Here is a 227,135-nt window from a genome sequence, read left to right as displayed (position 1 = left end):
TCGAGCAGGTGGCCGAAGCCGGCGAGGTGCCGCTGATCCCGGCGGACCTGGCGGGCCTGCAGGTCCACGGGATGCCGCGCAAGCGCGGGATCTTCGGCGCCGAAGCGAGGATCCAGCGCGAAATGCGGACCGTGCAGCTGATCAGCCGGCAGATCCTGCCCGCCATTCCGGCCGCCCGGCTCATCAACGGCCTCCAGTCACCCGCGGACAACAGCCACATCGACCAGGTGGTGCTGTCCGGTTACCGGTTGGCCGTTATCGGCTCGATGCTCCTGCCGCCCGGCGCCTATGCCTGGAACGGCAGCACCCTGACCCATGGCGGCCGTTCCATCGCGCCCCCGCAGCTGGCCCATGTGGTGCGCCGGATGCAGGATATCTTCCCGGAGTTGAACGTGACCGGCTGGACCGTCGTGCACAGCACCGACGGCAACCTGCACGAACCCGTCATCGACCAGCACCGCGGCACAACGGCGGGGCTCGGCAGCGGCCGTGGCGACAGCCAGGAGACGGTCCGGGTGGTCAACGCCGCCGGCCTGGCGCGCGGGCTGAAACAGTTCCTGGGCTCCGGGCCGGCACCGAACACGGTGGTTGTCCCGGTGCTCGCGCGGCTGCTGCGCGGGATGCACTAGCGGCGGCTCGCTAGGATGGGAACGTGTTCCGCATCCTCTTCCACACCCCCGAAATTCCCGGCAATACCGGCAACGCCATCCGGCTGGCCGCCATCACCGGCGCCCAGCTGCACCTGGTCGAACCCCTGGGCTTTGATTTTTCCGACGCCAAGCTGCGCCGCGCCGGCCTGGATTACCACGACCTCGCCGTAGTGACGGTCCACCCGGACATTGACGCCGCGTGGGAGTCGCTGGCACCGGACCGCGTCTTCGCATTCACTTCCGACGGCGAGGCGTCCTACACCGACATCAGCTACCGCCCCGGCGACGTCCTGCTGTTCGGCTGCGAATCCGTGGGCCTGCCCGAAGAGCTGAAGAACGATCCCCATGTGACCTCCCGCGTCCGGCTGCCCATGCTGCCCGCCCTGCGTTCCCTGAACCTTGCCAACGCTGCCTCCATCGCCGTCTACGAGGCCTGGCGGCAGAACGGCTTCGCCGGCGCCAGATTGTAGTGCCCGGGCGTTTCCGCCGACTCCCGGCCACAAAATATCCTGCACAGCGCGCCCATCCGGCCCGCCTCCCGCACCGAATCATTACTGAAGCCCCCTATAGGGCAACCGCACTGAGCACGGGGAAGGGAGCGAGGAACGGCAGGTGACGACAATGCAGGTAGACAGACACCCGTCCCATCGGGCTGCGGGCGGCCACACCGCGGGAACGGCCCATCCTGACCCGGGATCGGCGCCAAGCGCCTTATGCTTGAAGGTGATGGAAACTCCCAACGCACCGAATCCCGGGACCGCCGCTCCCCCAAGCACCTCAGCCGAAGTCAATCTCCGGCTGGGTGCGCTGCTGGAACAGGTCGCCCAGGGGGACCAGGCCGCCTTTGCCGAGTTCTACCAGCTCACCTCGCGGCGTGTCTTCGGCATGGCCCGGCGGGTCCTGATCGACACGGAGCTCAGCGAGGACACCACGCAGGAAGTCTTCCTCCAGGTCTGGCAGAACGCCGCGAAATTCAATCCTGACGCGGGAACCCCGCTTGCCTGGCTTATGACCATCTCGCACCGCCGGGCCGTGGACAAGGTCAGGTCGTCCCAGTCCTCCACCGACCGGGAAGCGAAGTACGGCGCCAGCAGCCAGGAGATCGACCACGATTCCGTCTCCGACGAGGTCGGCAGCCGGCTTGAAGCCGAGGCCGTGGTCCGTTGCCTCGAGACGCTGACCGACACACAGCAGGAGTCCGTGCGGCTCGCCTACTACGGCGGCCTCACCTACCGGGAAGTCGCAGAGAGGCTCAACGCTGCGGTTCCCACCATCAAGTCCCGCATCCGCGACGGACTGATCCGACTGAAGACCTGCTTGGGGGTGAGTTGAGATGACCGACATAAATGCGCACAACAACGCACGTGTTCCCGGCGCTTTCGCGGCCGACATCGCCACCGACCTCACCTCGGGCCGGGGGGTCGACCTCGCCGAGATTTACGCGCTGAACGCCGTCGACGACGCCGAGCGCGCCGCCATTGAGCGCTACGTCGCCGATGCCCCGCCCGCGGAGCGCGCCGCCTTCAACGAGCGGGTACGCCAGGCGCAGGAGACCCTCGCGGCAAGTTTCACCGCGGAGGCAGCACCGCCGCCCGGACTCCTCGACCGCATCGTGGCCGCCCTGCCGGCCCAGGACGCCGGCGGACAGGCACAACAGCCAGGCAGTGCGCCGGCATCCGACCCGCCGGTGGTCGCCAAGCCCGTGCGGGAAGCCCCCGAGGTTCCCGTCACCGACGAGCTCGGTGCCGCGCGCCAGCGCCGGGAAGAACGACGCCGGCCGCAGGGCATGCGCAACTGGCTCGTCGGCGTCGCGGCTGCTGCCGTCATCGCCCTGGGCGGTGTGGGAGTGGGTGCCTACGTCGCGAATCAGAACGATCCGCTCAGCCAGGTGCTCCAGGCCGGCGATGTCCGCCAGGCCACCGTCGAGGTCACGGGCGGTGGCACCGCCACCGTGTCCGTCTCGTCATCCAAGGACGCCATCGTGGTCAAAATGAACAACGTCCCGGCGCCCCCGCCCGGCAAGGTCTACCAGATGTGGCTGATCCCTAAGGACGGCTCGGCCCCGGTATCGCAGGGCCTGATGGACGCCGAGGCGCTGTCCAAGCCCGCCGTCGTCAAGGGGATCAGCAGCGCCGCGGCGCTCGGCATCACCGTGGAGCCGGCCGGCGGATCGGCGTCGCCGACCATGCCGACCGTGGCTGCGGCCACGCTCGGAGCCTGACCGGGACTGACCCTTCCGGGGCCGGCCCCGCGCCGGCCTCGGGCAACGCAAAAGCCGCCCCGGCCTTGACCACCCCGAACGGGAGGGTCAAGGCCGGGGCGGCATTCTTCGTCTGGTGCTGATGTCCCAGGCGTTGGCCGGCGGCCGCTAAATGACCATTGAGAGCAGCATGATGAACCCGAAGCCGACCACCGAGATCAGTGTCTCCATCACGGACCAGGTCTTGAACGTCTGGCCCACGGTCAGCCCGAACAGTTCCTTGACGAGCCAGAACCCGGCGTCGTTCACATGCGAGAGGAACAGCGACCCGGCGCCGATCGCGAGAGCCAGCAGGGCGGCGTGCGTCGGGGTGAGCGAGCTGGCCAGCGGCGCGACGATTCCGGCGGCGGTCACGGTGGCCACAGTCGCCGAACCGGTGGCCAGGCGCAGGGCGACCGCGACAATGAAGCCCAGCACGAGGACGGACATGTTGGTGCCCTCGGCCCATTTCTTCACGGAATCGCCGACGCCGGCGCCGATCAGGGTCTGCTTGAAGCCGCCGCCGGCGCCGACGATCAGCAGGATGGCGGCGATGGGGCCCAGGCTTGCACCGATCTTGGCGGTGATCCTGGTGCCGGTGAAGCCCACGGCGTAGCCGAAGGTGAAGATCGCGAGCAGCACGGCCAGGGTCATGGCGACGAGCGGCTGGCCGACGAAGTCGAAGAAGGTCCGGATCCCCGGGGCGGTCTTGGCGTCGGGCCAGATGATGTCCACCACGGCCTTCATCAGCATCAGCACCACCGGGAAGATGATGGTCAGCAAGGTGACGAGGAAGCTGGGCTGGCGTTTGAGGCCTTCCATGTCCGCGCCGTGCCGGGTGTCGATGCCGCCGGCGACGGCGGGGGCGCCGACCGGAACCCATTTGGCGGCGAGCCGGGAGAACAGCGGGCCGCAGATGATGACCGTGGGGACGGCGACGAGGAGGCCCAGCGCCAGCGTGGTGCCGAGCTCGGCCTTGACGGCACTGATCGCGATGAGGGGTCCGGGGTGCGGCGGCACCAGGCCGTGCAGCACGGACAGGCCCGCCAGCGCGGGGATGGCGATGCGCATGAGGGGCATCTTGGAGCGCTGGGTCACGAGGACGATCACCGGAAGGAGCAGCACGAGGCCGATTTCGAAGAACATCGGCAGGCCGATGATCACCGCGACGAGGGTGATGGACCAGACGAGCTTGTTGCCCGTGGCCTTGGCCAGCAGCGTGTCCACCACGCGGTTGGCCCCGCCGGAGTCAGCCAGCAGCTTCCCGAGCATGGCCCCGAGGGCGATCAGCAGGCCGACTTCTTTCAGGACGCCGCCCACTCCGTCCTCGAAGTTGGTGATGATTTTGGCCAGTTCCACGCCGGAGGCGAGGCCGACGAAGGCCGAGCCGAGGATGAGGGCGAGGAACGGGTGCAGCTTGAACGCGGCGATCAGCACGACGATCAGGGCGATGCCGAGCGCTGCGACCAGCAGGAGGCGGGTGTCGTGGCCCGTCCAGGCCTCGACGGCAGCCGGAAGCTGCATTGCTAACAGAGAATTCAAAACGTGTTCCTAGCTGAAATGACTGGTGGGACGGCCGGGGTGCCGGCTACGGGCCGACGGCGTCGCCGGCGTCCAGACCGAGTCGGTCGATGATCTTCTGGGCAACTTCCGCGGGCGTGGCGGAGACGCAGAGGCTGATGAAGGTTTCGTCCTCGCCCGGGGCTTCGAGCGCCTCGAACTGGGATTCGAGCAGGGCCGGAGGCATGAAGTGCCCGTGCCGTGAGGCCAGCCGGTCCGAGATCTTGTCCTTGGTCCCCTCGAGGAAGACAAACACGACACCCTCGCCCCGCATGACGTCCCGGTAGCGCCTCTTCAGCGCCGAGCAGGTGACGACGCCGGGCCTTCCGGCCGTGGTGTGGTCACGGATCCAGTCGGCGATGGTTTCCAGCCACGGCCAGCGGTCCTCGTCGGTCAGCGGCTCGCCGGCCTGCATCTTGGCCACGTTCGCCGGCGGGTGCAGGTCGTCGCCTTCCGCGAGGTCCCAGCCGAGCTTGCCGGAAAGAAGCCCGGCCACTGTTGATTTTCCCGATCCCGAGACACCCATGATCACAAGGACAGGTTGCTGCGCAGTCTTCGCCATTAAAGTCTGCCTTTCATCAATAAATATGATTTAAACAGAGGCCAGCTTATGGCAGCGGATTGCCGGGAGCAACACTAGAAGCCGGCGATGGTCCCCGGACCGTTGACTGTTACGACATGAAACGCCTCGGCGCTGCGGCCCTCGGCCAGCCCGCCCCGCTGCGCCGTCCGGAGCATAAGGCCGCGGACCGTGCGTTCCATCGCCTCGACGTCGGGATGCTGGCTGACGTGGATGTGGATGGCGGCGAGCTTGCTGTCCAGGTGGTCCGTGACGTCCACGAAGTGGTTTTCGCGTTCCTCGGGCCCGGCGAAAAGCCAGAGCCACGGCAGCTTGTAGGCCGCCAGGCCGGCTTCGGCCAGTTCCGGGTACGCGAAGGGGTTCTCGAGCGCGGGGTACACGGCACGGGTCACGGCCTCCCCCACGGCCAGATGGTCGGGGTGGCTCTTCTGGATGCGGTTCCAATTGCGCTCGGGGTGCATGGCGAGCACGACGTCGGGCCGCAGCCGGCGGATCAGCCGCACCACCTCGCGGATCACCTCGTGGCTGGGCTCGAGGTAGCCGTCGCGCTGGTGCAGGTAGTGGATGTCCGTCACGCCGACCAGGGCCGCGGCGCGGCGCTGCTCCTCGCTGCGCAGCCGGACGATCTCGTCCCGCTGGTCCGGGTCGAAGCCGCCGGCGTCGCCGTCGGTCATGATGCAGTAGCTGACCTCGACCCCGGTGGCGGTCCAGGCTGCGATGGTTCCGGCGGCGCCGAAATCGACGTCGTCAGGGTGGGCGGTGAAACAAAGGACCCGCCCGATCCGGTTGGTCTCCGGATCGAACGGGCTCTGCGCCGCTGCGGCGAAGGTGTTCAAGGAATCAGTCCCGGCGCTTCTTGATTTCTTCGGTGGCCTGCGGCAGGACCTTGAAGAGGTCACCGACAATGCCGAAGTCCGCGATCTCGAAGACCGGAGATTCGGCGTCCTTGTTCACCGCCACGATCACCTTGGCCGTCTGCATCCCGGACTTCTGCTGGATGGCGCCGGAGATGCCGGCGGAGATGTACAGCTGGGGCGAGACGGTCTTGCCCGTCTGGCCCACCTGGGCGTCGTGGCCGATCCAGCCGGCGTCCGTCGCGGCGCGGGACGCGCCGATGGCGGCTCCCAGTGCGTCAGCGAGGTCTTCCACGGGCCCGAAGTTCCCGTCGACGCCACGGCCTCCGGCCACCACGATCCGGGCGTCGGCAAGGTCCGGGCGTCCGCTGGCCGGCTTTTCACTGCGCTCGGTGATCTTGGCGGAGGAGGCGGTGGCCGTCTCCGGGACCTCGACCGTGACGGCCTCCGGTGCTGTGCCGGTGACGGCAGGCTCCGGCGTGACGCTGTTGGACTTGACGGTGAGCACAGACACGGGCGTCGTGGCCTTCGCCGTCGTAGTGTAGGAACCGGCCAGCACGGACTTGTGGGCCGTCCCGTCCGGGTCCACGGCGACGACGTCGGTGATGACGCCCGCGCCGAGCTTGATGCCCAGCCTGGCCGCGGTTTCCTTGCCCTCGGTCGAGTTCTCGATCAGGACGATGGTGGCCCCGGACATCTGCACCGCGGCGGCGAGGTAAGACGCCTTGGGACCCACGAGGTAGTCGTCGAGATCGGCTGCGGAGGGGCGGTAGACAGCCTGGGCCCCGTACGCCGCGAGGGCCGCGGCGACGTCGTCTTTCAGTTCGCCGTTGAACGCGACAGCGGGTTCGCCGAGGGAGCGGGCGATGGTGAGCAGTTCCAGGCTGGGCTTCTTCAGCGCCGGGCCGGGGTTGTCAATGAATATGAGTACTCTTGCCATGTCGGATGATCCCCTTAGAGCAGCTTCTGGGCGGCCAGGAACTCGACCAGCTGGATGCCGGCGTCGCCTTCGTCCGTGATGATGGTGCCGGCGGTGCGCGGCGGGCGGGCCTCGGCGGTTTCGACCACGGTCCAGGAGCCGGACGGCCCGACCTTCGCGGGGTCAACGCCGATGTCGGCTAGCGCCAGCGTGGTGATGGTCTTCTTTTTCGCCGCCATGATGCCCTTGAAGTTGGGGTAGCGGGGATCGTTGATCTGGTCGGTGACCGAGACGAGGGCAGGCAGTGTGGCCTCGATGGTGTCGGCATGGGAATCGCCGTCGCGGCGGGCGGTAAGTTTTCCGCCGTCGAGCTCCAGCGAGGACGCAAACGTCACCTGCGGGAGGCCCAGGCGCTCCGCGAGCTGGGCCGGGACCAGGGAGGTCTCCCCGTCGGTGGAGGCCATGCCGGTCAGGATGAGATCGGCCGGGCTGTCCGCTTCGAGATGCCGGATGGCCGCGGCCAGGGCCAGCGATGTTGCGGCCGCGTCGGAGCCGGCGAGCGCCTCGTCGCTGAGGTGCACCCCTTCCGTCGCACCGATCTGCAGGGATTTCTTGACGGCGTTGACGGCACCGGCGGGGCCCATGCTCAGGGCTATCACCTTGTTGCCGGCCGCTTCGCCGCCGCGGGCCTCGATCAGCTGCAGTGCAGCCTCCAGGGCGTACTCGTCCAGCTCGGAGAGGATGCTCTCGGAACGGTCGGTCGTGTTGCCCGCGCCGGTCAGGTGCCGGTCGAACTGGGTGTCAGGGACGTGCTTGACCAGCACGATGATCTTCAAAGTCTCTTCCACTGTGTGTACAGCAGCCTTCCATGCGGGTGGACAGCCAGCCGGGCGGGGTCGTGGCCACGGAACGCCCGGGGTGCCGGGGTGCTCCTAGCTAACCATATAGCGGAGCCCCGGCCGGCCTGGGTTAACGTCCATGTCAGTGGAGGGGCGGGGACGGCGACGGCCGGGCGGCACCTGCTGGTGCCGCCCGGCCTCCTTCGTACGGGACGCGCTGCCCGTGCTGCGTTTACTGCTCGGCCGCCGCGCCGAGGGTCACATCGAGGGTCTGCTCCTGGCCGTTCCGGACCACCACGACCTTGACCGAGGCGCCGGCGGCCTGTTCGCGGACCGCGGCGGTGAGCTGGTTCGGATCGCTGATGCCAAGATCCTGGAACTTCGTCACGACGTCGCCGACCTTGATGCCTGCCTTGTCCGCGGCGGATCCGGACTCGACGGTCGCGACTTCCGCCCCGACCGAGAAACCGGAAGCCGAGGAGCTCGCGGTCTTGGCCTTGACGCTGACACCGAACTGGCCGTGTGTGGCCTTGCCGGTGCTGATGATCTCCTGGGCCACCCGCTTGGCGTGGTTGATCGGGATGCTGAAGCCGACGCCGATGTTTCCGCTGCTGCCGGCTTCTCCGCCGGCGGAAGCGATCGCGACGTTGACGCCGATGATCTCACCCTTGGTGTTCACGAGGGCGCCGCCGGAGTTGCCGGGGTTGATGGCCGCGTCGGTCTGGATCACGTTGATGGAGATGGAGCCCTGGTTCGCGGTGCTCTCGCCTTGCCCGCCGCCGGGAGGGGCGAACTGGAAGCCCTGGTCGCCGCCCTGCGAGTTGTCGGCTCCGTCCTTGGGCGCGGCCGAGGAGGCGACGCTGATGGTGCGGTTGAGCGTGGAGACGATGCCGTCGGTGACGGTTCCGGTCAGGCCCAGGGGCGAGCCGATCGCGACGGCGGTGTCGCCGACGTTGAGCTTGCCGGAGTCGCCCAGCGTTGCCGGGACCAGCCCGGAGCCGTTCTGGACCTGGACGACGGCGAGGTCCGAGAGCGGATCGGTGCCGACGACCTTGGCGTTGTACACCTTGCCGTTGCTGGTGCGGACCTCGATTGTGGCGTTCGCTGCCTTGCCGTCGAGCGTGACGACGTGGGTGTTGGTGAGGACATGCCCCTCGCCGTCGAGGATGATGCCCGAGCCGGTGCCGCCGTCACTGCCGCTGGTCGCCTTGATGGTGACCACGCTGGGGGATGCCTTCAATGCAGCGGCGGTAATGGCGTTGACGTCATCCTTGTTGTTGACAATGACGGGTCCGGCCTGGCTGCTGCTGCCGGTGCTTGATGAGGTCCCCGTGCGGTCGCCCAGGAGCTGGGTGGTGCCCGCGACGACGCCGCCGCCGACGAGGCCGGCCGCCAGGATGCTGGCGACAAGCGTGGGGACGCCGAAGGCTGCCTTGCGCTTGGGCGCGTTGGCGGACCCGGCGTACTGCGACTGCCCGTACGGCGGCTGGCCGTGCTGGCCCGGTTGGGGCTGGCTGTACTGCCCGCCCTGCTGGGTGTGCCCGGACTGGGCCTGGTCGGGCTGTGTCTGATTCGCCGCGTACTGCGTCTGGCCGTACTGGGGCGGGCCGTAGTGCTGGGGCGCAGTGGGTCCGGCCTGCTCGCCGTAGAACGGCTGGCGCTGCGGGTAGACCGGCCGCGGCGAGCCGTGTTCGGTGCTGTCGAGCCGCAGGGTCGGGTTCTCGTGCGCTGAGTCCGGCACCGGGGCGGCCGCTGGCTGCCCCGAAGAGCCCTCAGGCGGCGTCGTGGGCTCCCGGTTGTCCGGTGCTGCACCGTGCGCTGGGTTCTCAGTCATAAGACTTCCTTTCATCCTCGTCTGCGTTAACTATGGACGCTCTGACTGATACTAGAGCGGACATTTGCTGGGAGGTTCCTGAACGGCCGTCGGGCAGCAAGCATCCGGCCCGTTATATGGGTTCAGTGCGTTTCGCTGGTGGCATATTCCCATCGGTGGACGGCCCATTGGGTGGACCATAGAATCAAATGGAATCGCCACAGCGACCTGCGGCTTTACATCTGCGTGGGGGCGCTGCTGCATTCTATGACGACTGGTTCGGCCGAACCGGTCGCGGAAGTGCTGAAGGGTTGCACATGCGGTCTAAGTTGAATCGATTCCTCGCCGTTCTTGGCGTCGCCGGATTGCTGGCGCTCCCCGCCGCTCCGGCCCTGGCCGAAGATCCGGTGACCATTCCGAGCGGGCAAAACATCGTGGACAGCGCGAACGTGCTCGGAAACCGCAAGGGCGAAGTCCAGGACGCCATCCAGAAACTCCTGAAGGACCACAAGTACAACCTCTATGTGGTCACCGCCAAGACCTTTGCGAACCCCTCCACCCCGAAGGAATGGGCGCAGGCCGTAGCCACGAACAAGGGCATGGGCAAGGCCGACGTCATCCTGGCGATGTCCGACGACGGCAAGTACTACTTCGCGCCCAACTCGGCGAGCGCCATTGCCTCGAAGACCAGCAACATCACATCCAACGCCATCGTGCCCAACCTGGCCGGCGGCAAGCGCGACTTTGCCCAGGCCGCCATTGACACCGCCACCGCCGTCGGCGACGCCGCCGGGGGCGGCAGCGGCTCGGTCTCCTCGGGCGATGGCGCGGGCGCCGCTGTCCTGGTCGGCACCGGCGTCGTCGCGGCAGGGGGCGTGGGCGCCTACCTCTTCTTCCGGAACCGCCGGAAGAAGAACGCTGCCCAGGGTGCCGGCACCGGCCAGCAAAGCGCCGAGCTCGACCCGCTGGCCTCCCTGAGCGTGGAGGAACTGCGGCGCAAGAGCGGGTCGCTGCTGATCGAGGCCGACGACGCCATCAAGTCCAGCGAGCAGGAACTCGGCTTCGCCCAGGCGCAGTACGGGGACTCCGCCGTCGGGAACTTCACGACGGCGCTGCAGGAGGCCAAGGGGCACATGACCGAGTCCTTCAAGCTGCAGCAGCAGCTCGATGACCACATCCCGGACACCGAGGAACAGCAGCGGACCTGGCTCGGCGAAATCATCCGCCGCTCGGAGGCCGCGCTGGCCTCGCTCCAGGAACAGAAGGCGGACTTCGATTCGCTCCGGGAACTGGAGAAGAACGCCCCGCAGGCGCTTGCCGCGGTGAGCGCCGGAGCGCGCGAAGCCGAGGCCAAGATTGCCAACGCGGAGCAGTCCCTGTCCGAACTGCGCGTCAAGTACGCCGAAAGCGCCCTGGTGCAGGTCGCCGACAACATCAGCCAGGCCAAGGAGCGGCTCGCCTTCGTGCGGAATGCCTCCGACACGGCCCAGGAGAAGCTCAGCGCCGGTGAGGGCGGCCTCGCCGCCGTCGCCGTCCGGGCCGCCGAAGAGAGCCTGCATCAGACAAACGTGCTGATCGACGCCATCACGAAGGTCGCCGCGAGCCTCGGCGAGGCGCGGAGCAGCCTCGAGTCCGCCGTCGTCGACACCTCACAGGACCTCGCGCAGGCCCGGGCCATTATCCAGTCCGGAGCGCACCCCGAGCTGGCCGGTCCGGTGGCCGCGGGGGAAGCGGCGCTGGCCCAGGTCAAGGCCGAGATCCAGGGCGGCAAGATCGATCCGATCGCCACCCTGGAGCGGGTCGAGACCGCTCACCAGTCGCTGGATGCGGCCCTCACGGGGATCCGCGACCAGCAGGAGCAGGCCCGCCGCGCGCAGGCTTCACTGCAGCAGAGCATCATGTCCGCCCAGGCGCAGATCAGTGCCACATCGGACTACATCATCGCACGGCGCGGCGGCGTCGGCACCGAGGCGCGGACGCGCCTCGCGGAGGCCCAGCGGAACCTGGACTACGCATTGTCCATCTCCCGGACGGATCCCGTCAGCGCGCTGCAGTACGCCCAGCAGGCCCACACGCTGGCCGCGCAGGCGGCTCAGCTGGCCCAGTCGGATGTCGACCAGTTCGGCGGTTACGCCAACCAGGGCTACGGCCGTGGCGGGATGTTCGGCGGCGGCGGGGGCGGCGGAGGCCTTGGCGGTGCCATCCTCGGCGGTATCCTGATCAACTCCATCCTGCACGGCGGCGGAGGCGGCGGCTGGGGCGGCGGAGACTCCGGCGGCGATTCCGGCGGCGGCTGGGGCGGCGGTGACTTTGGCGGCGGAGGCGACTTCGGCGGCGGAGACTCCGGCAGCTTCTGACTGAGCCCCCGACCGGCCCGGGCGGGCCGGCGACAGACTAGGCGCCGGCGGAAACGCTCCGGACGGCGGATAGAGACAGTACGTACATTGTTCACCGGATTCAGTGGGAACCACTGAGCAGGACGAAAGGTATCACCATGAAGCAGTCCATTTTCGGCCGCATGGCGCAGCTGGCGAAGGCCAACATCAACTCCCTGCTGGACCAGGCCGAGGACCCGCAGAAGATGCTGGACCAGATGGTTCGGGACTACACCAACAACATCGCCGAGGCGGAGTCCGCGGTGGCCCAGACCATCGGCAACCTGCGTATGCTCCAGGACGATTACAACGAGGACATCCGGAACGCCAAGGACTGGGGCAACAAGGCCCTGGCGGCGTCCCGCAAGGCCGACGAGTACCGGTCCAAGGGTGACTCGACCGACGCCGAGAAGTTCGACAACCTGGCCAAGGTGGCCCTGCAGCGCCAGATGTCCGCGGAGAACGAGGCGAAGTCCGCCGAGCCGAGCATCTCCTCGCAGAGCGAGGTCGTGGACAAACTCAAGCACGGCCTGGACCAGATGAAGGGCAAGCTCAACGAGCTCACCAGCAAGCGCAACGAGCTGGTGGCCCGTTCCAAGACCGCCGCGGCCCAATCCCAGGTACACGATGCCCTCAAGAGCATCGACTTCATGGACCCCACGTCCGAGGTGGGCCGTTTCGAAGAGAAGATCCGCCGCGAAGAAGCGAAGGTCCGCGGCCAGCAGGAACTCGCCGCCTCCAGCCTGGACGCGCAGTTCAACTCGCTTGAGGACCTCGGCGAGCAGACCGAGATCGAGGCCCGGCTGGCAGCCCTGAAGTCCGGCGGCTCTCCCGCCGCGATTGGCGCAGGCGAGGGCAAGTCTGCCGGCTCCAGGGTAGACGAAGCAGACTTCGACAAGCTCTAGGCAGTTCACCGGCGGACGTCCGCCGGCCGCTCCCGCCGGCCCGAGGCCGGGCCCGGTGGTTCGTCAGCAGTACGGGACGACGCCGGGCCCGGCCTCTTCTGTGCCCCCGGTTTCAGTGCCACCCCGGCTGCGGCTCCCCGTGTACCGTGGATTCATGTCTTCGACCCTTGTGTGGCTCCGTGATGACCTCCGCCTGGACGACAATCCGGCCCTCGCCGAAGCGGCTTCGCTGGAGGGACCGCTCACTGTTGTCTATGTCCTGGACGAGGCCTCCCCCGGCATCCGTCCCCTGGGCGGCGCAGCGAAGTGGTGGCTGCACCATTCGCTGGCCGCGCTCGGGGCGGATCTGGAGGCTGCCGGTTCGCGGCTGCTGCTCCGCCGCGGACCCGCGGCCTCCATCGTCCAGGCGCTGGCGGAGGAGACCCATACGACGCACCTGCTTTGGAACCGCCGCTACGGCGGCCCCGAGCGCAGCATCGATTCCGGCCTCAAGGACTGGGCCGCCGGCCACGGCATCGACGCCACGAGCTTCCAGGCCAACCTGATGTTCGAGCCCTGGACGGTGCGCACCGGCGCCGGCGGACCCTACAAGGTCTTCACACCGTTCTGGCGCGCATGCCTGGACGGTGCCGAGCCCAGGCTCCCGTTGGAGGCCCCCGAACGGCTCCCGCTGCCGGCCACGGACGCTGCAGGGCACCTGCCGGCCGGCGACGCACTGGAGGACTGGGGGCTGCTCCCCCGGACACCGGACTGGAGCGCAGGGCTCGCCGCGGAATGGACCCCGGGCGAGGCCGGCGCCCACAGCCGGCTCGAGGACTTCGTCGACGGGCCGGTGGAGGACTACGGCACGGGCCGGGACATCCCCGGCGTCGAGGGGACCAGCCGGCTCTCGCCCCATCTCCGGTTCGGCGAAGTCAGCCCGTTCCGGATCTGGCACACGCTCCGGGAGCGTTTTCCGCAGCAGTCCCCCGCCGACGTCGGCATCTTCCGTTCCGAGCTGGGCTGGCGGGAATTCTGCTGGCAGCTGCTGTACGAGAACCCGCAGCTGGCCGTCCGGAACTACCGTCCGGAGTTTGACCGCTTCGCCTGGCAGACGCCGTCGGACACCGAGCTGGCGGCCTGGCAGCAGGGGCGCACCGGCTATCCCCTGGTGGACGCCGGGATGCGCCAGCTCTGGCTGACCGGGTGGATGCACAACCGCGTCCGGATGGCGGCGGCGTCGTTCCTGGTCAAGAACCTGCTGGCCGACTGGAGAGTGGGAGAGGCCTGGTTCTGGGACACGCTGGTGGATGCCGATGCGGCCAGCAACCCCGCCAATTGGCAATGGGTGGCGGGCTCTGGCGCCGACGCCTCGCCGTACTTCCGGATCTTCAACCCCGTCACCCAAAGCAAGAAGTTCGACGCCGAGGGCCGGTACCTGCGCCAGTACCTCCCCGAACTGTCCGCGCTGGACAGGAAGCAGATCCACGAGCCGTGGAAGGCAGACGGCGCCGCCCCGGAGTACCCGGGTCCGGTTGTCGGGCTGCCGGAGTCGCGGGCCAGGGCGCTGGATACCTACCAGCGGCTCAAGGACGACTGAGCCGGTCCCGCCGGGGACAAAGAGCAGGACAAAGAGAAAGGCCCGGATCACCAGATCCGGGCCTTTCTTGTCTTCTTCAGTTGCGGGGACAGGATTTGAACCTGTGACCTCTGGGTTATGAGCCCAGCGAGCTACCGAACTGCTCCACCCCGCGTCGCTTGATCAACACTACCCTACTTTGCGCGGCACCCTGACCACCGGCCCCCGCCGGTCCGATCCGCGGTCCGATCCGTGGGTCCGGGGAGTGAGCACCGGGTGTTAAAACAAAAGGTCCGGAACGCTGTTTCCAGCGTTCCGGACCTTTTACACCAGTTGCGGGGACAGGATTTGAACCTGTGACCTCTGGGTTATGAGCCCAGCGAGCTACCGAACTGCTCCACCCCGCGTCGCAAGATCAACTCTACCTGCCGGTGAACTTCAGGCCAAATCGGGGCGGCGTGATGTGCATCTCCCCGGCCCGGCGGGTGCAGCGGGTACGGAAAAGGCCGGGTCCCCGTTCCGGTGGAACGGGGACCCGGCCTCGTCAGCGCTGGCTGCCCGGCGTCAGCTGCTCGGAGTCGGCGCCGGCGTCTCCGTCGGCGTGGCCGTCGGCGCCGGAACCGGCGCGGCGGCGAGCTTGCCCTCGGCGTCGAGCGCCTTCTGCAGGGCCGCCGCAAGCCGCTTCTGCTGGTCACCGTAGGCGGCAAAGTCACCCTTGGCGAGGGCTTCCTGGCCGGCCTTGATGGCCGCGTTGGCTTCGTCCAGGGCCGCCTTCAGTTCAGCCTTCGCGTCGACAGTTCCCGTGGCCGGGGGCGTGGTGCCGTCGGGCGGGGTGACCGGCGGCGTCTGCCCGTTGTTCGCCGAGTCGCCGGCCGTGGCCCCCGAATCGCCGCCGAACAACTGGTTCAGCGCCTCATCCAGGGTCGGAGCGAACCCGATCTTGTCGCCGAACGCCACAAGCACGCGCTGCAGCGTGGGATAGGAGGTTTCACCCGTGGACCGCAGGTAGACGGGCTGGACGTACAGCAGGCCGCCGCCGACGGGCAGGGTCAGGAGGTTGCCGTTGAGGACCGCCGAAGCGCCCTGACGCAGCAGGTTCAGCGCCTGGGACACGGTGGGGTCCGAGTTGAACTTGTTCTGCGCCTGGCCGGGGCCCGGGACCTGGGCCTCCGGCGGAATCTGCAGGAGCCTGAGCTGACCGTAGCTCTCCGCCTTGACGCCCTTCTGGTTGCCGGCGTCGGAATCCGCGGCGAGGAAGCCGTAGAGCACGTTGCGTGCGGTGCCGTTGACCACCTGCGGGATGAACGATGAGGTCAGCTGGAAGGCCGGCTTCTCCTGGTCGGGCATCTTGAGCGACATGTAGAACGGCGGCTGCTTGACCTCGTCCTTGACGGTGGGATCGTTCGGCACGGACCAGGCGTCATTGTTGGTGTAGAAGCTGTCCGCCTGGGTGACGTGGTAGCGGCCCAGGAGTTCGCGCTGGACCTTGAACAGGTCCTCGGGGTAGCGCACGTGGCTCATGAGCGCACCCGACATTTCGGAGTACGGCTTCAGGGCGGTCGGGAAGATGTTCTGCCAGGCCTTCAGCACCGGATCCTGGTCGTCCCAGGCGTACAGCGTCACCGAGCCGTCGTAGGCGTCCACGGTGGCCTTGACCGAGTTGCGGATGTAGTTGACGGACGTGTTCGGCAGCGAGGCCGTCCGGCCCGCCGTCGTCTGCGAGTCCGCTGTGGCCTCGGAGAGCTGCTCCTGCTGCGAGTAGGGGTAGTACGGGCTGGTGGTGTAGCCGTCGACGATCCATTTCACGCGGCCGTCGACGACGGCCGGGTAGGCGTTGCCGTCCACGGTCAGGTACGGGGCGACCTTCTCGACCCGGTCACGGGGATTGCGGTCGTAGAGGACCTGGGAGTCGGCGTTCACGCCGTCGGAGAGCAACAGGTCCGAGGACTGGAACTTGATGGAATAGAGGACCTTGTTGAAGAAGCTGCCGACGTTCGGGCCGCCGTTGCCGGTGAAGGTGTACTGCGTCTCCGCGTCCCCTTCCTTGCCGGCCGGGCGGTCCTGCTCGCGGTGCGGGGAGCCGTCCGGGGCGCCGACGATCGAGTACTCGGGCGAGTTTTCGCCGAAGTAGATCCGGGGCTGGTACGACGCATCGGTGCCGAGCACACCCGTGGACGGGATGCCGGCCTGCAGGAATTCCGGCTTGCCGTCGGCGGTGAACTTGTTGCCCTTGGCGGCAACTACGCCGTAGCCGTGTGTGTAGACGACGTGGCGGTTGAGCCAGGACTGCTGGTTGGTGGCGAGGCCCTGCTCGTTGAGCTCACGGACGGCGATGACCGTGTCCTGGATCTTGCCGTCCACCTCGTAGCGGTCGACGTTCAGGGCGCTCGGGAACTGGTAGTACGGCCGGTACTGCTCGAGCTGCGAGAACGCGTCCGAGATCAGGTTCGGGTCCAGCAGCCGGATGTTCGCGGTGGTCTGCGCATCGGGGGCCAGGGCGCCGGTGGTGGCGTTGGTGGTGGCGTTGTACCGCTTCTCCTGGATCTTATCCAGACCGTACGCGGCGCGGGTCATGTTGATGTTCCGCTCGATGTACTGCTTCTCCAGGGTCTGCTCCGAGGGGCGGACCTGGAACTGCTGGATCACCCAGGGGTAGACGCCGCCGGCGAGGATCGCGGTGACCACGAGCATGGCGGTGCCGATCACGGGCAGCCGCCATTTGCCGATGACGGCGGCAACGATGAAGAGTACTGCCACCAAGGCAGCGGCCACTGCCAGGATGGACTTCGTGGGGATGACGGCGTTGACGTCCGTATACAGGGCGCCGGCCCAGCGCCCGCCGGAGTTCTGCACGGAGGTGTAGCGGTCCAGCCAGAAGTTGACGCCGAGCAGCAGCAGTAACGCCGCACCGGTGACCGCGAGGTGGATCTGGGCGGCGCGGCTCGTGAAGATGCCGCGTTCCATGATCCGGATGCTGCCGTAGAGGTAATGGGTCAGGATGCCCGCGATGCCGGCCACAATGGTGACGCTGATCAGGAAGCCGGTGACGAAGCCGAGGAAGGGCAGGGTCATCAGGTAGAAACTGATGTCCAGGCCGAACTGGGGGTCGTTCTGGCCGAAGGGCTCCTGGTTCAGGAACAGCAGCACTTTCTGCCACTGGCTCGCGGCGGCGCTGCCGGCGAAGAGGCCGAACAGTATGGGCAGCCCGATCATGACGACGCGGCGGACCGGTTCCAGCTGGACCTGGTAGCGGTTGAGGTTGTCCCGGATGTCCGAGTCGGGGGCGTAGACGGGACGCGCGTGGTAGGCGATCCGGATCGCGAAGAACACGGCGGCGAACATGACGGCGAAACCGGCCATGAAGATCGCAATGCGCGCCAGGTTCTCGGTCAGAAAGACTTCAAAGTAGCCCAGCTGCTGGTACCACAGGACGTCCGTCCAGACATTGGCGAAAAAGATGAGCCCGACCACGATCAAGGCCACGACAATCAACGTCGGCGTCAGTGCGCCTCGGCGTGTCGGGGGTCTTCCGGGCGGAACGGTGCTGGCGGGACGGGACAAACTCGGTACCTCATAGCTGGTCGTCAGTTACTGGTTTTAGTTAGCAGTCGGTGCGGTGATGAAGTGTTGCTGCATTGTATCGACAGCGTGCGCCGCCCGGCAGGGCAGGGACAGCCGTCATGATTGCCACGAGTGGCGGCGGAGCTTAGTTCCGCGGTCAGTCTAGTTGTTTGCGCAGGCGGGCAGGCCGCTTGTGTCGGCACCTGACGCCGCCAGCTCAACGGCCTTCCGCGCCTCCGCCAGATTCTCCACTTTGACCACCTGCAGACCGGACGGAATATGCCCGACGACTTCGTCGCAGTTCGCGGCGGGCGCCAGGAACATGGTGGCCCCACCGGACCTGGCGCCGTGCATCTTCTGGCCGATGCCGCCGATCGGTCCCACGGTGCCGTCGGGGGTGATGGTGCCGGTTCCGGCGATGTGCTTGCCTCCGGTGAGATCGCCCGGCGTCACGGTGTCGACGATCCCCAGCGCGAACATCATTCCGGCGCTGGGACCGCCCACCTTGTCGAGCGAAATCTTGACGTCGAAGGGAAAAGTGAACTTGTACTGCAGCATCACGCCGAGGATGAAGCGGCCGGTCGAGGCCTTGGCGGGGGTGATACTGACGGGAACGCTGCTGCCGTCGCGCTCGACGACGACCGTCACCGGCGCCCCGTTGCCTGCGGCCAGTTCCGCCTGGACGACGCTCAGCGCGGTGATCGGCTTGCCGTTGATGGACACCAGCAGATCGCCTTCCTTCAGCTTGCCGCTCGAGGCGGAGTCCGCCGGAATCCCGGCGATCTGCATTTTCTGCTCGAACGGGATGTTGAGTTCCTTGAGGGCCGAGGCGACGGCGTTCTCCTGGGAGGTGGTCATCGCGACGGCACTCTCCTGCTGGGACTGCTCCTTCGTCACGCCCCGCGGGTAGATCAGTTCCTCGGGGTAAACGGCCTTGGTGGCGTCGAGCCACCCCGAAAACGCTTCGAAGACGCTGACGGGACCGTTCGGGCCGCCGTCGACGTAGACGGTGGTGAGGTCCAGGTTGCCCTTCGCGGGAAAGGCCTCGTGTCCGGTGACGCTGATGACGGGCTTGCCGTTGTCGTTGCCCAGGGTGTTGAACGTCGGCCCGGGCGATTCAACCACGTACGGGACGGGCAGGCTCACCGCGGTGATACCCAGCGCGAGCGCCAGCAGGCCCGAGACCAGCATGGCTGAGGACCGCCCGCCGCGGTTCCGGGGCGGACGCCCTGCGCCGAGGAGGGACCTGCGGCCCCGGGACTGGCCGGCGGCTGGTTCGCTGGCGGGCTGCTCACCCTGGGTAATCGTCAATGAAGGACCTCTTCTATGCCGGCGCCCGGGAGCCCTGCAGCCCCCGTGAACAGCGCCCCGCGGCCGCGGCCGGGACCGCGGCTGCCGCCTGCAAACATTCCAGCTTCTAACACTACGCGCTCCCTGCGGGGACAGCCCGCGGCGGGAGTCTTTGCCTAGAGCGAACGGGCCCACTTTCGGCAGACAGGCGCTCTCGCCGCGGGGTACCGTGAAGTGGAGAAGCAGCCACACCGACGATCGGCGGGATCATGACCTCCAACCCACTCAATCCGTCCAATGGTGACGAGGAACCCAAGGATCCGCTGGCAGAGATGCTGAAGAACCTGATGGGTGGCCAGGGCATGGGGAATATCGACCCGAAGGAGCTCGCCAAGGCGGCCGGGCTTCCCGATGACCCGAATCTCCTCGCCCAGATGTTCTCACAGGTCCAGGCCATGATGAGCGCCTCCTCCGAGGGGCCCGTCAACTGGGAGCTGGCGCACGAGAACGCCCGCCGGGTGGCCGCGAGCGGCACGGATCCTTCCGTGACCGCCCAGCAGACCCGCGAAGTCGACGAGGCCCTGCGCCTCGCCGAGCTCTGGCTCGACCCGGTCACCGGGCTTCCGGCCACCGGGCTGATCGGCCGGGCATGGTCCCGCGCCGAATGGGTCGAGGAGACCCTGGGGACCTGGAAGCGGCTGACCGAGCCGGTCGCGAACAGCGTCGCCAACGCCCTCTCGTCCGCGATGACCGAGCAGATGCCCGAAGAGATGAAGTCCATGATGGGCGGCGCCTCGTCGATGCTGCAGAACATGGGCGGCGCGATTTTCGGGATGCAGCTGGGCCAGGCCATCGGGGCCCTGTCCGCCGAAGTGGTCAGCTCCACCGACATCGGCGTGCCCCTGGCCGACCTGGAAATGGCCCTCCTGCCGTCCAACGTGGCGAAGTTCGGCGAAGGGCTCAGCCTGCCGGAGAACGACATCCGCCTGTTTCTGGCCGTCCGCGAGGCCGCGCACGCCCGGCTCTTCGTCCAGGTCCCCTGGCTGCGGGGGCACCTCCTCGGCGCCATCGAGGCCTACGCCCGCGGCATCCACATTGACACGTCCAGGATCGAGGAACTCGCCCGCGAGCTCGACCCCAGCAATCCCGAGGGCATCCAGGAAGCCCTGTCCCAGGGCGTCTTCATGCCGCAGCGCACCCCGGCACAGGATCAGGCCCTGGAAAAGCTGGAGACAGCCCTGGCCCTCGTGGAGGGCTGGGTTGATGAACTGACCTGGGCCGCCACGGAGAAGCTGCTGCCGTCCGCCGCGGCACTGCGTGAGACGGTCCGGCGGCGCCGCGCCACCGGCGGCCCGGCCGAACACGCGTTTTCCTCACTCGTCGGCCTGGAACTGCGGCCGCGCCGCCTGCGGGAGGCCGCGACACTGTGGGCCTCGCTCAAGGCCGAACGCGGCATCGAAGGCCGCGACGCGATCTGGCAGCACCCCGACCTGCTGCCCACAGCCGAAGACCTGGATGATCCACAGGGGTTCAGCGGCCGCCGGCAGCTGGCCGAAGCGAGCGACACCGAGGTTGACGACGCCCTGCAGAAGCTGCTGAGCGGCGGCTTCGACCAGCCCGGGGACCGGCAGCCGGAGGGCGAAACCGGCGAACCTGGGGAACCTGATGCAGGGCCGGAACCTGATGCTGGTCCGGACAATGCTCCCGGAAGCGAAAACCCTAAGCCCTAGCGGCCCGGGTCTGGCGACCCCGGCGGGAACTTCAGTTCCCGCCGGGGCTTTCTTATGCCTCGTCTAAATCGTTGCCATCAACGCCGTCATCAACGTCACCGGCCACATCGCCCGGGGCCAGGCCGCGGGACGTCGCGAAGGACACGCCTTCCAGGAAGGCCTTGGCGCGCTGTGTTTCCGGGTAGGCCTCCAGCAGCCGCCAGAACGCGGCGTTGTGGCCGGCCACGAGCAGGTGGGCCAGCTCGTGGAGCAACACGTAGTCAATGACCCACTGCGGCATTGGCTGGAGCTTGTCGGAGAGCCTGATGGACCCGTCCGACGGCGTCGCGGAACCCCAGCGCGAGTTCTGGTTGCTGACCCAGCGGACCGTGGAGGGCACGGCGCGGCCGGCGAAATACTTCGCGGACAGCCCGGCAGCGTGCTCAGCCAGGGCGGCATCGCTGCGTGGGCGGCGCCTGCCCGCGCCACGGGTCCCCCGCTCCCCCTGCAGCCGGAGCTTTGCAAGCATCCGGTGCACCCATTCGCGTTCCTGGGTCCGGGTGAAGGACGCCGGAATGGCGACCACGGCGGTGCCGTTCTCCCAGAACGCGGCGACCGTCCGGCGCCGCCGCGCGGAGCGGCGCACCTCCACCGGGGCGCCGTCGGCCGTCGTCAGCGGGACAGCCGCGGGAGTGCCGGGTGATGGCGGCCCGTGAGCGGCCCGGCGGCCCGCCGCGCCTGCCATCAGAGGCTGGTGCTTTCGACGAGTACCGCCAGCACGGCTTCACCGTATTTCTCCAGCTTCGACGGGCCCACGCCGGCCAGCGTGGACAGTTGCTCGAGTGATTCGGGGCGGGCTTCGGCGATGGCCGTCAGGGTCGCGTCCGTGAAGACCACGAATGCCGGGACGTCCGCTTCCAGGGCCACGTCCTTGCGCCATTGCCGGAGCGCGTCAAAGGTCTGTTCCTCGTAGCTGGGCGGGCACTGGCCGCAGCGCCCCACCTTGCGTTCCGCGCCGGAGGAGAGCATGGTGCCGCAGACCCGGCACGACGCCGGAACAGCGGCCTTCCGGCGCGGCGCAGGGCCTTTTCCGCGGACCGAGGAGCTGGCGACTGAATCCGGGCGCAGCCCGTCGAGGAAGCGGGAGGGCTTGCGGTTGGCGCGCCCGCCCGGTGTCCTCGCGGTGGACCAGGACAGGAACAGGTGTTCCCGGGCCCGGGTGATCCCGACGTACAGCAGGCGCCGCTCCTCGTCGACGGACTCGGGGGTGTCGGCAAAGGAGATCGGCATGAGGCCCTCGCTGAGCCCGACGAGGAACACGGCATCCCATTCGAGGCCCTTGGCCGAGTGCAGCGAGGCCAGGGTCACGCCCTGGACGGTCGGGGCATGCTGCGCAAGGGAGCGCTCCTGGAGTTCGTTGACGAAGTCGGAGAGGCTGAACTGCTGGCCGCGGCTGAGCACGAGTTCGTCGGCGAGGGCTACGAGGGCCGCGAGCGATTCCCAGCGTTCCCGGACGGCGCCGCCGCTGTGCGGGGCGGCGTCCGTGTAGCCCAGGGAGGTGACGATGTCGCGGACCAGCTGGCCGAGCGGTTCGGCAGTGGCGTTCTCCGCGACGGCGCGGGTGGCGGCCCGGAGCTGGAGGATGGCGTCGCGGACTTCCTTGCGGGCAAAGAAGCGCTCGCCGCCGCGGAGCTGGTAGCCGATCCCGGCCGAGGCCAGGGCCTGTTCGTACGCTTCGGACTGCCCGTTGGTGCGGAACAGCACGGCAACCTGGCTCGCAGGAGTACCGGCGTCGAGCAGGTCCCTGACTTTGACGGCCACCGTGGCCGCCTCGGCCTCGTCGTCGGAGCATTCGGTGAACTGCGGCACCGGGCCGGCCGGGCGCTGCGCCAGGAGCTGCAACGGCGTGGCCCACGCGGCGTCCGCCACGGGACCGCCGCTGCGGCGGCCCGCCAGCAGATCGTTGGCCAGCTTCACCACCTGCGGCGTGGAACGGTAGTCGCGGATGAGCTTGACCACGTTGGCTTCCGGGTACATGGCCTTGAACCCGAGCAGGTGCTTCGGGGAGGCGCCCGTGAAAGAATAGATGGTCTGGCTGGCGTCCCCCACCACGCAGAGTTCGTCGCGGCCGCCGAGCCACAGTTCGAGCAGCCGCTGCTGCAGCGGCGAAACGTCCTGGTACTCGTCCACGACGAAGTGCCGGTACTGCTCGCGGACCGTGGCGGCGACCTTGGGGTCCTCCTGGAGGATGCCCACCGTGATCAGCAGCACGTCCTCGAAGTCGATCACGTTGCGGTCCGTCTTGACGTCCTCGTAGGCCTGGAACACCCGGGCAACGGCCGTCAGGTCGAAACCGCCGGGGTTTCCGCGCGTCTGCGCGTTTTCCAGGTAGTTCGCGGGCGTCAGCATGGACACTTTGGCCCATTCGATCTCGGAGGCCAGGTCCCGGATGGAGGCGCGGTCGGTGCTCAACCGGAGCCGCCGGGCCGCCTCGGCAATCATCTGCGCCTTGTGGTCCAGCAGGTTGGGCAGCGCCCCGCCGATCGCCTGCGGCCAGAAGAACTGGAGCTGCCGCAGCGCTGCGGCGTGAAAGGTGCGGGCCTGGACGTTGCCGACGCCGAGGTCCCGGAGCCTGCTGCGCATTTCGGCCGCGGCCCGGGACGTGAAGGTGACCGCCAGCAGCCGCTGCGGGCTGTAAACGCCCGAGTGCACGCCGTAGGCGATCCGGTGGGTGATGGCGCGGGTCTTCCCGGTGCCGGCCCCGGCCAGAACACACATCGGCCCGTTCAGGGTGCTGGCAACCTCGCGCTGCTCGGCGTCGAGCCCGCCGAGGATGCGCTCCTCGAGGGACCGTTCGTCCGGGGCGTGGGACTCCTCCGTGACGGGACCGTCCCCGGGGTCTCCGGCGTCGGACGGGAGGCCGGGAAAAGTGCTGGTGTTCAAGTTCTCTGTCGCCACTTCTTGCTGCTTAGTCGATCGTGGGTGTCCGGTGGGATGTGACTGCGGGGCGGCTCCGTTGCGGAGGGCGCGGTTCAGTGCCTCATTCGGTCTCCGGGCGGTCCAGGATGATGCCGCCATACCAGTGCTCGATGAGGGACCGGGCAATGGACAGCCTGCTGGAGATGACGATTTCGCCGCTGAGCACCGCCTCCTGCAGCTCGCTCCGGCTGAACCAGCGCGCCCTGGTGACCTCGACGCCGTCGGGCGTGGTCTCGGTGTCCGCCGTGGTGGCGGTGAAGCCGAGCATCAGCGACGCCGGGAAGGGCCAGGGCTGGGAGCCGAGGTACTGGGACGCGGTGACCCGGACGCCGACCTCTTCGCCGATCTCGCGGACCACGGCCTGTTCCAGCGACTCCCCCGGTTCGACGAAGCCGGCGAGGGTCGAGTAGTTGCGCGCGTCGAGGGGACCTCCGCCGCCGAGCAGCAGGCGGTCGTCGGCGCCGACCACGGTGACGATGATGGCGGGATCCGTGCGCGGGTAATGCTCGGAGCTGTCCGCAGGGCAGCGGCGGACCCAACCGCCGGCTTCCGGCCGGGTGGCGGTGCCGCAGCGGGGGCAGTGCGAGTGGCTGGCGTGCCAGTTGGCGATGGCGCTGGCTTCGATGAAGAGTGCGGTGTCTGTGGGGTTCAGCCGGGCGGCGACATCCCGGAAGCCGGCCCATTGCGCACCCACGGGGATACCGGCGATGTGCGCCTCAAACTCCTCGGCCTGGACCTCGAACTGCCGCGGAAGGAGGAAGAGGACCAGCTGCGTGCCTGCCTCGAGGTCCGAACCGGGCAGGGCCGAACCAAGGTAGATCAGCTGTTCCGGGGCGTACGCGGTGTTCCGGAGGTGATCCGCGAGTTCGGCAGCGTCCAGGAGCACCAGGCTGTCGCCGTCGACGAGGGCCTGCCGGCCGGAGAGCACCACAGCGCGCGCCGAGCCCGACGCGACAAGAACGTCCAGCATGCCGGGCTTCATCCGTGCCGCGGATCCGCGGTCGATCAGGGCCGGGCGCACCGGCAGGACGGTTTCCTGCAGGTGGTTCGCGGCGATGCCCGGCGCCGGCGGGGCTGGCGTGTTCACCAGTGGTAGGTTCTCTGACGCCGGTGACTCCGCAAGACTCATGTACCCACCGTACTGACTCCCGCCGACAATTGACATTTTCCGGGCGGGTTTGCGGGCATGATCACGTCCCCTGCCGGGCACGGTCACCGGCTGGTCCAACCGCATTGTTCCCGCGCTATTTATACCCGATCTCAAGACTCGCCGTGGTGCATCGCCGTCTTGGGCGCCGCTCAATCTACCGTGGAAGCGTGAGAAGAAAACCAATCGAACTGGCAGCTGTGGCAACCGCGGCAGTCCCCGGACTGACCCCGACCGCCGTTAGCTCTGCGCCCGACGATCCGGCAGACTTCGATTCGGCTCTCCTCCTGGACTCCGAAGGGAAACGCTGGCGCGTCCGTTCCCCCCGCCACGCCGAAGCCAGTGCCCGGCTCGAAACGGAATTCATGGTGCTGCGGGCCTTTGTTCCCGCGATCCGTGCCGAACTCCCCTTCCTGATGCCCACCGTGGCGGGCACCGTCCGGCAGGGCCCCCTCAGCACTTTCGTCTACTCCCATCTGGGCGGGTCCACCCGGTCCGTCGAAGAACTCAGCGAGGGTTCCGCAGCCCTGGCCCGGGAAATCGGGGCGGCCATGGCTGCCGTCCACGACCTTCCGCACTCCCTGGTCAGCAATGCCGACCTGCCGAGTTACACGCCGAACGAGTTCCGGCAGCGCCGGCTCAACGAACTGGACCAGGCCGCGACCACCGGCAAGATTCCGCCGTTGTTGCTCCGCCGCTGGGAACACGCCCTTGAGGACGTCTCGCTGTGGAGGTTCAACCCGTGCGTCGTGCATGGCGATCTGCATGAGGACAACCTGCTGGTCGACGGCGAGCGGGTGACCGCGGTGACAGGCTGGACTGACCTGCGCATCGGCGACCCCGCCGATGACATGGCCTGGCTGGTCGCCTCCAATGAGCAGGACTTCGTGGACGCCGTGCTGGAGCACTACACCTCGAGCCGGCGGGACGCACCCGATGCCCATCTGCTCCGGCGCGCGGCGCTGTCCGCGGAATTTGCCCTGGCGCAGTACCTCGTCAAGGGTCTCGCCGCTGAGAACCAGGACATGATTGACGAAGCTGAATCCATGCTCCTGGCGCTGGCCGAGGACGTCGCGGAACACGGCGGACAGCCGATCAGCGTCGAGCCGCTGCCCGAGCCGGCCGCCGCCGCTGCCGGCCAGCCGGCGGATCCGGACAGCAGTCCGACGCCGGCCGTCAGCAAAGTGACGCTGCTCGCCCCGGACTCCGTGTCCGGCCTGCCGGCCGTCCCCTCGAGCAGTGCCATGCCCGCCGTTCAGGTGACCCCGATCCCCCTCGACGAGCGCGAGGGCGACATGGTTGGTGCGGACGGGGCTGCCGACGGCGCTGTTGATGGCGCTGCTGGCCAGGCGGACGTAGAGCCTGTCGAAGAGACTGCGGACGATGCTGAGACTGCGCTCGGCGCGGCAGCGGACGACGCGGCTGGGCACGAGCCCGCTGCAGACGCCGCCGGCGTCGGCCCGGACGGTTCCGAACCGGCAGCCGACGAACCGGACCTGACGGCGGATCCTGCGGACGCGGACGACACCGGCTCTGGCGACACTGACGCTGAGGACACGGCCTCTGGCGACACGGGCTCGGAGGATGCTGCCGGCGACGACTCCAGGGTGCAGGGATCCGACCCTGATGACCGTCCGGAGGCCACCGTCGTCGCGGCCAATGACACCTCAACGCAGTCCATTGACGTGGTGGCGCCGGCCCCGGCCGAGGACACCTCGACCACCGCGCTGACCGTGGTCGAGGCCAAGCCCCGCTAGCCCTGCCCGAGGGCTGCCGCGACGATCTCCTCAAGCCGTTCCGCTGATCCCAGATCGTGCGGCCGGACCACCTGGTTGTCGGCAACGTAGTAGAACGCGGCCCGCACTTCTTCCAGCGGAACACCCTTGAGTCGGGACCAGGCCAGCCGGTAGACAGCGAGCTGGACGGCTTTCACTTTCAGCTGCGCGGCGGAGGGCCGGCGTCCGGTCTTCCAGTCCACGAGGTCCCAGCCGCCGTCGGCGTCCCGGAACACGGCATCGATCCGGCCACGGACCACAACGTCCCCGATGCGCGTCTCCACGGGCACCTCGACGTGCGCAGGGGCCCGGTGGGCCCACTCCGACTGGCGGAATGTCTCCACCATCGAGTCCAGCCCGTAGGCCTCGTCGATGTGGTCATCGGAGCCGGCCGCCTCACCAAGATCAAGCATCCCGGCCGCACCGAAGTACTCCTCGACCCAGGCGTGGAAGGCGGTTCCTTTGCGCGCGGACATGCCCGGTTCCCGCGGGACCGGCCGCCGCAGCCGTGCCACCACGGAGCCGGCGTCGTCCTCCAGGTCCACCAGGGTGGACGCGGAAATGTGGCCAGGAAGGTGGACGTCCTGCACAGCGGTGCGCCGGAGCCGGCGTTCCAGCAGCGTCGCAGCTTCCCGGGCCCAGCCGGCCGCGGGCCCGCGAAGCTTCCGGCGCTTCTCCCCGCTCCCGGCAGTCCCCGCCGTTACGGCCCCGTCATTCTCAGCAGGGTCCAGCGCGGCTTCCGGGGCGTCGGATTCCACGGCTGCCAGGACTCGCGCGGCGGCGGACTCCATCGCCGCCCGGCGCCCGCCAACGAGCCTCAGCCGTGCGCCGGTGCGCGGGTCGACGGGACCCTCGAGGGGGTCATAGGGCCACCCGGCCACTTCCAGTTCCGAAGTCAGCGGGCTTTCCTCCGGGATCGAATCCTCGCTGACGGACAGCGGGTGGATCTCCGCGGCACCCGCGGCGGAGAGCACCTCAAGTTCCGCCAGGAAAGGCGACATCTCCGCAAGGCCTGCCCGGGATCCTACCCAGGCAGCGCTGGAAACCCAGAGGACGTGTTTAGCCCGGGTGTACGCCACATAGGCCAGGCGCCGTTCCTCGGCCTCCCCATGCACCTGGACGGCGGACTTGAACTCCTTCTCGGCGTCGAGCCAGCCCTTCTGATCCGGCTGGTCCAGGTCCCATTGCGGCAGGTCCGCGCGGTCCCCGCGCAACGGCCACGGCAGGGCGGCGCTGCCGCTGCTCCAGCGGGAGTCCCGGCTGCTGGGAAAGGCGCCGGCGTTCAGGCCGGGGACGAACACGACGTCCCACTCCAGCCCCTTGGACGCGTGCACGGTCAGCAGCTGGACTGCCTCGTGGTTCACCTCCGGGGCGGCCGCATCAAGGCCGTTTTCCTCCGCGGCCGCGGCCTCGAGCCAGGCCAGGAAGGCCAGCACGTCGACCCGCTGGGAGGTGTGCAGGAATCCGGCCGCGGCATCCTGGAAGGCGTCCAGGTTACGGCGGGCCTGGTGGATGCTGATCCCGGGCCGGGCGGCGACCTCGATGTCCAGGAGCATCGCCCGCTCCACCTCACCGAGCAATGTCGTGAGATCATCGCCCATAAAGCCGCGCAGCTGGCGGAGCTCCCCGGACAGACGCTGGAGGCGTTCCAGGGCTTCTGTGCCCAGCGCACGACCGTGCCGTGACACCCACCCGTCGCGCGGCAGCCAGTCCAGGGCCTCGACCAGGCTGGCGGCATCCGTGAGGTCGCCTTCGATCACCGCTTCCTCGGAGCCGGCGTCGGTGTCGTCGGTTTCGGAGCTGCCGGGCCGGCCCCGGCGCCTGGCGAGGAAGCTGGACCAGTCCCGGAACGCCATCAGGTCGGCCGGGCCGATCCGCCAGCGCGCCCCGGCCAGCAGGCGCATCAGGGAATCCGAGCGGCCCGGATCGGCCAGGACCCGGAGGGTCGCGACCAGGTCCACGATCTCGGGGGTATCGAGCAGCCCGCCGAGCCCGACGATCTCGTAAGGGATGCCGCGCTGTTCGAATTCGCGCCGGATGCACTCCATCTGGGCCCGGCGCCGGCACAGCACTGCCATCGCGGGCGGCTCGGAGTGCGCCGGTGCCGTGGCCCCGAAGTCTGTCACGCGGAACTTCAGCACGTCCCCGGCGATCGCCGCAGCCTCGTCCTCGTCCGTGCCAAAGCGGCCCATCACCACCCGGCCCTGGACTGCGGCCGGGCTCGGCTGCAGGGGCGGCACTTCCACGGTTTCCACCGAGTCCCGGGCACCGGCCGCACCGGCATGCTCCACGGCCTTGCTCAGCGGACCGGAGATGACGTTGGCGGCGGAAAGGATGTTCCAGCCGTTGCGCCACGCGGTGGTCAGGTAGGAGGTCGGTGCCACCGCGAATTTCGCCGCACCGCCACGGTCCGCCGTGCCGGTGGCGTTGGCGGCGTTGGCGGCGTCCAGCCGGACGGGGAACTCCCGGACAAAGTGGAAGAGCTGGCCCGCAGACGCACCACGGAACCCGTAAATCGACTGGTTCGGATCTCCTACCGCGGTCACGGCATGGCCGTCGCCGAAGAGCCGGGAGAACAGCACCAGCTGGGCGTGGGAGGTGTCCTGGAACTCGTCCAGCAGCACCACCTTGTAGCGCTGGCGCTCGGTTTCCGCGGCGACCGGGATCTCGTTGGCCACCCGTGCCGCGAGCGCCACGAGGTCACCGAAGTCAAGGGCGCCCCGGGCCCGCTTGGCATCCGTGTAGCGTCCCACCATGTCCGCGACGCTGGCCCGGGTGCGGAGCAGGGCACTGAGCTCGCCGGCGGCCTGGCTGGGGTTCTTCTTGGCGGTGGCCAGATACGGCAACGCCTCAAACTCGGCGACGCGCTCCAGCAGCCAGCCGCGGACCCCGCCGGGCTCCTGGAGGTGCTCCGAGCATTCCCCGGCAAGCTGGATCACCGCTTTGACGAGGGTGGATTTGGCGGAGCGGAAGTGCTCGTAGTCGCCGTCGAACGCCTCCACCACCTCGCTGGCGAGCTGGAAGGACTGGGCGCCACCGAGCAGCACCACATCACGTTCCACCCCGAGCCGGAGCCCGTAGTCCGAGACGATGCCGCTCGCGTAGGAGTGGTAGGTGGAGACCTTGGGTTCGAGCGCGTCCGTGCTGAGCAGCCCGGCGGGAAAGACCTGGTTTCCGCTGTCCGCCGCGGCAATCCGCTGCAGCGCGGCAAGCTTGGCGCGGATACGGGTGGCGAGCTCCCCGGCGGCCTTGCGGGTGAAGGTCACACCAAGCACCTCTTCCGGCCGGACCCAGCCGTTGGCCACCAGCCACACCACCCGGTCCGCCATCGTGGCGGTCTTTCCCGAGCCTGCCCCGGCGATGACGAGCCGGGGGGACAACGGCGACGAGATGATGAGGGACTGTTCGGGCGTGGGGCTGTTCTTCTCCCCCAGCATCGCGGAAAGTTCCTCGGGGCTGAACCTGGGGGCGGGAAGAGCGGCCGGGGGCACCTCCGGCCGTGGTGCCGGTGTTGCCTCGGCAGTCATTCGGTAACCTGCTTTCCCCGCGCGCACAGCGGGCAGACTTCGGGCAGCCGGCAGCCGTGACCGCCGTGGCCGCCCTTGGAGGGGTCGTGACGTGCTTCGAACGTGTTGCCGGACATCAGCCCGGCGGCGTCGCCGACCATGTCCAGCGCCCAGTTGTCCGCCGGATCAAGCGCCGCCTGGGCCTGGACGCCGGGGCTCTTGGTGGTGGTCCCGAGCTGGGCCAGGACGGCCCCACCGGGAAGCGGCGGCGGACCGTCGTCGGGACCGGCAAAGCCCCCGGCCAGCACGGCCACCTGGTAGGCACCCAGCTGCGGGTGCCGGTCCAGCTCGGCTTTGCCGGGCTGCCGCTTCCCGGTCTTGAGGTCCACGATGACCAGCCGGCCCTCGCCGTCGATCTCCAGCCGGTCGACCTGCCCGCGCAGCACGGCCGGGCGGGCAGGCCAGGCGTCATTGCCGGAGACACTCCCGGCGGTGCCTTCAATGTCAGCATCGCTGCCGGTGGCACCGGGCGGGGCGGGGGCTGCGACATCGGGCAGCTTGACCTCGAAGTCCTGTTCGACGCCGACGAGGCTGCGGCCTTCGCTGCGCATCAGCAGCACGTACTGTGCCAGCTTCCGGACCATGGTTTCGGCGCGCTGGAAGTCCAGTTTGCCTTCCCAGTTGTCCTTCATGCCGAGCGCCGGCCAGCGGCGCACCAGTTCGGCCACGTATTCGCTCCCCGAGGCGTCCGGGAAGTCCTGGGCTATGGCGTGCACGAGGGTTCCGAGGCTGCGGGCGAAGTCGGTCGCAGCCTCTCCGCCGGCGGCCTGGACGAACCAGTCCAGGGGTGATTTCTGTACGGTTTCGACCTTGGACGGAGAGACGTAGACGGTGCCTCCCGGCGGGACCACCGGCCCGTCCGAGGACAGCGGCGCCAGGCCCCACCAGCTGCCCGGATGCGCCCCCGGCACGGGAGGTACCGCGGCGGCCAGGGCACCGAGCACGCCGGTTGCCTCGACAGCCTCGGGCGCCTCCAGCTGGGCGTACTGGCGCAGTTCCGCCACGAGGGCCCGCAGCGTCAACGGACGCTCCACCGGGGTGAGGCCGCGCCGGTCCTGGTCCGGGTGCAGCGGTGCCACGTAGTCGAGGAAGGAGGAGGGCTGCTCGTCCTCCGAGGAAACGGCGGTGCAGATGAGCACTTGCCGGGCCCGCGACACGGCGGTGGAAAAACTCCGGAGCTCGTCGTAGCGGATTTCCCGCAGCCGGCTGAGCGGGTCCAGCTGCAAGGCGTACTCGACGCCGTGTTCGACGGCGTCGGCGAAGAGGGTGCTGCCGAGCAGTTCCCCGCGGAGCCGGGTGTTGGGCCATACGCCCTCCTGCAGCCCCGGGACGATCACGACCGGCCATTCCCGACCGGCGGCGCTGGCGGGAGTCATGAGTTCCACGGCGTCCTCCAGCTGCGCCCTCGCGGCCAGGGTGTCCATGGGCAGTTCCTGGCTGAGCAGGTACTCCAGGAACTGCTCGGGTCCGGATCCGGGAAGCTGGTCCACAAAGCGTTCCGCGGTGTGGAACAAGGCCATCATGGCATCGAGGTCGCGGTCCGCGCGGGCCCCCGCGGCGCCACCGGCCAGTGCCGCCTCCGTCCACCGTGCGGCGAGTCCGGTGGAGTTCCACAGGGCCCACAACACCGTTTCGGCGTTGCCTCCGGGCGACTGGGCAGCTTCCCGGCCGGCCAGAATCATCCGGGCAATCCGGCGTGCGGAGTGCCCCCCGATGCCAAGCGTGGCCAATGCCCCCGGCTCCAGCAGGGCCTCGACGAGGAGCGCGTCACTCGTGCGCCCTCCGCCGCCGAGTATTTCCTCGCGCCGCAGCGATTGGCGCAGCCTGCGCAGTTCGATCGAGGTGGCGCCGCCGATCCGCGACGTCAGGAGCGACACCGCCGCTTCGGGCGTCAGCGTGGCGGGGTCCAGCACGACGGCGTAGGCGTCGAGCAGGGGCCGGACCGCGACCTCGTCGCGGACGGCCGACTCGGCCACCGGGATCCGGACCGGGATGCCCTGGCCGGCGAGGTAGCGCTGCAGCTGGCTGAGCTGGCCGCCGTTGCGCACGATCACGGCGATCTCGCCCAGTTCCCGGCCGTCGTTCAGCTGGGCCTCGAGGATCCGCTGCGCCACGTAGCGCAGTTCGTGGACCGGAGAGGGCAGCAGGTGCGCCTCAACGCTGCCGGCGGACCCCGCCGCGGGCACCGGCCCGCCGGGCTGTTCGAGCCGCCGCGCGGACTGCCCGCCGGCGCGGCGGGAGATCCGCCCGGCCACCGAGAGCCAGGCCTCCGCCACGGCGGGGGCGTGGCGGTGCGCCGTCCACAGCGGACGCTCGAGCACGGTTCCGCCGGCCGGAGCGAGCAGCCGGGGCAGCTCTGCCACGAGGTCGGGGCGCGCCCCGCGGAAGCCCTGGACCACGGTGTCCGGCGACGAGGTGATGAGGGCGTCCTTGCCGGCCGCGATGTCCGCCAGCAGTTCGAACACAGCAGGGTTTGCCTCCTGGGCATCGTCCACGAGGACCAGCTGGAGCCTGTCACGTTCGGCGGCGAGGAAATCCGGCGCGTCCTGGAAGATCTGGCGGGCCGCGGTGATGATGCCGGCCGGGTCGAAGGCTTCCGGCATGCGCAGGTCCAGGACGTCCCGGTACTCGGCATACAGCCGGGCCGCGGCTATCCAGTCGGGCCGTTGGCAGCGCCGGGCGAGGACGACGAGGTCCTCGGCCGTCCGCCCGGATTCGATGATCCGGTCAAACAGCTGGCGGACTTCCTGGCGGAACCCCCGGGTCTGCAGGGCGGCCCCGAGGTCCCCGGGCCAGGGCAGCTCCAGTCCGGGCTGCGCGTGGCCTTCGAGGAGTTCCTTGATGATCAGGTCCTGCTCCGGGCCGGAGAGGAGCTTCGGCGGGCGCGGCAGCGGCAGGATGCCCTCCGCCTTGGCGCGCCGGATCAGGTCGAAAGCGTAGGACGCCCAGGTGCGGGCCGGCGTCGTGCTCAGGCTCCGGTCCAGCCGTGCGGTGAACTGGTCGCGGAGCGAATCGGCGGCGAGCCGTCCCGGCGCCAGGATGAGCATCCGTTCCGGGTCCAGGCCGTCGCGCTCGGCGCGGCGGACGGCGGCTTCCACCAGCACCGTTGACTTGCCGGTCCCGGGCGCGCCCGGGATGAGGACGGGGCCGGAACCGTGCGGGACGTCGACGGCGGCACGCTGGTCCGGCGAGAGCACCGGGACGATGCTGTGCTGCTTGCGCGGCGGAAGGAGACGGAGGCTGCTTGTTTGGCTGTTTGTTTGGCTTGCTGGCTGGTTGGCTGGCTGGTTGGCTCGCTGGTTGGGGCTGCTCACACGGTCATTTCATCATCGGGGGCCGACAGTCTATGCAAGGAGCGTTCCAGGCGCTCGGCGACGGCGTCGATCCGGTCGAACTCGGCATCCGACGGCGCCCACCGGGCGGACGGTAGGTCCACCCGCCAGCGTCCCTCACCGGTGCGGAGGTACTCGGCGTAGCTGCCCAGCAACGGGGTGCGTTCCAGGAGGTAGAACGCCAGGGCCTCGCGCTCGTGCCCCGGCGGGGCCTCGCCGCTGGCCTTCAACACGCGCCACCACGGGACCGAACTGCCGTAGTGGCTCATGGTGGACCCCACCTGCCGGGGGCCGCCGGATCCGAGGAGCTCAGCGACATCCCCGTAGGCCACCGCCGTCCCTGCGGGGACCAATGCCACCACTTCCAGCACCGCCCCCACATACTCCATCCGCATGGTTCAAGGCTACCGTCGGGACGCGGCAGGGTTGGCGCAATTCTGTCGGGGCCAGCAGGTAGCGTTATGGCATGAGCACCTGGAACACCCTCCCCCGCGCAGCCTTCGACCTCGAGACCACCGGCAGGAACTCCCGCTCTGCCCGGATCGTGACGGCGTCGGTCACCGTGGTGGACTCCGAGGGCGGGATCATCACGGAGCACGAGTGGCTCGCGGACCCCGGGGTGGAGATTCCGACGGAGGCCAGCGACATCCACGGCGTCACCACGGAGAAAGCCCGCAGCGAGGGCCGTCCCGCCGCGGACGTGACCCGGGAGCTCGCCGCCGTGCTCCAGGAGCTCTTCGACACCGGCGTGCCGATCATCGCCTTCAACGCCAGCTACGACTTCACCGTCCTCGCCGCCGAATCCGCCCGCTACGGCGTCCCCCAGCTGAGCCGCTACCCCGTGCTGGATCCCTACATCATGAACAAGCAGGTGGACCGCTACCGCAAGGGCAAGCGCACCCTCACCGCCCTGTGCGAGGAATACGGCGTCGGCCTGGACAACGCCCACACCTCCGCCGCGGACGCGCTCGCTACCCTGCGCATGCTCGACGCCATGGCCGGGAAGTTCCCTAAGCTGAGGATGCCGGCCGGAAACCTTCACCAGCTGCAGGTCGAGTGGGCCTCCTCGCAGGCCGAGGACTTCCAGACCTACCTGCGCAAGACCAAGCCGGCCGCCGTGATCGAAGGCGACTGGCCGGTGCTGCCGCCCGAAGACGCCAGCCGCGGGGACTTCTAGCCCCGTTTAGCCAGGCACCTGCGTGCCGGGCTGGGATGCAGATCACAGCCTCTTCGGTGCGCACGGCGGCTGGTCCGGCCGGGCGGGGATTCTGCCTGTCCGCGTCCGGAAGGCCCCGCTCCCGCCGTCGTGTCCGGAAAGTCGAAGATTCCACATCAATCAGTCCTTTGCAGCGAACTTTATGCGTAAGTGGATGCTGAATGGCGCCGCTGACATAATTTAGTTCAGAAGTGTGCGTGTGTTATGTCGCGCCCAATCCCCAACCGCCAGAGGATCAATGATCACAATTACCGACCTTCGCAAGGTCTACCGGCAGGGCAAAAAGGAAGTGGTGGCCCTCGATGGCGTCACTCTTTCGGTGCCGAAGGGATCCATCCACGGCATCATCGGACATTCCGGGGCCGGTAAGTCGACCCTGGTCCGCTGCCTGACCCTGCTGGACCGCCCGACGTCCGGTTCCGTCAGCATCGACGGAACCGAGCTCAGCTCCGTCCGGGACGCGGAAATCCGTGCTGCGCGCCGCCGGATCGGCATGGTGTTCCAGCACGCAAACCTGATGGACGCCCGGACCGCTGCCGGTAACGTGGCCCACCCGCTGGAGCTCGTGAAGACCCCGAAGGACCAGGTCCGGAGCCGGGTTGCGGAACTCCTGAAGCTCGTGGGCCTGGAGGGCTTCGAAGAGGCCTATCCCTCGCAGCTTTCCGGTGGCCAGCGCCAGCGCGTCGGCATCGCCCGCGCCCTCGCCTCGGACCCGGACGTCCTCCTGTGCGACGAGCCCACCTCCGCCCTGGACCCCGCCACGACGGACGAGATCCTGGACCTGATCCAGGAGCTCACCCAGCGCCTGCAGCTGACGGTGCTGATCATCACGCACGAAATGAACGTCGTGAAGCGCGTCTGCGAATCGGTGTCGCTGCTCTCGCACGGCCGGATCGTCGAACACGGCCTGCTGCGCGATGTGGCCGCCGACCTGGACAGCAAACTGGCACGGGCCCTGCTTCCCCTGCCGCCGTCGGAGCCCCTGCCGGGCGCCCTGCAGGCCGGGCCGGTGCTGGAGATCCTGTTCTCCGGCGACAGCGCCAAGGAACCTGTACTGACCAGCGTCGCCCGGCACTTCGACATGGACATCAATGTCCTGGCGGGCAGTGTCGAGACGCTCGGCGGCCAGCAGTTCGGCCACCTGCGCGTGCAACTGGCCGGGAACGCCGACGTCGACGCCGTGCTGCACTACCTGCACGGCCGCGGCATCGCCGCGAAGCGTTCGGCCCCCTCGGCGGCTGCGGACCCCGATTTCCTGGACACTGAGCTCCCGGACACTGAGCTCCCGGACCCGGTCCTCCCCGGCGCGGACAAAGGAGTTAACTCATGAACGACATCTTCAGCAACCCCGTCCTCGCCAGGGCCCTGCCCGAAGCCATTGTGGAAACCCTCCAGATGGTCGGCATTTCCGCTTTCTTCACGGTGCTGATCGGCCTGCCGCTGGGCGTTTTCCTGCACGTCTCCGCCCCCGGCGGGCTGCGGCCGATGCCCTTCATCAACCGGATCCTGAGCGACGTGATCGTCAACATCACCCGGTCCATCCCGTTCGCCATCCTGATGGTGGCGCTCATTCCGCTGGCCCGGACCCTCACCGGCACGAGCCTCGGTCCGGTGGCCGCTTCGGTGTCCCTCTCGATCGGCACCATCCCGTTCTTCGCCCGGCTCGTGGAGGTGTGCCTGCGCGATGTGCACCACGGCAAGATCGACGCGGCCCAGGTGATGGGCTCTACAAACATGCAGGTCATCAACAAGGTGATGCTGCGTGAATCCCTTCCTGCCCTCGTCGCGGCGGCCACCACCACGGTGGTCACGCTCGTCGGCTATTCCGCCATGGCCGGCCTGGTCGGTGGCGGCGGACTCGGAAAGCTGGCCTACAACTACGGTTTCCAGCGCTTCGACGTCACGGTCATGCTCGTCACCATCGTGCTGATCGTCGTCCTGGTCCAGGTCATCCAGCTGGTGGGCGAACGGATTTCCCGCAGCCTGGACCACCGCTGACCCCTCCCCGGCACCGCCGGCACCGGCCCGGCCGGCCGGCGGACCCACAAGCCAACACCCTGCAGCGGGTAGCCGCCCACTGCATTTGAGCGGATCACGTCGTGAAGCCAACCCAGTCGTCGTGATCCGGCTATTTCGAAAGGAACGCATCCGATGCGTAAGTCACTCACCCTCCTGGCCACCGGCATTGTCACTGCCCTGGCGCTGACGGCTTGTGGTGGTTCGTCCACCCCCAGCGCCCAGGTCAAGGCCCTTGACCCTGCCAACCCGGTCACCCTCTCCGTCGGTGCCAGCCCGGTCCCGCAGGCGAAGATCCTGGAGTTCATCAACCAGGACCTCGCGCCGAAGGCCGGCCTGAAGCTGGACATCAAGGAGATCGAGGATTACCAGACGCCGAATACCGCGCTGAGCGACGGCTCCCTGGACACCAACTACTACCAGCACCTGCCGTGGTACGAGGACCAGGTGAAGACCAAGGGCTACAAGTTCGGCCACGGTGCCGGCGTGCACATCGAGCCGTACGCCGCGTTCTCGGAGAAGGTCAAGGACATCCAGGACATCCAGGACGGCGCCAAGGTCGCCATCACGAATGACCCGTCCAACCAGGTCCGTGCCCTCAAGGTCCTCCAGGTCGCCGGCCTGGTCAAGGACATCAAAGAGGACACTTCGGTGCTGACCATCACCGATGAGCAGAACCCCAAGAAGCTGAAGTTTTCCGAGAACCAGCCCGAACTGCTGATCAACGACCTCAAGGACCCCTCCGTGGACCTGGCCCTGATCAACGGCAACTTCATCCTCAAGGCCGGACTGAGCACGCAGAACGCCCTGGCCGTGGAGTCTGTGGAGAACAACCCCTACGCGAACTTCCTGGCCTGGCGCGAGGATTCCAAGGATGACGTCCGGATCAAGAAGCTCGAAGAGCTCCTGCACTCCCCCGAGGTCAAGGCCTTCATTGAAAAGGAATGGCCGAACGGCGACGTGACCGTGGCGTTCTAGCCCGAACAGCACCGGCCGGCCCGGAGCGTTAAACACCTATGGCACCCGCCGCGGCGGGTGCCATAGGCGTTTAAGGACGACGCCGGATCCGGCAGCCGGACCCTTTGCGCCGTCCGGGTCAGGCCTGCGCGGCTGCCGCGGCCTTCGCGGCGGCGGGCAGGGCGTCGAAGATCTTGTTCATCGCGGTGTCGTCGTGCGCCGCGGAGAGGAACCAGGCCTCGAAGACGGACGGCGGGAGGTAGACCCCGGAATCCAGCATGGAGTGGAAGAACGGCGCGTACCGGAAGACTTCCTGGCCCTGGGCGTCGTCGTAGTTGTGGACGCCGCCGGCGGAGGTCCCGAACGCCACCGAGAACAGGTTCCCGGCCCGCTGGATCGAGTGGTCCACCCCGGCCTGATCCAGCGCCGAGGACAATGCCGCGGAAAGTTCCAGCGAACGGGCGTCCACGAACGAGTAGACCTCCGGTGTGGCGTGGCTCAGGGTTGCGACGCCGGCGGCCATGGCCACCGGGTTCCCGGAGAGAGTGCCGGCCTGGTAGACCGGGCCCAGCGGGGCGAGGTAGTCCATGACGTCCGCCCGCCCGCCGAGTGCCGCCGTCGGCATGCCGCCGCCAATGACCTTGCCGAAGGTCAGCAGGTCCGGGGCCCACGGCTCGGCGGCGCCGGCCGCCCCGCCGGTCAGCCCCCAGTATCCGGAGTACCCGGTGCGGAAGCCGGTGAGGACCTCGTCGAGGATCAGCAGGGCGCCGTGTTCGCGTGTGATGCGGGACAACCCGGCATTGAAGCCCTCGCCGGGGGTGACGACGCCCATGTTGGCGGGCGCGGCTTCGGTGATGACGGCGGCGATGCTGTCACCGTGTTTGGCGAAGGCTGCCTCGACGGCGCCGAGGTCGTTGTAGGGCAGCACGAGGGTCTCGGCAGCGGTCGCGGCGGTGACGCCGGCCGAGCCCGGGAGCGCCAGGGTGGCGAGGCCGGAACCGGCCGCGGCGAGGAGCCCGTCGAGGTGGCCGTGGTAGCAGCCGGCGAATTTGATGATGAGGTTCCGCCCGGTGAAACCCCGGGCCAGCCGGACGGCGGTCATGGTCGCTTCGGTGCCGGTGGAGACCATCCGGACACGCTCGGCGGCGGGGACGCGTTCCTTGACGATCGCGGCCAGGTTGGCCTCGTCCGGCGTCGAGGCGCCGAAGGACAGCCCGCGGTCGACGGCGGCGTGCACGGCCGCCAGGACGGCCGGGTGGGCATGCCCCAGCAGGGCCGGGCCCCAGGAGCAGACAAGGTCGACGTACTCGGCGCCGTCGGCGTCGGTGAGGTAGGGGCCCTTGGCGGAGACCATAAACCGCGGCGTCCCGCCGACGGAGCCGAAGGCGCGGACAGGCGAGTTCACGCCGCCGGGCATCAGCTGGCGGGCGCGGTCGAAGAGTTCCTCATTGCGAGGGCTGCTGGAAGTCATGGGTCCTATTCTTTCAGGTGCTTTCACTGGGCTGCTTCTACCGGGGCGGGTAGGCGCCGGCCAGGAGGGCAGCCACGCGGGGCGCCACCTCCGTGCCGAACAGTTCGATCGACAGCATCATGGCTGCGTGCGGCAGCGTGCCGTTGCTGTACTTGAGGTCGAAGCGGTCCACGCCAAGGCTCTTCTTGAGCAGGGCGATCTTCGCGGCGACGGTTTCCGGCGAGCCGACATACAGGGCACCCTCCGGCGTGCACATCGCGTCGAATTCGCCCCGGTTGCCCGGGCCCCAGCCGCGCTCGGACCCGATCCGGTTCCGCTGCTCGAGCCAGTGCGGGAAGAACTCCTCGCGTGCTTCTTCGTCGGTGGCGGCCACGTGGCCGGGTGAATGCGTGGCCATCTGCTGCATCGGGTGGCCGTATTTTGCCATCGCCTCGCGGTAGAGGTTGGCGAGGGGCGCAAACGCCCGCGGCTGGCCGCCGATGATGGCGAAGATGATCGGGTAGCCGTACTCGGCGCAGCGCAGCACCGACTCCGGGGTCCCGCCGACGCCGATCCAGGCCGGCAGCAGGTGGTGTTCGAGCGGCGGGTAGACACTGAGCCCGTTGACGGCGGGCCTGGTGCGGCCCTCCCAGTGCACGGGCTGCTGCGCCCGGACCTTGTCGAAGAGGTCCAGCTTTTCCTCGAACAGGACCTCGTAGTCGGCCAGATCGAGGCCGAACAGCGGGAAGGACTCGATGAACGAGCCGCGGCCCAGCATGACCTCGGCCCGGCCGTTGGCGATCGCGTCGACGGTGGCGAAGCGCTGGAAGACCCGGATGGGGTCATCGGAGCTGAGCACCGTCACGGCCGAACCGAGCCGGATGTTCCTGGTCCGGGCCGCCGCGGCAGCCAGGAACACCTCCGGGGAGGAAACCGCGAAGTCGCGGCGGTGGTGCTCCCCCACGCCGAAGGCGTGCAGCCCGACTTCGTCCGCGAGTTCGGCCTGTTCGAGGAGCTGGCGCAGCACCTGGGCGTGCGGGACGGGGTGTCCGTCGGGGAAGACCCCGACGTCGCCGAAGGTGTTCAGTCCCAGCAGGATGCGGTCCGGTCCGACGGGGGCGGTGGGGTTCGCCCCTACGGTGTTCGTCCCTGCGGTGGGGTTCGGGGTGCTCATCAGGACTCCTTCAGCCAGCCGGCGAGCTCGCTCGCCCAGTAGGTCAGGACCATGTTGGCCCCGGCGCGCTTGATGCCGAGGACGGATTCGGTGATCGCGGCGCGGCGGTCGATCCAGCCGTTCGCGGCGGCGGCCTCGATCATCGAGTACTCGCCGGAGATCTGGTAGGCGGCGACCGGGACCGGGCTCATCGCGGCGACGTCGGCGAGGATGTCGAGGTAGCTCATGGCGGGTTTCACCATTACGATGTCGGCGCCTTCTTCGAGGTCCAGTTCCACTTCGAGGAGCGCTTCGCGGCGGTTGGCGGCGTCCATCTGGTAGGTGCGGCGGTCGCCCTTGAGCTGCGAGTCGACGGCCTCCCGGAAGGGTCCGTAGAACGCTGAGGCGTATTTCGCGGCGTAGGCGACGACAGCGGTGTTGGCGTGGCCGGCTTCCTCGAGGGCCTGCCGGATCACGGCGATCTGGCCGTCCATCATGCCGGAGGGGCCGAGGACGTGGGCCCCGGCTTCCGCCTGCGCGACCGCCATCCGGCCGTAGATCTCCAGAGTCGCATCGTTGTCGACGTAGCCGTTGGCGTCGAGGACACCGCAGTGGCCGTGGTCGGTGAATTCGTCCAGGCAGACGTCGCTCATGATCACGAGCTCGTCGCCGACCTCGGCGCGGACGTCGCGGATGGCCTTGTTCAGCACGCCGTCGGGGTCCAGCGAGGCCGTGCCGGTGGCGTCCCGGACCGCGGGGATCCCGAACAGCATGATCCCGCCGACGCCGCGCCGGACGGCCTCGGCTGCGGCACGCCTGAGCGAATCGGTGGTGTGCTGCTGCACGCCGGGCATCGAGGCAATGGGGTTCGGCTCGGTCAGGCCTTCGCGGATGAAGGCCGGCAGGATGAGCTCCGAGGCCGAGAGCCTGTGTTCGGCCGTCAGCCGGCGCATGGCCGGGGTGGTGCGGAGCCGGCGTGGGCGGTGTGTCGGGAAGCTCATATGGTGTCCTTTGCTGAAGGCTCTGCGACTGGCGGATGAGGTGGAGCGGGCTGGTGGCCGAGGGACCGGACGACGGCGGCAACCAGGCCGGAGGCGGTCGGCTCCTGGGCGACGGCGGCGACGGTGAGGCCGAGGGACGCCGCCTCGGCCGCCGTCGAGCCTCCGATGGCGACGAACCGGCAGCTGCCCAGCGGGGCGAGGTCGGCGTGGATGCGGCGGGCGGCGCTGGGCGAGGCGGCGACGACGGCGTGCAGCCGGCCGGCGCCGATTTCGGCTTTCGCCTCGGCCGCGGTGAGCACTGCTGCTGCCGGAGCGTCGTGCCCTGCTGGCCCGGTCTGGGGCGAGGTCTGCGGCGGGGCCGGCGGGGATGCGGGGAGGGCGCGGCGCGGGTCGGCCGGATAGTCGACGGTGTTGTAGGCCGTGACGGCCTGGACGGCGGCCCCGCGGGCCTCGAGGCCCTTGCGGAGCCGCAGGTCGGCAATGTCCGCCTGGGGCAGGAACACACTGCCCTGGTTCGGGGGCCAGATGTCGAGCAGGCCCGTTCCGGATTGCTGGCCGGTGGGGGCAAGGTCGACGCTGATGCCCCGGGATTCGAGGAAACTGCGGGTCGCCGGACCGATCGTGGCCACGAGGACGCTGCCGGGCAGCCAGCTGCTGAGGGAGGCGCCGCGTTCGGCCGCCTTCGCCTCCAGGGCCTGGACGGTGGTCACGCTGCTGATCACGAGCCAGGTGTAGGCCCCGGCGCCGAGGGCGTCGAAGGCGACGTCGAGGGAGTGCTGGTCCCTGGCCTGCTCGAAGTCGATCAGCGGCAGGAGCAAGGGCTCGGCACCGACACGGCGGAGGGCCGTGACTAGCTCGCCGGCCCGGTCCGGACTGCGGGCAACCAGCACGCGGGCGCCGTCCGGCACCCTCATGCCTTGTGGCCCGTCCGGGTGGTTGCGGTCGCTGTGCCTTTCCATGAAGTGATGGAATCCGCGGTTCAGGAAGCTGCCAGGTCGGCGATGTCCGCGGCGCCGCGGGCAAGCAGGACCTCAGCCAGCTCGATCCCGAGCAGCGTTGCCCCGACCTCGGTGAGGCCGTCGGTGGCCTTCTTATCGCGGACGGTTGCCGAGCCGTCGACAGCGCAGACCACCGCTTCGAGGTACAGCATGCTGCCCTTGCGGTAGGCGTACGCGCCCACGGGGGCGGCGCAGCCGGCCTCCAGCCGGGCGAGCAGTGCGCGTTCGGCCGTGACGGCGAGCCGGGTGTCCGGATCATCGATGGCCGCGAGGGCCTGCGCCAGCACGCCCTGGGAGCCTTCGGTGGACCCTGCCCGGCGGGGCGCATCGGCGGTGCGGCATTCGATGGCCAGTGACCCCTGCCCGGCGGCAGGCAGCATGACATCGGTCTCGAGGTACTCGCTGACCGCGTCGAGCCGGCCGATCCGGTGCAGCCCGGCGGCGGCGAGCACGACGGCGTCGAGGTCGCAGGACTTGCCGTCCACGACGGCGTCGGTCGTGTTGCCCGAGAGCCCGGGGACACGGCCCAGCCGGGTGTCCACGTTGCCGCGGATGTCCCGGATGTCCAGGTCCGGACGGACGGCGCGGAGCTGGGCTGCGCGGCGCGGGGAGCCGGTGCCCACGGTGGCGCCGGCGGGCAGGTCGGCGAGCTTGAGCCCGTCCCGGGCGCAGAGGACATCGCGGACGTCGACGCGTTTCGGCGTCGCCGCGAGGCTCAGGCCGCTGGCGGGACCCGTCGGGAGGTCCTTGAGCGAATGCACGGCGACGTCGCATTTGTCCTGCAGCAGGGCTTCGCGCAGCGCGGCAACGAAGACGCCGGTGCCGCCCATCTGGGACAGCGAGCCTTTGAGGACATCGCCGTCGGTCCGGATGTGGACCAGTTCGACGGGGAACCCGCCGACGGCGGCAAGCTGGTCCGCGGTCTGCTGGGTCTGGGTCAGGGCCAGCTTGCTGGCTCGGGTGCCGATCCGGACGGTCATGAGTTCACCCGGCCGGCCGGCGTCGCGGCTGTGCCCGCTCCCGCGGGCGGGTAGGGATCGTGGCCGGTCCCGACGGTGGTGTCGGCTCCAGCGATGGTGGGCTTTTCGCCGCGGAAGTTCGCGCAGCAGCCGGGGCGGCAGACGTCGTACCAGGGGCCGAGCTTGGTCAGGTGCGGGCGCTCGGCGATGTTGTTCGCGGCGGTCCGTTCGCAGATGAGGTCCACGAGCCCGGCGACAAACTTGCGGTGCGTTGCGGGCGTGGGGACGCGGGTGGCGGCCAGGTCCAGCCTGGCGCAGGTCTCGAGCGCCTCGGTGTCCAGGTCCCAGACTACTTCCATGTGGTCGCTGACAAAGCCCAGCGGCACAATCACGATGCCCTTGACGCCCTGGCCGGCGAGCTCCTCGATGGCGTCGTTGATGTCCGGTTCGAGCCACGGCACGTGCGGGGCACCGGAGCGGGACTGGTAGACGAGGGACCACGGTGCGGCGAGGCCCGTTTCGGCCTCCACCCGGCGGATGATCTCGGTGCCGGAGGCCAGGTGCTGCGCGGCGTACGCGGAGTCTTCCTCGAACTGGCGGGGCTCCCCCCCGGACCGGCCGGCGGCCTCGGCGTCGCGGGTCGGGATGGAGTGTGTCGCGAACAGGGTGTGCACGGGGGCGTCGGGGGTGCCTGCCGCGGCCAGCCGGGCGCGGACGTCGGCGAGGCCGGCGGCTGTGCCCTCGATGAACGGTTCCACAAAGCCGGGGTGGTCGAAGTACTGGCGTACCTTGTCGACCTCGAGCTTGCCTTCGAGCCCGGTTTGCGTCAGCGCCATGCCGATGTCCTCGCGGTACTGGCGGCAGCTGGAGTAGCAGGAGTAGGCGCTCGTGGTGAGCATAAGGACCTTGCGGTGGCCGGCGTCGTAGATGTCCTGCAGGGTCTGCGGGATGTACGGGTCCCAGTTGCGGTTGCCCCAGAACACCGGCAGCCCGATGCCGCGGGCGGCAAGTTCGGCCTCGAGGCCGGCCTTGAGCTCACGGTTCTGTCCGTTGATGGGGCTGATGCCGCCGTTGGCGCGGTAGTGGTGCGAGACCTCTTCGAGCCGTTCGTCGGGGATGCCGCGGCCGCGGGTGACGTTGCGGAGGAACGGGATGACGTCCTCCTGGCCTTCGGGCCCGCCGAAGGAGGCGAGGAGCACGGCGTCGTACTCCTTGGGGGCCATCCGGCCGGCCTCGGTGACGGTGTTGACTTCGGTAACCCCGAGGACGGACTCGGGATCCAGCGGGCTCATGCAAGGACCTCGGCGATCTCGGCGGCGGTGACCCGGCGGCCGGTGTAGAAGGGGATTTCTTCCCGGACATGGTGGCGGGCTTCGGTGGCCCGGAGGTGGCGCATCAGGTCTACGAGGTCGACGAGTTCGGGGGCTTCCAGTCCGAGGATCCATTCCCAGTCGCCCAGGGCGAAGGAGGAGACCGTATTGGAGATGACCTGGGGGAAGTCGCGGCCCAACATGCCGTGGTCGCGGAGCATGGCGCCGCGTTCGGCGTCCGGGAGGAGGTACCACTCGTAGGAGCGGACGAAGGGGTAGACGCAAAGCCACTCTGCCGGTTCGACGCCGCGGGAGAAGGCGGGGGTGTGGTTCTTGGCGAACTCGGCTTCACGGTGCACGCCCATGGCCGACCAGACGATCTCGGTGCCGGCGAACAGCTTGCTGCGCCGGACGTCCCGGACTGCCCGTTGCAGGTCCTCGGGCTTCGGCCCGTGGAGCCAGACCATGACATCCGCGTCTGCGCGCATCGCCGAGACGTCGTAGCTGCCGCGGTGGACCACTCCGGCCTCGGCCAGGCGTCCGATCAGGGCGTCGTAGTCATCGGCTGCGTCGCCGCTGCGGAGGACGTCGGCGGAGCGCTTGAAAACCGTCCAGAGAGTGAAGAACTGCTCGGCTGATTCTTCGGTTTTAGTGACAGATTCGGCAGAAGTGTGGCTCATGGTTAACCAGTCTGCCCCTTCCCCGCAGCTAAGTCGAAATGGAGCACTTCTACAACGCGTAGAAGTGCTCGAATTCACATTTTCGGGGTTTGGCGCCGCCGGTCTGCGCGCCGTGCACGGCTCAGACTTTCCGCATCCTGACAACGACTGCGCCGGCGATCACGGACATGGCGACGAGGCAGATCCCCCAGCCAAGCAGCGGGGACGGGACATCCTCTTCCCTGACGGAGGTGGCCTTCATGGAGGTGCTCCCGGCGTGGCCCTCGGCCCCGGGCCGCGAGGCTGCCGGCGAGGATTCCGGCTCCGACGCCGGCGACGCGGAGGTTCCAGGGGTGGACGCAGCGGGTGACCCGGGCGCCCGGGCATCAGTTGCGGCCTGGCCGGCACCGGAAGATGGTCCAATTTCCGGCGTTGTGCCCCCGCCCGGCTGGGCGGCGGGGGCGTCGGGATGCGGGGCGGCCGGCTCGGTCCCGGCGGCCGGAGGGGCCTCGGGGGCTGAAGGCTGCGCCGGCGACTGCGGCGGCGTCGGAGCCCCGGCGTCGTCGCTGGGCTCAGGCTGCGGCGAGGGTGTTGCCTTCTTCGTCGGTGTCGGCTGCTTCGTCGGTGTCGGCTCCTTCGTGGGCGTCGGCTGCGGCGACGAAGTGGGCGGCTGGGACGGCGTCGGCTGCGGGGACCGGATCAGGCCGCCGAGGAGGTCGTCGAGACCGAGGGTCAGGGAGTTCCCGGCCGTCGTGACGGACGCCGCAGAAGCCGGGGCCGCGGTTGCGGCGTGCGAGGCAGGAACTCCTGCGGACAGAGCCAGCACCGTTCCGAGCGCGGCTGTCGCCATGACGCGTCGGAGTCCCCCATGGTGACCGGTCTGCGTTTTCGAAACGTTGGACCTGAGAATAACCATGGTCACCGACCCTAACCGGTATAAGCGTCGGGGGGAATTTTGACGGATGGTCGGTGAACGTGCCCAGCGCCGGCCGGCTGCGGCGCTTACGGCAGCAGGCTATGCAGGACTTTCGGCGTGTCGGCCACAATCGCGGCGAGCCCGTTGCCGGACAGCCAGCCGCCGACGACGGCCAGGGTGCCGTCCGCCGCGCAGATCTCCCGGACTTCGGCGACCCGCCGCTTGTGCCCGAGAGACGCGAACGGCAGGGCACCGGACCAGCGCACCACGTCCCAGTCCCGCACGTCGCCGGCCGTGACCGGCACGGTGAGCAGGGCTGAGGCGTCGTGCAGGGCGGCCTGGAAGAGCTCCTCCTCCGTCGCTGAGGCGGGCCCGTTCCCGCTGCCGGCGCGGCCGTAAGAGAGGCGGAGGACGTGCGTGCCGGGGGCGGTCCGCTCGGCGAGCCAGCCCCACTTCGCGGTGGCATGGGTGAGGGCCTTGGCGCGGATGCCGGGGCTCTGCGGTGCCACCAGGACGCCGGTACCGCGGGGGGCGTCGTCGAGCCGCGGCTGGTCCACGACGAGGGTGACCAGGCTGACGTCGGGTCCGGGATCGGGGCGGCGGCTGGAGAGTTCCGGCAGGGCCCCGGCCAGCAGTCCGACGGCGGCCGGGCCGTCGACAGCGACGACGAGCAGTCCGGCGTCGTATCCGGTGTCTCCGGACGCGACGTGCCAGCCGCCGGCCGTGCGCGCCACCGAGTCTGCCGGCGTGCTGCTGAGCAGCGTGACGCCGCGTCCGGCCAGGTCGGCCACGAGCGCGGCGACGAGGGTGTGCATGCCGCCGCGGAGGCCCGCGACGGCGGAGCCGGCCTTCTGCAGCCCGCCCTGAGGGGCCGTGTTCCCGGTCCCGGCCCCCGCGCCTCCCCGGCGCTGGGCGGCAACGGCGGCAGCCAGGGAGCCGTGTTGCCTGATGCCGGCGCGGAGGCCGGGCGCCACCATGTCGATGTCGAGCACGCCGGGGTCGGCCGAATGCACGCCGCCCACCACCGGTGCCACGAGCCGGTCCAGGACGCGCCGTCCCATCCGGGCCCGGACCAGCGCCGCGACGCTCGTGTCGCCGCTGCCGGTGCCGAGGGAGGCCGGAAGCAGGGCGTCCAGCGAGGCGCGCAGCGAGCCGAGGAATCCGAGGGAACGGCGGACTTCGGGGTCCCAGGGGTTGGCCGGGATACCGAGGACACCGGTGCGGGGCAGTTCGCGGGGACCGTCGGGCAGCTGGACCCAGGCGCCTCCCGGGTTCGGTGCCACGATCCCGTCGGCGATCCCCAGCTCCGCGGCGAGGTCCGCCACCGCCGGGGAGCGGGTGGCGAAGGACTCGGCGCCGCTGTCCAGGGTCAATCCGCCGACCACATGGCTGCCGACGCAGCCGCCCCAGGACGGGGCGGCCTCGAGCACGGTGGTCCTTACGCCGGCGCGGGCGAGCTCGCGGGCGGCCAGCAGGCCGGAGATCCCGCCGCCCACCACAATGGCGCTCCGGCCGGGGTTGCCCTCACCCATGCCCGCCTACTCCGGTGAAATCGAGTGAATCAGTTCGACGACGCGCGTCAGCACCGTCGGGTCCGTTTCCGGCGGCACGCCGTGGCCCAGGTTCAGGACATGGCCCGGAGCCGCCGAGCCGGCCGCGATGACTTCCCGGACGTGTGCTTCGAGGACGTCCCAGGGTGCCGAGAGCAGTGCCGGGTCGATGTTGCCCTGCAGCGGCACCGTACCGCCCAGGCGGCGGTTGGCCTCGTCGAGCGGCAAGCGGTAGTCGACACCGACGACGTCGACGCCGACGTCGCGCATGGCCACGAGCAGTTCCGAGGTGCCGGTGCCGAAGTGGATCAGCGGGGCGCCAAGGTGCCGGACGTGGTCCAGGGCGCGTGAGGATGCCGGGGCCACGAAGCGCTGGTAGTCGGCGAGGCCAAGGGAACCGGCCCACGAGTCGAAGAGCTGGCCGGCCGAGGCGCCGGCCTCGAGCTGTGCCCGGAGGAACATCCCGGAGGCGTCTGCGGCCCAGTTGGCCAGGGCGGTCCAGGTCTCGGGGTCGGCATGCATCATGGTGCGCGGGCCGAGGTGGTCGCGGGACGGCTTGCCTTCCACCATGTACGCCGCGAGCGTGAACGGCGCGCCGGCGAAGCCGATGAGCGGGGTGCTGCCCAGCTCGGCCACCGTGAGCCGGACGGCTTCGCGGATCGGTTCGAGGGCCTCCCAGGTCAGCTGCGGGAGGGCGGCAACGTCCGCGGCGGTCCGGACCGGCTTGTCCAGCACGGGGCCTACGCCGGGGACAATGTCCACGCCGACGCCCGCCAGCTTGAGCGGGATGACGATGTCCGAGAAGAAGATGGCCGCATCGACGTCGTGGCGGCGGACCGGCTGCAGGGTGATTTCGGAGGCGAGCTCGGGGCGCAGGCACGAGTCCAGCATCGCGACGCCCTCACGGATCTTGAGGTATTCGGGCAGCGAGCGGCCGGCCTGGCGCATGAACCAGACGGGACGGCGGGAGGGCTTGCCGCCGCGGTAGGCGGTGATCAGCGGGGAATCCGCGGTGCGGCCGTCCATCAGCGGGTGGCTGGCAGCCAGGCCCGCGGTCTGGTGGGTGGAGGTGCCGGCTCCGGACGTGCCGGTGGTGCCGTGGGTTGCCGCAGCGCTAGGATTCATGACTTCGATTGTGCCCAAAATCGGCACTAAAAGATAACGACAGCCTGTCACCGCCGTAGTTCAGAGCGCGGCCGTGGCGGGAATCACAGCGAAGCGTGCGCAGCCCCACGCCGCCTAGTTGTTCTACACAGGGGCGAAAAAGCTATGATTGTGATGCTGTGGTTCTTTTTTCATTGGTGGCTACTCACGCCGACATCGACCTCGAGACCGTTGCTCAGCTGAGCACCGGCTCTTCAAGGCTCGCCACATCCGCCATCGCCGGATCGCCGGCCGTGGCGGGTGCCGTCGTCCTTGCCACCTGCAACCGCTTCGAGATTTACGGCGAAGCCCCGCACCCTGACGACGTCGAGGCCGCCCGCGCCGCCCTGATCGCCCAGATCAGCGGCTCCACCGGACTCAACGAACAGCTCGTCTCGCGGTCCTTCAACACCCGCACGGGTTCCGATGTCAGCAAGCACCTGTTCTCCGTCAGCTCCGGGCTGGACTCCGCCGTCGTGGGGGAGCGCGAGATCGCCGGCCAGGTGCGCCGGGCCCTGATCACCGCCCAGCACGAAGGCACGGCGAGCGCCGGCCTCGTCCGGCTGTTCCAGGCCGCCTCCAAGACCGCGAAGGACGTCGGGGCGCAGACTGCCCTTGGCTCCCGGGGGCTCTCGATTGTCTCCGTGGCGCTGGACCTCGCCACCGAGCTGTCCGAAAATCCGGACTGGTCCACCAAGAAGGCCGTGGTCTTCGGCACCGGCGCGTATGCCGGCGCCACCATGTCGCTCTTGCGCGAACGTGGCTGCACGGACGTCTCCGTCTATTCCTCCTCGGGCCGCGCGGCCGGCTTCGTCGCCACCCGCGGGGGCACGGCCCTGGACGGCGCGAGCCTCCCCGCCGCCGTCGCCGCCGCGGATGTCATGATCGGCTGCAGCGGTTCGGACACGCGCGTCGAGGCGTCAGAACTTTCCCAGGTCCGGGCCGGATCGCGGCAGCCTCTGATTGCCATCGACCTCGCCCTCACGCACGACTTCGACCCCGCTGTCGGCGAGCTCCCTGGCATCGAACTCCTCACCCTCGAGTCCGTCCGCCTCGCGGCCCCGCAGGAACAGTCGGAGTCGCTGGAACAGGCGAGCAGCATTGTTGCGGGCGCTTCCGGCGCCTTCGAGCAGGAACGCGAAGCGCGCTCGGTGGACTCCGCGATCGTCGCGCTGCGCAGGCACACCATGAATGTCCTGGACGCGGAAATGGAAAAGGTCCGTGCCCGGCACGGCTGCACCGCCGCGGCCGAGGAAGTCGAGTTTGCCTTGCGCCGGATGGTCAAGCAGCTGCTGCACGTGCCGACGGTCCGCGCCCGCGAGCTTGCCGCCAACGGCCAGCAGGAACACTACGTTGCAGCCCTCGAAGCCCTCTACGGCATCACGGTCGAGCAGCCTGCCGCCCCGGCCGCCGATGCCGAGTGCCCGATCGACCACACCGTGATCGCCGGGCTGGACGACAAGCGGGAATCCGCGTAACTGCCGCTAGCGGCCCTGGCCGAAGGCATTGAGCCCGGTCAGCTCGGCCGACAGGGTCCACAACCGGGCCGCGTCCGCGCGGTCCACGGCGTGCGCGTCCACTCCCCTGACCCGCGCCACCGGGGACCCCACGGCCGTGGGGTCCGCAATGTCGCAGTCCTCGCAATAGACGCCGCCCTTGCCCTCGAGCGCCGGGGAGGTTGCCGCCCAGGCCGACGTCGCGGCGCCCTGTTCCGGGGTCTTGAACCGAGGGTCGAGGTTTCCCTCGGCGTCCATCCAGCCGGAGGCGATCATTTCCTCGCGCGGCAGGTGGCGCTGCAGCTCGGTCATGATGCCGCCCGGGTGCACGGCGAAGGCCCGCACACCGGCGTGTTTCCCGAGCGCGTCGAGCTGCACGGCGAAGAGCGCGTTGGCCGTCTTGGCCTGCCCGTAGGCCTTCCACTTGTCGTAGCCGGAGTCGAAGTTGATGTCATCGAACCGGACCGGGGCGATCTTGTGTCCCGTTGAGGACAGCGAAACCACCCGGGCGCCGCGGGCCGCGGCCAGCGCGGGCCAGAGCAGGTTGGTGAGGGCAAAGTGGCCCAGGTGGTTGGTAGCGAACTGGGACTCCCAGCCGGGCCCGACCCGGCGTTCCGGGCTCGCCATGACGGCGGCGTTGTTGACCAGGATGTCCAGCCCCTGTCCGGGCGCCAGGAATCCGGAGGCCAGGAAGGCCGCCGCGAACTCCTTGACGCTGGACTGCTCCGCAAGGTCCAGCGCCGCTACCGCCACATCGCCTAGACCGGCCGCGTCCAGGACTTCGCGGGCATGCCCGGGCCGCCGTGCCGGCACCATCACCGTGGCGCCAGCGGACCGCAGCGCCCGGACGGTTTCCAGGCCCAGCCCGGAGTAGCCGCCGGTGACGATGGTGGCCTTGCCGCTGAGGTCGATGCCCGCAACGACGTCCGCCGCCGTCGAGTCCCGGCCGAAGCCGGAGCCGATGCTGTGCTGTGGAGTCAGGGTGCTGTCGTCGCCCATGTCATGCCTTTCGGATCAGTCGCCTGGTGGTCAGTACACGGGTTTGCCGGGTTCCACGTCCCGCACCCAGGCGAGGATCCCGCCGTCGAGGTGGCTGACGCGCTCGTAGCCGGCGGCGAGTGCCGCGGCGAGGACCGCCGCGGAGCGGGTGCCGCCCTTGCAGTGGAACACGATGTCCGTGTCCTGCGGCAGCTCGTTCCAGGCTTCGCCGGCCAGGATCCGGCCCTGCGGGATCAGCACGGCCCCGTCGATCCGGACGATCTCGTACTCCCCGCTTTCGCGCACATCCACCAGCTGGAAGTCTTTGAGCCCGGCCTTGCGGGAGGCCAGCATGGTGGCGAGCTGCGTGGTGGTGACGGTGTGCTCCGTGCCCGCATCGGCGGACGGGGTGATGCCGCAGAAGGCCTCGTAGTCGGTGAGTTCCGTGATGCGCTCCGCCTCCGGGTCGCGGGAGACCTTGATCTCGCGCCAGGTTCCGCCGAGGGCGTCGAAGAGTGCCACCCGCCCCAGCAGGGACCGCCCGACGCCGGTGATCAGTTTCACGGCCTCCGTCACCATCAGCGATCCGACCGCGGCGCACAGCATGCCGAACACCCCGCCCTCCCCGCAGGACGGGACGGAGCCGGCGGGCGGCGCCTCCGGGTACAGGTCCCGGTAAGTGGGTCCGTGCTTTTCCCAGAAGACGCTGACCTGCCCGTCGAAACGGAAGATCGAGCCCCAGACGTAGGGTTTGCCGAGGATGGCGGCCGCGTCGTTGACGAGGTAGCGGGTGGCGAAGTTGTCCGCGCCGTCGAGGATGAGGTCGTAGCCGGCGAACAGCTCCAGGGCGTTGGAGGCGTCGAGCCGGACGTTGTGCAGCCGGACGTCGACGAGCGGGTTCAACGCGGCGATGGCGTCACGTGCGGACTCGATTTTGGGCCGGCCGACGTCCGCGACGCCGTGGATCACCTGCCGCTGGAGGTTGCTCAGGTCCACGTCGTCGTCGTCGACGATGCCGAGTGTCCCGACTCCGGCGGCGGCCAGGTACAACAGGGCCGGGGAGCCGAGTCCGCCGGCGCCGATCACCAGCACCTTGGCGTTTTTCAGCCTGCGCTGTCCGATTGCGCCGATCTCCGGAATGATCAGATGCCGGGAGTAGCGTTCCACCTCTTCGGGGCTCAAGGCGCCTGCCGGTTCGACGAGTGGACCAGGCACTTGACCGAGCAGCAGTTCCGGGGTTGCGGGTGCGGCATTTGCGGTGATCTTGGAAGCCATACTTCAATCTATGCCCGAAGATGCCGCCGGGTCATATTACCCCCGCGTAAAGTAGACCTAACAGCAAGGGAAAGAAGGCCGACAGTGGTCCATCACGCACCGGTTGAACATGGCAGTGCAGGCAAGCCGGCGTCCGGTCAGGTCCGCCGGGGCGCCCCGAGGTCGGCCCGCCTGCCCCGCGACGAACGCCGGGCGCAGCTGCTGGCTGCGGCGCAGGAAGTCTTCGTCGCCAACGGCTATCACGGTGCCGCGATGGATGAAATCGCCGAAACCGCGCGGGTGAGCAAGCCGGTGCTCTACCAGCACTTCCCCTCCAAGCGTGAGCTGTACCTGGCGTTGCTGGACAGCCATCTGAGCAAGCTCATCGATCTGCTGCTGGGCGCGCTGAACTCCACCACGGACAACGACGAGCGGGTCCAGGCCGTCATGCGGGCCTACTTCCGGTTCATTGCCAGTGACGACCAGGCCCATCGCCTCGTCTTTGAATCGGACCTGATCAACGACCCCGAGGTCAGCGCCCGGCTGGAGACACTCAACAAGACTTTCGCCGACGCCGTCGCGCGGGTCATTGCCGAGGACACCAAGCTGCCCGAGCTCGAAGCCCAGCTGCTGGGCCGCGCGCTCGCCGGGATGGCGCAGGTCAGCGCCCGGTATTGGCTGGAAACTGCCGGGAATCTGGACCTCGATGTGGCGAGCGACCTGATCTACCGTTTAGCTTGGCGCGGAATCTCACGGTTCCCCAAGGAGTCCTAGGCTACAAATAGAGATGACCTTTGATATTTATTGGACTTTGATTGGCTGGGAGGCCTTGCAGTGGAAGTAAAGATCGGCATTCAGAACATCGGCCGCGAAATTGTCCTGGAATCGGCGCAGGATGCTGACGCCGTCGCCAAGGTGGTGGCAGACTCCATCTCCAAGGGCACCGAACTGCGCCTCACGGATGAGAAAGGCCGCCAGATCATCATTCCCGCCAACGTCATCGGCTACGTAGAGATCGGTGCCGAAGAAGTCCGCCGCGTGGGGTTCGGCGCGCTCTAGGCACCTCGCGCCGCAGCAGCCGTCCCGGAACTGCCGTCCCCACCTGAAGTAGGAGTCCAAATATGCTGTCCCTGATTGTGGTTGCCACCGTGACCGTGGCCGCGGGCGTCGTGGCCTGGGCCAACGACAAGCGGCACGCGAAATACGGCATCAGCGTGCCGGCCGGGGTGGCCCTCGCTGCCGGGATGCTGAGCTGGATCATTTTCGTGGCAGCCGGGCTCGGCTATCAGCCCGGCCTGACGTGGATTCCGTGGGTCCTGCCGATGGTCATCGGCTCGGCGGCTGCCGTCGCTGCGGTGCTGTACCTTGGCCGGCACCGCACGCGCCAGGACACGGCCCGGCTCACCGCCATCCTGCGCCTCTAACGGCCGCCGGCCGGCCGGCTTCAGGGCTGGGGCCGCTCCGGTCCATGGCCTTCCTCCGTGCAGAGGCACAGCCTGTTTCCCTGCGCATCCGTGACCACCACCCAGCTGGGTGCGTGGTCATGGTTCATTAACGCCCCGGTGGCTGCCGCCTTGGCCAGGGCCGGCCCGGACTCGGCCTTGCTGCGGTGGATGTCGAGGTGGAAGCGGTTGGGGCCCGGAGTAGACGTCTCCTGGAACCAGAGTGCCGGGCCGCGGCCGTACGGGTCCGTGAGGTCGCCGCCACTGCCCCGGCGGTAACCGAGGGCCACCCGCCAGACCTCGGAAATGGCCGCCGCGTCCTCGGTGTCGAGGGCCAGCTCCACAGTGCGGTACAGGCCCGGTTCCGCGGCGGCGCCGAGTCCCGCCGCCGCCGCGCTGGCTGCCGCGGCCGCCGTGACGTCGCGCGGCGTGACCTGGCTGCCGGCGTCGTGGGAGCTGTAACGGACAAATACCCGGTTGTAGCGCCAGTCAAGGTCCGGGTGATGGTCCTGTTCTTCCGCGGCCCGGCCGACTGCAGCGACCAGTTCGAGTGCCGCGGCCGACGTCGGCGCCTTGAAGACCGTCACCAGCCCGCCGAGGCGGTATCGCCAGTCCGGCAGGCCGGCCAGGGCGTCGTCGACCTGGACCTGGCTGAGGACGTCGTCCGTGGCTCCCATAACGGCTCCTTTTGCTGTGCGGGTTTAGCGGCCCGGGCCCGCTGCCGGACCTAGAGGAATTCCGCCCGGCCCTCCATGGCGGAGGAGGCCAAGGCGTGCTCCCGGCGCGGGATCCGGCCGGCCTTTTTCGCCAGCCTACCGGCGATGACCGCATGTTTGAAGGCCTCCCCCATCAGGACGGGATTCTGTGCCCGGGTCACGGCGGTGGCCAGCAGCACGGCGTCGCAGCCGAGCTCCATGGCAAGGGCCGCGTCCGAGGCGGTGCCGATGCCGGCGTCCAGGACCACCGGCACGGAAGCGCGGGACACTATCAGCTCGATGTTGTGGGGGTTCAGGATGCCCAGCCCGGTGCCGATCGGTGCGCCCAGCGGCATCACTGCCGTGGCGCCTAGGTTTTCGAGCCGCAGGGCCAGGACGGGGTCGTCGTTGGTGTAGGCGAAGACCTTGAAGCCGCGTCCCACGAGCTGCTCGGTCGCCTCCACGAGTTCGACGGCGTCCGGCAGGAGCGTGTGCTCGTCGGCGATGACTTCCAGTTTCACCCAGTCCGTTTCGAGGGCTTCGCGGGCCAGCTCGGCGGTCAGCACGGCGTCCCTGGCGGTGAAGCAGCCGGCAGTGTTGGGGAGCACGCGGATGTTGTGGTCCACGAGCAGCTGGAACAGCGAGCCGGCCTCGGCGGGTGAGTAGCGGCGCATGGCAACGGTGGTCAGTTCAGTACCCGACGCCAGGAGGGCTGCCCCGAGGCCGTCGAGGCTTGGCGCCCCTCCGGTCCCCATGATCAGCCGCGAACCCAGCGGGATGCCGTCGACGACGAACGGATCGGCGGTTCCCGGCGCTGCCCCGGGGGCTGCGGTGGCTGCAGTTACTACTGTTTCGACCATGGTGCTCATCCTCCTTGTACTGCCGTGACCAGTTCGACGTCGTCGCCGTCGGCGAGCGCGGTGCCGTGCCACTGGCTGCGGGGCACCACCGCGGCGTTGCGCGCCACCGCGACGCCGAGCTTCCTGCCGTCCGCGGACTGCCCGTTCGGCGCCAGCGGCCGGCCGGTGACCTGGCTGACCAGGGTACTGACGGAGGCGCCGTCGGGGACCGTGTGATCCGACCCGTTGAGTGTGATGTTCATGCGGTTTCCTTGCTGTGCTCTGGAAGGGGACGGACGTGGTGCGGGGCGGGGTGGTGGGCGGCGGCACTGAACCGGTCGGGCCGGAAGCGGGCCCAGCGGGCGTCCGCCGTGCCCTCCAGCAGCTGCCGGCAGATCCGCGCGGCGGCGGGGGTCAGGAGGATGCCGTGCCGGAAGAATCCGGTGGCGATGATCAGTCCCCCGACGTCCCCGGCGCGGCCCGGGGCCCGGTCCGCCACGCGGCCAAGCAGCGGGGCGTTGTCCGGCGTCCCGGGCCGTGCCCGCGAGGTCGCTTCGAGCAGTTCCAGCTCCGCGACCGCGGGAAGCAGTTGCTGGGCGTCCCGGAGCAGCTGGTACACGCCTCCGGCGGACACCGCGCCGGAGCCGGGGGCATCCCGGTCCGCGAGTGCGTCCTCACGCTGCGTCGCGCCGATCACCACCGTGCCGTCCAGCCGCGGAACAATGTACACGGGCACGCCGCGGACCAGTCCGCGGACCGTGGAGCCCAGCAGCGGCCGCAGATGCGCGGGCACTCGGAGCCTCAGGATGTCGCCGTGGACGGGCCGCAGCGGCAGGGCGAGCCCGGCCGGCAGGCCGCCGAGTCCCGCTGCGCCGAGGCCGTTGGCCACGATGGTCTCCCGGGCCCGGACGTCCCCTCCGCCGGCCAGGCTGACTCCGCTGACGCGGCCAGCCGCCCACAGCAGTCCGGCAGCCAGGCGGCTGACGGTGTCGCAGTGGCTGTCCGCCGCCAGGAGTTCACTGATCCGGGCGAGCAGGCGGCGGGGATCCACCTGGTGGTCGGCGGGGATGTCGAAGGCGCAGGAGATCGCCGGGCTCAGCAGGGGTTCCCGGCCGCGTGCCTCGCGGACGGTCAACGGCTCCACTGTGAGCCCGCAGGCCTGCTGCACCGTCCGCAGGTCCGCGAGCGCCCGGCGGTCGGCCGCGTCGGCGCCCACCGCGAGGGTCGGCGTCGTGACGTATCCGGTTCCGGTGTCCGGGCCGGCGGCAGTCCCGGCGGCTTTTACGGCGGCTGTCCCGGCGTTGCTTTCCAGCTGTGCCGCGAAGTCCGGCCACAGCCGCGAGGATTCGAGCATGAGCTCCAGCAGGTCTTCCTCCTGGTAGTGGAGTTCGCTCACGGGGGCGAGCATGCCAGCGGCCGCCCAGCTCGCGCCGCTGCCGGGGGCGTCGTCGATCAGGGCCACGGAGCGGCCCGACTGCCGGGCGGCCCAGGCGATGCCGTGGCCCACCACGCCGCCGCCGATCACGGCGACGTCGTAACATTCCCGGCCGGTGCCGTCCTGGGTGCCGTCACGATTGCCGGCATCGAAACTAACTGGAGTGCCCAAGAAGGATTCCTTCCCTACGCCGGTACTAACCGGATCAGGTCAAGCGGTCGGCTCTGATGCCCTCTCAGCCCCTTCGGCGCCGGACGCAATGGCGAACGGCTGCAGCGGGCTCCCGCGGTATTGCCCCAGTTTAGAGGAACTAGGCTTGGGGCATGCGCCAGGATCCCGTCCACACCCCCGCCCGCCTGTACCTGTGCACCGACGCCCGCAAGGACCGCGGTGATTTCGGGGACTTCGTGGATGCCGCCTTCGCCGGCGGCGTCGACATCATCCAGCTGCGCGACAAGTCCATCGAGGCGGCCGAGGAACTCGAATTGCTCGAGGTCCTGCGCCAGGCCGCCGGCCGGCACGGCCGGCCCTGGGCCGTCAACGACCGCGCAGACCTCGCCTCGCTGTCCGGCGCGCCGGTGTTCCACATCGGCCAGAAGGACATCCCGCTGGCGGCCGCCCGGGGCTTCCTTGGCGCGGACACCATGATCGGGCTGTCGACGCACAGCCCGGAGCAGGTGGAGGCCGCCATTGCCGCTTCCGCCGCCGGCACCGGGCTGGGCTACTTCTGCGTGGGACCCGTGTGGGCCACCCCCACCAAGCCGGGCCGCTCCGCCGTCGGGCTGGACCTGGTGCGGTACGCCGCATCGGCGGTCCGCCGCGCCGAAGCCGCGGATGACGGCACTGTAGGCGGCACTGATGGCCGCACGGTGCCGTGGTTTGCCATCGGCGGCATCGATCTGGGGAACGTGGGGCAGGTGGTGGAGGCCGGCGCACGCCGGATCGTGGTGGTCCGGGCCATCACCGAGGCCAACGATCCCGCAGGTGCCGCCCGTGCCCTGCTCGCCGCCCTCGACGCCGCGGAGGACTGACCGCGCAGCACTGGAGGGGAGGCCTACCCGGCCAGCCCCAGCTGGCGCATCCTGCTTGAGTGGCTGGCCGCCAGCTCGACGGTCAGTTCGCGGACCAGCTCCCGGGACTTTTCCTCGTCCGCACCGATCAGTCCGCCGAGGAACGCGTGCTCGAAGCTGACCCGCCGGGCCTGCGTCAGGGCCTCACCCAGCAGCCGCCTCGCCCACAGCGACAGCCGGGACGCCAGCCGCGGGTCATCGGCAAGGGCCGTCCTGAGCCGGTCCCGCAGCACCGCCGTCGCTTCCTCGTCCGCCTGGATCCGATCGACCAGGCCGCGGGTCGAGTCGTCGACGTGCCGGGCGACGGCGCGGTAGAAATCCGCGGACACGGTGTCGATCACGTAGGCCTTCATCAGGGATTCGAACCAGTCGGCCGGGCGGGTGCGTTCGTGGAAGTGGTCCACGGAGGGCTGGAAGGGCAGCATGGCCGTCTCCGTGTCCAGTCCCATTTCCTCCAGCCTGGCACTGACCAGTTCATAATGCTGGAACTCGATCACTGCGATCCGGCCTAACACGGCACGGTCGTGCAGGGTGGGCGAATACCGTGCGTCGGAGGACAGCCGTTCAAAGGCCGAAAGTTCGCCGTAGGCCATCACGCCGAGCAGATCCATAAGAAAGCTGTTGTAGCGGGCAGGATCGGCCGGGGATGTGGTCATGATCCAAGACTAATGGCGCAAATGGAGCTAACCTGATTTTCGTGTCCCATCATCGCCTGACCCCCAGCGTCCACCGGCAGAACAGCCAGCTCGCCCTGGCGCTGAACGCGCTGCGCACCACGCTGGAACTGCCGGGCCCGTTCCCCGAGGACGCGCTCCGGGAGGCCAAGGAGGCAGTGGCCGGGCACGAACTGCCGGGGCTCGACTTCACCCACATCGAGTTCGTGACCATCGATCCGGAATCCTCCACCGACCTTGACCAGGCCCTCCACATCGACCGATCCGGCGAGGGCTACAAGGTCTACTACGCCATCGCCGACGTCCCCTCCTTCGTGACGCCGGGCGGCGCGCTCGACGCCGAAACGCGCCGCCGCGGGCAGACCTTCTACACCCCCGACGGGCGGATCCCGCTGCACCCGGAGGTCATCAGCGAGGAGGCGGGCAGCCTGCTCGCCGGCCAGCTGTGCGCCGCCTTCGTCTGGGAATTCGAGCTGGACGCCGCCGCCAAGGTCTCCACGGTGCTGGTGCGCCGGGCCCGGGTCCGCAGCCGCGCCCAGCTGAGCTACCCGGGAGTCCAGGCGGAGCTCGACGCCGGCACCGCGGCGCCCGTGCTGCAGCTGCTCAGGGAGGTCGGGATCAAGCGGGTGGAGCTTGAGCGGCTGCGCGGCGGCGCCAGCCTGAACATGCCCGAACAAGAGATCGAACAGCTGGCCGACGGCGGCTACCGGATCGTCGCGGCCCCGCCGCTGCCGGTGGAGGACTGGAACGCCCAGATCTCGCTTATGACCGGGATGGCGGCGGCCGGGATCATGCTCCAGGGAAAAGTCGGGATCCTGCGGACCATGCCCGCCCCGGACGAGAACTCGCTGGCCCACTTCCACCGCCAGACCCGAGCCCTCGGCAAGCCCTGGGACGGGGAGATGAGCTACGGCGAATACCTGCGCACCCTTGACCCCACGGACCCGCGGCAGCTGGCAATCGTGCACTCGGCCGGCATGCTGTTCCGCGGCGCCGGCTATACGCCCTTCGACGGGACTGTTCCGGACGCCGAAATGCAGTCCGCGATCGGCGCCGCCTATGCGCACTCCACCGCGCCGCTCCGCCGGCTGATTGACCGCTTTGCGCTGGTCATCTGCGAGGCGCTCAGCAACGGCACGGACGTCCCGGCGTGGGCCCGCGAGGCGTTGCCGTCCCTGCCCTCGATCATGGCGGCCTCCGACCAGCTTGCCGCCAAGCTGGAGCGGCTGTCCCTGGACACGGTGGAGGCGGCACTGCTGAGCAACCACATCGGCCAGGAGTTCGACGCCGTCGTGATCTCCGGTTCCAAGCCCGCCAAAAACGGCAACGGCAACGGGAACGGCAGGCACGGGAACGGCAATGGCAACGGCCCGTCCGGGATCGTCCAGATCGCCGACCCGGCCGTGACCGCACGGTGCCCCGGCGAGCTGGAATCGGGCACGCAGGTAAGGGTCCGGGTCCTCTCCTCGGACATCGCCAGCCGGGAGGTCCGGCTGGAACTGGTGGGCTGATGGCGCGGGCAGTCGAGGTTCCTGGCTTCGTACAGCTAGACTGAAAGGGTAGATATGGATGCCCGGTCGTTGATTTCCATGATTTCCGAATTCAACAAGCCCGCCCCTACGCGATCTTGAGATTGACCCGCTGGTCCCCAGTGCCAGCATTTAGATAGCCCGCGATCGGCTTCCACTGGATTTGCTTGCGCGCCCGAGCCTGCTCCGGAACGGCCTGTTGGCCGGCCCCGTTGAGCAAGCAGCGCAGCCCAAATGAATAAGGAAACTCACCTGTGAGTGAATTGCACACGCACCAGCTTCTGACCGACGATTCCGGAACGGAAACGATCGAGCCGGAAGAGACCATCATCTCGGACGAAAAACCGCACGAAATAGCCGAGAAGACCTTCGCTGACTACAACGTCCGCGCCGATATCGTGGAGTCCCTTGCCGACGCCGGCATCACGCACCCCTTCCCGATCCAGGCCATGACCCTGCCTGTGGCGCTGTCCGGCCACGACATCATCGGCCAGGCCAAAACCGGCACGGGCAAGACGCTCGGCTTCGGCATCCCGGCGCTGCAGCGCGTCGTCGGACCGGACGACGCCGGCTATGACAAGCTTCCCGCCCCGGGCGCCCCGCAGGCCCTCGTGATCGTGCCGACCCGCGAGCTCGCGGTCCAGGTTGCCAGCGACCTGCAGAACGCCGCCCGCAAGCGCAACGCCCGCATCACCACGATCTACGGCGGCCGCGCCTACGAGCCGCAGGTCGAAGCGCTGCAGAAGGGCGTCGAGGTTGTCGTCGGTACTCCCGGCCGACTCATCGACCTCTACAAGCAGAAGCACCTCGTCCTGAAGAACGTCAAGATGGTCATCCTCGACGAGGCCGACGAAATGCTGGACCTCGGCTTCCTGCCGGACGTCGAGACCCTCATCGCCGGCACCCCGCCGGTCCGCCAAACGTTGCTGTTCTCGGCCACCATGCCCGGCCCGGTCATCGCCATGGCCCGCCGTTACATGACCCAGCCCACCCACATCCGCGCGGCCGACCCGGACGACGAGGGCCTGACCAAGCGCGACATCCGCCAACTCATCTACCGTGCGCACAGCATGGACAAGATCGAGGTTGTGGCCCGCATCCTGCAGGCCCGCGGCCGCGGCCGCACCATCATCTTCACCAAGACCAAGCGCACCGCCGCCAAGGTCGCCGAGGAACTCGTGGACCGTGGCTTCGCGGCCGCCGCCATCCACGGAGACCTCGGCCAGGGCGCCCGCGAACAGGCCCTGCGCGCCTTCCGGAACAACAAGGTGGATGTCCTCGTGGCCACCGACGTCGCCGCCCGCGGCATCGACGTCGACGACGTCACGCACGTCATCAACTACCAGTGCGTCGAAGACGAAAAGATCTACCTGCACCGCGTCGGCCGCACCGGCCGCGCCGGCAACAAGGGCACCGCCGTGACGTTCGTCGACTGGGACGACATGCCCCGCTGGGGACTGATCAACAAGGCCCTGGGCCTGAGCGTCCCGGAGCCGGTGGAAACGTACTCCTCCTCGCCGCACCTCTTCGAGGAACTCGACATTCCCGAAGGCACCAAGGGCCGCCTGCCCCGCAACAAGCGCGTGCTGGCCGGCGTCGACGCCGAGGTCCTCGAGGACCTGGGCGAGACCGGCAAGAAGAACGCCCGCGACAGCACCCGGAGCGGCGGACGCGACAGCACCCGCAGCGGCGGACGCTCCGGCGACGCCGACAGCACCCGGAGCGGCGGACGCGACAGCACCCGCAGCGGCGGACGCTCCGGCGACGCCGACAGCACCCGGAGCGGCGGACGCTCCGGCGGCCGCGACGGACGCCGCAGCGGTGGCGCCACCGGCGGCCAGGACAGCGCACGGTCGGGAGAACGCCGTCGTCGTCCCGCCGAGGCCGAAGCAAGCACCGGCCCCGCCGCCGAGGCTCCGGCCAAGGCAACGGCCAGCGCACCGACCGAGGTCGACCGCGCCACCCGTGCCCGCCGCCGCACCCGGACCCGCCGCCGCAACGGCGAAGTCGTCGCGGGCGAGGCTCAGGGCGAGGCTTAAATCCCTTCATGACTGACACCGTCTGGGCGCCGGACGGCAGCAACCTGGTGGTACACGCGGACAACGCGGAGTACCTCCCCACGCTGCCGGACGGCGCCTTCACACTGATATATGTGGATCCGCCCTTCAACACCGGCCGGGTCCAGAAGCGCCAGGAAACAAAGATGGTGCTCAACGCCGGCGGCGACGGCGACCGGGTCGGATTCAAGGGCCGGTCCTACGACACGATCAAGGGTGCGCTGCACAAGTACGACGACGCGTTCAGCGACTACTGGTCCTTCCTGGAGCCGCGGCTCGTCGAGGCCTGGCGGCTGCTCGCCGACGACGGGACCCTGTACCTGCACCTGGACTACCGCGAGGTGCACTACGCCAAGGTCATGCTCGATGCCATCTTCGGCCGGGAGTGCTTCCTGAACGAGATCATCTGGGCCTACGACTACGGCGCCCGGGCAAAGTTCCGCTGGCCCACCAAGCACGACAACATTCTTGTGTACGTCAAGAACCCCACGAAATACCACTTCGACAACGCCGAGGTGGACCGGGAGCCGTACATGGCGCCCGGCCTGGTCACGCCGGCCAAACGCGAACTCGGCAAACTGCCCACCGACGTCTGGTGGCACACCATCGTCTCGCCCACCGGCAAGGAGAAGACCGGCTACCCGACGCAGAAGCCCGAGGGCCTGATCCGGCGCGTCGTCGCCGCCTCCAGCCGCCCCGGCGACTGGTGCCTGGACTTCTTCGCCGGCTCCGGAACGCTCGGCGCCGTCGCCGCGAAGCTGGACCGCAAGTTCGTCTGCGTGGACCAGAACCAGCCGGCCATCGACGTCATGGCCAAACGCCTGGCGGCGCACGCCGAGTTCACCGGGTTCACCCCCGCCTGACCGCGCCCCGGCCCGCCTGCCGCCGGTTGCGCTATCACTTTTGGTGGCCCTCCGGGCCCCATAGCAGCCCCAACCGATAGCTCAACGGGGCCGGAACGGGGTCAGCGCACCACGGACGATCCGGTGCCGAGTTCCTCGATCCGGGCGAAGACCTCCGGGGAGGTCAGGTTTTCGCCCAGCAGGTTCGGTTTTCCGGTGCCGTGGTAATCCGAGGATCCCGTCACGAGCAGCCCGTGCCGCTCCGCGAGCTTGCGCAGGAACGTCCGGCCCTCCTCTGGGTTGTCCCGGTGGTAGATCTCCACGCCGGCCAGCCCGGCGTCGATCATCTCACGGTAGGTCCGCTCCCCCACGATTCGGCCGCGGGCGGACGCCACAGGATGGGCGAAGACCGGGACCCCGCCGGCATCGCGGACCAGTTCGACGGCCAGCGCGGGATCGGGGGCGTAATGCTGCACGAAGTAGCGTGAGCGCGATGTCAGGATCGAGCTGAAGGCCTCGGTCCGGTCCTCGACGACCCCCGCGGCGACCAGCGCGTCGGCGATGTGCGGCCGGCCCAGGGTGGCCCCGGGAGCGACGTGGTGGATGACGTCGTCCCACGTCAGCGGGTAGTCCTCCGCGAGCAGGGTGACCATCCGTTCGGCCCGCGTGTAGCGCGCGTCCTTGGCCTTGGTGATCTCGTCGAGCAGGCCGGGGTGCGCCGGGTCGTGCAGGTAGCTGAGCAGGTGGACGCTGATGCCCTCTGTGGTCCGGCAGGAAATCTCCATCCCCGGGACCAGGGCGATGCCGTGTTCCCGGGCGGCCAGGGCGGCCTCGGCCCAGCCGTCGGTGGAGTCGTGGTCGGTCAGGGCGACGACGTCGATCCCCGCCTCAGCGGCGGACGCCATCACCCCGGCGGGGGCTTGGGTGCCGTCGGAAACATTCGAGTGAACATGCAGGTCAATCCTCACCTCTCCAGCCTAGTAGATGGGGCACGGCATGCTGTTGGCCTAAGCCGCGCCGCTGGTGAGACTATGGGACGGTGAACGATGCAGATAACACCCCAGTCTCCGCTTCCCAGCCCCTCGAAGAGCGCGTCAACAACCGCTCGCAGCGTCCCAGCTCCGACGCCTTCAAGGCATTCATGGCCAGTAACTGGGCGCCGTCCCAGCAGCAGCTTCCCGAACGGGACGATGTCGCCGGCCATGCAGCAGCCCGGCGCCGCGCCATCTCAGAGCAGTTCAAAGGTGAACGCCTGGTCATCCCCGCCGGTCCGCTGAAAGTCCGCTCGAACGACTGCGACTACCGGTTCCGCCCGCACTCCGCCTTCGCACACCTCACCGGCCTGGGCCTGGACCACGAGCCCGACGCGGTCCTGATCCTGGAGCCCGCCGAGGAAGGCAAGGGCGACGACGGCGGCCACCACCACGCGACGCTGTACTTCCGCCCGCTCGCCGGCCGGGACACCGAACAGTTCTACGCAGACTCCCGTTCCGGTGAATTCTGGATCGGCGCCCGCCCGACCCTCGCCGAGTTCAAGGCCCGCCTCGGCCTGGCGACCGCGGACATCAGCGAACTCGAACTCGCCATCACCAAGAACGTCGGCGCCCCGGAAATTGGCGGCATCTCCGTCCGCCTCGTCCGCAAGGTGGACGAGAACATCGATGCCCTCGTCGACACCGCCCGCTACAACACGGCCAAGGACCCGGAAAACCTGGACCTGGGCGTGCTCGATGCCCTGGACGAGAAGCTCAGCGAGGCCCTGTCCGAGCTGCGCCTGCTCAAGGACGAGTGGGAAGTCGAGCAGATGAAGCTGGCCGTGGCAGCCACGGTGGAGGGCTTCACCGAGGTGGTCAAGGCCCTGCCGCGGGCACTCACCCACCAGCGCGGCGAGCGCGTTGTGGAAGGGGCGTTCTTCGCCCGGGCCCGGGAGGAAGGCAACGAACTCGGTTACGACACCATCGCCGCCGCCGGAAACAACGCCACCGTGCTGCACTGGACCCGGAACACCGGCAAGGTCAACGCCGGAGAACTGCTGCTGCTCGACGCCGGCGTCGAGGCGGACTCGCTCTACACCGCAGACATCACCCGCACCCTGCCGGTGAACGGCACGTTCTCCGATATCCAGCGCAAGGTCTACGAGGCCGTGCTGGACGCCGCCGACGCCGGCTTTGCCGCCGCGCAGCCGGGCACGAAGTTCCGCGACATCCACACCGCAGCCACCACCGTACTGGCGGAACGGCTCGCCGAGTGGGGCCTGCTGCCGGTGTCCGTGGAGGAAGCGACCAGCCCCGAGGGCCAGCAGCACCGCCGCTGGATGCCGCACGGGACCAGCCACCACCTGGGCCTGGACGTGCACGACTGCGCCCAGGCCAAGCGGGAACTGTATCTGGACGGCGTCCTCACCCCGGGCATGGTCTTCACGATCGAACCCGGCCTGTATTTCAAGAACGAGGACCTTGGCATTCCCGAGGAATACCGCGGTATCGGTGTCCGCATCGAGGACGACATCCTGATGACCGCCGGCGGGCCGGTCAACCTCAGCGCCGCCCTGCCCCGCAAGGCCGACGACGTCGAGTCGTGGATGGCCGGCATCTACCAGGAAGCGGACGGCCCGGCCGCGTAACTGCAGGCTTTCCGCCGCCACTGCCGCTGATACGCAGAAGGCCTCCGCCCGGATCATTGATTCGGGCGGAGGCCTTCTGCGTTGCCGGCTAGGGCTTCGAGCCGTCCTGTCCGGGTTCCTGCTTGGGCGCATCGTTGACGCGTACCCCATACTGCGGCCGGCCGTCGGGCAGGTCCGGGTACCGGACCGCCGCCGGCTTGGCCGGCTCCTGCCCGACCTGCACGGGGCCCTCGGCGGGCCGGTCCGCGGGAGCGGTCGGCTGCTGGGACGGCGGGGTGGGGTGAACGTCAGTCCCGGGGCCCGCTTCCGGGCTGCGCTGGCCGTAGGGGTCGTTCCAGCCGGCGGGGCGCTGCGGTGCGTGGCCCTGCTGCCCCGGCTGCTGGGGGCCCTGCTGGGCGCCCTGCTGGCCCGGCTGCTGGTACGGCTGGTGCTGGTAGTCGTGCTGCGTGAAGCCGGCCGGTGCGGAGGCGTCATGCTGGGTCATCGGGAGCTGCTGGAGCAGCCGGCGTGCCTCGTTGGCGGCCTCGAAGGACACCACGACGTCGTAGCTGGTCGCCACCACCTGGCTGGTCGACGTGAAGTCGCGCTTGCCACGCTGCATGGCGTAGGTGACGATGCCGAAGAGCATAAAGAACGCCGCGCCCATGAGCACTGACGTCACTATGGAGAAATACCCCGGCGTCGTGGAGAAGAAGGAGAGCAAGATGCCGACGAAGAGGCCGAACCACATACCGCTCAACGCACCGGACAGTGCCACGCGAGGGTAGGTGAGCCGGCCGGTGACCCGTTCCACCATCTTCAGGTCATTGCCCACAATCGAGACCATCTGCACCGGGAACTGCTGGTCCGCCAGGTAGTCCACCGCCTTTTGGGCATCCAGGTAGGAAGTGTAGGACCCGACGGTGTCGCCCTTGGGGACAGTGCGGGCCTCGTCCGGGCCGGTGGGGGCGCCAGCCCTGGGAGCACCAAAAATGTTTGACATATGCCCATTCTTACCTATCCAGCTGGTGTCCGCCTGTAAATTCAGCTAAAAGAGAGCAGACTCGGTAGCCTGTAGTGGTGAGCACAAATCTTTCGCGGGTGTTTGTTGCGCGCCTCCTCGGACTGGATGTCTTCGACCCACTGGGCGACCGTCTCGGCAGGCTGCGCGACGTCGTCGTGCTTTCCCGCGGCACCCGCGGCGCCCCGCACGTGGTGGGCATCGTCGTCGAGGTCCCCGGCAAAAAGCGCGTCTTCGTGCCGATGACCCGGATTACCTCGATCGACCAGACCCAGATCATCTGCACGGGCCTGGTCAACCTGCGCCGCTTCGAACAGCGCGGCGCGGAAACCCTCGTCGTGGCCGAAATGTTTGACCGCCGGGTGACCCTCGCCGACGGCAGCGGCGACGCCACTATCGAGGATATCGCGATGGACAAGCACCGCTCCGGTGACTGGTTTGTCAGCAAGCTCTTCGTCCGCCGCGGCCACTCGCTCTCCCCGCTGAGCCGGCTGCGCCGCAACGAGACCATGATCATCGACTGGGCCGACGCGCAGCAGGGCGCCAAGACGGAGCCCCAGGCCGCCACCCAGTTCGTCGCCACGCACGAGGACCTGAAGCCGGCCGACTTCGCCGAAGCCCTCCAGGAAATGAGCGACAAGCGCCGGTTCGAGGTCGCCAGCGAACTCCAGGACGAGCGCCTCGCAGATGTCCTCCAGGAGATGCCCGAGGGTGACCAGGTGGAGATCCTCTCCGCCCTCGACGTCAACCGCGCCGCCGACGTGCTCGAGGAAATGGACCCCGACGACGCCGCCGACCTCCTCGCCGAGCTCCCCAGCGCCCAGGCGGAGGAACTGCTGCAGCTCATGGAACCCGAGGGCGCGGAAGACGTCCGCCGGCTGCTGGAGTACGACGAGGACACCGCAGGCGGCCTGATGACCCCGGTCCCGGTCATCCTGCCCCCGGAAGCCACCGTTGCCGAGGCCCTCGCCCATGTCCGCCGCGAGGAACTCTCCCCCGCCCTGGCCTCATCGATCTTCATCGCCCGGCCTCCGCTGGAGACGCCGACCGGCCGTTTCCTCGGCGTCGTCCACATCCAGCAGCTGTTGCGCTTCCCGCCGCCGGAACCGCTGGGCAACCTCGTGGACAAGACCCTTGAACCGGTCTCGGACCAGGCGCACATCAGCGAGGTGGCCCGCACCCTGGCCACCTACAACCTCAATTCGCTCCCCGTGGTCAACAGCGACGGTCGGCTAGTGGGGGCGGTGACTGTTGATGACGTGTTGGATCACCTGCTCCCGGATGACTGGCGCGCCCATGAGGACGATGCCCCGATAAGGAAGCTTGGAGGCCGCGTTGGCTGAGAACAGCACCCCCAGAACCTCCACAGCCCGGCCGGGCAGCAAGGCCAGCGGCAAAGGCAGCCTCGACACACCCCTGAGCGGGCGGCAGCGGATCCTGCCCAAGTTCTCCCCCAACCCGGATGCCTTCGGACAGACCACCGAGGGCTTTGCCCGCTTTATGGGCACACCGCAGTTCCTGGTCTACATGACGGTGTTCTGCATCTTCTGGCTGGTCTGGAACACCTGGGCACCGTTGGATTTCCAATTCGATTCACGCGAGCTCGGCTTCACCCTGCTCACCCTGATGCTGTCGCTGCAGGCCTCCTACGCCGCCCCGCTGCTGCTTCTCGCCCAGAACCGCCAGGACGACCGGGACCGGGTCTCGCTCCAGCAGGACCGGCAGCGCGCCGAGCGCAACCTCTCGGACACCGAATACCTGACCCGGGAGCTGGCCTCCCTCCGGATCGCCCTGCGCGAAGTCGCCACCCGCGACTACGTCCGGGCCGAGCTGCGCAGCCTGCTGGAGGACATGCTGGAGGCACAGGAGGAACTGCGCACCCACGACCCGTCCGCCGGCGTCCATGAGACCCCGCGGGACAAGGTCAAGGAGAAGCTGAAGGAACGCCGCGACAAGCAGCGCAACCCCCGCACCCAGCAGATTCCGCGGGTCAGGGCCGGAGGCAAGCGCGACACTCCGCCGGAAAATCCTTCGGACACCCGGCCCGAGAACCCGGCTTCGCCTGCACACCGCACCTTCCCCGAAAGCTGAGCATTCACCGCATGAGCACCACGCCGGGCCATATCCCCCTGGACTCCGCCCTCGACAAGGCCGTGCACGCGGCCCTCGCCACGGTGATCGACCCGGAACTCCGCCGTCCCATCACCGAGCTGGGGATGCTCGACTCGGTGGTGATCTCCGATGCGGGCCGGGTGCGGATCACAGTGCTCCTGACGATTGCGGGCTGCCCGCTGCGCGGCACCATCACGGCCGACTGCGAAGCGGCGCTGGGCGCCGTTCCCGGCGTCACCGCCGTCGACGTCGAGCTGAAGGTGATGACCCAGACCCAGCGGGACACGCTCAAGGAGCAGTTGCGCGGCGCCGGCGGGCAGCGCGGGATCCCCTTCAACGAACCCGGCTCCCTCACCAAGGTCTACGCGGTGGCGAGCGGCAAAGGCGGGGTCGGGAAGTCCTCCGTGACGGTCAACCTGGCCTGCGCTCTGGCCGCCCAGGGTCTGCGGGTGGGAATCGTGGATGCGGATGTGTACGGTTTCTCCGTCCCGGCCCTAATGGGCATCACCCAGTCCCCCACCCGGGTGGATGACATGATCCTGCCGCCGGTGGCCTACGGGGTCAAAGTGATTTCCATCGGCATGTTCGTCACCGGGAACCAGCCGGTCGCGTGGCGCGGGCCGATGCTGCACCGGGCTCTTGAGCAGTTCCTCACGGACGTCTATTTCGGTGACCTCGACGCGCTGTTCCTGGACCTGCCGCCCGGCACCGGCGACATTGCCATCTCGGTGGCCCAGCTGCTGCCGAAGGCGCAGATCCTTGTCGTGACCACCCCGCAGGCCGCCGCCGCGGACGTCGCGGAACGGGCCGGCGCCATTGCCACCCAGACCGGCCAGTCCGTGGCCGGGGTGGTGGAGAACATGTCCTACCTCGAGCTGCCCGACGGCGGCCGGATGGATCTGTTCGGCAGCGGCGGCGGCGCCGTGCTGGCCGAGCGGCTGTCCGCCACGGTGGGCACGGACGTCCCCCTGCTGGGGCAGATTCCGCTGGACATCCTGCTGCGTGAGGGCGGGGATGCCGGGGTTCCGTTGGTGCTGGGCCGCCCGGAGACCCCCGCAGCGGTGGCCCTCCTGGGCATCGCGGGGAAGCTCGCCGCCGTTCCGCGCGGGCTGACCGGGATGTCCCTGGGGCTGCAGCCGCGCTAGGTGGCCTCGGAGTCGAAGGGCGCCGGCTCGCCTGCGGGCAAACGCTCGATGACGCGGGCGGGACGCTGCTCCGCAGAGGCAGCCGAGGCGGCGGCCACAGCCGACACCGCGCCGGGCGCTCCGGCGCTCACGGGCTTCGTGTCGTCCTCCAGCAGGGCTTCCTTGATGATTCTGCGCGGATCGTACTGCCGGGGGTCGTATTTCTTCCAGTCGACCTCATCGATGTCGATGCCGACTTCTTCCTTGATCTGTTCCCGCGCGCCGGAGGCCATCCGGCGGACTTCCTTGACAAGGTTGGCGAGTTTCTGCGTGTATTCGGGCAGCCTGCTGGGACCGATCACCAGAAGTCCGATGATCAGCAGAAGCAGAAACTCCGGTCCGTTGATTCCAAGCACTTTAGGAAGATTACCCTCTCAATCGAAGCGGCGACGATTCCGCAGGGACACACGACGGCGGCCGCCGGCCGCTGCGCGTGTCACGGGGCAAGGAGCTTCAGGATTCTGCCCATTCCCCGCTCGATCCGGGCCGTGATTCCGTCCGGCGTGGTTCCGTCTGCCGGCGCGGCTTCGGGCCGCGGCACGGCGCGTGCAGCCACCAGGGCCGCCACGCCTTCGCCGGCCAGGGCAGCGGGCTGATCCGACACGTAGGTGTAGGTGCCGGCGGAGTTCTGATAGATGGCGCGGAAGGGCGCCGCAGGGTTGATCCAGAGCCTCCCGCTGCGGGCCGCCGCGAAAGTTTCCGGCCCGGTGCCGGCGGGCGCACCCATGCTTTGCGCACTGACGGCGGTGAAGCCGTCGGCCGTTGCGGTATGGCCCGTGAGCACGTTGACCGGGGGCGTGGCCGCCGGGGGCTGGACCCCCGAGCTGCCCCGCTGCGGCGGCGCCGCGCTGTGCTGCTCCAGCACCGTGGCGAAATAGCGGCCGTCGGTGAGCCGGAGTTCGACCATGTCCGTGCCGGCCACGACGCCGCCGCGGGCCCAGACGAGATGGAAGCCCAGCTCCCGGAGCTCCGGACACGACCAGCCCTGCGCCCGCAGTGCTGCCAGCTGCCCGGCAGTCAGTGCGTCGGAGGGCGTGATGTCGGGTTCGCCCGTCAGGCTCCAGCCGGTTCCGGCGCCGGCGGCCGAGGAGACCCGCATGTCCTCGTGCAGGAAGGCGGAGGCCGTGCCGGCGGCTTCCGGTGGTACCGGGGTTCCCCCCATCAGGTATGCGGATCCGGCCATCAGGGCAACGGCGGCGGTCGCGCCACCGGCGGCCAGAGCCGCGAGCCGGATTCCCGGCCGGGCGCCGCGTTGCCGGGCGCCGCGTCCCCGGGCGCCGTGTCCCCGGGCGCCGTGGTCCGTGGACGGCAGTTCCCCGCCCGGCAGCGGCGCCGCGGGTGCTGCGTCGCGCGCCAGTCCCTCGGTGCGGGCGAGCAGCCGCGCGGTCAGGTCGTCACTGGCGGCGGGCACGGCGGCGCCGCGCAGCCGTTCCAGGTATTGCTGTTCGCGGCGCTCCTGCAAACGGCATTCCGCGCACCGCCCCTGGTGCTGCCGGCGACGGCGGCCGGCCGCGGAACCCCGCCGGCCGCCCTGGCAGCCGCAGGGCAGACCGCGCCGCAGTCGTTTCAGCAGTCGTTTCAGCAGGCTCATCGCCCTGTTCAGAGGAGGCCGGCGATGCGCGGCATCTTGAGCCGCGGCTTGAGGGACTGCTTCGGCCGGGGGTCGCGGTGCGCCAGCTTTTCCCGGAGCATGGTCCGGCCGCGGTGGATCCGGGACCGCACGGTTCCGAGCTTGACGCCCAGCGCCACGGCCACCTCGTCGTAGGACAGCCCCTCGAGGTCGCACAGGACGACGGCGGCCCGGAAGTCCGGGGGCAGTTCCTCGAGGGCGGCCTGGACGTCGAGGTCAAGGTTGTTGAATTCGAAGCTTTGCTCCGGGCCGGGTTCGCGGCCGGGGAGCTTGGACTCGGCGTCCTCGGCCAGCGCGTCGAAGCGGATGCGGCTCTTGCGCCGGGCCTGGTCCAGGAAGAGGTTGGTGGTGATGCGGTGCAACCACCCGTCCAGGGTTCCGGGCTTGAAGTTTTCGAGCGAGCGGAAGACGCGGACGAACACTTCCTGGGTGAGGTCCTCGGCGTCGAACTTGTTGCCCGTGAGCCGGTACGCGAGCCGGTAGACCTTGGCGGAGTGGTTGGTCACCACTTCCTCCCACGTCGGCCGGACCCACTCGGCTTCGGCGGCGGGCTGGGACTCTTCAGTTGCAGGGACACCTGTCTGAACCGACATCGTCCGCTCCCCTCGTGATGGCACATACGCCGTGGCTGGTGCTTGCCGGTGCAAGCTCCTGCACCCCTGATTCGGCGCCGATCACCTCGCGGATGAGCGGATACCCATCATTTCAAATCAAGCTGGGAATTTCCTGACGCAGGCCGCACTTCCGCCCAAGGCGCAAACGGCCCTCCGGACGCCGTCGCGGCCGCGTCACAGGCACCTCCCGGAACCGCCCCGCCGGACACAGTAGGCTGTAATGAACACTCCCCCTGCCGCCCAGAAAGCGATACCCATGAGCGCCGATAAGTCCACGAGCTGGTCCTACGCAGAAGATCTGCCTGCCGAGGATGAGGTCCTGATACACGCGCGCGAACGGTCCTTCGAACTGGGCGTCACTCCGATCGGCCCCGGCGTGGGCGCGGTCCTGACGGTGTTGGCCGCCGCCTCGAAGGCGCAGACCGCCGTGGAGATCGGAACCGGCGCCGGCGTCTCGGGCGTATGCATCCTGCGCGGTCTCGGACCCAACGCCGTACTGACCACAATCGACGTCGACGTCGAACACCTCAAGGCGGCCCGGGAAGCGTTCCAGGAGGCCGGCAGCCCGGCCAACCGGACCCGTACCATTTCCGGCCGGGCCGGCGACGTCCTCCCGCGGCTGACCGACAGCGCCTACGACCTGGTGTTCATCGACGCGGACAAGCCGAACTATCCCGGTTACGTGGAGCAGGCCGTCCGGCTGCTGAAGCGGGGCGGGCTGCTGGTGGTCAATGACGCTTTGGACAAGGACAAAGTCGCCAACCCTGCCGCGCGGGACGCCACCACGGCGGTGCTCAGGCAGGTGGGCAAGTCTATCCGTGACGACGACCGGCTGGCATCGGCAATGCTTCCGACCGGCGACGGCCTGCTGATCGCCGTCAAAAAGTAGCGTCAAGAAGTAGCGGTCTGGCTGTACACCGTCGGGCACCCTCCCGTCCGGCTCAGCGGACGCATAGCGGACAGAAAAAGGGCGGGACCTGCAGTCAACCGACTGCCGGCCCGCCCTTCTGAATTCTGGTGCGAAGCTGTCCGCGAGGTTACTCGGTAACGCCGACGAGGCATTCCTTGAGGTTTGTCGCTTCGGCCGAATTGAGTTCGACGACGAGCCGTCCCCCACCTTCGAGCGGAACCCGCATAATGAGGCTTCGTCCCTCTTTCGTCACTTCCATCGGGCCGTCGCCGGTGCGTGGTTTCATAGCCGCCATAAGGAATATCCCCTCCATTAGTCCAGTGACTTACCAGCCCGGCCGGGCTGCGTCCGCTTAGTCAATCAAGCTGCCCGGCGGCCGTGATGGGAACATCAGGGCCATCTACTCAGTTTGCTTCTTGTCCTTGCTTAGCATCTATTATCGCGTAACTTAGCGCCCGGAGCTAATCGTTGGACTTTCCACACCGCCGCGCAGATCCGGGCCGGCGCCGCAAAAAGGTGCTTTGCGTCACGGCGGATAGTCCCCTCCGCCGGGCAACGGCGCCCAGGCCCACAGCCACACGATCCAGACGATCTGGAGCAGCAGGAACATGACCACCACGGTGCCGCGGTAGGCCCGCGAACGGGAAAGCAAAGCGGCACTGAGGGCCAGCGGGAAGAGCGGCAGCAGCATCCGGAAGGTGCTGGTCTGGGGGTGCAGGAAGATCAGCAGATAGCCCATGTAGCAGCTGCACCACAACCGAAGCTCGGTGCCCAGCGCGGCCACGGGCCGGGACATCATGAACAGGACAAAGAGCGCAACAAAAACGAAGGGGGCCAGGACTCCCAGCACCGGGCCGAAGAGCAGGATGCCGGTGTCGAACCAGGGTTTGAAGGGCACCAGGTCATGGCCCCGCCACACGGTTTCGGTCTTGGTGTAGGCCTGGATGTCCCCGGTGACCGCCCAGGCGATCGCGGGCCACAGCAGGGCCCCGATCCCGCTGACCACGGTCAGGCCGGCGAGGGACCAGAGCCCGGAACCCGCGGGCGCAGCCGCGCCACGGGGACTGCCCGCTGCACGCCAATGCCACAGGCGGTAGAGGAAGAGGAGCCCCGCCATCGCCGCAAACGGCACGCCGGTGGGGCGCGAGAGGCACATCAGCACGACGACGGGCATCGCCGACAGGTATCGGCGCTGCACCACGAGCAACAGCGCGGCAGCGAGCAGGAGGAGGTTCAGCGACTCCGCGTAGGGCACCTGCAGCACCGGCGACACGGGAAACGTGGAGAAGAACACCGTCCCCCACAGTGCCGTGGTGTGGGTGGCCCGGTGCCTGAAGAGGCTGTAGGCCACCAGTGCCGTGCCGAGGCCGCACACCATCGCGATGAGCGTCAGGGCAAGGGCCGGCTGCATCCCGGTCGCGCCCGCAAGGACCCGGCCCAGCATCGGAAACAATGCGTAGAACGCCCACGCGTTTTCCTGGACGTTGCCGGCGGCATCCGTCGGCAGGACGTCCGGGTAGCCGTTCTGCAATGCTTCGCCGTACCAGCGGGCGTCCCAGATATTGACGAACGACCAGTAGTCCGGTTTGGCGGGAAACCAGGGATTCACACCCTGGTGCAGGGCGGCCGCCATGAAAATCCAGGCACTGACGAGCCGGGCGGCGAGGTACAGCCCGCCCACCTGGACCCACCACGGCCACCTGGACACGCGCGTGCCGGCCGAAGCCAGGCGGGTCCACAGGGCCGCGTTCAGGCCCACCGGCGCAACGGACAGAGCATGCATCGGCCCGTTGTCCATCGACCCGTTGTCCATCTGATCGTCATTTACCGGCTTGTTTACCGGCTTGTTCACCGGCTTGTTCACCGGCCCTGCCCGGCGGCCGGGCGCAGGCGTTCCAGTTCCTCCCCGAGGTCCGCAATTTTCCGGTCCTTGGCGGCAATCTGGTCCCGCAGTTCGTCGAGCACCTGGTCCACCTGGTCCATCCGGTAGCCGCGCAGGCCGATGGCGAAGCGGAGGTGGTCGACGTCGGACGGGTCGGCCTCCTCAGGCAGAAGCACGGGAGGCAGGGAGGCCACCGGCTCGTCGAATCCGTCATCGAAGGGCTGCCCGCCTCCCCGGGCACGGCCTCGGCGGACGACTCTCGATGCGACATCGGTGCCCAGCAGGACTGCGACGCCGATCAGCACGATCGCCAGGAAAATCAGGAAGAAGCTCACCCCTACATCGTGCCAGACGGCGGCGGGCGGACTCGTCAGGCCCGCGTGCCGCGGCCGCTGCTGTTGCCGCCGTTGGTGCCGTTGCTGTTGCCGCTGTTATGGATCCCGTTTCCCGGGACGGTGCCGTTCGGGTTCCGATGGCGGGCCGCCCCTTCCACCACGAGCTCCACGGCGGTGGCCGGATCGTCCACCACCTGGATCAGGTCCAGGTCCTCTTCCGACATCATGCCTTCGGCGACCAGCGTGTTCTTGATCCATTCGACCATCGGGCTCCAGAACGCGGTCCCCAGGAGCACGATCGGGAAGGACGTGACCTTGCGGGTCTGGACGAGGACCATGGCTTCGAAGAGCTCATCCAGGGTTCCGAGGCCGCCGGGAAGCACGATGAACCCCTGGGCGTACTTGACGAACATGGTCTTGCGGGCGAAGAAGTAGCGGAAGTTAATGCCCAGGTCCACCCACTGGTTCATGCCCTGCTCGAAGGGCAGCTCAATGCCGAGTCCCACCGACACCCCGTTGCCCTGGACGGCGCCCTTGTTCGCGGCCTCCATCGACCCGGGGCCGCCGCCCGTGATCACGGCCAGTCCGGCTTCGGCGAGTTTCCGGCCCACCTCGACGGCGAGCTCGTAGTTGGGGCTGCCCGGCACTGTCCGCGCGGAGCCGAAGACGCTGACCGCGGTTCCAAGATCGGCGAGTGCGCCGAATCCCTCCACGAATTCGCTCTGGATCCTCAGCACACGCCACGGGTCGGTATGCACGAACTGTCCGGGGCCCTTGGTGTCCAGCAGGGTCTGGTCGGACATCGTGACCCTGGCCTGCTTTCGTCGCAGCTCCAGCGGCCCTTTGTGGCGTATTCCGTTGACCGGTGGTGTGTCGCGCTTTTCGGGCGCCGGCTTTCCATCGTGGTCCTGGCCTTGGCTGCGCTGCGGATCGGTACTCATGCCCACAGGGTAGCGCGGAAATCCTTGGGTTCCCTTGGGACGCATGCGGGCCCGCCGGACGGCGCTTCCGTGCGCAGGCGTCCCCGGCAGGCACTCTGACCTGCAGGTATCTCTTGAATCACGATCTGGAGGAAGTCGGAGTGATTGCAGTCATATAGGGCCAATGTTCGCTAGATTCTTCTTATGACTACTCAAGTGCCTGGCGACGCGCTCGTCTCCCTGAATGCCGTGAACAAGCATTACGGTCAGTTGCACGTCCTGAAGGACATCACCATGAACGTCCGCAAGGGCGAGGTTGTCGTTGTCATCGGGCCGTCGGGCTCGGGCAAGTCGACGCTCTGCCGCGCCATCAACCGCCTCGAGACCATCGACGACGGCGTGATCAAGATCGACGGAAAAGTGCTGCCCGAGGAAGGCAAAGAACTCGCAAAGCTCCGCGCCGACGTCGGCATGGTCTTCCAGTCGTTCAACCTCTTCGCGCACAAAACGATCCTCGAGAACGTCACCCTCGGGCCCATCAAGGTCAAGGGAGTCCCCAAGGCCGAAGCGGACAAGGACGCCATGGCGCTGCTCGAGCGGGTCGGCGTCGGACACCAGGCGCCCAAGCTGCCGGCGCAGCTCTCCGGCGGTCAGCAGCAGCGTGTGGCGATTGCCCGTGCCCTCGCGATGAAGCCGAAGGTCATGCTCTTCGACGAGCCCACCTCCGCCCTTGACCCGGAAATGATCAACGAGGTCCTGGACGTGATGATCCAGCTCGCCAAGGAGGGCATGACCATGATCGTGGTCACCCACGAGATGGGCTTTGCCCGCAAGGCCGCGGACCGCGTGGTGTTCATGGCCGACGGCCAGATCGTCGAGGACGCCACCCCCGAAGAATTCTTCACCAACCCCAAGAGCAGCCGGGCGAAGGACTTCCTGTCCAAGCTGCTGACTCACTGAGTCCCTCCCGAGTTCGCACCCTGGCCGCCGGAAGGCAGCCGTCCAATGAAAGGAATGTCATGATGGCATTTTTGACCCGAAGGAAATCCCTTCTGGTTGCCGCATCCGCAGCTCTGGCCCTCAGCCTGAGCGCCTGCGGCGGCAGCTCCTCCACTACCAACCCGCCCGTAGCCGAGAAGCCGAGCTTCGCTGCCGACAGCACCATGGCCAAGCTTTCATCCGCAGGCAAGGTCGTTATCGGCACCAAGTTTGACCAGCCCCTGTTCGGCCAGAAGGGCCTCGACGGCAAGCCTGTCGGTTTCGACGTGGAGATCGGCAAGCTGATCGCAGCCAAGCTGGGCATCGCCGCCGACAAGATCGAATGGAAAGAAACGGTTTCCGCAAACCGTGAGCAGTTCATCAAGAACGGCGACGTCGATATCATCGTGGCGACCTACACGATCAACGACAAGCGCAAGACCGAAGTGTCCTTCGCCGGCCCGTACTACGAGGCCGGTCAGGCCCTCATGGTGAACAAGGACAACACCTCCATCACCAAGCCGGAAGACGTCAAGGGCAAGAATGTCTGCTCCGTCACCGGGTCCACCCCTGCCGCGACGATCGTCGAGAAGTACGGAGCAGTCCTGGTTCCGGCCGCGACCTACTCCGCCTGCCTCGAGCCGCTGCGCAACAAGCAGGTTGAGGCGATCACCACCGACAACGTCATCCTCGCCGGCTTCGTGAACAAGGAACCGGACGCCTTCAAGCTGGCCTCGGACCAGACCTTCACCAAGGAGCCCTACGGCATCGGCCTGAAGAAGGACGACACGGTCTTCCGCAACTGGATCAATGACCAGCTGGAAACCTTCGCCAAGGACGGGTCCTACAAGAAGGCCTGGGAAGCCACCGCCGGCGCAGTCATCAAGACCGCGCCCGAACTCCCCGCGATCAACCGCTACTAAATGGGTACGGCGGTTGCCGTCGTCCGCGCCTGGCGCGGCGACGGCAACCGCCTCTCCTTATGTTCAGCCCGAATCCCCTCAAGGCAGCCGAAGGAAACTATGGACGTCATTATTGAAAGCCTCCCCCAGTACTGGGACGGCTTTCTCAGAACCCTCTTCCTGTCCGTGGTCTCGGGGATCTTCGCACTGATCTTCGGCACCGTGCTCGCGGCAGCCCGCGTCTCGCCCATCGCCGCCCTCCGCGGCTTCAGCATGGCGTACGTGGAGATTGTCCGGAACACCCCGCTGACCATCGCCTTCTTCTTCGCGGCCGTGGTGCTGCCCCGCCTCGGGGTGACGTTCCAGCAGTTCGAGGTGGCCGCCATCATTGCGTTGAGCGCCTACACCTCGGCCTTCATCGCCGAAGCGGTGCGCTCGGGCGTCAACAGCGTCCCGGTCGGCCAGGCCGAGGCCGCCCGCAGTATCGGCATGAAGTTCAGCCAGGTCCTCAGCCTGATCATCCTCCCGCAGGCCCTGCGCACGGTGATCCCGCCCATGATCAACATCCTGATCGCACTCGTGAAGAACTCCTCGGTGGCAGGCGCGTTCTTCGTGCTGGAGCTCTTCGGCTACGGCCGGCAGCTCGCCAACGCGCACGGCGATGCCGTGCTGTGGGTCCTGGTCGGCGTCGCCTTCTTCTACCTGCTGATAACCGTCCCGCTTGGCTACCTGGCCACCGTGGTTGAACGAAAGGTGGCGATCGCCCGATGAGCTCGGTCCTTTACGACGTCCCCGGGCCCAAGGCCCGCCGCATTTCCCTGATCGGCTCCATCATCGGCATCGTCGCGATTGCCGGTCTCCTCGCCTGGGCCACCTCCATCCTTGCTCAGCAGGGTATTTTCGAAGCGAAGCGCTGGGAGGTCTTCCAGATCCCGGATGTCTGGGCGCTGATCGGCAACGGCATCCTTGCCACGCTCAGCGCGGCCGCTGTGGCTGCCGTGATCGCGTTCCCGCTGGGGCTCGTGCTGTGCCTCATGCGCATCTCCGATGTGGCCTGGATCAGGATCCCGACACGGATCGTGCTGGAATTCCTGCGCGGCATGCCCGTGGTCCTGATGATGTTCTTCGTGCTGCTGGTGTTTGCGACCGGCTCCTTCGTCGCCGTCGTGGCGGGCCTCGTGCTCTACAACTCGGCGATCTTCGCGGAGATCATCCGCGCCGGCATCCAGTCCCTGCCGAAGGGCCAGCGTGAGGCCGGCCTCGCGATCGGCCTCACCAGTTTCGCCTCCCGGCGCAGCGTCGAGCTGCCCCAGGCGATCCGCCGCATGCTGCCCTCGCTCGTGGCGCAGCTCGTGGTGCTGTTGAAGGACACTTCGCTGGGTTACATCGTTTCCTACGAGGAACTGCTGCGGAAGGTGCAGATCATGGCCGACTTCCTGGGCCCGGAGTACCTGTTCCCGGTGTTCTTCGTCGCGGCGGCGATCTACATCGCCATCAACTTCTCCGTGTCCCGGCTGGCCATCTGGATCGAGCGCCGCGGTTCCAAGAAGACCGCCGGTGGCGTAGCGCATGTCCCGGCCGCCGGGATCGCCGTCAAGTAGTCCACCCGCATCGCAAGAAGGTCCGGAACTCCCGTCAGGGGCTCCGGACCTTCTTGCGTTGGGCGCTAAAGCCGGCGGCTCTACGCCGCGAGCCAGCTCCGCAGCGCCCGCAGGCATTCACGGATCGCCTCCGCCTCGACATGCTCGTTGTCCTTGTGCGCCAGCAGCGGGTCCCCCGGTCCGAAGTTCACGGCGGGAATGCCCAGTTCGCTGAAGCGCGCGACGTCGGTCCAGCCGTACTTGGGCTTGGGCTCGGCCCCGACCGCGGCCACGAAGGACGCTGCGGCCGGGTGGGTCAGTCCCGGCCGCGCCCCGGCGGCGCTGTCGGTGCGGACGACGTCGAACCCGGCCAGGAGTGCCCGCACATGGTCTTCGGCCTCGTCCGGCGTCTTGTCCGGGGCGAAGCGGTAGTTGATTTCGACGACGCAGCGGTCCGGGATGACGTTGCCGGCGGTGCCGCCGTTGATCTTGACCGCGTTGAGGCTTTCCCGGTAGTCCAGTCCGTCCACGGTGATGGTCTGCGGCTCGTACGCGGCCAGCCGGGCCAGGATCGGCGCCGCGGCGTGGATCGCGTTGCTGCCCATCCAGGCGCGGGCGGAGTGGGCCGCCTCGCCGAGTGTGGTCGCCTCGAAGCGGATGGTGCCGTTGCAGCCGCCCTCCACCGTTCCGTCCGTGGGTTCCAGCAGAATCGCGAAGTCCCCGCCCAGCAGGCCGCCGTGGTTGCGCACCAGCCGGCCGAGCCCGCTCTTGACGGCCTCGACTTCCTCATGGTCGTAAAACACGAAGGTGACGTCCCTGGCCGGCTCCCCGCCGCCGTCGAACAGGCCGGCAGCGAGGGCAAGTTGCACCGCGACGCCGCCCTTCATGTCGGTGGTGCCCCGTCCGTAGAGGATGCCTTCGCCGGGGGCGCCGGAGGGCCAGTAGGAAGGCACGGTGCCAAGGGATCCCTCGGTGACGGGCAGCGGCACGGTGTCGAGGTGCCCGGCGAGGATCACCCGTTCGGCGCGGCCGAGGGTGGTGCGGGCGATGATCGAGTCACCGTCCCGGACCAGTTCCAGCTGCGGGACCGAGCGGAGGGCATGTTCCACGGCGTCCGCCAGGGCCGTTTCGTTGCCGGAGACGCTGTCAATGTCGATCAGGGCGGCGGTCAGCAGCGCGACGTCCTGGCGGAGGTCAAGGCGGGCGGGCACCTGCGGGCGCGGGGTATGGGCAGTGGATTCCTGGGCAGTCACGGTTCCACTTTATCCGCCAGCGCTCCCGGTCACGTGGGCGTCTTGAGTTTCAGCCACCGCGGACGCCCTCTATAGACTTGGAGAATGACTGAGACCGCTTCTTCTGCTGTGCCCGCCGCCCCCCGCTCTGACACCCCCGCTGACGCCCGCTCTGCTTATGGATTTGGCGTCGCCACCGTTTCCAGCCGCAACGGCGCGGCCACCGTACTGGACGTCTGGTACCCGGCGCCGGCCCTCGGCATCGCGGCGGAGCACCTCCGCGACGCCGCCAACGCGGACCAGAGCCTCAGCGACATCGCGGACCACGGCACCGACGCGGACCGTGGCACCGAGCAGAAGGTCGTGTTCGTCCAGATCCACCTCGATGAGGCACCGGCGGACACCGCGGACGCCTACCTGCGCCTCCACCTGCTCTCGCACCGGCTGGTCCGGCCCAACAGCATCAACCTCGACGGCATCTTCGGCAAACTCCCGAACGTCGTGTGGACCAACTTCGGCCCTGCCGCCGTCGAGGACTTCGAGCTGACCCGGGCCCGGCTGCGCAAGCGCGGCGCCGTGACCGTCTACGGCGTGGACAAGTTCCCCCGGATGGTCGACTACGTTATTCCCTCCGGCGTCCGGATTGCCGACGCCGACAGGGTCCGGCTCGGCGCGCACCTGGCCGAGGGCACCACCGTCATGCATGAGGGCTTCGTGAACTTCAATGCCGGCACCCTCGGCACGTCCATGGTGGAAGGCCGCATCTCCGCAGGTGTCGTCGCCGGCGACGGTTCCGACGTCGGCGGCGGAGCGTCGATCATGGGCACCCTGTCCGGCGGCGGCAAGGAAAAGATCGCCCTGGGCGAGCGTGTACTGCTTGGCGCCAACTCCGGCGTGGGCATCAGCATCGGCGACGACTCCGTCGTCGAGGCCGGCCTGTACGTCACGGCAGGCACCCGTGTCCGCGTGATCGGGCCGAAGGACGCCGACGGTGAGGACACCAGCCGGATCGTGAAGGCCGTCGAGCTCTCCGGGGTCGCCAATCTGCTGTTCCGGCGCAACTCGTCCACCGGCGAGGTCGAGGTCCTCCCCCGCAAGGGGCAGACCGTCGAACTCAATGAGGCCCTGCACGCCAACTAGGGTTGGGACAACGGGCCGACCGGCTCATGAACGGACCGGCCTGCGGGCCTGAGGGAGTAGTTACTTGGCACGCAGAGGCAGCTGGCGGCGGCGGATTGTGCTGTTGCTGACGCTGGCGATGGTCGCCGGCGGGGTCTACACGGCGGTGGCGTTCCTGGACCGCTCGGAGACCCTGATTTCCGAGCGCTGCACCGCCGAAGGGAGCGGGAGGGCCGAACTCGCCACGGACCAGGCCGCCAACGCGGCCCTCATCACCGCCGTCGCGGTCCGGCGCGGACTGCCGGCACGGGCGGCCAGCATCGCGCTCGCCACGGCCATGCAGGAGTCCAAGCTCCGGAACATCGGGCACGGCGACCAGGCAGGGCCTGACTCACGCGGGCTGTTCCAGCAGCGGCCGTCCCAGGGCTGGGGCACCGCGGAGCAGGTCATCGATCCGTACCACGCGAGCAACGCCTTCTACAACGCCCTCGTGAAGGTCCCAGGCTACGAGTCGCTGGAAATCACCGACGCCGCGCAGCGGGTCCAGCGGTCGGCGTATCCGCAGGCGTACGCCCAGCACGAGGTGATGGCCCGCGCATTCGCCTCCTCGTTGACCGGACGGACGGCTGCCGGGCTGGACTGCACCCTGCGCGCCCCTGACGAGGCCGGCGACCCGGCCGCCGCGCAGGAGCGGCTGTCCGAGGCGTTCGGCGCCGTTCCGGTCACCGTGGAGGGAAACACCCTGCTTGTTGAAGCCGAGGGCGCCCAGGCCTGGGCCGTGGCGCAGTGGGCCGTGGCCAACGCGAAAGGGCTGTCCATCGCCGCGGTAGAAGCGGACGGCCGAGGCTGGACCCGGGAAGCCCGGAACGGCTGGCGCCCGGCCGACGTTCCGGCGGGGCAGGTCCGCGTGGCCCTCGCCGAGGCACCTCCCAAGTAGCCGTCCGGCTCAGACCAGCAGGTCCACCACGGGCTGAACGTAGCTGCGGAACAGTTCCGGCTGGGAGAACAGCTCCCGGCTCATGAGGATCTTGTCCGGCTCGAGGTACCAGGCCCGGGGCTCGGCCAACGGCAGCTCGATGATGGTCAGGTTGAAATCACGGGCCGCCCGGCCCACCTCCAGCAGCCTGTCGTCCACCATGTCGGCCAGCAGCTGCACGCCGCCACCGGCCTCCCTTTCAGCCTCGAGCGCGACGTACTCGCCGCGGCGTTCCCGGGCCCAGGACAATGCCGCACCGAAGTGCGCCTGCAGCACACGCCGGAGCGCGGGTGAATTGCTGAACGCCCGGAAGCCGGGCGGTCCCAGTTCGGGCGACATCTCCGGATGCGCTTTGAGGAGCTGCTCCCACCACGCTTCCCACTCGGTCTTGAGTGCGGAGTGGCCGCCTACTTCAGCAATGAGGTGGGTGTGGTCGGAGGACCGGATCTTTGGTGCCACGTGGCACAGTGCCGGGTGGCCGGCGCTGTTGAGGCCGGCGGCGTCGCGGACATACAGGGCAATGAGCATGGGACCCGAAGTGTCCATTGTGATCCGCCAGCCAGGTCCGCCTGTGTGGTGCATCCGATAGCCTCCTTGGCAAGACGTACTATCCCAGTGTATTCCTCACGCTAACGCAGGTTAATGGCGTGGAACACGGTTGCCCAGGCCGGCCAGATGGGCTTCCAGCACGTCCCGGCACATCCGGGCAGTCATCCATTCGGGCTGCAGCAGTGCGTGCATGGTGAGCCCGTCCAGGGTGGCGAGCAGCCCTTCGGCCTCGGTGACGAGCCGTTGCTGATCCGGGCCTGCCTCCTGGGCCGCCTGGGCACCCTGCCCGCCGTCGGCGGCCGTGAGTTCCATCACGAGCCTTCCCACGATCGCAGCGACGGCACGGTGGCTGCGGTCCGCCTCCGGGGCCAGGAACGGTTTTGTCCTGGCGGCGTTCTTGAAGGCCATCCAGACGCACGCGTCGACGGCCCGTTCCTCATCCAGCGGCAGGACCTCGCCCAGCAGTGCTAAAACAGCCTCGTGGTGGTCCGCGGTGCCCGGCAGGAGGCCGCCAAGCCGGTCGTCGGCCGCCGTCAGCCGCCCGACGATCCGGTCGACGACGACCCCGAAGGAGTGGACCAGCAGCTCATCACTGCTGGCGAAGTAGTGCCGGACGGATCCGACGGCGAGTTCGGCCTCGACGGCAACTTCCCGGAGAGACGCCCGTTCGAGTCCATCTGCTGCCACGATCCTGAAGACCGCCTGGACCACTTCCTGGCGCCGTAATGCGGCGTCGACAAATTTGGGCATTAGTCTTTTTTAGCACGGATGAACCCGTCTGACGGCGGGGCACACCGCCGGCGGTACGGCTTGCCCGCCACAGCCCGGGCGCGGAGGTGGGATAGCCTAGGAGGCATGAGAATTCTGGTTACTGGTGGCACCGGTTACATCGGTTCGCACACCGTGCTGTCCCTGCAGGAAGCCGGCCATGAGGTGGTGGTCCTGGACAACCTGGTGAACTCCAGCGAGGAAGCGCTGCGCCGGGTCGCCGAACTCAGCGGCATCCCCGCGGTGTTCCACCGCGCGGACCTCGTGGACGAGGCCGCGGTCGACGCCGTCTTCGCCGAGCACACGATCGAGGCCGTGATCCACTTCGCCGGGCTCAAGGCGGTCGGCGAATCCGTCCGGGAACCCCTGCGCTACTACCACAACAACCTCGTCGGCACCCTGAACCTGCTCCGCGTGATGGACCGGCACAACGTCCGCTCCATCGTCTTCAGCTCCTCCGCGACGGTCTACGGCGAGCACAACCCCAGCCCGTACCTGGAAAAGATGGAGATCGGCGCGAACAACCCCTACGGCCGGACCAAGGAACAGGTCGAGGACATCCTCGCGGACCTCGGCGCCGCGGACCCGCGCTGGCACATCGCGCTGCTGCGCTACTTCAACCCGGTCGGCGCGCACCCCTCCGGCCGGATCGGCGAGGACCCGCAGGGCATCCCGAACAACCTCGTCCCCTTCATCGCCCAGGTCGCCGTCGGCCGGCGCGAGAAGCTGATGGTCTTTGGCGGCGACTACGACACCCCGGACGGGACCTGCCAGCGGGACTACATCCACGTCGTCGACCTCGCCGAGGGCCACGTCGCCGCGCTCGGGCACATCAGCGGCCGGGCCGGGGTCCACCGCTGGAACCTCGGCTCCGGCACCGGATCCTCCGTCCTCGAAGTGCTCCGCTCCTTCGAAAAAGCCGCCGGCAAAACCATCCCGTACCAGATCACCGCCCGCCGGCCCGGGGACCTGCCCGCGTTCTGGGCCGACGCGTCCTCGGCCCTGGCCGACCTCAGCTGGTCCACCACCCGGACCGTCGACGAAATGTGTCAGGACCACTGGCGCTGGCAGAAAAACAACCCCCAGGGCTACACCGCCTGAGCCGCACGCCCCCGGACAAACGACGCCGGCCGCGCTCCTCGTCTGAGGTGCGCGGCCGGCGTCGTACTGCGTGGGTCCTTAGTGCACTACACCGAAGGGTAGTTGCGCTCCGGCTCGCCGATGTAGAGCTGGCGCGGACGGCCGATCTTGGTGTTGGGGTCGCTGATCATTTCGCGCCACTGGGCAATCCAGCCCGGCAGGCGGCCGATCGCGAAGAGCACGGTGAACATCTTCTCCGGGAAGCCCATGGCCTTGTAGATCAGTCCGGTGTAGAAGTCCACGTTCGGGTAGAGCTTGCGCTGGATGAAGTAGTCATCATTCAGGGCCTTTTCCTCGAGGCGCAGGGCGATCTCCAGGAGTTCGTCGTTGCCGCCGAGCTTGGTGAGGATCTCGTGCGCCGTGGCCTTGACGATCTTGGCGCGCGGGTCGTAGTTCTTGTAGACGCGGTGTCCGAAGCCCATGAGGCGGACGCCGTCCTCCTTGTTCTTGACCTTCTCCATGTAGTCCTCGGGCTTGGTGCCGTCGGCCTGGATCTGGCGCAGCATCTTGAGCACTGCCTCGTTGGCGCCGCCGTGGGCGGGGCCGAAGAGTGCGTTGATGCCGGCGGACACGGAGGCGAAGAGGTTCGCGTTGGACGAGCCGACCAGCCGGACCGTGGAGGTCGAGCAGTTCTGCTCGTGGTCGGCGTGCAGGATGAGGAGCAGGTCCAGCGCCTTGGCGACGACCGGGTCCACCTCGTACTGCTCGGCCGGAAGGCCGAAGCTCAGGCGCAGGAAGTTCTCCACGAGGTTGTGGGAGTTGTCCGGGTAGAGCATCGGCTGGCCGATGCTCTTCTTCAGGGCGTAGGCGGCGATGACCGGCATCTTGGCCAGCAGCCGGTAGGTGGAGACCTCCACCTGCTCGGCGTTGAACGGGTCCAGCGAGTCCTGGTAGAACGTGGAGAGCGCGGACACGGCCGAGGACAGCACCGGCATGGGGTGCGCGTCCCGCGGGAAGCCGCTGAAGAAGCCCTTGAGCTCCTCGTGCAGCAGGGTGTGGTGGCGGATCCGCTGGTCAAAGGCTTCCAGCTCGGTGGGACTCGGCAGGTTGCCGTAGATGAGCAGGTAAGAGACTTCCAGGAAGCTCGAGTGCTGGGCGAGCTGTTCGATCGGGTAGCCGCGGTAGCGCAGGATGCCGGCGTCGCCGTCGATGTAGGTGATGGCGGACGTGGTGGCCGCGGTGTTCATGAAACCGGGGTCAAAAGCAACGGCACCGGTCTGCTTCAGCAGCTTGGAAACGTCGTAGCCTTCGTTTCCTTCTACAACCTGGATGCGCGGGAGTTCGAGCTCGCCGCCGGCATGGCGCAGGGTTGCGCTGGTGGTCTCAGTCATGGAGTCTCCTCTGAGGCGTCGGGGCCTCTGTAGAAAGCTGGTCCAACTTCTGGTGAAGCGGCCTGCGGATCCTGTTTTGGACACGGATTCCAACGGCTGCGCTGCCTTCTTGTGGAAAGCCACCATTGATAGTCAGTTAAAAACTACCGGCAGTTTCCGGGTGGCACTAATTCATGGCCGCCCGGACCCGCTCAAAACGTGCCAGTTGTGGCACGTGTCACAGCTTTGTTACGGCCCCGTAGCCAGACGGGAGGCCGCGGCGTCAATCCTCTCATCGCTTGCCGTCAGCGCCACGCGGATGAAACCGTTCCCGGCATCGCCGTAGAAGACCCCGGGGCCGACGACGATTCCGCGGTCCGCGAGCCGGCCCACCGTGTGCCAGGTGTCCTCGCCGGCGGTGGCCCAGAGGTACAGCCCTGCCCGGGAGCCTTGGATCGTCAGCCCGAAGCGCTCCAGCGCCGGCACGATCCGTTCCCGCCGTCCGCGGTACAGGTCTTTTTGCGCCAGGACGTGAGCGTCGTCGCCGATCGCCACCCGCATGGCCTCCTGGACCGGGTAGGGCACGATCATGCCGGCGTGCTTGCGGCTGTTGACCAGGTTGGCCATGATCGCCGGATCCCCGGCGACGAAGGCGGCGCGGTAGCCGGCCACGTTGGACTGTTTGCTCAGCGAGTAGACCGCGAGCAAGCCCTCATGCGACCCGCCGGCGACCTCGGGATCGAGGATGCTGGGCACCGGGGACCCGCCGCGCTGGACATCCCATTCGTCCCAGCCGAGCTCGGCGTAGCATTCGTCCGAGGCCACGACGGCCCCGAGCTCCCGGGCCTGGGCCACGACTCGTTTGAGCGAGGCCTTGTCCCGCACGCTGCCGGTGGGGTTGGCCGGGGAGTTGACCCAGACCAGGCGGACGCGGGCCCGGGTGGCGGGGTCGAGCTCGTCGAGGTCGTCCGCGGCGATCTGCTCGGCGCCGGCGAAGGTGGCCCCGATGTCGTAGGTGGGGTACGCGACGGCGGGACGCACGACGACGTCGCCTGGTTTGAGTCCGAGGAGGAACGGCAGCCAGGCCACGAGTTCCTTGGAGCCCACCGTGGGCATGACGTTCTGCGGGTCGAGGCCGGGCACGCCGCGGCGGCGGTCAAACCACGTCGCGATGGCCTCCCGCAGCGCGGGGGTTCCGTGGACCGTCGGGTAGCCGGGGGCGTCGGCAGCGGCCCGGAGCGCGTCCTGCACGACCTCCGGCGTCGGGTCCACCGGGGTGCCGATGGAGAGGTTGGCGGCTCCCCCGGGATGTTCGGCTGCCCGCGCGAGGTACGGCGCCATCGCTTCCCAGGGGTAGTCGGGCAGGCTGAGGCCAAAGCTGCGCAGCGCGGATGTCACCGAAGCGCCGCCCTAGCTCTCTTGGTTCTGCGGCGGCAGGGCGGCAATCATGGGGTGGTCCGTGTGGGTGTTGCCGATCTTCGCGGCACCGCCCGGGGAACCGAGAACGTCAAAGAACTCGACGTTGGCCTTGTAGTAGTCGGCCCATTCCTCGGGAGTGTCGTCCTCGTAGTAGATCGCCTCCACGGGGCAGACCGGCTCACACGCACCGCAGTCCACGCATTCGTCCGGGTGGATGTACAGCGAACGCTCACCTTCGTAGATGCAATCAACGGGGCATTCTTCAATACATGCCTTGTCCTTGACATCTACACACGGCTGCGCGATTACGTACGTCACGTCCCTTGCCTCTCCACGTTGGTTCCGGCGATCCGCCGGATGGTGCTCCCGGCCTGAGCGCCGGCTGCTGACTTCTGAGCCTATTATCTCCCAGCCGGTTCCCGCGAACCTAGCCGGGCGTCACACGGACACAGGTCCTTGTGTTCAGTGGTCCTAGTATGAACTGGTGAGTTCGCCAATGCCCCCGCCGCAGCAGTTCCTTTCCGCTGCCCCGCTGGGCACCCGCGTCGTGGTCCGGTACCGGATCGAGGGCGGCCTGACGGACGTGCTCGGCGAACTGGTGGGCCGGGCCGGGGCCGAGTGCACCGTCCGGACCCGGCGCGCCGACGTCGTGATTCCCCTGCCGCTCGTGGTGGCAGCGAAGGAAGTCCCGCCCGCGCCGCCGCGCCGCAACCCGCGCCAGGCCTGATCCGGGCCAGATCCGGGCCACGCTGCCGCCGGCTACCCCTACCCCCGCACCCCACCAGTGGACATGCCCTCCCCTGGCCTCAAGCGGTGGACATAATGCCACTATGTCCATTCCTTGCAGCCAGCGTGGGACATGTCCAGCGCTCGTGGCTTCGAAGGTGGGACATGTCCAGCGCTGGCGGCTGCGAACGAGGGGCATGTCCATGGTGGGCTTCGAAAACTGGACATGCTCCCTGGCCGGCATGCGGCTGCGGGAGGGCATGTCCGGTGCTAGGCGGCGGCGGAGAGCCTGTTCAGCGCGTCCCGGACCAGGGCAATGAACTCCTGGGGGTGATTCTTCAGCAGCGGATAGCTGACAACCAGGGTCGGGATACCCAGCCTGGTGGTGACGTTCCACCGCCGCCGGTCTTCCTCGAAACTTGCCTTGTCCATGTGGAAGCCTGCACCGTCGGTTTCGATACCGAGGCGTCCGTCAACCATCAGGTCGAGGTGCCCCATGCCGGGGATGTTGACCTGCGATTCGACGTGGAAGCCAGCACGCCGCAGCAGGAACCTGGCCATGCACTCGATGATGGACTGCGATTGCGGGACAATCCCTGCCACGATCCGGCGCTCCCGGGCGTCGTTCCGTCCGCGCAGCCGCCGGCGCAGTTCCCGGAGCGAAATTCCTTTGAGCACGACGGCGGATTCGGCGATGACCAGTCCGTCGAGCTCAGGCAGGCAGCGCAGGCTTTGCACAACGGAATCCAACAGGGTGGGCGGCGCGGCCGATCTGTGGCAGACGAACCCCGGGTAGCGCCGGCTGTGCGGCACAGCGATATGCGGCTGCGCTGCCTGCTCCAGCACCCAAAGCCCTTCCAGCTGGGCGGCCGTGACGCAGCCGGGCTCTGCCGGCAGCGAGCGGATGGAGACGAGGCCGGGATCGGCGCCGGGCAGAGCGTACACGCCCCGGGCCACCCGGGAAACGGCACCGCGGGCGAGGGCGGCCTGGAGCTGGAAATCCGAGACCCCCGCGGCAGCGAGATGTTTGGCGCGGGCGACGCCGTCGTACTGTGCGAGCACTTCAATGATGTTGGCCATGCGCTCATGGTGCCCGCGGGCGTCGCGGCGCCGACAGGGCTCCCCGCCGCTATGTGCAAAAGCGCATGTCCGACGCACCGAGACCGCGGAGAGCATGTCCATCGGTCAGCAGTGGGCATGTCCACCGCACCGGGCGAGGGATGGACATGGTGCCACGATGCCCATCCGCGGGGGCGAAGAATGGGCATGTCCCCCTGGTGGCCCGGTGGGAGGGAGTGACAGGCCGCTGGCCTGCCGCGTCACCCTTGCGCGGGGCGGTACCGACGGCACCAGGCGAGCATCGCGAGGGTGACCACCGCGATGCCAAAAATCCAGATGTTCCCCGCGGCGTCGGCGATCACGAGGCGCTTTCCGTTCTCCAGCGTGGACCACCAGCCCGTGAGGGCGTAGCAGAGGAGCCCGCAGGCCGCCGCCGGGACGATGGAGCGGAAGGCGGCCCCGAGCCACAGCTGGACGGACCCCAGCAGCAAAAGGGCGGCGACCGCCCCCGAGGGAACATCGACGCCGGCTACCAGGATGCCGTGCCGGTGCAGGGCGGTACCTGCCAGGGCAGCAAAAAGAGCTGCCGGCACGGCGGCGGAAATACCGCGCGCCGTGCCGGCAGCTCTCTTATTCACAAATTATCCGTCGCCGAAACTACGGACGCTGCAATTAGGACTTCGCGCGGGCCCGGTTGGACTTGGCACGCTGGTTGACGTCCAGGATGAGCTTCCGGATGCGGATGGACTCCGGCGTAACCTCGACGCATTCGTCTTCGCGGGCGAATTCGAGGGACTCTTCGAGGGTCAGGTCGCGCGGGGGCGTCAGGTTCTCGAAGGTGTCGGAGGAAGCGGCACGCATGTTGGTGAGCTTCTTTTCCTTGGTGATGTTGACGTCCATGTCGTCGGCGCGGGAGTTCTCGCCGACGATCTGGCCCTCGTAGACCTCGGAGGTGGGACGGACGAAGAAGGAGCCGCGTTCCTGCAGGTTGATCATGGCGAACGGCGTCACAACACCGGCGCGGTCGGCGATCATCGAACCGTTGGTGCGGTACTCGATCGGGCCGGCCCAGGGCTCGTAGCCCTCGGAGATGGAAGCTGCGATGCCGGCGCCGCGGGTGTCCGTGAGGAACTTGGTGCGGAAACCGATCAGGCCACGGGCCGGAACGATGAACTCCATGCGGCACCAGCCGGTGCCGTGGTTGGCCATGTTGGTCATGCGGCCCTTGCGGGCGGCCATGAGCTGGGTGACGGCGCCGAGATACTCTTCCGGCACGTCGATGGTCATGTGCTCCATCGGCTCGTGGATCTTGCCGTCGACGGTCTTGGTGACAACCTGCGGCTTGCCGACGGTCAGTTCGAAGCCTTCGCGGCGCATCTGCTCAACCAGGATGGCCAGCGCGAGCTCGCCACGGCCCTGGACTTCCCAGGCATCCGGTCGCTCGGTCGGGAGCACCTTGATGGAGACGTTACCGATCAGTTCCTTGTCCAGGCGGTCCTTGACCTGGCGGGCCGTGACCTTGGCGCCCTTGACCCGGCCGGCCAGCGGCGAGGTGTTGATACCGATGGTCATGGAGATGGCCGGATCGTCAACGGTGATCAGCGGCAGCGGCTGCGGGTTGTCGACGTCGGTCAGGGTCTCACCGATGGTGATTTCATCGATACCGGCTACGGCGACGATCTCACCGGGGCCGGCGGACTCGGTGGGCACGCGGTCCAGGGCCTTGGTGGCCAGCAGTTCGGTGATCTTGACGCTCTTCATTTCGCCGTTGGCACGTGCCCAGGCGACGGTCTGGCCCTTGCGCAGGGTGCCGTTGTAGATACGCAGCAGCGCGAGGCGGCCGAGGAACGGGGAGGCGTCCAGGTTGGTGACGTGGGCCTGCAGGACACCGTCCGGGTTGTAGGTCGGGGCCGGGATGTGCTCGATGATGGCCTTGAAGAGCGGCTCGAGGTCCTCGTTGTCGGGAGCCGAACCGTCGGCCGGCTGCTCGAGTGACGCGCGGCCAACCTTGGCGGCGGCGTAGACGACGGGGACGTTGAGGATCTTGTCCAGGTCGAGGTCCGGAACTTCGTCGGCGAGGTCGGAGGCCAGGCCCAGGAGCAGGTCCATGGACTCGTGGACGACTTCTTCGATCCGTGCGTCGGGGCGGTCGGTCTTGTTGACCAGGAGGATCACCGGCAGGTGCGCGGCGAGGGCTTTGCGAAGCACGAAACGGGTCTGGGGCAGCGGGCCCTCAGAAGCGTCGACGAGGAGGACGACGCCGTCGACCATGGACAGGCCGCGCTCGACCTCGCCACCGAAGTCGGCGTGGCCGGGGGTGTCGATGACGTTGATGGTGATGGTCTCGCCCATGGAGGACGGTCCGTTGTAGGCCACGGTGGTGTTCTTGGCCAGGATGGTGATGCCCTTTTCACGCTCGAGGTCACCGGAGTCCATGACCCGGTCTTCGAGGTGGTTGTGTGCGGCAAAGGAGTTGGTCTGCTTGAGCATGGCGTCGACCAGCGTGGTCTTGCCGTGGTCAACGTGGGCCACAATCGCGACGTTGCGCAGGTCACTGCGCGATGCAGTGGCTACCGCGGTGTTGGTGGTGGTTTCAGACATGCGTTATTGCTCGATTCAGTGGTGAAGTCAGCTGTGGTATCGCGACATTTCCAACCGGAACGCACGACGGATACGCCCCTTTGGCACAGGGCACCTATTACCATTCTAAACGCTAGGGCATTTATTGGCCTAAAATCCCCGATCCGCCGCCCAACTGCGACTGTGGCCAGCGCGCGGTTTGTGCCGCCGGCTATGAGCAAAGTCACTGGATTTTCCGCCGTTGATGCCCCATGATGGCTGTGATAGCAGCAAGCCAGCCCGGAGATTCTTCATGCGGAACGCCTCGGCTCTGTTCCGTTTCCTCGCACCATTGCTCGCCGTTGGCGTACTTCTGGGCGGCTGCGGGCAGACCACCCCTCCCCAGCCCTACGACCCCGATGTGTGCGGCGCGTCGAAACTGACCACCCCCGCTGCGGGGCCGGATCCGTCCACCATGCCGCCGTGTTCGATCTACCGGAATCCCGCCAGCGATCGGGAAGAAGTCGTCGTGAACGACGTCGGACACACCGCGCTGCTCATCGGCGACTCCCAGTCCGCCCCCGCCGTCGGCTGGCCCCGCCGGGGGCTCACCGCGCTGGGCTACCACGTCTTCTACTGCGGCGCGGGCGGCACCGGCTACGTGGCCGCGAACGCCAAGACCGGCAACTACATCACTGCACTGGAGCGCGGCGACTGGCGGCTCCCCTACGGCTCGCCGCCGTTGGTGGTCATCCAGGGCGGCGGGAACGACGCCGGCACCGGAGCCAGCGACGAGAAGATCACCGCCAACGCCGAAAAGCTGATCAGCACCCTGCGGCAGCGGTACCCCGACGCGACCCTCGCCATGATCGGCACGCTGGCCCTCGGCACCGGCAACGGCGGCGGACGCCGCACCGAGGTGGACACCCTGCTGGGCACGGTCGCCGCGAAGCACGGCATCCCGTTCGTCAGCGTCGGCGACTGGATGACGAAGTATGACCTGTTGCCGTTCGCGACCGACCGAGTGCATCTGGGCACCGAAGGCCACGAGAAGCTGGGCGCCATCCTCGGCACCCGCCTGAAGGACATGGGCCTGCAGGCCAAGGCCGGCCAGGGGTGAATCCTCCGGCCGGCTGCGCTGCCCGGGCACGCCGTTAAAGGCACGGCGTTAAAGACCGGGAGCCGGCGCCCGCCCCGCAGGGTAGGCGCCGGCTCCCGGCGTTACTGGCAGCACACCGGCCGCCCGTTCCGGAACCGGCCGGATCAGGCAACTTCCGGGGGCAGCATAAGGCGTGCACCCGGGATGGCGTTGAGCAGCGCCTTTGTGTAGTCCTGCTGCGGCGCGTCGAAGACGTCGTCCGTCGACCCGGTCTCCACCAGCTTGCCCTGCTCCATGACACACACGTGGTCCGCGATCTGACGGACCACGGCGAGGTCGTGGGTGATGAACAGGTAGGTCAGGCCCAGTCGGGACTGCAGATCCGCCAGCAGGTTCAGCACCTGTGCCTGCACCAGGACGTCCAGTGCGGAGACCGCCTCGTCACAGATGATCACTTCGGGATCCAGTGCCAGTGCCCGCGCAATCGCGACACGCTGGCGCTGGCCGCCGGAGAGCTCGTTCGGGTACCGCTGCATGGTGGACTGCGGCAGCGCCACCTGGTCCAGCAGTTCGCGGACCTTCTTCTCGCGGCTGGCCTTGTCCCCGATCTTGTGGGTCCGCAGCGGCTCCTCGATGGTCCGGAAGATGTTGTACATCGGGTCCAGGGAGCCGTAGGGGTCCTGGAAGATCGGCTGTACCCGGCGCCGGAAGGCGAAGATCTCCTTGCTGTTCAGCGTGGACGTGTCCACACCGTCGAACACGATCTTGCCGGACGTGGGCGTCAGGAGGTTCAGGACCATCTGCGCCACGGTGGACTTGCCGGAACCCGACTCGCCCACGATCGCCGTCGTCGTTCCGCGCTTGACGCTGAAGGAGACGTCGTCCACCGCGGTGAAGTCCGTGGACCGGCCGAACCCGGAGCGCAGCTTGAAGACCTTGCTCAGGCTTTCGATGCGCAGCACGTCCTCGGCCATGGACGGCTCAACTACAACGTCCTCGCTGGGAGCGAGCAGGTCGTCGGATTCGACACCCAGTTCCTTGGCCACCTGGATCCGCCGTGACGCCAGGGACGGCGCCGAGGCGACCAGCCGCTGGGTGTACGGGTGCTGCGGGTTCTGCAGCAGTTCCAGGGACGGCCCCGCTTCGACAACCTGGCCGCGGTACATGACCACAACCTTGTCGGCGCGCTCGGCAGCCAGGCCGAGGTCGTGCGTGATGAGCAGCACGGCGGTGCCGATCTCACTGGTCATCTTGTCCAGGTGATCCAGGATCTGCCGCTGCACCGTGACGTCCAGGGCGGACGTCGGCTCGTCAGCGATCAGCAGCCGGGGCTGGCAGGACAGGCCGATGGCGATCAGCGCACGCTGGCGCATGCCGCCGGAGAACTCGTGCGGGTACTGCTTGGCGCGCCTCGCGGCGTCGGGCAGCCCCGCCTCGGAGAGGACCTTCGCGACGTCATCCTTGCCGTTGGGGAGTCCGTTGGCTTTCAACGTCTCGCGGACCTGGTCGCCGATCTTCCAGACCGGGTTCAGGTTCGACATCGGGTCCTGCGGGACCATGCCGATGTTGTTTCCGCGGAGTTCGATCATCCGCTTCTCGCTGGCGTGGGAGATGTCCTCGCCGTCGAACAGGATCTGGCCGGCCGAGACGCGGCCGTTGCCGGGAAGCAGCCCGATGGCGGCCAGCGCCGTCGTCGACTTGCCGGAGCCGGACTCGCCCACAATGGCGACGGTCTCGCCGGGCATGATGGTCAGGTGCGCGTTCCGCACGGCCTGGACCTCGCCGTTGCTGGTGGCGAAACTGATCGCCAGGTCCCTGATTTCAAGCAGCGGGCGCTCAGCAACGTCGTCCACTTCCAGGATTTCAACAGAGGCGTTCATGGCGTACCCTTTCATCGCTTGCGCGCTTTGGGATCGAGCGCATCACGCAGGGCGTCGCCCAGCATGATGAAGCTCAGGACGGTGATGGACAGCGCGATGGCCGGGTAGAGCAGCGGCATCGGGTTGGACCGCAGCGAGGCTTGCGCGGACTGGATATCGTTGCCCCACGACATGACACTGGGCGGAAGCCCGATGCCGAGGAAGGACAGCGTGGATTCGGCCACGATGAACGTGCCCAGGGAGATCGTGGCGACGACGATGATCGGGGCCAGCGAGTTCGGCATGACGTGGCGCATGAGCGCCCCGAACTTCGAGACACCGAGCGACCGGGCCGCTGTGACGAAGTCCGCGTTGCGGACCTCGATCACGGCTCCGCGGGTGATGCGGGCAATCTGCGGCCAGCCGAAGGTGACCAGGATCAGCACCAGGGTCCAGACCGTACGGTTGGCGCGGAACATCGGCAGCTGCATCAGCACAATGGCGCCGAGGATCAGCGGCAGGGCGAAGAAGATGTCATTGATGCGCGCCAGAATGGCGTCCACCCAGCCGCCGTAGTAGCCGGCGAGGGCACCCATGACGCCGCCGAGCAGGAGCACGCCGATGGTGGTGAACAGGCCCACGGTCACCGAGGACCGCGTGCCGAAGATGACGCGGGCGTAGACGTCGCAACCCTGCTGGGTGAACCCCAGCGGGTGGCCCGGGGCCGCCCCCGCATCCGAGTTCGCCAGCTGGCAGGCCTCGGACGTGGGGTCGATCTGGGAGAACAGCCCGGGGAAGAGCGACACCGCCACGACGATGAGGATCAGGAAGGCCGAAATCAGGAACAGCGGCTGCTTGCGCAGGTTCTTCCATGCCTCGCCCCAGAGGCTCAGGGGAGCCTTGTCCTCCTTGACCCGGTCGGTCGCCTGGAGGGGCGTCTCGGAAAAGTCGGCAACGAAATGCTCGATGTGACGCTGCGCAGGGGCGGGGGTTCCGCGCTTTGCGGTGTTGTAATCAGGAGTCATAGCGGATCCTCGGGTCAAGCCAGGCGTACAGCAGGTCAACGAGCAGGTTGGAGAGGCAGTAGATCAGCACCAGAACGGTGACAATCGAAACTACGGTCGGACCCTCTCCTGACAGGACGGCCCGGTAGAGCCGGTTGCCGACACCCGGCACATTGAAGATGCCTTCGGTGACGATCGCGCCGCCCATCAGGGCGCCGAGGTCCGCGCCGAGGAAGGTGATGACGGGGATCAGCGAGTTGCGCAGGATGTGCACCCGGACCACCTTGAAACGGGACAGGCCCTTGGCCGTGGCCGTCCGCACGTAGTCGGCGCTCATGTTCTCGATCACGCTGGTCCGGGTCAGCCGCAGGACGTAGGCGAAGGAGCCCAGGCCGAGGACGATGGCCGGCAGGATCAGGTCCTGGACCGTCGCGGCCGAGCTGACCGTGGGTTTGGCCCAGCCGAGCTGGACACCGATGAAGTACTGCAGCAGGAAGCCGAGCACGAAGATCGGGATGCCGATGACGATCAGCGAGGCCACCAGCACGGTCGCGTCGAAGAACTTGCCCTTGCGCAAGCCGGCGATGAGGCCGAAGAGAATTCCGAAGAATGCCTCGAAGATGAGGGCCATCACGGCCAACCGCGCCGTGACCGGGAAGACTTCGGCGAGCACCGCGGCGATGGGGCGTCCGGAGAAGTCCTCGCCGAGGTCGAAGGTGAAGATGCTCTTCAGGTAGAGCAGGTATTGGATCCAGAACGGCTGGTCCAGGTGGTATTGGGCGCGCAGCTGGGCTGCCACGGCCTCATTGACCGGTTTGTCGCCGAAGAGTGCCACGATGGGGTCGCCGGGGAGGCTGAAGACCAGGAAATAGACCAGCAGGGTCGCGCCAAGGAAGACGGGAACGAGTTGGAGGAAACGCTTGAGGATGTAAGTCACCATCAGCGAATCACACCTCCGTCAGCAGGCATCCTGTCCGGGGATGCGGTGGGGTTGTTCATCAAAGAACCTTTTCACTATGGATGCAGTGCGACGCCGGTTCACTCACGGCGGGCGGTCTGCGAAAAATTCACCCGAAGAGCCGGGCCTTTAGAAATGTGTGCAGGCAAGACGACGGCGGAGGCCCCAAACCTGGGCAGCCCCCGCCGTCGTTATGTTGTTACTTGCCGGTGATGTTGTAGTACAGCGGGACGCCGTCCCAGCCGTAGTCAACGTTGGTTACCTTGTCGCTCCAGCCGCCCTGGGCGACCTGGTACCACAAGGGGATGGCCGGAAGGTCCTGAAGCAGGATTTCCTGGGCCTTGTTCATGGCCTTGTTGCCGTCACTGACGTTCGAGGCGTTCAGGCCGTCGGAGACGGCCTTGTCGAACGTCGGGTTGGCGTAGTCGGCGTCGTTGGAACCGGCACCGGTCTTGTAGATCGGGCCGAGGAAGTTGTACAGCGACGGGTAGTCAGCCTGCCAGCCGGCGCGGATGGAACCGGTCAGCGTCTTTGCGGTTGCGTCGTTGCGGGCTTCCTTGAAGGTGGCGTACGGCTTGCCTTCAACCTTGATGCCGAGGGTGTTCTTGAGCTGGTTCACAACAGCCTCAACCCATGCCTTGTGTCCGCCCTTGTCGGCGTTGTAAGCGATGGTGAAGGTCTTCTCGGCATCCCACTTCTGGATGGCGTCGGCCTTGGCCCAGGCTTCCTTGGCCTTGGTGGCGTCGAACTTCAGGTTCTCCGAACCCGGGATCGAGTCGCTGTAACCGTCAAGCACGGGAGCCGTGAAGTCCTTGGCCGGCTGGCGTGCACCGCTGAAGATCACCTTGGTGATTTCTTCACGGTTGATGGCCATGGAGATTGCCTGGCGACGAAGCTTGCCGGCCTCACCGCTCCATTCCGGCAGGTATTCCGGGATGGCAATGGTCTGGTTGCCGGCGTACGGCTTGTTGATGGTGCGCTCGCCGAGGTCGGTCTTGAAGTTCTTCAGGGCGCTGGTCGGGATCGTCTGGAGGACATCCAGGTTGTTCGACAGCAGATCCTGGTACGCAGCATCGTCATTCTGGAAGATCTTGAACGTTACGCCGGCGTTCTTGGCCTTGCGGGCGCCGTTGTACTCCGGGTTCGGAACGAGCTGGATCTGCACGTTGTGCTGCCAGCCGCCCTCGGCCATCTTGTACGGACCGTTGCCAACCGGCTTCTCGCCGAAGCCCTTGGGATCCGCAAGCGCACCGGAGGGAACCGGGACGAAGGCGGTGTAGCCGAGGCGCAGCGGCCAGTCGGACTCGGGCTGCTTCAGTTCCACGGTGAACGTCTGATCGTCAACGACCTTCAGGCCGGACATGGTCTCGACGGTCGAGCCTTCTGCGCTCGCCTCGTCGTAGCCCTTGATGCTCTCGAAGAAGCTGCCGCTGAGCTGGGCGTTCTTCGCAGCTGCACCGAAGTTCCAGGAATCCACGAAGGACTTGGCCGTGATGGCCTCGCCGTTCGTGAACTTCTGGTCCTTCTTGACCTTGATCGTGAAGTTCTGGCCATCCTTGCCTTCAATGGACTCGGCGAGTTCGTTGACCGGCTTGCCGCTGGGGTCGTAGCTGACCAAGCCCGCGAAGATCATGTCGACGACCTTGCCGCCACCGACTTCGTTGGTATCGGCCGGCATCAGCGGACGCTGCGGCTCAGATCCGTCGACAAGGATTACCTTGCTGGTGTCGCCACCGGTGCTGCCGCTACCGGACGTGGCGCCGCCACCGGCACCGCATCCGGTCAGGGCAAGACCGGCGATAGCCATCATGCCCAGTGCTTTGGAAGTGCGCGAAACACGCATTCCGCCTCCTATGAGTTGTGGGAGTTCGTCAGGGAAAAACTTATGTTTCCCCGCAGGCAGGCACAGGGGTATCCCCTGTGACGTGGCCTACATATGGAAGTAGCCTAGCCCCAAAATGTCCGAATGATGGAACTCTGTTGCCAAACCGTGACCCGACCATAGTGTGACCGCTAACGTCAACCGCAATGTATTTCAGGTCACACGCTACTGACTGGTAGTATCCGCCCGACGAAAAGCCCGGTTATCCGCGGTTAACTAGGACCTGCGGCCAAAAGCTGCGCCCGCAATTCGCGGCGCTCCCGCTGCTTGTCCGGATCCGGCAGAGGCACGGCGGCCAGGAGCCGCTGGGTGTAGACCTCCTGCGGATTGCGCAGGATCTGGTCCCGGGTCCCCTGTTCCACGATGCGTCCGCGCTGCATGACGCAGATCCTGTCCGCCAGCACGTCGACGACCGCGAGGTCGTGGGTGACGAAGAGGCAGGCAAAACCCAGTTCCTTCTGCAGGTTCTGGAACAGATCGAGGACCTTCGCCTGCACCGACACGTCCAGGGCCGAGGTCGGCTCGTCCGCCACCATCAGCTTCGGCTTGAGGGAGAGTGCCCGGGCGATCCCCACCCGCTGCTTCTGTCCGCCCGAAAGCTCGTGCGGATACCGGTTGCGGTAGTCCCGCGGGAGCTCCACTTGGTCCAGCAGTTCCTCGATCCGCTTCTGCAGTCCGGCGCCCTTGGCCGCCCCGGAGAGGAGCATGGGTTCGCCGATGCTCTCACCGATCGGCAGCCGGGGGTTCAGCGAGGACGACGGGTCCTGGAACACCATGCCGACGTGCCGCCGCATGTCGTGGAGCTGCCGGCCGTTCCTCTTGGCGGCCGAAATGTCCTGTCCCACCACTTTCATGGTGCCGGCGGCGACCGGAAGCAGGCCGACGGCGGCCCGGCCGATGGTGGTCTTGCCGGAACCGGACTCCCCCACGAGCCCGACCACCTGGCCGGGGTAAATCACCAGGTTCGCGCCCTCCACGGCACGGAATGCGGGGACCCGGCCCTGCTTCGGGTATTCGATGGCGACGTCCGTGAGCTCAAGGACGGGTTCGCCCAGCGGTTTCGCGGACTGCATGGCTGCTGCCAGGGCGGCGGCGTTCTGGCGCTCCCGCCGGACCAGCTCCGCTTCCGGGATGGAGTGGATTTCGGCGTCGGTGGCCGCGGCGAGGGCGGCGGTGACGTCCACTTCCTCGACCGAGTCCGTCCCGCCCTGGCCGAGGTGCGGTACAGCGGCCAGCAGGGCCCGGGTGTATTCGTGCTGCGGGTCGTGGAAGATCTGGGCGGCCGTGCCGGTCTCCACGATCAGCCCCTTCCGCATGACGGCGATCCGGTCGGCAAGGTCGGCGACCACGCCCATGTCGTGCGTGATGAGCACGATCGCACTGTCCAGTTTGTTCCGCAGGTTGCGCATGAGGTCCAGGATTTCAGCCTGGACGGTCACGTCGAGGGCCGTTGTGGGCTCGTCGGCGATCAGCAGCTTGGGGTCGCAGGAGAGCGACTGGGCGATCATGGCACGCTGCCGCTGGCCGCCGGAGAGCTGGTGCGGATAGGAGCGGAAGGCCTTCTCCGGGTCCGGCAGTTCCACGAGTTCCAGCATCCGCAGCGCCCGCAGCCGGGCTTCCTCGGGTGAGACCTCGCTGTGGAGGCGGACCGTCTCCACGATCTGTACGCCCACGGTGTAGACGGGGTTCATTGCCGTCATCGGCTCCTGGAAGATCACCGCGACGTCCTTGCCGCGGACGGCCCGGATGTTGGCCTCGTTGGCGCCCAGCAGTTCTCTCCCCGCAAGCTTGACACTTCCCGTCACACGGCTGTTACTGGGCAGTAGCCCCAGCAGCGCCATGGAACTGGCGCTCTTTCCGGAGCCGGACTCCCCCACGATGGCAAGCACTTCGCCCGCCCGGACCTCGTAGTTCAGGCCGATTGCCGCCGGAACCCACTTTTTGTCCACGCCGAAGTCAACGCTGAGATCGCGGACCTGCAGCACGGGTTCCCCTGCGCCGGGTGCCGGGGTATCGGCCGGGTCGAGGGTGATGAAGTCAGTCATGGTGGGGCCTTCCTTCCGCCCGAGCCGCCGGTTCACCGGGGATTAGTGCTGTGGCTCGGAATACTGAATTATTGGGGGCATGAGCTCTGCGCCACACCCCGGTAAGGTCGAAGTCTTCAAAGCCCGCACGAACAAATGGTTCGCGTGGCTCGCCTGGGCGGTGGCCGCCTTCGGCATCGTGGTGACCGCCGCTACGGCGGGTCCCGGGGCCCTGCCCGGCACGGCACCGCTCGTGCTGATCGCTTTCCTCGGCTGGCAGCTGTTCTGGCTGCCCGCCGTCGTGGTGGACGACCACGGGATCAGCCTGGAAAATCCGTTCCGCTCCATCGTGGTCCCGTGGGCGGCCCTGGTACATGTCGACACCCGCTTCGCGCTGACCCTGGTCACGGCGGAGAAGAGCTACACGTCCTGGGCGGCCCCGGCGCCCGGAATCTGGGGCGGCCGCCACGCCCGCCCGGAGGATCTCCAGGGCCTGCCGGCAACCACCTACGGTCCCGGGAAGTCCGTCCGGCCCGGGGACCTGAAGACCACGGATTCCGGCCAGGCCGCCCAGCTCGTGCGGGCCCGCTGGGATGACCTCGTGGAAAGCGGCCGGCTGGCCGCCGGTGACGCCGCCACCACGCCGGTGGCCGTGACCTACCGCTGGAAGGCGGCCGGCGCCGTCGTGCTCCTGCTGGCGGCCAGCTACTGGGCGATCGACGCCCGCTAGCTCAGCTGCGCAGGCACTGCGGGGGGCAGACATCTAGCCGCCCTTGGTTCCGTCGAACGCGGTGACCGGTGACGCTTCGAGCGGATGCCCGCCGGTGTCCTCGGCCTTCTTGGCGTTGAACTTCTTCTGCCGCGGATCGAACGCGTCGCGCAGGCCGTCGCCGATGAAATTGATGCTGAGGCAGATCAGCACAATGAAAAGACCAGGGAACCAGAAGAGCCAAGGCCGGGTGGCAAAAGCGGCCTGGTTCTGCGAGATGAGCAGCCCCAGCGAGGTGTCCGGCGCCTTGACCCCGACGCCGAGATAGCTCAGCGCCGTCTCCGTGAGGATCGCGGCCGACATGGTCAGGGTGACGTTGACGATGAGCACCCCGACGGCGTTGGGCAGGATGTGTTTGAAAATGATGCGGGCATTGCTGGCGCCGGAGATCCGGGCCGCATCAACGAACTCACGTTCACGCAGGGAGAGGAACTCGCCGCGCATGAGCCGGGCCAGGCCCACCCAGCTGATCAGGCCCAGGAAGATCCCCAGGGACAGGACACCGTAGTTGTTGGCGAAGGAGGCAAACCAGCTGCCTGCGTCCTTCCGTCCGGCCATCTGCGCCATGACGGCGGCCAGCAGCAGGGCGGGGATGATGATGATGACGTCGGTGATGCGCATCAGCACCGCTTCGGTCCAGCCGCGGAAGTAGCCGGAGAGGGCCCCCACGACGACGCCGATCAGTCCGGCGATGAGCCCGATCACGAGCATGATGGTGATGGACTGCTGCGCGCCGCGCATGGTCATGGCGAACAGGTCACGGCCGATGCGGTCCTGGCCGAAGGGGTGTTCGCCCCATGCCAGCGGCCACAGCGAGGCGGTGGGGACGCCGTCGTTGATCAGTGGCGAGACGTCCTCGTGGTTGTATTTCCACCAGCCGGGGATGCCTGCATAGCCGACGGAGGTGAACGCCACGATGAAGATGGCGGCGAAGACGATGAGGCCGGCGATGGCGCCGGAGTGGCCCAGGAACCTCTTCCGGACGATCTGGCTCTGGCTCAGGCCCTTGGCCGCGAGGACGGGTTCGATCCCGGCCACCGCCGACTGCCGCAAACTGGCCTCTTCGGCCAGGAGTTCGTCCTGCTGGCTTGGCTGGCTCATGCTTTTACCCTTACGCGTGGATCAAGTGCGGAGTACGCAAGGTCCGCAATGAGATTGAAAACCATGGCCGTAATGGCCACGCAGATGAACACACCCATCACCGGGTTGGGGTCGGTGTGCTGGATGCCGTCGAGGAAGAGGAACCCCATCCCCCGGACGGAGAACACAGACTCCGTGATGACGGCTCCACCGATCAGGCCGCCGATGTCGAACGCCACAATGGTGGCAATCGGGATCAGCGCATTCCGGAAGGCGTGACGCATCACGACGGTCCGTTCCGAGAGGCCCTTGGCCCGCGCCGTCCGGATGTAGTCCATGTTCATGATTTCCAGCATGGAGGCCCGGGTGAAGCGGGTGTAGCCGGCCAGCGAAATGAGGATCAGCGCCAGGGTGGGCAGGATCAGGTGCGTGAACGAATCCAGGCTCAGGATCCAGAAATCGCCTTCGATGTTCGGGGTGCTGGCACCGATGGTAGCGATGGGGCGGCCGCGGACGCGGCTGTTGTTGAAGTAGCTGGGCCACGCCTGCATGTAGCGGTCCAGCAGGATCAGGAATCCGACCAGGAAGGACGTCAGTGCCGCCGCGCGCATCGACTGGCCGCGGTCGTAGCCGCCCATCAGGAAGCCGATGCCCAGGCCGACGAGCACAGCCGCCACTGCGAGGAGCACGATCATGATGAAGGTGGCCTCGTTGAGCAGAGGCTGGATCACGAAGTAGATCGCCAGTCCAACGCCGACGGCGATCAACGAGGACTGCAGCGCCTTGCGGTTTTTTAGGCCCGCCGAGAGCAGTGTGACAGCGAAGGCGATGCCGACGCCGGCGATCGCGATGACGACGGGGCCCAGTCCCGGATTCTTGAACCACTCGGTGGCGGAGAAATACATCAGCACGGCGGCGGCGAACAAGAACACGACGACGCCGATGAGCAGCCGGCGCTTCAGTTCGCCGCCGACCGTCACCGCCGTGAGCCCACCCAGGACGGCGCCGATGGCGAGGGCCGCCGGTATCGGTACGTCAGGACTCCTGAGGAAGTCATTGAATCCGATGGCGCCGAACTCCTTCAGGAGGACCGCGACCCAGAAGATCGGGAGGGAGAAGAACAGGAAGGCCATGAAGGTCACGCCGTAGTCCAGCGTGCTGTACTGGCGCAGGGCCGTGATAATGCCAAGCGTGATGCCGATCAGGATGGCCAGTACGGTGGCGCCGGTGACCAGCGTGAGGGTCTGGAGCAGAGCGTGCCCCAGCGCGTCGGTGATGGGCTGTCCGACAATGTTCTTGCCCAGGTCGCAGGAGTTGGCGAAGGGGACGAGGCACTGGGCCGCACCGCCGAGCCACTTGAAGTAGCGCAGGGGGGCCGGGACGTCGAGCTGCAGCAGCTCGATCCTGGCGTCCATCAGCTGCTGCTTGTTGGGGGCGTTAATGGCGCGGTACTCCTCGAGGGGATCGCCTGACGCCGCTGTCAGGAGATACACCAGGAAGGATGCGCCGAGAAGTATGAGGGCGGCGGTAATCAGCCGCCGGACTATGTAGGTCACCATTGGAATAGAACCTCGGTATTCGGGCCCAGGGATTGCCCGGACCGGTCGCAGAGTCTGGCCGTTCCCGCAGATAGTGCGGCGGGGGCCAAAGCATCGTCAGGGGGTGTCGCTAGAAAGGCGTCGGGACCGTGGTGCCTGGTCCCGACGCCTTTGCTGGCAAGTGTTACTTGCGGTCGTCGGCTACTTCTGTGCCCACTCCCAGAAGTTCCACCAGACGCCCGTCTGGTTCGGCATGTACTTCACGCCGGTGATGCGGTCGCTGTACGCGTCGACGCCGACTGCCTGGAACAGCGGCAAGCCGTAGGCGGAATCCCAGATCCTCTTGTCGACCTGGGCGATGATGCCATCCTGCTTGCTCTTGTCGGTGGTGACAATCAGTTCGTCCATCAGCTTGTCGGCTTCGGCGTCGGCGAACAGGTTGAAGTTTGAGTCGTTGCCCCCCTTGAAGATCTGCGGAACGCCGGAGACGCCGACACCCGAATTGATCCAGCCGAAGATGGTGGCGTCGTAGGAGCCGTCTCCGAGGGCCTTGCCCCAGTCGGACTTGCCGAGGCCGCCGTCGACGATCTTGAAGCCTGCCTGGGTGGCGGATTCGCGGATCAGCGAGTAGGCGTCAACACGATTGGGGTTGTCCTTGTTGTACATGATGCGGACTTCGGGAGTGGCACCGTTGAGTAGCTTCTTGGCGCCTTCGATGTCCACGTCCTGGTAGGCCGAGGATCCGTTGTTCTTGACCGAATCGGCGTACGGGGCCTGGTCCGGCACGAACAGCTGGGAGTCGAGCGGCGCGGCCTTGGGGTCGAGCTTCTTGACGATCTTGTCGACGATGTCCTTGCGCGGAACAGCCTTCATGAACGCCTCGCGGACGTTCTTCTCGGCGAAGGGTCCGCTGTAGTTCAGGTCGATGTGGTCGTAGGAAAGCTGGTTGCCCACCTCGACCGTGACGCCCTGGCTTTCGAGGGCCTTGAGCTGCTCCACCGTGTCGGCGGAGGCCTGCGGGGCGATGAGGTCTGCCTCGCCGTTCTTGAGTGCCTGGACCTGGGCCGCGGAATCGCCGATGTAGCGGACGGTGATTTCGTCGAGCTTGGCCTCCGGGCCCCAGTTGTAGTCTTTGTTCTTGACCATGGTCAGGGACTGGTCCTGGTTGATGCCCTTGACGATGAACGGGCCGTTGGACAGGTAGAGGCTCGGGTCAGCCGGCAACGTCTTGGAGTCGAAGCCGGTGTTCCACAGCTCTGCCATGGCCTGGAGCTGCGCGTTCGCGGGCTTCGGAGCCTTGGAGTCGCCGCGTGGCGTGCCCTTGAGCAGGTCAACGAAGGCCTTGGCATCCGTGAGGCCGGCCTTCTTGGCAAGCACGTGCGCCGGGATGTCGATGCCGGGGCCGCCGAGGGCGATTTCCCAGTCGGCAAACGGCTTGGAGTACTTCAGTGTCATGGAGCGGTTGTCCGCGCCCAGTTCCGGGAAGTCAGTCAGGGCGATACCGGTGGGGTCGCCGGCGTAGGAGAAGTAGGACGTTCCGGTCGTGGCTTCCGAATCGGCGTCGTCGTAGTATCCGGAGAATGCGGCCCACTGCAGCAGAAGATCGGCTGCGGTGACGGGCGTGCCGTCTGACCACTTCACGCCCTCATTGATGGTGTATTTGACCGTCAGCGGGTTGTCCGAGGTCTTTTCCATCTTGCCGAACTTCTCGTTGCGCACAACGTTCAGCTTGTTGTCGATGTAGAAGAAGCCCGAGTGCGTGGCGTAGCTGACCTTCGAGTTGATGTCAGTGTTGCCGTCGGCCGTATTGGAGTTGAACGTGTTGAACGCGTTCACCTCGACTACCGTTGCCGATCCGCCTGTCTTGCTTGCTGCCGCAGCAGTGGACGGGGTTGTCCCGCCGCTGTTGCCGGCGCAGGCGCTGAGGGCGAGGGCAGCTGCTGCTGCCACGCCCACTGCTTTGGAAATACGACCGAAGCGCATTCCGCCTCCTTGTTTCTGTGGTGTGGATGAGACCGAGGCCGTTGGCACCCGGCAGACGTCCACACTCCCCCAGCGGCAGCGTGGCGCGTCTCACATGGCATGAAGCGTAAACCTAAACCGGACCGCGCGCGAGGAAAGTTGACTCCTTGTAAAGTTCGTTATCGAGCTGCAACATTTCGTCGGCCGTCTGGTCCCGGATTACCCACAAAATCAGCAAAGACATTGACGGGCTGTTGCTTCCGCGCTAAAAGCGGCGCGCACGCAAAAGCCCCGATTTAGAAAATCGGGGCTTCTCGAGTTAATCCTTAATTACTTGGCAAATTTGCCGATAAATCACACGTTAAAACGGAACTCCACGACGTCGCCGTCGGCCATGACGTATTCCTTGCCTTCGATCCGGACCTTGCCGCGGGCCTTGGCCTCGGACATCGAGCCGGCTTCGACCAGGTCGTCGAAGGACACTACTTCGGCCTTGATGAAGCCGCGCTGGAAATCGGAGTGGATCACACCGGCGGCCTGCGGGGCAGTATCGCCCTGGTGGATGGTCCAGGCCCGGGTTTCCTTGGGCCCCGCCGTGAGGTAGGTCTGGAGCCCGAGGGTGTGGAATCCGACGCGTGCCAGCTGGTCGAGGCCCGATTCGTCCTGGCCGTTCATTTCCAGCATCTCGCGGGCCTCCTCCTCGTCCAGTTCGACGAGGTCGGATTCGAGCTTGGCGTCGAGGAAGATCGCGTCCGCCGGGGCAACCATGGCCCGCAGTTCCTCCTGTTTTTCCGGGCTGCCGAGGATTCCCTCATCGGCGTTGAAGACATAGATAAAGGGCTTGGCAGTCAGGAGGCTGAGCTCCTTGAGGTGCGCCATCTCCAGCTTGTCGCTCTTGACCGAGGCAAAGATGGTGTCGCCGCGCTCCAGTACCGCCTGGGCCGCCTTGATGGCAGCGAGCTCCGCGGCTTCGCGCTTCTTGATTTTTACTTCTTTTTCGATCCGCGGGATGGCGTTTTCGATGGTCTGCAGGTCGGCCAGGATCAGCTCGGTGTTGATGGTCTCCATGTCCGAGCGGGGATCCACCTTGCCATCGACGTGGATGACGTCGGGGTCATCGAACACGCGGACAACCTGGACGATCGCCTCTGCCTCACGGATATTCGCGAGGAACTTGTTGCCCAGGCCTTCACCCTCCGAGGCGCCCTTGACGATCCCGGCGATGTCCACGAAGGACACGGGTGCGGGCAGCAGGCGGGCGGAGCCGAAGATGCCGGCGAGCTTTGCAAGCCGGGGGTCGGGCAGGTTCACGACACCGACGTTGGGCTCGATCGTGGCGAACGGGTAGTTCGCTGCGAGCACCTGGTTGCGGGTCAGTGCGTTGAAAAGGGTTGATTTGCCGACGTTGGGCAGTCCGACGATGCCAATAGTAAGAGCCACGAGCATATATTCTACCCGGTGTGGCCGGGGATCTCTCCGGGGCCCGGATTTTGGGGGCGGTGCCGGGCACCGGTCCAGTGGTCCAGTGGTCCCGGGACCGTACGGAACCGTCAGGGGCCCGCCGGGCAAGGTGCGGCAGCGAGCCAACCGGCGCTCACGCCGTGCCGCCGGCGGTTTGCAGGCGGACACCGTCACGGTGACCGAACATCCGGCGTGCTTGCCCCGCGCTGATCGCCCACACGATGCTCGAATCGGGCGTTTTCGCGTCCACGCGACCGACGTACGGGTGTTGTTCCGGGGTGGCGACGTCGGCATAGCTTCCAACCGATAGTGCGCTCCAGTCTTCCGCGGGAGCCCAGGCCGCGTTGATCTCGGCTGTTGCGGCTCCAGGCCGGCACCGACGTCGGGACGTTGACAGCATCGTCATGCCACGCTCACCAGCGCACCGGCCCGGGACCGGACGCCTGCGCAGCTTCCCTTGTAGAAGAGCGGGGGCTCGGCATCGGCACGGGCGTCCAGGGCGCGGACTGCGGCCACGACGACGGTGTGGTCTCCGCCGTCGTACTCCCGGTCCAGTTCGCAGTCCACCCAGGCCAGCGCCTGGTCCAGGACGGGGTTGCCCAAGGGCGAGGGTGAGTGGTCAACACCGGCGAACTTGTCCGTTCCCGGCCGCGCGAACTGCGCTGCCAGATGCTCGCGTTCTGCCGGCAGGATGTTCACCGTGAACCGGCCCGCCTCGCGCGGCAGCAGCCATGTGCTGGAGGTTCGTGCCGGGCTGAAAGTGACCAGGGCCGGCTCCAGGGACCGGGAGGAGAAGGACCGGCACGTAAACCCGGCCGGTCCGTGCTTCGTGGCTGCGGTGATCACCGTCAGTCCGGTGGCGAAATGGCCGAGAACGTTGCGGAGTTTCTGCGGGCTGAGGCCCGGAATGTTCCGTCATGGCGAGTCCTTTCGACGCTTGTCAGCCCAATCAACCACCCCGGACGCGGGTTCCCAACCCCGGCTGAAACGCATCGTCGCGCAGCGACACAACGCGTCACCGGCCGAAGCACGGCGTAAGAAACGCTATTCAGCCGGGCCCGACTGTGCGGCGTAGGCACGGGCCCGGCCGCGGACCTGCTCCACGTAGGAATCGGACTGGTTGTAGGAGTACACGGCGTCAGTCCAGCCCCCTGCGGTCGTGAGGTCACGGCCGTGGGCGCACAGGTACGAGGCTGCACTGAGGGCCGCGTCGTCGATGTTAAAGGGGTCGGCTGCTCCGTCGCCGTTCCCGTCCCGCCCGGCGAACTGCCAGGTGGAGGGTATGAACTGCATCGGCCCGACGGCGCGGTCCCACTGGGCGTCGCCGTCCAGGGCGCCGGCGTCGGTATCAGGGATCGCGGCGAAACCGTCGCCGTCGAGGCTCGGGCCGATAATTGGCCCGCTCGCCTGGCCGGTGGCCGTCAGCCTTCCGCCGCCGTACGATCCGTGGGCGGATTCGATGAAGCCGACGGCGGCCACCGTGTTCCAGCCGATCTTGCACGCCGGAGCGGATTCGTTGGCCGCGACGGCGGCAGCGACGTAGGCCTGCAGGGCGCGGGCCGGGATGCCGGTCTGCGCGGCAGCACGGATGAGCCACTGGGCGTCCGCGCTCCGGGTGATGTTCACGGCGGGCGTAATGCCGGCGGACAGCATTTCGAGTTTCGCCTCCGCCCGCGGCGGCGGCGGGGGCAGGAGCCCGGGGGCCTCCGCGCCGGACTCCCGGAGAGCCCAGAACAGGAACCCGGTGATGACGCACATCGCGAACAGGCCGAAAACGGCCGTGCGTTTCAGACGGAGCATGGACTACTCGGGCCCGCCGGTGCCGGACACGCGGAAGGCCGTCGTCCTAGCCTTCACATTCGACGCAGTAGGCGTGACCGTTCTTTTCACGTGCGACCTGGGACCGGTGCCGGACCAGGAAGCAGGAGTAGCAGGTGAATTCGTCCTGCGCCTGCGGGATGACCTGCACGACCAGTTCCTCGGCCACGAATTCACCGCCGGGCGTCATGGCCTCGTCAAGGGCGTCTGCTTCGTCCAGCTCGCGGACGACGCTGCGGGCATCCGGGGCGTTGGCGGACTGCAGCGCCTGCAGGGAGTGGTCCTGCGACTCCTTGACGTCGGAGCGGACTTCGTCGTAATCGGTTGCCACTGAGGTGACTCTCATTCCTGTATTTGGTTCAGACTGCTTGGATAGTGTTTGCCTTGCTTGTGACTGCCTGGGCGTCACCGTTTGGTTCCAACGGGAAGCCAACGTACACCATTGCGGCTAGTTGAGGGCCGGCACGGTGACCCGCTCGCCGTTGAAGTACTCGAGCTGCCAGCCCTCAACGGCGTGGTGGTGGGCCAGGTTAAGCGCGGCGTTATCGACGCGTTCCAGGGTGCGGCCGACGGCGCGGCTGAGGCTCAGGCGGATCAGCGTGCCGTGTGCGACAACCAGGACGCGACGGCCGCGGAACTCCTCGGCCAGCGCTTCCATTGCGGCCAACCCGCGGGACGCTGCCTCATCCTCGGTTTCCGCGCCGCGGAATCCACCGGGGATGCGCAGTCTCTCCAGTTCAGGCCCGGCTTGCAGCCCCTCCGCGGCCCCGAAACTCCGCTCGCTGAGCTCCGGGACGCTCCGGGCCCCGCTGAGCCCGAGCCCGGCGCCGATCAGCTTGGCGGTTTCCGCGGCACGGCTCAGCGGCGAGGACACGATCGCATCCCATTCGTAGCCGGACATGGCGGCGACGGCGTCGCGCGCCTGGCCGCGGCCGACGTCGTTCAGCGGAATGTCGGTGGATCCCTGCAGCCGTCCCTGCGCATTCCAGTCCGTCTGGCCATGGCGGACAAGTGCGATCGTCGTAAAAGTCATGCGTTCCATTCTGCCCTGTTGACGGGCAGGCAATCGGCGCTGGGCGTGGCCGCCCGGACCGCTTCCGCGGGGTCAATGGCCTCGAACCGTGTCCGGGTCAGGTGGGCAGCTGAGCGGCCTCCTCAGCCAGCCCGAACCACAGCCGGATCCACATGGTGGGGTGGACGCCGTAGTCGTCGAGGAGCGAACCGCCATCAACGTGGATCCGGACAAAGTTCGGGTTGATCTGTTCCCTGCCTGTCACGGACAGGCAGAAGTCCTTGGCGCCGAACACTTTCAGGACGGCACCTTCCCAGCTGCGCAGAGGACTGCGGGCTGCCGCTGCGGACCCGGAGTGGCGACACCGTGAACTGGGTTCCCCGGAGCGCGGGCGGAGACGGACTTGTGGACGCAGACTGCACGTCACTGACATCGCGGGCTGCGTCGTCCGCAGCGGCTGACGCGGACAACTACCGGCTGGCCTGCGAGGTCTCAAGCACCCGGCGCATCACCGAGCATCTGCGCAAGGAGATGGGCGTGGACAAGCGGCGGATTACGGCGTTGGGCTACTGGCGGGCGAGTAGCCCCCGTGCGGCGGACCCAAAACTGTCGGAGGGGCATGCCACAGTGAAGTCATGGATGCTTTTGCACTGATTCTCGCCCTTCTCATGTTGCTCGTCGGCGCCGTCGCCGGCGCCGCCGCCGCCTATGTGTTCCTCCGCCGCCGCTACGGCGCCGTGGAACAGGACTTCGACGGCGTTTCGGCCCGGCTCTCCGAGGTGAGTGCCCAGTTCGCCGCGGCCGACGCCGAGCGGCGACTCCTCGCGGCGCAGAACCGGGAGCTCGGCGAGTCACGGACCCAGGACGGCAGCGTATTGCGCGCGCTGGCGCCGGTGGCGGAAAAGCTCACCGCGGTCCAGCAGCAGGTTTCGCTGCTGGAACGGGACCGGCTCGAACAATACGGGCAGCTCGCCCAGCAACTGCAGGAGGCGCGGCTCTCCGACGAGCAGTTGCTGCGCTCGACCCATGCCCTCGAGTCGGCGCTGCGTTCCAACAGTGCCCGCGGCCAGTGGGGCGAAGTCCAGCTGCGCCGTGTTGTCGAGGCGGCCGGGATGCTGCGGCACGTCGACTTCCACGAACAGCTGCACAGCGCCGCCACGGAGAACAGCGTACGCCCCGACCTCGTCGTGCAGCTTCCCGGAGCGAAGCAGCTGGTGGTTGATGCCAAGGTGCCGCTTGCGTCCTACCTTGAGGCACAGGAGCTCGGCAGCGCCCCGGGACAGCGCAACCAGCAGCACGGCCTGAACGGACAGCAGGCCCTGCTCTTGGCCCACGCCAAGGCCCTCAAGGCCCACGTCGACGCACTGAGCAACAAAAAGTACTGGGACATCCCGGGCAACTCCCCCGAGCTTGTGGTGTGCTTCCTGCCGGCGGAATCCATCCTCGCGGCTGCACTCTCGGCGGACCCGGCCCTTCTGGACTATGCCCTGTCCAAGAACGTGGTGCTTGCCTCGCCCGGAACCCTGCTGGCGGTCCTGAAGTCGGTGGCCTTCACCTGGCGCCAGGACGTGCTGACGGACAGCGCCCGGGAACTCTTCGAGCTCGCCCACCAGCTCTACGAGCGGATGGGCACCCTGGGCGAGAACGTCACGAAGCTGGGCGCTTCGCTGAAGACCTCAGTGGACCGCTACAACTCGATGGTCGGCACGCTCGAAGCGCGGGTCCTGCCGACCGCCAGGAAGCTCAACGCGCTCGATGCCACCGGGCTGACCACTCCGGTGTCCGTCGAGGTCACACCACGCGCGGTGGCGGCCCCGGAGCTTCAGTCGGAACGTGACGCCGCGGAGGACGCCGCTTAGGAGAGGTCAGGAGTGGCCGGCCGGACGCGAGCCGCGGCCGCCGAGGGCACGGGTGACGTCGCCGGCCTGCTTGAGGGTGGCCCGGAGCTCCTTCGGCAGGGAGAAGAGCAGGTCTTCCTCGGCCGTGACGACTTCCTCCACGGAGCCGTAGCCGTAGTCGGCCAGCAGCCGCAGCACGTCCTTGACGAGGACCTCCGGGACCGACGCCCCCGAGGTCACCCCGACGGTGGCGACACCCTCGAACCAGGCCTCGTCCACCTCATTGGCAAAGTCCACGCGGTAGGAGGCCTTGGCGCCGTATTCGAGCGCGACCTCCACCAGGCGGACGGAATTCGAGGAGTTCGCGGATCCGACCACAATCACCAGTTCGGCCTGCGGCGAGATCTTCTTGATCGCCACCTGGCGGTTGGTGGTGGCGTAGCAGATGTCGTCGCTGGGCGGATCCTGCAGGGTGGGGAACCGCTCCTTGAGGAGCCGGACGGTCTCCATGGTTTCGTCCACGCTGAGGGTGGTCTGCGAGAGCCAGATGACCTTTTCCGGGTCACGGACGGTGACTTTGTCCACCTCGTGCGGGCCGTTGATGATCTGGATGTGCTCGGGCGCCTCGCCGGCGGTTCCTTCGACTTCCTCGTGGCCGTCATGGCCGATCAGCAGGATGTCGAAGTCGTCCTTCGCGAAGCGCACCGCTTCTTTGTGCACCTTGGTCACGAGCGGGCAGGTGGCGTCGATGGTCCGCAGGCCGCGGTCCTCGGCGGACTGCACCACGGCAGGTGATACGCCGTGGGCGGAGAAGATCACGAGGGCGCCCTCGGGCACCTCATCGGTCTCGTCCACGAAGATGGCGCCCTTTTCTTCGAGGGAGCTGACCACGTGCACATTGTGGACGATCTGCTTGCGCACATACACGGGCGGCCCGTAGTGCTCGAGGGCTTTTTCCACCGCGATGACTGCCCGGTCCACGCCGGCACAGTAGCCGCGCGGGGCCGCGAGCAGCACCTTCTTCGGCCCCGAGACAGGGGCCGCCGCCAGCACCTCGTCCGGTGTGCGCCGCCGGCGCGGAACGGTTGGCATCGGAATGGAAACAGCGGTGGAGGTCATCCCTCAATGCTACCGGTGTTGGGTGCCCGGCTGATTTGGGCCGGGAACGTGCCGCGGGGACAGCGGCCGGGGACCGGCCGGGCCTCAGGCGTGGCGGCGTCCGCCCACGACCCGCAGCACGAGCCCGAGTACGAGCAGGGCGGCACCGGCCACCGCTGCGGACAGGATCCACTGGCCGAAGTTGGCGGCCGACGCCGCGACGAATTCCCGCTTGAAGATCTCGGCCACCGCGTTCCCGCTGGACGTGCCCTCCGCCGCCCGCCCGACGGCGTCGGAAGCCGGCTTCCAGACGCCGACCAGGACCAAGACACCGGCTCCCGTTCCGGCCACGACCGTCCACCGCCGCCGGGCCGCAACCAGGGCCAGGGCGAAGGCGATGGCTGCGCCGACCGCTACGGCGTAGCCCATCGGTGCATAGGCGGAGACCTGCTCGATGACCTGCCGCTGGTTGGACTGGCCGATGTTGATCAGCACCTGCTCCGGCGCTTCCAAAGGCAGTCCGGTGGCATCGGCGACCTGGGTCGCGACCAGTCCGACGAGCGGCGCCACGTCCAGGGTCAGGGAACTGACGCCGTCCACCTCGGCCGGGAGGGTGTTGGGATCGGCGAAGCTGAGCCGGTGGCTCTTGCGGAGGGTTTCGGTCCAAGCCTCGGAGTATCCGGGCAGCGCCGTCAGCGACTGGGCGGCGTTTTCGAGGACCGGACGGGCCAGCTCGGTGAGGGCTTCCGGAATCCGGTCCGCGCTGAGGCTGTTCACCGCGGCGGCGGCCAGCCGCTGCTGGAATGCGGGATCCTTCCCGAGCGGTCCGGTCAGGGCGACAAAGCCGTCTTCCTGGACGATGTTGCGGTCCACCCACATCGCCGGAACGGCAACTGCCGTCATCAATAGCCCGAAAAGTACTGCCATGGCCGAGACAAAAGTGCGCAAGAGAGAGTCCTAGGAAGTTGGTGGGGGTAGTGCCATCCTACGGGGGCCGGGCTCCGGATGGACAGGCGGGCAATACCGTCGGGCCCCCGTGATAGGGCTATGGATAGAGTTGAACCCGACCATGACAGGCTGCCGGGCGGTCACGTTCCCCGGGAGCGCCTGCCGACAGCACCGCGGCAAAGGACCCCACGCACATGTACAAGGCAAGCCCCGCCACAGAGAACCGGCATGTCTGAAGACGTCACGGCGGCCACCACGGTCCCGGCGACCGCCGCGGAAACCAGCCCGGAGAACCCCTGGCCGCTGCAGTTGCTGTCGCAGAAACTGAAAATGCACATCGACCGGGCGCCGTCCGCCTGGGTTGAGGGCCAGGTCATTGAGCTGAACCGGCGTGGCGGCAACGCCTACCTGACCTTGCGGGACATGGACGCGGAGATTTCGCTCCCGGCGTCGGTCTGGACCAAGGTGCTCGACCGCCAGGAGATCCCGCTGGAACGCGGTTCCCGCGTCGTGGCCCTGCTCAAGGCCGAGTTTTGGCTGAAGACGGGCCGGCTGAGCATGTCCGTCAAGGACATCCGGCCCGTGGGCCGCGGTGACCTGCTGGCCCGGATCGAGCGGCTGCGGCATGCCCTTGCCGCGGAGGGGCTGTTCTCCGATGCCCGCAAGAAACGCCTGCCCCTGCTGCCCCACCGGATCGGACTGATCACCGGGCGGGACTCCGACGCCAAAAAGGACGTGCTGCAGAACGCCGCGTTGCGCTGGCCCGCGGTCGAATTCGAGATCCGTGAAGTGGCGGTCCAGGGCAATACCGCTGTCGCCCAGGTTATCGGCGCGCTGCGGGAACTGGACGCCCGCCCGGACGTGGACGTCATCGTCATCGCCCGCGGCGGCGGCGCCCTGGAGGACCTGCTGCCCTTCAGCAACGAAGAACTGATCCGGGCCGTGGCCGCTGCGCTCACGCCGGTGGTGAGCGCGATCGGCCACGAGGCGGACCGGCCGATCCTCGATGACGTGGCCGACCTCCGGGCCTCGACCCCCACGGATGCGGCGAAACGGATCGTTCCGGACGTCGTGGAGGAACTCGCCCGCGTCCGGCAGGCGAGGGACCAGCTCCGGCGCGGGGTCACCCGGCTGGTGGAACGGGAAACCGACCGGATGGCCGCGCTGCGTTCCCGCCCGGTACTGGCCTCCCCCGAGGTCATGGTCGCCACCCGGCACGACGACGTCGAACGGCTCAAGGGCCGAGCGCACGCCGCCATCACCACCGCCGTCGTCCGGGCGGCAGACCAGCTGGTGCACCTCAAGGCCCAGGTGCGCGCCCTGTCGCCGCAGAAGACCCTGGACCGCGGCTACGCCGTCGTGCAGTTCTCCAACGGCGGCTCGGCGCCCGGAACCCGGCACCACGTGGTCCGGCATCCCGCGGAGGCGCCGGCCGGCACCGACCTGACGGTGCGTGTGGCCGGAGGCAGGTTCTCCGCGCAGTCCACCGGGCACGGCGAGCCCGCCGGGGACTGACCCGGCCCACCCGGACGGATCAGGTCCGCCCGGAACCCCGAATCATCAACCAACAACAACGTCCCCCGCGGACCCAAGCAAGGAGCATCACATGGCAGCCGAAACAGACGGAACGCCCACACCTCCCGAAGTAGGCATCGAGGGCCTGAGCTACGAGGACGCCCGCGAGCAACTGCTCGGAGTCGTGGGGCGGCTGGAAACCGGCGGAGCGAGCCTGGAGGAATCCCTGGCCCTCTGGGAGCGGGGGGAAGCGCTCGCCAAGCGTTGTGAGGAATGGCTCGAGGGCGCCCGCAAACGCCTGGCCGCCGCCAAGGACCGGGCCGGCCAGGACAGCTGACCCGGAGCCCCGGCATCAGGACCGTTCGACGAGGTCCCGTTCCATGGCAACGTCCAGCTCCGGGACCGGCCACTTGAGGCACAACCCCTCCAGCGCTTCCAGCAGCAGCTGCTGGACAGCAATCCGGGCGTACCACTTCTTGTTGGCCGGCACCACGTGCCAGGGAGCGACGTCGGTGTTCGTCTTCTCAATCGCCTTCTGGTAGGCGTCCATGTAGTCGTCCCAGAAGGCCCGTTCCTTCACATCGTTGCTGCTGTACTTCCACAGCTTCGTCTCGTCATCGAGCCGGGCCAGCAAGCGCTGCTTCTGTTCGTCGCGGCTGATGTTGAGCATGACCTTGACGATCTTGGTTCCCGCGTCCGCCTGCCTGACTTCAAATTCGTTGATGGCGGCGTAGCGGCGGTCAAGTTCTTCCGGGGTGGCCCAGCGGTGCACGCGGTGGATCAGGACGTCCTCGTAGTGCGAGCGGTCGAAGACGCCGACCATGCCGGCCGCCGGAACGGCCTTCTCGATCCGCCAGAGGAAATCGTAGGATTGCTCCTCCGGGGTGGGCGCCTTGAAGGACTTCAGCTGCACCCCTTGCGGGTTCATCGTGCCCATGACGTGGTTGACGATGCCGCCCTTGCCGGCGGTGTCCATCGCCTGCAGGATCAGCAGGATCCGCTTGGTCCCGCCGAAGCGGGACTCGGCGAAGAGCTGTTCCTGCAGGGTGGCCAGCTTCCCGTCGAGCTCCGCCAGAAGCTCGACCCCGTCGGACTTGTTCCCGGGGTATCCGGGAGTGGAGTCCGGATCGGAGTCCTTGAGCTTGAATCCTTTTCCGGTTTTCAGCGTTTCCGAGGGGTGCCGCTCGAAAGTCACAGCGTCTGTCATGGAAGCCTCTTCCTGTCCGGGCAGCCTGTGCGCGGGAAGGACCCCCGGCCGCGCTGCTGCCCTCAGGCTAGTTCCCCTTGTACCTGCTCAGGAAGTCCGCCATGCGGCCGATTGCCTCTTCGATGTCCTTGACGAGCGGGAGGGTCACCATGCGGAAGTGGTCCGGGCGGACCCAGTTGAAGGCGCGGCCGTGGGATACCAGGATTTTCTGCTCGCGGAGCAGGTCCAGGACAAACTTCTCGTCGTCCCGGATGTGGTAGACCTCGGGGTCCAGCCGCGGGAACAGGTACAGGGCGCCGCGGGCCTGCTGTGTGCTGACACCGGGGATGGCGTTGAGCAGGTCGTAAGCCTTGTTCCGCTGCTCCAGAAGCCGTCCCCCGGGCAGGATGAGGTCGTTGATGCTCTGGTAGCCGCCGAGTGCGGTCTGGATGGCGTGCTGGGCCGGCACGTTGGCGCAGAGACGCATGTTCGCCAGCAGGCTGATGCCTTCGAGATAGTCCGCGGCGTCGTGCTTGGGCCCCGAAATGGCCATCCAACCGGCCCGGTAGCCGCACACCCTGTAGGCCTTGGACAGCCCGCTAAAGGTCAGGCAGAGGACGTCGTCGCCGGTCAGGCTCGCCATGTTCACGTGGACGGCGTCCTCGTAGAGGATTTTCTCGTAGATCTCGTCGGCGAAGAGGATCAGGCCGTGTTTCTCGGCGAGGGCGACAATTTTCTTGAGCGTCTCCTCCGGGTACACGGCACCGGTGGGGTTGTTCGGGTTGATCACCACGATGCCCTTGGTGCGGGGCGTGATCTTCGCTTCCATGTCCTCAAGGTCCGGCTGCCAGCCGGATTCCTCGTCGCAGAGGTAGTGCACGGGCCGGCCGCTGGCCAGGGCCACGGAGGCCGTCCACAGCGGGTAGTCCGGGGTCGGGATGAGGACCTCATCGCTGTCATTCAGCAGGGCCATCAGGGACATCGTGATGAGTTCGCTGACGCCGTTGCCCAGGTAGATGTCATCGACGTGGATATTCTGGATCCCGCGCGTCTGGTAGTACTGCGAGACGGCGGTGCGGGCGGAGAAGATGCCCCGGGAATCGCTGTAGCCCTGGGCATGGGGCAGGTGGCGGATCATGTCCACCAGGATGGCGTCCGGCGCTTCGAACCCGAACGGGGCCGGGTTTCCGATGTTCAGTTTGAGGATCCGGTGGCCCTCCGCCTCCATCTGCTGGGCGGCCTGAAGGATCGGTCCACGGATGTCGTAGAGGACATTATGAAGCTTGGTGGACTGCTTAAATTCTGCCATTCATCAAATATGCCATATAGAGGATGTACTTCCCGTGAGACGTGCCTCACAGGCGCTGCCCGTCGTCACAGGCCGGACAGAGCGACGGCGGCCACCGGCCCCTGGCGTGACCAGGTGCAGCCGGCAGCCGCCGTCGTACGTCAGGAAGGTAGGGCGGTGCGCCTTACTTGACCAGGCCCTTGTCCTTGAGCCATGCGGCCGCAGCGTCCTTGGGGTTCTGCTTCTGGCTGCCGCTGACGGCACGGTTGAGGTTGATCAGGTCCTCGGTGGTGAGGACCTTGGACACTGCGTTGAGCGTCTCCCTGGCCTTGTCCGTCATCTTGGACTTGTTGTAAAGGGGCAGCACCTGCTGGGCGATGAAGTTGTTCTTCGGATCCTCGAGCACCACCAGGTCGTTGTCCGCGATGGACGGCGTGGTGGTGTAGATGTCAGCCACCTGGACCTGGTCCGAGAGCAGGGCCTTGAGGGTGACAGCGCCGCCGCCGTCGCTGAACGGCTCAAGCTTCTTCGGCTCGCAGTTGTAGTTTTTCTTCAGTCCCGGCAGGCCATACGCGCGCTCGGCGAAGGTCGCCGGGGCGCCCACCACGATCTCGCTGCAGACTTTGGCCAGGTCCTCGATGGACTTCAACTGGTACTTCTCCGCCGTGGCCTTGGTGACCACCATCGCGTCCTTGTCTTCGGCCTTGGCAGCCTCCAGGACGCCCAGTGCCTCCGGCAGCTTCGCAGGCAGTGCCTTGTAGATGTCCTCGGCCGAGACCTCGGTCGCGTCCTTGCTGACGTGCAGCAACAGGTTGCCGCTGTAGTCGGGAATGACGTCCACAGACCCGTCCTGGACGGCCTTGAAATAGACCTCGCGCGAACCGATGTTCGGCTTGGTGCTGGCGGTCACGCCGGCTCCGTTCAGCGCGCCTGCATAGACCTCGGCAATGATCTGGCTCTCCGGGAAATCGGCGGAACCGATCACGAGTGCAGAGCCCGAACCGGACGTCGCTCCGCCCGTCGCAGGGGCTGTCGAGAGCGGATCGGATGAGCCTCCGCAGGCGGACAGTGCCACGGCCAGGCCGACGCCGGCGGCCAGGCTGCCGAATACGCGCCTGCCGAGAGTTCGTTGGCGGGTTTCCTTCATGACGTACCTCCTTGAACAACAGCCACCGCGGTCACGGGGTCTGTGAGATCAACCGCAGCCTGCTGGCTCCGGCTTGGCTTGGCAGAGGCACCCTGCGACAGGAAAAGCCTCTGGAAAAGGGCGAGGATCAGGTCGACGGCGATCGCGAGTCCCGCGATGAGGAGCGAACCGCCGAGCATCTGGGGGAAGTCGGAGAGCACGAGGCCGTCGAACAGGTAGCGGCCGAGGCCGCCCAGGTTGATGTAGGCCACCACAGAGACGGTCGCGATCGCCTGGAGCACGCCGGTCCGGAAGCCGCCGAACATCACCGTGAGCGCATTGGGGAACTCGGCCCGGAAAAGCACCTGGAGTTCCTTCATGCCCATTGCCCGGGCAGCGTCCACGACGTTCCGGTCGACGCTGGAAATCCCGGCATACGTGCCGGCGAGCAGCGGGGGCACGGTCAGGATCACGAGTGCCCAGATCGGCGGCATGAGTCCGATGCCGGCGAGCAGGACGAACAGGGTCAGCAGGCCAAGCGTGGGCAGGGCACGGAGGGCGCCGGCCAGCGCCACCACGGCCACCCGGCCGCGGCCGGTGTGCCCGACGTACAGGCCGATGGGGACCGCAATGGCGGTGGCGATCAGCATCACCAGCCCGGTGTACTGCAGGTGCTCGGCGAGGCGGGTCGGGATTCCGTCGCTGCCGGACCAGTTTTCCGGATCGGCAAGCCAGGCGAACGTATCCGTGACGACGTTGCTCATGCCGCACCCCCTCCGGTCTTAGGACGCGAAAGCCGCAGTCCCGCAGCCGCGGGGCCGTTCTTGTCCTGGCCTGCGCCGGCATCGGCGCCGGGCCCCGGGGCCGCTGCAGCCCGGGTCCACGGGGTCAGGAGCCGTTCGAGCAGCACGAGGATGGCGTCCATCAGCAACGCCAGGATGAGGATGGCGATGATTCCCACGATCACCTCAGTGATGAAGTCCCGCTGCAGGCCGGAGGTGAAGAGCATCCCGAGGTTCCCGATGCCCAGCAGGGCGGCGACGCTCACCAGCGAGATGTTGCTGACGGAGACGACGCGCAGACCGGCGAAGAGCACGGGCAGCGACAGCGGCAGGTCGATCTGGAGGAAGCGGGCGGCGGGCTTGAAGCCCATCGCCACGGCCGCCTGGCGGAGGTCCTCGTCCACTGAATCAAAGGCGTCCAGCGCGGCACGGACCAGGAGGGCCACCGCGTAGACGGTCAGGGCCACCACAACGTTCAGCGGGTCCAGGATCCGGGTCCCCAGAACTGTGGGCAGGATGATGAAGAGCGCCAGCGACGGGATCGTATAGAGCAACGAGGAGGCCGTCACCACCACCGAGCGCAGGGCCTGGTTCTGCCGGGCGAACTGGGCCAGCGGAATCGAGATCAGCAGCCCGAAGATCATCGGCAGCACGGCCAGCACGAGGTGCTGGCCGGCAAGGCTGAAGACCGTCCCGCTGTTGGCCAGGAACCATTCCATCAGAGCGCGCCCTGCCGGACCCGGCGGTCCGATTCGATCACGGCCAGCACCTCATCGGCCTTGATGACGCCGGATACCCTGCCTTCCGTGTCCACTGCAACACCGAGGCCGGAAGGCGATGACAGCGCGGCGTCGAGCGCCCGCCGGAGGGTGTCGCCCTTGCGGAAGAGGGATCCGCCGGGAACCATCGAGTGGCCCTTGCCGGGGCCGGCCCAGCCAAGGGGGCGCATCCCCTCGTCGACCACCAGTTGCCAGTCATCCTGAGAGCTGCCGTCCCGCTCGAGGGCGGCGGCAGTGAGGGTCCGGGCGTCGTGGATGGTCACGCCGTCGGACGGGCTGAACGCGAGGTGCCGGAAGCCGCGGTCCCGGCCCACGAAGGAGGCAACGAAGTCATTGGCCGGGGCGCGCAGGATTTCCTCGGGCGTGGCGTACTGCGCGAGCTTGCCGCCGATGCCGAACACGGCCACCTTGTCGCCGAGGACGGTGGCCTCGTCGATGTCATGTGTGACGAAGACGATGGTCTTCGCCAGGTCGCGCTGGAGCCGGAGGAGCTCCTGCTGGAGTTCATCGCGCACCACCGGGTCCACGGCGCTGAAGGGCTCGTCCATAAGGAGCACGGGAGGGTCGGCCGCCAGGGCCCGGGCCACCCCGACTCGCTGCTGCTGGCCGCCGGAGAGCTGGGAGGGGAAGCGTTTGCCGAGTACGGAGGCCAGCCCGACGACGTCGAGCAGTTCCTGGGCGCGTTTACGCGCGTCGGCCTTGGACACGCCGTTGAGCCGGGGGACGGTGGCGATGTTGTCCAGCACGGAACGGTGCGGCATCAACCCCGAGGACTGCATCACGTAGCCCATGGACCGCCGCAGCTTGGCCGCCGGCACGGAGGTGACGTCCTCCCCGTCCACCGTGATGATCCCGGACGTCGGCTCGACCATGCGGTTGATCATCCGCAGCGACGTGGTCTTCCCGCAGCCTGAGGGTCCGACAAAGACCGTGATGGCGCCCTTGTCAATGGACATGGTCAGCTGCTCAACGGCAGCTTGACCGCCCTGATATTGCTTGGTGACGCTCTGGAACTCGATCATGGCTTCAGCCATTTCCGGGCTTACCTAACTGTTGGCGGCAATATCGGACGGTCCAGCCAACTGATCATATGCACGCTGATTTTTGGCTGTAAAGCGGGTAAGACCCAGCGTAGCCAGCAGAAGTGACGATTCCCTAGAAATAGTCAGCGGCACCGAGGCTACCGTAAGGCTTCGGATCCGGGGCGGTTTCGGATGGGTGCCGCGCCGGATTGCCCTCCGGCGCGGCACCGGCCCGTCCCGCCGGGCCCCGGTCAGCGCAGGGTCAGCGCCCCCGGCGGCGGCCGCCGCCCTTCGCGCCCTTGCCGCCTTTTCTTTCCTTCCCGCCCTGGCCGCCTCTGCCTTCCGCGCCGCCCTGGAGTTCGGTTTTTTCATGGTGATACCGCTCGGCGGCGCGCTGGCTCTGGCCGGCCGTCACAATTTTCTGGTGCCACTCCCGCGCGTAGGCGCGGCTGGCAGCCGCGTCGTGCCGCCGGGCCAGGGCCGAGAGCTCGCGCTGGAGTTTCAGGTAACTGGCCCACCGCCGGTCATCGAGGGAACCGTCGGCGAGCGCGGCCTGTACAGCGCACCCGGGTTCGCTGTTGTGGGCACAGTCGGAAAAACGGCACTGGCCAAAGAGTTCCTCCAGGTCGCCGAAGATTTCCTCCATCCCGTCGTCGGCGTCGAACAGCCCGAAGCCGCGCACTCCCGGGGTGTCCATCAGCACCGCGCCGCCCGGTAGCGGCACCAGTTCCCGGGACGTGGTGGTGTGTTTGCCCTTGCCGTCGCCGGCCCGGACTTCGCCGGTTTCCTGCGCGTCGAAGCCGACGAGGGCGTTGATGAGCGTGGACTTCCCGGCCCCGGACGGCCCCAGCAGCACCAGGGTACTGCCGGCCGGCAGGTGGGCCAGGAGTGCGTCGAGCCCGTCGCCGTGTTCGGCCGAGGTGGTCACGACGTCGACGCCGCCGGCCTGCAGCATCACCTGCCCGACGACGTCGTCCGCCACCTCCGCGAGGTCCGCCTTGGTGATGATCACGAGCGGTGTGGCGCCGGAGTCCCAGGCCGCGACGAGCGTGCGTTCCAGCCGGTTGTGCGTGAGCGGCCGGTCCACCGGGACGACGACGCCCACGATGTCCATGTTGGCGCCGAGCACCTGCGCCTCCGAGGACGCCTCGAAAGCCCGCTTGCGGCTCAGTTCCGAGTGGCGCGGCAGGACGCCCACGATGGCGGGCTCCCCCGCGGTGTTGACGCCGAGCCAGACCCAGTCCCCCGTGGCGGGAACGTCCCCGGCACGGGGGTAGGGCAGGTGCGAGGTACTCTCGCCGACGGCGACGAGGACGCGGTTGCGGTCCACGCGGATGATCCGGCCGGCGCAGGCGCCGCCGGGCACGGGGTTGGCCGCAAAACGTTCCGCGACGGCGGGGGTGTAGCCGTAGCGGGCCGGGCCCGCGGGACGGTTACGGGATGGGAGGGTGCCGGGGGCACAGGGACGTGCAAAAGAAGAAGTAGTCAACGAAAACCCTTTGATGGGCCCCGGTGCACGTGCCGCGCTGCAGGCTGGAAGCCGGGCAGCTGTTGAAGGCTAGGAGGTGCGACGCGCCGGGGCAGGAATAATGACGTGGCTGTTGGCGCGCGTTGCGCGCAAGGCAATTGCAGTCATCGTCTCCACCTCCCCGCTGAATTTCCTGTGGTGCCGGTGCATCCCGGCGGCGCTCCTAGGATAGCCACGCCGGCCCGGGCGTGGCTAGGGAAACTTCAGGAAAGTTTGCCATCCAGCGGTTTTTCCCGGTACAGCCGGAGCGCCACGTCCACCAGAGAGACCTTGTTCAGGCCCTCAAGCTCCGCCAGCGGGATCCAGGCCGCGTGGGTGGTGCTCCCGTCCACCTCGTGCCGCAGTTCCCCGTCGGTGATCCGGGCTTCATAGACGAGCCGCAGGGACTGGAAGTCCCGTTCGCCGCCGTCGATCCGGATCTCGGCGGGCCAGTGCCCGACGTCGACGCCCAGCATGGTGCCGATCTCCGCGTGGTAGCCGGTTTCTTCATAAACCTCCCGGCGGCACCCGTCCACCGGATGCTCGGCGAGGTCCAGGCCGCCGCCCGGCAGCGTCCAGCCTTCCTTGCCGCCCTGTTTCCAGTACGCCAGCAGGATGGCGTCGTCACGCACAATGACGGCGTAGGCGGCCGGTCGGGTATCGAAATTCAGGCTCATCCCCCCAGCGTAGTGTCCCGGCGCCGTGCCTGCCGGATCCCGGATTTCCGTCCTAGAGTTTGACTGTGACCAATCTTGAAGCGCGCCCGATGGAAGAAATCTGCCCGCCGGCCCACGGAGGCTTCGGCGCCGGTCCGTGCCTCCAGCTGTGGCCTGCCCGCGAGGTCCCGCTGGGTGGCGTCCGGGCCATGAACGTGTCCCGGACCCTGCCCCAGCGGGGGCTGCCCACCGTGGGGGCATGGTGTTTCCTGGACAGTTTCGGGCCGGACCGGGTAGCGATGTCCGTGCTGCCGCACCCGCACACCGGGCTGCAGACGGTCACGTGGCCGCTGCTGGGGACCATCAGGCACCGCGACAGCGTGGGCAGCGACGTGATCGTCCGGCCGGGCGAACTCAACATCATGACCGCCGGACGCGGGGTCTCGCACTCCGAGTTCGCGGCACTTCCCGCGGCACTTCCCGCGCCGGGACCCGAACAGGAAGCCGGAGCCCCCGGGCCCGTGCCCGGGCAGCTCCCGCTGCAGCGCGGACTCCAGCTCTGGGTTGCCCTGCCGGACAGCGAACGGCACCGGGCCCCGGCTTTTGAACAGCACCGCGAGTTGCCCCAGGTCAGCGGCGAGGGCTTCACGGCCACCGTGATGGTGGGCAGTTTCGCCGGCACGACGTCACCGGCCACGATGTATTCCCCCATCGTGGGGGCGGACATCAGCTGCAGCGGCCGGCTCAGCCTGCCGCTGGACCCGGACTTCGAACACGCCGTGCTGGTGCTCGACGGGGGCCTTACCCTCGACGGCCAGGACGTCCCGCCTGGGCCTCTGGGCTACCTGGGTTCCGGCCGGGACACCCTTGAGCTTGAGGCGGTCCCCGGCACCCGTTTCGTCCTGCTCGGCGGGGAGCCATTCGAGGAAGAACTTCTGATGTGGTGGAACTTCGTCGGCCGCACCCACGCCGAAGTCGAGCAGTCCCGGCTGGACTGGGAGGCCCAGGCCGGCCTTCCCGACGGCGCCGCCGCAGCTGCCCGGTTCGGGCTGGTGCGTGGCCACGGCCCGGATGCCGGCCCCGAAGCGGGCCGCATTCCGGCGCCGCAGCTGCCCGGCGTGCAGTTGCGGCCCCGCCGCCGGTACTGAGCCGTTTCCGGGCGGGCGCGGGGAAGCGTCAGTCGTTTTCGGCCACGAGCCGGAGCACCCCGAAGACCGGTTCCTGGTCTAGGACGCGGACATCCCTGATCCCGGCCGCGGCGAGCGCCGAGCGGAACGATTCCTGCAGCCGGGGGACGTTCATGCCCAGTCCGCTGCCCAGGATCACCGGCCCGTCGAGGCCGAGCTGCCGGAGGGCCTGCTCGGCCAGCCCCGCCAGGTCACGTCCGGCCTGGTCCACGAGTTCCCGGCTGGTGGTGTGGCCGGCGTTGGCGGCCTCGACCACGAGCCGTGCCTGCTGCGCCCAGTACCGGCGGCCCGTTTCCGCGGAATGGAAAAGCGCGATCAGTTTGTTCGGATCATCCACCCCGCAGGATGCCAGCAGCGCGGTGGTCAGTTCGTCGGGCTCCAAACCCTGGTTCATCCGGCGCAGGCTGTAGCGGACGGCCTCACGGCCCAGCCAGTAGCCGCTGCCCTCGTCGCCCAGCAGGTAGCCCCAGCCGCCTGCGCGGGCCTCCGCGCCCGCGCCGTTCCTGCCCCAGGCCGCCGAGCCCGTGCCGGCAATGACGGCAACACCGGTACTGGCGCCGCCCGCAGCCAGCAGCAGGCGGGAATCATGGACCACGGTGATTCTGGCGCCGGGCACGTGCGGTGCGATCAGAGCGGCGAGCGCCGCGGCATCGTCGTCGGTGTCGATGCCTCCGGCCCCGGCGTAGACCTGGGCCACGGCGCCGCCGCCGATCCTGCCGAAGAGTTCCGCGAGGTGGCGTGCGGCTTCCTCGCGGGTCACGTTCTGGACGTTCGAACTGCCCACGGACTCGTCCGCCACGGCGCGGCCGCCTTCGAACCGGACCCCGCGGGTCTTGGTGCCGCCGATATCGAGACCGATCACGGCGCCGTCGCCGGCTGCCTCGGTCGAGGACGGGGACGAAGGAGCAGAATCCGCTGCCGGCGGGATGTCAGTATTAGTCACGAGAACAGCCTACTGAACCGTTTCCAGGAGTGAGCCATGTCGCACGCCCTCTTCCGCGCCCGCATCCTTGCGGCCCCCATGGCCGGTGGGACTTCCACACCGGCGTTCGTGCAGGCGGTCCACGAGGCCGGCGGCTTGGGCTTCCTGGCCGCCGGGTACAAGAGCGTGGAGGCAATGCAGGCCGAGATCCGCGCCACCCGGGCGTCGGGGGCCGACTTCGGGATGAACGTCTTTGTCCCGGACCCGGACCAGTTACGGCCGTCCCCGGCCCTGGTGGCGCAGCTTGAGGCGTACCGCTCCCGGCTCGGCGCGGACGCCCGCCGGTACGGGATCGAGGTCCCGCCGCCGCGGCTCGACGACGACGACGCCTGGCAGGGCAAGATCGACGTCCTGCTGGCGGACCCGGTGGAACTGGTCAGCTTCGTGTTCGGGCTCCCGGGCACCGCAGTGGTGCGCGCGCTCCAGCGGGCCGGCTCGGCGGTCCTCGCCACCGTCACCACGACCGCCGAGTCGCTCGCCGCCGCGGACCAGGGTGTGGACGCCCTGGTGGTCCAGCATTCGGGAGCCGGCGCCCACAGCGCCGCCTTTCAGAAAGCCGGCGGAGGCAGCCGGGAATCGAGCCAGCCGGGCACGACGGCGGAGCTTGTCGCCCTGGTGCGCGCCGCCGTCGGACTCCCCCTGGTCGCGGCCGGAAGCGTCATGGACCGGGTCGGGCTGGACGCCGTGCTGGCCGCCGGTGCAGAGGCTGCCCAGCTGGGCACCGCGTTGCTCCGCTCGGACGAAAGCGGCGCCCGGCAACTGCACAAGGATGCCCTCGCCAGCCCGCACTTCACCCGGACGCGGCTCACCCACGCGTTCACCGGCCGGAAGGCCCGGGCGCTGGTCAATGAGTTTGTCCGCGACCACACCGACGCCCCCGAGGTCTATCCGGCCGTCCATCACCTCACCGCCCCGCTGCGTGCGGCCGCGGCTGCCGCCGGGGACCCGGAACGGCTAAATCTCTGGGCCGGAACCGGGTGGCAGCAGGCGAAGCCGGGACCGGTCGCGGACATCCTGGCCGGGCTGCTCGACCGCGGCTGACGGCTCCGCCGACTGTTCCGGCTCCGCTCCGGCTCCGAAGTCGCCGGAAACGTGCCAGCTCGCCGTAATTTTCCGGCGATTTCGGCGGCTTCCGGCGAACTCGGCGCAGAACCCGCGAGACGCGAACCCCCGCCGCCGCCTCAGCTGCCCGAGCGTTCCCGCACGAAGCCTGCCAGGAGGCCCGGTCCGTCGCTGAGCACAAGCTCGCGGAACAACCGCACCGGGTCCGGTTCGGTGTCTGTCCCGCCCCGGCGCTGCCGCCAGGCCAGTCCGATCTCCCGGAACGCAAGCCCGGAATCCAGGGCGAGCTCCACCCAGCCAAGGTCGCCGGATTCCGCCGCCGGGTGCCGCCCGGGTGCCGCGCCGCCGGGCGGCAGGATGCTCACGCCCAGGCCGGCCGAGACGAGTCCCCGGGCCGTGTGCGAGTCCTGGCTTTCGAAAGCGATCCGGGGCCGGAAGCCCGCCTCGCGGAACAGCGCGTCGGTCAGCGAGCGCATCCCGTACCCGGGCCCCATGGCCACAAACGGATCCTGCCGGATCTCCTCGAGCCGGGCCCGGCGCCGCTTCGCCAGCCGGTGCCGGTGATGCACCACAAGGCGCAGCGGTTCCCGGTACAGCGCGGCGGACTCAATGGTCCGGCTTGGCGCCGCGACCGGTGCCGTCAGCGCCACATCAGCGTCCCCCGCCGCGAGTTCGGCCAGGCAGCCGTCCCGGGCGCCCTGGCTCAGATCGAACGCCGTCTGCGGATGCCTGCTGCGGAATGCGCTGATCAGCAGCGGCAGCATGGCCTCCCCGAAGGTGTGCTGGAACGTCACGGCGACTCGGCCGCGCACCACCTCGGACTCATGGCGGACCAGGTCCAGCCCCGCCTGGAACTCGTGCAGTGCTGCCTCGATGTGGGGCATAAGGGCCTTGGCCGCGGGAGTCAGCCGGACCCCGCGGCCGTCGCGGACCAGCAGCTCCGTGCCGACGATTGCGCTGGCCCGCGCGATCCCCCGGCTCACCGTCGACTGCGGCAGTCCCAGCACTTCGGCAGCCGCGGTGACGTGCTCGGTGCGGCCGAGCTCTGCCAGCAGGGGCAGCAGCGGCAGGAGCTGCACGAGTTGTTTGTGCTCCACGTCCATGGGTCCACCCTCCGGTTCGCTACGTCGAATTGTTCCGCTATTGGCATTGATTCTATGAGAATCATGCATTGGAAGCATGTCTTGATGCGGCCTACTCTGGGCCTATGCCGTCTTTTCGCCCGCACCCCGGTCCCGCCGCCACCGTCCCGTCGCAGCCGGCGGCCCCGGACGCCGTCCCGGCCGCGGACCCGGCCAGCGCCGGGACGCAGCCCTGGGCCGGTCATGCCAAGGGCTCGCCGGCCTACGGAAAGATCCTCGCCGGGCTGGCATTTGCCGGTGTCGCGACGTTTGCGCAGCTGTATTCCACCCAGGCCGTCCTGCCCATCCTCGCATCCGACCTCCAGGTGACGGCGGCCGAAGCCGCGCTGACCATCTCCCTGGCCACCGTTGGGCTCGCGGTGACGGTGCTGCCGTGGTCCTTCCTGGCCGACCGCATCGGCCGGGTGCGCGCCATGACCTGGGGCATCTCGGCCGCCACCGTGCTGGGGCTCCTGGTCCCGCTGGCCTCGAGTTTCCCGATGCTCCTGGGCCTGCGGATGCTGGAGGGGATGGCGCTCGGCGGGATCCCCGCGATCGCCATCGCCTACCTCAACGAGGAGGTCAACAAGGCCCACGCAGCCCTCGCCGCCGGCAGCTACGTCGCAGGCACCACGCTGGGCGGCCTGGCCGGGCGCCTTGTCGCCGGCCCCGTGGGTGAGCTCTGGGGCTGGCGGGCCGCCGCGCTGGCCGTCTCCGTGCTTGCCACGGTGGCCGCGGTCCTGTTCCTGGTCCTGGTGCCGCAGGCCCGGGGATTCACGGCCGCGGCGGCGAGCGGCTTCCGCGGGGCGCTCCGGACGCTGGCCGGCCACGGGCGGAACCCCAGGCTGCTGGCCCTCTACATTCAGGCGTTCCTGCTGATGGGAGGGTTCGTGGCCGTCTACAACTACCTCGGCTTCCGGCTCTCGGGCGAACCCTTCAGCCTGCCCGCCACGGCCATCAGCCTCATCTTCCTGGCTTACCTCTCCGGGACGGTCTCCGCCCGCTGGTCCGCGGGCCTGACGCTCCGGTTTGGCCGGCGCAAGGTCCTGCTCGCGGGCACGGCCCTTATGGTGGCAGGCCTGGCACTGACGCTCACGCAGCTGCTGCCCCTCATCCTGCTGGGCCTGCTGGTCTTCACCGGCGGGTTCTTCGCCGCGCACAGCATCGGCGCAGGCTGGACCGGAGTGATCGCCACGACCGGCCGCGCCCAGGCCGCCTCGCTGTACAACCTCGCGTACTACCTCGGTTCCAGCATCATCGGCTGGGCCGGCGGGCTGGTCTTCCAGTCGCTTGGCTGGACCGCGCTGGCCCTGACCGTCATCGGACTGGGGTGCACGACGGCGGTGATCACCGCCGTCGTGCACCCCGCACCGGCGAACCCGGTCCGCGGGATGCCGGCGGCAGCGGCCTAGCGGGTGGCCTCGATCGCCCGTACGAGGTCGGCGACGACATCCGAGGGGTCTTCGAGCCCCACGGAGACGCGCAGCAGGCTCGCGTGCGGCTTGGCGTCGGCAGCCACCGGACGGTGCGTGAGGCCCGCGGGATGCTGGATGAGGGTGTCGATGCCGCCGAGGGAGACTGCGTGCGTGATCATCCCGACGGCGGACGGGATCCGCTCGGCATGCTCGGCCGTGGCCACCTCGAAGGCGAGGAGCGAACCGGGCCCGGACATCTGTGTCCCGACCAGGCCCAGCGGATCACACTCGGGCAATCCAGGGTAGAAGACCCGCCCCACCAGCCCGTGCTCCGCCAGTGCGACGGCGACCTTCTGGGCGCTGGACTGCTGGGCACGGACGCGGACCGGCAGCGTGGCCAGCCCGCGGTGGAGCAGATAGGCCGGCCACGGCGTCAGGATGCCGCCGGTCACGGCCCGGATCTGGCGCAGCCTGGTGGTCCACTCGGGCGCCGCGGCAACCACGCCGCCCATCGCGTCCCCATGCCCGCCGAGGAATTTCGTGGCGCTGTGCAGCACCATGGCCGCCCCGTGCCTGAAGGGCTGCTGCAGGACCGGGCTCGCGAAGGTGTTGTCCACCAGGAGCGGGACGCCGTCCGCCGCGGCCGCCACCCGGGCGATGTCCACCAGTTCCAGGCTTGGATTGGCCGGCGTCTCAAGGATCACCAGGCCGGTGTCCGGCCGGAGGGCTGCATGGACGCCCGCCGGGGTGGTGAACGTGACCTCGTTGCCCAGCACGCCGGAGGCGAGAAGGTAGTCGCTGCCGCCGTACAGGGGCCGCACGGCCACGACGTGCTTCTTGCCGGTGGCCACCACGGCGAGCAGCACGGCGCTCAGCGCCGCCATGCCGGTGGCGAAAGCGACCGCCTCCGGGGTGTCCTCGAGCAGCGCGACGCCATCCTCGAAGCGGGCCACCGTGGGATTCCAGAGGCGCTGGTAGACGGTGCTCTGGCCCGCCATGTGGCTGCCGCCGGTGGCCATATGCTCGTAGGCCAGGCCGCCGTCGTGCACCGACGGAAGGGGTGCCGTGGTGGACAGGTCGATGGGCACCGCATGGACGCCCAGTTCCGTGAGGCCGTTCCGGCCGGCGTGGACCGCCAGCGAATCGTGAGAAAGCACCTTGCTCCTTATGAATATTCACCATTGAATTCGGCAAGTATCTGGCAATAATTCGGACTTTCATAGGGCTTACGAATGGAACAGCCGGAATGCGCCGCTTATGATGAACTGACAACACTTCAAGGAGGATCCGTGAGTAGCAGTGCGAAGAATATTCGGCCGGGAGCGGGTGCCGGCGAGCCGCTGGACGCGATCGACGAGCGCCTGCTTGCCGCCCTGGTGGCCGACGCCCGCATCTCCAACAAGCAGCTGGCTGAACTCGTGGGGATTGCACCGTCCACAGCCCTGATGCGCACCCGGGCCCTCTCGGAACGCGGCATCATCCAGGGTTTCGAGGCCAAACTCAGCCTGTCCGCCATCGGGCGCTCGGTGCAGGCGCTCATCGCCGTCCGGCTCAGGGCGCACGACCGCGAGCAGATCGACCGCTTCACGTCCCGCGTTCCCAAACTCCCGGCGGTGCTTTCAACGTTCCACACTTCGGGGTCCGTGGACTACCTGCTGCACATCGCCGTGGCCACCACCGAGGACCTGCGTGACTGGGTGCTGGACAACCTGGCGACCGATCCCGTGGTGGGGCACACCGAGACCACTCTGGTGTTCGACCACATCCAGGGCAACCACGGGCCGCTGCCGGAATAGCACCGCAGCCGGCACCGTACGCCAGCAGCCCCGGACCCTCCGGGGTCCGGGCCGCTGGATTCAGTGGGCGCGTTGGACTCAGGGGCTGCGCAGGGCGGCGCGGAGGGTAACCAGCGCGAGGGACACGGCCGCGATGGAACACAGCACCACGAAGCCGGTGACGGCAGCCTGCAGCCCGACCGCCCCGGCGGCGAGGCCCAGCCCGATGACCGGGATGGCGCTGCCCAGGTAGGTGATGACGTAGACCGTGCTGATGATCTGGGCGTGCCGGGACGCCTCGACCTTCCCGGCGACGTCGTTGAAGACAGTCCGGAAAGACACGCCTTGGCCAGCGCCGGCGGTGATGCTCGCCAGGATCAGCAGCCACGGGCTGCTCCACGCGGCCGCCGCCGCGATCAGCAACACCGAAACGGCCAGGATGCCGAGTCCCGCCGGCACCACAAACCGCCCGCGCACGGCCAGCAGCTGGCTCAGCGCGGACGAGCCGAGGGTCAGCCCGGCCAGGAGCCCGATCAGCGGCCGCGAATCGGCATGCACGATCTGGGCGAAGTAGCCGGGGGCGAGCGAGAGGCAGAAACCGAAGACGGCGAAGCTCAGGAAACCCACCGCGGAGGCCAGCCAGAAGGCGCCCCGCGCCTCGCTGGACACGGACGGCCGGCGCGGCGCGAGGACGCTCAGCGGCTGCGGTCCGGCCGCCGCATTGATGGCCGGGCGTGCCTTGAGCAGGTACAGCGGGACCAGCAACGCGATCAGGACGAAGGAGTGCACGTAGTACGGCGTGGACGTGGGCCCGGGCAGGAGTGAGAGCACCCCGCCGATCGCCGGGCCGGCAGCGACGCCGCCGGCGGAGGCGAGGAGGGTGAACCGGGAGGCCCATTCGGGACGGCTGGGCATCAGTTCGCGCAGGGCGGCGGAACTGGCACCGGTGGCCAGCGCCACCGCGATGCCCTGCAACGCCCGCCCGGCGGAGAGCATGAACAGGCTGTCCGCGGCGGCGAACACGGCACCGCCGGCGAGACCCCCCATCACGGCAAGGACCAGGGCGGCCCGGCGCCCGATGTGGTCCGACCAGTGCCCCGCGAGCATGAGCGTGGCCACGAGCGCCAGGACGTAGACGGAGAAGGCCACGGTGACATCCAGGGCTGTGATGCCGAGCTTGGCCTGCAGCAGCGAATACAGCGGGGTCGCCAGATTGGCGCCGACCAGCAGCGTGAAAATGACGACGCCGGCCATCCCCAGCCGCGCCGTGACGGACGCGTCCCAGCCCCAGCGGTCTGCCGTGGCCGGGCGCATGCGGAGTTCGCTGAAGACGGTCATGTCTGTGCCCTTGCGTGGAATCGGACCGCGCGGCACCCAGGGTGGGGGTGCTGCCGGTCCGAGGAAAGATTGATACCTAAACACTGAAGCATTCATGACTTGGCTGGCTATATTTCGTGCCAAAATTGATCAAAACCGTCAATCGCAGCGTGACAGTATGAACGAAAGTGATGAGTTGAACAGTCTGGACCCTACGGACCTGAAGATCCTGCTGGAACTGATCCGGGATCCCCGGATCCAGATCGGCGAGCTCAGCGAGATCCTGGGCGTCGCCCGGAACACAGCGCAGTCCCGGGTGCGGCGGATGCAGCGCTCAGGCCTGCTGCACGACGGCGGCCGTGAGATCGACCTCGAGGCGGTGGGCTACGACGTCGTGGCCTTCGTGACCATCGAGGTGAACCACCGCGAACTCGACGGGGTGGTGGGTGCCCTGCGGCTGATCGCGCAGGTCCTCGAGGTGCACGAAATCTCCGGGCGCGGCGACGTCTGGTGCCGTGTGGTGGCCACCGACACGCACAACCTGCAGGCCGCGTTGCGGTCCATCCTCAAGATCAAAGGCGTCATCCGGACGGAGACCGTCCTGGCCCTGCACACCCACATCCAGTACCGGACCGAGCCGCTCATCAGCCGCCTTGCCCAGGGCCGCACACTTGCCCCCGGCCGCGCCAAGTGACGGGCTGCCCGCGGACGGCCAGCGTGTCCGGCCGGCCTGGCGTCTGACGGCGCCGCGAGACAGGATAATTGGCCCGTGACTATCATCGATAACGCCGTCTACGTTGACGGCGTCCGCAGCGCCGAGCCGGAGAGCCTCGAGCAGACCTTCGAAGCCCTGAACCACCACGGCGGGATGGCCTGGATCGGGCTGTACCGGCCGACCAAGGACGAAATGTCTGCCGTCGCCGCGGAATTCGGGCTGCACGCGCTGGCCGTGGAGGACGCGATCTCGGCCCACCAGCGCCCCAAGCTGGAGCGCTATGACGACAACCTGTTCACCGTGCTGCGGCCCGCCAGGTACCTGGACGCGACCGAGACTGTGGAGTTCGGCGAGCTGCACATTTTCACCGGCAAAAACTTCGTGGTCACCGTCCGGCACGCGGAGACCGGCGGCGTGGCGCAGGTCCGGCGGCGCCTGGAAAACCGTCCGGAACTCCTGAGTCATGGCCCCGAGGCGGTGCTGTATGCGCTCATGGACCAGGTGGTGGATGACTACGTGCCCGTAGTGGCGGGCCTGGAGAACGACATCGACGAGATCGAGGACCAGCTCTTCAGCGGTGACCCCAAGGTGTCCCGCCGGATCTACGAGCTGGCCAGGGAGGTCATCCAGTTCCAGCGCGCCATCCATCCGCTGCCTGCCATGATGCAGCTGTTGCGGCGCGGCTTCGAGAAGTACGACGTGAACACCGAACTGCAGCACAACCTCCGCGACGTCGAGGACCACGTGGAGCGGCTGATATCCCGTGCCGATTCCTTCCGGGACCTGCTGCAGAACGCACTCACACTCGACGGAACGCTGACCGCCAACCGGCAGAACGAGGCCAGCGCCGAGCAGAACGAGCAGGTCAAGAAGATCTCGTCCTGGGCCGCGATCTTCTTCGCGCCTTCCTTTGTGGCCGGTGTGTACGGGATGAACTTCGATCACATGCCGGAACTGCACTGGACGCTGGGCTACCCGATGGCGATCGCGCTCATGGCCGGCACCGCGGCGCTGATGTACGGCATCTTCAAGAAGAAGAACTGGCTCTGACCGCCCCTATCCCGACGAGCGCCGGTTCCGGGCCTGGGCCAGCAGGCCGGTGAACGCCAGGACGAAGGCGGCCTCGATCAGGACCATGAGCCCCAGCAACAGCCACTGTCCCGCAGCGGCGAAGACGACGGCGCCGATCACCACCAGCACGGTCCCGAGGCACAAGGCATAGACGGCAAAGCCGATGGCCACCTTCGCGCTCCGCACCCCCGTGCGGAAGCCGAAGCCCTGGGGTTCGCCGCCGGGGTACCCTTCGACGCGGTCCGGGCCTGCGGGCTTGAGCCGGTCGAACTCTTCCCAGGGGTCCCGGTCCTGATCCTGCTCGGTCATGTTTCCATTATCCCGCGGATCCGCCTGCCCTGACCGGATCCGTGTGCGCGGACCTAGGCGGCGCGCACATCGATTTCTCCGGGTTCCGCGCCGTCGGCACCGAACACCAGGTGCCGGTTGGCGATTTTCTCGCTGAAGAAGCGGTCGTGGCTGACCACCACCACGGCTCCGGGGAAGTGCACCAGCGCCCGTTCCATGACCTGCGTGCTGGACATGTCCAGGTGGTTGGTCGGCTCGTCCAGCAGCAGCACCGAAGCGCCGGACAACAGGCACTGCGCCATGGCGACGCGCGCTTTTTGTCCGCCGGAGAGGTTACCGATCTTCTGTTTGAGGTCGGCCTCGGAGAACTGGAACATGGCGAGGAACCGGTTGACGGACTTCTTCGTGGCGCTGAAGGCCAGGCTGTCCGGAAGCGCGTTGACCGCATGGGAAACGGTGTCGCCATCGTCGAGATCTTCCAGCATCTGGTTGTAGGAGACGAAACCCGGCCCCTTGGCCCAGGCCACTTCACCGGAATCGGCCCGCTCCTCACCAGTCAGCACCTTCAGCAGCGTGGACTTGCCGCTGCCGTTGGATCCAAGGACCACAATCCGGTTGCCCCGGCGGATCTCGAAGCTCAGGTCCTCGAACAGCACCTTCCCGCCGTACGACTTGCCCAGCCCGTCCACGCGGCAGAGCACGTCCTTCACGTGCAGGCCGCCGTAGATCTCGGTGACGATCTGGTCCACCGGCCGGGGTGTGCGTGACTTCTTGATCTTGGCCAGCTGGTTGCCCAGGCCCCGGCTCGCGGCCTTGGCAGCTTCGCGGCGGTCGGAGATGCCCTCCGCCTCGAAGGCCAGCAGCTCGGACTCGTGCTCGAACTGGGATTCGAGGGTCTTGAGGCGGAATTGCTTCTGCACCACGTACTCGGCAAAGTTGCCCGGGTACTCGTGCAGATGGAAGTTCTCCACCTCGATGATCCGGGTGACGACGGCGTCCAGGAACTTCCGGTCGTGCGAGACGATGATCGCCGCACCCCGGAAGTCCCGGAACCAGGATTCGAGCCATTCGACGCCGGCCACGTCCAGGAAGTTGGTGGGCTCGTCGAGCAGCAGCACATCCGGGCCTTCGAGCAGGATTTTGGCCAGGGCCGCCCGGTTGCGCCAGCCGCCGGACAGGGCATCGATGGCGCAGGCCCGGTGGGCATCGTCAAAGCCGAGGGTGGTCAGCACACTGTCAATTCGCCGCGGATAGTCCCAGCCGTCGAGCCGGTCCATGTCTTCGAAAAGCGTTGCCTGGCGCGCGATGAGGCGGTCGAGTTCCGCACCCGCGGGGTCTGCGGCAATGGACGCGTCGATGCCGGCAAGCTCCGCTTCGACGGCCTTGATCTCGACGAACAATCCATCCAGAACTTCCAGGATGGTGGCTTCGCCGTTGAGTTCGGAGAACTGGGAGAAGTACCCGATCCTGGTCCCCTGCTCCAGGGTGACCGTGCCGGTGTCCGGCGTGACCTGGTCCATTACCAGCTTGAGGATGGTGGTCTTGCCCGAGCCGTTCTTGCCGATCAGGCCCACCCTGTCCCCTGATTCGAGGCGGAAAAACGCCTCACGCAGGATCTGGGTGGTGTCGAATCGGACGCTGACATCTTGCAGCCGGATCAGGCTCATGGCTGTCCTCTCGAGGGGTGTTCGTGGGGCGCCAAAGAGAAAGCCCTCCGGGCCGGGAATTACGCCGGCCGGAGAGCTGCGCTTGTGGGGCTTGTGACGGAATCCGCTCCGACATCCATCCCATTTTAGTTCATGCACGGCCCCGGCCGTCCGCGGCGACATAACGCAGAGCCGCCGTCATGGACAGCGGGGAGCCCCGCTCCTATCCTTGTGCCCTGGGGATTGACTCACACGAGTCACGTCGGACACGGCAAACACTTTGGTCTCATTGATCACCAAGGAGTGCAACATGGCCCGCCAATTAGCCGAACTGATGCCCCTGCTCGTGGCCCTGGTGCTGCTGACTTCGTGCTCGGGCGGCACCACGCCGCCGGCGGCACAAACCACCGCGCCCGGGACTGCGTCGCCGGAAGGCACGGCGAGCGGGACCACATCCACGACGGCGACGCCGAGCCCGTCCGCCCCCGCACCTCCCCCGACAACCTTGAAGGCGGCCGCCCCAGCACCGGCCGAGGACCTGGCAGCCAACCGGGACTCGATGTACTGCCCGCCGGGTGCGACGGCGGACTGCCGCAGCTACGCGGACATGGCCGGCTATTTCGAGAACCTGATCGGCGTGGTGGCCCCGCTGTTTGACGAACGGTATGGCGCGGCGGCCCGGCCCGCGGCTTTTTACTATGTGGCCGCGGGCCTGACGGGGCCCACTCCGTGCGTCCAGGACGACGGCACGCCGGAACCGTACACCAGCACGGACTACTCGTACTGCGCGGCCGACCGGGCGATCTACGTCGGCCAGGACGCCTTGTGGGCCGTCTACGGCGGGGTTGGCCTGGCGGCTCCGGCGGTGGCCTACGCCCACGAATGGGGTCACCATGTGCAGACGGTCATGAACGTTCCTGAGCCGGAGTCGCCGGAAGAAAATGCGCTTCTGGAACAGCAGGCCGACTGCATCGCCGGCGCCTGGGCACAGCATGCCGCACAGGCCGGGAACCTGAACTACCCGGCGGATCTGGGCGACCTGAATGCCGTTATGGCGGCCGTCGCTCCCCCGGGCCCGGGCGACGACGTCATCCCGGTAGCGGAGCGGGTGGCTGAGTTCCAGCTCGGCTACACGGGCGGGCTCGCGGCCTGCAACTCGTTCTTCCCGGAAACACCCGTCTATGCGGGATAGCACCTCAGGACAGGTGCGGGGCACCTGCTGGTCCTCGGCCCCGTACTCGGTGCCGGCCGGGCAAACAGTTTGCTGCCGCGCGTCGGCCGGAACCTTGCGTTTCCGGTAAACGTCCGTAGGCTGTGGCCCATGTCAGGTCTTGGGGGAAAGAATCCGGTCCGCTGTTCCGCTGCACTCATCGTGAGCATGTTGCTGACCAGCGGCATCTCCTCCTGTGCCTATGATGACGGCGATGCGCGGCCGGCGGCAGAGCCCAGCGGGCGTCCTGCGCCGTCCGTCCCGACGAAGGGTCCGGACATTCTGAGCCTGGAAGCCAGAAATTATGCAGAGCTGGAGAAGCGCCTTTCAGCGGCGCCCGGATCGGTGCTCCTCGGCGACTCCGGCCCCGCTGACGGGCCAGGGGTTGGCTTCAGCAGAGCCACAACAGTGACGACTGCTGGTGCGTACACCGTCACGGCCGCTTGCGTGGGCACCCCGGACGCCCAAATCATACTGTCCCAGGATCCCGGGAACGGGCCGTTGTCGCTCGAGCTCGACTGCTCAGGAATCCTGTCGCAAGTCGTCGAATTGCAAGCTGGATACGTCGGAGCCAACTTGATTCGGCCCGACCCGACCGGTCCCTGGACGGGTGCTGTCGCCGGGATAAGAATCACGATCGGATGACTCACGCGCGGGGGCGGGCCGGACGCCGGTGCCGGGCCGCCAGGTAGCGTCAGCGCAAAAGTACCGACCGAAACAGGCCTTTCGGCAACGCACGACAGCAGTTCTCAGCGCCTGTCGCCTGGCTGCGAGAGGGCCGCCAGCATTTGGATACAGCGTCAGGCCAGCTTGATCCAATGCGGTCATCCAAGCATTGATGTCACTAGTACCCGCCTCCGCGGCGGCGAGCTGAAAGTGGCTTCGAAGTGCCATAAACGCTCTGGCCCCGTCCTGGTCCGGCACTAGCCTGCCCGCGAGCCAATTGGCGGCCGCCACGGCATGAGTATCGCGTTCTTGCTCGACCTGGACCACCAACACATATGCAGCACTGAGAACATCATTCTCGAACGCCTCACCGCAATCGAGCGGAAGGCGATCGGTGACGGCAGTCAGGGCCCATCCCTCCGAGGCCAGGAGTCGACTGCCCCTGCGCCGCTTGTCCAGCGCTGCACCCGATTCCCTGACTGCACCAGTGGGTGCCCTGACAGCCAAACCGAGTCGATCACCTGGCCCCAAGGTCTGGGCACACCATTGGGCCAGAGTGGATTCGAGATGAGAGTCAGCGCCGCAAGCCCGTTTCGCCTGTATGAACCAACTCGATCCATCGCTCATCAAGCACTTGATGTCGTCGACCGAATCCGCCGTCTCGAGAGATATTTCGGTTGGATTCGGGCCGTTGGAATCGAAACCCGCTTCAGCACCCCCCTTGCCAAAAACAGCCCATGGACTGCCAAGAATGTTAGCGGCCATGAAAAACTGCCCATAGGCGGCCACGGAACTGCCCACTGCTTGAATTCTAGGGGTCGTTGCAACACCCGTGCTTAGCTGGCTATCAGTAAATCATGTAGACGCTCGGCTGGGGTGTCCCAGTCCAGTGTTTTGCGTGGTCGCGCGTTGAGTTCCTGGGCGACGCGCTCCAGGTCCTCCGGCCCGAAAGCGTTCAGGTCCGTTCCTTTCGGGAAGTACTGGCGCAAGAGCCCATTGGTGTTCTCGTTGGATCCGCGCTGCCAGGGGCTGGCAGGGTCGCAGAAGTAGACGTCCATGTCAGTGGCGATGCTGAGAGCCCTGTGTTTGGCCATTTCCGCGCCTTGGTCCCAAGTGAGAGATCCGCGCAGGTGCGCCGGCAGGGTCGCCATCGTCTTGATCAGCCCGTCACGGACCGATTCGGCGGTGTGGTCCACCGGCAGGTGCACCAACATCACACAGCGCGTGGTGCGCTCCACCAGCGTTGCGATTGCCGACTGGTTGTAAGCTCCGGTCACTAAATCCCCCTCCTTACGCCCCGGGACGGCGCGCAGTCGGACCACCGAACCAAGGACTACGTTGCCAAACGTACGGCCGACGGCAAGAGCAAACGGGAAACCATGCGCTGCCTCAAACGCTACCTCGCCCGGGAAATCTATCGCCAAATATTCAGCCCCATTGCGGCGCCGGACATCACCGACCTCCGACCCCTCAGACAGCAACTCGGCATCACGTTGCAGCAAGCCGCCGAAATTCCTGCACCGCAGGCCCCGACGAAGGAGGGGCTAGACGGGCTGGCGCGGACGCCTAGAATCCGCAGGAATCTCAATGACGTTGTCAAGGGATTTTGCTTGTGTTCCCGGCCCCAACTTTGCTGGTGTGGAACTCTGTATTGTTTGGGGAGGCCGCACCCTTGGGTAAGGGTACTGTGCTGTAGCCTCGTGGGATATGACAGCCTGAGGGGGCAGCGCCATGAATCGTTCATCACTTTCCGTCGTTGCAGCTGTAGGTGTATCCAATCGAACGGAATAAACCGTGATCCTTGGTGTAATCATTGCCTGCGAGATCGGCTTCTGGATTGTTGTCCTGAGCGGGCTGGCTGCCCGGTACCTGATGGGTTCCCGACGCGTCGGCACAGCCCTATTGGTGTGCGCTCCACTCATCGACGTTGTGCTTCTGGGGGCGGTCACCGCCCACCTGGCCACGGGGGCCACGGCCTCGTGGCACCACGGGCTGGCTGCGCTCTACATTGGGTTCTCCGTGGCCTACGGCCCCCGCATGATTGCGTGGGCAGACACGCACTTCGCCCATCGTTTTGCCGACGGATCCTTTCCGGTCAAACCAACCGGGTCACAGTATGCAAAGCAGTGCTGGGCCGACGTCATCCGGACCGTGGCCGCCCTGATCGTTGCCGCGGGAATCATTGCCGCAATCACATGGTTGGTAGGTGACTCCGCCCGCACGCAAGCGCTCACCGGATGGTATGGCGTTCTGGGCATCATTGTCGCGATCGAGTTCATTTGGGCAGCCAGCTATAGCATTTGGCCGCGAAAATCAGTGGAGTCGCTGGAGCGAGGCCATAGTTCCGGCCAACCGGCCAAAGCTCCCATAGACCGCCCTTCCTAACAGCAACGCACGCGGAAATCCAGACCGGATGACCCTCAGGGGCTTCGCATTGGTCCCTGCGGACCACGCACTGGGAAATCGTTCCTCTTAAAGCAACCCCGCAAATTTCTACACCAAAATCCGCGGCGGGGTTCCTCATGTCAGGGCGTTTACGAGGCCCATGCCCGGCCTGCCAACTGGAGCCGCAGCGGAGGCATTGTGGATGTGACTGTGAATCCCCCGGTGAATCCCGTATTCTCGGCCTTCGAGGTCCCGGCCAACAGGTTTTCAATGAATCATCTTCATACTGCAAGGTCGGCCGGCCTCATGTCAGGAGTAAGGGGAACTCATGGTAGAAATCGCGCTGACCTGCGCTAATGCAACTTTGAATGTGGACGCGGAGGGCGCCTTTCATCTGCGATGGGCGCCCGGCTCTGCGGTGTCGGCCGCCGATGCTGACGCCGTCGTCGCGGCCGTCGAGGCCGCGACCGGAGCCAGCCTTCAACCCATGCTCGTCGAGATCGTTGACGTTTGCATGAGCCCCGGGGCGAGAGAAACGCTCTCGTGGAATCGCTTTGCTTCCGCCGTGGCACTCGTCGGGGCCAGCTCGGTCGACCGGGTAATTGCCGCGGCCTTGCTGCGCGAGCAGGACTGTCCGCACGCATACTTCACAGCCGTGGACGACGCCAGAAAATGGCTCAGTCAGTTGCCGGTCCCGCCTGAGTTGGAAGGATCCGCCGCCTAGCGGAGCCAACGAAGCCGAGAGGCCCGTCGGATGATGTACCCAGGCGGCCTCTCCAGCGTCGGAGGAGTTGGCTTTCAGTGGCCCTTCCACAGCGTTCTTCGTCCACCCGGACTTCTTGGCGATTGATCCGGCCGAGACTCCGATCAGAGCCGACCCTTTACGCCATGATCCGCCACGGCACCATCTACCAGCCCCCGCAGCACCGCCGCGGCTTGACGAGTGCCTCAGTTTTTCCCTCAGCAAGAGGAAACCTGTGGTGCTGCGTGGTCGCTGCGAAAGTTACTGGTCCAGCGGGGATTTTTCCCAGGAGATGTCCACTGCGGAGCTCCTCTGCTGCATGGTGAGCTCCAGCATGTCCTGGGCGTGGGTGGCGCCAGCGGCTGCCGCGTCCTCGTCCGTGAGGATGAAGTCGTGGCTCATGGTGCTGCTCCCTGGCGTGAGTGGTGTCTGTTGCCCTTTCACTGTAGCCCGGCGGCAGGCCCTTGCCCCTGGTGTGGGTGCTGCGCCGCATCAGCGTTGACCGGCGGCCGGAGGAGCGCCGGTGGGCGGCGGTGCAGGGCAAAAGGCGCCATGAACGTCATGTGCCTAAAATACTGACATGCCTACACGTGTTCACGAGTTTGCCTGGCCTGATCGGGTCGTCGTTGGCACCATCGGCCTTCCTGGGGCGCGCACGTTCTACCTGCAGGCGCGCGCAGGGACGCAGATCGTGAGTATTGCCCTGGAGAAGCAGCAGTCGGCTCTGCTCGCCGAGAAGATCGACGAAATTCTCGATCAGCTCATCACCGTCGAGGGCAACCCCTTCAGCGTTCCCACGAGTACTCCCATTGAACTTGTCGACAATGACCAGCTCGAGGCCGTTCAGGAGCAGTTTCGGACCGGCGCCATGAGCTTAGGTTGGGACCCAACGACGGCGCAGGTCGTAATAGAGGCCTACCCCATCACCGATGTCGATACTGATGACAACGACGAATCCCTTGATGAGGACGGCGCTAACGAGACCGAAATGCTGCTGGTGCGAATGCCGGTCGGCACCGCCCGCGCATTCGCCAAGCGCACCCGTGAGGTCGTGGGCGCCGGGCGTCCGATGTGCTCGCTCTGCGGTTACCCCATAGACGCCGACGGGCACATCTGCACGCTTCCCGAGGCCTGATGCCAGCGCCGGACCTAGTGACCGCCGAGCTGACGCTCACCGACCGCATCACGACGGCTTCCAACGCTACATTCCTGGGCAGCATCGGCGACGTGGTGGTCGTCTATAAGCCGATAGCAGGCGAAAGTCCGCTGTGGGATTTTCCCCACGGCACCCTGGCTCACCGGGAGGTGGCCGCCTACCTGGTCTCGCAGGTCTTCGGCTGGGACGTCGTGCCGCACACCTGGCTGCGCGATGGTCCGATGGGCGAAGGAATGGTGCAGCTCTGGCAGGAGCAAGACCCCGCCCAAAGCGCCGTGAACCTGGTCGCGACGGACCACGTGCCGGAGACGGGCTGGAAACACGTTCTCGAGGGACGAGATGAGAACGGACGGATGGTCGCCCTCGTTCACGAAGACTCGCCAGCGCTCAGACGCATGGCGGTGTTCGACGCGGTCGTCAACAACGCCGACCGCAAAGGCGACCACATTCTTGCCATGCCGGACGGACACCGGCACGGCGTGGACCATGGGCTCACCTTTCACCGTGACCACAAGCTGCGCACGGTGCTGTGGGGGTGGTTGGGAGACGCTCTGACCGCCGAGGAACGCGACAGCATCGATCGTGTCAGGGAAGGACTGCACGGTGAGCTGGGCCGAAACCTAGCGGACTTGCTCAGCGCCGAAGAAATCGCTTCGCTCGCCGCGCGCTGCACCCGGTTGCGCTTGGCAGGGCGGTTTCCGGCTCCGAGCGGTGAGATGTCGGCGGTGCCCTGGCCGCTGTTCTAAGGGACTTACGACAGTGCTGGACATCCGCACCGTTGGGACGCCCAGCACATCGCGTCGTTCGTGTTCCCGCTCGTCGTCTACGCGGTCGGCGGCGTGCTGCTCGTGCCGTCGCTGCCGGCCGGTCTGCTCGTGGTGGCCCTCGCCACGATCGTGGCGCTGAGCGGCGCGGTCGTATTCTCCTGGGTCGCGCTCGTAAAGATTCTGCGCTGAGCCGAGACCATGAGGGCCAGCGCACCGCAAACGGCGGCGCATCACTGCGCGGAACCTATTATGTGTGCGTTTCAAAACCCTTAAAGCGGTACAGCCCCAGCTGGTCGGGATCCGCGGAATGCCGCGTAACCCGGCTGTCCCGTATGTTGTCCGGAAGGTCCTGCCACAGTGGTCCGTCACAGGTGCAGCTTCCGCGACGGTGCAAGGAGGATCCGACCCGGCATCCGAACTCCCTGTCGGCCACAGGCGCCGATCACGCACGCATCCATGTTGATAAGACGTCCGGGGTCACCACCGCCTGCGCAGGCCTCCAGGCGGTGGTGGCCTACGCCCGAGATGGTGTCGTGCCAACCGAGATCTCCCCCGGCGTTCACGGTGCCATTTCAGCGGAAGATGGCAGCATGGGGACATGACTCCTGCCCACGGTTTTTCCGGCTTCTTCCGGCGTCCCCAGCCCACCAAAACCAAGGCCGGTCAAGAATCGGTCTGGGACTACCCGCGGCCGCCAAGGGTCGAGCCGCGATCGGAACGGGTCATCGTGCGGCTGGGCGGGCAGGTGATTGCCGACACCACCGATGCAGTGCGCGTCCTGGAGACGAGTCATCCGCCTGTCTACTACTTGCCATTGGACGCATTCCCTGCCGGTGCACTCGTCCCGGCCGAGGGCACCAGCTTCTGCGAGTTCAAGGGAGAAGCGCACTACTTCGACGTCGTTGCCGGCGGAGTCCTCGTTCCCCGTGCCGGGTGGACCTACCCGGAACCCACCCGGGGTTTCGAGGCGCTCAATACCCGAGTGGCCCTCTACCCAGATCACATGGACTCCTGCGAGGTCAACGGCGAGCAGGTGACCTTCCAGGATGGTGACTTCTACGGCGGGTGGATCACCACGCAGATCGTTGGTCCGTTCAAGGGTGGCCCGGGCACGGACGGGTGGTGAGCACACCGCTCCTGCGCGCCGGCAAGACTTGCCCCTGACTTTGCGTCCGGCGGCTCCGTAAATGGTTCTCCTTCAGGGGCGACGGCCGCCGGCCAGCTAAGGGCTCTCCACTGAGGAGCAGAGTTCCCGAGCTCGTAGCGTTCGACTGTGAATCGCGGCGGTCTTTGGCTGCTCTGTCAGCGCTATGTGGCGGTTCCAGCTCAGTGCTCAGTGCATTTCCATGGCCGCGTCATCGCCATCGCGGGCGTCCGGCAAGAGTGCCCCGCAGAAACGTGCATCGCGGACCACGCGCCTATTCCAGCCCTACGTGACGTAGCCTTCGGTCCTCGTCAGACCAGTTCGTTGCTTTCCATGCTCAGGTAGCGATAGACGGTGGCGCGGCTGGCCCCGATGATCTTACCGATATCGGCCGGCGTGAGCCCCTGTGCCTGCAGGTCTCGGGCGCGCTTGACCTTCGCATGAGCCGCGGTGACTTCCCGCCGTCCGGCCTTTCGCCCGTGTTCGGCGGCGGCGGCCATGCCGGCCCTGGTCCGCTCGGCCAGCTGGTCGCGCTCGAGCTGGGCGAACGCAGACATGACGGTGAGCATGGCCCGGCCCATCGGCCCAGTTGTGCTGATGCCTTCCGTAACACTGCGGAAGTGCACGCCCCGGTCTTCCAGGTCATCGATGAGAGCCAGCAGGTTCCGGGTGTTGCGCCCCAGCCGGTCCAGCTTCCAGACCACTACCTCATCACCGTCGCGCAGGTGATCCAGCATCTTGTCCAGCTCGGGCCGGCTGGCCCGTGTGCCGCTCACACCTTGGTCCGTGAAGATCCGGGAGCAGCCCGCGGCATTCAACGCCGCATGCTGCAGGTCCGCGTTCTGGTCCACGGTTCTGACCCTGTCATATCCAATGCTCCCCACGCCCACTCCCCTTGGGCTCATCAAAGGCTAAGTTCGCTTTTGCTGAGAACAGCGTATGTGAGACACATTGATGGGACGACGCAGGCGCCCTGGCCCGAAGCGACCGGCCCCTGCGGGCCAGCGAAGTCACCGCAGAGACCATGCTGAGCGGAGCGGCGACCACGAAACTCACCAGCCGGCTCGAAGACATCGAACTCATCCTGCGCCAGCGCCTTGAATGCGACGGACGGGTGGTGCTCCTGCAGCTCACCGACACCGACCGGAACCTCGTCGAAACGGAATTCCCCCGCTGCGTCGCTCACGACCGCGAGTTGCTCGCCGGCCTGGATGACAGCGAACAAGCCGTACTCGCTTCGCTGCTGCAGCGCATCTCCGGCAACGCCGAAAGCAGCCGCTGACCACTCCCGTTGGTCCCGCCGGACCCGACACATCGGGGAACAGCGTGTGAGGGCTGAATCTTCCGGGCCGAATCCACCCGGGTGTGCTCAGACAAGGTGGAAGGACTCCTACTGACAGGCCGATATCGCCGCGGCCGATGAACAGATCGAGGCGCAACTGGCCCCTTTCGCGGCGTCGGCAGCTACCTCGGCTCCGCCGTTCCGGAGCACGACATCCCGATTTACGAAGAGCTGTGGCGCTCCGGGCACCTGGCCGTTGACGGCCTTGTCTCGGACACCATCCCGCTCGAGGAAATCAACCGGGCCATGGACACTCTCGACGGCGGCCACGCGCTGCGCCAAATCATCACCTTTTACTGACACACCAGACATTCCCCTGAGGAGAGAACACCATGTCAATCACCAACGACCACATTTACAGCTCCATCGTCATCGGCGCCGGCTTCGGAGGCCTGGGCCAGGGAGCCCAGTTCGTGCAGGAAGGCGTCGAGGACTTCCTGATCCTTGAGCGCGGCGACGACGTCGGAGGTGTGTGGCGCGAGAACACGTACCCGGGCGCCGCCTGTGACACCCAGGCGCTCGTGTACTGCTACAGCTATTTCCTCAACCTGAAAGTTTCCCGGCTGTTCGCCGGCCAGGAAGAACTGCAGGGTTACCTGCGGTCCATGGTGGAGAAATTCGGCCTGGGCAAACACATCCGCTTCGGCCAGAACATCACAGCAACCGAATGGGACCAGGACCGCCGCCTCTGGACCGTGCATACCGCAGACGGCTCCCAGTTCCTGGCCCGTTCCGTCGTGGCAGCCTGGGGCCAATTGAATGTGCCAAACATCCCGGACATCCCGGGCATTGGGTCCTTCGAAGGCGAGGTGTTCCACTCATCCTCCTGGCGCCACGACCTGGATCTGACCGGTAAGCGCGTCGCCTCCATCGGCTCCGCGGCGACCGCCGTCCAGTATGTGCCCGAGGTAGCCAAGATCGCCTCGAACCTCACGGTGTTCCAGCGTTCCGCCAACTACATCCTCCCCCGCGACCAGTACGTCTTTACGGCAGAAGAGACCGCCGCGTTCCTGGCGGACCCGGAGCTTTACCTGACGAAGCGCCAAGAAATCCATGAGCTCCGTGAAGCCGGATTCGAACGTACCCGCCGCCACAGTGCAGCGTCCGAGGAAGGTGTCCAGCAGGCTCGCCAGCACCTCGAAAGCCAGGTGGCGGACCCTGCCCTGCGAGCCAGGCTAACACCCGACTACGACTTCGGCTGCAAGCGCATCCTCCGCAGCGATGATTTTTACCCCGCACTGACCCGCGACAACGTGGACCTCGTGACCGAGAAGATCACCGAATATACGCCCCGTGGCATCCGGACGGCAGACGGCGTCGAGCACGAATTCGATGTGATCGTTTACGCCACCGGGTTCAAGAGCCACGCCTTCCAGGGCTCTATGCGCGTTGCAGGACGCGACGGACTCCGCCTGGACGAGAGGTGGGGCAACGCCCCCGAAGCATACCCTCGGCATCACCGTCGACAGCTTCCCCAACCTCTTCATGGTCTACGGGCCGAACACCAACCTGAACCACAACTCCGTGGTGTCCATGCTCGAAGCCCAGCACCGCTACATCGCGCAGGCTGTTGAGTACATCGCGGCCGACGAGACGAGGGTACTGGAAGTTGACCGCGGCGTGCTTGACGATTTCAACACCCACGTTCAGCAAGAGCTCGATAAGTCCGCCTTCTCTTCCGAGTGCTCCTCCTGGTGCAAGAACGAGGAGGGCCGCGTCATCAACAACTGGTCCGGGACCGTCAACGAATACCGGACCCACACACAGGACCTCCAGCTCGAGGACTACCTCCAGCTGGCCGAGACCGGTCCGGGCAAGTGACCAGCCAGGATCTGTTCAGCGGAAGGCCCGTAGCCGAGGACGCAACAGCCGTTCTGGAGAGGTTCCGGGCCTCCGGTGGACGCCCGTTCCACACCTACCCCGTGGACGAGGTGCGTGAGATGTACGAGCGCGGCTGTGCCGCAAACGGTCTCGACGGCGATTCGCTCTTCGCAGTTTCCGACTTCACGGTGCAGGATTTTGGGGTACGGGTCTACGAGCCGCAGGCCCGGCGTGAACCCACCGCCGTCGTGATGTTCTTTCACGGCGGCGGATGGGTCATGGGAAGTCTCTCCACGCATGACGGGCTGTGCCGGCGTCTGGCTGCTCTCACGGGCCTGCCGGTCGTGGCGGTGGACTACCGGCTCGCCCCGGAGCACCTATACCCCGCGGCAATTGACGACAGCAGGGCTGCGCTGAACTGGCTGTTCACCGCAGGGCCGGTTCACGGCCTGGAGATAACCAAGGCCGTCCTGGTCGGCGACAGTGCAGGCGGGCAGCTGGCCGCGGTCCTGGCAATCGAAAACGCGAAAAGCGCTCATCCGAGGCCGATCGCGGCGCAGGTCCTCATCTACCCGATGGTCAACCTGACGATGTCTGCTCCGTCGTATAACCGGGTCACTGATGGCTTTCCCTTGGTTGCGGACACCATCGCCTGGTTCGCGGACCACTATCTGCCCCAGGGAACCGACCGGACGCGGCCGGACATCAGCCCCGCCCTGGCGGAGCTCCCTGCCGGGCTTCCACCGGCCTACGTCATCACAGTGGACAACGACCCGCTGGTTGACGAGGGGGCAAACTACGCCGCAGCGCTGGCCCAGGCCGGAACCGAGGTCCGGTACCAGCACCTCTCCGGGTACGCCCACGGACTGCTCACGTCCGCCGGGCGAATCCAGCGCGGCGAACAAACAGTCGACGACATCGCCGGCTTCATCAGGGACCGCACAGCCTGACTGAGGTGGGAGGCATACTCCCGCCCAGGACCGGCGGGGCCAGTCGGCCCCCGCCAATCGAGCTGATCAATCGAAGAACGGTGAGGGCCCGTCAATTCCTTGACGGGCCCTCACCGTTCTTCACGTTCTTTAGGAAAAAACTCTATGACTACTTTCCTCGTAGGTCCGTCCAGGAGTCCGTGGCTGCCGAATTCACGCAGAAGTTCGCCGCGGCCATGGGCGCGGGTCGATTCCGGTGAGTTTTAGGTCCCGGTGGGCTTTTCTGGCGGTGTGTCGGGTGGCTTTGGCTATGTTGGTTGTTTTGGCCATCTGGTAGAGGCTGATGGCTAGGTTTCGCAGCGAGGCGCGTTTCCTGTGCCGCTTGGGAACCATCCTCGGCGAACGTGACGTCCCGGGACGGCGTAAGTCAGGGCGAAGCCCAAGGTTGAGGATTCGTTCTCGGCTTTTCCTCTCGTAGGCTCTGATCGTGGTTTCCCGGGGAGGAAAGTGCTGCTGGGTGGCCCCCGGCCGCACCGCGCAAACCGAACGGGTAAAGGCGATGCCCGGCGTGAGAACGGAAAAAACCCACACGGCGGAAACTTTCGTGCAGCCTTGAGCGTGCACTCTGTGAGAACGGAAACCCTTTAGAAAGGCAGCGGCCACATGACCATGAGTGAAGAGACTGTTGTTAAGAACTGCCATGACCTCGCGTCCGGGGACCTTATCGCGGCCCGGTACGGGGCCGCCCTCGTTCACCAGGGGCGGGTGACAGAGAGGATCCCGGAGCACGGGCTGTTCTGGATCATGGACGAACTAACCGGCGGCCGCCGTTTATTGGACATGGCCGATCTTGAAATCGTCCGTGTCCCCCGGGCCGGCATCGCCACGGAGGTTCCCGGCCAGGGGTCGGCCGCTTCCTAAACGGCCGCACCCGGTCATCGATTCGACGCTGGCGGTGACTCCCGCCATGGACCGGGCCAACCGTACGTTTCCCGGGCCGCTAGCTGGGTCTCAGGAAAGGATCCTTTGTCAAGACGAAGCGGCCGATCCGACGACAGACAAACCTGGCGGACGGAACCGATTGCGCTCCCGTCGGTGGAGTAGACGACGACGCTGCCGGTGGTGATGGCTGGTCCTCCTCAAGGTTGCTTCGGTTCGCTATTGGAGGACGGTGCCGGTGGAGCGCACAACGGTTGTAGTGCTCTGTGCACGCCCACTGACGTCGATCTGCAAACGGTGCCGCTGCAAGGGTGCCTCCAGGGCGGTGCAAAGGTCCGGCAGTGTGGACGTCTCCAGCCGACGAAGCAGGTCCCGGACATCGGCCCGGTCATTGACTGTGACTTGCAGGGTCAGGTCCGCATCGTCAGCGGTGCCCCGCAAAACGGCTGAGGACGTGACGACGCCGGGGAGGGTGTTGACCTGGTTTTCTACCGCACGGGCCAGGACGGACGGGTCACAGAGGGTGCGGCCTTCAGCGCCGTCCGTGTGGAACCGGTAGGTGTCGGCGGCGTTCTTCCGGGGAATCTGCGCGATAATCCACAACAGCGCGAGCACACCGACCAGAACTCCGAGAACCAGTAGGAGTCCCATCACCCATGGTTGGACGAAGAACGAATGCAGGTCACCTGGAATGACCTTGTCCCCCGGCGGTGGTGTGCCGGCCAGTGTGTGCAGGATGCCGGCTGCCTGTAGGAGCAAGGCGATGCCGGCGGCCAGGACGAGGATGCCCAGGATCGTCAGCCAGGTGCGGTTCAAAGTTCCGGCTGCCTGTCGCATCGGAATCCTTCCTTTGAGCAATGGTGCAAGGACGCGAACGGATGTTTAGCCCTTGGATTCGACGGTGGTGGTGACCCGGGGGAGCGGGTCAAGGCCGATCGCATTCAGGCGATCCCGGACACCGTCGGTGACGCGGGTGTGCAGATCGCTGGTGTCCCGCAGGGATGTCTTCACGTTCAGGTGCACACGCTTGTTGGTGGCAGTCGCCGTCGCTGAGCTGACGCCGTCGATTTGAGCGCAGCACACTTTCGCCAGGTGGGCGACGGCACGCCGTGTCATCACGGTCTCCCGTTCCTGCACTTGCGCCTGCCCGTCTGCCGCATCAACATCAGCGGCGCTCCGTACGGTTAAGGCGGTGAACCCGCCGGGGATGAAGGCGCACAGCAGCAGGACCAACCCGACCACGGCGGCGGCAACCCCGATCCCCCACACAGCGGGACTGCTCCACGCCAGCGCGGTGAGCCAGTCCCGGACTCCTTGCAGGAGCGCGGACCACCTGCCCTCGACCAGGCGGGCGACGGTCAACCACACCAGGGCGACGCCGGCGGCCAACAGCAGGATCCCCACGATTAATGCCGGAACAGTCCGGCTGGGACGGCGCCGAAGACGGGTGGAGCGTCCATCATTGCGGCTCATAACAGCCTCCTTCGCCCGCCGGCCTCGCCACCGGTGCTGGCCAGCCAAGAGACCTTGATGTCGACCTGGCGGACTTCAACACCGGTCAGCTCGGTCACTCTGGTCCGGATCCGCTGCCGCAGCGCCTCCGACGCCTGCCGCAAGGGGACAGGGTAGGGCATGCCGATTTCAACGCTGAGGGTCGCGATGTTCCCGCTCAGCTCCACGGACGCCTTGGGGCGGGCGGACAGATCCGCGTGGGTTCCGATGCCCAGGAAGCCCCCGGAGGAACCGCCGGCGGCCGATTCATCACTGGCGACCTGGCTGGCGATTTTCTCGATCACCTTATCCGCCAGCACAGTCCGCCCCCGCGCGTCGACGTCGCCGCCAGTGCGACCATCGACTTCGGAGGTTGAGAGCGCGTGAGCGCCTTGCGGGGTCATCGGCTCGATGCTTTACCGAACAGGGCCGCCATGTCGAGCTTTCCCTCCGCGACCCGGCCGACCACCAACCCGATGAAGCCCAGGATCACCGCGGACACCAGAGCCCACCACCCACCGAAAGCCAATACAATTCCCAGCACCAGGCCAATCGCCAGGCACCAACGTGTAGTAGACATAGCCATCCTTTTCCTTTTCAGCGGTGCGTGTGCACCGGGCGGAAATCCCCGCCCGGTGCGGTGGACTTACTGCAGTTCGCTCTTTTGAGGCTGCTGGTCCTTCTGGTCGTCGCCGGGCAGGTGCACATCAGCGACGTTTACGTTCACTTCCAGCACTTCCAGACCGGTGGCGTGCTCGACCGACTGGATGACGTTGCGACGGATTCCCTGGCTGATGTCCACAATGGAGATGCCGTACTCAACGACGATGGAGACATCAATGGCGGTCTGGCGTTCGCCCTTTTCAACGCTGACACCGCCGCTGACGTTGGTCTGTGATCCGGGGATGCGTTCGGTCAGGGCGCTGAACGCCCGCCGGCCGGCGCTGCCCATGGCGTACACGCCCGGGACTTCGCGGGTGGCCATGCCGGCCAGCTTCTGCACGACGGTTTCCTCGATCGTGGTGTCGCCTCGATCCGTGTGCAACGCGTCGTGCTTCTTCGACTGCTCCACCGGGGCGTTGCGCTTCTGCTCCTCGGGGGTGGCCAGAACGCCGCTGGAAGCTCCGGGGGTATTGGGTGAATCTGCCATGAAAAACAGCTCCTTCTCGAAGATCGTGATCGTGTTTACACAGATAAAGACGAAGCCGATCCGGAATCGTCACGCCGTGGCGCAAAGTATTTCTCTCCAGAGACGACCCAACCAGGATCGGTTCCATGCCGATGCCCGGCTATGGCATATTGGGGCCAAGCGCCGGTACATCATCGGACGGGACGGACAGTGCATGGATAATCACGGCCCGGGCTTCGAAGCCGAACCGGACCTGGACGAGGGAAGTATCGTTGCCCGCGCCCAGGACGGCGATATGGCAGCCTTCGAACACCTCGTGATCAGCTACCAGGGCCGGCTTTTCCGGCTGGCTTACCGAATGCTCAACAACCGGTCAGATGCCGAGGACATCGTCCAGGAAACCCTGACCACCAGCTGGCGCGGCCTTCCGATGCTCGCTGACGTCAACGCTTTCGGTGGCTGGATCTACCGGCTGGCGACTAACAAATGCCTGGACCTACTTCGCAAACGATCTACCCGTGCCGAGAACATCACCGGCCCGGACGAAATCCGCTCCATCACCGAAGCCGGCACCACCCGGGCGCCCGCCGGCTCGGACCCGGCGCATGAGGCGGAATGGTCCGCCCATCAAGACGGCCTGACCGCGCTGCTGAACACGCTCCCCCCGACACAACGGGCCTGCTGGCTGCTGCGCGAAATGCACGGCCGCAGTTACGCCGAAATCGGTGCCACACTGAAGATCAGCCCGGCCGCAGTCCGCGGTACGCTCGCCCGGGCCCGGCACCAAATAGCGGAAGGGATGAGCCAATGGCGCTAGAAGACGCCCCTAGCCTGGGTTGCGGGCGCAGCATCGACCGCATCTGGGCCACCATCGACCAACCACCGGACGCACACGAAGAACAGTGCGATCAATGCCAAGCAGCCCGGACCCGGCTGCAACGACTCAGCGAAGCAACCCGGACACTGCGCGACCACGACCTGAACGATCCCGCCTTACGACCCCGCCCCGGGATCAAAAACGCCATCATGGACGTCGCCCGCGCCGAGATCCGCCGCAGCAAAAGAATCGTCCTGGCCAGCACGGAAAACGGCACAACCGAGATCAGCGAGCAGGCCCTCAGCTCCCTCATCCGGTTCGCGGGCACAGCGATCCCCGGCATCCACTCACGACGCTGCCACATCGACATACGCTCCAGCTCCACCAGCCTCGCCACCGAAGACCACCCTTCCGGAACCACCGCCACCCCCGCCAGCGCCGCTCCCCACCTCATCATCAATCTCCGGGTTGCCGCAGCCCCGGGCATCGACATCCCCCGAACCATCCAGGCCCTGCGGCACGAGATCAGCAACGCCATTCCGGCCGGTGTCGGTATCAACGCCGGAACCATCAACATCACAGTGGAGGACCTCTACGATGTCTGAACAACCGCTCCACGGCCAACTGATCACCAGCGAACTAATCGCGTCCCTGGCCGCCCGCACAGCCCTGGACACCCCCGGAGTCCTCAGACTCGAACCCACCCTCCAAGGCTTCCTGGCCCGGCTCGGTACGGCAGCCCTACTGAACCTGCGCAACTCCGGCAGCCAAAATGGCACCTACCGGCACGACAGCGTCACCGCCACGATCACGGACGGCACGGCAAACGTCCGCCTCGACATTGCCACCGACATTGCCTACACCGCGCTCCACGTCGCCGAGACGGTGCAACAACGCGTGCGCGAGAACATCAGCCACACCGGCCTTACCCCGGGCACGGTCGACGTCGGCATCCTCGCCGTAGAACCCCGACCACAACCAACAGTGGCCTGAACAACATACGTGGACACGCGAAAACCAGCGCCGCTGGGGTGGAACCACCCGAGCACGCGGCTCAACTACACCTCAGGCATCCGGTTCGCCACCGAGCTGCGTCGCAGCCACAGGATCGAGGGAGTGGAAGATATCGTCCCTGCTCACCTCGGTCCCGTACACCGCCCGATACTCGTCCTGGGCTTCGTCGGGACACTGTCTGTGTTCGTCTTGGCAAAGGATCCTTTGCTGAGACGGATGTGGGCGAAGTGGTCGGTGTCAAATCAGGTACCGAATCGGCAACGGACTATCGTCCGGTATGCCCGCGGGCCGTCCGTCAGTGGTGCGGCAGAACCGGCAGCTGCTTGTCAGGTCGCAGAGTCAGGGCCGCCCCGCACGTTCCAAGGAGAGGCGCATTCTGCTCAGGCCGTCCCGGATGCGGGATTTCACCGCCGGGACTGTGATCTTCAATGCGGCGGCTACCTCGGTCTGGGTGTGGCCGCCGAGATATGCCAGGACGATGGCTTCTGACTGCCTTGCGCTGAGCGTGGACAGGCACGCATGGACTTCTTCCGCCCTGAGCCTGCGCAGGGCAAGGTCCTCGGTTAGTTCCTGGCCCAGTGCCGAGGTCTCGCGCTGGTGCCGGGAGTCATGTTCAAGTGCGCTTTGCTCGCGCCGGACCCTGTCCACCGCGCGGCGGTGGGTCAGGGTAAACAGCCAGGCTAGAGGCGTGCCCAAGGACCGGTTGTATCGTCCCGCTAAGGACCACACGTGCACGTAGACTTCCTGCACCACATCCTCGGCCATGCCCCTATCCCTGATCACCCCCAATGCCAGAGCGTATAGACGCCTCACCGTCCGCGAATACAGATCCTCGAACGCATTTGCATCCCCCGCTTCGATTCTGCCCAGAAGCACCTGCAAAGACTCCCCGGGTTCAGGGATGCCCCGATCGTTGCCGGTAATTGTCACTGTCACCTGCAATACCCGGCCGCAGGAAGCACCGGACACTCATGACCAATCACCACAAAACCCGGGACTTGCACGATGCGCTCCGCACTCTTCAGATGGGTTCTTCTCCCATGTGCACCGAACCTATCGCGGGATCGGGCCAAATACGATCACAAAGAAGTAAATCTCTTAATGTATTGACAGGATCGGTAAATACGCCGTCAAGGACTATGACCGGGGAATGATGGTGTAGCGGCCCGACACCCCGGGCGTGGGATTCCGACGGGCGTCGGTCAGAAGGGCTTTCAGTTCATCCGGTGCGTGGTCGCCGGTGACGGGTTGCAGCCTTTGAAGGGCCCTCGGCGGATAGCAGGCGCCCATGTGGCTAGCCTGCGGGTACGAAAAATTCCAGAGCGATTCCGTCTGGATCCTTGAAACTCAGGGCCGTTCCGTAGGAGGCATCGACCAACCCGCTGTGCTCGACGCCAATTTCTTCGAGATGGTCGCGCCACTCGAGCAAGCCTGTTCGATCATGCACCGCGAATCCGATGTGGTCGAGGCCGGGATTTTTTTCATCGAAGTCCTTTGCGGAACTGATGGCGTGCTGGGTCAGCCCGAGGGTAAGCCCATCGGCGAGTGCGAAGATCCTGCGTATGAACGGGCCGTCAGCCATATACCCCGTAGGCTCGGTTTGCCAGAGTCGAGAGTAGAAGGTCGTACTGGCGATGATGTCCCTGACGGTCAGCGCCAGATGGTCAATATTCGGCAGAGCGGGCATGAGTGTCCTAGTGGTAAATTTCGGTAGCAGACTCCTCCTAAGGTACGGCAACTCAAGGCTGAGATCGTGATGTGACTGGTGCTCGCGTCCGGGACAACTTGGCCATTCGCTCCGAGCCTAATTTCCGTATAGGTCTGGGGGTACGTGCGCTTGCGCCTGATCCCGGCAGTGTGCGCCCACTTTTGGCAGGTACTCCGGTTCAGTCCGAGCTCCTCGGTGGCCTCGACCACAGTTCCCAGACGCGCCAAGGCAGAAAGAAGTCCTGTCGTTGAGCACGGGTATGGGACTGCTGCGGACGCTTCACTGTAGCCCCAACCAAAGGCGCGGTGTTTTTCGCTAAGGAAGAACTATTTCTTGATGGTGAATCCATGGGTGGTGCTACTCCGGATTTTCGGAGGTGCTGCAACGATCGCTAGAACTCGCCACCAACGGGCACCGGGCCGTCCGCCTGTGGGCAGTTTTTCATGGCCGCGAACGCTAACAGCTGGTTTCGAAAATGCGTCCCAACGGCGCCGACTGAGCATGCTTGACGACGTGTTTCCGAACGCCAAAACCTGACTTAAGGCAGAGTAACTTATATGGATCAAAAGATCACTTACTCGGGTACCTTCGTATTCGAGGGACTGGTCTTCTCGCACAAGTCGACGATTTTAGGGACTACGACGTCCATCGTCCGCTGACCCCGACGGGAGCAAACCTCCTCGGCCTGATCGGCGTACAGTTCGGGTATGTCGGAGAGGTCGCCGGAACAGGTAACGGCGTCCAAGGGGGGCCTCCAAAGCTGTCCGGCGCGCTTTGGCGGCGATGTCTCTAATAGTTTTGCCGGGGTGACAGCCGCGGCCGGGTGCAGGGTGGCGACGTTCCGTCCGTCAGTTCTTGAGGATTCGAGCCGCGCCAGTTTCGTACACTGCCAGGATTTCGTCATCGTTCACCGCTTTCACCCAGCGCCGTCGGGGCATTTACGGGCAACCGGTTCCGCGGGGCGGGAGGCCTCTGATACTGAGCAAGTGTTCGGCCAGTGCTATTTCCGATTGCCCGGGGTGCGCGGCAAGATGCCGGTGAAGTTCATCCCTGGCCCGGGCATGGTGCGGATCGGTCCCTAACAGTATCGCCTCGATTACTTCGGCGGCCTGTCGGCGTATTCCCGCGAGATCATCTCCTGTGGGCATTCTGGCTTCCAGGGGTGCCTGCTGTCCGCTTCCGGCCGGTGTCGGAACGGCCGCTTGATGCATCGACATTGACTGTTCCTTTGTTCGCCGGCCCGGATGGCGGCCGTAAACCCGCCTGCAGTCAGAAAACACGGGGCTTCAAATCATGGCAAAATAGTACAACGGTACCGACCGGTCTGTCCCTGAATTCATGTAAATTTCTGTGCATGGATTCACCTGCCCTGCCGGGGCACCCGGCACCGACCCCGCCCGTCCCCGATGCTGTGGTTTCGCCGGATTCCGGAGCCGGGGACGCGGGCGACCGGATCCTGGCCGCCGCGTATGAACTCTTCTCCCGCCGCGGCGTCCGGGATGTCGGCATCAACGAGCTCATCAGCCGTTCCGGGGTCGCGAAGGCCACGTTCTACCGCCACTTCCGGTCCAAGGACGACGTGGTTCTGGCTTCCCTGGCACACCGGGACCAGGTCTGGACAACGGACCAGATCCTCGCCGGTGCCCGGCGCCGCGGGACGACTCCCACCGAGCAACTGCTGGCCATTTTTGGTGTGTTCGGCGACTGGTTCTCCCGGGATGACTTCGAGGCATGCACATTCACCAAGGTGTTACTGGAGTTGGGACCGGAACATCTTCTCGGTCAGGCCAGCATCGGCTACCTCGCCCGCATCAGGGAACACGTCCAGGCCCTGGCCGAAGAGGCCGGGCTGGAAAGGCCCGCAGAGTTTGCCCGTTCCTGGCACATCCTGATGAAAGGGTCGATCATCTCCGCTGCTGAAGGCGACACGAAGGCCGCGGTCCGTGCCGGGAAAATGGCTGCCTGGCTCATCGAACACCACCGGCCCTGGCAACCCGGGCGGCCACTGCGCCGTTCTTCGGACAGTCCTGAATCGGGGCGCACGTATAAGTGAGCCCCGGCGGTTGACACCTGCGTTCCGCTGCCGCTGCATGGAAGCGGGTTTCGGACACCGCTGCCGTGGCAAGCGGGCGCTTAGGAGAAATCTCGCGCAGGGCCTCAGAGCACGCACCCAAGGACGGCGGGCGACGGAAACAGCTGATCCTTGCCGCATCCGGTGTTGCCGGAGCGGTGGCCGGCGCCTTGATCTGGCGCGCTTCTACCCGGTCCTCAGGGGCACGGCCGGCGCTCATTGCCTTTTTGGGCCGCCCGGGGAAAGGCGCCGTACCTGCGGCATTGGCGTCAGCTCAGGACAGCCCCGGACTGCTGCCCCCGCGACCGCCACCCGCGGTAAACCACCAGCTGGCGGTAAATTACTGGCCTGTTAAACCACCCAAAGAGAGCCTGCCTGCCAGTAAGGGCACCACATTGTGGAACCTCGGAGTTCCCCCGCGCGCGTCGGCACGCGCAGGTACCCGGGTCGTACGGCTGCCGGGGTGGTCAAAGGGTTTCCTTAAGGACCGGCGCCCTTTGGTGCCGGGGTTCCTCAGCTCGGGAGGGTCACGGTCCGATAGTCGTAGTAGACGTAGTGGTCGCTGGGGCCGTTTTTGGCAAGCAGGCCCAGGCAGCGGCCTTTGATGGCCATGACCACTCCCTCGGTCCGTCCGTTGAAGGGCTCGTCCGCGACAACGTAGTCGCCGATTCTAAATGGATTCCTGGACATGGTGTTCCCCCTTTTTCTGGCACTGAAATATCTGTAGCGGACCCTGCCGGTGCGCGTGATTTCTGCCGGCCCGATCCTAGGTTCCCGGCCCGGGTATCTCCGCGTCGTGGACGTACCGGTCGACGGCGGCTTCGCTGACGCGGAAGGAGCGCCCGAAACGCGCTGCGGGCATCGCACCGGAGCGCACCAGCCGGTAGATGGTCATCTTCGAAACGTTCAGGCAGGCCGCCACATCGGAGACCGTAAGATATGTGACCCTTGACGAACTTTCTCCGGACATCTCCCCACCGTTCCTTCACCGCTGGCGCGGCGCTTGGTTGCGGCCGGCCTTTCTGCAACTGTAGGGGCCAGCTGGGCTGATGTGACAGACGAGGAAGCTAACGACTTAACGACGATCTGCCGCGTGAAAATCACCGCCACTTCGGGGAACTACAGCGTGCTTGTGCCGTGAAGTGCCGCACAGGCCGCCACACGCTGCCATTTTGATGTGGTATTGGAACCCTTTCGTGATTTGCGGTGAAGCCCGAGCCGCACACAGCTTCTGGTTTCTGCAGACGGGGCCTCCGCCGCGCCCAAGCCATCGCCCCATGGACCGGTCCACGGGAACCGGAAGAACGACCCAGAACAGCCCCGCACCCGGGACAACAACAACACCGCAGTTTGGGGCTCACTCTTTCGGCCCGCGCCCCGCAGGAGTACCCTCCGGAATGTCATGGTCTCAAAAACGCACTCATGACAGGAGCACACCCATGTTCGACCAGAAATTCATCACCGAAGCCCTCGACCGCAGTGCCGAGAACCCGATGGACCGGCGCATCCTGTTCCGGGCCGCCGGCATCGCCGGAATCGGCGGGGCCGCGGCCTTGCTCGCAAGCTCACCGGCGCACGCAAACTCCGGTTCGGAGAATTCCGGTAAGGGGCCCAGTGACGGGGCCATCCTGAACTTCGCCCTTAACCTGGAATACCTCGAAGCGGAGTTCTACCTCCGGGCGGTCACCGGCCACGGCCTGGATGACGACCTCACGGACGGCAAGGGCCGCAAGGGCGGCGTTACCGGCGGCGCGCAGGTCCCCTTCAAGCCCGGCAGCCTAATCGAAAAATACGCCAAGGAGATAGCCGCCGACGAAAAGGCCCACGTCAAATTCCTCCGCACCGCGCTCGGGAAAGCTGCCGTTTCCCGGCCCCAGATTGATCTGGAGGCCAGCTTCAAGGCCGCAGCCAAGGCTGCCGGCCTGGACCCGAACTTTAACCCCTTCACCGATGAGATCAGCTTCCTCCTCGGCGCGTTCATCTTCGAGGACGTCGGCGTCACCGCCTACAAAGGAGCGGCACCGCTGATCGATAACAAAACCTACCTCGAAGCCGCCGCGGGGATCCTCGCCGTCGAGGCCTACCACGCAGGCATCATCCGCACCACCCTGTACGCCCGCGACCTGCAGTTGCCGGCCCAGAAAATCTCGGATGCCCGGGACAGCCTCGACGGGTCCACCGATCTCGACCAGGGCATCGGCACCGAAGACACCGCCAACCTCGTCCCCACCGACGGAAACGGCATCGCCTTCAGCCGCAGCCCCGGACAGGTCCTGAACATCGCCTACCTCACCCCCAAAAAGGCACGCGAAGGCGGGTTCTTCCCCAAGGGCGTCAACGGCGCCATCGACACCAGCGCCGCCCACTCCTGACCAGAACGGACCCCGCCAAAGGAAACACCGGAACAAGGGCAGGCGGCACCCTGAAAGGTGCCGCCTCCCCCGCCAGGGCAGAACGGACCCCGCCTCGGCAGCCTCGGTGAGACACAGACCAAACCATTCCCACGACGCTCCGGACACCTGGTGAGAGGACTTGGCCCAGTTCCGGCACGCCCGCCGAAGCCGGCCGCGTCAAGCTGTTCCAGAAGCCGGGGGCACCGTCACGGACAGTCGAGTACCGGTCCGGGTTCCACCCCGTTGCCTGGCCGTCAGCCCCTGCATCCGGCACGGGCACGGGCACCGCGGGCTACAGGTTCTTCAATTCGGCGCCGGAAGTGCCCTGGTCGGCGGTGGCTACGGTCTCGGCACCAACCTTGGCCGCCCGCTTCTCCCGACGGCGGTCATTGAGCAGGCACATCCCAATGGCGGTGAAGAAGAGCACCAGCATGGGCACGGCGAGGTAAAACATGCTCATCGCGTCAACGCCGGGCGCGGCCATGGCCGCGAAGAGGCAGACCAGGAACGCGGTGATCCGCCAACTCTTGAGCAGCTGCGCTCCCTTGACCAGGCCGGCCAGGTTCAGCCCAAACAACACCACCGGCAGCAGGAAGGCGATGCCGAACGCCAGCAGCAAGCGCAGCACAGAGGACAGGTACACCTGGGCGCTGATGAAGTTCGAGCCGCCCGAGGGCGTGAAGTCGGTCAGCACGCGCGCCGCGTTCGGCAGCACCAGCCACGCAAGCGACACGCCCCCGACGAACAGCGGGACGGCCGCCGCGACGAACGACAAGGCGATGCGGCGTTCCTTCTTGTGCAGGCCGGGCACAATGAAGGCCCAGAGCTGGTACAGCCAGACGGGGCTGGCGACGATCAGGCCCAGGAAAACGGAAACCTGGACCAACAGGTCAAAGGAGCTCGCAACGCCGTCGAAGTTCAGTGACGCCTGCCGGCCCTCATGCCCGTTCAGGTCCCGGATCGGCTTGATCAGCGCCGCGAGCATCGGCTGGTATACGAAGAAACCGGCCACAGTCCCGAGGACGACGGCTCCTCGTCAGCTGCAGGCATCCGGTTTCTTGCCTCGGTAAAGCACGGGCAGGGTCTCAAACCGTCCGCCCGACATGCTGGCATCGATAAAGAGGTCGGCTGCCGCTGGCTGCGCGAGGAATACTTGCGCCTGCGTCGCAACGGCAAGACTCCGAGCGAGACGACAGCGGAGCTCGGCTTCGCCACGTCCCGGCTGGCGGCGTAGGAAGCTGACGTCGGCCACGTCAAAGACCGCCATCATCTTCGGGTGAATATTGACGAGGAGGCGAGCTTTTGGGCGGCGTTTGATCGCGGGGAAAGCCTTGAGGAGGCAGCTACGGCAGCGGGTGTGAGCCGTTCGACCGCCTATCGGTGGATGCACCGTCGTTTCGACCAGCTACGTCAGTCCAAGGTGACCGTTAGGCGGTGCCAAGACCAATTGCGCCTGACGGACCGCCTCAGCCTGAACTTCGAACGCGACCGATTATCCCGACTATCGAAAGAGCGAAATGCGGCCACGGCGGCGCAGCACGCCGCTTCCCCTCCTCCGGTCGTTATTCAGACCAGATGCTCGGTGCGGTGCTCTCAGAGGCGCAGCAGCACCGTGCTGCGCGGGCCGAGAAGTATTGGCAGCTGATGCGCAACGGGGTGAGCAACGCAGAAGCATGCAGACTTCTTGGTATGCACCTGGATGCGCGGGAGCGGTTACGGATCGCGGACCTGCTGCGGCTGGGGCACTCGATGCGGCGCATCGCGCTGGAACTGGGCCGTCACGCCTCCACGATCAAACGGGAACTCGACCGTCATCGGGACGCTCAGGGCCTCTACCTGCCCCGTACTGCCGATCATGACGCCCGGCTGCAACGGGCCCGACCGAAAGTGCATAAGCTCGCTGCCAACACCCGGCTGCGCACCCTTGTGCAACGCAAGCTCAACCGTTTCTGGTCGCCGGACGAAATCTGCGGGTGGATGAAGAAGACATACCCCGATGACCAGACGATGCGGTTGTGCCCGGAAACGATCTACCGGGCACTGCTACTGCGTGAGGACCACGGCCTGCACCAGCGGTATGCCACGAAGCTGCGCACCGGCCGTAGGATCCGCAAGACGCGCTGGCGCATCCGCACCGGGCAAGGCTCCCGGATCCGCAACATGACCATGATCGACCAGCGGCCGGCAGAGGTGGAAACCCGTCTAGAGGCCGGCCACTGGGAAGGGGACCTCATCGTCGGCGTCGGGTCAGTCTCGGCGATGATGACACTCAGAGAAAGGAAAACCCAGTACGGCATCATCATAAATCTGCCCCTAGATCACACCGCTGCGAGCGTCAACGCGGCCGCCATCAGCGCGTTCGCGAAGCTGCCAACACACCTGAAGCGAACACTCACCTGGGACCAGGGCGTGGAAATGGCCAGCCACGAGGAACTAACAAAGAAGACCGGGGTTCCGGTCTACTTAGCCGAACGCTCCAGCCCCTGGCAGCGCGGCGCTAACGAGAACTTCAACGGGCTGGCCCGCCAATATTTCCCCAAAGGCACCAACCTCGCCGTTCACAGCGTTGAGCACGTCTCCCACGTGATGCGCGAACTCAACGAACGGCCGCGAAAATCCCTCGACTACGACACCCCGGCAGCACGATTCAAAGCAGTACGCACCGCCCCGGCCGCCGCTTTGCGATAGCCTCAAACCACCGGGAAACGACCCGAAAATCACGCATCTGTTGCGTCGACCCCCAGAAACCGCCCACCTTCACCGGGCAGTTTTGCGGGCGGGTCTTACGGGAATCGGCCGGCCGCGGAAACACGGTGATCGTGATCCGAAAATTTTGAGTGGCGCTTGCGCCGTTGGGGGCCGGCTTACGGGCTGCGAGATGACATATAGGCGCTGCGAAAAGACCGCCATTTATTGCTGCGATTCACACGTGGGTTTCGGCAGCAACGGGATGTCTTTAACCTGTAGATTTCGGAGACGGCGGATACATGTCTTCTTGCCTTTGCCATGGGATGTACCGGCGCCCAGCCGTTTCAGCTGCTTTTCGGTGCCGGCCCGGATAGTTCGGCAGCCGCTCTGAGAATCCATGCGCGGAACTCGACCGCGAAGTGTTCCAGGTGCTGTTGGACCACGTCGGGAGCACACGTGGCCGGAAGGGTCACGGAGAGTGTCGCGGTGAAACCGTCGGGCTCCTCGTCGAAGGCGTTGGCTATCGACCCGACGATGGTCCCGTCTTGAAGGAGCATTTGGGATTGCCGGCCGGCCGGCTGATCCCTGCGTAGTCCGTCGTCGGCGATGACGCTGTCGTCGTAGGGTCGCATGAAGAACGAGCACACGTATTCGCCGAGGGTCTCGACGACGTTGACGTTGCTGCCGGGTTCGGCGTGGATCGAGTAGTGCTCCGGGTGCCCGGCGAGCATGACATCTTCGCGGGCGAAGGCGCGACTGAGCCAGCCAGTGAACTGCGCCGCAGTGATGCCATGGGCGAGGAGGGCCGTGGTACCGGTCGTCTCCTCGCCACCGGACCGGTCGAGGTGGTCTCGGAGGAAAGCGTCGCCGAAGGCGATCTCGTCACTGAGGAGTTCCAGGAGCCGTTCTCGGCCGAGCTTGCTTTTCAGGAGCCGGAGTGCGCGTTGGGCGGAGAGCAGTTCGAATCCGTCGATGCTCGTCTCGGTGCTCTCTCCAGCCAGACGCACCCACGGTGCGGTCGTGTCTTCCGTGTTCATTATCCCTCAGTTCTTTCGGACGGGCAGCTGGAGGTAGGACGCGTGCGCGCCTCCGGTATGGATGACGTGCGTGCCAGTGTTCGCGCCGATGTACTCATGGATCCCCGGCATGAGTGTTCCCAGCAGATTCCGGGAGCTGATCACGAAGCGCAACTGCTCGGCAGGGCGGAACGCAAGCCCTACGGGGAGCAGGTCGATCTCGATCTCAACAATTTCCCCTTGGCTTAGCTTTTCGATTCGGTCGAAGCTGTGCGCGGGCACGTCGTCAGTCGCAAGGGTTTCGTCCAGGTGCCGCGCGGAGACACGGAGACGGCCGTCCGAGCCCTTGTAACGGAGAATCGTCGCGCCATTGTCAGTGAGGTCGTGCGCCATCGGGCTGGTGTTAGGAACGGTGAACGCCTGGAGCGGAGTGCCGTACGCGTCGAGCTTCTGAATCAGGACGAACAGGTCCATGTCGTCGGCGTCGCGCGCCTCAACGAACAGGCGCGCCTTCGGGTAGCCGACGAGGGTCGTCTCCTCGTCAAAACGGGCAATGAAGGACACTGCGTTCGGGTTGAAGTCCACTTTGTAGGAGACTTCGGCCGGGGCAGCGGGTGCCGTCGTTGCGAGGGCGCGGGTGCTGCCGTCGAGGTAGTACTTCGTTGAGGCGACGTCGGCGGGCGGGAAGGACTCCGCGGGCACGGCGACCTGGTCGCCGCCTTCCAGATCGAGGACGGAGTATCGGACGCGGGGAGTCTGCTCCCAGCCGTTGTCCTCGTCCTTGAGGTAGCGGTCGAAGAACCGGCGCAGGTCCTCAACGTTGGCTTCGTCGTAGTAGTCCGGCCATTCCTGCCCGTTGTGGATCCGCAGCCATTTCTCCTCGGAGGCGATTCGGCGCCAGGCCCGGAAGGTTCCCGCGGTGTGCAGGGTGTTGGAGTAGCTGGCCACCACGTAGGCCGGCACGGTGATGCTGCTGAAGTCCGGGATCTTGTTCTCCCAAAGGTCCGATATCAATGGGTAGCGTTCGACTTCGGCAAGGATGTCTTCCTTGCGGTTCTTGCCGAAGAAGCTGCCGTCCTGGAGTTGCTGGGCGAAGCCGGTGTCGGGCATACCGCCGCGCATCACCAGGTCGCGGTACACATCGCTGACACCTTCCCAGGGGTTGATGGCTGCCAGGTGCGGTGGCTGCTCGGCCGCGGTGAACCACTGGGAAACGGCCAGGTATGAGGTGCCGCTCATGCCCACTTTGCCGGAGCACCAGGACTGGTCGGCCAGCCACTCGATGAGGTCATAGCAGTCACGGCCTTCCTGCCGGTCCCACAGCACACTGTCGCCCTCGGAGTCCACCACCCCGCGAACGTCCGGGTTACACACGGCGTAGCCCTGGGCGCACCAGTACGCCGGATCCGGGGCCTCAAACTTTTCCAGCCCGGACACGAAACTGTTCGGCAGGCCCACCAGCCCGAAGACGCCCATCACGCTCAGGGAGGTGCCTTGGCCCTTGCCGTACGGGCTCCATGCCACGATGACCGGAACATTTTCGACGCCGGCAGGGCGGAAGATGTCCACGTAGATGGTCACGCCGTCACGCAGCTGGACGGCAACGTCCTTCTCGAAGACGACGTCGACCGGCAGGGGCCGGAACTGCGGCGCCACCTGGTACCCGGCTGCCAGAGTCCGGGTCCCGGGATCAAAACCGGTCAGCACCCCGGTCCGCGGCGCCGGCAACGGGTGGGACGGAACAAACAGCTTTTGTTCATCGCTCATGGGGAGTTCCTCTGGTCTGGGACCCGGGAACTTACTTCCCGAACTGCTGCGAGCGTACGCCCGATTCCGAGTTAACTCAACAATCGTTGAGAAAACTTTGGGCGCCCGATAGATTGGGGACATGCCGGAACCTAAAACGTCAGCCCCGAAGGCCCGCCGCGGAAGGCGGCCCGGACCGTCCACCACGCGACAGGCCGTACTGGACGCCGCCCGCGCCAGGTTCGCTTCCGACGGCTTCGCCGCCACCACCATCCGGTTGGTGGCCGCCGATGCGGAGGTGGACGCCTCCCAGGTGATGCAGTTCTTCAAGTCCAAGGACGAGCTCTTCGCCGCAGTGATGGCCGTGCCGCCGTCGGCCCTGGAAAGATTCAGCACGGCATTCGAGGGCCCAGACGAACACCTGGGTGAACGGGTTGTCCGCGCCTACCTCAGCGCCTGGGAAGGACCGCCGGAAGAGTCGGAGCCTCTGATGGCCATGCTGCGCGGAGCCATTGTCAACGACAAAGGGGTGGGACAGCTCCGCGAGTTCATCCAGGCACGGCTGGTGGACGGCACGGCCAAGAGTACCGACGCCGATGCGGCACTGCGGGCCGGCCTCGCAGCTTCCATGCTGGTGGGGGTGGTGACAGGCCGCCGGATCATCGGCGTACCAACACTTCTCAACACAGAAACCGAAGAACTGATCGGTATCCTGGCGCCGGCCATCCAGCAGATCCTCGCACCCAACCGGCCAGGTCAAAGTAGCGTCCGGTAAAGGATTCCTCAGCGAAGCACAACGCTGCTGCCATTGACCACCAGCGCCTGACCATCTCGAAGAGCCCAATAGGGTTTACGCTCCTGGGTGTAAGCCGCAGCCACCCTGGTTAGGGCTTCGCTCTCCGGGTGCTCCGGAGATCCTAGGTGAGGCACGAAGGGTCGATCCAGGATGCTGAGGCCATCAAACACGACGGTTCCGTACATGAACAATGCGTCCGCCGTTGGATCACACTCTTCGAGGCCCAACAAGCTCGGCGCTAAGACGCACGCCCCCGCACTGAAGCCGGCGTAGACCAGTTCGTCCGCTTTGAGACGATCCTTAATGAGCGCGTCGGCCCCCGATTGTGCCAGAGCCGCCCGGAGCGTGAAGACGTTGCCGCCCCGAACCCAAAGGAAGTCCGGGCGGCCAAATTTCGCAGAAAGGCTCTCAATATCGTGTACCCGAAGGTCGAGTTCACTCGCTGTGAGCCCAACGCCCTCGAGATTCTCAATCTGACGTTCTGTCTCTTGGCCCCGCATGTCTGGATCGGCACCGTCTAAAGCATTCATGATGACCCACCCGCGTCTACTTCCCCGGACCATACCCGTGAACACTTCGGGATGGTCACCAAGCTGGTACGACGACAGGTAGAGGCGCATGAAGCCATTGTCCCGACTTTTCGCGCACGAAGGTCGGGCCGCTCTAGTCGCCCGGTGAGGGATCCCCCTTACGGACAGGTGCGGCGGACCGCTCCATGGGCGGTAGAGCAGCGGCATCTAATTCATGTCGGAACCTGTTGGTGATTCCGGTCGCTTATAGGTTTCCGAAGTACCCGCAACCATGATGCGTAACCTATCCTCAAGAGGAAACGGAAGTTACGGACGGGACGGCCCGCCCGTCCGAACGACACGGGGACGGCCCTGTGGAATAGGGGCAGCCCGTGCCTTCCTCTCCTGCCCAGTCCATCATCACGCCCGTCGCTATTGTTCGCCTCCTGGTGGGCTGGGGTGCCGTCATCGGATTAGATTTTGCCGGGCCTTTGCTTGAGCCACCAGTTCCCACGCCGCTGCTAGTTATCGCGCTGGTGCTCATCGTCGGTGTCGTTCTGGTCTGCGCCTTTGGCGTGGTCCATGAGGCCGAACAGCTCGCCCACCGACTTGGTGATCCCTATGGCTCCCTGGTTCTCACTCTCTCGATCGTGCTGATCGAGGTGGTGCTCATTTCCGCCGTCATGCTGGGACCCGGCGAGCACACCACCATTGCGCGGGACTCGGTGATGGCCGTATCGATGATTATTCTCAATGCGGTCATTGGGCTCTCTCTTCTCGTTGGGGCGATCAGGCATGGCAATCTGGGCCACAACCGCACTGGCACCTCCTCCTATCTCGCACTGCTCGTCGTTCTCCTCTCGCTGGCCTTTGCCCTGCCGACCATGGTTGGCCGTGACAGCTCCTACACCCCTGCGCAGGAAATCCCCATCATCGTGCTGACCCTCGCTCTCTATGCCTTCTTCCTTTACCGGCAGATGGGCAGGCAAGCCGACGACTTCAGGGAAGTCGATCCACGCTTCACAGCCGATCCTGGCTCAAGCGTCAACGTCGCGTCAGAGTACAGCCGCCGGAGCATCACCCAAATCATCGCCGAGCATCGTTCCGAGGTATTGATACGGATAGCACTGCTTATCGTGACGGTCCTGCCCATCGTGCTCCTCTCGCATGACATGGCCACGCTCCTGGACGATGGGCTCGGGCGCGTCGGTGCTCCCGTGGCGCTTTCTGGCATTCTGATCGCCATGATTGTTTTCTTGCCGGAATCGATCACGTCAGTGCGCGCAGCACTCCAAGGAAAGGTTCAGCGGGTCAGCAATCTATGTCACGGAGCCCTTGTCTCCACGGTTGGCCTGACTATTCCCGCCGTCCTCATCATCGGCAGCCTCACCGGGCAAACCGTCGTGTTAGCGGAGTCCCCTGCCAACCTGCTACTCCTCGGCGTGACGATGTTGCTATCCGTGACCACGCTCGCTTCCAAGAAGGTGACAGCGATGCATGGCGCAGCCCATCTCGTGGTCTTCGCGGTCTACGGCATCGTCGTATTCTCCTGAGCGATGCCGCTCCTCAAAAGGGGGCACGCCCTCGGCCAGCCATGGCGACGGTTACACGTTCACCCGGAAGGCCTGACTCGTAGCGCCCGTAAGCCGGTCCACTAACGCGACCGCGAACTTAACCCGTCAATGCAGACCTTAGGCTGATGTCATGAATAACACCATGAGAGCAACGCTCCTTTGGTCACTGGGGGCAGTTATTTTCTCTCTTGTCGGCGTATATATCGCATTGAACTCCTATGGGGTTTGGTACAGCATCATCTCGGCGGTCATAGTTTTGCTCGCCGGCGCTACCTTCGCCGCCAGGGCTATTCTTTCGCTTCGTGCCTCAGATCCCAATATCTAGCTGAGCAGCCAGGGCACATGCGTGGTCACGTTCTCGGTTCTACTGAACGCAGGCTCTACGGCACGCGCGTCAGGGGCAGTCCCTCGGACGCCCGCGCAATCAGGTGCTGGAGCCACGTGCCGCGGGAATCAGAACAGCGATCAGGATTCTGTTGGCCTCCCGGTCCCTGCTGGATCACCAACGCAGCGCCAACCGCAACGCGCTCACGGCCCTGCTCCGCGGCACAGATCTCGGAATCGACGCCCGCGCATCCCTCCGGGACGCGCAGATCACCGCCATCGCAGCCTGGCGGAGCTCAAACAGCACCGACCCCGTGATTCGCGTCGCCCGCGCCGAAGCCAAGCGCCTGGCCCTGGCCATCAGAGACTTCACCGGCCAACTCGCCAAAAACCACAAGGCCCTGGCCCAACTCACCGAAGAACTGGCTCCCGGACTGCAAACCACTCCCGGAGTGGGCCCAGTGACAGCGGCCATCATCATCTGCGCCTACTCCCACCACGGCCGGATCCGCTCAGAGGCAGCCTTCGCCGCACTCGGCGGCGTCGCCCCACGCCCTGCCTCATCCGGCAACACCAGCAGACACCGACTCAACCGGTCAGGGGACCGTCAGCTCAACCGCGCCTTCGACGTTATCGTCCGAACAGGAATGAGCTTCGACAACCCAACAAAGGACTACGTGAGCCGCAGCAGAGCAACAGGGAAATCAAACCGCGAGATCCGCCGGAACCTCAAACGCTACGTCTGCCGCGCCATTTTCCGCCAACTCCAGACCATCATGGCTTGACAGAACCCATAGAAGAGTCATTTTGGGGGCAGCTCCCGGGCGAAGAACGCCGCTGCCCGGCGCAGGATCTCGTTCTCCTGCTCCAGCAGCAGGATCCGCTTCCTGGCATCCCTGAGCTCGCCGGCTTCCTTTTCCGTGACGCCGGGACGGGCACCGTCCTCGATGTCGGCTTTCTTCAGCCCGTTGTGCAGGGTTGCTTCGGAAATTCCAAAGTCTTTGGCGATCTGCGAGATCGGGGCTTCGTGCTTCCGTGCCACGGCGACCACGTCGCGGCGGAACTCAGCGGGGAAAGGCTTGGGCATGTGACCATCCTTGCTGCAAGGAACGAATCCTCACAAGTCAGGAGTCAAGCAAACCCGGGCAGTCCCGGCCACTATTTCCGGACCAAGTGTTACCAAAGTGTTTATTCCGTGCACGCAAGGATTCAAAAACCCCTGCAAACTGTGGAGCTAAGGAGATTCGAACTCCTGACCTCTTCGATGCGAACGAAGCGCTCTACCAACTGAGCTATAGCCCCGAAGCAACGCCGGTCCCGAAGGAACGGCGTTGCCGGTGTCCCTAGGCTACAAACTATCTGCCGTCTTTTCCAGCCAGCCCGCAAATGTCTGCCGGCCGTGGCGCGCCTCGGGGACCAGATTCAGGCCCGCGCGCAGGTATTTTCCCATTGGACCCGGCATCGGCAGCCGCACCAGGACGCCGCGAGCACCGGTGGCCCGCTTCCATTCCAGTGCCAGCTCGCCCATGTCTGCAATCTCCGGGCCTCCGATAGTCAGGACGCGGTGCCGCTCCCCCAAGGCCGGCACCAGCGCGGTGTCGAGCAGAGCGGTAGCCACTTCGGACGGAGAGATCGGCTGGAAGCTGGCTCCTTTCAGCACCGGGATGATCCGCACCTTCGCCCCGGCCGCGAACATCCGGGCGAGCAGCGAGTGGAACTGCGTGGCCCGGAGTGCGACCGTCTCAAGACCGGACCGTTCGTACACGTGTTCCTTGGCCGCCTTCGAACAGTAGAAGCCGAAGCTGCTCTGATCGCAGTTGATGATGGACAGCATCACGGCTTTGGCCACCGCGGCGTCCTGCGCGGCAGCCAGAAGCCGGGCTCCGCCGTCGGCGAAGTTCTTCAGCGCCTTGCCAGACTGGCCCTCAAGGCAGTCGACGACGACGTCGGCGCCTGCCAGTGCCGCTGCGAGGCCTTCGCCGGTGGTGACGTCGCCGCGGAAGTACTCCGCGCCGTCGAGCCGTCCGGGGGTCCCGGGCGGCGGCGGATTGCGGCTGAGAACAGCGACGGAGAGTCCGCGGTCAACGGCCTGGCGCACAACCTCGCAGCCCACCTGGCCGGTTCCGCCGGCAACACAGATTCGAGTCATGACCCGAGGCTACCTGCTGGGGCGTCAGCCCGGGGTGAGGACGCAGAACTCGTTGCCCTCTGAGTCGGCAAGGCACACCCAGGGCACATCGCCCTGGCCGACGTCGGCGTCCGTGGCGCCCAGAGCCCGCAGCCGGGCCACCTCGGCCGCTTGATCATCACCGGGGTACGGCCTCAGGTCGAGGTGGACACGGCCCCACATGGTCTTCTCGGCGGGCGTGCGAACGAACTCCAGGTACGGCCCGACACCCTTGGCCGAACGCAGCCTCGCATGATCGTCGGTCACTTCGTGCAGGGTCCAGTCCATCGCCTCGTTCCAGAACCGGGCCATGGCCCGCGGATCCGCACAGCTGACCACCACCGCGGCGATCGGCCCGGTGTCCCGGTAGATCGGTCGAGGCTCCAGCACGCGGAACAGGTTGCCCTCCGGGTCGGCCAGAACTGTCCACGGCACATCGCCCTGGCCGGCGTCGGCGGGCGTCGCACCGAGCTCCAACAGGTGCGCAACCAGCTGCGCCTGATGGGCCGCAGAGGTGGTGGCGAGATCGAGGTGCGCGCGGTACCTCACCGTCTCGGGGTCCGGGACTGTGACGACATCGACGCAGACGGCGACGGGGTCCGGCCAGACGAAGCCCTCGGGTTCAACATTGGTCACACCGGGTCCCTCGCTGGATACACCCCAGCCGAGCGCCTCCGCCCAGAACCGGCCGAGCGCCGAGTCATCCCGGCCTTGAAATTCACCTGAACAAGTCGCAGTGCCATACCGCCCGACCCTAATACCCACGCAATACCCGATATGGGAGGCACGCCCCAGTACGCTGCCGCGGCAGCCCCGGGCACAAGAAAGCCCCGGGCCGCCTCGCAGGCTGCCCGGGGCTCGGAACTCGGGGCTCGGGGCTCGGGGCTCGGGGCCCGGGGCTCGGGGCTCGGGGCTCGGAAGAAATGTTCAGGCGCGGCGGCGCTGGAGAACGTCATCCAGGTTGCTGAGGGCACGCTGGCCCTTTCCGACGGCCTTCGTGTCTGGGTCGGCAGCGGCCGTAACCGCAGGGGCTGCCGGTGTGATGCCCTGTTTGAGCGAGGGCTTGCCGACTGCTTTGGGGGCCTCCGGCAAATCGAGCGGACCGGGCGCCGCACGTTCCGCTTTGGGCGCTTCAACATAGGTGGGCTTGGGAACTTCCACCGGGTCCCAACTGGCGGCCTCAGGAGCGGGGGCCGCCGGATCCGGGCGGACGCGGTCCGAGTCGTCACCGGACGCCGCGGCTTCGGACAGTGCCGCCTGCCGGAGTTCCAGGGCGGTGAGCTGCGGGGCCGGTTCCGGCGAGGCCGTCTCGGCCTGGGCGTCGAAGAGCGGGCTCTCCGCCCGCGCAGTTGCAGGGGAAGCCGTCCGCTCCGGGGCGGCAGGCGCCGCGGTGTGTCTCGGCGTCCCGCCCATGGCGGATCGGAAGGCAGCGTCCACCTTGCGGCGACGGTCGCGCACGGCGAGCCGGCGCAGCACCACCACGGCACCAAAGGTGCCGAGCAGGGACACCACGGGCAGCCACCCGGAACCGATACCGAAAATTCGAAGCGCTGCAGAGACGACGCCGGTGAGCAGCGCCAGCAGGCCTGCCACCGCGAGGGCCAGCCGTCCGTAGCGGATCTTGAAGACCGGGGCCGGCGCCGTGGACTGCCGGGCGGCGTCGGGGTTTGTGGACCCCTGGGCGGGGACAGTACGCGGTGAACTGGTCATGGGTTTCTCCTGCTGGGGCGTCATCATCATGACTCTCCCGGCTTGGGGGTCGGCTGCTGCAATATCGACGACGTCCGCCAGGAGCTCGCCTGCAGGCTGCAACTGGTGGCGTCCGTTCCGGAGTACGTAGGGGGCCACCCACACAATCCAGAGCGCAACAGCAATGACAAGGATCACAGAGCTGCTAAGAGGGAAGTCCACAATCAAAACGGTATGAGCAACACGGCTGGCGGGCCCGCATTGTCCGCGGTGTGTCGCGAGGCAACCGGCAAATGACTTGATTTACTTGTGTCGCGGCTGCTCGGAACGGGGCCTGCAGTTCAGGACGGGCGGTTCTTGAGCCACCGGGCAAGAAGGCCCCCGGGCACTTCTTCGGCTGTCAGGGCGAACGTCCGGTGATCGGCCCATTCGCCGTCGATGTGGAGGAACCGCGGGCGGTACCCCTCGTCCCGGAAGCCGAGTTTCTCGACCACCCGCAGGCTGGGCGCGTTCTCCGGCCTGATGTTGATTTCCATCCGGTGCAGCCCCAGCGTGCGGAAGCAATGGTCCGTCGCCAACGCGACGGCGGTGGGTGCGATGCCCTGGCCGGCCCGCGCCTGGTCCACCCAGTACCCGAGCGTGGCCATCATCGCGGAACCCCACACAATTGAGGACACCGTCAGCTGGCCGACGATCAGGGGCTCCCGGGCGCCGGGCGTCCATTCCGTGATGACGAAGGGCAGCGCGGAGGCCTGGGCGGCCTGGGCCTTGAGGGAGCGCACCATCTGCCGGTAATCCGGCAGGCCGCCCCCGGGCGCCGGATTAGACGCCTCCCAGGGGGCCAGCCATTCGCTGTTGCGGGAACGGACATTGGTCCACTCCTTGCGGTCCCGGTACCGGATCGGGCGCAGCACGATATCGCCGCACTCCAGCGTCACCGGCCAGTTGAAGCTGCCCCCCACGGGAGTTACTTGGTCAGGCTGGAGGTGAGGCTGGAGGCGAATTCGGGCAGCCATTCACGCAGGCCGGGGCCCAGGTCATCGCTGTCGCAAGCGAGCTGCACACAGGCCTTGAGGTAGCTCAGCTTGTCCCCGGTGTCATAGCGGCGGCCGCGGAAGACGACGCCGTACACGCCGTACCCTTCGCCATCGCCCGACGCGAGTTCCTGGAGGGCGTCGGTGAGCTGGATTTCGCCGCCGCGGCCAGGCGCGGTGCGCTCCAGGACATCAAAGACCTCGGGGTGGAGGACGTAGCGGCCGATTACGGCCAGGTTGGACGGGGCGTCCTTGACGTCGGGCTTCTCCACGAGGTGGTTGATGCGGACGTACTCTTCGCCCTGGATCGCCTGCACGTCGGCGCAGCCGTAGGCGCTGATCTGGGACGGGTCCACCTCGATCAGCGCGACAACCGAACCGCCGGTCTTGGCCTGGACGTCGATCATGGTGCTGAGGAGCTCGTCGCGGGCGTCGATCAGGTCATCGCCCAAGAGGACGGCGAAGGGCTCGTAGCCGACGTGCTGCTTTGCGCGCAGGACGGCGTGGCCCAGGCCCAGGGGATCGCCCTGGCGGACGTAGTGGATGTCGCCGAGGTTGCTCGCGGCCTGGATGGACTCCAGCTTGGCGGTGTCTCCCTTGGCTTCAAGGGTGGCTTCCAGCGTGGGGACCCTGTCGAAGTGGTCCTCGAGCGCACGCTTGTTGCGGCCGGTGATCATCAGGATGTCGCTCAAGCCGACGTTGACGGCTTCCTCGACGACATACTGGATGGCCGGCTTGTCGACGACGGGAAGCATTTCCTTCGGCATGGCCTTGGTGGCCGGAAGGAACCTCGTGCCGAGGCCCGCAGCGGGGATGACGGCTTTGCGGACGGAAGCGTTGGGTGTAGTCACTCGACTAATCTAACGGAGGTACCAAACATTAGGTAATTAGCTACAGCCGGTCATGAGCCCGGGCCGCCGCGGCTCCGGCCGAGACGGCAACAGGCGGAGGGCCCGGCCATGAATGCATCGAAGGACAAGATCCGCGCCAGCCACCGGTCACAGCGCGCAACGCTTGGGCTGGCGACGCTCGGCGACGCGGGTGCAGCCATCGCCAGGCATGGCCTGGCGTGGGCCGACAAAATCGCCGGCGGCGCGTCGGGAAGCTTCGCCGTCTACCTGGGCGTTGGCACAGAACCGCCGACCCTCCCTCTCCTGACGGCCCTGCACGACGCCGGACACCGCGTGCTGCTGCCGGTCTGCGAGCCGGGCCTGGAATTGAGCTGGGTCTATTGGACTCCGTCGTCGGGTTTTGCCCGCAGCCGCTATGCGCCCATCCAGGAACCCGTCGGAGACCGCCACGGAACGGAAATCATGGAATCCGCCGCCGGCATTTTCCTGCCGGCCACGGCCGTCGATCACTCCGGCAACCGGATCGGCCAGGGCGGGGGCTATTACGACAAGTTCCTCGCGGCGCTGGAATTAGTCCTGCAGGACCGGAAACGGCCGGACGACGGCGGGGGGCCGTCTCCGCTGCCCACTGCCGCCGTCGTCTACGACGCCGAGGTCCTGCCCGCCGGCAGCATCCCGGCGGAGTCCTTCGACCGCAAGGTGGGGTCCGCCCTGACGCCGGGCGGTGTGATCCGCCTGCTCTGAGGCAACATTCCCGGGATGATAGAATTGGCACTCAGGCCCTGCGACTGCTAAGGGTCGGATTCCGTCGATAGGTTTATCGGCAAAGATCCCGACCAGGCAGCACGGGACCTGATCGTTTGTCCCTGAGGAGGATATCCAGTGCCCACGTACGCATACGCCTGCAAGGACTGCAGCCACGCCTTCGAGATCGTGCAGTCGTTTACCGACAACTCCCTGACGTCCTGTCCCGAGTGCCTGGGGACCCTGCGCAAGAAGTTCAACAGCGTCGGCGTGGTCTTCAAGGGCTCCGGGTTCTACCGGACCGACTCCCGCGATGCCAAGGGCAGCACCGTCTCCCCCGCCCCCGCCCCCGCTGCGACCCCGGCCGCAACTCCTGCTCCCGCAGCAGCTGCCGCGAGCTAAGCCGCCGCTTTCCGTTCCGGACTGCAGCTTGTCCACATAGGGCTGCCGCCCCCTGCCCGCACGTCATGTCTGCGGTTAGCGTGGCGGCATGGCAACGGCCGAGATTTCAGCACGTATCCCCCGGTGGGACACTTCCCAGGGTAGTTACCGCCCCGCTGACCTCCGTGGTGTCGTTTTCCGCGTGGGTTTTCTGCTCAGAGGCGTCCTGTCGGTGCGCCGGCGCCCCGACCGGACGCGTTCCGGAAAGCCGGCCGGTAGGGGCGCCGGAGCCAGGGTGCCGGGCCGGCCGCCGAGGCGCCACCGCCTGAGAGGCTGGCTGAACCGCAACCGGCGCCTGGCCGTGGCCCTGCTGCTGTGCGTCGCCGCCGGAATCGCCGTCCAACAGCTGACGCCAGCTCCCGACGACACCGTCAGCGCCCTCGCCGCCGTCCGGGACCTGCCAGCCGGCAAAATCCTCGACGCCGGCGATGTCGCGGTCCTCAACATCCCTGACGGTTTGCTGCCCGACGGTAGTTTCAGCCATCCCTCGGCAATCCAGGGGAAGCAGCTGGCAGCCGCACTGCGGCAGGGACAGCTCTTGTCCGATTCGCAGCTCCTGGGCCCGGGCCTGCTGGCCGGCAGTCCACCGGGCTCCTCGGCGGTGCCGCTCCGGATGGCCGACCCAGCTTCGATCCAGCTGCTCTCCCCCGGTCAGCTGGTCAACGTCGTGATCTCCGGCGGCAACGGCTTTGACCAGCCGGCCACCTCCGAGGTCCTGGCCGCCGCGGTGCCCGTGTTGTGGACCTCCGCGCAGGGCGGCAAGGCCGGCCAATGGCTCGCGACCGGAGAACCGGACGGCCTTATGGTCGTGGCAGCCGATGCGGGCCAGTCGCGCCGGCTGGCCGGCGCCTCCACCCAGGGAAAGCTGTTTTTTGTCCTGGTGGCAGCGGCGCCCGGGTAGACGCCACGGCCTGCCGGCAAGCCGGCGCCAGGTCGTGTCTCCCAACCTTCGCCCGGTGTCCGGGGCGGGCTGACGCCGCGGCCCGGCTGGGGTGTTACTTGATGCGCGGTGGGCCTGTGTCGAGCCTCTGACCCGTTGCTTCGCACCGGGATCGTGTGCCAGCCTCGAAGTGATCCGGTCGCCGGGGTGACGCCGGGCGACAGAGAAGGAGCACCGCATGGGACTCATCCATATCGACCTGTTCACCACGCTCGACGGCGTCGCGCAGGCGCCCGGCGGGCCGAACGAGGACGCTGACAACGGTTTCGCGTTTGGCGGCTGGCAAGCGCCTCTCCTGGACGAGGTCGTCGGCGAGCAGGTCCACTCCGGGAGGGCGGGGATGGACGCGCTGCTGCTTGGGCGGCGGACCTACGACATTTTCGCCGCGTACTGGCCGCACGCGGACGGGGACATCGCGCGGCTGTTCGACCGCCTCCCGAAATACGTGGCCTCGCGCCAGACGCCGGCCCTCGAGTGGGCCGACTCCACGCTGCTCGGTCCTGATGTCGTCGCCGCCGTGCGCGAACTGTGCGACCGGCATACGAACGTCCACGTCATCGGCAGTCTAAACTTCGTGCAGACCTAGTTCGCCGAGCGGCTCTTCGACCGGCTCACGCTGTGGGTGTATCCGGTCCTCCCCGGCGGTGGAAAGAAGGTCTTCGCCGACGGCGTGGTTCCGACGAACCTCAGACTCATCGAGCCGGTCGTGGCCTCACCGAAGGGTGCGGTGCTGCACCGCTACGCCCTCGCCGATGGCACTCCTGGCGTCGGCGATATCTCGGCCGCCGAACAGGCGGGCTAGTCTCCCACTATCAGTGCTACGGGGTGGCCGGCGACCGCCACTGCGTGAGCGTGTCGAAGCTGCGTTCGACGGCGACGCACGCCTTAGCCCCAGTGCGGCGGTTTCTGCTCCTGCAGCCAGGCGTCGTGGTCGTACTTGTCCGGCTGGTCGCCCCAGCGGCGCGGATCGTCCTCCGCAGCCTTGTTCGGCAGCACGCCGGCGGCGTCCTCGGCGGCCGTTGCGCCGTCAGGCGCCGGCTTGCCGCCGGACTCCTGGCCGCTGTCCTGGGTGACGCTGTCCTGGGTGGTGCTGTCCAGGGAGTTGTTGTCCTGGCTCTCGCCGTCTGCATCCATGCCGTCGGCCTCCTTGCTGCCACTTGCTGTTGCCTGCTGGTGCCCTTGATCGAGCTGGCCCGGCGTGGCCTGCCCCGATGGGCTGTGCGTTGATTGTCCCTGCGCGGACGATGCCCGCGCCGCCGCGGCCCGTGCGTCGTTGACGGCCAGGTTTTCCACGTCGTCGTCGAAGAACCCGGGAGAGGTACGGTGCCGGCTGGACGCCGCCGGTTTCTCCAGTCCCAGGTACCCGCCGATCCGGTCGGCGCAGGCAGAGGGATCCGTGAAGACCTCGATGGTCCAGAGCGGCATGTAGCGCCAGCCGAGCCGCTCCAGCAGCTGCGGCCGGAGCCTGCTGCGCTCACGCACGGTCATCCGCCGGTACTGCTCGGTGCCGTCGGATTCGATAGCCACGGGACGCGGGATCTCGGCGTCTTCCTGGCCGATGGTGTGCAATGGGTCGGCCGCGGCCACCATGTTGAGGACGCCGTCGTACTGGTGCCAGACCCGTGCGCCGCGGGCCCGGAGCCGGTCGCCCAGATCGGCCACCAGCGGGTCAGCGCCAAGAGCCTGTTCGCTGGCGGCGGACCGCGATGCCGGGCTGCCCAGATCGGAGTTGCCCGCGATCTCACGGTCCAGCAGTTCGAAGAAGTCCACCGCGCCGTGGCTCAGCCTGGTGACGTCCAGGTCTTCGGGACGGAAGCAGCTGAGCACATGCAGGGAGCGGCGGGCGCGGGTCATCGCGAGGGCAAACTTCGCCCGGCCGCCGTCCGCCGAGAGCGGGCCGAGGTTGTGCAGGGCGCGCCCGTGCGGGGTCCGCCCGTAACCGGGTGAGAAGATCACGTGGTCGCGGACCAGGCCCTGGGCACGGTCCAGGTCCACCACGCGGAAGGATTCATCCCCCGCGGTGAAGAAGCCCGCCAGCAGCGGATAGTTGGGCAGCTGGAGCCGGATGGACTCACCGATCCGGGCGGCGTGCCGGAGGCTGCCGGTAACCACAGCCAGCGAGGTCCGGGGCCGGATCCGGGCATGTTCGAAGACGAGCTCGACGGCGCGGTTCACTTCGGCAACGACAGATTCGACGCCGTCCTGGTCCGCGCTGGGCAGTCCGGTACCGTCAGGCAGGTACTCCAGCGTCAGGGCACGGTCCAGCCCGGTTGCGGACTGGCCCTCGGGCAGCCGGCGGAGCCCGCCGTCGTAGAATCCTTTGCTCAGCTGGCGCACGAGGTCTTCGTCGACCGCGCGGTACACGGTCCGCAGCGTGCGGGCCGGCAGCACGGCGGTGAGGGCCCGGAAGGCGCTCTCGACACCCTGGTGCGAGCTTTCGCCGGCGGCGAGCCGCTCCACCCCGACGGAGAAAGTCCTGGGGCTGGCGATCCTGTCGTCGCCGAAGGCCACGACCTGTTTGGCACGCGCGATGGCGGGGAGGACTGCCTGCAGGGAGGTCGCCTCGGCGTCGAGGATGACGACGGCGTCGAACTTCTGCTCGATCGGCAGCAGGCCGGACATGAGATACGGGCTGACCGACCAGACCGGCACCAGCGTCGGCAGCAGTTCGAGGGCCTGCCCGGTCAGCGCGGCGAGGGTCACGCGGCCGTCCTTGAGCAGGCTGCGCAGCAGGTCCGCCTCGCGCGGGTGCTCCGCGATGGCGGCCCGCCAGCGCCCGGCAAGCTTCCAGCGCAGCCGCGCGGCCCCGCTGGCGATATGCGCGTTGTCCGCGAGACGGTATTCCGCCTCCAGCTGGCGCAGCGCGTCGCCGTCGGACATGGCGAGATAGTCGTCCCCGCTGATCATGGCCTCCAGCGCGGACTGCCACCAGGCGAGTTCCAGTTCCGCCGCGACAGATTCCGCCGGGACCTCGCGCTCCGCGAGGTCGGCGAGCAGTTCGCCAAGGCCGTGTTCGCGCATGTTCTCCACGAGGAGGGTGCGCTCGGGCAGGGTCTCGAGGGTGCCGGTATCGGCGACGAGCCGTTCCAGGCGCTCCATGAGTTCTTCATACGACGTGGTCAGCAGCTCGCCGCCGGCTCCGGTGTGCTTGACGGCAAGTCCGAGTTCAGCCAGTTCCGCCTCGAGCTCCCGGTAGAGGGAGGCCATCTCGACGAGCCCGGAGGGGACGGCGGGGTGGCGCTGGGTTGTGGCGTAACCGGACCAGGCGGCCCGCTGGTCCTGGACGAGGACGAGAGAGCTGTGCAGATCCGCGATGTGGACGCCGGGCCGGACATATTCCTTGGCGACACGGCGCAGGCGGGAGCGCTGCATCGACGGCATGTCGATGTTCCGTTCGCGCCGCCACGCGGAGGAGGCAGTCGCGGAAATGAGGTCGTGGACCGGCCGGTCGAAGATGTCCGGGGTGAACTTGTCGAGGCTTCCTCGCACGGCGACGAGGAGCTCGATCTGCTCGCCCCATTCGGCAAACGTGCTGCCAAGGCGGATCTCGGCGTGTTCGGCGACCCCGTTCATGCGTTCACGCAGCAGCGGCAGCTTGCCGGCCACCGAGACGGCCACCTGCTGGGCTTCCTGTGTTTCCTTGCGGGTCAGGAGCCGTGCCCCGTGCCAGGGGCTGGTGGTCGAATCCCGGCTGAAACTGCCCAGTTCCGCGGCCCGGTGCAGCCGTCCGGCAAGTTCCTCACGGTCCCGGATGCTGTCCAGCACGCTGCGCTTGAGCCGGACGGTCGTGGCCGGCGCCGGCTGGATCGACGTCAGCTCGGCGAGCGACTGCATCGCCTCGTACGGCGAGCAGCCCCACCGCTGGCGGACGTTGTGGAGAGATGCGACATGGTCCATGAGGGCATGGCGGTGCTCGGTGAGGGTGGTGTGGAGGTTGCTCAGCTGCGGTTCGAGCGATTTCTCGTTGCGCACAATCGCGCGGACCAGCTGGCCCTTGAGGGCCAGCGGCGTCGCGTTCCCGGACAGCTGGAACAGCACCGATTCGAGGCCGAGCGTCTCCAGCTGGGAGGAGATCTCGCCGAGGCTGGCACGCCTGTCCCCCACCACCAGGACGGTCTTGCCCTCATCGACGAGCGCACCGATCGTGTTGATGGCCGTCTGGGTCTGGCCGGTGCCCGGCGGGCTGCTCACGACGAGCGAGTCCCCCGCCCGGACGGCGTCCACAACGTACTGCTGGTCGGCGTCGGCGTCGAGAAGCAGCAGTTCCTCGGCCGGATTGCGCTCATCGGTGCTCGGGAAGCGGCCGGCCTTGAGCTCGGGCACGTCCACGGGATTCCCCAGGGCGGCATGGGCCAGCGCCGAGACGAGGGCGTGGTTCTCGTTGATCCAGGGGTCTTCCAGGTTTCCGGACAGGTCCGAGAACGTCGAGACGAGGAGGTTGTGTTCGACCTCGGCGCCGTGGATGGGCTGGATGAGCGTGCCGAGCCGGTCCAGGACCGGCTGCGGATCGAACCGGGCGGTGCTGTAGGCCATCCGTGTGACGGCGTTGACGTCGAAGACGATCCCGTGGATGGTCTTCAGGTGGCGGATCAGGGCGGGGTTGATCCGGGCCTGTTCGGTGAGCTGCAGCTCGTAGTCGTCTTCGCCCGGCCGGACGGTGAGGGAAATTGCAGTGAGCATGACGGGGGCCGAGACGCGCTGCGGTTTGCCGCCGACGGCGGAGGTCCAGACGACCGTGCCGGCGGAGAAGTATCCCGCATCGATGCCGCGGTCATTGGCCAGTTCGAAGATCTTGGAGCGCAGGTTCCGTGAGGCGCGTGCGGCGATGACAAACTGCTGGCGGTCGCGGATGAGGGTGGACAGCCGGGTGCGCCGGCCCGCCATCAGCTGGGCCAGGCCGGACGGGTGTGCGTGCGTCAGGTCGATGGAGCCTTCGGGCGTTTTGGTGAAGCGCAGCATCGTATCTGCTCCGGTGACGGGTTTGAGCCCCGACAGCCATTTCCTGAGCTCTTCGGAGCCCTCGGGGTGGCCTTGACCAACTGACACTGCTGCCTTCTTTTCTGTGCTCGCTTTTTCTGGGCTCGCGGTTACCGTGCTCGCGCGTACTGTGCTCGCGCGTACTGTGCTCGCGCGTGACGCCTTGGACCATACCGGCATGCCTTCGAGCGTAGCCCGAATCGGTCCCGAGCAAGGGCCCGCAACACTGGCGCCGGCCAAATTCGCCGTGAAATGGCCGGATTAATTTACCGCCCGCAATGCCGCGACATAGACAAAATGGCCGGCCCCGTCAGGAGGCCGGCCATTTCACATGCCCGATATCAGCAGGCTATTCCCATTCGATGGTTCCCGGCGGCTTGCTGGTTACGTCCAGCACCACGCGGTTGACCCCATCGACTTCGTTGGTGATCCGGTTGGAAATCCGGGCCAGCAGATCGTACGGAAGCCGTGACCAGTCCGCGGTCATGGCGTCCTCGGAGGACACCGGGCGCAGCACGATCGGGTGGCCGTAGGTGCGGCCGTCGCCCTGGACGCCGACGCTGCGGACGTCGGCCAGCAGCACGACCGGCATCTGCCATACCTCGTTGTCCAGGCCGGCAGCGGTCAGCTCCGCGCGGGCAATGGCGTCGGCCTTGCGCAGCAGGTCAAGGCGTTCCTTGGTGACCTCGCCGACAATCCGGATGCCGAGGCCGGGGCCCGGGAAGGGCTGGCGTCCGACGATTTCCTGCGGCAGGCCAAGCTGCGCGCCGACGGCACGGACTTCGTCCTTGAACAGGGCACGCAGCGGCTCCACGAGTTCGAACTGCAGGTCTTCCGGCAGGCCGCCCACGTTGTGGTGGCTCTTGATGTTGGCTGCACCTTCGCCGCCGCCGGATTCGACGACGTCGGGGTACAGGGTGCCCTGGACCAGGAACTTGATCTTCTCGCCGTGCGCGGCTGCCTCGGCGATGATGGCAAGCTCGGCTTCTTCGAAGGCGCGGATGAATTCGCGGCCGATGATCTTGCGCTTGGTCTCCGGGTCGCTGACGCCCGCCAGGGCTGACTGGAAGCGCTCCTGCTCGTTGGCGACATAGAGCTTGACGCCGGTCGCGGCGACGAAGTCGCGTTCCACCTGCTCGGCTTCGCCTTCGCGCAGCAGTCCGTGGTCCACGAAAACGCAGGTCAGCTGGTCGCCGACGGCGCGCTGGACGAGGGCGGCAGCGACGGCGGAGTCGACACCGCCGGACAGTCCGCAGATGACCCGGGCGTCGCCGATCTGTGCGCGGATCCGGTCGACCTGTTCCTCGAGGATGTTGCCTGCGGTCCAGTTCGGTTCCAGCTTGGCGCCCTTGAACAGGAAGTTCTCCAGGACCTGCTGGCCGTAGGCCGAGTGCTTCACCTCGGGGTGCCACTGCACGCCGTAGAGGCTCTTCTCCTCGTTGGCGAAGGCTGCCACCTCGGCGCCGGCCGTCGTCGCGAGGACTTCAAAGCCAACGGGCGCCTCGTGAACAGAGTCGCCGTGGCTCATCCAGGTGCTCTGGTGCTGGGGCATGCCATCCAGGATGGAGCGCCCCTCGCCGATCGTGGTGGTCTCGGTGGCGCCGTACTCGCGGAGTCCGGTCTGGGCCACCTTGCCGCCGAGGGCATTGGCCATGGCCTGGAAGCCGTAGCAGATGCCGAAAACCGGGATGCCGGCTTCGAAGAGGTCCGCGCCGACGCTCGGGGCCCCTTCGGCGTAGACGCTTGCGGGGCCGCCGGAGAGGATGATGGCGGCCGGGTTCTTGGCCAGCAGCTGCTCGGTGCTGTAGGTATGCGGAACCACTTCCGAATACACATTCGCTTCCCGGACGCGGCGGGCGATCAGCTGCGCGTACTGGGCACCGTAGTCAACAACCAGCACGGGCTTGTGGGACGTCTGGGATGCAGTGGGAGTAGTCACCGTACCAGCTTACTTTGCGGTGCCGCCCGGCCGCACATTGAGAAGCCGCCGCAGCCGCCGAATCGGCCGCCAGGTAAGGGATCTCACACCCGGGCCACTGCCGGAACGCGCAGAAGGAACGGAGCGGCCGCGGAGGCAGATCAGGGCGGATCGGTGCCCCGGATGCGCCCTGGTCTGCACCCTGGCGCCCGACGCCGGCCGGCTGTCAGCGTTGAAGGGAGCCAACAGCAGTGGTTCAGTAGCGCTGCGGCGCCTGCGGGTTCGCGGCGAGCTCGGCTTCCACCTCGGCGTGGAACTTCTTCTCGACGAAGAAGGACAGGAACGGCACCACACCGCCCAGCGCGAGGACGATGAGCCGGGCGAACGGCCAGCGCATCAGGGACCAGAGCCGGAAGTTGGACATCAGGTAGACGACGTACATCCAGCCGTGCACGATCAGGACCGCGACGGAAAGGTTCAGTCCGCCGACAACACCCTGCGGCTCGGCGTCGGCGAAGCCCAGGCCGAACGGCTGCCCGGTGACGGCATCCGTGCCGCCGGCGAAGAGGTACTGCCCGAACGCGTACCGGGCGATCAGCTCCGCGCAGAGCAGCAGCAGCATGGCGCCGGTGAGGTAGGCCAGCACCTTGTAGAACTTCAGGGCGGAGCGGATCTGCGCCTCGGTTCCGCCGAAGCGGCGCTTCTTGCCGTTGGCGCTTCCCGCTCCGGTGGACTGCTGCGGCTGGATGGCCGGCTGGGGCTCGATCATGATTGCACTTTCGGTTCTGTGGGGCGGGATTCTGTGGGGCGGGATTCTGTGGGGCGGGATTCTGTGGGGCGGGATTCTGTGGCGTGGGGTCCGTCGCCGGCGGCGTGTTCCCGCCGGGTGTGGTCCTGGTCGAGGGCATCTTCAAGTTCGCGGCGGTAGTCGTCCTTCACCAGGCGCCACCAGATGAACAGCGCGAAGCCGGCGAAGACAACCCACTCGGCGGCGTAGAAGAGGTTGAGCCAGTTGACTTTCTGGGCCGGGGGCTGCGGCCCGATGTTCAGCGGCTTGACCTCGCCGCCGGCAGCTGCCGCCCCGACGGCCGTGGTGCCGGCCAGTTCGGTGTCCGCGGCAATGAATCCGGGGTAGCTGCTGACCTCCCAGACGTTGATGAGCTCCGCGACGGAGACCGCGGTGGCCCGCCCGGGTCCGGCGTCGGTGTTGGGCACCGGGGCTTCGGACGGGATGAGCCGTCCGCTGAGTTCAATGGTGCCCGACGGCGGTGCCACGGCGTCCGCGGGATCCGCCACCCAGCCGCGGGCCACCGGGATCCAAGTCTGCGGGGAGGCGCCAGTGCCGGCCAGGGCAGGGGCGTCCGTCACGGCGAAGGCGGAGACGATCCAGTAGCCCTTCGCGCCGTCGTGCAGCCGTCCCGGGACCAGGACCTGCTTCTGCGGGTCGTAACTGCCCGTCGCGCTCACCCTCTGGTCTGCGACTGATCCGGGGAAGAAATTGCCGGGCTGCAGCACGGAGGTCAGCGGTTTGAGTTCCTCTGTGGTGGTCGCGACGGGGACTTCCGCCTGCGTCGAGCGGCCGAACTGCCACTGGCTCAACAGCACAAACACCCCGGAAATGACGATCGCAAACACGAGGCCTGCGATCCAGCGGGGCTTAAGGGCAGTTTTCAGCACCCCTTAACCGTACTTCGTCCTCGTGTAGAACAACGAAACGGGCAACGCCAGAGTGGGGCAGCCGGGTCCCTACGTGGCGACGGAGTCGACACGAAAGGGCCTGCCCCAATCTTTAGTGGTCGAAGAAGACCAGGCTGGAGTTGATGAGCTCGGCGATCACTTCGGGATCGTAGGCCCGGCGGAGCGACTCTCGGAACGATTCCTTGGACAGTGATCGGGCCAGTGTGGCGAGTACTTCGAGGTGGTCCGAGAAGGAGCTGGCCGGCGTTGCAATGAGCAGGATCACCGTGGCCGGGCCGTCGGCGGCGCCGAAGTCGAGGGCCTTGCCGTACTTCGTGATGCCGACGGCTATCGAGGTCCGGGAGACGAACTCGCTGCGGGCATGGGGCAGTCCGATGCCGCCCGGCAGCCCGGTGGCGAGCTGGTGCTCGCGGGCGTTGACATGTTTGAGGAAGCCCTCCAGGTCGGAGATCCGTCCGGCGGCATGCATCCGTTCAGCGAGCTGGGACGCTGCGTCGAGTTTGTCCGTCGCGTCCATCTCGAGGATCACCATCTCGGGGGTGGTGAGATCGGCGTCATACCTGTCCAGTGGTTCCGCCAAGAGTTGTCCTTTCGAAGTGGCGTGAGTGAGCCCCGTCCGGCGGCCCGAGGTGTCGGGCCGCCGGACGGGGCTGCCGGTCAGCGCAGCGGAACGATGTCCTCGACGCCCATGCGGGCGGCGTCGGCGGACTCATCGTCCGGCTGCTCCTGGCTAAGCCGTTCGGCGTCGACCCGGGCCAGGTAATGCTTGATTTCGCCCTCGCGCTGCGCATCGCTCCAGCCGAGGACGTCCGCCATCAGTTTAGCGACCACCGGGGCCGCGGACACACCCCGGTCCCAGGCCTCGATGGAAATGCGGGTGCGCCGGGTCAGTACGTCCTGTACGTGGCGGGCCCCCTCATGGGTTGCGGCGTAGACGGCCTCGGCGGCGAGGTAGTCGTCCGCGCCCGGCAGCGGTTCGGCCAGTTCCGGGTGTTCGGTGATGAGAGCCAGTACCTCGGGGGCCATGGCGCCGTAGCGGTTGAGCAGGTGCTCGATCCGGGCCACGTGGACGCCGGTCTCTTCCGCCATCCGGTTCCGTTTGTTCCAGGCGGCCTTGAAGCCGCTCGCGCCCAGCAGCGGAATGGTCTCCGAGCAGCTGGGCGGGACGCGTTCGTCCATGCTGCGGGTCGCCTCGTCGACGGCGTCCTTGGCCATGACCCGGTAGGTGGTCCACTTGCCGCCGGCCACCACTACGAGTCCGGGAACGGGATGCGCCACGACGTGTTCGCGGGAGAGCTTGGCGGTGGAGTCGTTCTCGCCGGCCAGCAACGGACGCAATCCGGCGTAGACGCCCTCGACGTCTTCCCGGGTGAGCGGGCGCTTGAGGACCTTGTTGACGTGCTCCAGGATGTAGTCGATGTCCTTGCTGGAGGCCGCCGGGTGGGCCTTGTCCAGGTGCCAGTCGGTGTCGGTGGTCCCGATGATCCAGTGCCTGCCCCACGGGATCACGAAGAGCACGGATTTCTCGGTCCGCAGGATGAGCCCGACGGTCGACTGGAAGCGGTCCCGTGGGACCACGAGGTGGATGCCTTTGGACGCGCGGACTTTGAGCTGGCCGCGGTCGGTCACCATGGCCTGGGTCTCGTCGGTCCAGACACCCGTGGCGTTGATGACCTGTTTGGCGTGGATGTTGAAGGTGGCGCCGTCTTCATGGTTGATCACCTTGGCCCCGACCACGCGTTCACCTTCGCGCAGGAAGTCCACGACGGACATCTGGTTTACCGCGTGCGCCCCGTAGTACGCGGCGGTGCGGATCAGGTTGGCGACGTACTTGGCGTCATCGACCTGCCCGTCGTAGTAGCGGATGGACCCGATGAAGGCGTCGTCCTTGAGGCTGGGGGCGGCGCGCAGTGTTCCGCGCCGGCTCAGGTGTTTGTGGAAGGGGACGCCGCGGCTGTGCCCGCCGGTGACGGACATCGCGTCGTACAGGGCGATTCCGGCACCGATGTAGGGCCGTTCCAGGAACGGTTTGGTGAGCGGGTAGAGGAACGGGACCGGCCGGGCAAGGTGCGGTGCCAGCACGGAGAGGATGAGGCCGCGTTCGTGCAGTGCCTCTTTGACCAGGCCGAAGTCGAGCATTTCCAGGTACCGAAGGCCACCATGGATGAGCTTCGAGGAACGCGACGACGTCCCTGCGGCCCAGTCGTTCGCCTCCACAATGCCGACGCTGAGCCCGCGGGTGACGGCGTCCAATGCGGCGCCGGCGCCCACGATGCCTCCGCCCACGATCAGGATGTCGAGCTCCTGGCCCGGGGCCGTGGTGCCCCTGAACACAGCAATTGAAGCCTCGCGTTCCGCGGGCCCCAGGGCACCTCCGGCCACGGGAGAACCGCCGGGAAAACTGTTCATGTCACGCCTCCATCCGGATCAAACCTCGTAGGGCACCAGACTACGTCGAAGTCCTCCGGATGGGCAGGGCCAAACAACCGCCAGTGTGGGGGTCAGTTGCCGGCGTACGGCGAGACGACGACGTCGACGCGCTGGAACTCCTTCAGGTCCGAATAGCCCGTGGTCGCCATCGAACGGCGCAGGGCCCCGATCAGGTTGGACGTTCCGTTGGTGTGGTGGCCCGGTCCGAAGAGCACTTCCTCGAGCGGTCCGACAGTGCCCACGTTGACCCTGTCGCCGCGAGGGAGCTCCAGGTGGTGCGCTTCCTGGCCCCAGTGCCAGCCCTTGCCGGGGGCTTCGTCGGCGCGGGCCAAAGCGCTGCCCAGCATCACGGCGTCGGCGCCCATCGCGATGGCCTTGACGATGTCGCCGGAGGATCCCATGCCACCGTCGGCGATCACGTGGACGTAGCGTCCGCCGGACTCGTCCATGTAGTCGCGCCTGGCCGCCGCGACGTCGGAGATGGCGGAGGCCATCGGCGAGTGGATCCCGAGGGCCCGGCGGGTGGTGGTGGTGGCTCCGCCGCCGAAGCCGACCAGCACACCGGCCGCGCCGGTCCGCATCAGGTGCAGCGCCGGGGTGTAGCCGGCGGCGCCGCCGACGATCACGGGGACGTCGAGTTCGTAGATGAACTGCTTGAGGTTCAGCGGTTCGTGGTCCTTCGAGACGTGCTCGGCCGAGACCGTGGTTCCGCGGATCACGAAGATGTCGACGCCGGCAGCCACGACGGTCTTGTAGTGTTCCTGGGTCCGCTGCGGGGTGAGGGAGCCGGCCACGGTGACGCCCGCGGCACGGATCTCGGCGAGCCGGGAGGTGATCAGCTCGGGCTGGATCGGCGCCTGGTAGAGCTCCTGCATGCGGCGCGTGACGGCGGGGCTGTTGGTCTCGTTCTGCAGCGAGGCGATCTGGTCCAGGACGGACTGCGGGTCCTCGTAGCGGGTCCAGAGGCCCTCGAGGTCCAGGACCCCGAGTCCGCCGAGGCGGCCGAGGGCGATCACGGTTTCCGGCGACATCGCGGAGTCCATCGGCGCGGCGATGACCGGCATGTCGAACTTGTAGGCATCGATCTGCCAGGAGACGGATACGTCCTTGGGGTCACGCGTACGTCGGTTGGGGACGATCGCAATGTCATCCAGGGAGTAGGCACGACGCCCACGCTTGCCACGGCCAATCTCAATCTCGTAAGTCACTGCTCTAGGTTATCCCAGCGGACGCGGGGCGCCGCTTCGACGTACTGTGGCGTCATGGAACAGCGCTGGATATTCGACGGACACATCGCCGGGATCGGCACGGGCTCCGGCCTGCGCGCGGTGGTGGGCCTGTGGGCGCAGTCCCCGTTCGGGCCCTTCACCGACGCGATGGTCCAGCTGCCCTCCGGCCACCGGATCCTGCTCGCCCCGACCGCCGAAGCCGGCGACTTCATCAGTGCCGTCTACAACTTCGACGAAACCTGCATCGTCAGCCTCTCATCCGTCCATGAGGCCGGGCAGCTCACGGTCGACGCCGGCCCGCTGCGGATCCGCGCCCGGCTCGGGACCCGCACCCGGCTGGGTGCCGCGGCGCGGCTGGTCCCCCGGGCCCTGGCGGTGCATCCGCGCTGGCTGCGTGCGGTCAGCCCCGTTGCGGCCCGGATCCTTCCCGGCGTACGCACTGCAGGCACGGCCAAGGGCGGCCGGCGGGAATACTACGGCGTCACCGATCTGCACCGGATTGATTCCGCCACCGTCAGCTGGGACGGCGACGACGCCGGCCCGCTCGCCGCCATCCGGCCCGCCGTCGGCTTCGGCTTCAGCAGCGTCCCGCCGGCACCCAGCCTGGCCCGCGTGCGGACGACCATCGAGGGCGCTCCGCTCACTCCCCGCTGACGTTCTCCGTGTCCGGAACGGTCAGCTGGGACTCAAACATCCGGAAATAGCGGCCACGGAGCGCCACGAGTTCCTTGTGGGTCCCCTGTTCCACGATGCGGCCGTCCTCGAGCATGTACACGATGTCCGCTTTCTCAATGGTCGCGAGCCTGTGGCTGATGGCGATGATGGTGCTGCTGCGGTCCGCGAAGAGCCGCGTGAAGATGCGGTGCTCGGCCAGGGCGTCAATGGCCGAGGTGGGCTCGTCCATCACCATGAAGGAGGCATTCCGGTAGAAGTTGCGGGCCATCGCCAGCCGCTGCCATTGCCCGCCGGAGAGTCCGCTGCCCTTCCGTCCGCGGGGATCCTCCATCCAGTTGCTGACGTGGTTGTCGAGCCCGTTGGGGAGCTTGTTGATGAAGTCCAGCGCTTCGGCATCCGCGGCAGACCGGCGGATGCGTGCGTCGTCGCGGGGCGGGTCGACGTCGCCGAAAAAGATGTTCTCCGCGGCGGTGGCGAACTCGTACTTGAGGAATTCCTGGCTCAACACCGCCAGGTGCCGGTGCCAGGACGTGACGTCGACGGCCGCGAGGTCGACGCCGTCGAGCAGGACCTGCCCGGAATCCGGGCGGTACAGCCCGGCGAGGATCCGGATCAGGGTGGACTTCCCGGCACCGTTCTCCCCCACGATCGCGATGTGCTGGCCCTCCCGGATGGTCATCGAAATGCCCCTGATGACTTCCAGGTCGCTGCCCGTGTACGTGAAGCGGATGTCCTTCAGTTCCACGGTGGTGGGTGCCTGCAGGAGGGGCGGTGCGTGGCTGGAGTGCACCGGCAGCGCCATGAACAGCTCATAGTCCTTGAGGTTCGCCAGGTCCTCGTCGATCGAGCTGAGCGAGGACACGAGGCTGTTGGCGGTGGACAGGGCGCGGCTGACGATCTGCTGGACATAGAGGAACTGCCCCACCGGCTGGGCGCGGGCGATGATCTGGCCCACCACCCAGATCAGGGACACCACCTCCGCACCGTATTGCAGGGCGTCGGCCGCAAGCTGCTTCGGAATGTACCGTTTCTGGAAGTCCAGCCGGCGTTTCTCGTCGGCGTCCCGCAGGCGGGAGCGCAGCCCCATCAGGTACCCGACGATCCCGTAGAGGCGCATCTCGGCGATGTGCTGGGGGCGCAGGAGGTTGGTTTCGATCATCCGGCGCTGGCGGCGGGAATCCACCTGGGTGTTCCAGTGCGCGATCTGTTCGCGGGAGAGTCTGAACTGCAGGTACACGCTGGGCACGATCGCAACGAGGACGATCACGGCGATCCACCAGCTGACCAGCAGCAGGGCCCCGATGGCCAGGACCACGGAGACCAGCTGGGTGAAGATGGCCGCGATCCGGTCCAGCACCCGGGCGTAGGAATCGGAGAAGCGTTTGGCCCGGTCGTAGAGGTCGACCGTTTCCTTGTCGTCGTAGCGCCAGAACTCGAGCGCCAGGAAGCGCTCGTACATGAGGTCCCCCACGATCGCCCCCACCCGGAAGCTCATGAGCTGCTGGATATACCGGTCGACGCTGCTGAACCCGCCCCAGAACAGGCCCAGGGCGGCGGTGATGATGACGTACACGACGGCCTGCTGGCCCGCCGCGGCGTTGCCCGCGTAGGCGGAGGCGAGCGCCGTCGTGGTCAGGGCCGCGTAGTAGGTGGTGACCAGCGGCAGCACGGCGGAGACCAGTGAGCCGATGATCTTCATGGCCACCGCGGCCGGCGAGGCCCGGAAGCTCACCCGGAGCACCTGCGCGACGGCGCGCGCGTACGGCCGCAGCGCGAGCTTGCGCTTCGGCGCACGCGCGGGAATCAGTTCGGACATGCCTTTAGCCTAGTTGCGGGACGCGGCGACGCCGCCCGCTGGGTGCGCTGGGCCCACGCCCGCCGGGTTCCCTGGCCGTGGAGCCGCTCCGGCGAGGGCCCCGACCCGAGCTTGCGAGGGCCGGGAGCCGGTGCGGACTTGCGAGGTTAGGGAGCGGGTGGGGTTTAGCGCGAACCGTAGTTCGGTGCCTCCACCGTCATCTGGATGTCGTGCGGGTGGGATTCCTTCAGCCCTGCCGGGGTGATGCGGACGAATTTTCCGCGGGCCTTGAGCTCGGCCACCGTGGGGGCGCCGGTATAGAACATGGTCTGGCGAAGGCCGCCGACCAGCTGGTAGGCCACCGAGGCCAGCGGGCCGCGGTAGGCCACCCGGCCCTCGATGCCTTCCGGGATGAGCTTGTCATCGCCGGAGACGTCGGCCTGGAAGTAGCGGTCCTTGGAGTAGGAGGTGTTTTTGCCGCGGGTCTGCATCGCGCCGAGGGAACCCATGCCGCGGTAGAGCTTGAACTGCTTGCCGTTGACGAAGATCAGGTCACCCGGGGACTCGTCGCAGCCGGCCAGCAGGGAGCCGAGCATCACGGTGTCGGCGCCGGCCACCAGGGCCTTGCCGATGTCGCCCGAGTACTGCAGGCCGCCGTCGGCGATCAGCGGGACGCCGGCCGGGATGGCTGCCTTGGCGGACTCGTAGATGGCGGTGATCTGCGGGACGCCCACACCGGCCACAACGCGGGTGGTGCAGATCGATCCCGGACCCACACCGACCTTGATGCCGTCGGCGCCGGCGTCGATGAGCGCCTGGGCGCCTTCGCGGGTGGCCGCCTGGCCGCCGATGATGTCCACGTGGGCCGCGACGGGATCGGACTTAAGCCGTCGGATCATGTCCAGCACGCCCTGGGAGTGGCCGTTGGCGGTGTCGACAAAGAGGGCATCCACGCCGGCGTCGATCAGGGCCATGGCCCGTTCCCAGCCGTCGCCGAAGAAGCCGATGGCCGCGCCGACGCGCAGCCGGCCTGCCTCGTCCTTCGTGGCCAGCGGGTACTGCTCGGCCTTTGTGAAGTCCTTGGTGGTGATGAGGCCCTTGAGCCTGCCCTGTTCGTCGACGAGCGGGAGCTTCTCGATCTTGTTCGTGGCGAGCTTGTGCGAGGCTTCTTCGCGGCTGATTCCGACGTGCCCGGTGACGAGCGGCATCTTGGTCATGACGTCGCTGACCAGCCGGATCGGGAAGTCCGATTCCGGCACGAAGCGGGTGTCGCGGTTGGTGACAATGCCCAGCAGCCTCATGCCCTCGTCCACCACGGGAAGACCGGAAACGCGGTAGTGCGAGCAGATCTCGTCCAGTTCGGCCAGTGTGGCCTCGGGGCCGATGGTCAGCGGGTTGGTGATCATGCCGGACTCGCTGCGCTTCACGCGGTCCACCTGGTCGGCCTGGTCCTCGATGGAGAGGTTGCGGTGCACGACGCCCAGTCCGCCCTGGCGTGCCATGGCGATGGCCATCCGTGACTCCGTGACGGTGTCCATGGCTGCGGAGAGCAGCGGTGTCTGGACCGAGATCCGCTTGGAAATACGCGAAGACGTGTCCGCCTCGGACGGGATCACATCCGTATGGCCGGGCAGGAGCAGGACGTCGTCGTAGGTCAGGCCGATGAAGCCGAAGGGGTTGTGTTCGGGCTGGGTCATGAGTGCGCCTCTTACCTTAAGTTTCAGGTTTCACGGGTAGGGGTTGCAACAGATGACCAGCCCGTCATTACGGGCATGGCCTGTGCAGAAGTGTTGTATAAATACTAGAACCTTGGCGGCGATCCCCATATTCCGCGGCGGTAATGTGAGCAACGGCATCCGGGACCCCGCCCCACACCCGCGTGCGAAGGCCGGTTCGGAGTCCTTGGTCCGTCACTTCCAGCCGGTGGCCTCCAGCATCCGCTGTTCGAACATCGGGATCATGCTCTGGACGTACGTCTTGGTCAGGTGATTGTCGTCCTTGTAGACGTAGACGTTCCCCACGACGGCCGGGCAGATTCCATTCGCGCAGATGAAGTCGCTCAGGTCCATGAGGTGCAGTCCGGGGACTTTCCCCCGGTACGCGTCCAGGGGCGAGGACCCGGCGAGGGATTCCTGCAGCGGCACGTTGCATTCCGGGGCGGTCGGGCCGTTCTTCTGCACGCATTCGGGCATGTTCATGCCGAAGCGGGGATTGTCGCGGACGCCCACCACCTCCATGCCGGCGTCGGTGAAGGGCTTGATGCCCTCCAGGTACTGGGGCACCTCGGTTTCGAACGGTGCGTCCTTATGGGTCAGAGAGGCCACCGTGAACACCGCGTCGGGACGGTGTTCCTGCACGTACGCGGCGCTGGCCTTGTTGAAGGCGTTGCACTCGGCGTCGCGGTCCGGGGACTCCCCGCCGAAGCGGCAGTTGCCCTTGAGCAGGGCAACGACTTCCCAGCCGTGGCTCCGGGCGATCGGGCCGAGGGCGGCCATGTACTGCTGGGCGTGCGAGTCGCCGAGCACCACGATCCGTTTGGTGACCGTGTCCGGCCGGCTGTTCTGCAGGCAGCCGGCGAGCAGGGGGTCGCTCGGGACGTTCCCGTCCGTGCACAGCCCGTCGATGTCCGCCCACTCGTTCTTCATCGCGAGCGGGGCCGGAATGATCTTGGCGTCCGGCGTCGGCTTGCCCGCGTTCTCGGGCGACAGGGCGGCGGCCCCCGGGGTCAGTTCCCTGGGCTGGGAAGCGGCCGCGGCTTCGTCGGCCATCAGCTTGCTCTGCCATACGGACACCGGGCCCGCGAGCAGGGCGCCGCACGCCACGATGACGGCGGCGGTCCGCCAGACCCGGCGCTGCGGCCAATGCCATTCGCGCAGCGGCTTCTCCACGAACCGGGTGGTGAGCACGGCGAGGACCACGGACGTGGCCACAATCGCCAGGCCCTGCATGAGGTCCGGTGAACTGATCCCCATCCCGGCGAGGGCCAGGACCAGGAGCGGCCAGTGCCAGAGGTAGAGGGCGTAGGAGTTGTCGCCGAGGGCCACGAGCGGTTTCCAGGTGAGGAAACGGTCCACACCGAAACGGCTGCCACTCTGCCCGGCCACAATGATGGCGGCTGCGGCAAGCGTGGGCCACAGTGCAATGAAGCCGGGGAAGGAACGGTCCACGGTCAGGAGCAGTCCGCAGGAGAGCATGGCGGCGAGGCCGGTCCAGCCCAGCACCACCCGCAGGATCTTTCCCGGTTTGAGGTAGGGCAGGGCGAGTGCCAGCAGGGAGCCGAGGGCGAATTCCCAGAGCCGGGCCCGGGTGTCGAAATAGGCGTAGGCCTGGTTCGTGGCGGTCTGCTCGATGGAATACAGGAGCGAGGCGACGAAGATTCCGCCGAAGGCCACGGCCAGGAGTCCCGGGTAGCTGACCCTGTCGTGCAACGGAGTCCAGCGGTGGAGCAGACGGCGGAGCAGGGCGGCGCCGGCGAACACGAGCGGCCACAGCAGGAAGACCTGGCCCTGAATGGATAAGGACCAGAAGTGCTGCAGGGGACTCGCGCCGGAATGGTCCTGCGCGTAGTAGTCGACGGCGGTGTCCGCCAGGAGCCAGTTTTGCCGGTACAGGAGCGAGGCCCAGGCCTGGTCCAGCACGTCCGGCCAGCGGCTTTCCGGGAGGATGAGGCGGGTCCCGGCCAGGACGCCGAGGATCACCACGACGACGGCGGGCAGCAGCCGCTTGAGCAGGTGGAGCCAATGGCTCACGAGCTTCAGGGGCGTCCCGTTTTCCACCTTCCGGGTGAAGCTGAGCGTCATCAGGAAGGCCGAGATCAGGAGGAAAATGTCCACCCCGCCGGAGACCCGGCCAAGCCACACATGGTAGGTGACCACCATGAGGACGGCGAGGGCACGGAGGCCCTGGACTTCGGGGCGGTAGCCGGATCTCCGGCGCACCGCAGAACCAGAGTCCGCGGCGTGCGGGCTGGCAATGGTTCGATCGTTCGACACAAAAACCCTTCAGGCCTGTTTCCCAAAGCATCAATGTTACCGAAACGTAATTTGTCTGGCCAATCGCGGGGCGGGCCTGGACCGGCATTCCGTGGGGCCCGCGACACCGGCGGATACGATGTTACGAGTGGGAGGAGGCCCCATCGTGATCGCGCAATTGCGAATTTATGTCCCGGACAAGCTGTCCGGCGCCGTGGTGGACTCCTGCTCCGGCGAACTCGGCGTGGCGGAAGTATCACTGCACCGCGGAGCGTCAGTGCTGCCACCGGGGGACGTGATACACGTTCTGCTGGCGAGGGAGTCGGTCGAGGGGCTGGTGCAGAAACTCCATGCCCTGAACGTTCAGAAGCTCGGCTCGATTTCGGTCACCATGCCGGACCTGGTGCTCTCCGACCGCGCCGACGAAGCAGTAGCGGCGGCCCCTGGCGAAGGCGCGGACGCCGTCATCTGGGATGAGGTCTCCGGGCAGACGGGCGAAGACTCGCGGCTCACGTGGAGCTTTCTGGTGTTCCTGGTCCTCGCGACCCAGCTGGCCGCCATCGGCATCGTCACCGACTCGACCATCGCCATCGTCGGTGCCATGGCGGTCGGGCCGGAGTTCGGGCCGCTGGCCGCGCTGGCCGTTGCCATCGTGCGCCGCCAATGGCCGCTGGGACGCGCCGCGGCGCTGGCTCTCGGCGTCGGCTTCCCGGTAGCCATGCTGGGAGCGGCCTTGGGCGCCTGGCTGTCGGTGCCCCTCGGCCTGTTCCCGGCCGATGCCCTGGACCATGGTTCCGCCGTCGAGTTCATTTATCACCCCGGCCCGTACTCGCTGATTGTCGCGGTACTCGCCGGTGCCGCAGGCATGTTGTCCGTGATCAGCAAGCGGTCCTCGGCACTGATCGGCGTGTTCATTTCGGTGACCACGGTTCCGGCAGCCGGTTTCGTCGCCGTCGCCCTGGTCCTGGGCGAATACGAGAAGGCCGCCGGCTCGGCCCTGCAACTGTTCCTGAACCTGGTGGGGATCGTTGTATCGGCGGTGGCGGTACTGGTCTTCTACAAACTCATTTCCAAGCAGCTTCCGCGGGAGGCGGCCCTGCGGCTGCGTCGCAGGGCCCTGCGTTCGCAGCGCTGACCGCAGGTTCCGCGCAGGACGGCACAGCAAAGGCCGGCCCGGTGGTTACCGGACCGGCCTTGACTACAGCGACTCGGAGCTAGTGCTGGTGGCCCGCGTGCTGGTCCTCATCGGCCGGCTTCTCGACTACGAGGGTTTCCGTGGTAAGAACCAGTGCCGCGATGGACGCTGCGTTGCGCAGGGCCGCCCGCGTCACCTTGACGGGGTCGATCACACCGGCAGCGATCAGGTCTTCGTATTCGCCGGTCTTGGCGTTGAAGCCCTGGTTGTTGGCGGATTCGGCGACCTTGGCGACGACGACGTAGCCGTCGAAGCCGGCGTTCTGGGCGATCCAGCGCAGCGGCTGGGTCAGTGCCCGGCGGACGATGCCGACAGCGGCTGCCGCGTCACCTTCAAGAGCCTGGACGGCCGGGTCCTCGTCGAGCGCCTTGAGGGCGTGGATGAGGGCGGCGCCGCCGCCGGCCACGATGCCTTCTTCGAGGGCCGCGCGGGTGGAGGACACAGCATCTTCGATGCGGTGCTTCTTTTCCTTCAGCTCGACCTCGGTGGCAGCGCCGACCTTGATCACGCCGATGCCGCCGGCCAGCTTGGCCAGGCGTTCCTGGAGCTTTTCCTTGTCCCAGTCGGAGTCCGTGCGGGTCAGCTCGGCGCGCAGCTGGGAAACCCTGGCTGCAACGTCCTCGGCCGAACCGGCGCCGTCGACGATGGTGGTGTTGTCCTTCGTGACGGTGATGCGCCGGGCGGTACCCAGCACCTCGAGGCCGACCGTGTCCAGGCTGAGGCCCAGTTCTGCCGACACAACCTGTGCGCCCGTGAGGGTGGCGATGTCCTGCAGCATGGCCTTGCGGCGGTCACCGAAGCCCGGCGCCTTGACCGCGACCACGTTCAGGGTGCCGCGGATGCGGTTGACGATGAGCGTGGAGAGGGCCTCGCCCTCGACGTCTTCGGCAATGATGAAGAGCGGCTTGGAGCTCTGCAGCGCCTTCTCCAGCAGCGGCAGGAAATCCTGCACGGAGGAGATCTTGCCCTGGTTGATCAGGATCAGGGCGTCTTCGAGGACTGCTTCCTGGCGTTCCGCGTCGGTGACGAAGTACGGGGACAGGTAGCCCTTGTCGAACTGCATGCCCTCGGTGAGGACCAGCTCGGTCTGCGTGGTGGAGGATTCCTCGATGGTGATCACACCATCCTTGCCGACCTTGCCGAATGCCTCGGCCAGGAGCTCGCCGACCTCGTCGCTCTGCGCGGAGATGGAGGCCACGTTGGCGACCTGGGTTCCTTCAACCGGGCGGGCGTTCTCGAGGAGACGGGCGGCGACGGCCTCGACAGAGACCTCGATGCCACGCTTGATTTCGCCCGGGGCGGCGCCTGCCGCTACGTTGCGGAGGCCTTCCTTGACCAGGGCCTGGGCCAGCACCGTAGCGGTGGTGGTGCCGTCGCCGGCAACGTCGTTGGTCTTGGTGGCGACCTCCTTGGCAAGCTGCGCGCCAAGGTTTTCGTACGGGTCGTCCAGCTCGATTTCACGGGCGATGGTGACACCATCGTTGGTGATCGTGGGGGCGCCCCACTTCTTGTCCAGCACGACGTTGCGGCCGCGCGGGCCGAGCGTCACCTTGACCGTGTTGGCGAGCTTATCGATGCCGGCTTCAAGCGACCGGCGGGCAGCGTCGTTAAACGCAAGCTGCTTTGCCATGGTTTTGTCCTTTCAAGACAGAACCCCGCGCAACTGACCCGTCTGAGAAGGATCGGCGGCGCGGGGGTCCAAGTGAGTTACTTTACGACGATCGCCAGAACGTCGCGGGCGGACAGCACGAGGTACTCGGTGCCACCGGTCTTGACTTCAGTTCCGCCGTACTTGGAGTAGATAACGACGTCGCCGACGGCAACATCGATCGGGACGCGGTTGCCGTTGTCATCGAAGCGGCCGGGGCCTACAGCGACAACTTCGCCTTCCTGCGGCTTTTCCTGCGCGGAGTCCGGGATAACCAGGCCGGAGGCCGTGGTCTGCTCGGCTTCGAGCGGGCGGACAACAATACGATCCTCAAGAGGCTTAATAGAGACCGACAAGGACCTCTCCTATTCGTCAGCAAATTCGTGGACTCTAAAGCTGTGGTGCCAAGGCGTACAGACCGTCGTCGCGGTGCCGGCCGCAGCCTGGCTGTGAAGCTTCAGTTGTTAGCACCCTCCCAGGGAGAGTGCTAATGATGACTCTATGTAAATGGTTAGCACTCGGTCAAGGCGAGTGCTAAGAAGTTCATCCACGGTGAACGCCCGTTCGGCCGGTCAGGGTCCGCCGGGGGCAGGACTACTTTCCGCCGAGGTCCTCGAAGTCGACGTCCTCGCCGTCGTCGTCGCCGTCGTTCCAGCCCTGTTCCTTCCGCCGGCGGTACAGCCCAAAGCCACCCGCGGCGGCCAGGGCGAGGCCGATGACGAGGACGATGATGCCGCCCACCCGGGCCGCAGCATAGTTATCCCGGATGGACCGGGCTTCGTCCGTGGCGTCCTGGACGTCCTTGCCGCCGACCGAATACACGGTCGCGTTGAAGGAGTCGAGGAAGAAGATGATGACGAGCAGCGCCACGCAGACGACGGCGATGATGCAGCCCGCGACGAGCGCCGGCCGGGCGTATCTGGCCAGGCCGTGGTGGCCCCCTTGGGCGCTTTGCCGCGCGGTCTCAGCGTCCGTTGAGGCGTTGTTGGTCCCGCTGTCTTTCGTACCGCTGTCATCCATGCCGTCCAGCCTACCGGCGCATCCGGGCACCGGAGCCTGAACTACGCTTGATTGCATGGCTGACGCACCGCAGGACCAGATTGCCCCGCTCCTCAACCCCGAGGGCTGGGAGCTGCTGGCGTCGCTGGGTCCCTACCGGGAGGATGAGGCGTTCCGGCTCAATGCTTCCCTCCGCAAGGCCGGCCACTCCCCCGAACTGGTCTCGGCGGTGCTCACCCAGTCCCGACTCAGGACCAGGGCGGAGGCCAAGTTCGGCGAATTCGCCCGGCAGATGATCTTCACCCAGGCCGGCCTGGAACAGGCCACCAGGCTCACCGTCGCGGCACGGCACGCGCAGCGGTTCGCGGAAGCCGGCATCGAGCACGTCGCGGACCTTGGCTGCGGCCTGGGCGCGGACACGATGGCGCTTGCGTCGCTGGACATCAAAGTCACCGCGGTGGAAATGGATGAGACCACGGCCGCGTGCGCCACCATGAACCTGATCCCGTTCCGGAACGCCACCGTGGTCCACTCCGACGCCACGGCCGTGTCCCTCGACGGCATTGACGGCGTCTGGCTGGATCCGGCCCGCCGCACCACCTCCACCTCGGGGACCAAGCGGATCTGGGATCCGGAGGACTTCTCCCCGCCGCTGTCCTTCGTCCAGTCCCTCGCCGGGTCAGGGCTCGCCGTCGGGGTTAAGATGGGTCCCGGCATGCCGCACGACTCCGTGCCCGCGGCTTGTGAAGCGCAATGGGTCTCGGTGGGCGGGGACGTCACCGAGGTGGCGCTCTGGTTCAACGCCGTTCGCCGTCCCGGGGTCCGGCGCGCGGCCCTCCTGCTCGGCCCACAGGGGGCCGCCGAGCTTACCAGCGCCGAGGACTTCGACGGCGGGCCGACCGCCCCGGTGGGTCCCGTCGAGGGATATCTCTACGAGCCGGACGGCGCCGTCATCCGCGCCGGGCTCGTGGCCGACGTCGCCCTGCAGCTGGGCGGGCACCTGGTGGACGAGCACATCGCCTACATCTGCGCACCGGAACTGCAGGACACGCCCTTCGCCCGGGCGTACAAGGTCCTGGAGGTGATGCCCTACAACGTCAAGGCCCTCAAGTCCTGGGTCAAGGACCAGGGCATCGGCGTGCTCGACATCAAGAAACGCGGCACCTCGGTGACGCCGGAGGAACTGCGCAAGCAGCTGCTGACGGGCGGCAGGTCCGCAGGAAAGACCGCCAAGAAGACGGCCACCCTGGTCCTCACCAGGATCGGCGAGGACCGGGTGGCCATCTCGGTGGAACCGGTCCAGCACTAGCCGCACCGGCCCCGCAGGGCTACTGCACCACAGGGCTAATGTGCCCGGGTGAATTCCTCGGCGGCGCGGACCTGCTCGTCGCTCGGCCGGACGCCGGTGTACAGCACAAACTGCTCCAGGGCCTGGATGGTGGCGACCTCGGCCCCGGTGATCACGGTCTTGCCGGCGGCCCTGCCTGCCTCGATGAGCGGCGTCTCGGCCGGCAGCGCGACGACGTCGAACACCACCTCCGCGGCCTCCACCGCCTCCTGCGGGAAGGACAGCGAATCGGCGTCCTTGCCCCCTGCCATACCGATAGGGGTCACGTTGATGAGCATCTGCGCGGCCCTGGCCCCCTCCGCCGGGGGGACGGGGACCTCGGCCGTCCACGCGAAGCCGTACAGTTCCGCGAGCGACCGTCCCGCGGCCTCGGTGCGGGCAATCACGGTCACGTCCCGGAAGCCGGCGTCGCGCAGCGCGGCCGCGGTGGCCTTGGCCATGCCGCCGGAGCCCTGCAGCCACACGGAGTAGTCGGTGGGGACCGCGTTGCGGGAGAGCAGCTGCTCAATCGCGGTGTAGTCGGTGTTGTAGGCCGTGAGCCGGCCGCCGTCGTTGACGATCGTGTTCACCGAGTCGATCGCTTTGGCGGAGGGGTCCATCACGTCCACGAGGGCAATGACGTCCTCCTTGTAGGGCATGGACACGGCGCAGCCGCGGATTCCCAGGCCGCGCACGCCGGCGATCGCCTGGACCAGGTCTGTCGGTGCAAAGGCCTTGTAGATCCAGTTCAGGCCCAGCTGTTCATACAGGTGGTTGTGGAAGCGCGTCCCGTTGTTGCTCGGCCGGGCCGAGAGCGAGATGCACAGGGTCATGTCTTTGTTCAGGATGGGCACCCCATCATTAAACGCCGGCCGGCCCCGGTTGGTCTGTTTGTGTCAGCCGCAACCGGTTCCCGTGTTCTGCGCCCCGACTGCAGCGGGGAGCTTTCCGGGCGTCTTCGCCTTGCCCGCGAGCACTGCCGCGAGCGCATCGAAGGCACCCTGGCTTCGGCCGTACAGGGCGATCTTCGCCGGTGCGGCCGAGTCGGCCAGCGGCCACGGGGCGTCGAGGGCCACGGCCACCGCCACGGTCTCCGGCGCTGCCGGAGGGCCGCCGGGGCCGATGAGGGACACCAGCGGGCCTTCGCCAATGCGGATCCCGGCACCCCGGGCCGCGGCGGCGAACCGTGCACGGTCCTGCTCCGTGCCACCCGTGACGCGCACGCTGGGCGGGACCATCGGCCCGCTGCAGGGGCCGGCCAGGACTGTGATGGCCGCCTCGGAGACGCTACGCGAAACGCCGGCACCGCTGCCTGGTTCACTCCCTCCCGGAGCGCCCGCGCGGCCGCGCCAGGTCATCATGGTGACCACCCGCTGCGCTGCCTCCGCGAGCCGTTCGGGTGCCAGCGCGCCGCTCCTGGCTGCGCCGACGATCGCTGCGTGGGCGGCCCCGACGTCGGCCGGCATCAACAGCAGGTCGGCTCCTGCGGCGAGGGCCAGCGGCGCGGCGGAGTCGTTGGGGAAGCGGTCCCGGACCGCCCCCATGTTCAGCGCGTCCGTCACGGCCACCCCCTGGAACCCCATCCGCCGCAGTTCCGCATAGGCCGCTTTCGACACGGACGCGGGCACGTCGGGCTCCAGCGCGGGTACTGCGATGTGCCCGGTCATGATCATCGGCAGCCCGGCGTCGATGGCCGCCTGGAAGGGTTTCAGGTCTCTGGCCCGGAGCTGGTCCAGGGACGCGGCCTGGACGGGCAGGCCCGCATGGGAATCGAGGCTCACGGAGCCGTGGCCTGGGAAGTGTTTGGCGGCAGGCAGGAGCCCCGAGGCGAGCAGTCCCCTCGAGAAGGCGACGCCGTAGTCCGCGGCAGCGTCGGCGCTGCCGGCCATGGACCGGGCACCGATGGTCGGATCCGCCGGTCCCACAGTGACATCCATGGCCGGCGCGAAGTCGACGTTGAAGCCGAGCGTCGCGAGTTCCGAGGCCATGGCCCGCCCGGCCTCGGTGGCGAGCGGTCCGCTTCCCGCGGCGCCGTAGCTCATCGGCGCCGGCCACTCGGTCAGCGGGGCGCGCAGCCGCGCCACCACGCCGCCCTCCTGGTCCACGCCAATCATTCCGGGCCAGCCGCGCCCGTCGGCCCGGGCCGCCGCCTGGAGCCGGTCGGTCACAGCGCGCATCGCGCCGGTATCCACCTGCCTGCCGGTGCTTCGCGGGACGTTGTCCCCCATGATGATGGAGCCGGCCAGGTGCAACCGCTCCACGTCTGCGGCGTGCGCCTCGTGGTCGAGCCCGGAGTAGAACGGCAGCAGGACCTGTCCCGCCTGTTGCTCGAGGCTCATCCCGCTGACCGCTTTGGCTGCCGCATCGGCGTCCTGCTCCTCCGGGCCCCAGCCGAGGGGCCGGGATCCCGCGTTCAGCGGGGATCCGGCGTCGCCGGGAGTTTGTCCGGTCTCGCCGGAAGCGGGTGCGGCCGGGGCGTGCCGGGGCGTCGCCGTGCTGACGGAGGCGTCCCGGGCCGGAGGTCCGGAACAGGCGGCCGTTCCGAGGCCCAGCCCCAGGAATAGCGCCACCAGCGCTGCGGCCGGAGTCTTTTTGTGAAATCTTTCACGTCTTCGCTGCAATCTGGCCACCGTCTCGATGCTACCCCTGCACTAGACTTGGACCACCGTTGCCCCTTCGGCAGACCGCCCTGCCAGTACCACTGCCAGACGGGCCACGGCAATGGACAGCAGAACAGTGAAGGGACCACATGAAGATTGATTTCGCTTCATCCAGGCAATCAACTCTTGGTGTGGAATGGGAGCTTGCCCTCGTCGACGCGGAAACCGGCGAGCTGGCCTCGGTGGCCAACGAGGTGCTCCGCGGCGTTGCTGCCCGGCACCCCGAACTGAACGAGGATGACGAACACCCCCACATCAAGCAGGAACTGCTGTTGAACACCGTGGAACTGGTCACCGGGATCTGCACCACGGTGGCCGAAGCGAAAGCGGACCTGGAAAGTTCGCTGACCGCGGTCCGGGAAGTCACCGACCCCATGGGCGTCGAGGTCTTCTGCGCCGGCAGCCACCCCTTCAGCCCGCCCCAGCTCCAGCCCGTGACCGACAAGGCACGCTACGCCAAGCTCATTGACCGCACCCAGTGGTGGGGCCGCCAGATGGTCATCTACGGCGTCCATGTTCACGTCGGACTCGACAGCCGGGACAAGGTCCTCCCCGTGTTGGACGGCCTGGTGAACTACTTCCCGCACTTCCAGGCCCTCTCGGCCTCCAGCCCCTTCTGGGGCGGCGAAGATACCGGCTACGCCTCGCACCGCGCCTTGATGTTCCAGCAGCTGCCCACCGCCGGCCTGCCGTTCCAGTTCTCCAGCTGGGAGGACTACGAGTCGTACGTCCAGGACATGTTCACCACCGGTGTGATCGACACGCTGTCCGAGATCCGCTGGGACATCCGTCCGGTCCCCAACCTCGGCACCATCGAGATGCGCATCTGCGACGGCCTGGCCACGCTCGAGGAAGTCGGCGCAATCGCCGCCCTCACGCAGTGCCTCGTCGACGAGTTCTCGACCACGCTGGACAGCGGCGGCAGCATTCCGACCATGCCGCCGTGGCATGTGCAGGAAAACAAGTGGCGCGCCGCCCGCTACGGCCTGGAAGCGATCATCATCCTCGACGCCGAAGGCAACGAACAGCTCGTCACCGATCACCTCCGCGAGACGGTCAAGCGGCTGGAGCCCGTCGCGGCGAAACTCGGCTGCAGCGCCGAGCTGGCCGACGTCGACAAAATCATCCAGCGCGGGGCGGGCTACCAGCGGCAGCGCCGCGTCGCTGCAGAGCACGGCGGCGACCTGCGCGCGGTCGTCCTGGACCTGGTCAAGCAGATGCGCAAGGGCACCGAAGCGTAAGTCCTGGATTGTCCGTGCCGCCCAAGCGGGGCGGCCGGGAAGGTTGCCCGGGTCAGGCGGAAACGCTGGTGACCGGCATGGACGAATCCGGTGCGAACCCGATGCCGCTCGGGGCAATCCCTGCCATCACCAGCTGCGCGCCGAGGGCCGCGACCATGGCGCCGTTGTCCGTGCAGAGCGATAACGGCGGCACCGTCAGCCGGATCCCGGCCGCGCTGCAGCGCAGCCCGGTGAGCTGGCGCAGCCGGGAATTCGCGGCGACGCCCCCGCCCAGCAACAACTCGGTGATGCCGTTCTCGCGGCAGGCCAGCACTGCCTTGGCGGTGATCACGTCCACGACGGCCTCCTGGAAAGCCGCGGCGATGTCCGCCACCGGCACGGTTTCGCCGCGGGCTTCGAACTGCTCCACGCAGCGGGCGACGGCGGTCTTGAGTCCGCTGAAGGACCAGTCATAGCGGTGCGGGCCGGGTTCCTCCGCCGTACCCATGTACTTGGGCTGGCTGAGCCCGCGCGGGAAGCGGATCGCCTTGGCGTTGCCGGTGCGTGCCAGCGCGTCGATCGCCGGGCCGCCGGGATAGCCCAGGCCCAGCAGCCGCGCGACCTTGTCGTAGGCTTCGCCGGCGGCGTCGTCAATCGTGGAACCGAGCAGTTCGACGTCGTCGGTGATGCTCCGGATCCGCAGGATTTCGGTGTGGCCGCCGGAGACCAGCAGCGCGCCCAGGTTGTCCGGCAACGCGTTTTCCGGCGTCGAACCCGCGAACGGTGGGCGGCTGCCGTTTTCGGTCTGGAGCAGGCCGACGCCGACGTGCGCCACGAGGTGGTTGATTGCGTACAGCGGCTTGCCAGTGGCGACGGCGAGCGCCTTGGCGGCGCAGACACCGACCATAAGGGCTCCCGCGAGTCCGGGACCGGAGGTGACAGCGATGGCGTCGATCTCATCCAGCGTCACGCCGGCCTCCGCGAGCGATTCCCGCAGCGTCGGCACGAAGGCGTCCAGGTGGGCGCGGGAAGCGATCTCGGGGATGACCCCGCCGAAGCGGACATGCTCCTCCATCGAGGATGCGACGGTGTTGGTCAGCAGCGTGGTCCCGCGGACGATCCCGACGCCGGTCTCGTCGCAGGATGACTCGATGCCAAGGACCAGCGGCTGCTCGCTGTGCTGGGGGCGGTTCATGGGCGGTCTGCTTCCCGTGGCTGGGGCGTGTCGGTCGTGTGGGCTGCGCCGGGGCCGCTGGCTGCGCCACGTTCGGGGGCTGCGCCACGTTCGGGGGCTGCGCCGTCGAGCCGGAGGCGCATGATCAGGGCGTCAACGCCGTCGCGGTAATACCGGGGACGCACGTGGATCTGCTCGAAGCCGAACCGGAGGTACAGCTGTTGCGCCCGAGGGTTGTCCGCCCGGACTTCCAGGAGCACGTCGTCGGCCCGGCGGAGCCGGCTTTCCCGGATGAGTTCGGTGAGCAGGGCCGAGCCGATGCCCTTGCCTTCCTGTTCCGGGACGACGGCGATGGTCTGTACATCCGCGATCGGCTCGATACACATCAGCCCCGCGTAGCCCACAATGTGCCCGGCGCTTTCGGCTACCAGGTAGCGGCGCGTTTCCGCCTGGGCCAGTTCGTCGAGGAACATCTGGAGCGGCCAGGCGTCCACCGGGAACAGCTGGCGCTCGAGTTCGTGCACCACCGGGACGTCCGCCGCGGTCATGTCACGCAGCGCTACTCCGCCCGGCAGGGCCGCCGGCACGGCGTCCGCGCCGTTCACAGCGCCCGCTTCCGGGGCCCGGGGACCTGGGCGTCGGATTCGCGCAGGTACAGCGGGGTCGAGTCCAACAGCTGCTCCCCCGCGGCGAGCCGGGCGAGCGCAAACTGGCCGAGGGAGAGCGCCTCTGGCTGCCGCGAGCTGAACTCGGGGACGGCCTTGACGACGTCGGCGTAGATGCCGGCCCCGGCACCGTAGACGGGGAGGTCCGGCAGGTCCGCGGCGAAGCCGACGTGTGGGCCGTCGATGAGCTCGGGGAGCTGCCCGCTGGCCTGGGCGTAGCGGGCCCAGTAGACCTCTTTGCGCCGGGCGTCGGTGGCCACGATGAACTCCGGGGCGGCGTCGACGGATTCGGCCACTTCGAGGGCGATCGCGTCGAGGCTCATGAGCCCGTACAGCGGTTTGCCCCAGACGAAGGCCAGGGTTCGGGCGGTGACGATGCCGGAGCGGAGCCCGGTGAAGGGACCCGGGCCCACACCGGTGACTATCGCGTCGACGTCGTCCCCGCTGAGTCCGGCTTCTGCGAGGAGAGCATCGATCCCCGGGGCCAGGACTTCCGCGTGGCTCCGGGTGTCCTCGGTGGCAAAACTGCTCACCACGGACTCCGGGGCGTCATCGGAGACGAGCGCGGCGCTGGCCACAGCCGAGGTGTCGATGGCAAGGATCAGCATCAGGAGTTCCGTTCCGTTGGCTCAGGCAGGGTCCCGGCAGCTGGCTCGGGCAGGGCCGGCGGGGTGGCCCAGCGCGGACCGTAGCCGCGGATCACCACGGTGCGGGGCTCGTCACCGTCGTCAGTGTCGAAATCAAGTGTGCCGGTGTCCGCGGTGGTGTCGACCTGGGCGGTGGCGGGAGCGGTGGCGTTCCGGGCGGCGGCCTGGGCGGCGGCCTGGGCGGTGGCCTGGGCGGTGCCGCCAAGGGCGCGGACAAGGTCTACCTCAAGCCGGCTCTCGCTCAGGTGCTCCACCCGGCCGCGGCCCCACTCCACCACGGTTACCGCGCTGTCGAGTGTGTTTTCCAGGTCGATGTCGTCGATCTCGGCGGCGGACCCCAGCCGGTAGGCGTCGACATGCACGAGGTCCGGGCCGCCCGGCCTGGTCCCGTCAGGCAGGTTCGGGTGGATGCGGACCAGCACAAATGTGGGCGAAATGATCCCGGCACGCACACCCAGGCCCTCCCCGAGCCCCTGCGTGAACGTGGTTTTCCCCGCTCCGAGTTCGCCCGTGAGGACCAGCAGGTCCCCGGCTAGCAGCTGGGTGCCGAGGGCTGCCGCGAAGGCATGCGTCTCATCGGCGGTCCGGACTTCCAGCGTCCGCTCCCATGCCGGGGCGCTCACTGCGCCGGCTCCCCGGGGCGGTGCGACGCCTCGCCGGCCGGCTCTTCGTTGATGTAGCGCCGCGGCACCCGGGGACTGATCCGGGTGACGATCTCGTAGTTGTTGGTGCCGGCAGCCCGAGCCCAATCCTCTGCGGTGGGCCCGCCGTCGTCGCCGTTGCCGAACAGCAGAGCCTCGGAGCCGAGCACGCTGTGGCCGCCGGCCGAGACGTGGCGCGGGCCGAGATCGATGACCATCTGGTCCATGGCGATCCGGCCCACCACCGGGTAGTTCACGCCCTCCACCCGGACCGGCCCGCCGGTGGCAATCCGCGGAACGCCGTCCGCGTAGCCCAGCGGGATAAGCCCGAGCGTGCTGGTGCCACCGGTCCGGTAGTTCAGTCCGTACGAGACACCCTGGCCCGCGGGCACGTCCTTGCAGTGCGAGACGACCGTGCGGACCGTCATCGCGGGCCGCAGTCCAAGCTCCGCGGAGCTCTGTCCCTCGAACGGGGACAGGCCGTAGAGACCCAGGCCCACGCGGACCAGGTCGAAATGCGTGTCGGGACGGGACAGCGTGGCCGGAGTGTTTGCCAGGTGCCGGACCTCGGGGTCCACCCCGGCGTCCTGGGCGATCGCCAGGACTTCGCGGAACGCCGCGAGCTGCTCGTCGGTTTCGGGCCGCTCGGGTTCGTCGGCGACGGCGAGATGGGAGAAGATGCCCACAACCCGCAGGAGGCCCTGGTCCTGGTACTCCATGGCCTCGCCGACGAGGCCGTCCCAGTCCGCGACGGTTGCGCCGTTGCGGCCCAGTCCGGTGTCGACCTTCAGGTGGACGCGTGCCGGACGTTCCTGTTCGCGGGCCGCCGCCACAATCCGCTCCAGCTCCCAGCCGGAGCAGCCGATGTCGATCCCGGCGGCCACTGCGGCGGCGAAGTTGCTCTCCCGGGTGTGCAGCCAGGCGAGCAGCGGGGCCTCGATCCCGGCCGCGCGCAGGGCCAGCGCCTCGGAGATGTGGGCGACGCCCAACCAGGTGGCTCCGGCGCCGAGGGCCGCGCGGGCAACGGGAATGGCACCATGGCCGTACGCGTCGGCCTTAACCACCGCCATGACCTGTGCCGGTGAGGCGACGGCCGCGATGCGCCGGACGTTGTGCCGGATGGCTTCGAGATCGATTACTGCCGAGCGTTCCTCGGCGAAGGCCGGCGCCGCCTCCGAAGCGGACCGGAAATCGCCTGTTGCTGCTGGGTAAGTCACTTAACGATTCTAGGGGCGGCAGCGCATCCGGCTTAATTCCGGCGGCGTGCCCCGCCCCGGCGCCAGCGATGGACATGCCCTCCCGCCACGGGGGAGCATGCCCAATCTTCACGCCAAGGACCGGGCACATGGGCATCATGTCCACGCCCAGGCCTGGGCGGAGGACATGTCCACTCTCCCGACCGGGGCCAGGCCCGCCACGCACACCATCGCCCGCCACCAACGGACATGCCCTCCCGCCACGGGGGAGCATGCCCAATCTGCACGCCAAGGACCGGGCACATGGGCATCATGTCCACGCCAGGGACTGAGCAGGGGACATGTCCAATGGCTGCCCGCACGTCATGCGCAGAAAGCCGACCGCAGCGACCTCCGCATGCCCATCTAGGCGTCGGAGAGGTGCGCGATGGTCGCCGTCGCCCGCCGCTGCGCCTCGGCCGGAACGTCCCGGACGATCTCGTCGAGGAAGCAGTACCGGCGCAGCCATTGGCTGCTCTGCCGTTCCTTCCGCGCATTGGCCCGCTGCCACCAGTCGGCAATATCGCCCCAGCCGGGGGCGGCGAGCGATCCGCCGACTTCCTGCACGGCCAGCGCGGCGCAGAGGTTGGCGAAGCGCAGCCTGTCACCTAGGGGCCAGCCCGCCAGGCAGCCGACGATGAAGGCGGCACCGAAGCAGTCCCCGGCGCCGGTCGGGTCGTAGGCGGAGACCGGCAGGGACGGCACCCATTCCTCTTCGCCGGTTTCGGAGTCGACGGCCATGGCGCCCTGCGCACCCAGTGTCACGACGGCCACGGGAACCCGGTCCGCCAGCGAATACAGGGCCGACCACGGGTTGTCCCGCCCGGTGAACGCCATCGCCTCGGCCTGGTTGGGCATAAACGCGTGGAAATACTGCAGGTTGTCCAGCCGGGTCGGCGACCACGCCCCGGTGGGGTCCCAGCCGACGTCGCCGAACAGCCGGACGCCGGCCTTGTGGGCATCGAGGGCCCACGGCTCCAGCTCCTCGTCGAGTTCCGCGACGGCCGCGAGCGCGGGCGGCGGGCAGCCGATCAGCTGGCTGGAGGTCAGCGGCGCAGGGTGGCCGTGCGTGACCATCGAGCGGTCCTGTTCCACGCTCAGGGACACCGTCACGGGCGAGTGCCATCCCGGGATCCGGCGGGAGAGGGAGAGATCCACGTGCTCCTGCGCGGCCAGGATCTTCCAGTTGTAGTCACCGTAGCCGTCATCGCCGAAGGCGGCCGCAAGCCCGGTCCGCAGCCCCAGCCGCGCCGCGGCAATGGCCTGGTTGGCCACCCCGCCGGGGCAGCTGCCCATCCCGTCGCTCCAGATTTCGGTCCCGGCAACAGGCGCATGGGGCAGCCCGGTAAAGATGATGTCCTGGAACACGGTCCCCGTCAGGAGCAGGTCAAAGCCTTCCGCCGCCGGAGTTCGGACGGAGGCAAGCGGGTCGAAGCGCCGCGTCGGAGTCGCGTCCATGTACGGCACATTACGCCGTCCCGGTGCGGCAGGAAAGCCTCCTCCCGCCCCGCGGCGCGGGTGCGAAAACGCGGGTGTGAACAGACACGTGTGAATAGACTGTCCGCATGCGGCTCATGATTGCCGGCGGCGGCGGGTTCCGGGTACCGCTCGTCTACCGGGCGCTACGTTCCGGGCCTTTCGCGGGGCTGGTCCGGGAACTGGTGCTGTACGACGTCGACCCCGGCCGGCTCGCCGCCATCAGCGCCGTGCTGGCATCGCTGCCGGCGCAGGAAGCGCCAGCCGGCGCCTCCCCGGGGAGCGACCTGCGGGGCAACCCGCGAAGCACTCCACGGACCGTGCCGACGGTGCGGGCCACCACGTCCCTGCCTGAGGCCCTCGACGGCACCGACATGGTGTTTGCGGCCATCCGTCCCGGCGGCACCGCCGGCCGGACCGCCGACGAGCGGATCGCCCTCGACCTGGGGCTGCTGGGCCAGGAGACGACCGGCGCCGGCGGCATCTCCTATGCTCTGCGGTCCATCCCCAAAATGCTGGAACTCGCCAGGGAGATGCGGGACCGCTGCCCGGAGGCGTGGCTGCTGAACTTCACGAACCCGGCCGGAATGGTCACCGAGGCCCTGGTCCCGGTGCTCGGCCGCAAGGTGGTCGGCATCTGTGATTCGGCCAGCGGGCTGGTGCACCGTGCAGCCCGGGCCGCCAATGTGGTGCTGCCCGAAGGCCGGCTCGACGGCGTCGGCTACTACGGGCTAAACCACCTCGGCTGGCTCTACCGGCTGGAGTCCGGGGGCCGGGATCTCCTGCCCGGGCTGCTGGCGGACGCCGGCGCGCTCAACAGCTTTGAGGAGGGGCGGCTGTTCCGTCAGCCGTTCCTGGCGCAGCTGGGGTGCCTGCCGAACGAGTACCTGCATTATTACTACGAGGCCGGGCGCGCCCTGGCCGGCATCCGGTCCGCCAACGAGACCCGTGGCGAGTCCATCGACCGGCAGCAGGCGGAGCTCTACCCGCGGCTTGCTGCCGCGGGTGCCGGGGCGTATCCGCTCTGGGATGCCGGCCGCAGGTCCCGCGAGGAAGGATACCTCGCCGAGGCCCGCCCGGCCGGCGAGCGCCGGGAGGAGTCGGACCTTGCCGGCGGCGGCTACGAACGGGTCGCCCTGTCCGTCATGCGTGCCCTGTCGGGCGCCGGCGGGGCGGAACTGATCCTCAACACGCCCAACGCGCTGCCGGGGGCGGGCCCGGCGGACGTTGCAATTCCGGGGCTGCCCCGGGACGCCGTCGTCGAGGTTCCCTGCCGGGTAACGCCCGACGGCGTGATGCCGCTCCCGCAGCAGCGTCCGGCACCAGCGCAGCTGGATCTCATGCAACGGGTCAAGGACGTTGAACGCCTCGTCGTGCTGGCCGCCGGACAGGGGAAAGATGCCGGAACACAGGTCGGGTCCGGGCGCCGTGAGGCGGCTCTGGCGGCCTTCGCCCGGCACCCCCTCATCGACTCCGATGTCCTTGCGGGGAAGCTGCTGGCCGGCTATGAAGCCGCGTTCCCAGAGTTGGACCGGCTCTGGCGGAGCGGAACTAGCGCGCCGCCTACAGCTTGCGGTACATCAGGTGCAGGCCCACGTAGCCAAGCTGCGGGTGGTTGAAGGCTTCCGGGATGGTGGCGAGCACTTCGAAGCCCAGGGACTGCCAGGCAGCCACCGCGCGGACGTTGCTTTCCACCACGGCGTTGAACTGCATCGCCCGGAAACCGGCAGCGCGGGCGGCGTCGAGGGAGTAGGCGCACAGGCCGCGGGCCACGCCCTTGCCGCCGTGGTCCGGGTGGACCATGTACCCGGCGTTGGCGACGTGGCTTCCGCCGCCGCCCTGGTTGGCGTGCAGCTCCCCGGTTCCCAGGACCACGCCGTCGAGGTCGCCGCGGCCCACCGCCACAAAAGTCTGCCCGGGGGCCTGCGTGGACCACCGTTCGCGGGCCTGGTCCACGGTGGTGTCCCGGTCCCAGGTGAAGGTCTCGCCAGCCCTGACGACGGGTTCCAGGATTCCCCAGATGGCCGGCCAGTCCGTTTCGGTTGCCGGGCGGATGTCCCAGTCGCGGGGCCGGGGTCCGGTTTCTGTGCTTGCGTTCACAGCCGCCACGTTAGCAGCAGCGTTGGTCCTGTGAACGTGCCCGCAGTTCAGGAGTAGTGTTTTATCGAATCCACGTTCAGGGGCCTTTCGTGCAAGGCCTTCCAGGGAGGAGAAGAGAGGGATGTCGCTGATCCGCCGTGTCGCCTTCCTGTCCCTTCATACCTCTCCCATGGAGCAGCCCGGTTCCGGCGACGCCGGGGGCATGAACGTGTATATCAGGGCGCTGGCCGCGGCCCTCGCGGAGAACGGCGTCGAGGTGGAGATCTTTACCCGGTCGACCGCCGCCGGGCAGGCCGCCGTCGAACATCCCTCCCCCGGCGTGTGTGTCCACAATGTCATGGCCGGGCCGCGGCGGAAGCTGCCCAAGGAAGAGCTGCCCGAACTGCTGCACAGCATGGTGGCCGAGATCGACAGGATCCGCCAGCTCCAGCCGCACGGCCGGTACGACGTGATCCATTCGCACTATTGGGTGTCCGGTGTCGCCGGCCTGGAACTCGCCACCTTGTGGGGCCTGCCGCTGGTCCACACCATGCACACCATGGCCAAAGTGAAGAACCTGCTGCTGGAATCCGGTGAGCAGCCGGAACCGCGCCGGCGCGAGGACGGCGAGCACCGGATCGTCGACGGCGCCACCCGGCTCATCGCCAACACCGGCACCGAAGCCGCGGAACTCGTCTCCCATTACAACGCGGACAACGACCGGATCGACGTGGCCCCGCCTGGCGTGGACCTGTCAGTGTTCACGCCGGCGTTCCGGAGCCGGTCCCGGGCGGAGCACGGCGTCCCGCCGGGCCGCTTCCATCTGCTCTTCGCCGGGCGGATCCAGCGGCTCAAGGGACCGCAGATCCTGATCAAGGCAGCCGCCCTGCTCCGTACCCGCCGCCCGGACATCGACCTGCAGCTCTCCATTGTGGGCGCCGTCAGCGGAGCCAAGGACTTCGACCTGAAATCCCTGATCAGTTCCGCCGGAATGGACGACGTCGTCAGCCACTATCCGCCGGTCAACGCACCGGAACTCGCCGGCTGGTACCGTTCGGCCGACGTCGTGGTGATGCCCTCCTACAGCGAATCCTTCGGCCTCGTTGCGCTCGAAGCCCAGGCCTGCGGGACGCCGGTGGTCGCCACAAAGGTCGGCGGGCTGTCCCGGGCGATCTTCGACGGGCGGACCGGCCTGCTGGTCGAGGGGCATAAGCCCGGGGACTGGGCCGACGCCCTCGAATCGCTCTACGACGACGCCGCCACCCGCCAGGACATGGGCCGGGCCGCGGCCCTGCACGCCCAGGGCTTCGGCTGGCAGCGCACCGCCGCCATCACGCTGGAGAGCTACCACACCGCGCTGAGCCAGTACTTTGGAAACCTGACCATCCCGGTGGGCCACGCGCCCGCAGCCGGGGCAACAGGCCGGTAACCCCGGGCCTGACACCACTGGCCGGCACACCCACCGACGCCACGAGCCGAAGGACAACGATGTCTGAAACTACGATTCTGAGTGATCTGGAGATCGCCCGGCGGGCCACGATGCAGCCGATCGAAGAGATCGCCGCCGCCGCCGGAATCAATGCCGACGCCCTGGAATTCTACGGGCGCTACAAAGCGAAGATCGACCCGGCGAAGCTGCACGCCCGCACCCGCGCGCCGGGCAAGGTGGTGCTGGTCTCCGCGATGTCCCCCACCCCGGCCGGCGAGGGCAAGTCAACAACCACCGTGGGCCTGGCGGACTCCCTGGCCCGCGCGGGCCACAAGGTGATGATCGCCCTGCGCGAGCCCTCGCTTGGGCCCATCCTGGGCATGAAGGGCGGCGCCACCGGCGGCGGCTACTCCCAGGTGCTGCCGATGGACGAGATCAACCTGCACTTCACCGGCGACTTCCACGCCATCACCTCGGCCAACAACGCCCTCATGGCCCTCGTGGACAACCACATCTTCCAAGGCAACGAACTCAACATCGACCCGCGCAGGATGACCTTCAAGCGGGTGCTGGACATGAACGACCGCTCCCTCCGGGAAGTCGTGATCGGCCTCGGCGGACCGGCACAGGGCACGCCGCGGCAGGACGGCTTCGACATCACCGTGGCGTCCGAGATCATGGCGGTCTTCTGCCTCGCAACGGACCTCGCGGACCTCCGCGAACGGCTCGGCCGGATCACCTTCGGCTACACCTACGACCGCCGGCCCGTCACGGTAGCCGACCTCGGCGTCCAGGGCGCCCTGACCATGCTGCTCAAGGACGCGGTCAAGCCCAACCTCGTGCAGACCATAGCCGGCACGCCCGCGCTGGTCCACGGCGGCCCGTTCGCCAACATCGCCCACGGCTGCAACTCCCTGATCGCCACGCAGACCGCCCGCAGCCTCGCCGACATCGTCGTCACCGAGGCCGGCTTCGGCGCGGACCTGGGTGCCGAAAAGTACATGGACATCAAGGCGAGGGTGGCCGACGTCGCCCCGTCCGCCGTCGTCGTTGTGGCGACCATCCGGGCGCTCAAGATGCACGGCGGCATCGCCAAGGACCAGCTCAGGGAGCCCAACGTGGAGGCGCTGGCCGCCGGCGTCGCCAACCTCCAGCGGCACGTCCGCAACGTCGAGAAGTTCGGCATCACACCCGTGGTGGCGATCAACCAGTTCACCACCGACACCCGGGAGGAGCTCGACTGGCTGCTGGAGTGGTGCGCCGCGGAAGGTGTCCAGGCGGCCGTGGCGAATGTCTGGGGCCGCGGCGGCGGCGGCGACGGCGGGGACGAGCTCGCCGCCAAGGTTGCCGCAGCCATCGATGCGCCGCACACGTTCCGGTACCTCTACCCGCTGGAGATGTCTGTGGAGGACAAGATCCGGACCATCGTGCAGGAGGTGTACGGGGCCGACGGCGTGGACTTCTCCGTGCCGGCGCTCAAGCGGCTCGCGGAGATCGAGAAGAACGGCTGGTCAGGCTTCCCCGTTTGCATGGCGAAGACCCAGTATTCCTTCAGCGACGACGCGAGCCGGCTGGGGGCCCCGAAGGGCTTCACCGTCCATGTGCGCGACCTCATTCCCAAGACCGGCGCCGGCTTTATCGTGGCGCTCACCGGCGCGGTGATGACAATGCCGGGCCTGCCCAAGGTCCCGGCAGCGATGCGGATGGACGTCGACGCCGCCGGCAACCCCGTCGGCCTCTTCTAACTCCCGTTGCGCTATCACTCTGGGTGCCCATTCCGGCCTTTGACCGCTCAGAGTGATAGCGCAACCCGGGGCCTGTGGATATCCGGAGCGGGGACATAGCGTTCGGACCAGAATGGTCCGCATGCACCCACCAGCACCCCTGCCGGCCCACCTTTCCACGGCCCCGTTCACGGTATATGAGGCGCGGGCGGCAAGCCTGGGCGGTGCCCGGCTCCGCTCCTCCGACCTCACGTCGGCGGGCCGGCTGATCCACGTGCCTGCCGGCTGGGAGTTTGAAATCCGCGGGCTGGCCCGTGCCCTGTCCGCCGCGACGCCGGGCGCCTGGATTTCGCACCTCACGGCCGCAGTGCTGCTGGGGCTGTGGCTCCCGTCGTGGTACCGCGGCTGCCGCGAACTGCATCTCAGCAAGCGCCGGGCCCTGCCGCCGGTCCGGCGCGAGGGCGTCGTCGGGCACACCGTGCTGGCGTTCGACGACGAGCTGATGGTCTGGGACGGCATCCGGATTTCAACACCCGCCCGGACCTGGCTGGACCTTGCCCGCATCCTGCCCCTAGAGGATCTTGTGGCGGTGGGCGACCAACTGGTCCGGCAACCCCGCCCCGAGCTGGAGGGCCGCAGGGAGCCGTGGGCAACCCTGTCCCAGCTGACGGCGATGCTGGCGCGGCATCCGAAGCTCAAGGGCATCGTGAAGGCCCGCGAGGCCGCAACACTGATCCGGTCCGGCGCCGACTCGGCCCCGGAGACGTTCCTGCGCCTGGCGCTGGCTGCGGCCGGGCTGCCGGAGCCGGAGCTGCAGCTCCGGATTGTGCCGGGAGAGCCCTACTCCCCCGCCGCGGACCTCGGCTACCGCGGCCAGCGGGTGGCGATCCAGTACGACGGCGGCCACCACCTGACGCGCGAACAGCAGTCCCGGGACAACCGCCGCGACGAATCGTTCAACGCGGCCGGCTGGCGGTACTTCAAGTTCAACGCCGACGATCTGGCAGATGACTTCCGCGGCGCGGCCCAAAGAGTCCGGTCAGCCCTCCGCCCCCGTCAAACGCCGGTTGCCCTATCACTTGCAGCGGCCAAACCAGAGGTTTAAGGACCGTAAGTGATAGGGCAACCGGCGGGCGGGGAAGCGTTTAGCGCTCGAGATCCCCGCGGATGAAGGCCTCGACCTTTTCCCGGGCGAGGTCGTCGTTGAACTGCTCCGGCGGGGACTTCATGAAGTAGCTCGACGCCGAGAGCAGCGGGCCGCCGATGCCGCGGTCCAGGCCGATCTTGGCGGCACGGATGGCATCGATGATCACGCCGGCGGAGTTGGGCGAGTCCCAGACCTCAAGCTTGTATTCCAGCGACACCGGGGCGTCGCCGAAGTTGCGGCCTTCGAGGCGGACGAAGGCCCACTTGCGGTCATCGAGCCACTGTACGTAGTCCGACGGGCCGATGTGGACGTCCTTGGCGGCGAGCACGGCCTCGACGTTGGAGGTCACGGCCTGGGTCTTGGAGATCTTCTTGGACTCGAGGCGGTCGCGCTCCAGCATGTTCTTGAAGTCCATGTTGCCGCCGACGTTCAGCTGGTAGGTGCGGTCCAGGGTGACGCCGCGGTCCTCGAACAGCTTGGCCATGACACGGTGCGTGATGGTGGCACCAATCTGGCTCTTGATGTCATCGCCCACGATCGGCACGCCGGCAGCCGTGAACTTGTCCGCCCAGGCCTTGGTACCGGCGATGAAGACGGGCAGCGCGTTGACGAATCCCACGCCGGCGTCGATCGCGCACTGGGCGTAGAACTCGGCGGCTTCCTGGGAACCGACGGGCAGGTAGCAGACCATGACGTCGACCCGGGCGTCCTTGAGCGCCTGGACGACGTCCACGGGCTCTTCCGAGGACTGCTCGATCGTCTCGAGGTAGTACTTGCCGAGCCCGTCCAGGGTCGGTCCGCGCTGGACGGTGACGCCGGTCGGCGGGACATCGGCGATCTTGATGGTGTTGTTCTCGCTGGCCAGAATGGCGGCGGACAGGTCCTGGCCGACCTTCTTGGCGTCGACGTCGAACGCGGCCACAAACTGCACGTCGTTGACGTGGTACTTGCCGAACTCCACGTGCATCAGACCCGGGATCGTGGCCTGGGGGTCGGCATCCTGGTAGTACTGGACGCCCTGGACCAGCGAAGCGGCACAGTTACCTACGCCGACGATTGCAACACGAATCGGATTTGAAGACACGGAACTCCTTTTGAGAACAAACTTCATGTGCCCGGCGCGGACGCACGCTGATGTGCGACCGCGGCAGGCGGGCACGGCGCCATACGGCGCCCTTAGCATTCTAAGACAACAGTGCCGGGGCCGCGGTTGTTCCCCGGCGGCCCCGGCGCGTCTGTCGAGCGGCTCTCTTACCCGCGGCTCAGGCTACTTCTGGGCCCACAGGTTGATGTCGGATTCGACGGCGAACTCATCGATCGCGGCGGTCTCATCGGCCGTGAAATCCAGGTTGTTGATCGCAGACAGGGTGTCCTCGAGCTGCCGGACGCTGGACGCACCGACCAGCGCCGACGTCACGGACGAGCCCTTGCCCTGCGTGCGGAGGATCCAGGCGATGGCCATCTGCGCGAGTGTCTGCCCGCGGCCTTCGGCGATCCGGCTCAGCCCGCGGACGCGGTCCAGTTTGTCCTCGGTGATCATGCCTTCGTCCAGAGACTTGTCCTGGGCGGCGCGGGAGTCTGCCGGAATGCCCTTGAGGTAGCGGTCCGTGAGCATGCCCTGCGCCAGCGGGGAGAAAGCGATGGACCCTGCACCCACCTGCTCGAGGGCCTCGAAGAGGTTGGGGCTGCCGTTCTCGGTCCAGCGGTTCAGCATCGAGTAGCTGGGCTGGTGGATCAGCAGCGGGGTGCCGAGCTCCTTGAGGATCCCCGCCGCCTCGATGGTCTGTTCCGGGGTGTAGGACGAAATGCCGGCGTAAAGCGCCTTGCCAGAGCGCACGGCGTGGTCCAGGGCGCCCATGGTCTCTTCCATCGGCGTCTCGGGGTCCGGACGGTGGCTGTAGAAGATGTCCACGTAGTCCAGGCCCATCCGGCCCAGGGACTGGTCCAGGCTGGCCAGCAGGTACTTGCGGGAGCCGAAGTTGCCGTAGGGGCCCGGCCACATGTCGTAGCCTGCCTTGCTGGAGATGACCAGTTCGTCGCGGTACGGCCTGAAGTCGTCCTTGAAGTGACGGCCGAAGTTGGTCTCCGCAGCGCCATAGGGCGGGCCGTAATTGTTGGCGAGGTCGAAGTGGGTGACGCCGAGATCGAACGCGCGGCGCAGGATGGCCCGCTGCGTCTCGAAGGGCTTGTCATCGCCGAAGTTGTGCCACAGGCCCAGCGAAATGGCCGGGAGCTTCAGGCCGCTGCGTCCCACGCGGCGGTAAGGCATGGAATCATATCGGCTATCAGCCGCAACATAGGTCATACGTACTATCCTGTCCTTTTCGAACACTTATTCGGAAACAATGGCTGCACTGTGTCGGGGAAGGTCGAGATGTCCGGCGGACACGGAGTCCGGCAAAACGGCGTCGTCCGTGGCCAGCAGCAGCGAGGTGCCGCGGACGGCGACCCGGCGCGGCTCGGCGGAGAAGTTCATCGCTACCTGGACCCGGCCGCGGCGCAGTACCAGCCAGCCTTCCGTTTCGCTGAAGTCCACAGCGGTGTCCTCGAAGCCGGGATCGACGAGCTCCGGCGTCGAGCGGCGCAGCGCGATCAGGGCCCGGTAGAGCTCCAGCAGGCGGGCATGCTCCCCTTCCGCGGCTTCGGACCAGTCGAGCTTGGACCGGGTGAACGTCTCCGGATCCTGCGGATCGGGTACGACGGCGGGGTCCCAGCCCATCCGTTCGAATTCTCTGATCCGGCCCTCGGCGGTGGCCTTGCCGAGTTCCGGCTCCGGGTGCGAGGTGAAGAACTGCCACGGCGTCGTCGCACCGTATTCCTCGCCCATGAACAGCATCGGCGTAAACGGCGACGTCAGGGTGGCGACGGCGGCGAGCGCCAGCTGCCCGTACGACAGCGACTGGGACAGTCTGTCACCGGTGGCCCGGTTGCCGATCTGGTCGTGGTTCTGGCTGCACACCACAAGGGCCGAGGGGTGGACCAGGGCGCTGTTGATGGGCCGGCCGTGATGCCGTTCCCGGAAGCTCGAGTAGCTGCCGTCGTGGAAGAACCCCGAGCGCAGGACCTTCGCCAGCGACTCCAGCGATTCGAAGTCCTCGTAGTAGCCCGTAGCCTCGCCGCTGACATTGACGTGGACGGCATGGTGGAAGTCATCGCTCCACTGCCCGGCCAGGCCGTAGCCGTTAAGGTCCCGCGGGTAGAGCAGGCGCGGATCGTTCAGGTCGGATTCGGCCACCATGGTGGCCGGGCGCCCGGTCTCGGCGGAGATTTCGTCCGCGAGCGCGCCGAATTCCTCCAGCAGGTGGACCGCCCGCTCGTCCTTGAAGGCATGCACGGCATCGAGGCGCAGCCCGTCCACGTGGTAGTCCCGCAGCCACATGGCGGCGTTGTCCAGGATGTAGCGACGCACCACATCGGAGCCGGGGCCGTCGAGGTTGACGGAGTCGCCCCAGGTGTTGCCCTCCCCCGATTTGAGGTACGGCCCGAAGCGCGGGAGGTAGTTCCCGCTGGGGCCGAGGTGGTTGTAGACGACGTCCTGGATGACGCCCAGGCCGGCGGCGTGGGCGGCGTCGACGAAGCGCTGGTACGCGGCGGGCCCGCCGTAGCCCTCGTGGACGGCGTACCAGAGCACGCCGTCGTACCCCCAGTTGTGGGTGCCGTTGAAACCGTTGACCGGGAGCAGTTCCACGAATTCGACGCCGAGATCCGCGAGGTAGCCGAGCTTCCCGGCGGCCGCGTCCAGGGTGCCTTCGGGGGTGAAGGTGCCCAGGTGCAGCTCGTAAATCACGGCGCCCTGCAGCCCGCGGCCCTCCCACTGCCCCTCCGACCATTGGTGGCCGGCGGGGTCGAAGGTCCGCGACAGGGAGTGGACGCCTTCGGGCTGGCGCCGCGACCGCGGGTCCGGCAGTGGAATGGTGTCCCCGTCGAGGAGATAGCCGTAGTCCACCTCGCCTGCGGCGGGAGCGTCGGCGGCTGTCCACCAGCCGTCGCGCGCCCCGCCGCTGCGGTCCATCGGGTACTTCCGGCCGTCGGCGAGCAGCGTGACCGCCTGCGCTTCGGGCGCCCAGAGATCGAAGCGTTCGCTTCCGTGTGCAGGCAAGGTCATGGCATTCTTCCGTTCCCCATGTCGGTATTCAAGGAGTGCTTAGGCGGTCGGCACCAGGAGTGCGACCGGGTAGTCGTGCAGGATGTCGGCCACGCGCACGTCGCCCGGACCGAAGATACTGCCCGTCAGTTCATCGGCCATGGTGTCGGCCAGGCTGATGGCAGTGTCCTGCCAGCCGCCGTTGCGCTCCAGTCCGCGGGGCAGCCGGGTCGCGAGCGTGAGCGCCCCCATCGGGCCGTCACCCCGGCTGAAGGCCAGCAGGTGACCTGCCGCCGTGCCGGTGGCCGCAACCGGCGCGTAGCCGGTGAACAGTTCCGGCCGGTCCCGGCGCAGGCGCAGCGCCCGCGAGGTCACCAGCAGCTTCGCGGTGTCGTCGAGGTACGACGCCGGCCGCTCGCCGGCGTCGAGCGCGGCGAGGGCGCGCGTCCGGGCGTCGAAGCTGAACGGCCGGCGGTTGTCCGGATCGGTCAGCGACCGGTCCCAGAATTCCGTGCCCTGGTAAACGTCCGGGACCCCGGGCATGGTCAGCTGGACCAGCTTGGCGCCGAGCGAATTGGCGGCTCCGTACGGTTCCAGCAGCGCCACCAGCGCCTCCAGCTCCGCGCGGACCTCGGCGTTGTCGAAGGCGGCGTCGACGGCGGCGGAGAGCTTGACCTCGAAGTCCGCGTCAGGGTCCGTCCAGTTGGTCGAGTTGCCGGCCTCGCGGGCGGCCTTCTGCGCGTAGGACTGCAGCCGATCACGGTCCGCGGGCCACGCGCCGGCAATGGCCTGCCACAGCAGATTCGCGAGCGGGCCGTCCGGCAACGGCGCGAGTTCCTGCAGCCGGGCCAGGGAGGCTTTCCATTCCGGCGCCAGCTCCGCGAGCACCGAAATCCGGGCGCGGGTGTCCTCGCTGCGTTTTGTGTCGTGGGTGCTGAGCGTGGTCATGGACAGCGGCTGCCCGGCCTGGCGGCGGGCCATCCGGGCATGGAATTCCGCCGGTGCCACGGCGAACTCCGTGGGATCCGCCCCGACTTCGGTCAGTGTGCCCAGCCGGGTGTAGCGGAAGAACGCGGTGTCCTCCACCCCCTTGGCCATCACCATGCCGGAGGTCTGCTGGAAACGGCGCCCCAGCTCCGCGCCGGCTTCAGGACCAGCATCCAGGAGCAGCGGCAGGAGGACGCCGACAGCGCCTTCGAGTTCAGGGCGGCGGCGGACCGCGAGTTCACAGGCTTCCTTGAGGACGTCTGCACCCTCCGGGAGGTAGCTGCGGTAAACGGGGAACGCGGCGATGATTTCGGACAGCGCGTCGGCAGCCGCCTCGAGCGTGACACCGGCGCCGGCCGGCACCAGCCGGGCCAGCCGGAGCATCTCGGAATGCAGGATCCCGTCGGTGATCCTTCGCTTGGTGCCGTGGATCATATCCTCGTAGTCCGCGGGGCCGCCGCGAAGCTCGGTGTCCAGTGCGTCCAGTCCGCCCTGGCCGGCGGGGTCGATGAAGACCCGGTCCACGTCCGCCAGTGCGTCGTAGCCGGTGGTGCCCTCGCATTCGAAGCCGGCCGGGAGTACTTCCCCGGGCTCGAGGATCTTCTCGATGAGGAGGTAGCTCCCGCCGGTGACGTCCCGGAGGCGGCGCAGGTAGCCCTCCGGATCGGCCAGGCCGTCGGGATGGTCGATCCGCAGACCGTCCACGAGCCCCTCACGGAACCAGCGCACAATCTCCTCGTGGGCCTCGTCGAAGACCTCTGGGGTCTCGACCCGGATGCCGGCCAGGCTGTTGACCGCGAAGAACCGCCGGTAGTTCAGCCCGTTGTCTGCCCGGCGCCAGCCGATCAGCTCATAGTGCTGCCGGTCATGGACCTCGCGGGGATCGTCGGCAGTGGAGTCACCTGCGGTATAGGTGCCCTCGGCTAGCGGGAAGCGGTGGTCGTAGTACCGCAGCTCCCCGTCCCGGACCTCCAGTGCGTCAAGGTCGGAGTCCTCGCCCAGCACGGGGATCCGGATGCGTCCGCCGCCAAAGTCCCAGTCGACGTCGAACGCCGGAGCGTAGCGGGACCGCTGCCCCTCCTGAAGGAGCGACCACCACCACGGGTTCTGGGCGGGTGTGGCCACCCCGACGTGGTTGGGCACGATGTCGACGAGCACACCCATGCCGGCCTCCCGGGCGGCCCGGGAGGCTGCGATGAGCCCCTCCGCGCCGCCCCGGTCGGGGTCGACGGCGGAGGGGTCGGTGACGTCGTAGCCGTGGTCCGAGCCCTTCTCCGCCGTCAGGATGGGTGAAAGGTAGATCCAGTCCACGCCCAGCGACTTCAGGTAGGGCACCGTCTCAGCGGCATCCTGAAGGGTGAAGCCTGACCGGATCTGCAGCCGGTAGGTGGATGCGGGGGTCCTCATGAAGCGGGCCCCTTCGAGTCCTTCGGCTTCCCGGCCGCCTTTTTCCGGTTGGTGCCCTTGGCGGCAGTGCCTTTGGCAGCGCGCTTCGCGGCAGCGTCCTTGGCGGCGGCTTCCGCGGCGGCAGCCGCGGCCTCCTCCTCGGCGGCGGCGGAAGCCGCTGCCGTGCCCTCTTCCTCGTGCTCGGCCATCGCGGCCAGGGACGCGGCTGCGGAGTAGTCCACTTCCACCTCGGGGCCGGAGTGGGCCCGGAGCACCACCATCGACTTGGCCGCCAGCTTCACCACCGAGCCAGCCTTGAGCGGTTCCTCGGTGTCGGTCTGGTCCGCGGTGTCCACCAGGACGTCCCAGAACCGTGAGTACTCATCGGCCGGCAGCGCAAAGTCCACGTCGTCGTCGTGGGCGTTGAAGGCAAGCAGGAAACTGTCGTCGGTGATCCGGCGCCCGCGGGAATCCTGTTCCTGGATGCCGTGCCCGTTGTAGAACACGCCGATGGTCCGGCCGAAGCCGCTGTCCCAGTCCTCGGGCAGCATTTCGGTGCCGTCCGTCTTCAGCCAGACGATGTCCGGCAGCTTCTCGCCCTCGCCACGGCGCACCGGGCGGCCGTCAAAGAAGCGGCTGCGCCGGAAGGTCGGGTGGTCGTGGCGGATCTTGTTGACGACGGCGGTGAACTCGACCAGCGGCTGGTCCATCGCGTCCCAGTGGATCCAGCTCAGCTCGGAGTCCTGGCAGTAGGTGTTGTTGTTGCCCTGCTGTGTGCGGCCGAGCTCGTCGCCGTGCAGGAGCATGGGGACACCCTGCGAGAGCAGAAGGGTGGCGATGAAGTTGCGCTGCTGGCGGGCGCGGAGGGTCGCCACGTGGTCGTTGTCCGTGTCCCCTTCCTCGCCGCAGTTCCAAGAGCGGTTGTGGGATTCGCCGTCGTTGTTGCCCTCGCCGTTGGCGTCGTTGTGCTTCTCGTTGTAGGACACGAGGTCGCGCATCGTGAAGCCGTCGTGGGCCGTGACGAAGTTGATCGACGCCACCGGGCGCCGCGCAGAGCTTTCGTACAGGTCCGCCGAGCCGGTCAGGCGGGAGGCGAATTCGCCGAGGGTCGAGGGCTCGCCGCGCCAGAAGTCGCGGACCGTGTCGCGGTACTTGCCGTTCCACTCGGTCCACTGCGGCGGGAAGTTGCCCACCTGGTAGCCGCCCGGGCCGATGTCCCACGGCTCGGCGATCAGCTTGACCTGCGAGACGATCGGGTCCTGCTGGATGAGTTCGAAGAAGGTGGACAGCTTGTCGACGTCGTAGAACTCACGGGCCAGCGTGGAGGCGAGGTCGAAGCGGAAGCCGTCGACGTGCATTTCCGTCACCCAGTAGCGCAGGGAGTCCATCAGCAGCTGCAGGGAGTGCGGGTGCCGGACGTTGAGGGAGTTTCCGGTGCCGGTGTAGTCCATGTAGTGCTTCAGGTCATCGTCCACCAGCCGGTAGTACGCCTGGTTGTCGATGCCCTTGAAGGACAGCGTGGGGCCGAGGTGGTTGCCTTCCGCGGTGTGGTTGTAGACCACGTCCAGGATTACCTCAATCCCGGCCTTGTGCAGCTCGCGGACCATCGCCTTGAACTCCTGGACCTGGTGCCCGACGTCGCCCGACGAGCTGTAGGTGTTCTGCGGTGCGAAGAAGCCGATGGTGTTGTAGCCCCAGTAGTTGGTGAGGCCCTTCTCCTCGAGCGTGCCGTCGTTGACGAACTGGTGGACGGGCATGAGTTCGATCGCGGTGACGCCGAGCTTCTTCAGGTGCTCAATCACGGCCGGGTGCGACACGCCCGCGTAGGTGCCACGCTGTTCTTCGGGAATTTCCGGGTGGAGCTCGGTCAGGCCCTTGACGTGGGCCTCGTAGATGACCGACTGGTGGTACGGGATCCGCAGCTGGCGGTCACCGTCCCACTCGAAGAACGGGTTGATGACCACGCCGTGCATGGTGTGCGGCGCCGAGTCGCTGTTATTGCGCGAGTCGGGGTCGCCGAATTCGTAGGTGAAGAGCGCCGGGTCCCAGTCGATCTGGCCTTGGACGGCCTTCGCGTACGGGTCCATCAGCAGCTTGTTGGCGTTGAAGCGGTTGCCATTCTCGGGTTCGTACGGGCCGTGGACCCGGTAGCCGTACTTCTGCCCCGGCTGGATGTGCGGCAGGTAGCAATGCCACACATAGCCGTCGATCTCGGTCAGCTCGATCCGGGTCTCGGTCAGGTCGTCGGCGAGCAGACAAAGCTCCACCCGTTCGGCGCGTTCGCTGAACAGGGCAAAGTTGGTGCCGGTGCCGTCAAAGGTGGCTCCCAGCGGATAAGCCGTTCCGGGCCAGACTTCCATGTGTTCTCCTCGTGCGATGCGGGCAATGCTCTAGTCAGCCTACTGGTAAGTAGGGTTACCATCCCCGTCAGGGACGGTTTACGCGCGTTGGTTACAACGCCCGCAACACCCCCGGGAGGGCGCGGGCGATGGCGCTGGCAGTCACCGGTCCCCCGGCCGAGGCGCGGCTGCCGGACCGCCCGTGCAGGCTTGCCGCCATGGCGGCTATCGCCGCCCACTGGTCCGGGGTTTCGATGCCGAGGGCTTGGAAGGCCGAGTCCTGCGGGCCGAGCTGGGCCAGCAGCGCGCCGAGCACGCCGGAGAGGACGTCTCCGCTGCCGGCTGTGGCCATCCAGGGCGTTGCCTCCGCCTGGCTGAAGACTGCCCCGGCGGGCGACGCGATGAGCGTGGTAGCGCCCTTGAGCAGCACCGTGGCGCCGGTCAGGGAAGCGGCTTGGCGCCCCGCGGCAAGCGACGCGTCCTCCACCCCGTCGCGGCCCGAATCCACGCCGTACCGCGCCAGCAGGGAA

204 protein-coding genes, 3 tRNA genes, 5 pseudogenes and 1 riboswitch (2 of these 213 cut by a window edge) are annotated in these 227,135 nt (G+C 67.4%); of the genes and pseudogenes, 80 read left to right on the top strand and 132 right to left on the bottom strand.

What is annotated here, in order from left to right; translation table 11 throughout:
• From ABIB51_RS01680 to ABIB51_RS01665, 4 genes are all read left to right on the top strand, one after another.
• On the top strand, positions 1-629 hold the 3' portion of the coding sequence (locus ABIB51_RS01680) for a J domain-containing protein (RefSeq protein ID WP_354184808.1). 355 nt of this gene lie to the left of the window's left edge; the window shows 629 of its 984 coding nt (coding positions 356-984); the start codon falls outside the window, past its left edge; the stop codon is at positions 627-629.
• 23 nt (positions 630-652) lie between these two features.
• Entirely contained in the window at positions 653-1,120 is a 468-nt protein-coding gene (locus ABIB51_RS01675) for a tRNA (cytidine(34)-2'-O)-methyltransferase (RefSeq protein WP_354184806.1), read from the top strand.
• 256 nt (positions 1,121-1,376) lie between these two features.
• On the top strand, positions 1,377-1,982 hold the full coding sequence (sigK, locus tag ABIB51_RS01670; protein ID WP_354184804.1) for an ECF RNA polymerase sigma factor SigK: 606 nt from the start codon (positions 1,377-1,379) through the stop codon (positions 1,980-1,982).
• A gap of 1 nt (position 1,983) precedes the next feature.
• The gene (locus ABIB51_RS01665; RefSeq protein WP_354184802.1) at positions 1,984-2,871 is read left to right on the top strand and encodes an anti-sigma factor; all 888 of its coding nucleotides are present in this window, start codon (positions 1,984-1,986) and stop codon (positions 2,869-2,871) included.
• A 147-nt stretch (positions 2,872-3,018) separates the two neighbouring features.
• Here the strand turns inward: ABIB51_RS01665 and ABIB51_RS01660 are convergent, their stop codons facing one another.
• The 6 genes from ABIB51_RS01660 to ABIB51_RS01635 all read right to left on the bottom strand — a co-directional run bounded on the left by ABIB51_RS01660 (position 3,019) and on the right by ABIB51_RS01635 (position 9,475).
• Positions 3,019-4,413, bottom strand: coding sequence for a GntT/GntP/DsdX family permease (locus ABIB51_RS01660; protein WP_354184800.1), 1,395 nt, complete (start codon positions 4,411-4,413; stop codon positions 3,019-3,021).
• A gap of 64 nt (positions 4,414-4,477) precedes the next feature.
• Complete coding sequence (locus ABIB51_RS01655; RefSeq protein WP_354184798.1) at positions 4,478-5,011, bottom strand: gluconokinase; 534 nt, start codon at positions 5,009-5,011, stop codon at positions 4,478-4,480.
• A 74-nt stretch (positions 5,012-5,085) separates the two neighbouring features.
• On the bottom strand, positions 5,086-5,865 hold the full coding sequence (locus tag ABIB51_RS01650; protein ID WP_354184796.1) for a PIG-L deacetylase family protein: 780 nt from the start codon (positions 5,863-5,865) through the stop codon (positions 5,086-5,088).
• Positions 5,866-5,869: 4 nt separating this feature from the next.
• The gene (locus ABIB51_RS01645) at positions 5,870-6,823 is read right to left on the bottom strand and encodes an electron transfer flavoprotein subunit alpha/FixB family protein (protein WP_354184794.1); all 954 of its coding nucleotides are present in this window, start codon (positions 6,821-6,823) and stop codon (positions 5,870-5,872) included.
• Positions 6,824-6,837: 14 nt separating this feature from the next.
• Complete coding sequence (locus ABIB51_RS01640; protein ID WP_354184929.1) at positions 6,838-7,638, bottom strand: electron transfer flavoprotein subunit beta/FixA family protein; 801 nt, start codon at positions 7,636-7,638, stop codon at positions 6,838-6,840.
• A gap of 235 nt (positions 7,639-7,873) precedes the next feature.
• Positions 7,874-9,475, bottom strand: coding sequence for a S1C family serine protease (locus tag ABIB51_RS01635; protein WP_354184792.1), 1,602 nt, complete (start codon positions 9,473-9,475; stop codon positions 7,874-7,876).
• A 296-nt stretch (positions 9,476-9,771) separates the two neighbouring features.
• On the opposite strand from ABIB51_RS01635, the gene ABIB51_RS01630 reads away from it, so the two are divergent.
• From ABIB51_RS01630 to ABIB51_RS01620, 3 genes are all read left to right on the top strand, one after another.
• Entirely contained in the window at positions 9,772-11,811 is a 2,040-nt protein-coding gene (locus ABIB51_RS01630) for a TPM domain-containing protein (protein WP_354184790.1), read from the top strand.
• A 137-nt stretch (positions 11,812-11,948) separates the two neighbouring features.
• Positions 11,949-12,734, top strand: coding sequence for a PspA/IM30 family protein (locus ABIB51_RS01625; RefSeq protein WP_354184788.1), 786 nt, complete (start codon positions 11,949-11,951; stop codon positions 12,732-12,734).
• Positions 12,735-12,888: 154 nt separating this feature from the next.
• Complete coding sequence (locus tag ABIB51_RS01620) at positions 12,889-14,313, top strand: cryptochrome/photolyase family protein (protein ID WP_354184786.1); 1,425 nt, start codon at positions 12,889-12,891, stop codon at positions 14,311-14,313.
• Positions 14,314-14,393: 80 nt separating this feature from the next.
• On the opposite strand, the gene ABIB51_RS01615 is transcribed toward ABIB51_RS01620, so the two are convergent.
• The 4 genes from ABIB51_RS01615 to ABIB51_RS01600 all read right to left on the bottom strand — a co-directional run bounded on the left by ABIB51_RS01615 (position 14,394) and on the right by ABIB51_RS01600 (position 19,164).
• Positions 14,394-14,467: transfer RNA gene (locus ABIB51_RS01615), tRNA-Met, on the bottom strand.
• A gap of 158 nt (positions 14,468-14,625) precedes the next feature.
• Positions 14,626-14,699: transfer RNA gene (locus ABIB51_RS01610), tRNA-Met, on the bottom strand.
• 157 nt (positions 14,700-14,856) lie between these two features.
• Positions 14,857-17,853, bottom strand: a complete 2,997-nt coding sequence (locus tag ABIB51_RS01605; RefSeq protein ID WP_354184785.1) for a UPF0182 family membrane protein — start codon at positions 17,851-17,853, stop codon at positions 14,857-14,859.
• A 162-nt stretch (positions 17,854-18,015) separates the two neighbouring features.
• Positions 18,016-19,164: a YlbL family protein gene (locus ABIB51_RS01600; RefSeq protein ID WP_354184784.1), complete on the bottom strand. Its 1,149-nt coding sequence runs from the start codon at positions 19,162-19,164 to the stop codon at positions 18,016-18,018.
• Between the two features lie 248 nt (positions 19,165-19,412).
• On the opposite strand from ABIB51_RS01600, the gene ABIB51_RS01595 reads away from it, so the two are divergent.
• Positions 19,413-20,873 (top strand): zinc-dependent metalloprotease, encoded by a 1,461-nt coding sequence (locus ABIB51_RS01595; protein WP_354184783.1) that lies wholly within the window; start codon positions 19,413-19,415, stop codon positions 20,871-20,873.
• A 52-nt stretch (positions 20,874-20,925) separates the two neighbouring features.
• Here the strand turns inward: ABIB51_RS01595 and ABIB51_RS01590 are convergent, their stop codons facing one another.
• The 3 genes from ABIB51_RS01590 to nudC form a co-directional block, all read right to left on the bottom strand.
• Positions 20,926-21,597, bottom strand: coding sequence for a M48 metallopeptidase family protein (locus tag ABIB51_RS01590; RefSeq protein ID WP_354184782.1), 672 nt, complete (start codon positions 21,595-21,597; stop codon positions 20,926-20,928).
• Positions 21,597-23,687: an ATP-dependent DNA helicase UvrD2 gene (locus ABIB51_RS01585; protein WP_354184927.1), complete on the bottom strand. Its 2,091-nt coding sequence runs from the start codon at positions 23,685-23,687 to the stop codon at positions 21,597-21,599. The genes ABIB51_RS01590 and ABIB51_RS01585 overlap by 1 nt, the downstream gene beginning before the upstream one ends.
• 205 nt (positions 23,688-23,892) lie before the next feature.
• Positions 23,893-24,960: an NAD(+) diphosphatase gene (nudC, locus tag ABIB51_RS01580; RefSeq protein WP_354184781.1), complete on the bottom strand. Its 1,068-nt coding sequence runs from the start codon at positions 24,958-24,960 to the stop codon at positions 23,893-23,895.
• Positions 24,961-25,148: 188 nt separating this feature from the next.
• Here nudC and ABIB51_RS01575 point away from each other — a divergent pair.
• Positions 25,149-26,375 (top strand): annotated as a pseudogene (locus ABIB51_RS01575) (macrolide 2'-phosphotransferase); the annotation flags it as partial.
• Between the two features lie 356 nt (positions 26,376-26,731).
• Here the strand turns inward: ABIB51_RS01575 and ABIB51_RS01570 are convergent.
• The 3 genes from ABIB51_RS01570 to ABIB51_RS01560 form a co-directional block, all read right to left on the bottom strand.
• On the bottom strand, positions 26,732-30,280 hold the full coding sequence (locus tag ABIB51_RS01570) for an ATP-dependent helicase (RefSeq protein ID WP_354184780.1): 3,549 nt from the start codon (positions 30,278-30,280) through the stop codon (positions 26,732-26,734).
• Complete coding sequence (locus tag ABIB51_RS01565) at positions 30,277-33,516, bottom strand: ATP-dependent helicase (protein ID WP_354184925.1); 3,240 nt, start codon at positions 33,514-33,516, stop codon at positions 30,277-30,279. The genes ABIB51_RS01570 and ABIB51_RS01565 overlap by 4 nt, the downstream gene beginning before the upstream one ends.
• A 113-nt stretch (positions 33,517-33,629) precedes the next feature.
• Positions 33,630-34,046, bottom strand: a complete 417-nt coding sequence (locus ABIB51_RS01560) for an MGMT family protein (RefSeq protein WP_354184779.1) — start codon at positions 34,044-34,046, stop codon at positions 33,630-33,632.
• A 71-nt stretch (positions 34,047-34,117) separates the two neighbouring features.
• On the opposite strand from ABIB51_RS01560, the gene ABIB51_RS01555 reads away from it, so the two are divergent.
• From ABIB51_RS01555 to ABIB51_RS01540, 4 genes are all read left to right on the top strand, one after another.
• The gene (locus ABIB51_RS01555) at positions 34,118-34,828 is read left to right on the top strand and encodes a 3'-5' exonuclease (RefSeq protein WP_354184778.1); all 711 of its coding nucleotides are present in this window, start codon (positions 34,118-34,120) and stop codon (positions 34,826-34,828) included.
• A 277-nt stretch (positions 34,829-35,105) separates the two neighbouring features.
• Positions 35,106-36,197 carry a methionine ABC transporter ATP-binding protein gene (locus tag ABIB51_RS01550; protein WP_354184777.1) on the top strand — a complete coding sequence of 364 codons (1,092 nt, stop codon included), beginning with the start codon at positions 35,106-35,108 and terminating at the stop codon, positions 36,195-36,197.
• A complete protein-coding gene (locus ABIB51_RS01545; protein WP_354184776.1) occupies positions 36,194-36,865 on the top strand; it encodes a methionine ABC transporter permease in 672 nt (223 codons plus the stop codon). The genes ABIB51_RS01550 and ABIB51_RS01545 overlap by 4 nt, the downstream gene beginning before the upstream one ends.
• Before the next feature lie 153 nt (positions 36,866-37,018).
• Positions 37,019-37,861, top strand: a complete 843-nt coding sequence (locus tag ABIB51_RS01540) for a MetQ/NlpA family ABC transporter substrate-binding protein (protein ID WP_354184775.1) — start codon at positions 37,019-37,021, stop codon at positions 37,859-37,861.
• Between the two features lie 118 nt (positions 37,862-37,979).
• On the opposite strand, the gene hemL is transcribed toward ABIB51_RS01540, so the two are convergent.
• The 10 genes from hemL to hemE form a co-directional block, all read right to left on the bottom strand.
• Positions 37,980-39,311 (bottom strand): glutamate-1-semialdehyde 2,1-aminomutase, encoded by a 1,332-nt coding sequence (hemL, locus tag ABIB51_RS01535; RefSeq protein ID WP_354184774.1) that lies wholly within the window; start codon positions 39,309-39,311, stop codon positions 37,980-37,982.
• Positions 39,312-39,348: 37 nt separating this feature from the next.
• Positions 39,349-40,464 (bottom strand): LLM class flavin-dependent oxidoreductase, encoded by a 1,116-nt coding sequence (locus tag ABIB51_RS01530; RefSeq protein ID WP_354184773.1) that lies wholly within the window; start codon positions 40,462-40,464, stop codon positions 39,349-39,351.
• Positions 40,464-41,444, bottom strand: a complete 981-nt coding sequence (gene hemB / locus ABIB51_RS01525) for a porphobilinogen synthase (protein ID WP_354184772.1) — start codon at positions 41,442-41,444, stop codon at positions 40,464-40,466. The genes ABIB51_RS01530 and hemB overlap by 1 nt, the downstream gene beginning before the upstream one ends.
• Positions 41,441-42,403 (bottom strand): uroporphyrinogen-III synthase, encoded by a 963-nt coding sequence (locus tag ABIB51_RS01520; RefSeq protein ID WP_354184771.1) that lies wholly within the window; start codon positions 42,401-42,403, stop codon positions 41,441-41,443. The genes hemB and ABIB51_RS01520 overlap by 4 nt, the downstream gene beginning before the upstream one ends.
• 20 nt (positions 42,404-42,423) lie before the next feature.
• Positions 42,424-43,422, bottom strand: a complete 999-nt coding sequence (hemC, locus tag ABIB51_RS01515; RefSeq protein WP_354184770.1) for a hydroxymethylbilane synthase — start codon at positions 43,420-43,422, stop codon at positions 42,424-42,426.
• Positions 43,419-44,693, bottom strand: coding sequence for a ferrochelatase (locus ABIB51_RS01510; RefSeq protein ID WP_354184769.1), 1,275 nt, complete (start codon positions 44,691-44,693; stop codon positions 43,419-43,421). Before ABIB51_RS01510 ends, hemC begins: the two co-directional genes overlap by 4 nt.
• Positions 44,690-45,391, bottom strand: coding sequence for a hydrogen peroxide-dependent heme synthase (hemQ, locus tag ABIB51_RS01505; RefSeq protein ID WP_354184768.1), 702 nt, complete (start codon positions 45,389-45,391; stop codon positions 44,690-44,692). Before hemQ ends, ABIB51_RS01510 begins: the two co-directional genes overlap by 4 nt.
• 121 nt (positions 45,392-45,512) lie before the next feature.
• A complete protein-coding gene (locus ABIB51_RS01500) occupies positions 45,513-46,220 on the bottom strand; it encodes a hypothetical protein (protein WP_354184767.1) in 708 nt (235 codons plus the stop codon).
• Positions 46,221-46,372: 152 nt separating this feature from the next.
• The gene (gene hemG, locus ABIB51_RS01495; RefSeq protein WP_354184766.1) at positions 46,373-47,818 is read right to left on the bottom strand and encodes a protoporphyrinogen oxidase; all 1,446 of its coding nucleotides are present in this window, start codon (positions 47,816-47,818) and stop codon (positions 46,373-46,375) included.
• A gap of 6 nt (positions 47,819-47,824) precedes the next feature.
• Entirely contained in the window at positions 47,825-48,961 is a 1,137-nt protein-coding gene (hemE, locus tag ABIB51_RS01490) for a uroporphyrinogen decarboxylase (RefSeq protein WP_354184765.1), read from the bottom strand.
• A 158-nt stretch (positions 48,962-49,119) separates the two neighbouring features.
• Here hemE and ABIB51_RS01485 point away from each other — a divergent pair, with 158 nt between their 5' ends.
• The gene (locus ABIB51_RS01485; RefSeq protein ID WP_354184764.1) at positions 49,120-50,457 is read left to right on the top strand and encodes a glutamyl-tRNA reductase; all 1,338 of its coding nucleotides are present in this window, start codon (positions 49,120-49,122) and stop codon (positions 50,455-50,457) included.
• 6 nt (positions 50,458-50,463) lie between these two features.
• Here the strand turns inward: ABIB51_RS01485 and ABIB51_RS01480 are convergent, their stop codons facing one another.
• Together ABIB51_RS01480 and moeB are read right to left on the bottom strand one after the other, a co-directional pair.
• Positions 50,464-51,474, bottom strand: coding sequence for an oxidoreductase (locus ABIB51_RS01480; protein WP_354184763.1), 1,011 nt, complete (start codon positions 51,472-51,474; stop codon positions 50,464-50,466).
• 30 nt (positions 51,475-51,504) lie between these two features.
• Positions 51,505-52,728: a molybdopterin-synthase adenylyltransferase MoeB gene (gene moeB / locus ABIB51_RS01475; RefSeq protein WP_354184762.1), complete on the bottom strand. Its 1,224-nt coding sequence runs from the start codon at positions 52,726-52,728 to the stop codon at positions 51,505-51,507.
• 171 nt (positions 52,729-52,899) lie between these two features.
• On the opposite strand from moeB, the gene ABIB51_RS01470 reads away from it, so the two are divergent.
• The 3 genes from ABIB51_RS01470 (at position 52,900) to ABIB51_RS01460 (ending at position 54,131) form a co-directional block, all read left to right on the top strand.
• Positions 52,900-53,481 carry a TetR/AcrR family transcriptional regulator gene (locus ABIB51_RS01470; RefSeq protein ID WP_354184923.1) on the top strand — a complete coding sequence of 194 codons (582 nt, stop codon included), beginning with the start codon at positions 52,900-52,902 and terminating at the stop codon, positions 53,479-53,481.
• Positions 53,482-53,541: 60 nt separating this feature from the next.
• Positions 53,542-53,766 (top strand): DUF3107 domain-containing protein, encoded by a 225-nt coding sequence (locus tag ABIB51_RS01465; protein ID WP_354184761.1) that lies wholly within the window; start codon positions 53,542-53,544, stop codon positions 53,764-53,766.
• A gap of 62 nt (positions 53,767-53,828) precedes the next feature.
• The gene (locus ABIB51_RS01460; protein ID WP_354184760.1) at positions 53,829-54,131 is read left to right on the top strand and encodes a hypothetical protein; all 303 of its coding nucleotides are present in this window, start codon (positions 53,829-53,831) and stop codon (positions 54,129-54,131) included.
• 20 nt (positions 54,132-54,151) lie between these two features.
• Here ABIB51_RS01460 and ABIB51_RS01455 read toward each other — a convergent pair whose 3' ends face one another.
• The 4 genes from ABIB51_RS01455 to thiO form a co-directional block, all read right to left on the bottom strand.
• The gene (locus ABIB51_RS01455; RefSeq protein ID WP_354184759.1) at positions 54,152-54,826 is read right to left on the bottom strand and encodes a 4a-hydroxytetrahydrobiopterin dehydratase; all 675 of its coding nucleotides are present in this window, start codon (positions 54,824-54,826) and stop codon (positions 54,152-54,154) included.
• Positions 54,827-54,876: 50 nt separating this feature from the next.
• A complete protein-coding gene (locus ABIB51_RS01450) occupies positions 54,877-55,704 on the bottom strand; it encodes a thiazole synthase (protein WP_354184758.1) in 828 nt (275 codons plus the stop codon).
• Between the two features lie 5 nt (positions 55,705-55,709).
• Positions 55,710-55,946 (bottom strand): sulfur carrier protein ThiS, encoded by a 237-nt coding sequence (thiS, locus tag ABIB51_RS01445; RefSeq protein WP_354184757.1) that lies wholly within the window; start codon positions 55,944-55,946, stop codon positions 55,710-55,712.
• Entirely contained in the window at positions 55,943-57,289 is a 1,347-nt protein-coding gene (thiO, locus tag ABIB51_RS01440; protein ID WP_502916050.1) for a glycine oxidase ThiO, read from the bottom strand. Before thiO ends, thiS begins: the two co-directional genes overlap by 4 nt.
• Positions 57,283-57,415: riboswitch (TPP riboswitch) on the bottom strand. Its footprint overlaps the gene before it by 7 nt.
• 26 nt (positions 57,416-57,441) lie before the next feature.
• On the opposite strand from thiO, the gene thiE reads away from it, so the two are divergent.
• The gene (thiE, locus tag ABIB51_RS01435; RefSeq protein ID WP_354184756.1) at positions 57,442-58,149 is read left to right on the top strand and encodes a thiamine phosphate synthase; all 708 of its coding nucleotides are present in this window, start codon (positions 57,442-57,444) and stop codon (positions 58,147-58,149) included.
• Positions 58,150-58,172: 23 nt separating this feature from the next.
• Here thiE and ABIB51_RS01430 read toward each other — a convergent pair whose 3' ends face one another.
• Positions 58,173-58,844 (bottom strand): ferritin-like fold-containing protein, encoded by a 672-nt coding sequence (locus ABIB51_RS01430; RefSeq protein WP_354184755.1) that lies wholly within the window; start codon positions 58,842-58,844, stop codon positions 58,173-58,175.
• Positions 58,845-58,885: 41 nt separating this feature from the next.
• On the opposite strand from ABIB51_RS01430, the gene ABIB51_RS01425 reads away from it, so the two are divergent.
• The 3 genes from ABIB51_RS01425 (at position 58,886) to ABIB51_RS01415 (ending at position 63,311) form a co-directional block, all read left to right on the top strand.
• On the top strand, positions 58,886-60,373 hold the full coding sequence (locus ABIB51_RS01425) for an RNB domain-containing ribonuclease (protein ID WP_354184754.1): 1,488 nt from the start codon (positions 58,886-58,888) through the stop codon (positions 60,371-60,373).
• Positions 60,374-60,645: 272 nt separating this feature from the next.
• Entirely contained in the window at positions 60,646-62,430 is a 1,785-nt protein-coding gene (locus ABIB51_RS01420) for a DEAD/DEAH box helicase (RefSeq protein ID WP_354184753.1), read from the top strand.
• Positions 62,431-62,438: 8 nt separating this feature from the next.
• Complete coding sequence (locus ABIB51_RS01415) at positions 62,439-63,311, top strand: DNA-methyltransferase (protein WP_354184752.1); 873 nt, start codon at positions 62,439-62,441, stop codon at positions 63,309-63,311.
• A 101-nt stretch (positions 63,312-63,412) separates the two neighbouring features.
• On the opposite strand, the gene ABIB51_RS01410 is transcribed toward ABIB51_RS01415, so the two are convergent.
• Positions 63,413-64,258 carry a PHP domain-containing protein gene (locus ABIB51_RS01410; RefSeq protein ID WP_354184751.1) on the bottom strand — a complete coding sequence of 282 codons (846 nt, stop codon included), beginning with the start codon at positions 64,256-64,258 and terminating at the stop codon, positions 63,413-63,415.
• A gap of 71 nt (positions 64,259-64,329) precedes the next feature.
• Between ABIB51_RS01410 and ABIB51_RS01405 the strand changes: the two genes are divergently transcribed.
• Positions 64,330-65,913, top strand: coding sequence for an aminopeptidase P family protein (locus ABIB51_RS01405; protein ID WP_354184750.1), 1,584 nt, complete (start codon positions 64,330-64,332; stop codon positions 65,911-65,913).
• Positions 65,914-66,001: 88 nt separating this feature from the next.
• Here ABIB51_RS01405 and ABIB51_RS01400 read toward each other — a convergent pair whose 3' ends face one another.
• Entirely contained in the window at positions 66,002-66,895 is an 894-nt protein-coding gene (locus tag ABIB51_RS01400) for a YflT domain-containing protein (protein ID WP_354184749.1), read from the bottom strand.
• Between the two features lie 77 nt (positions 66,896-66,972).
• Here ABIB51_RS01400 and ABIB51_RS01395 point away from each other — a divergent pair, with 77 nt between their 5' ends.
• From ABIB51_RS01395 to ABIB51_RS01385, 3 genes are read left to right on the top strand one after another with little or no spacing between them, the layout of a single operon-like run.
• Entirely contained in the window at positions 66,973-68,256 is a 1,284-nt protein-coding gene (locus tag ABIB51_RS01395) for a magnesium transporter MgtE N-terminal domain-containing protein (RefSeq protein WP_354184748.1), read from the top strand.
• Positions 68,237-69,004, top strand: a complete 768-nt coding sequence (locus tag ABIB51_RS01390; RefSeq protein WP_354184747.1) for a DUF1003 domain-containing protein — start codon at positions 68,237-68,239, stop codon at positions 69,002-69,004. Before ABIB51_RS01395 ends, ABIB51_RS01390 begins: the two co-directional genes overlap by 20 nt.
• An 11-nt stretch (positions 69,005-69,015) precedes the next feature.
• Positions 69,016-70,170, top strand: coding sequence for an Mrp/NBP35 family ATP-binding protein (locus tag ABIB51_RS01385; RefSeq protein ID WP_354184746.1), 1,155 nt, complete (start codon positions 69,016-69,018; stop codon positions 70,168-70,170).
• On the opposite strand, the gene ABIB51_RS01380 is transcribed toward ABIB51_RS01385, so the two are convergent.
• The 3 genes from ABIB51_RS01380 to sigE all read right to left on the bottom strand — a co-directional run bounded on the left by ABIB51_RS01380 (position 70,167) and on the right by sigE (position 72,432).
• A complete protein-coding gene (locus tag ABIB51_RS01380) occupies positions 70,167-70,565 on the bottom strand; it encodes a twin-arginine translocase TatA/TatE family subunit (protein WP_354184745.1) in 399 nt (132 codons plus the stop codon). The two genes, ABIB51_RS01385 and ABIB51_RS01380, sit on opposite strands and share 4 nt — an antisense overlap.
• A gap of 80 nt (positions 70,566-70,645) precedes the next feature.
• Entirely contained in the window at positions 70,646-71,671 is a 1,026-nt protein-coding gene (locus tag ABIB51_RS01375) for a hypothetical protein (RefSeq protein WP_354184744.1), read from the bottom strand.
• 137 nt (positions 71,672-71,808) lie between these two features.
• Positions 71,809-72,432, bottom strand: coding sequence for an RNA polymerase sigma factor SigE (gene sigE / locus ABIB51_RS01370; protein ID WP_354184743.1), 624 nt, complete (start codon positions 72,430-72,432; stop codon positions 71,809-71,811).
• A 277-nt stretch (positions 72,433-72,709) separates the two neighbouring features.
• Here sigE and ABIB51_RS01365 point away from each other — a divergent pair, with 277 nt between their 5' ends.
• Positions 72,710-73,342: an O-methyltransferase gene (locus ABIB51_RS01365; RefSeq protein ID WP_354184742.1), complete on the top strand. Its 633-nt coding sequence runs from the start codon at positions 72,710-72,712 to the stop codon at positions 73,340-73,342.
• 148 nt (positions 73,343-73,490) lie between these two features.
• Here the strand turns inward: ABIB51_RS01365 and ABIB51_RS01360 are convergent, their stop codons facing one another.
• The 4 genes from ABIB51_RS01360 to ABIB51_RS01345 all read right to left on the bottom strand — a co-directional run bounded on the left by ABIB51_RS01360 (position 73,491) and on the right by ABIB51_RS01345 (position 76,521).
• Positions 73,491-73,658: a DUF3117 domain-containing protein gene (locus ABIB51_RS01360; RefSeq protein ID WP_069949162.1), complete on the bottom strand. Its 168-nt coding sequence runs from the start codon at positions 73,656-73,658 to the stop codon at positions 73,491-73,493.
• Positions 73,659-73,889: 231 nt separating this feature from the next.
• Positions 73,890-75,176 carry a putative hexosyltransferase gene (locus tag ABIB51_RS01355; RefSeq protein ID WP_354184741.1) on the bottom strand — a complete coding sequence of 429 codons (1,287 nt, stop codon included), beginning with the start codon at positions 75,174-75,176 and terminating at the stop codon, positions 73,890-73,892.
• Between the two features lie 47 nt (positions 75,177-75,223).
• Complete coding sequence (locus ABIB51_RS01350; RefSeq protein WP_354184740.1) at positions 75,224-75,580, bottom strand: DivIVA domain-containing protein; 357 nt, start codon at positions 75,578-75,580, stop codon at positions 75,224-75,226.
• Positions 75,581-75,615: 35 nt separating this feature from the next.
• Entirely contained in the window at positions 75,616-76,521 is a 906-nt protein-coding gene (locus tag ABIB51_RS01345; protein WP_354184739.1) for an LOG family protein, read from the bottom strand.
• Between the two features lie 183 nt (positions 76,522-76,704).
• Between ABIB51_RS01345 and ABIB51_RS01340 the strand changes: the two genes are divergently transcribed.
• The 4 genes from ABIB51_RS01340 to ABIB51_RS01325 all read left to right on the top strand — a co-directional run bounded on the left by ABIB51_RS01340 (position 76,705) and on the right by ABIB51_RS01325 (position 79,981).
• A complete protein-coding gene (locus tag ABIB51_RS01340) occupies positions 76,705-77,460 on the top strand; it encodes an amino acid ABC transporter ATP-binding protein (RefSeq protein WP_354184738.1) in 756 nt (251 codons plus the stop codon).
• 59 nt (positions 77,461-77,519) lie between these two features.
• Positions 77,520-78,401, top strand: a complete 882-nt coding sequence (locus ABIB51_RS01335) for a glutamate ABC transporter substrate-binding protein (protein ID WP_354184737.1) — start codon at positions 77,520-77,522, stop codon at positions 78,399-78,401.
• Between the two features lie 99 nt (positions 78,402-78,500).
• Positions 78,501-79,151 (top strand): amino acid ABC transporter permease, encoded by a 651-nt coding sequence (locus ABIB51_RS01330; protein ID WP_354184736.1) that lies wholly within the window; start codon positions 78,501-78,503, stop codon positions 79,149-79,151.
• Positions 79,148-79,981: an amino acid ABC transporter permease gene (locus tag ABIB51_RS01325; RefSeq protein WP_354184735.1), complete on the top strand. Its 834-nt coding sequence runs from the start codon at positions 79,148-79,150 to the stop codon at positions 79,979-79,981. Before ABIB51_RS01330 ends, ABIB51_RS01325 begins: the two co-directional genes overlap by 4 nt.
• An 80-nt stretch (positions 79,982-80,061) precedes the next feature.
• On the opposite strand, the gene dapE is transcribed toward ABIB51_RS01325, so the two are convergent.
• Positions 80,062-81,213 carry a succinyl-diaminopimelate desuccinylase gene (gene dapE / locus ABIB51_RS01320; protein WP_354184734.1) on the bottom strand — a complete coding sequence of 384 codons (1,152 nt, stop codon included), beginning with the start codon at positions 81,211-81,213 and terminating at the stop codon, positions 80,062-80,064.
• An 84-nt stretch (positions 81,214-81,297) separates the two neighbouring features.
• Here dapE and dapD point away from each other — a divergent pair, with 84 nt between their 5' ends.
• Both dapD and ABIB51_RS01310 read left to right on the top strand, forming a co-directional pair.
• A complete protein-coding gene (gene dapD / locus ABIB51_RS01315) occupies positions 81,298-82,332 on the top strand; it encodes a 2,3,4,5-tetrahydropyridine-2,6-dicarboxylate N-succinyltransferase (protein WP_354184733.1) in 1,035 nt (344 codons plus the stop codon).
• Positions 82,333-82,396: 64 nt separating this feature from the next.
• Positions 82,397-83,248 (top strand): hypothetical protein, encoded by an 852-nt coding sequence (locus ABIB51_RS01310; RefSeq protein ID WP_502916049.1) that lies wholly within the window; start codon positions 82,397-82,399, stop codon positions 83,246-83,248.
• Positions 83,249-83,257: 9 nt separating this feature from the next.
• Here ABIB51_RS01310 and ABIB51_RS01305 read toward each other — a convergent pair whose 3' ends face one another.
• Both ABIB51_RS01305 and ABIB51_RS01300 read right to left on the bottom strand, forming a co-directional pair.
• A complete protein-coding gene (locus ABIB51_RS01305) occupies positions 83,258-83,869 on the bottom strand; it encodes a hypothetical protein (RefSeq protein WP_354184732.1) in 612 nt (203 codons plus the stop codon).
• Positions 83,870-83,926: 57 nt separating this feature from the next.
• On the bottom strand, positions 83,927-84,586 hold the full coding sequence (locus ABIB51_RS01300) for a TetR/AcrR family transcriptional regulator (RefSeq protein WP_354184731.1): 660 nt from the start codon (positions 84,584-84,586) through the stop codon (positions 83,927-83,929).
• A gap of 105 nt (positions 84,587-84,691) precedes the next feature.
• Between ABIB51_RS01300 and galE the strand changes: the two genes are divergently transcribed.
• Entirely contained in the window at positions 84,692-85,705 is a 1,014-nt protein-coding gene (gene galE / locus ABIB51_RS01295) for a UDP-glucose 4-epimerase GalE (RefSeq protein WP_354184730.1), read from the top strand.
• Positions 85,706-85,791: 86 nt separating this feature from the next.
• Here galE and ABIB51_RS01290 read toward each other — a convergent pair whose 3' ends face one another.
• From ABIB51_RS01290 to fdxA, 3 genes are all read right to left on the bottom strand, one after another.
• Positions 85,792-87,075, bottom strand: a complete 1,284-nt coding sequence (locus ABIB51_RS01290) for a citrate synthase (RefSeq protein ID WP_354184729.1) — start codon at positions 87,073-87,075, stop codon at positions 85,792-85,794.
• A gap of 228 nt (positions 87,076-87,303) precedes the next feature.
• The gene (dapC, locus tag ABIB51_RS01285; protein WP_354184728.1) at positions 87,304-88,452 is read right to left on the bottom strand and encodes a succinyldiaminopimelate transaminase; all 1,149 of its coding nucleotides are present in this window, start codon (positions 88,450-88,452) and stop codon (positions 87,304-87,306) included.
• A gap of 12 nt (positions 88,453-88,464) precedes the next feature.
• The gene (gene fdxA, locus ABIB51_RS01280) at positions 88,465-88,791 is read right to left on the bottom strand and encodes a ferredoxin (RefSeq protein ID WP_354184727.1); all 327 of its coding nucleotides are present in this window, start codon (positions 88,789-88,791) and stop codon (positions 88,465-88,467) included.
• A 166-nt stretch (positions 88,792-88,957) separates the two neighbouring features.
• Here fdxA and ABIB51_RS01275 point away from each other — a divergent pair, with 166 nt between their 5' ends.
• Positions 88,958-89,200 (top strand): putative acetyltransferase, encoded by a 243-nt coding sequence (locus ABIB51_RS01275; RefSeq protein WP_354184726.1) that lies wholly within the window; start codon positions 88,958-88,960, stop codon positions 89,198-89,200.
• Between the two features lie 269 nt (positions 89,201-89,469).
• On the opposite strand, the gene ABIB51_RS01270 is transcribed toward ABIB51_RS01275, so the two are convergent.
• The 3 genes from ABIB51_RS01270 to typA form a co-directional block, all read right to left on the bottom strand.
• Positions 89,470-90,279, bottom strand: coding sequence for a type IV toxin-antitoxin system AbiEi family antitoxin domain-containing protein (locus ABIB51_RS01270; RefSeq protein WP_354184725.1), 810 nt, complete (start codon positions 90,277-90,279; stop codon positions 89,470-89,472).
• A gap of 239 nt (positions 90,280-90,518) precedes the next feature.
• Positions 90,519-90,896, bottom strand: a complete 378-nt coding sequence (locus ABIB51_RS01265) for a hypothetical protein (protein ID WP_354184724.1) — start codon at positions 90,894-90,896, stop codon at positions 90,519-90,521.
• 34 nt (positions 90,897-90,930) lie between these two features.
• Positions 90,931-92,859, bottom strand: coding sequence for a translational GTPase TypA (gene typA / locus ABIB51_RS01260; RefSeq protein ID WP_354184723.1), 1,929 nt, complete (start codon positions 92,857-92,859; stop codon positions 90,931-90,933).
• Positions 92,860-93,130: 271 nt separating this feature from the next.
• Between typA and ABIB51_RS01255 the strand changes: the two genes are divergently transcribed.
• Positions 93,131-93,937: an SGNH/GDSL hydrolase family protein gene (locus ABIB51_RS01255; protein WP_354184722.1), complete on the top strand. Its 807-nt coding sequence runs from the start codon at positions 93,131-93,133 to the stop codon at positions 93,935-93,937.
• Between the two features lie 143 nt (positions 93,938-94,080).
• Here ABIB51_RS01255 and ABIB51_RS01250 read toward each other — a convergent pair whose 3' ends face one another.
• The 5 genes from ABIB51_RS01250 to ABIB51_RS01230 form a co-directional block, all read right to left on the bottom strand.
• Positions 94,081-95,796 (bottom strand): ABC transporter ATP-binding protein, encoded by a 1,716-nt coding sequence (locus ABIB51_RS01250; protein ID WP_354184721.1) that lies wholly within the window; start codon positions 95,794-95,796, stop codon positions 94,081-94,083.
• 11 nt (positions 95,797-95,807) lie between these two features.
• Entirely contained in the window at positions 95,808-96,800 is a 993-nt protein-coding gene (locus tag ABIB51_RS01245; protein ID WP_354184720.1) for an ABC transporter permease, read from the bottom strand.
• Complete coding sequence (locus ABIB51_RS01240) at positions 96,790-97,719, bottom strand: ABC transporter permease (RefSeq protein ID WP_354184719.1); 930 nt, start codon at positions 97,717-97,719, stop codon at positions 96,790-96,792. The genes ABIB51_RS01245 and ABIB51_RS01240 overlap by 11 nt, the downstream gene beginning before the upstream one ends.
• Before the next feature lie 217 nt (positions 97,720-97,936).
• Positions 97,937-99,580 (bottom strand): peptide ABC transporter substrate-binding protein, encoded by a 1,644-nt coding sequence (locus tag ABIB51_RS01235; protein WP_354184718.1) that lies wholly within the window; start codon positions 99,578-99,580, stop codon positions 97,937-97,939.
• Between the two features lie 251 nt (positions 99,581-99,831).
• Complete coding sequence (locus ABIB51_RS01230) at positions 99,832-101,664, bottom strand: ABC transporter ATP-binding protein (protein WP_354184717.1); 1,833 nt, start codon at positions 101,662-101,664, stop codon at positions 99,832-99,834.
• A gap of 79 nt (positions 101,665-101,743) precedes the next feature.
• Here ABIB51_RS01230 and ABIB51_RS01225 point away from each other — a divergent pair, with 79 nt between their 5' ends.
• Entirely contained in the window at positions 101,744-102,373 is a 630-nt protein-coding gene (locus ABIB51_RS01225; protein WP_354184716.1) for a PH domain-containing protein, read from the top strand.
• A 33-nt stretch (positions 102,374-102,406) separates the two neighbouring features.
• On the opposite strand, the gene ABIB51_RS01220 is transcribed toward ABIB51_RS01225, so the two are convergent.
• From ABIB51_RS01220 to ABIB51_RS01180, 9 genes are all read right to left on the bottom strand, one after another.
• Complete coding sequence (locus tag ABIB51_RS01220; RefSeq protein ID WP_354184715.1) at positions 102,407-103,513, bottom strand: ABC transporter permease; 1,107 nt, start codon at positions 103,511-103,513, stop codon at positions 102,407-102,409.
• Positions 103,510-105,051 carry an ABC transporter permease gene (locus tag ABIB51_RS01215; RefSeq protein WP_354184714.1) on the bottom strand — a complete coding sequence of 514 codons (1,542 nt, stop codon included), beginning with the start codon at positions 105,049-105,051 and terminating at the stop codon, positions 103,510-103,512. Before ABIB51_RS01215 ends, ABIB51_RS01220 begins: the two co-directional genes overlap by 4 nt.
• Positions 105,052-105,231: 180 nt before the next feature.
• On the bottom strand, positions 105,232-107,013 hold the full coding sequence (locus ABIB51_RS01210) for an ABC transporter family substrate-binding protein (RefSeq protein ID WP_354184713.1): 1,782 nt from the start codon (positions 107,011-107,013) through the stop codon (positions 105,232-105,234).
• A gap of 333 nt (positions 107,014-107,346) precedes the next feature.
• Positions 107,347-108,432: a redox-regulated ATPase YchF gene (ychF, locus tag ABIB51_RS01205; RefSeq protein WP_354184712.1), complete on the bottom strand. Its 1,086-nt coding sequence runs from the start codon at positions 108,430-108,432 to the stop codon at positions 107,347-107,349.
• A gap of 423 nt (positions 108,433-108,855) precedes the next feature.
• Complete coding sequence (locus ABIB51_RS01200) at positions 108,856-109,362, bottom strand: flavin reductase family protein (protein ID WP_354184917.1); 507 nt, start codon at positions 109,360-109,362, stop codon at positions 108,856-108,858.
• 135 nt (positions 109,363-109,497) lie between these two features.
• Positions 109,498-110,253: a lytic transglycosylase domain-containing protein gene (locus ABIB51_RS01195; RefSeq protein ID WP_354184711.1), complete on the bottom strand. Its 756-nt coding sequence runs from the start codon at positions 110,251-110,253 to the stop codon at positions 109,498-109,500.
• 46 nt (positions 110,254-110,299) lie between these two features.
• Entirely contained in the window at positions 110,300-110,602 is a 303-nt protein-coding gene (locus tag ABIB51_RS01190; protein ID WP_354184710.1) for a DUF4193 domain-containing protein, read from the bottom strand.
• Positions 110,603-110,719: 117 nt separating this feature from the next.
• The gene (locus ABIB51_RS01185; protein ID WP_354184709.1) at positions 110,720-111,313 is read right to left on the bottom strand and encodes a histidine phosphatase family protein; all 594 of its coding nucleotides are present in this window, start codon (positions 111,311-111,313) and stop codon (positions 110,720-110,722) included.
• Between the two features lie 88 nt (positions 111,314-111,401).
• Positions 111,402-111,578, bottom strand: coding sequence for a hypothetical protein (locus ABIB51_RS01180; RefSeq protein ID WP_354184708.1), 177 nt, complete (start codon positions 111,576-111,578; stop codon positions 111,402-111,404).
• On the opposite strand from ABIB51_RS01180, the gene ABIB51_RS01175 reads away from it, so the two are divergent.
• Both ABIB51_RS01175 and ABIB51_RS01170 read left to right on the top strand, forming a co-directional pair.
• Positions 111,542-111,937, top strand: coding sequence for an SIP domain-containing protein (locus ABIB51_RS01175; RefSeq protein WP_354184915.1), 396 nt, complete (start codon positions 111,542-111,544; stop codon positions 111,935-111,937). The two genes, ABIB51_RS01180 and ABIB51_RS01175, sit on opposite strands and share 37 nt — an antisense overlap.
• Positions 111,919-113,142, top strand: a complete 1,224-nt coding sequence (locus tag ABIB51_RS01170) for a DNA recombination protein RmuC (protein ID WP_354184707.1) — start codon at positions 111,919-111,921, stop codon at positions 113,140-113,142. Before ABIB51_RS01175 ends, ABIB51_RS01170 begins: the two co-directional genes overlap by 19 nt.
• 6 nt (positions 113,143-113,148) lie before the next feature.
• On the opposite strand, the gene ABIB51_RS01165 is transcribed toward ABIB51_RS01170, so the two are convergent.
• Together ABIB51_RS01165 and ABIB51_RS01160 are read right to left on the bottom strand one after the other, a co-directional pair.
• Positions 113,149-114,240 carry a 4-hydroxy-3-methylbut-2-enyl diphosphate reductase gene (locus ABIB51_RS01165; protein WP_354184706.1) on the bottom strand — a complete coding sequence of 364 codons (1,092 nt, stop codon included), beginning with the start codon at positions 114,238-114,240 and terminating at the stop codon, positions 113,149-113,151.
• A gap of 84 nt (positions 114,241-114,324) precedes the next feature.
• The gene (locus ABIB51_RS01160; RefSeq protein ID WP_354184705.1) at positions 114,325-115,167 is read right to left on the bottom strand and encodes a hypothetical protein; all 843 of its coding nucleotides are present in this window, start codon (positions 115,165-115,167) and stop codon (positions 114,325-114,327) included.
• A gap of 228 nt (positions 115,168-115,395) precedes the next feature.
• On the opposite strand from ABIB51_RS01160, the gene xseA reads away from it, so the two are divergent.
• Positions 115,396-116,682: an exodeoxyribonuclease VII large subunit gene (gene xseA, locus ABIB51_RS01155; RefSeq protein ID WP_354184704.1), complete on the top strand. Its 1,287-nt coding sequence runs from the start codon at positions 115,396-115,398 to the stop codon at positions 116,680-116,682.
• A gap of 91 nt (positions 116,683-116,773) precedes the next feature.
• A complete protein-coding gene (locus tag ABIB51_RS01150) occupies positions 116,774-117,019 on the top strand; it encodes an exodeoxyribonuclease VII small subunit (RefSeq protein ID WP_354184703.1) in 246 nt (81 codons plus the stop codon).
• A 15-nt stretch (positions 117,020-117,034) separates the two neighbouring features.
• Here the strand turns inward: ABIB51_RS01150 and ABIB51_RS01145 are convergent, their stop codons facing one another.
• The 8 genes from ABIB51_RS01145 to ABIB51_RS01110 all read right to left on the bottom strand — a co-directional run bounded on the left by ABIB51_RS01145 (position 117,035) and on the right by ABIB51_RS01110 (position 125,049).
• A complete protein-coding gene (locus ABIB51_RS01145) occupies positions 117,035-117,889 on the bottom strand; it encodes a polyphosphate kinase 2 family protein (RefSeq protein ID WP_354184702.1) in 855 nt (284 codons plus the stop codon).
• Between the two features lie 67 nt (positions 117,890-117,956).
• Positions 117,957-119,177, bottom strand: a complete 1,221-nt coding sequence (locus ABIB51_RS01140; protein ID WP_354184701.1) for a pyridoxal phosphate-dependent aminotransferase — start codon at positions 119,175-119,177, stop codon at positions 117,957-117,959.
• A 163-nt stretch (positions 119,178-119,340) separates the two neighbouring features.
• Positions 119,341-120,303, bottom strand: coding sequence for an ABC transporter substrate-binding protein (locus ABIB51_RS01135; protein WP_354184700.1), 963 nt, complete (start codon positions 120,301-120,303; stop codon positions 119,341-119,343).
• Positions 120,300-121,046, bottom strand: a complete 747-nt coding sequence (locus tag ABIB51_RS01130; RefSeq protein ID WP_354184699.1) for an ABC transporter permease — start codon at positions 121,044-121,046, stop codon at positions 120,300-120,302. The genes ABIB51_RS01135 and ABIB51_RS01130 overlap by 4 nt, the downstream gene beginning before the upstream one ends.
• Positions 121,043-121,783, bottom strand: coding sequence for an ABC transporter permease (locus ABIB51_RS01125; RefSeq protein ID WP_354184698.1), 741 nt, complete (start codon positions 121,781-121,783; stop codon positions 121,043-121,045). Before ABIB51_RS01125 ends, ABIB51_RS01130 begins: the two co-directional genes overlap by 4 nt.
• On the bottom strand, positions 121,783-122,877 hold the full coding sequence (locus ABIB51_RS01120; RefSeq protein ID WP_354184697.1) for an ABC transporter ATP-binding protein: 1,095 nt from the start codon (positions 122,875-122,877) through the stop codon (positions 121,783-121,785). Before ABIB51_RS01120 ends, ABIB51_RS01125 begins: the two co-directional genes overlap by 1 nt.
• Positions 122,878-123,127: 250 nt before the next feature.
• Positions 123,128-124,354, bottom strand: a complete 1,227-nt coding sequence (gene rsgA / locus ABIB51_RS01115; protein ID WP_354184696.1) for a ribosome small subunit-dependent GTPase A — start codon at positions 124,352-124,354, stop codon at positions 123,128-123,130.
• Positions 124,355-124,596: 242 nt separating this feature from the next.
• A complete protein-coding gene (locus ABIB51_RS01110; protein WP_354184695.1) occupies positions 124,597-125,049 on the bottom strand; it encodes an NUDIX hydrolase in 453 nt (150 codons plus the stop codon).
• Between the two features lie 65 nt (positions 125,050-125,114).
• On the opposite strand from ABIB51_RS01110, the gene ABIB51_RS01105 reads away from it, so the two are divergent.
• The gene (locus ABIB51_RS01105) at positions 125,115-126,176 is read left to right on the top strand and encodes a pirin family protein (RefSeq protein WP_354184694.1); all 1,062 of its coding nucleotides are present in this window, start codon (positions 125,115-125,117) and stop codon (positions 126,174-126,176) included.
• 28 nt (positions 126,177-126,204) lie between these two features.
• On the opposite strand, the gene ABIB51_RS01100 is transcribed toward ABIB51_RS01105, so the two are convergent.
• Positions 126,205-127,158 carry an N-acetylglucosamine kinase gene (locus ABIB51_RS01100; protein ID WP_502916046.1) on the bottom strand — a complete coding sequence of 318 codons (954 nt, stop codon included), beginning with the start codon at positions 127,156-127,158 and terminating at the stop codon, positions 126,205-126,207.
• Positions 127,159-127,194: 36 nt separating this feature from the next.
• Between ABIB51_RS01100 and ABIB51_RS01095 the strand changes: the two genes are divergently transcribed.
• Positions 127,195-128,238: a nitronate monooxygenase gene (locus tag ABIB51_RS01095; protein WP_354184693.1), complete on the top strand. Its 1,044-nt coding sequence runs from the start codon at positions 127,195-127,197 to the stop codon at positions 128,236-128,238.
• Between the two features lie 140 nt (positions 128,239-128,378).
• Here the strand turns inward: ABIB51_RS01095 and ABIB51_RS01090 are convergent, their stop codons facing one another.
• Positions 128,379-129,362: a LysR family transcriptional regulator gene (locus ABIB51_RS01090; protein WP_354184692.1), complete on the bottom strand. Its 984-nt coding sequence runs from the start codon at positions 129,360-129,362 to the stop codon at positions 128,379-128,381.
• 104 nt (positions 129,363-129,466) lie between these two features.
• On the opposite strand from ABIB51_RS01090, the gene ABIB51_RS01085 reads away from it, so the two are divergent.
• Complete coding sequence (locus ABIB51_RS01085; protein ID WP_354184691.1) at positions 129,467-130,792, top strand: MFS transporter; 1,326 nt, start codon at positions 129,467-129,469, stop codon at positions 130,790-130,792.
• On the opposite strand, the gene ABIB51_RS01080 is transcribed toward ABIB51_RS01085, so the two are convergent.
• Positions 130,789-131,952, bottom strand: a complete 1,164-nt coding sequence (locus ABIB51_RS01080; RefSeq protein WP_354184690.1) for a trans-sulfuration enzyme family protein — start codon at positions 131,950-131,952, stop codon at positions 130,789-130,791. The two genes, ABIB51_RS01085 and ABIB51_RS01080, sit on opposite strands and share 4 nt — an antisense overlap.
• Positions 131,953-132,084: 132 nt before the next feature.
• Between ABIB51_RS01080 and ABIB51_RS01075 the strand changes: the two genes are divergently transcribed.
• Positions 132,085-132,591 (top strand): Lrp/AsnC family transcriptional regulator, encoded by a 507-nt coding sequence (locus ABIB51_RS01075; protein WP_354184689.1) that lies wholly within the window; start codon positions 132,085-132,087, stop codon positions 132,589-132,591.
• Between the two features lie 78 nt (positions 132,592-132,669).
• Here ABIB51_RS01075 and ABIB51_RS01070 read toward each other — a convergent pair whose 3' ends face one another.
• The gene (locus ABIB51_RS01070) at positions 132,670-133,908 is read right to left on the bottom strand and encodes an MFS transporter (protein ID WP_354184688.1); all 1,239 of its coding nucleotides are present in this window, start codon (positions 133,906-133,908) and stop codon (positions 132,670-132,672) included.
• Positions 133,909-134,065: 157 nt separating this feature from the next.
• Here ABIB51_RS01070 and ABIB51_RS01065 point away from each other — a divergent pair, with 157 nt between their 5' ends.
• Together ABIB51_RS01065 and corA are read left to right on the top strand one after the other, a co-directional pair.
• Positions 134,066-134,581, top strand: a complete 516-nt coding sequence (locus ABIB51_RS01065; RefSeq protein WP_354184687.1) for an Lrp/AsnC family transcriptional regulator — start codon at positions 134,066-134,068, stop codon at positions 134,579-134,581.
• Between the two features lie 75 nt (positions 134,582-134,656).
• A complete protein-coding gene (corA, locus tag ABIB51_RS01060; RefSeq protein ID WP_354184686.1) occupies positions 134,657-135,652 on the top strand; it encodes a magnesium/cobalt transporter CorA in 996 nt (331 codons plus the stop codon).
• A gap of 6 nt (positions 135,653-135,658) precedes the next feature.
• On the opposite strand, the gene ABIB51_RS01055 is transcribed toward corA, so the two are convergent.
• Together ABIB51_RS01055 and ABIB51_RS01050 are read right to left on the bottom strand one after the other, a co-directional pair.
• Positions 135,659-135,982: a hypothetical protein gene (locus ABIB51_RS01055; protein WP_354184685.1), complete on the bottom strand. Its 324-nt coding sequence runs from the start codon at positions 135,980-135,982 to the stop codon at positions 135,659-135,661.
• 53 nt (positions 135,983-136,035) lie between these two features.
• Entirely contained in the window at positions 136,036-137,628 is a 1,593-nt protein-coding gene (locus tag ABIB51_RS01050) for an ABC-F family ATP-binding cassette domain-containing protein (protein WP_354184684.1), read from the bottom strand.
• Between the two features lie 289 nt (positions 137,629-137,917).
• Here ABIB51_RS01050 and ABIB51_RS01045 point away from each other — a divergent pair, with 289 nt between their 5' ends.
• On the top strand, positions 137,918-138,799 hold the full coding sequence (locus tag ABIB51_RS01045) for a neutral zinc metallopeptidase (RefSeq protein WP_354184683.1): 882 nt from the start codon (positions 137,918-137,920) through the stop codon (positions 138,797-138,799).
• Between the two features lie 1,520 nt (positions 138,800-140,319).
• On the opposite strand, the pseudogene ABIB51_RS01040 reads toward ABIB51_RS01045, so the two are convergent.
• Positions 140,320-140,793, bottom strand: a pseudogene (locus ABIB51_RS01040) (IS30 family transposase); the annotation flags it as partial.
• A gap of 484 nt (positions 140,794-141,277) precedes the next feature.
• Between ABIB51_RS01040 and ABIB51_RS01030 the strand changes: the two are divergent.
• Positions 141,278-141,868 carry a hypothetical protein gene (locus ABIB51_RS01030; protein WP_354184682.1) on the top strand — a complete coding sequence of 197 codons (591 nt, stop codon included), beginning with the start codon at positions 141,278-141,280 and terminating at the stop codon, positions 141,866-141,868.
• A 328-nt stretch (positions 141,869-142,196) separates the two neighbouring features.
• Complete coding sequence (locus ABIB51_RS01025) at positions 142,197-142,592, top strand: DUF7793 family protein (RefSeq protein WP_354184681.1); 396 nt, start codon at positions 142,197-142,199, stop codon at positions 142,590-142,592.
• Positions 142,593-142,871: 279 nt separating this feature from the next.
• Here ABIB51_RS01025 and ABIB51_RS01020 read toward each other — a convergent pair whose 3' ends face one another.
• Complete coding sequence (locus ABIB51_RS01020; RefSeq protein ID WP_354184680.1) at positions 142,872-143,012, bottom strand: hypothetical protein; 141 nt, start codon at positions 143,010-143,012, stop codon at positions 142,872-142,874.
• 178 nt (positions 143,013-143,190) lie between these two features.
• On the opposite strand from ABIB51_RS01020, the gene ABIB51_RS01015 reads away from it, so the two are divergent.
• The 4 genes from ABIB51_RS01015 to ABIB51_RS01000 all read left to right on the top strand — a co-directional run bounded on the left by ABIB51_RS01015 (position 143,191) and on the right by ABIB51_RS01000 (position 145,659).
• Complete coding sequence (locus ABIB51_RS01015) at positions 143,191-143,745, top strand: DUF3090 domain-containing protein (RefSeq protein WP_354184679.1); 555 nt, start codon at positions 143,191-143,193, stop codon at positions 143,743-143,745.
• A complete protein-coding gene (locus tag ABIB51_RS01010; RefSeq protein ID WP_354184678.1) occupies positions 143,745-144,512 on the top strand; it encodes an SCO1664 family protein in 768 nt (255 codons plus the stop codon). Before ABIB51_RS01015 ends, ABIB51_RS01010 begins: the two co-directional genes overlap by 1 nt.
• A 60-nt stretch (positions 144,513-144,572) precedes the next feature.
• Complete coding sequence (locus ABIB51_RS01005) at positions 144,573-144,722, top strand: hypothetical protein (RefSeq protein ID WP_354184677.1); 150 nt, start codon at positions 144,573-144,575, stop codon at positions 144,720-144,722.
• A 409-nt stretch (positions 144,723-145,131) separates the two neighbouring features.
• Positions 145,132-145,659, top strand: coding sequence for a DUF427 domain-containing protein (locus ABIB51_RS01000; protein WP_354184676.1), 528 nt, complete (start codon positions 145,132-145,134; stop codon positions 145,657-145,659).
• Between the two features lie 329 nt (positions 145,660-145,988).
• Here ABIB51_RS01000 and ABIB51_RS00995 read toward each other — a convergent pair whose 3' ends face one another.
• A complete protein-coding gene (locus tag ABIB51_RS00995) occupies positions 145,989-146,582 on the bottom strand; it encodes a recombinase family protein (protein ID WP_354184675.1) in 594 nt (197 codons plus the stop codon).
• 119 nt (positions 146,583-146,701) lie between these two features.
• On the opposite strand from ABIB51_RS00995, the gene ABIB51_RS00990 reads away from it, so the two are divergent.
• The 5 genes from ABIB51_RS00990 to ABIB51_RS00970 all read left to right on the top strand — a co-directional run bounded on the left by ABIB51_RS00990 (position 146,702) and on the right by ABIB51_RS00970 (position 150,690).
• On the top strand, positions 146,702-146,959 hold the full coding sequence (locus tag ABIB51_RS00990) for a MarR family winged helix-turn-helix transcriptional regulator (protein ID WP_354184674.1): 258 nt from the start codon (positions 146,702-146,704) through the stop codon (positions 146,957-146,959).
• 392 nt (positions 146,960-147,351) lie between these two features.
• Positions 147,352-148,593 carry a flavin-containing monooxygenase gene (locus ABIB51_RS00985; RefSeq protein ID WP_354184673.1) on the top strand — a complete coding sequence of 414 codons (1,242 nt, stop codon included), beginning with the start codon at positions 147,352-147,354 and terminating at the stop codon, positions 148,591-148,593.
• Complete coding sequence (locus ABIB51_RS00980) at positions 148,547-148,840, top strand: hypothetical protein (protein WP_354184672.1); 294 nt, start codon at positions 148,547-148,549, stop codon at positions 148,838-148,840. Before ABIB51_RS00985 ends, ABIB51_RS00980 begins: the two co-directional genes overlap by 47 nt.
• The gene (locus ABIB51_RS00975) at positions 148,837-149,790 is read left to right on the top strand and encodes an alpha/beta hydrolase (RefSeq protein ID WP_354184671.1); all 954 of its coding nucleotides are present in this window, start codon (positions 148,837-148,839) and stop codon (positions 149,788-149,790) included. The genes ABIB51_RS00980 and ABIB51_RS00975 overlap by 4 nt, the downstream gene beginning before the upstream one ends.
• 642 nt (positions 149,791-150,432) lie before the next feature.
• On the top strand, positions 150,433-150,690 hold the full coding sequence (locus ABIB51_RS00970) for a hypothetical protein (RefSeq protein WP_354184670.1): 258 nt from the start codon (positions 150,433-150,435) through the stop codon (positions 150,688-150,690).
• Between the two features lie 237 nt (positions 150,691-150,927).
• Here ABIB51_RS00970 and ABIB51_RS00965 read toward each other — a convergent pair whose 3' ends face one another.
• From ABIB51_RS00965 to ABIB51_RS00945, 5 genes are all read right to left on the bottom strand, one after another.
• On the bottom strand, positions 150,928-151,545 hold the full coding sequence (locus ABIB51_RS00965; RefSeq protein ID WP_354184669.1) for a hypothetical protein: 618 nt from the start codon (positions 151,543-151,545) through the stop codon (positions 150,928-150,930).
• Between the two features lie 45 nt (positions 151,546-151,590).
• Positions 151,591-152,181 carry a DUF6286 domain-containing protein gene (locus ABIB51_RS00960; protein ID WP_354184668.1) on the bottom strand — a complete coding sequence of 197 codons (591 nt, stop codon included), beginning with the start codon at positions 152,179-152,181 and terminating at the stop codon, positions 151,591-151,593.
• Positions 152,178-152,603, bottom strand: coding sequence for an Asp23/Gls24 family envelope stress response protein (locus ABIB51_RS00955; protein ID WP_354184667.1), 426 nt, complete (start codon positions 152,601-152,603; stop codon positions 152,178-152,180). Before ABIB51_RS00955 ends, ABIB51_RS00960 begins: the two co-directional genes overlap by 4 nt.
• Entirely contained in the window at positions 152,600-152,779 is a 180-nt protein-coding gene (locus ABIB51_RS00950; protein WP_354184666.1) for a hypothetical protein, read from the bottom strand. Before ABIB51_RS00950 ends, ABIB51_RS00955 begins: the two co-directional genes overlap by 4 nt.
• 66 nt (positions 152,780-152,845) lie before the next feature.
• Positions 152,846-153,349 (bottom strand): Asp23/Gls24 family envelope stress response protein, encoded by a 504-nt coding sequence (locus ABIB51_RS00945; protein WP_354184665.1) that lies wholly within the window; start codon positions 153,347-153,349, stop codon positions 152,846-152,848.
• 193 nt (positions 153,350-153,542) lie between these two features.
• On the opposite strand from ABIB51_RS00945, the gene ABIB51_RS00940 reads away from it, so the two are divergent.
• The 3 genes from ABIB51_RS00940 to ABIB51_RS00930 are packed head-to-tail and all read left to right on the top strand — an operon-like array spanning position 153,543 to position 155,138.
• Entirely contained in the window at positions 153,543-154,145 is a 603-nt protein-coding gene (locus ABIB51_RS00940; RefSeq protein ID WP_354184664.1) for an RNA polymerase sigma factor, read from the top strand.
• Entirely contained in the window at positions 154,136-154,750 is a 615-nt protein-coding gene (locus ABIB51_RS00935) for an Asp23/Gls24 family envelope stress response protein (RefSeq protein WP_354184663.1), read from the top strand. Before ABIB51_RS00940 ends, ABIB51_RS00935 begins: the two co-directional genes overlap by 10 nt.
• Positions 154,743-155,138: an Asp23/Gls24 family envelope stress response protein gene (locus tag ABIB51_RS00930; protein WP_354184662.1), complete on the top strand. Its 396-nt coding sequence runs from the start codon at positions 154,743-154,745 to the stop codon at positions 155,136-155,138. The genes ABIB51_RS00935 and ABIB51_RS00930 overlap by 8 nt, the downstream gene beginning before the upstream one ends.
• 360 nt (positions 155,139-155,498) lie before the next feature.
• On the opposite strand, the gene ABIB51_RS00925 is transcribed toward ABIB51_RS00930, so the two are convergent.
• Positions 155,499-156,035, bottom strand: a complete 537-nt coding sequence (locus ABIB51_RS00925; protein WP_354184911.1) for a sigma-70 family RNA polymerase sigma factor — start codon at positions 156,033-156,035, stop codon at positions 155,499-155,501.
• A gap of 418 nt (positions 156,036-156,453) precedes the next feature.
• Complete coding sequence (locus tag ABIB51_RS00920) at positions 156,454-156,846, bottom strand: VOC family protein (protein WP_354184661.1); 393 nt, start codon at positions 156,844-156,846, stop codon at positions 156,454-156,456.
• A gap of 1,375 nt (positions 156,847-158,221) precedes the next feature.
• On the opposite strand from ABIB51_RS00920, the gene ABIB51_RS00915 reads away from it, so the two are divergent.
• On the top strand, positions 158,222-158,920 hold the full coding sequence (locus tag ABIB51_RS00915; RefSeq protein WP_354184660.1) for a TetR/AcrR family transcriptional regulator: 699 nt from the start codon (positions 158,222-158,224) through the stop codon (positions 158,918-158,920).
• A 531-nt stretch (positions 158,921-159,451) separates the two neighbouring features.
• Here ABIB51_RS00915 and ABIB51_RS00910 read toward each other — a convergent pair.
• Both ABIB51_RS00910 and ABIB51_RS00905 read right to left on the bottom strand, forming a co-directional pair.
• Positions 159,452-159,628: a hypothetical protein gene (locus tag ABIB51_RS00910; RefSeq protein ID WP_354184659.1), complete on the bottom strand. Its 177-nt coding sequence runs from the start codon at positions 159,626-159,628 to the stop codon at positions 159,452-159,454.
• Positions 159,629-159,704: 76 nt separating this feature from the next.
• A complete protein-coding gene (locus ABIB51_RS00905; RefSeq protein WP_354184658.1) occupies positions 159,705-159,908 on the bottom strand; it encodes a helix-turn-helix domain-containing protein in 204 nt (67 codons plus the stop codon).
• A 469-nt stretch (positions 159,909-160,377) separates the two neighbouring features.
• Between ABIB51_RS00905 and ABIB51_RS00900 the strand changes: the two genes are divergently transcribed.
• The gene (locus tag ABIB51_RS00900; protein WP_354184657.1) at positions 160,378-161,310 is read left to right on the top strand and encodes a ferritin-like domain-containing protein; all 933 of its coding nucleotides are present in this window, start codon (positions 160,378-160,380) and stop codon (positions 161,308-161,310) included.
• A 313-nt stretch (positions 161,311-161,623) separates the two neighbouring features.
• On the opposite strand, the pseudogene tatC reads toward ABIB51_RS00900, so the two are convergent.
• Positions 161,624-162,358, bottom strand: a pseudogene (tatC, locus tag ABIB51_RS00895) (twin-arginine translocase subunit TatC); the annotation flags it as partial.
• 662 nt (positions 162,359-163,020) lie between these two features.
• Between tatC and ABIB51_RS00885 the strand changes: the two are divergent.
• The gene (locus ABIB51_RS00885) at positions 163,021-164,019 is read left to right on the top strand and encodes an IS30 family transposase (protein WP_354184655.1); all 999 of its coding nucleotides are present in this window, start codon (positions 163,021-163,023) and stop codon (positions 164,017-164,019) included.
• Positions 164,020-164,363: 344 nt separating this feature from the next.
• Here ABIB51_RS00885 and ABIB51_RS00880 read toward each other — a convergent pair whose 3' ends face one another.
• Both ABIB51_RS00880 and ABIB51_RS00875 read right to left on the bottom strand, forming a co-directional pair.
• A complete protein-coding gene (locus ABIB51_RS00880) occupies positions 164,364-165,056 on the bottom strand; it encodes a hypothetical protein (protein WP_354184654.1) in 693 nt (230 codons plus the stop codon).
• 6 nt (positions 165,057-165,062) lie between these two features.
• On the bottom strand, positions 165,063-166,802 hold the full coding sequence (locus ABIB51_RS00875; protein ID WP_354184653.1) for a CocE/NonD family hydrolase: 1,740 nt from the start codon (positions 166,800-166,802) through the stop codon (positions 165,063-165,065).
• Positions 166,803-166,923: 121 nt separating this feature from the next.
• Here ABIB51_RS00875 and ABIB51_RS00870 point away from each other — a divergent pair, with 121 nt between their 5' ends.
• Positions 166,924-167,556 carry a TetR/AcrR family transcriptional regulator gene (locus tag ABIB51_RS00870; RefSeq protein ID WP_354184652.1) on the top strand — a complete coding sequence of 211 codons (633 nt, stop codon included), beginning with the start codon at positions 166,924-166,926 and terminating at the stop codon, positions 167,554-167,556.
• 8 nt (positions 167,557-167,564) lie between these two features.
• Here the strand turns inward: ABIB51_RS00870 and ABIB51_RS00865 are convergent, their stop codons facing one another.
• A complete protein-coding gene (locus ABIB51_RS00865) occupies positions 167,565-168,197 on the bottom strand; it encodes a Type 1 glutamine amidotransferase-like domain-containing protein (RefSeq protein WP_354184651.1) in 633 nt (210 codons plus the stop codon).
• A 281-nt stretch (positions 168,198-168,478) separates the two neighbouring features.
• On the opposite strand from ABIB51_RS00865, the gene ABIB51_RS00860 reads away from it, so the two are divergent.
• The 3 genes from ABIB51_RS00860 (at position 168,479) to ABIB51_RS00850 (ending at position 170,769) form a co-directional block, all read left to right on the top strand.
• A complete protein-coding gene (locus ABIB51_RS00860) occupies positions 168,479-169,639 on the top strand; it encodes a calcium:cation antiporter (RefSeq protein WP_354184650.1) in 1,161 nt (386 codons plus the stop codon).
• A 151-nt stretch (positions 169,640-169,790) separates the two neighbouring features.
• Entirely contained in the window at positions 169,791-169,985 is a 195-nt protein-coding gene (locus ABIB51_RS00855; RefSeq protein ID WP_354184649.1) for a hypothetical protein, read from the top strand.
• 151 nt (positions 169,986-170,136) lie between these two features.
• Positions 170,137-170,769, top strand: a complete 633-nt coding sequence (locus tag ABIB51_RS00850) for a transposase (protein ID WP_354184648.1) — start codon at positions 170,137-170,139, stop codon at positions 170,767-170,769.
• A 20-nt stretch (positions 170,770-170,789) separates the two neighbouring features.
• On the opposite strand, the pseudogene ABIB51_RS00845 reads toward ABIB51_RS00850, so the two are convergent.
• From ABIB51_RS00845 to galU, 7 genes and pseudogenes are all read right to left on the bottom strand, one after another.
• Positions 170,790-171,071: pseudogene (locus ABIB51_RS00845) on the bottom strand (transposase); the annotation flags it as partial.
• Positions 171,072-171,213: 142 nt separating this feature from the next.
• Positions 171,214-171,286, bottom strand: a tRNA-Ala gene (locus ABIB51_RS00840).
• 46 nt (positions 171,287-171,332) lie between these two features.
• The gene (locus ABIB51_RS00835; RefSeq protein WP_354184647.1) at positions 171,333-172,133 is read right to left on the bottom strand and encodes an SDR family oxidoreductase; all 801 of its coding nucleotides are present in this window, start codon (positions 172,131-172,133) and stop codon (positions 171,333-171,335) included.
• 24 nt (positions 172,134-172,157) lie between these two features.
• Positions 172,158-172,916: a VOC family protein gene (locus tag ABIB51_RS00830; protein ID WP_354184646.1), complete on the bottom strand. Its 759-nt coding sequence runs from the start codon at positions 172,914-172,916 to the stop codon at positions 172,158-172,160.
• Positions 172,917-173,078: 162 nt separating this feature from the next.
• On the bottom strand, positions 173,079-174,062 hold the full coding sequence (locus tag ABIB51_RS00825; RefSeq protein ID WP_354184645.1) for a hypothetical protein: 984 nt from the start codon (positions 174,060-174,062) through the stop codon (positions 173,079-173,081).
• A gap of 119 nt (positions 174,063-174,181) precedes the next feature.
• The gene (locus ABIB51_RS00820; RefSeq protein WP_354184644.1) at positions 174,182-174,802 is read right to left on the bottom strand and encodes a GNAT family N-acetyltransferase; all 621 of its coding nucleotides are present in this window, start codon (positions 174,800-174,802) and stop codon (positions 174,182-174,184) included.
• Positions 174,803-174,807: 5 nt separating this feature from the next.
• On the bottom strand, positions 174,808-175,725 hold the full coding sequence (gene galU, locus ABIB51_RS00815) for a UTP--glucose-1-phosphate uridylyltransferase GalU (RefSeq protein ID WP_354184643.1): 918 nt from the start codon (positions 175,723-175,725) through the stop codon (positions 174,808-174,810).
• A 108-nt stretch (positions 175,726-175,833) separates the two neighbouring features.
• Here galU and ABIB51_RS00810 point away from each other — a divergent pair, with 108 nt between their 5' ends.
• From ABIB51_RS00810 to ABIB51_RS00795, 4 genes and pseudogenes are all read left to right on the top strand, one after another.
• Entirely contained in the window at positions 175,834-176,469 is a 636-nt protein-coding gene (locus tag ABIB51_RS00810; RefSeq protein ID WP_354184642.1) for a 5-formyltetrahydrofolate cyclo-ligase, read from the top strand.
• A 138-nt stretch (positions 176,470-176,607) separates the two neighbouring features.
• Positions 176,608-176,871, top strand: coding sequence for an FmdB family zinc ribbon protein (locus tag ABIB51_RS00805; protein ID WP_354184641.1), 264 nt, complete (start codon positions 176,608-176,610; stop codon positions 176,869-176,871).
• Positions 176,872-177,220: 349 nt separating this feature from the next.
• Complete coding sequence (locus tag ABIB51_RS00800) at positions 177,221-177,811, top strand: RcpC/CpaB family pilus assembly protein (protein ID WP_502916055.1); 591 nt, start codon at positions 177,221-177,223, stop codon at positions 177,809-177,811.
• A 217-nt stretch (positions 177,812-178,028) separates the two neighbouring features.
• Positions 178,029-178,652 (top strand): annotated as a pseudogene (locus tag ABIB51_RS00795) (dihydrofolate reductase family protein).
• A gap of 83 nt (positions 178,653-178,735) precedes the next feature.
• Here ABIB51_RS00795 and ABIB51_RS00790 read toward each other — a convergent pair.
• From ABIB51_RS00790 to ABIB51_RS00760, 7 genes are all read right to left on the bottom strand, one after another.
• Entirely contained in the window at positions 178,736-182,896 is a 4,161-nt protein-coding gene (locus ABIB51_RS00790) for an AAA family ATPase (protein WP_354184639.1), read from the bottom strand.
• A 280-nt stretch (positions 182,897-183,176) separates the two neighbouring features.
• Positions 183,177-184,766: a glutamine-hydrolyzing GMP synthase gene (guaA, locus tag ABIB51_RS00785; RefSeq protein ID WP_354184638.1), complete on the bottom strand. Its 1,590-nt coding sequence runs from the start codon at positions 184,764-184,766 to the stop codon at positions 183,177-183,179.
• Between the two features lie 235 nt (positions 184,767-185,001).
• The gene (locus tag ABIB51_RS00780) at positions 185,002-185,514 is read right to left on the bottom strand and encodes a DUF3817 domain-containing protein (protein WP_354184637.1); all 513 of its coding nucleotides are present in this window, start codon (positions 185,512-185,514) and stop codon (positions 185,002-185,004) included.
• Complete coding sequence (locus tag ABIB51_RS00775) at positions 185,511-186,422, bottom strand: SURF1 family protein (protein WP_354184636.1); 912 nt, start codon at positions 186,420-186,422, stop codon at positions 185,511-185,513. Before ABIB51_RS00775 ends, ABIB51_RS00780 begins: the two co-directional genes overlap by 4 nt.
• A 112-nt stretch (positions 186,423-186,534) precedes the next feature.
• On the bottom strand, positions 186,535-187,023 hold the full coding sequence (locus tag ABIB51_RS00770) for a PTS sugar transporter subunit IIA (RefSeq protein WP_354184635.1): 489 nt from the start codon (positions 187,021-187,023) through the stop codon (positions 186,535-186,537).
• A gap of 77 nt (positions 187,024-187,100) precedes the next feature.
• Positions 187,101-188,852: a glycerol-3-phosphate dehydrogenase/oxidase gene (locus ABIB51_RS00765; RefSeq protein ID WP_354184634.1), complete on the bottom strand. Its 1,752-nt coding sequence runs from the start codon at positions 188,850-188,852 to the stop codon at positions 187,101-187,103.
• 92 nt (positions 188,853-188,944) lie between these two features.
• Positions 188,945-190,081, bottom strand: coding sequence for a GuaB3 family IMP dehydrogenase-related protein (locus ABIB51_RS00760; protein ID WP_354184633.1), 1,137 nt, complete (start codon positions 190,079-190,081; stop codon positions 188,945-188,947).
• A 54-nt stretch (positions 190,082-190,135) separates the two neighbouring features.
• On the opposite strand from ABIB51_RS00760, the gene ABIB51_RS00755 reads away from it, so the two are divergent.
• Positions 190,136-190,756 (top strand): hypothetical protein, encoded by a 621-nt coding sequence (locus ABIB51_RS00755; protein WP_354184632.1) that lies wholly within the window; start codon positions 190,136-190,138, stop codon positions 190,754-190,756.
• Here ABIB51_RS00755 and ABIB51_RS00750 read toward each other — a convergent pair.
• The 3 genes from ABIB51_RS00750 to ABIB51_RS00740 form a co-directional block, all read right to left on the bottom strand.
• Positions 190,743-192,593, bottom strand: a complete 1,851-nt coding sequence (locus ABIB51_RS00750) for an ABC transporter ATP-binding protein (RefSeq protein ID WP_354184631.1) — start codon at positions 192,591-192,593, stop codon at positions 190,743-190,745. The genes ABIB51_RS00755 and ABIB51_RS00750 overlap by 14 nt on opposite strands.
• 164 nt (positions 192,594-192,757) lie before the next feature.
• Positions 192,758-194,269: an IMP dehydrogenase gene (guaB, locus tag ABIB51_RS00745; protein WP_354184630.1), complete on the bottom strand. Its 1,512-nt coding sequence runs from the start codon at positions 194,267-194,269 to the stop codon at positions 192,758-192,760.
• Positions 194,270-194,482: 213 nt separating this feature from the next.
• On the bottom strand, positions 194,483-196,546 hold the full coding sequence (locus tag ABIB51_RS00740) for an acyltransferase family protein (protein WP_354184909.1): 2,064 nt from the start codon (positions 196,544-196,546) through the stop codon (positions 194,483-194,485).
• A gap of 163 nt (positions 196,547-196,709) precedes the next feature.
• Between ABIB51_RS00740 and ABIB51_RS00735 the strand changes: the two genes are divergently transcribed.
• The gene (locus tag ABIB51_RS00735) at positions 196,710-197,678 is read left to right on the top strand and encodes a DUF389 domain-containing protein (protein WP_354184629.1); all 969 of its coding nucleotides are present in this window, start codon (positions 196,710-196,712) and stop codon (positions 197,676-197,678) included.
• A 79-nt stretch (positions 197,679-197,757) separates the two neighbouring features.
• Here the strand turns inward: ABIB51_RS00735 and groL are convergent, their stop codons facing one another.
• From groL to ABIB51_RS00720, 3 genes are all read right to left on the bottom strand, one after another.
• Complete coding sequence (gene groL / locus ABIB51_RS00730) at positions 197,758-199,368, bottom strand: chaperonin GroEL (RefSeq protein ID WP_354184628.1); 1,611 nt, start codon at positions 199,366-199,368, stop codon at positions 197,758-197,760.
• Between the two features lie 77 nt (positions 199,369-199,445).
• Positions 199,446-199,742, bottom strand: a complete 297-nt coding sequence (gene groES / locus ABIB51_RS00725) for a co-chaperone GroES (protein ID WP_018773735.1) — start codon at positions 199,740-199,742, stop codon at positions 199,446-199,448.
• Between the two features lie 238 nt (positions 199,743-199,980).
• Entirely contained in the window at positions 199,981-200,406 is a 426-nt protein-coding gene (locus ABIB51_RS00720) for an LPXTG cell wall anchor domain-containing protein (RefSeq protein WP_354184627.1), read from the bottom strand.
• 55 nt (positions 200,407-200,461) lie between these two features.
• Between ABIB51_RS00720 and ABIB51_RS00715 the strand changes: the two genes are divergently transcribed.
• The gene (locus tag ABIB51_RS00715) at positions 200,462-201,694 is read left to right on the top strand and encodes a THUMP-like domain-containing protein (RefSeq protein WP_354184626.1); all 1,233 of its coding nucleotides are present in this window, start codon (positions 200,462-200,464) and stop codon (positions 201,692-201,694) included.
• A 35-nt stretch (positions 201,695-201,729) separates the two neighbouring features.
• Here the strand turns inward: ABIB51_RS00715 and ABIB51_RS00710 are convergent, their stop codons facing one another.
• Together ABIB51_RS00710 and ABIB51_RS00705 are read right to left on the bottom strand one after the other, a co-directional pair.
• On the bottom strand, positions 201,730-202,566 hold the full coding sequence (locus ABIB51_RS00710; protein WP_354184625.1) for a shikimate 5-dehydrogenase: 837 nt from the start codon (positions 202,564-202,566) through the stop codon (positions 201,730-201,732).
• A gap of 42 nt (positions 202,567-202,608) precedes the next feature.
• Complete coding sequence (locus ABIB51_RS00705) at positions 202,609-204,342, bottom strand: glycoside hydrolase family 3 N-terminal domain-containing protein (RefSeq protein WP_354184624.1); 1,734 nt, start codon at positions 204,340-204,342, stop codon at positions 202,609-202,611.
• A 119-nt stretch (positions 204,343-204,461) separates the two neighbouring features.
• Between ABIB51_RS00705 and ABIB51_RS00700 the strand changes: the two genes are divergently transcribed.
• Positions 204,462-205,613 carry a glutamate--cysteine ligase gene (locus tag ABIB51_RS00700; RefSeq protein WP_354184623.1) on the top strand — a complete coding sequence of 384 codons (1,152 nt, stop codon included), beginning with the start codon at positions 204,462-204,464 and terminating at the stop codon, positions 205,611-205,613.
• A 52-nt stretch (positions 205,614-205,665) separates the two neighbouring features.
• Here the strand turns inward: ABIB51_RS00700 and tsaD are convergent, their stop codons facing one another.
• From tsaD to ABIB51_RS00670, 6 genes are all read right to left on the bottom strand, one after another.
• Positions 205,666-206,787 (bottom strand): tRNA (adenosine(37)-N6)-threonylcarbamoyltransferase complex transferase subunit TsaD, encoded by a 1,122-nt coding sequence (gene tsaD / locus ABIB51_RS00695; RefSeq protein ID WP_354184622.1) that lies wholly within the window; start codon positions 206,785-206,787, stop codon positions 205,666-205,668.
• A complete protein-coding gene (rimI, locus tag ABIB51_RS00690; protein WP_354184907.1) occupies positions 206,784-207,314 on the bottom strand; it encodes a ribosomal protein S18-alanine N-acetyltransferase in 531 nt (176 codons plus the stop codon). The genes tsaD and rimI overlap by 4 nt, the downstream gene beginning before the upstream one ends.
• Before the next feature lie 53 nt (positions 207,315-207,367).
• Positions 207,368-208,039 (bottom strand): tRNA (adenosine(37)-N6)-threonylcarbamoyltransferase complex dimerization subunit type 1 TsaB, encoded by a 672-nt coding sequence (tsaB, locus tag ABIB51_RS00685; RefSeq protein ID WP_354184621.1) that lies wholly within the window; start codon positions 208,037-208,039, stop codon positions 207,368-207,370.
• Positions 208,039-208,701 carry a tRNA (adenosine(37)-N6)-threonylcarbamoyltransferase complex ATPase subunit type 1 TsaE gene (gene tsaE, locus ABIB51_RS00680; protein WP_354184620.1) on the bottom strand — a complete coding sequence of 221 codons (663 nt, stop codon included), beginning with the start codon at positions 208,699-208,701 and terminating at the stop codon, positions 208,039-208,041. The genes tsaB and tsaE overlap by 1 nt, the downstream gene beginning before the upstream one ends.
• On the bottom strand, positions 208,698-209,936 hold the full coding sequence (gene alr, locus ABIB51_RS00675; protein ID WP_354184619.1) for an alanine racemase: 1,239 nt from the start codon (positions 209,934-209,936) through the stop codon (positions 208,698-208,700). Before alr ends, tsaE begins: the two co-directional genes overlap by 4 nt.
• 384 nt (positions 209,937-210,320) lie before the next feature.
• Entirely contained in the window at positions 210,321-211,412 is a 1,092-nt protein-coding gene (locus ABIB51_RS00670; protein ID WP_354184618.1) for a carbohydrate kinase family protein, read from the bottom strand.
• Between the two features lie 107 nt (positions 211,413-211,519).
• Between ABIB51_RS00670 and ABIB51_RS00665 the strand changes: the two genes are divergently transcribed.
• Positions 211,520-213,049 carry a family 4 glycosyl hydrolase gene (locus ABIB51_RS00665; protein WP_354184617.1) on the top strand — a complete coding sequence of 510 codons (1,530 nt, stop codon included), beginning with the start codon at positions 211,520-211,522 and terminating at the stop codon, positions 213,047-213,049.
• On the opposite strand, the gene ABIB51_RS00660 is transcribed toward ABIB51_RS00665, so the two are convergent.
• Entirely contained in the window at positions 212,994-213,530 is a 537-nt protein-coding gene (locus ABIB51_RS00660; protein ID WP_354184616.1) for a GNAT family N-acetyltransferase, read from the bottom strand. The two genes, ABIB51_RS00665 and ABIB51_RS00660, sit on opposite strands and share 56 nt — an antisense overlap.
• 121 nt (positions 213,531-213,651) lie before the next feature.
• On the opposite strand from ABIB51_RS00660, the gene mshA reads away from it, so the two are divergent.
• From mshA to ABIB51_RS00645, 3 genes are all read left to right on the top strand, one after another.
• On the top strand, positions 213,652-214,938 hold the full coding sequence (mshA, locus tag ABIB51_RS00655) for a D-inositol-3-phosphate glycosyltransferase (RefSeq protein ID WP_354184615.1): 1,287 nt from the start codon (positions 213,652-213,654) through the stop codon (positions 214,936-214,938).
• 59 nt (positions 214,939-214,997) lie between these two features.
• Positions 214,998-216,683 (top strand): formate--tetrahydrofolate ligase, encoded by a 1,686-nt coding sequence (locus tag ABIB51_RS00650; RefSeq protein ID WP_354184614.1) that lies wholly within the window; start codon positions 214,998-215,000, stop codon positions 216,681-216,683.
• Between the two features lie 121 nt (positions 216,684-216,804).
• Positions 216,805-217,767, top strand: coding sequence for a DUF559 domain-containing protein (locus tag ABIB51_RS00645; protein ID WP_354184613.1), 963 nt, complete (start codon positions 216,805-216,807; stop codon positions 217,765-217,767).
• A 40-nt stretch (positions 217,768-217,807) separates the two neighbouring features.
• On the opposite strand, the gene ABIB51_RS00640 is transcribed toward ABIB51_RS00645, so the two are convergent.
• From ABIB51_RS00640 to ABIB51_RS00615, 6 genes are all read right to left on the bottom strand, one after another.
• Positions 217,808-218,893 (bottom strand): inositol-3-phosphate synthase, encoded by a 1,086-nt coding sequence (locus ABIB51_RS00640; protein ID WP_354184612.1) that lies wholly within the window; start codon positions 218,891-218,893, stop codon positions 217,808-217,810.
• 183 nt (positions 218,894-219,076) lie between these two features.
• On the bottom strand, positions 219,077-220,114 hold the full coding sequence (gene mgrA / locus ABIB51_RS00635) for an L-glyceraldehyde 3-phosphate reductase (RefSeq protein WP_354184611.1): 1,038 nt from the start codon (positions 220,112-220,114) through the stop codon (positions 219,077-219,079).
• A 27-nt stretch (positions 220,115-220,141) separates the two neighbouring features.
• Positions 220,142-221,914: a malto-oligosyltrehalose trehalohydrolase gene (gene treZ, locus ABIB51_RS00630; RefSeq protein ID WP_354184610.1), complete on the bottom strand. Its 1,773-nt coding sequence runs from the start codon at positions 221,912-221,914 to the stop codon at positions 220,142-220,144.
• 39 nt (positions 221,915-221,953) lie between these two features.
• A complete protein-coding gene (gene treY, locus ABIB51_RS00625; protein WP_354184609.1) occupies positions 221,954-224,287 on the bottom strand; it encodes a malto-oligosyltrehalose synthase in 2,334 nt (777 codons plus the stop codon).
• Positions 224,284-226,626, bottom strand: coding sequence for a glycogen debranching protein GlgX (gene glgX / locus ABIB51_RS00620; protein ID WP_354184608.1), 2,343 nt, complete (start codon positions 226,624-226,626; stop codon positions 224,284-224,286). Before glgX ends, treY begins: the two co-directional genes overlap by 4 nt.
• Before the next feature lie 91 nt (positions 226,627-226,717).
• Positions 226,718-227,135: the final stretch of an NAD(P)H-hydrate dehydratase gene (locus tag ABIB51_RS00615; RefSeq protein WP_354184607.1), read on the bottom strand. 1,109 nt of this gene lie beyond the right edge of the window; only the last 418 of its 1,527 coding nucleotides appear in the window; the start codon falls outside the window, past its right edge; it ends in the stop codon at positions 226,718-226,720.

It is taken from the genome of Arthrobacter sp. UYCu712 (genome assembly GCF_040547005.1).
Taxonomy (GTDB): domain Bacteria; phylum Actinomycetota; class Actinomycetes; order Actinomycetales; family Micrococcaceae; genus Arthrobacter.
This window is presented reverse-complemented; position numbering and strand designations above follow the sequence as displayed.

What these genes read in the sequence shown, in the direction of transcription:
- ABIB51_RS01225 (WP_354184716.1), top strand. Translation starts at nt 101,744, where the DNA reads ATGAGCTCTGCGCCACACCCCGGTAAGGTCGAAGTCTTCAAAGCCCGC.
- hemG (WP_354184766.1), bottom strand. Translation starts at nt 47,818, where the DNA reads ATGGGTGAGGGCAACCCCGGCCGGAGCGCCATTGTGGTGGGCGGCGGG.
- galE (WP_354184730.1), top strand. Translation starts at nt 84,692, where the DNA reads ATGAGAATTCTGGTTACTGGTGGCACCGGTTACATCGGTTCGCACACC.
- mshA (WP_354184615.1), top strand. Translation starts at nt 213,652, where the DNA reads ATGTCGCTGATCCGCCGTGTCGCCTTCCTGTCCCTTCATACCTCTCCC.
- ABIB51_RS00885 (WP_354184655.1), top strand. Translation starts at nt 163,021, where the DNA reads ATGCACCTGGATGCGCGGGAGCGGTTACGGATCGCGGACCTGCTGCGG.
- moeB (WP_354184762.1), bottom strand. Translation starts at nt 52,728, where the DNA reads ATGGCTTCCAAGATCACCGCAAATGCCGCACCCGCAACCCCGGAACTG.
- ABIB51_RS01360 (WP_069949162.1), bottom strand. Translation starts at nt 73,658, where the DNA reads ATGGCGGCTATGAAACCACGCACCGGCGACGGCCCGATGGAAGTGACG.
- ABIB51_RS01635 (WP_354184792.1), bottom strand. Translation starts at nt 9,475, where the DNA reads ATGACTGAGAACCCAGCGCACGGTGCAGCACCGGACAACCGGGAGCCC.
- ABIB51_RS01210 (WP_354184713.1), bottom strand. Translation starts at nt 107,013, where the DNA reads ATGCGCTTCGGTCGTATTTCCAAAGCAGTGGGCGTGGCAGCAGCAGCT.
- ABIB51_RS00670 (WP_354184618.1), bottom strand. Translation starts at nt 211,412, where the DNA reads ATGGACGCGACTCCGACGCGGCGCTTCGACCCGCTTGCCTCCGTCCGA.
- hemE (WP_354184765.1), bottom strand. Translation starts at nt 48,961, where the DNA reads ATGAATCCTAGCGCTGCGGCAACCCACGGCACCACCGGCACGTCCGGA.
- ABIB51_RS01070 (WP_354184688.1), bottom strand. Translation starts at nt 133,908, where the DNA reads ATGACCGTCTTCAGCGAACTCCGCATGCGCCCGGCCACGGCAGACCGC.
- ABIB51_RS01145 (WP_354184702.1), bottom strand. Translation starts at nt 117,889, where the DNA reads ATGACAGACGCTGTGACTTTCGAGCGGCACCCCTCGGAAACGCTGAAA.
- glgX (WP_354184608.1), bottom strand. Translation starts at nt 226,626, where the DNA reads ATGGAAGTCTGGCCCGGAACGGCTTATCCGCTGGGAGCCACCTTTGAC.
- ABIB51_RS01050 (WP_354184684.1), bottom strand. Translation starts at nt 137,628, where the DNA reads ATGAGCCTGATCCGGCTGCAAGATGTCAGCGTCCGATTCGACACCACC.
- ABIB51_RS01250 (WP_354184721.1), bottom strand. Translation starts at nt 95,796, where the DNA reads ATGAACGCCTCTGTTGAAATCCTGGAAGTGGACGACGTTGCTGAGCGC.
- ABIB51_RS01590 (WP_354184782.1), bottom strand. Translation starts at nt 21,597, where the DNA reads ATGGCAGGCGCGGCGGGCCGCCGGGCCGCTCACGGGCCGCCATCACCC.
- ABIB51_RS01020 (WP_354184680.1), bottom strand. Translation starts at nt 143,012, where the DNA reads ATGAGCCACGACTTCATCCTCACGGACGAGGACGCGGCAGCCGCTGGC.
- hemC (WP_354184770.1), bottom strand. Translation starts at nt 43,422, where the DNA reads ATGACCGTCCGGATCGGCACCCGAGCCAGCAAGCTGGCCCTGACCCAG.
- sigE (WP_354184743.1), bottom strand. Translation starts at nt 72,432, where the DNA reads ATGTCGGTTCAGACAGGTGTCCCTGCAACTGAAGAGTCCCAGCCCGCC.
- ABIB51_RS01125 (WP_354184698.1), bottom strand. Translation starts at nt 121,783, where the DNA reads ATGGAATGGTTCCTGGCCAACAGCGGGACGGTCTTCAGCCTTGCCGGC.
- ABIB51_RS01340 (WP_354184738.1), top strand. Translation starts at nt 76,705, where the DNA reads ATGACTACTCAAGTGCCTGGCGACGCGCTCGTCTCCCTGAATGCCGTG.
- ABIB51_RS00935 (WP_354184663.1), top strand. Translation starts at nt 154,136, where the DNA reads ATGGCGCTAGAAGACGCCCCTAGCCTGGGTTGCGGGCGCAGCATCGAC.
- ABIB51_RS00880 (WP_354184654.1), bottom strand. Translation starts at nt 165,056, where the DNA reads ATGAACACGGAAGACACGACCGCACCGTGGGTGCGTCTGGCTGGAGAG.
- ABIB51_RS01165 (WP_354184706.1), bottom strand. Translation starts at nt 114,240, where the DNA reads ATGACCTCCACCGCTGTTTCCATTCCGATGCCAACCGTTCCGCGCCGG.
- ABIB51_RS01235 (WP_354184718.1), bottom strand. Translation starts at nt 99,580, where the DNA reads ATGCGTGTTTCGCGCACTTCCAAAGCACTGGGCATGATGGCTATCGCC.
- guaB (WP_354184630.1), bottom strand. Translation starts at nt 194,269, where the DNA reads ATGACCCAGCCCGAACACAACCCCTTCGGCTTCATCGGCCTGACCTAC.
- tsaD (WP_354184622.1), bottom strand. Translation starts at nt 206,787, where the DNA reads ATGAACCGCCCCCAGCACAGCGAGCAGCCGCTGGTCCTTGGCATCGAG.
- ABIB51_RS00990 (WP_354184674.1), top strand. Translation starts at nt 146,702, where the DNA reads ATGCTGAGCGGAGCGGCGACCACGAAACTCACCAGCCGGCTCGAAGAC.
- ABIB51_RS01625 (WP_354184788.1), top strand. Translation starts at nt 11,949, where the DNA reads ATGAAGCAGTCCATTTTCGGCCGCATGGCGCAGCTGGCGAAGGCCAAC.
- ABIB51_RS00665 (WP_354184617.1), top strand. Translation starts at nt 211,520, where the DNA reads ATGCGGCTCATGATTGCCGGCGGCGGCGGGTTCCGGGTACCGCTCGTC.
- ABIB51_RS00810 (WP_354184642.1), top strand. Translation starts at nt 175,834, where the DNA reads ATGAATGCATCGAAGGACAAGATCCGCGCCAGCCACCGGTCACAGCGC.
- ABIB51_RS00750 (WP_354184631.1), bottom strand. Translation starts at nt 192,593, where the DNA reads ATGTCCGAACTGATTCCCGCGCGTGCGCCGAAGCGCAAGCTCGCGCTG.
- ABIB51_RS01090 (WP_354184692.1), bottom strand. Translation starts at nt 129,362, where the DNA reads ATGGACGTGGAGCACAAACAACTCGTGCAGCTCCTGCCGCTGCTGCCC.
- ABIB51_RS00755 (WP_354184632.1), top strand. Translation starts at nt 190,136, where the DNA reads ATGGAACAGCGCTGGATATTCGACGGACACATCGCCGGGATCGGCACG.
- ABIB51_RS01540 (WP_354184775.1), top strand. Translation starts at nt 37,019, where the DNA reads ATGCGTAAGTCACTCACCCTCCTGGCCACCGGCATTGTCACTGCCCTG.
- ABIB51_RS00955 (WP_354184667.1), bottom strand. Translation starts at nt 152,603, where the DNA reads ATGACCCCGCAAGGCGCTCACGCGCTCTCAACCTCCGAAGTCGATGGT.
- ABIB51_RS01455 (WP_354184759.1), bottom strand. Translation starts at nt 54,826, where the DNA reads ATGGGAGCCACGGACGACGTCCTCAGCCAGGTCCAGGTCGACGACGCC.
- ABIB51_RS01430 (WP_354184755.1), bottom strand. Translation starts at nt 58,844, where the DNA reads ATGACCACATCCCCGGCCGATCCTGCCCGCTACAACAGCTTTCTTATG.
- ABIB51_RS01550 (WP_354184777.1), top strand. Translation starts at nt 35,106, where the DNA reads ATGATCACAATTACCGACCTTCGCAAGGTCTACCGGCAGGGCAAAAAG.
- ABIB51_RS01630 (WP_354184790.1), top strand. Translation starts at nt 9,772, where the DNA reads ATGCGGTCTAAGTTGAATCGATTCCTCGCCGTTCTTGGCGTCGCCGGA.
- ABIB51_RS00915 (WP_354184660.1), top strand. Translation starts at nt 158,222, where the DNA reads ATGGATTCACCTGCCCTGCCGGGGCACCCGGCACCGACCCCGCCCGTC.
- ABIB51_RS00700 (WP_354184623.1), top strand. Translation starts at nt 204,462, where the DNA reads ATGAAGATTGATTTCGCTTCATCCAGGCAATCAACTCTTGGTGTGGAA.
- ABIB51_RS00715 (WP_354184626.1), top strand. Translation starts at nt 200,462, where the DNA reads ATGGCTGACGCACCGCAGGACCAGATTGCCCCGCTCCTCAACCCCGAG.
- hemQ (WP_354184768.1), bottom strand. Translation starts at nt 45,391, where the DNA reads ATGAGCCACACTTCTGCCGAATCTGTCACTAAAACCGAAGAATCAGCC.
- ABIB51_RS01335 (WP_354184737.1), top strand. Translation starts at nt 77,520, where the DNA reads ATGATGGCATTTTTGACCCGAAGGAAATCCCTTCTGGTTGCCGCATCC.
- ABIB51_RS01045 (WP_354184683.1), top strand. Translation starts at nt 137,918, where the DNA reads ATGGCCCGCCAATTAGCCGAACTGATGCCCCTGCTCGTGGCCCTGGTG.
- ABIB51_RS01555 (WP_354184778.1), top strand. Translation starts at nt 34,118, where the DNA reads ATGAGCACCTGGAACACCCTCCCCCGCGCAGCCTTCGACCTCGAGACC.
- ABIB51_RS00645 (WP_354184613.1), top strand. Translation starts at nt 216,805, where the DNA reads ATGCACCCACCAGCACCCCTGCCGGCCCACCTTTCCACGGCCCCGTTC.
- ABIB51_RS00940 (WP_354184664.1), top strand. Translation starts at nt 153,543, where the DNA reads ATGGATAATCACGGCCCGGGCTTCGAAGCCGAACCGGACCTGGACGAG.
- ABIB51_RS01025 (WP_354184681.1), top strand. Translation starts at nt 142,197, where the DNA reads ATGGTAGAAATCGCGCTGACCTGCGCTAATGCAACTTTGAATGTGGAC.
- ABIB51_RS00900 (WP_354184657.1), top strand. Translation starts at nt 160,378, where the DNA reads ATGTTCGACCAGAAATTCATCACCGAAGCCCTCGACCGCAGTGCCGAG.
- ABIB51_RS00995 (WP_354184675.1), bottom strand. Translation starts at nt 146,582, where the DNA reads ATGAGCCCAAGGGGAGTGGGCGTGGGGAGCATTGGATATGACAGGGTC.
- ABIB51_RS01135 (WP_354184700.1), bottom strand. Translation starts at nt 120,303, where the DNA reads ATGAAGGAAACCCGCCAACGAACTCTCGGCAGGCGCGTATTCGGCAGC.
- ABIB51_RS01400 (WP_354184749.1), bottom strand. Translation starts at nt 66,895, where the DNA reads ATGTCAAACATTTTTGGTGCTCCCAGGGCTGGCGCCCCCACCGGCCCG.
- ABIB51_RS01130 (WP_354184699.1), bottom strand. Translation starts at nt 121,046, where the DNA reads ATGAGCAACGTCGTCACGGATACGTTCGCCTGGCTTGCCGATCCGGAA.
- ABIB51_RS01230 (WP_354184717.1), bottom strand. Translation starts at nt 101,664, where the DNA reads ATGACTGACTTCATCACCCTCGACCCGGCCGATACCCCGGCACCCGGC.
- ABIB51_RS01595 (WP_354184783.1), top strand. Translation starts at nt 19,413, where the DNA reads ATGACCTCCAACCCACTCAATCCGTCCAATGGTGACGAGGAACCCAAG.
- tsaB (WP_354184621.1), bottom strand. Translation starts at nt 208,039, where the DNA reads ATGCTGATCCTTGCCATCGACACCTCGGCTGTGGCCAGCGCCGCGCTC.
- ABIB51_RS01290 (WP_354184729.1), bottom strand. Translation starts at nt 87,075, where the DNA reads ATGACTGAGACCACCAGCGCAACCCTGCGCCATGCCGGCGGCGAGCTC.
- ABIB51_RS00855 (WP_354184649.1), top strand. Translation starts at nt 169,791, where the DNA reads ATGAATAACACCATGAGAGCAACGCTCCTTTGGTCACTGGGGGCAGTT.
- ABIB51_RS00985 (WP_354184673.1), top strand. Translation starts at nt 147,352, where the DNA reads ATGTCAATCACCAACGACCACATTTACAGCTCCATCGTCATCGGCGCC.
- ABIB51_RS00835 (WP_354184647.1), bottom strand. Translation starts at nt 172,133, where the DNA reads ATGACTCGAATCTGTGTTGCCGGCGGAACCGGCCAGGTGGGCTGCGAG.
- typA (WP_354184723.1), bottom strand. Translation starts at nt 92,859, where the DNA reads ATGTCTGAAACCACCACCAACACCGCGGTAGCCACTGCATCGCGCAGT.
- ABIB51_RS01655 (WP_354184798.1), bottom strand. Translation starts at nt 5,011, where the DNA reads ATGGCGAAGACTGCGCAGCAACCTGTCCTTGTGATCATGGGTGTCTCG.
- ABIB51_RS00930 (WP_354184662.1), top strand. Translation starts at nt 154,743, where the DNA reads ATGTCTGAACAACCGCTCCACGGCCAACTGATCACCAGCGAACTAATC.
- treY (WP_354184609.1), bottom strand. Translation starts at nt 224,287, where the DNA reads ATGAGGACCCCCGCATCCACCTACCGGCTGCAGATCCGGTCAGGCTTC.
- mgrA (WP_354184611.1), bottom strand. Translation starts at nt 220,114, where the DNA reads ATGACCTATGTTGCGGCTGATAGCCGATATGATTCCATGCCTTACCGC.
- ABIB51_RS01220 (WP_354184715.1), bottom strand. Translation starts at nt 103,513, where the DNA reads ATGAGCCAGCCAAGCCAGCAGGACGAACTCCTGGCCGAAGAGGCCAGT.
- ABIB51_RS00780 (WP_354184637.1), bottom strand. Translation starts at nt 185,514, where the DNA reads ATGATCGAGCCCCAGCCGGCCATCCAGCCGCAGCAGTCCACCGGAGCG.
- ABIB51_RS01460 (WP_354184760.1), top strand. Translation starts at nt 53,829, where the DNA reads ATGCTGTCCCTGATTGTGGTTGCCACCGTGACCGTGGCCGCGGGCGTC.
- ABIB51_RS00920 (WP_354184661.1), bottom strand. Translation starts at nt 156,846, where the DNA reads ATGCCCGCTCTGCCGAATATTGACCATCTGGCGCTGACCGTCAGGGAC.
- thiE (WP_354184756.1), top strand. Translation starts at nt 57,442, where the DNA reads ATGCGCCAGGATCCCGTCCACACCCCCGCCCGCCTGTACCTGTGCACC.
- xseA (WP_354184704.1), top strand. Translation starts at nt 115,396, where the DNA reads ATGTCTGAAGACGTCACGGCGGCCACCACGGTCCCGGCGACCGCCGCG.
- ABIB51_RS01170 (WP_354184707.1), top strand. Translation starts at nt 111,919, where the DNA reads ATGGATGCTTTTGCACTGATTCTCGCCCTTCTCATGTTGCTCGTCGGC.
- ABIB51_RS00970 (WP_354184670.1), top strand. Translation starts at nt 150,433, where the DNA reads ATGACCATGAGTGAAGAGACTGTTGTTAAGAACTGCCATGACCTCGCG.
- ABIB51_RS01545 (WP_354184776.1), top strand. Translation starts at nt 36,194, where the DNA reads ATGAACGACATCTTCAGCAACCCCGTCCTCGCCAGGGCCCTGCCCGAA.
- hemL (WP_354184774.1), bottom strand. Translation starts at nt 39,311, where the DNA reads ATGACTTCCAGCAGCCCTCGCAATGAGGAACTCTTCGACCGCGCCCGC.
- rimI (WP_354184907.1), bottom strand. Translation starts at nt 207,314, where the DNA reads ATGACCGCGGCGGACGTCCCGGTGGTGCACGAACTCGAGCGCCAGCTG.
- ABIB51_RS01085 (WP_354184691.1), top strand. Translation starts at nt 129,467, where the DNA reads ATGCCGTCTTTTCGCCCGCACCCCGGTCCCGCCGCCACCGTCCCGTCG.
- ABIB51_RS01560 (WP_354184779.1), bottom strand. Translation starts at nt 34,046, where the DNA reads ATGCGGATGGAGTATGTGGGGGCGGTGCTGGAAGTGGTGGCATTGGTC.
- ABIB51_RS01000 (WP_354184676.1), top strand. Translation starts at nt 145,132, where the DNA reads ATGACTCCTGCCCACGGTTTTTCCGGCTTCTTCCGGCGTCCCCAGCCC.
- ABIB51_RS01480 (WP_354184763.1), bottom strand. Translation starts at nt 51,474, where the DNA reads ATGGGCGACGACAGCACCCTGACTCCACAGCACAGCATCGGCTCCGGC.
- ABIB51_RS01065 (WP_354184687.1), top strand. Translation starts at nt 134,066, where the DNA reads ATGAACGAAAGTGATGAGTTGAACAGTCTGGACCCTACGGACCTGAAG.
- ABIB51_RS01095 (WP_354184693.1), top strand. Translation starts at nt 127,195, where the DNA reads ATGTCGCACGCCCTCTTCCGCGCCCGCATCCTTGCGGCCCCCATGGCC.
- nudC (WP_354184781.1), bottom strand. Translation starts at nt 24,960, where the DNA reads ATGAGTCTTGCGGAGTCACCGGCGTCAGAGAACCTACCACTGGTGAAC.
- ABIB51_RS01055 (WP_354184685.1), bottom strand. Translation starts at nt 135,982, where the DNA reads ATGACCGAGCAGGATCAGGACCGGGACCCCTGGGAAGAGTTCGACCGG.
- ABIB51_RS00765 (WP_354184634.1), bottom strand. Translation starts at nt 188,852, where the DNA reads ATGAACAGTTTTCCCGGCGGTTCTCCCGTGGCCGGAGGTGCCCTGGGG.
- ABIB51_RS00905 (WP_354184658.1), bottom strand. Translation starts at nt 159,908, where the DNA reads ATGTCCGGAGAAAGTTCGTCAAGGGTCACATATCTTACGGTCTCCGAT.
- ABIB51_RS01385 (WP_354184746.1), top strand. Translation starts at nt 69,016, where the DNA reads ATGAGCACCACGCCGGGCCATATCCCCCTGGACTCCGCCCTCGACAAG.
- ABIB51_RS01110 (WP_354184695.1), bottom strand. Translation starts at nt 125,049, where the DNA reads ATGAGCCTGAATTTCGATACCCGACCGGCCGCCTACGCCGTCATTGTG.
- ABIB51_RS01300 (WP_354184731.1), bottom strand. Translation starts at nt 84,586, where the DNA reads ATGCCCAAATTTGTCGACGCCGCATTACGGCGCCAGGAAGTGGTCCAG.
- ABIB51_RS01240 (WP_354184719.1), bottom strand. Translation starts at nt 97,719, where the DNA reads ATGGTGACTTACATCCTCAAGCGTTTCCTCCAACTCGTTCCCGTCTTC.
- ABIB51_RS01150 (WP_354184703.1), top strand. Translation starts at nt 116,774, where the DNA reads ATGGCAGCCGAAACAGACGGAACGCCCACACCTCCCGAAGTAGGCATC.
- ABIB51_RS01415 (WP_354184752.1), top strand. Translation starts at nt 62,439, where the DNA reads ATGACTGACACCGTCTGGGCGCCGGACGGCAGCAACCTGGTGGTACAC.
- ABIB51_RS01215 (WP_354184714.1), bottom strand. Translation starts at nt 105,051, where the DNA reads ATGGTGACCTACATAGTCCGGCGGCTGATTACCGCCGCCCTCATACTT.
- thiS (WP_354184757.1), bottom strand. Translation starts at nt 55,946, where the DNA reads ATGAACATCACACTCAACGGGTCGGATCACACGGTCCCCGACGGCGCC.
- ABIB51_RS01305 (WP_354184732.1), bottom strand. Translation starts at nt 83,869, where the DNA reads ATGCACCACACAGGCGGACCTGGCTGGCGGATCACAATGGACACTTCG.
- sigK (WP_354184804.1), top strand. Translation starts at nt 1,377, where the DNA reads ATGGAAACTCCCAACGCACCGAATCCCGGGACCGCCGCTCCCCCAAGC.
- ABIB51_RS01010 (WP_354184678.1), top strand. Translation starts at nt 143,745, where the DNA reads ATGCCAGCGCCGGACCTAGTGACCGCCGAGCTGACGCTCACCGACCGC.
- ABIB51_RS00950 (WP_354184666.1), bottom strand. Translation starts at nt 152,779, where the DNA reads ATGTCTACTACACGTTGGTGCCTGGCGATTGGCCTGGTGCTGGGAATT.
- ABIB51_RS01195 (WP_354184711.1), bottom strand. Translation starts at nt 110,253, where the DNA reads ATGCTCCGTCTGAAACGCACGGCCGTTTTCGGCCTGTTCGCGATGTGC.
- ABIB51_RS01520 (WP_354184771.1), bottom strand. Translation starts at nt 42,403, where the DNA reads ATGGAAAGGCACAGCGACCGCAACCACCCGGACGGGCCACAAGGCATG.
- ABIB51_RS01325 (WP_354184735.1), top strand. Translation starts at nt 79,148, where the DNA reads ATGAGCTCGGTCCTTTACGACGTCCCCGGGCCCAAGGCCCGCCGCATT.
- ABIB51_RS01365 (WP_354184742.1), top strand. Translation starts at nt 72,710, where the DNA reads ATGAGCGCCGATAAGTCCACGAGCTGGTCCTACGCAGAAGATCTGCCT.
- ABIB51_RS01015 (WP_354184679.1), top strand. Translation starts at nt 143,191, where the DNA reads ATGCCTACACGTGTTCACGAGTTTGCCTGGCCTGATCGGGTCGTCGTT.
- ABIB51_RS01510 (WP_354184769.1), bottom strand. Translation starts at nt 44,693, where the DNA reads ATGAGCCCGCTGGATCCCGAGTCCGTCCTCGGGGTTACCGAAGTCAAC.
- ABIB51_RS01355 (WP_354184741.1), bottom strand. Translation starts at nt 75,176, where the DNA reads ATGGACAACGGGTCGATGGACAACGGGCCGATGCATGCTCTGTCCGTT.
- ABIB51_RS01255 (WP_354184722.1), top strand. Translation starts at nt 93,131, where the DNA reads ATGCGGAACGCCTCGGCTCTGTTCCGTTTCCTCGCACCATTGCTCGCC.
- groL (WP_354184628.1), bottom strand. Translation starts at nt 199,368, where the DNA reads ATGGCAAAGCAGCTTGCGTTTAACGACGCTGCCCGCCGGTCGCTTGAA.
- ABIB51_RS00875 (WP_354184653.1), bottom strand. Translation starts at nt 166,802, where the DNA reads ATGAGCGATGAACAAAAGCTGTTTGTTCCGTCCCACCCGTTGCCGGCG.
- ABIB51_RS01245 (WP_354184720.1), bottom strand. Translation starts at nt 96,800, where the DNA reads ATGACTCCTGATTACAACACCGCAAAGCGCGGAACCCCCGCCCCTGCG.
- ABIB51_RS01345 (WP_354184739.1), bottom strand. Translation starts at nt 76,521, where the DNA reads ATGAGTACCGATCCGCAGCGCAGCCAAGGCCAGGACCACGATGGAAAG.
- ABIB51_RS01185 (WP_354184709.1), bottom strand. Translation starts at nt 111,313, where the DNA reads ATGGAACGCATGACTTTTACGACGATCGCACTTGTCCGCCATGGCCAG.
- dapD (WP_354184733.1), top strand. Translation starts at nt 81,298, where the DNA reads ATGACTGAGACCGCTTCTTCTGCTGTGCCCGCCGCCCCCCGCTCTGAC.
- ABIB51_RS00870 (WP_354184652.1), top strand. Translation starts at nt 166,924, where the DNA reads ATGCCGGAACCTAAAACGTCAGCCCCGAAGGCCCGCCGCGGAAGGCGG.
- ABIB51_RS01645 (WP_354184794.1), bottom strand. Translation starts at nt 6,823, where the DNA reads ATGGCAAGAGTACTCATATTCATTGACAACCCCGGCCCGGCGCTGAAG.
- ABIB51_RS01270 (WP_354184725.1), bottom strand. Translation starts at nt 90,279, where the DNA reads ATGGCCAACATCATTGAAGTGCTCGCACAGTACGACGGCGTCGCCCGC.
- ABIB51_RS00965 (WP_354184669.1), bottom strand. Translation starts at nt 151,545, where the DNA reads ATGCGACAGGCAGCCGGAACTTTGAACCGCACCTGGCTGACGATCCTG.
- ABIB51_RS00720 (WP_354184627.1), bottom strand. Translation starts at nt 200,406, where the DNA reads ATGGATGACAGCGGTACGAAAGACAGCGGGACCAACAACGCCTCAACG.
- ABIB51_RS00945 (WP_354184665.1), bottom strand. Translation starts at nt 153,349, where the DNA reads ATGGCAGATTCACCCAATACCCCCGGAGCTTCCAGCGGCGTTCTGGCC.
- hemB (WP_354184772.1), bottom strand. Translation starts at nt 41,444, where the DNA reads ATGAGCTTCCCGACACACCGCCCACGCCGGCTCCGCACCACCCCGGCC.
- ABIB51_RS01330 (WP_354184736.1), top strand. Translation starts at nt 78,501, where the DNA reads ATGGACGTCATTATTGAAAGCCTCCCCCAGTACTGGGACGGCTTTCTC.
- ABIB51_RS00650 (WP_354184614.1), top strand. Translation starts at nt 214,998, where the DNA reads ATGTCTGAAACTACGATTCTGAGTGATCTGGAGATCGCCCGGCGGGCC.
- ABIB51_RS01665 (WP_354184802.1), top strand. Translation starts at nt 1,984, where the DNA reads ATGACCGACATAAATGCGCACAACAACGCACGTGTTCCCGGCGCTTTC.
- ABIB51_RS01450 (WP_354184758.1), bottom strand. Translation starts at nt 55,704, where the DNA reads ATGGTCGAAACAGTAGTAACTGCAGCCACCGCAGCCCCCGGGGCAGCG.
- ABIB51_RS01120 (WP_354184697.1), bottom strand. Translation starts at nt 122,877, where the DNA reads ATGGCTGAAGCCATGATCGAGTTCCAGAGCGTCACCAAGCAATATCAG.
- ABIB51_RS01570 (WP_354184780.1), bottom strand. Translation starts at nt 30,280, where the DNA reads ATGACTGCCGAGGCAACACCGGCACCACGGCCGGAGGTGCCCCCGGCC.
- ABIB51_RS01660 (WP_354184800.1), bottom strand. Translation starts at nt 4,413, where the DNA reads ATGCAGCTTCCGGCTGCCGTCGAGGCCTGGACGGGCCACGACACCCGC.
- ABIB51_RS01500 (WP_354184767.1), bottom strand. Translation starts at nt 46,220, where the DNA reads ATGGCGACAGCCGCGCTCGGAACGGTGCTGGCTCTGTCCGCAGGAGTT.
- treZ (WP_354184610.1), bottom strand. Translation starts at nt 221,914, where the DNA reads ATGACCTTGCCTGCACACGGAAGCGAACGCTTCGATCTCTGGGCGCCC.
- ABIB51_RS01620 (WP_354184786.1), top strand. Translation starts at nt 12,889, where the DNA reads ATGTCTTCGACCCTTGTGTGGCTCCGTGATGACCTCCGCCTGGACGAC.
- ABIB51_RS00910 (WP_354184659.1), bottom strand. Translation starts at nt 159,628, where the DNA reads ATGTCCAGGAATCCATTTAGAATCGGCGACTACGTTGTCGCGGACGAG.
- ABIB51_RS00960 (WP_354184668.1), bottom strand. Translation starts at nt 152,181, where the DNA reads ATGAGCCGCAATGATGGACGCTCCACCCGTCTTCGGCGCCGTCCCAGC.
- ABIB51_RS00865 (WP_354184651.1), bottom strand. Translation starts at nt 168,197, where the DNA reads ATGCGCCTCTACCTGTCGTCGTACCAGCTTGGTGACCATCCCGAAGTG.
- ABIB51_RS01530 (WP_354184773.1), bottom strand. Translation starts at nt 40,464, where the DNA reads ATGAGCACCCCGAACCCCACCGCAGGGACGAACACCGTAGGGGCGAAC.
- ABIB51_RS01140 (WP_354184701.1), bottom strand. Translation starts at nt 119,177, where the DNA reads ATGGCAGAATTTAAGCAGTCCACCAAGCTTCATAATGTCCTCTACGAC.